This window comes from Candidatus Arsenophonus phytopathogenicus, from assembly GCF_056113345.1.
Genome location: NZ_JBUIOB010000017.1, coordinates 979,804 through 1,210,489 on the forward strand (window position 1 = coordinate 979,804; position 230,686 = coordinate 1,210,489).

The following is a 230,686-nucleotide window of genomic DNA, read 5'->3' on the forward strand; positions in this document are numbered from 1 at the left end:
TTAAAGTGGTAACCACCTGACCGTGTAGCTAGCCATATTTGATGGAGTGCTTCTTGGCGGTTGATAATAATTTTACTATCATTTTCGAAGGTTAGTGTCATAATACCGCCATGGGTTTCGCAATCGATATCATTATTACCATCATACTGATCAAGTTGTTCTTCTATTTTATTCATCACTTTATCAACCAGTTGATGAAATTCTGTGTCTGTCATCGTCAATTTCCTATTTGCTTTTCTACGCCTAACTGCGATTATAGATTATAAAGGATAATGATTTAAACATGCAGGCGTTAACATAATGAAAAAATTACTTTGGCTATTTATGACATCGATATTTTTAACCTTACTTTCTGCTTGTGGTTTGAAAGGGCCACTCTATTTTCCAGCAAAAGCAACAGCGGAGCAAAAGACTGAAAGTACGATATCGTCTAAAGAGACAGAACATCAATTGATACAGACCGAAACATTGCAAAAATCGAGTAATGACAAAATAGCCAATTGATTAAGATGGAGTAGAAAATGCAATTCTCCAAAATGCATGGTTTGGGTAACGATTTTATGGTGGTAGATGCCGTTACTCAGAATGTTTATTTTTCTCCTGAGCTTATTTGTCGTTTATCAGATCGACATAAGGGCATTGGATTTGATCAGCTTTTAGTTGTTGAAGCACCTTATGATCCCGCTCTTGATTTTCATTATCGTATTTTTAATGCCGATGGTAGTGAAGTGGCTCAATGTGGTAATGGTGCCCGTTGTTTTGCTCGTTTTGTTCGCCTTAAAAAACTGACCAATAAACGCGATATCAAGGTAAGTACTCAATCTGGCAGGTTGACATTATCGGTAGCAGAAAATGAAGATGTTTGTGTCAATATGGGAGTTCCTGAGTTTGAGCCAAATACAGTACCATTTAAAGCGAAAAAAGCTGAGAAAACTTATATAATTAGAACTCAGCAACAAACAATATTATGTGGCGTGGTTTCTATCGGCAACCCTCATTGTGTATTACAGGTTGAAAATATTGACACGGCTGAAGTTGCTTTAATAGGGTCGATGCTTGAAAAGCATGAACGTTTTCCTGAGCGAGCTAATATAGGATTTATGCAGGTGATTGATCATGAGCACATTCGATTACGTGTACATGAACGTGGTGTAGGAGAAACACAGGCTTGTGGAAGTGGTGCCTGTGCTGCTGCTGCTATCGGTATTCAGCAAGGTTTATTAAAAAAAAATGTCCGTGTTGATTTACTTGGTGGCATGTTAAAAATTCGTTGGAATGGACTAGGTCATCCACTGTTTATGACAGGCCCTGCGACACATGTTTATGATGGTGTTATTCATTTCTAAGTTTTGTTTGGTTAAGAGGTCTTTTATTATGGATAAAAAAGAAGCAGCATTTGATCCTCAACCTCTGTTAGATGATCAGGCAGTCGTAAAATATCTAAAAAGCAATCCTCATTTTTTTATTCGCAATGCAGCTGCTGTTGAACAGATACGGGTTCCTCATCCGGTTCATCATGCGGTTTCATTAGTTGAATGGTCGATGAAACGTCAACGAGTTTATATCCAAAATCTGGAACAGGATATGCAACTATTGGTTGAGCAGGCGCGCAATAATGAAATACTATTTAATCGACTGTTAAAATTGGTTATTCAGCTATCAACGGCAGATGATTTTGCCGATTTGCAGCGACGTTTATATGCCTGGTCAAGAAGTTTTGGTTTGAGCGGTGCTTATATTCGCTTGTTTAGTGATTGTTGGCAGCTAGGCATACCAATGGATGCGCAAAAAGTTATGATTTCTCGTCAGGCATTTGAGCCTGTTCGTATTCAGCGATTTGGTGAAAAAAATCATTATCTTGGTACGTTAAATAATCCAGAAATATTATTATTAATGCCAGACGCAAATCATGTCGGTTCGGTGGCTATTTCTTTATTAGGTCTTTATGGTAATTTAGGGATGGTGATCTTTAGTAGCCGCGATACTCAGCATTATCAAAAAGGGATGGGAACGACAATGCTTGACCACTTAGCCAAATTATTGCCCGATTTGCTGTTACGTTGGGTAACTCGTGCATGAATTCAACACGGCAAAGCTTGCAGCAGCGAATTGACGACTTTTTGCGTTACTTACGTGTAGAACGGCAGCTAAGCCCCGTGACGATTATTAATTATCAACGCCAATTAGTCATGTTAATGGACATGGCTATAAATATGAACATCAATGATTGGACGCAATTAGAAACATCACATGTTCGTATGATGGTTGCAAAATGTCGCCGACAAGGATCACAGGCAGCGACTCTCGCTTTGCGTCTTTCGTCATTAAGAAGTTTTTTAAATTGGTTAGTTGAGCAGGGCATATTAACCGCTAATTCAGCTAAAACTGTTAGAACGCCGAAAAATAAACGCCATTTACCAAAAAATATCGATGTAGATGAAGTCAATCAGTTGTTAAATATTGATTTAGCAGATCCGCTATCTGTACGTGATAGAACCATGTTGGAAGTGATGTATGGCGCAGGATTCCGTTTATCGGAACTGGTTAATTTGAATTGCCAACATCTGGATTTACCTAATGGTGAAGTTTGGCTTATGGGAAAAGGTAGTAAAGAACGGAAGATACCATTAGGACGTATTGCGGTAGAATGGTTAATCCGTTGGCTTGAGATGCGCCAGCAATATGTTAAGCAAGACGAAGCTGTTTTTATCTCAATCCAAAGAGGAAAACGTATTTCCGCTCGGAATGTACAAAAGCGTTTTGCATTATGGGGAATTCGTCAGAATGTTAGAAATCACATTCATCCTCATAAACTTCGTCACTCTTTTGCTACTCATATCCTGGAATCAAGTGGCGATTTAAGGGCAGTTCAAGAGTTACTAGGACATGCTAATCTTTCTACCACTCAAGTTTATACTCACCTAGATTTTCAGCATTTAGCCAAGGTTTATGATGTGGCTCATCCAAGGGCAAAAAGGGAGAAACCTTGAATGCATGTTTATCGGCAATTAACTTCTATTGCAGCGATTACCTTTGATTTGGATGATACACTGTATGATAATCGCCCTGTTATTGCTAAAACTGAACAGGAATTATTAAATTTTATTCGTTGTTATGACGATCGCTTTAATAAACTTCAATTTGCCGATTTGAAAAACTATCAAACGTTAATTGTTAATCAATATCCTGAAATTTATCATGATGTTACACAGTGGCGTTGGTTAGCAGTCAAGGCGTTACTTTGTCAGTATGGTTACGATCGAGAAGGATCTGCTAGTGGTGCTGACGATATAATGGTACACTTTTCTTATTGGCCTAGTCAAATCGTAGTCCCAGACGTGACCCATAAAATCTTATCTACCTTAGCCGAAAAATTCCCACTAGCGGTTATTACTAATGGCAATGCAGATCCGTATGCTTGTGGATTAGGCGATTATTTTCAATTTGTTTTAAAAGCGGGGCCAGATGGACGCGCTAAACCGTTTAGTGATATGTATTATCTTGCTGCGCAGAAATTTAATATTGTAGTGGATAAAATTTTACATATTGGTGATGATTTAACAACCGATATCCAAGGTGCTTTACATAGTGGCATGCAAGCTTGTTAGATCAATACTAACAGTAGCAACTTACTAGCCACCAATGAGAATGACATATTACCTCATATTGAGATCATCGGTTTAGCTTCACTCATTGCGCTGATATAATCTTCTCATCTGGTTAAAAACACAGTAGTGATTTATTGACTGCTCTCTTAATTTAATGGTAACCATGAACGCCTCATATTTACTTGAAAACTTAAATATTAAGCAACGCGAAGCTGTTGCTGCTCCTCGAACGAATATGTTAATACTTGCTGGCGCAGGTAGTGGTAAAACACGGGTACTGGTTCATCGAATTGCCTGGTTACTGACGGTTGATAAGGTTTCGCCTTTCTTGATTATGGCGGTGACATTTACCAATAAAGCAGCGGCTGAAATGCGTCATCGTATTAATGTGTTATTAGGTAGCGATCAAGGCGGTATGTGGGTAGGAACTTTTCATGGCCTGGCGCATCGTCTATTGCGGGCTCACTATTTGGATGCCGATTTACCGCAAGATTTCCAAATCTTAGATAGTGATGATCAATATCGTTTATTGCGTAGAATTATCAAGGCCATCAATCTGGATGAGTGTAAGTGGCCACCACGTCAGGCTATGTGGTACATCAATGCCAAAAAAGATGAAGGCTTGCGGCCACAGCATATTGAAAGTTATGGCAATCCAACAGAGGTAACGTGGCTGCGAGTTTATCAGGCTTATCAGGAAGCGTGTGATCGGGCCGGATTAGTTGATTTTGCTGAACTTTTATTGCGTGCCCATGAAATGTGGCTGAAGAAACCGCATATACTACAACATTATCGTGAACGTTTTACCAATATTCTGGTTGATGAATTTCAAGATACCAACAGTATCCAGTATGCCTGGATACGTATTTTGGCCGGTGATACTGGCAAGGTGATGATTGTTGGTGATGACGATCAGTCAATTTATGGTTGGCGTGGCGCACAGGTAGAAAATATTCAACGTTTCTTGCAAGATTTTCCGGCGGCGGAAACTATTCGGCTAGAACAAAATTATCGTTCGACTAACAATATCTTGAAGTCGGCTAATGCACTGATTGCTAATAATAATAACCGGTTAGGAAAAAATCTCTGGACAGAAGGGGCTGATGGTGAACCTATTTCGCTTTATTGTGGCTTCAACGAGTTAGATGAAGCGCGTTATGTTGTTAGTCGCATTAAACAATGGCATGAGAAAGGTGGTGCTTTAAAGCAGTGCGCAATTCTTTATCGCAGCAATGCACAATCACGAGTGCTTGAAGAAGCCTTATTACAGTCTTCAATGTCTTATCGTATTTATGGTGGCCAACGCTTTTTTGAGCGGCAGGAAATTAAAGATGCGCTCTCTTATTTACGTTTGGTTGCTAACCGTAATGATGATGCATCATTTGAGCGAGTTGTTAATACACCAACTCGAGGTATCGGCGAACGAAGTTTAGACACTATTCGTCAGGCCGCGCATGAAAAACAACTCACGCTTTGGGAAAGTTGTGAATATTTATTAGCTGAAAAAGTCCTTGGAGGTCGGGCGGCCGGGGCGATTGAACGGTTTCTTGAGCTAATTGATGCATTAGCTAAAGAAACGACGGATATGCCGTTACATGTTCAAACTGATCGCGTGATCCGCGACTCAGGTCTGCGGTCGATGTACCAGCAAGAAAAAGGCGAAAAAGCGCAAGCGCGGATTGAAAACCTTAAGGAGTTAGTCACTGCTACTTGTCAATTTAGTTATCAAGAAGAAGATCAAGATTTAATGCCACTGCAAGCATTTTTGTCTCATGCTGCGTTGGAATCCGGTGAAGGGCAGGCGGAGTTACATCAAGATGCCGTTCAGTTAATGACGCTACATTCGGCAAAAGGTTTAGAATTTCCATTGGTTTTTATTGTTGGTATGGAAGAAGGTATGTTTCCAAGCCAAAGGAGTGCGGAAGAGAGCGGAGGGCTGGCAGAAGAAAGGCGATTGGCTTATGTTGGATTGACACGAGCCATGGAGAAATTGACGCTTACTTATGCGGAAAGCCGTCGCTTATATGGTAAAGAAGTCTACCATCGTCCTTCGCGTTTTATTGCCGAATTACCGACTGAATGTATTGAAGAAGTTCGTTTACGTGCAACGGTTTCTCGCCCTATTAGGCATCAACGACTTGGTACCCCAATTAATCGAAATGATAGTGGCTATGCATTAGGCCAACGGGTTCGTCATCCTAAGTTTGGTGAAGGAACTATTATTAATTTGGAAGGGGATGGTGAGCGTTGCCGCTTGCAGATAGCTTTTCAGGGCGAAGGGATCAAATGGTTGGTTGCAGCTTATGCTAAATTAGAGTTGCAATAAAGAACGCTTGAAGTATGGGAATTTTTGTTACTAATTAACTGGCTATTATTTTGCTATTTGGGGTTCTGAAGGAGGCGCCATAATATGCTGCTGGCATTTAAATTAGACAACCATCGTTTGTCTCGCCTTGAGCTTGATGAAGGTGAAAAACTAACCGATGCGGTATGGGTTGATTTAATGGAGCCTGATGAAAAAGAACGGCAAACAGTACAAACTGAATTGAAACAATTATTAGTAATCCCATCTGAATTAACTGATATTGAAGCATCGGCTCGTTTTTTTGAGGATGAGGATGGTTTACATATTCATTCATTTTTTTATTATCAAGATAGTGATGAATATGTTAGTAATTCGACGGTTGCTTTCACTTTTCGTGATGGCCGTTTATATACCTTACGGGAGCGTGATCTGCCGGCTTGTAGTTTGTATCGTATGCGTTCAAGAAGTCAAAAGTTGATCGATGCTAATGCTTATGAATTATTTTTAGATTTATTTGAAACCAAAATTGAACAACTTGCTGATGTAATAGAAAATATTTATAGCGTATTGGAATCGTTAAGCCGGATTATTTTGGAAGGCAAACAAGGTGATGAATTCGATAGCGCACTTTCTAATTTAGCGGAACAAGAAGATATTGGCTGGAAAGTGCGGTTGTGTTTGATGGACAGTCAACGAGCATTAAATTTTTTGATCCGCCGAGCAAGATTGCCGGCAGGTCAATTAGAGCAAGCGAGAGATATTTTACGTGATATGAATCACTGCTACCTCATAATGAATCATTATTTCAAAAAGTAAATTTTCTTATGCAAGCGGCAATGGGTTTTATTAATATTGAGCAGAGTCGAATTATTAAAATTTTCTCCGTTGTTTCTGTGGTCTTTTTACCGCCGACGCTAGTGGCGTCCAGTTACGGTATGAATTTTGAATTTATGCCTGAATTAGGCTGGCGTTTTGGCTATCCGGCAGCAATTATATTGATGATTATTGCCGGGCTGGCACCTTATCTTTATTTTAAACGTAAGAATTGGCTCTGAATTTATCAGATAAATAAAGATAACTTGAGTAAAGTAGAAAGGCCAGCTTAATAACATAAGCTTCATATGACGTTTATTTAAAATAGATTTTTATTATGGTCTTAGCTTGGTTATTTATATTTAACCCACGAAACAAGTGGCTATACCTGTTGCGATATGTTTATTTTCGTTACTATGTAATTCGGCCCGGGCAACAGAAATCTTATTACTAGTGAGAATGATTTTTCCACTCGCAATAAATTTTTTACCACGACCTGGACGCAAGTAATTAATATTCAAATCGATGGTCGCAAAGGCAGATAAAGGGTCTCTGAGCGCTTCTTTTGACAATGAAGTTATTCGACTTAATGCATTACAAAAGCAAATTACACTGCTAGCAAAATCTAACACTGCAGCAATTACACCACCATGTAGGATTTGTTGTTCAAAGTTTCCTATCAATTGTGATTTGTTGTTAAAAATTAACTTGATCTGGGTGTTATCAAAGGATAACAACTCAAGACCTAATAATTGGTTGAATTGCATTTGAAGATATTTTCCAATTATAAGTTTCTGTGCATCGTCCAATGTAGGGGCAGGCGTATTCATAAATATTCTCTTAATTATTAGATATTATGTTAATCAACGATTGTTATTATGCAAAGGTTGGCAATTTTTCTATGATTATGCTTTATGAATAGGTAAAAAATAAATGGTTATTTGGCATAATAAAGAGTGACTTTTTTTCTTCTAACCTCTTTATTTTATAGCGGAAATTAATAGGATGCTGTAATTCTTATCAGAGTCAGGTAGCATATATTTATTTACCGTTTTTTATCAAAATTGATTAGTCACGTTTATTAAGGATACCAGTGTCTACTGCGGAAATTATCAATATTACATCCCCGGCTCGGCAAGTGTTACAGCAGATTTTTGGTTATCAGCAATTTCGGCCAGGCCAAGAACAAATTATTAATACTATACTTACAAATCAAGATTGTTTGGTCGTCATGCCAACCGGCGGAGGAAAATCTCTCTGTTATCAAATGCTCGCTTTAATTTTACCTGGCTTAACCATAGTAGTTTCTCCACTGATTTCATTAATGAAAGATCAAGTTGATCAGCTTTCTCAGTATGGTATTGAAGCCAGTTATCTTAATTCAAGCCAAACCGGGCAACAGCAAAAGCAGGTAATTGAGCATTGTCGGCAAGGCAACATAAAATTACTTTATATTGCCCCAGAGCGGTTGGTTATGGATAATTTTCTTGATCAATTGCCGAAATTAAATTCGGCTTTATTGGCTGTCGATGAAGCTCATTGTATTTCACAGTGGGGACATGATTTTCGCCCTGAGTATCGAGCATTAGGGCAATTGCGGCGTCGTTTTCCACAGTTACCAGTTATTGCCTTAACGGCTACTGCTGATCAAACAACGCGTAATGATATTATTGACGGGCTTGAACTGTGTGAACCACTTGTCCATATCAGTAGCTTCGATCGACCTAATATTCGTTATACTTTAGTAGAAAAATACAAGCCTCTTGATCAGCTTTGGTTTTTTTATTAAAGGACAAAAGAGTAACAGCGGTATTGTTTATTGTAATAGCCGTAGTAAAGCTGAAGAGGCAGCTGAACGATTGTATAAACGGGGTTTGAGTGCGGCGGCCTATCATGCGGGTCTTGATAATACACAACGTGCAAAAGTACAGGATGCTTTTCAAAAAGATGATTTGCAAGTGGTGGTTGTAACGGTGGCATTTGGTATGGGAATTAATAAATCTAATGTCCGTTTTGTCGTCCATTTTGATATTGCCCGTAATATAGAATCTTATTATCAAGAAACCGGTAGAGCTGGACGCGACGGCTTAGCTGCAGAAGCCATTTTATTTTATGATCCCGCTGATTTATCTTGGTTGCGTCGTTGTTTGGCGGAAAAGCGAGCCGGCAATTACAAGAGATTGAGCGCCATAAACTAAATGCCATGAGTGCTTTTGCCGAGACACAAACCTGTCGCCGTCTAGTATTGTTAAATTATTTTGGTGAAAATCGACAGCAACCTTGTGGTAACTGCGATATCTGTTTAGATCCACCGAAACGGTATGATGGCCTAATTGATGCTCAGAAAGTACTTTCTTGTATTTATCGGACAGGGCAGCGTTTTGGTATCGGCTATATTGTTGGCATTTTGCGCGGCGCAAATCATCAACGTATACGTGAATTTGATCATGATAAGTTGCCAGTTTATGGCTTGGGTAAAGAACAGAGTCATGAGCATTGGGTGAGTGTGTGTCGGTAACTTATTCATATGGGTTTAGTGAACCAAAATATTGCTCATTTTTCAGCATTACAATTGACAGAAGCAGCTAGGCCGATATTGCGCGGCGAGGTACCATTACAATTGGCTGTTGCTAGAGTTTTATCGAAAAAAAAGCCGTAATCAGCAAAATAAAAACTACCAAGGCCATTATGATAAAAAATTATTTGCTAAATTACGTCAATTAAGAAAAGTGATTGCTAATGAAGAAAATATTCCACCTTTTGTGGTTTTTAACGATGCAACTTTAATAGAGATGGCGGAGCGATGCCCTGTCGGGCCGAATGAACTACTGTTGATTAATGGTGTAGGCCAAAGAAAATTAGCACGATTTGGTGAGGCATTTATGACATTGATTCGCGATCATCTGGCAGATTTTGAATGAGTTTAGGAGTAATTATGACGCCTGACATGCTAAAAGCGAGTTGGCTGACACGTGAATCTCAGTTTTTAGCGTTTGCTAATGGTCCGCTTTTAGATTTTTGGAAGATGCATGATGAAGCAGAATTTATTGGCGTTGATAATATTCCTATTCGTTATGTAAAAATTTGTTCTGCTCAGCATGATAAAGCGATTGTTATTTTGCCCGGGCGTAGTGAAAGCTATGTAAAATATCCTGAAGTCGCTTATGATCTTTATCATCTTGGTTATGATATTTTTATCATAGATCATCGTGGACAAGGCCTTTCGGGAAGAATGTTGGCCGATCCGCAAAAGGGGCACGTCGAAAAATTTACTGATTATATTGATGATTTTGAATCTTTTATTTCTCTTGAGATCAAGTCACGACACTATTCACGTTGTTATGCACTCTCCCATTCAATGGGAGGGGCTATTCTTGCGGGTTATTTGCTGAGAGATAGTCTGACTTTTAATGCTGCGGTTTTATGTGCTCCAATGATAGACATTAATTTACCGGTTTCACGTTGGTTGGCAAATTTTATCATTCAATGTGCTGAGGCGAGATCCAATACCCGTGATGATTATGCAGTATCAACCGGTAGATGGCAGCCATTACCCTTTATTATTAATGTGTTGACCCATAGTTATGAACGTTATCGGCGTTATTTACGTTATTATGCCGATTATCCTGAATTACGTCTTGGTGGTCCAACTTATCATTGGATTGGGGAGAGTCTGCAGTTTGGTGCTAGCTTAATTGAAAAAGCGGCAGAGATTGAGGTTCCGCTGATGGTATTAGAAGCGAGTGAAGATAAGGTCGTTAGTAATCGGGATATCCAGAGATTTTGTGTCGCTCGGCAAAAAATGCAGATGGGAAGAGAGGAAAAGCTACCTTTAATTATTGAAGGGGCAGACCATGAAATATTATTTGAAAACGATGCATTACGTGCCATGGCACTTAATGCAATTTGTGATTTTTTTGATCAACATTGATTAACCAAGGAAAAACAATGACGTATTCTGTTGTTGCTTCAGATTTAGATGGTACTTTACTGTCTCCTGACCACACTTTACCCCTTTATACAAAAGAAACGTTGAAATTATTAGCAGAAAAAAATATTCATTTCATTTTTGCTACGGGTCGCCACTATATTGATGTTGATCAGATCCGTAATGGGTTAGGGATTAATGCTTATATGATCACATCTAATGGCGCTAGGGTACATAACACCAATGGAGAGCTGATTTTAACGCATAATCTTGATCCTGATATTGTTCATGAGCTCTGTTTAATGGAGTTTGATAATCCAAATATTCTGACCAACTACTATTCTAGCGATAATTGGTTAATTAATCGTGAGAGTCCGGAGCAAAAAGCATATTTTCAAGAGTCTGTTTTTCACTATCAATTTTTTGAGCGTGATAATTTTTCGACGACGGATGTGAGCAAAGTTTATTTTACTTGCGAAGATCATCAGCAGTTACTACTATTGCAGGAACAAATAAGAAATCGTTGGAGTGATCGTGTCAACGTTAGTTTTTCATTACCATGTTGTCTAGAGGTTATGAATGGTTGTGTTTCCAAAGGAAATTCACTAAAGCAGGTAGCGGATTTATTAGGCTATACTTTGCAGGATTGTATCGCTTTTGGTGACGGAATGAATGATTATGAAATGTTAACCATGGCGGGAAAAGGCTGCATTATGAAAAACTCACATCAATTATTACGAGATAATTTACCCGATATGGAAATTATTGGTTCTAATGAAGAAGAAGCCGTTTCCTATTATTTACGTCGACTTTATAGTGGTATTTAAATATTTGGCGTAGATAAAAACCATGTAAATTGAGGTTACGGAAGTTCACTTTAGAAAATAACAGGATAATTTATTATTAATTTGTTGCAGTGCTTCCGTTTTTAATTATATCAACAGGTTAATTAATAATGAATTTTCAAGATTTATTATGATTTATATTATGGAAAATAAATTGCTTAAATCTATTTTTGAGTTGTGATTTGTATAGTGTGAAATAAAGGGATACTAAGATTAATATCTTAGTATAATTTTTGAAGCGTTAGTTATAAAAAGGAGCTGGCGATATGAGAAAATTAATTCTGGTATTTACGCTAGGAATAATAAGTTATGGTTCTTTAGTATCTGCTAATATAACAACTACAAAATCTAATGGAATAACGCAATTACAGTAATTAGCTGAACAAGGTAATGACAAAGCTAAGTATGAACTGGGGGAAAAATATTTCCGTGGACAAGGAATTTCTCAGGACTTCAAACAGGCTGTCGTTTGGTATTTGAAATCAGCTGAATTAGGTAATGCAGATGCGCAATTTAGACTCGCGACTATGTATGTTAATGGTTTTGGTGTTAGGCGTGATTATGATCGGGCAATAGAATGGTACCAAAGGGCAGCAATCCAGCAGCATGTTCGTGTGCAAAGCAATATGGCTACCATGTATGCTCATGGATTAGGTGTGAAACGAAATTTACCGGAAGCAGCATATTGGTATGAGCAAGCATCAAAAGGGGGGTTATGCATTGGCACAGTTTAATTTGGGATTAATGTATAGTATTGGCAACGGTGTGATAAAAGATTATAAAAAAGCCGTCTATTGGTTTAAACACGCTGCAAAACAGGGATATGCCAAAGCTCAGGATCGTTTAGGTGTCATGTATGCAGAGGGACATGGTGTTAATAAAGATAATAAAATGGCCTATGCATGGTTAGCTACCGCAGCTTGTAATTGTAATAAAGAAAGTCAAAAATTTCATGATAGGATCGGTAAATTGTTTTCTGATAAAGAAATGAAGGCAGCGCAGGCGTTAGCTGAACGTTATATTAAAAAGTACCCCACCCAAATTGATTAAAAATAAATTAACTGATAACTAGATTAAATCCGTTATATATTAAAATAATATTATATTTATGTTAAAAATAAATATGATATATTTTGTTTGATTTTTACATAATTTTATCTGTTATTTAAACGGCCAAAGTTGATTGTAATTTATAATTCTCCGGCTTTTCTTGCCGGCTTTCGCCCAGATGTATTTTTTGTTGCACTTCGTAATAGATTATTACTGGCAATATCAACTCGGGCTTGAAAGGGCGGAAATGGTAGCGTGATCCCATGTTGTGCAAAACCGATTAATATATTTTGATGAACTTTATGGCGGGCAGGCATTCTGTGCCCCATTTCTGCCGCATAAATACGTAATTCAAAGATTTGAATACCTTGTTGTAAATCAACTAGATATACTTCAGGTGCCGGGTTAGTTAAAATCATCGGCGTTTTCTCGGCGGCATTTAATAATATCTGACTGATCTCGGTACTATCTACATCAGCGGGCGCTGGAATGGTTAAAACAATACGAGTGATAGTATCGGATAACGACCAGTTAATAAATTGCTCGGTAATAAAGGCTTTATTAGGAACAATAATTTCTTTGCGATCCCAATCTGTTAAGGTTGTTGCTCTAGTATTGATTTTGGTAATACTGCCTGTTAAATCACTAATAGTGACGGTATCGCCTATACGAATTGGTTTCTCAAATAAGATCATTAAACCAGAAATGATATTGGCAAAGATTTCTTGTAGCCCAAAGCCAAGTCCAACACCCATCGCGGCAATTAACCATTGTAGTTTTGACCACTCAATACCAAGCATGGAAAACCCGACTAAGCTACCTATAAGCGCAATAGTATATTTAGTCAAGGTGGTGATTGCATAGCCAGTTCCTGGAGTTAAATCAAGGTGTTGTAACAGGGCGAGTTCCAACAATGCCGGCAAATTTCTAATTAGTTGTGCTGTAATTATAATAATAAGAATAGTAATAAATAGTGAGCTGAGGGTGATCGGTTGAATGGTATCTACACCATTTACCGTAGTAGTTACATTCCAAAGCCGGATATTTTCCAGAAAAGAGAATGCTGAGTGTAGCTCAGACCAAATTAAAATCAGTGAGACTAACGCTACCATAGTGAGAATAGAGCGCACAAGTCCCAGAGATTGTGCACTGATTGTATCTAAGTCAATCGCACTTTCTTCGATATCGGCTAAGCCTTCGCCACTACTATTATTGTCACCTTCATCTTTTGCTCGTTGAGCGAGAATGTCAGCGCGACGCTGTTTTGCTCTTTCAAAAGCAATTTTACGCCGTTGGATAGACATCCAGCGGCGGATAATGTGATAAATGATCAGTAAGAAAAACCAGATTGCAACAGAGGTTTCCAGCCTGGCTAAAAGTTCTTGAGATGTTGAAAGGTAACCCAATAATGCCGCAACCGCAGAAAAAATTGGCGCTATAATCAATAATAACCACAACATATTGCTAATTGCATTCTCACCCGAGCCGTGGCGATCTAGATAAAGCGGTACGCCTACTCGTTTGAGGTTATGGGTAATCAAGCTTAGCGCAATACACAGTAATAAGAAGCATAGTCTGCCTAAGCTTGGGGCAAATTCACGGTCGTTATAATATTCAAACGTAATCAAGGCCATCATCAATGGTACTATGACAAAAATTGATAATTGGTAGTAACGCATTGCCCTTTTTATGTTTTCTTCTGACCAGCCAAAATGAGAAATAAACAATCCGTTTGGTAGTGCAAAAGTAGCACTAATCATAAAAACCCATAAAACCGGTGTTGTTGCCCTCACCCCAGAGCTAATAGCAGTAGCCATAGGGAATTGCCAGGCGCTTTGAAGGCCGTAACCAATCGCTGACCATAAAATAGGTAAAGGAAGTGCTATCAGAATAGACCAAAATACGGTTCGTAAGGTTAGAGCAAAGCGATCCTGGGTTACTTTACCAATACGGGTACTAGCGCGAAGAAGAAAATTATTATAATGCTGATGGGTACTAATGCTAAAAATGACGATAGTAACAGCAGCGAGCAGGTATAACAAAGTATCCTTACTTGCGAAGATAACTCTAATTGCGCCACTGAGTTGAGATAACGTATCTAATGATAGTAAGCGAGTCAGATCTTTTACTATGGTAATTGGATAGTTGAGACTTATAGGATCGGTATCCGCAATCCAGAACATATAGCGATGGGTCGCATCTTTGATATCTGTTAATGAATCGGTTAACTGGTTTGCCGCAACGTAAAGCTTAGTTAATTCCAATATTTCACTGTCATAACCAGAAATTATTGAGCTTAATAATTCTTTCCGGGTTTGGATGAGTGAATCATAAATTTGCGTTTGTTCTGGCGTCAAATTTTTTATTTCGGCTTGCTTTTCCTCGTTCTCTTTATTGTTGGAATCGAGATTTTCCAACATATCTTGATACTGAAGGCGATCAACTCGTTTGTTGATGATTTCTCTGTCAATTTGCTGATTTTTGGGAATTTCTGGCAAATGGTATAACTGTGCGCGTAATGCTTCACCCAAAGTAGTTGAACTGCTTAACCATTGGGCCTGTTCACGAATTGTCCCAAGCGCTTGACGAACGGTTCGTATATCACTGGAAGTTTGGCGTTGCCTTTGTTCAATATCATTTATTCTGTATGCTTGTTCATTAAGTCGTTGTGATAATTTACGATTTAGTTGCAATTGGGCTGTTAAAAATTTGGGAAGCTCTCCCCCTTGAGCAGCTAACATTTCAGTGTGTTTAAGTGCCAGTTGTGCTTTCTGTTGGCGCTGAAAGTTTAGATGATTTCGCAGTTGTTGAAGCTCTTGGTCGATTTGCTGATAACGTTTTTTAAAAAGCTCAATGCGTAAGCGAGCAATTTCTTGGCGATTATTGGCTGAAAGTTGTGCTATTTCTAGTTCATTGGTTTTTGACTTTCTTGCTGTGACTTCTGTTTGTGCTAAGTTATATTGTGCTTCAGCTAAAGGGGAAACCGGAAAATGCAGCGACTGTAGTCTTACGGTAGAGTCAGAAAGCAGCCTGCGAGCTTCTAATAATTGTTGAGGCAATGTTACAAGAGAGTCGCTAATTTCACGATTTCTATCTTGTTCTTGCTGAATTTGTCTGCCTTGCTCAAGTAATTGACTACTAGCCTGAACAATACGTTGCTCAAGTTCGAGGATAGTTATATTGGTTGGTATAGTAACTGTTTTATTGCTTTCAATAAGAAATTGTTGCTGTAATTCTTTTATGATTTTAGGGAAATCATCAATTGCTTCTTGATAAGCGCGGGTTTTTTTCTTTGACTCTTGTGCCTCTGATAACCAATTTAGGGCAACTTGTAATGCCTGAATAATCTCTGCATTTTTTGAATTTTTATTTGCTTCAAGTTGCTTAATCTCTTTTTTAGTTTGTATTTCATCAAGATTAATTGCTGCAAATGCAGGTATCGTGATGAACAAGAGACTAAATAGAATGCCGACTATCAGGCGCACAATATGATTTCCTCAGATAAAATTATTCAGATCCATCAATTAAATTTTGTTGATGGGTCTGTTCCTCAGTATTTGGATAAATTGATTCTGCTAATAATTCACCTACTCGAGTGACGGATCCTTGCTCTAGAGCAGAATTAAGTTTGATATGGTTAGATTCAAACAAATTGATAACAGTTGAACCCAGTTTGAATTTTCCCATTTCTTCACCTTTTTTCAGATAAACTGCACCTGTTTTATCTTTTTCCGGGTAAGTCCAACGTTTGATAATTCCTTCCCGTTGATTATTGACGCAGCCACGCCAGCTAGTATTTATGCTGCCAACAATTGTTGCTCCTATTAGAATTTGAGCCATTTTTCCAAATGTTGTTTCAAAAATACAGATGAGACGTTCATTACGGGCGAAAAGATTAGGGACGTTTGTTGCAGTCAGTTGATTAACAGAAAAGAGATCACCAGGGACATAAATCATTTCAGTTAGTAAGCCATCACAAGGCATATGGACACGATGATAGTCACGTGGAGATAAGTAAGTAGTTACAAAAAAACCATTTCGAAACTGCTCGGCCAGTATATAATTACCTGCTAATAATGCCGTTAAACTGTAAGAATGACCCTTAGCTTGTAGGATTTGATCATCCATAATTAATCCTAATTGGCTTATTACACCATCGGCTGGTAGAGCGAGTTGATTACTACCTGCAACAATAGGACGAATATTTTGTTTTAATGGGCGAGTAAAAAATTCATTAAAGGTGGAATAAGCGGAAAACTCACTTTCTTTGGCTTCTGCCATATCAACTTTATAAAACTTGGCAAAAAGCTTGATCATGAATTGGGTAAACCCAGCCACTTTTTGATCCGCAAGCCAACCTGCTAATTGCGTTAGCCCTTGTTTTGGTAATAGATATTGTAATTTGATCTTTATTTTTTCCAGCACATTAACCTCTAATCTGATCCTAATGTTATTGGGTTGTAATCAAAAAAAGATAGTTATTGTACCTATGCTTTTTATGAATTCCAGAATTATGTTTATAACTATTTATTATCTGTAAAAGATCCACGTGGTTTTATTTGTTCCATGCTTGCTAAAATACGATGGTAATTTTCGAAACGTGATTTTGCTATTTTTCCAGCGATTACCGCTTGTTGTAATGCACATCCAGGATCGTCTAAATGCTTGCAATCACGAAATTTGCAGTATCCCAAATATTGCCTGAATTCGACAAATCCTTTAGTTATTTGTTCCCTTGTTAGATGCCATAAGCCAAACTCTCGGATTCCTGGTGAATCGATAAGATCACCTCCTTTGGCGAAGTGGTAAAGACGTGCCGTTGTTGTTGTATGTTGACCTAATCCTGAATTATCAGATACTTGGTTGATTAAGATTTTTTCTTCATTATCAGGTAATAAGTTATTAATCAAACTGGACTTACCGACACCAGATTGCCCGACAAAAATAGATATTTTTCTTATAAGGTTTTCAATAAGCGTATCTATTCCTTCATTAGTATGACTAGATACCTCTAAAACTACATAGCCAATGTTATGATAAAGTTTTATTGCTTTACTTATTTCTTTTCTGTTCTCTTTATTGAGTAGGTCAATTTTATTTAAAATAATCATTGGTGCAATATTAAGTGTTTCGCAGGCAACTAAATAACGATCAATAATATCTAATGATAATTGAGGTAAAATTGCTGAGACAATAATCGCTTGGTTGATATTAGCCGCGATAGGCTTGAGGCCGTCATAGTAATCGGGGCGAGTCAAGACCGATGTTCGTTCATAGACTGCTTCTATGACACCATTAACTTTTATATTAGATTGCTGATGTAGCGCAGGGCGCCAAATAACACGATCACCGGTGACTAATGAGTGAATTGTTCGGCGAATATTACAGCGTTGAATGTCACCTTCATTTGTCTCGATATCTGCATGCTGACCAAAACGGCTAGTAACTAACCCATCTTGGGGAATGCCAAGCTGATTATCATCAATATCTTGCTGAGATTGTTTTTTTAGCTTACTTTGATGGTTTGCATGTATTCGGCGTTGTTGGCCTTTGGTAAATTTCTTTTTAGCCACCTGACCTCACTAATTTTATTGGTTTGTTGATTGCATTCATTATCAAGAGTTATCGCAGTTGTGCTTTTAAGAAGCTATCATACACTAAGTATTGCATGCTATCAGTTTAGAATGGAACCCGGGATATAACATGGTAAATAGTGAGAACAATTTGATATGGATAGATTTGGAAATGACGGGATTGGATCCGGAACAGGATCGTATCATTGAGATCGCAACAATTGTCACTGATTCCAATCTAACTATTTTATCCGAAGGGCCAGTGATTGCCATTCATCAACCAGAGCAACAGTTGTCACTTATGGATGAGTGGAATGTTAAAACTCATACAGAAAGTGGATTGATTGATAGAGTTAAATCTAGTCAATATGATGAAAAAAAAGCAGAATTAGCTACAATTGCATTTTTAGAAAAGTGGTTACCTGCGGGGGTTTCACCTATTTGTGGTAATAGTGTTGCTCAAGACCGTCGTTTTTTATTCAAATATATGCCTGAGTTGGAAAAATACTTTCATTACCGTTACTTAGATGTGAGTAGCTTAAAAGAGCTGGCGCGCCGTTGGAAGCCTGATATATTGGCCGGTTTTACGAAAAAAAATACCCATCAGGCTTTAGAAGATATAAAGGAATCTATTGCAGAATTAGCTTATTATCGTCAACACTTTATCAACCTTTAAATCGTGTTGTGATCATGCTGATTATGAGCGATTTGCTGTTTTAATCAGCATTTAGATTGAAAATAGATTTTTTTATGGTTAAAAGTACTTGTCTGTTTGATAATTTTTCGTATAATTCGCAACCCATACTGATTGGTAATATTGTTGTTATAAATATGCGGGAATAGCTCAGTTGGTAGAGCACGACTTTGCCAAGGTCGGGGTCGCGAGTTCGAGTCTCGTTTCCCGCTCCAAATTCTTCTTTTATCATCATTAGCATAAAATTCTGTTATATAATTTATTGTTTTTTTTATTATATTTTTTGTTCTTTCTGCTTATTAATTACTTAAAGTTTAGTGGCCAATTTATACCTATTTTGTTGATGGATTTTATTTTTCTGTTTTGGGTTTTATTTAATAATAAGAATAAAATTTTTTGTTGCACTATGATAAAAACCGTCTATTTTTAAATAGGAGAGTTAGTTACTAAAAGAAGTCACAGTCTTGATTAATAGTCAACAATTATATAGCTAATTGAGATAGAATTTATTTGAAAAATCGGGCACATAGGACTTGCAAATCGTATCTGCTAGGCATAGAATTCCACTTCCCCAATTTTGAAGTCGATGTGATGTTACGGCATATACTTTATCAGTGAAGTGAACAATGTGGTGCCATTCTTGGCAGGGAAATTATTTTAGTATTTAAAATGTATTGCAGGTGAATTGATGTTGTTATTTACATTAATTTTAGAAATTTTATGGTTAAAACAGCTACATTTTCTTAGTTAAAATGTTTTAATAACTTATTCATTTACAATTGAATTTTGGTTATGGCACACAGTGCCTATTTAGTTTTGTTGCACAGAGTTATCCACAGGCAAATGCGTTTTTCTATCGCTATTGATGCTTTTCTTTAAGAATGCCATTTAACTTATTGAAAATATTTATATTTTTTGATGATTGATCATATGGTTATTTTTTTATGATCAATGCATTTTTATTTTATGCACAAGTAAACTTGAAGTATCTATTCTAGAAAATACTGATGTTAATAACCAGGTATTGCGCGCAAGGCGCTATTATTATTTTGATAAGGTTTTTATTTATAATAAAAGTATCATTTTAATGATATATTTCAAGGTGTAACTACCTAAGGCAATATAATATTTTTTAATAGCGGATATTTACCCATTTCTCGATATATTGTAGCGCCTTCTTAGTGATGTAAAAAAGCTTCTCGCAACCAAATAATTTTAATCGTTTAAGACAATAATATTGCATAATAAACATTAATTTTTTTATATAAATATGTACAAATCAAATGATAGAATATTGATAAAAGCAAGTAACTGCTAAAGATTAACTAGCTGAATAATAAGCATATGATGTAAGTTTTATTGATAAATATAACATTAAATATCGCTATAATATTCGGTAAGTAATAGTATTTTGTGATATATTTTATGAATTAAATTATTAGATAAAAAATTATAAAAAGTGGCAATATTTTCATGAAAGAACTTATATTATTGCTTGCTAATGAAAAGGCAACAATAACCTTAGGGCAGCGTTTAGCTCAGCTTTCTAAGCAGGGTTTTATTCTTTATTTATATGGAGACTTAGGTGCGGGGAAAACGACTTTTTGTCGTGGTTTTTTGCAAGGTTTAGGTTATCAAGGACATGTAAAAAGTCCAACTTACACGTTAGTTGAACCCTATTTGCTGACTCCTAATCCTGTTTACCATTTTGATTTATATCGTTTAACTGATCCTGAAGAGCTTGAATTTATGGGTATCCGTGACTATTTTGATTGGCAGGCTATATGTTTGGTGGAGTGGCCAAAAAAAGGTGAAGGGATGCTACCATGCGCTGACCTTGAACTCTACCTATCATATGACAATAATGGAAGACAAGCACGATTTGTCGCGTTATCAACATATGGGGAAATGTTATTAGAAAAATTGTCATAATAGGAATACTAATCATGATGAAGACTTCGATGATTAATATAATAAAAAGATGGCAAACTCATGTATTTCTTTTATTAATGACAATGATAATACTTAGCAACTTATTATTGTCTAATGCACAGGCTGCAACTTTATCCAATATTCGCGTCAATGATAATTTATCCGAGGCAAAAGTCACTTTACACTTTGCTGGCGGTAATCCAGAGTACCGCTTCTTTCCCCTTCATGAGCCTGAGCGTTTGGTTGTCGATTTTCGTCAATCTGATCAGGTATCTGGATTACCAATGAAGTTTATAAATAATAATTTGGTTAAAGGGATCCGTACTAGTCAGCCATCGAATAGTCAGTACCAACGTATTGTTATCGAATTGGCAAATGCAGTGAAAGCAAGTGCGGTGGCTGAACAGATAAATCATCGCTATCAAATAATTTTTACCTTAAAGAATAATCGTGCTGGGGCATCGAAGCCTCAGACATCTCAGCCCGCAACTGAAGCAACCAATAAATTGCTATCAATCGATTCACGAGCTGAGAAAAAGTTAGCCAATAACTCGCCAACTCTCTCAATATATAAAAATTTACCTAAAGGTACTCGGCAAGTTGTCGTGGCAATTGATGCTGGACATGGGGGTAAAGATCCAGGCGCAATTGGGCAAAATGGTCATCGTGAAAAAAATATAACAATGATAATCGCGCGTAAATTAGAGAACCATTTAAAGACAGATCCGATGTTTAAGCCAGTGATGACCCGTAATGGCGATTATTTTATTTCTGTAGCGGGTCGTTCAGAAGTGGCACGACAGAAAGCGGCTGATATGCTCGTTTCAATTCATGCTGATGCAGTACCTAATAATCGTGCCCGAGGTGCTTCTGTTTGGGTGCTTTCCAATCGAAGAGCGAATAGTGAATTGGGTAATTGGCTTGAACAACATGAAAAGCAATCTGAATTATTAGGTGGTGCCGGTGATGCGTTAGCAAATGGTGCAGTTCCTTATCTTAGCCAAGCTGTTTTAGATTTACAATTTGGCAATTCCCAACGTGTAGGTTATGCTGTCGCGGTAAAAGTACTGAGAGAATTAAGTAAAATTGGTAATATCCATAAATATGATCCAGAACATGCCAGTCTTGGTGTACTTCGTTCTCCCGACATTCCATCTATTCTGGTGGAAACAGGTTTTATTAGTAATATTTCTGAAGAGAGCCTTTTAGTTTCTGACGATTATCAGGAAAGTTTGGCAGTAGCTATTCATCAAGGATTACGCAATTATTTTACCCAACACCCCTTACAAGCAGCGCCAAAATGATGCAATATGGCAGAGGTCAGTATGTCAGCGATACAAATTCTTTCTCCTCAGTTAGCTAATCAAATAGCTGCGGGTGAAGTTGTTGAACGCCCATCATCGGTTGTGAAAGAGTTAGTCGAAAATAGTCTTGATGCTGGCGCCAGCCGTATTGATATTGAAATTGAGCGTGGTGGGGCAAAACTTATCCGTATCCATGACAATGGTAGTGGTATCGCCAAAGAAGATTTAACACTAGCGTTGGAGCGACACGCTACCAGCAAAATAGCGACGCTAGAAGATCTGGCCGCTATTATGAGTATGGGATTTAGAGGAGAAGCGCTGGCCAGTATTAGTTCGGTTTCTCGTTTAATACTAACTTCACGTGTCGAGACTCAGACGGAAGCCTGGCAAGCTTATGCTGAAGGGCGTGAGATGAATGTTACGCTAAAACCTGCGGCTCACCCAATAGGAACAACAGTTGAAGTTCTTGATCTGTTTTATAATACGCCGGCTCGACGTAAATTTTTACGTACAGAAAAAACCGAATTTAGCCATATTGATGAGATTATACGTAGAATAGCTTTAGCGCGTTTCGATGTTGCAATCAATTTGCATCATAATGGTAAATTAGTTCGCCAGTATCGTGCGATAAATAGTGAAGAGCAATATGAACGACGTTTGGCGGCTATTTGTGGTACTTCTTTTATACAAAATGCGCTGAAATTATGTTGGCAACATGGTGATTTAGCCATTAAAGGCTGGATAACTAATCCCTATTTAGGTAAGGCCGCTGAAATTCAATATTGTTATGTGAATGGGCGCATAATGCGCGATCGATTAATTAATCATGCAATTCGTCAGGCCTATGCCGATCGTCTGCAAGAAGAACAGCAAGCGGCTTATGTGCTTTATTTAACCATTGATCCTCATCAGGTTGATGTTAATGTTCACCCAGCCAAACAGGAAGTCCGTTTTCACCAAGCGAGATTGGTTCATGATTTTATCTATCAGGGTGTGAACACGGTACTAAGCCAACAACACCAAAAACAATTTAATCAAGTCTCTGTTAGTTCAAACCAGGAAACTCATCTTGCTTCAGGATTACAAAATCGGTTAGCTGCGGGTGAAAATTTTTTTGCCTCAGATGATTCAAAGCAGAATTTAGTTATTAAAGAGCAAAAAGTACAAGTAATAACAGAATTAAGTGCCAGTAGCCAAATTTCGCCGTCTAAAACAGCATCATTTTCTTGTTACGATAATGGAAAAATAGCTAAAAAAATCTATAACAAAAAACAGGGTGAGCTTTATCAGCAATTGATGCAAAATGAACCAGCTAAACAAGAAAAAATCCCACTTTTTCCAGAGCGAGAATCGATAAAAACTGAAAAAATAGCAGTGAAATCGGTTGATATAGAAAAAAATGATAAAAATTATACATTTGGTAAAATACTAACAATTTATTCTAAAAATTTCGCATTTATTGAATCATCATTTGGAATAGGTTTGTTATCATTAGCGCAAGCTGAGCTATATTTAAAACGAAGTCAATTAATTCCTACTGATAAAGAATTAAAATCTCAGCCCTTACTGATACCAATAAAGCTCGTATTAACAGAAAAGGAAATTGAAACTTTTTATCAAGTAAAGGTATTATTAAGTACCTTAGGTTTTGACATCAATATTTCTCATAACACAGCAACAATTAGTGGTGTATCTTGTCCCTTGAGATCACAAAATTTAGCTGAACTATTTCCAAAATTATTGAAATATCTTGCTCAAAATACTTCTTGTCAGTTGATGGAATTAGTTGTTTGGTTAGCAGATCATTTAGTAAATGAAAAACAAGTGTGGACGATTGCACAAGGGGTACAGTTATTAGCGGATCTGGAGCGGGCTTACCCTGAATTAGTTAAAGAACCACCGAAAACATTACTACAACTAATTGATTTTGAATCGGTGATAACGGCTTTAACTCATGAGTAAACAAATTTTTCAACATAAACCGCAAGCGATTTTTATCATGGGGCCAACGGCGTCAGGAAAGACAGCATTGGCAATGGCATTGCGTCAACAGTTACCCGTTGAAATAATTAGTGTAGATTCTACTTTAATATATCGCGGTATGGATATAGGAACAGCGAAACCAACACGGGAAGAGCAACAAATTGCTCCACACCGATTAATTGACATATTGGATCCTGCACAGTCTTATTCAGCAGCAGATTTTCGCGGTGATGCTTTATTAGAAATGGAAAAAATTGTCGCATCGGGCCGTATTCCCTTACTCGTTGGGGGGACTATGCTATATTTTAAAGCATTACTGGATGGGTTGTCACCCTTACCTTCTGCCGATGTTACAATTCGGGCAGAAATTGAAATGCACGCGAAACAATTTGGTTGGGGTGCAATTCATAAACGTTTGCAAGCGGTTGATCCCATATCGGCAGCTAGAATCCATCCTAATGATCCTCAACGATTGTCTCGTGCCTTGGAGGTTTTCTTAGTTTCCGGGAAGAGTCTGACAGAATTAACTGAAATTGTAGAGGCAGAATTACCTTATAATGTGTTACAGTTTGCGATTTCACCGCAAGATCGTAAAATTTTCCACCAACGTATTGAGATGCGCTTCCTACAAATGTTGAAGACGGGTTTTGAGGATGAAGTTAGCTCTCTTTATGCTAGAGGGGATCTCCATGGGGAACTACCCGCTATACGTTCTGTTGGTTATCGTCAGATGTGGTTATATTTGTCTGGCGAAATCAGCTATGATGAAATGGTTTATCGTGGTATATGTGCAACACGTCAATTGGCTAAACGTCAAATTACATGGTTAAGAGGATGGAAAAACGTGCATAGACTCGATAGCGATGATATTAAGGGAATTCTTAACACAATATTGCATGTTATTAGTGCATAGGTTTGCTATTTATCTACAATTGGTGGTAAAGGCACAATTTTTTTGAGTAGTTAATTTTTTCGAACCATAAAGGTTCTTAGTTAAAAACAACAAAATAAGGAAAATAGAGAATGGCTAAGGGGCAATCTTTGCAAGATCCGTTCCTAAACGCGTTACGTCGTGAAAGGGTTCCGGTTTCCATTTATTTGGTCAATGGCATCAAATTACAAGGTCAAATCGAATCATTTGATCAATTTGTTATTTTACTGAAAAACACAGTAAGCCAAATGGTATATAAGCATGCTATTTCTACTGTAGTACCTTCTCGTCCTGTATCTCACCATAGTAATCAAGGAGGTAATACAGGCTTAGGTAATTACAATACAGGTAATGTGGCAGTTCCACAGGATAGTGATGCGACTGAATAATTCAGTTAATTATCTGAACAAAAAAATATAGGTAAAGTTCCTTTTACCTGTATTTTGCCTGTTTGATATTTTTTAAGTCTAAGGAGTTGTGCTTTTGTTTGATAGACATGAAGGTGGGGAATTAGCTGTTCTTATGCATGTTTTTTTCTCTAATGAAAAAGATACTGAAAACCTGATTGAATTTGAATCATTAGTCATCTCTGCGGGCATTAAGCCAGTACAGATAATCACAGGAAATCGCAAATCACCGCAGGCTAAATATTTTGTTGGTGAGGGTAAAGCGGAAGAAATCGCAGCAGCTGTTAAAGACAGTAATGCCGATGTGGTTCTTTTTGATCATACATTAAGCCCTGCACAGGAAAGAAATCTTGAACGATTATGTCAGTGCCGAGTTATTGATCGTACGGGTTTAATTTTAGATATATTTGCACAGCGCGCACGTACACATGAAGGTAAACTACAAGTTGAATTAGCTCAGTTAAGGCATATTTCTACCCGTTTGGTAGGTGGCTGGACTCACCTTGAACGACAGAAAGGAGGGATCGGCTTACGTGGACCTGGTGAAACGCAACTTGAAACGGATCGTCGATTGATCCGCGGTAAAATTCGGCAAATTCTTTCTCGGTTGGCTAAGGTAGAAAAGCAGAGAGAGCAGGGTAGACAAGCTAGAAGTAAAGCGGGTATTCCCACCATATCATTGGTAGGCTACACTAATGCAGGTAAGTCTAGTCTGTTTAATCAAATGACAAAGTCTGAAGTATATGCAGCAGATCAATTATTTGCGACGTTAGATCCTACATTACGGCATATTGATATTGATGATGTTGGAGTGACAGTGTTGGCTGATACTGTAGGTTTTATTCGCCATCTACCTCACGATCTGGTCGCTGCATTTAAAGCAACATTGCAGGAAACACGCGAAGCCAGTTTATTATTACATGTTGTCGATGCTGCGGATAACCGTATGGAAGAAAATATCCGCGCAGTTGAAAGTGTACTAGAAGAAATTGAGGCTAATGAAATTCCAGCGCTGTTAGTCATGAATAAAATTGACATATTGAATGGATTTACTCCCCGTATTGATCGCGATGAGAATAATGCCCCTATTCGGGTCTGGCTCTCTGCTCAAACTGGTGAAGGGATTTCATTATTATTACAGGCGCTGACAGAACGCCTTTCTGGTGAAATTGCACACTATGAATTGCGTTTACCGCCAGAAGCGGGTCGTTTGCGCAGTCGGTTCTATCAACTTCAGGCAATCGAATATGAAGAAATGGATAAAGATAGCAGTATCATGCTTCAAGTCAAGCTGCCCATTGTTGACTGGCAAAGACTTTGCAAGCAAGAACAACCTTTACTTGAGTACATTGTTAAGTCAATACATTAAGTGTGGTCAATAAATTGAACAAATTAAGAGTAAAATATTTTGCTCTTAGCCCTGAAAAACCAATCATAACGAATGGAGCTATAACATGGCGTGGAATCAGCCCGGTAATAACGGACAGGACCGCGACCCGTGGGGAAGCAGCAATAGCGGCAACTCCAGTGGTAATAAAGGTAATCGGAAAAAGGGAACAACTGATCTTGACGATCTGTTTCGCAAGTTGAGTCGCAAACTTGGTGGTTTAGGTGGGAATAATAAAGGTAAAAATGGTTCGAGTAATCAAAATGGCGTCAATATAAACGACCGTTTTATCGTATTTATTATCGCAGCAGTTGTTATTATTTGGGCTGCAAGTGGTTTTTATACGATAAAAGAGAGTGATCGTGGCGTCGTTTTCCGTTTTGGTAAATATAGCCATACTGTTGAACCGGGTTTGAATTGGAAACCAAATTTTATTGAAAAAGTGATTCCGATTAATGTTGAAACCATTCGTGAACAAGCGACTAATGGTATGATGTTAACTTCGGATGAAAATGTTATTCAAGTAGAAATGAACGTCCAGTATCGCGTAACAGATCCGGCTCAATATTTATTTAATGTTACTAACCCGGATAACAGTTTACGTCAGGCAATAGATAGCGCAGTACGTGGAATTATTGGCCAATCAGCAATGGAACAGGTGTTAACGACGAAGCGTGCCTTTATCCGTGATGAAACACAAAAAGAGTTAGAAAATACGATAAGACCTTATAATATGGGTATAACGATATTAGATGTTAACTTCGAGGCTGCTCTTCCACCGGAAGCGGTTAAAGCCGCATTTGATGATGTTATTGCAGCACGAGAAGAAGAACAGAAAACCATTCGTGAAGCGCAAGCTTATCGTAATGAAGTTTTGCCATTAGCGAAAGGTAATGCGCAGAAATTGATTGAAGAAGCAACAGCTTATAAATCAAGTGTGGTTTTCAAGGCGGAAGGTGAAGTAGCCAGCTTTGCCAAAATGTTGCCAGAATATCGAGCTGCTCCTCAAATCACTCGTGAACGTTTATATATTGAGACAATGGAACGAGTACTAAGTAATACGCGTAAGGTTATTGTTAACGACAAGAGCAATAGTATGTTAGTGTTGCCGTTAGAGCAGATTTTACGCAGTGGAACCAAAGATAAAGCAGTAGATATACAAAAAATAACGCCACCAAAAGTTATTCAGCAATCAGATATTTCTACTGAATCGCCTTATTCATATAGCTATGGTACGCGGGATAATGCTCGGGGCAGTAATTCAACTCGTGTAGGGAGACAATAATCATGCGTAAATCAGTGATTGTTATTATTGTTGCTGCATTAGTTGTGTTGTATATGTCAATTTTCACCGTTCAACAAACAGAAAGAGGTATTATTCTACGCTTTGGTAAGGTTGTGCGTGATAATGACAATAAACCTATTATTTATGAGCCAGGTTTGTACCTCAAAATACCATTTATTGAAACGGTAAAAATGCTGGATGCTCGTATTCAGACATTGGATGTTCAGGCAGATCGCTATCTGACTCGAGAAAATAAAGATTTAATGGTTGATTCCTATTTAAAATGGCGAATTACTGATTTTAGTCGTTACTATGTGGCGACCGGTGGCGGTAATCCTTATCAAGCTGAAACTTTACTGAAACGTAAATTTAGTGATCGTCTGCGTTCAGAATTTGGCCGTTTAAATGTGAAAGATATTATTACCGATTCTCGCGGGCGCTTGACCGTCGATGTGCGTGATGCACTTAATAAAGGTTCTGGTTCAGATACAGAAGCGACAAAAGATGCAGATCAGGCTATTGCCTCGGCAGCAGCCCGTTTTGATCAAGAGATCAAAGGTAATTCGCCAGTTGTTAATCCAAACAGCATGGCGGCGTTAGGGATCCGAGTTGTCGATGTTCGTATCAAACGTATTGAATTGCCAAGTGAAGTTTCGGAAGCGATATATCAACGTATGCGCGCTGAACGAGAGGCTGTAGCACGCCAACATCGTTCACAAGGTCAAGAAGAGGCCGTGAAGATCTGTGCAGCAGCAGATAAAACAGTGACCGAGACATTGGCAGAAGCGGAGCGCACGGCACTGAAATTACATGGTGAAGGAGATGCGATGGCAACTAAGCTATTTGCTGATGCATTTAACCAAGATCCTGATTTCTATGCTTTTATTCGTAGTTTACGGGCATACGAAAAGAGCTTTAGTAAAAATGGTGATGATGTGATGGTATTAAGCCCAGATACCGATTTTTTCCGCTATATGCGAGCACCAACTAAACAAAGAGCGGTACAGTGATTATTTAAAGATAAATGAAATGATTGCCAATTGACTCTAGGTAAGCCCGCATTAGGCGGGCTTTAATCTGTTAATATTGTCATGAAAAGAGGTATTGGTGTTATAAAAATTGCTGGCAGCTAATGGTTGAAATGGTAGAATTCTTTTTTAAGCAATCGAGTGAATTTTGAAATGGGTAAAAACGTTGTCGTATTAGGTACTCAGTGGGGTGACGAAGGTAAAGGCAAAATAGTTGATTTACTAACTGAATGCGCTAAGTATGTTGTTCGTTACCAAGGTGGGCATAATGCTGGTCATACGCTAGTGGTAAATGGTGAGAAAACTGTTCTCCATCTTATTCCATCAGGTATTCTGCGTGAAAATGTCATAAGCGTCATTGGCAATGGTGTGGTATTAGCGCCTGATGCATTAATGGATGAAATGAAAAAATTGGAAGCGCGTGGCGTGCCAGTGCGCGAACGCCTCAAAATTTCGGCAGCTTGTCCATTAATCTTGCCCTATCATGTTGCTTTAGATAATGAGCGTGAAAAAGCGCGAGGTGCAAAAGCGATAGGAACGACCGGCCGGGGCATTGGACCCGCTTATGAAGATAAAGTTGCCCGCCGTGGATTACGCGTTGGCGATCTGTTTAATAAAAAAATCTTTCCAGTCAAACTTAAAGAAATTGTTGATTACCATAATTTTCAATTAGTGAATTATTATCAAGCGCCCGCAATCGATTACCAAAAAACATTAGATGATATTATGGTTATTGCCGATATTTTGACGGCGATGACCGTTGATGTCGCAGATTTATTATACAAAGCGCATCAAAAAGGCGAATTAGTGATATATGAAGGTGCTCAGGGAACATTGCTGGACATTGATCATGGTACTTATCCCTATGTGACTTCATCAAATACAACGGCGGGTGGTGTTGCCACTGGTTCAGGATTAGGTCCGCGTTATATTGATTATGTTTTAGGAATATTGAAAGCTTATTCTACCCGTGTAGGTGGCGGTCCTTTTCCAACGGAGTTATCTGATGAAACCGGCGAATACCTGCGTGAAAAAGGGCAAGAATTTGGTGCAACAACAGGCCGTTGCCGTCGTACAGGTTGGTTAGATATTGTTGCTATTAACCGGGCAGTTCAAATCAATTCTCTTTCCGGTTTCTGTTTAACCAAATTAGATGTATTAGACGGTTTGGATGAAGTGAAACTTTGTGTTGCTTATCGCAAACCAGATGGGACTGAATTGACTATAACGCCGTTAGCGGCAGAGGAATGGGAAGATTTAGTGCCGATATATGAAACGTTACTAGGCTGGAGTGAAAGTACTTTTGGGGTAAAAGAATATAATCAATTACCTAAAGCAGCCATTGATTATATTAAACGGATTGAGGAATTAACCAGGATCCCGATAGATATTATTTCGACCGGACCTGATCGTGCTGAAACAATGATATTACGAGATCCTTTTGATGCATAATTTTACCACTCAATAATATTGCTCAAAGAGTGACGCCTGAACATTCAGGCGTTATTTTTATATCTAGTAATTCATATTACCTGATTACTGATCAATTTTGCTTAATATGATAAAGATTTACATAATAGATATAACTAGATGAATTAATGTCAAGAAGATGTCTTTCCATTTTTGTTTTATAACCAGAGGTTAATGTGCAGTTAACAAGTTTTACTGATTATGGCTTAAGAGCATTAATTTATATGGCTTCATTACCTAAGGATAAAAGAACTAATATTACTGAAGTTGCTAATGTATACGGTGTCTCGCGTAACCATATGGTAAAAATTATTAATCAATTAAGCCGATGTGGACTTGTTGCTGCGGTGAGAGGGAAAAATGGAGGGATTTACTTAGGCAAGCCAGCTGAGCAGATCCGGATAGGTGATGTTGTTCGTCTATTAGAGCCTCTAGCATTAGTTAATTGCTGCAGCGATTTTTGCCATATTACTTCTGCTTGTCGATTAAAAAAAATATTAAATCAAGCAATTGAACTTTTTTTAAATGAATTAGATAAATATACACTGGCAGATCTAATAGAAAATAATAAGCTACTTTATAAGTTACTATTAAAATAAATAACAGGCCTAGTGTATTAGTGGGTTATATTAATCAAAGTGGTAGCGGAGGTGAGTGATGGCAAAAGATCCTTATAAAGACCGGGAAGCTGAGAAATATCATTCACCAATTGCAAGTCGTGAATATATTTTAGAGGTATTAGCAAAATTTACTAAGCCTGTAAGTCGGCAGGAAATCGCCCGAATATTAAAGTTAACTAAAGAAGAAGAGTTAGAGGCTTTGCGGCGCCGCTTACGTGCTATGGAACGTGATGGGCAATTGGTATTTGCTCGTCGTCAATGTTATGCCTTACCTGAACGCCTTGATTTACTCAAAGGCACAGTTATTGGCCATCGTGATGGTTTTGGTTTTTTACGGGTAGAAGGCCAGAAAGACGATTTTTACCTTTCTTTAGAAGAAATGAAAAAAGCGCTGCATGGTGATGTTGTACTTATCCAGCCATTGGGCAAAGATCGGCGAGGACGTACAGAAGTTCGCATTGTTCGAGTGCTTGTCCCACGAAATAATCATATTGTAGGACGTTATTTTATAGAATCGGGGATGGGGTATGTAGTCCCTGATGATAGTCGACTGTCCTTTGACATATTGATCCCTAAAGAGCAGGTTAACGGTGCCAGGATCGGAAATGTGGTTGTCGTTGAGATGACAACCCGACCAGCGCGCCATACCCAGGCAGTAGGAAATATTGTTGAAGTATTAGGCGAAAGCATGGGGACCAACATTGCGGTAGAGATTGCATTAAGAACCTATGAAATTCCATATAGTTGGCCACCACAAGTTGAGAAGCAAGTTGCTGATTTGTCCGAACAGATCCCTGCATCAGCAAAAAAAGGCAGAGTAGACTTATGTCATCTACCTTTAGTCACCATTGATGGCGAAGATGCCCGAGATTTTGATGATGCAGTTTATTGTATGCCGAAAGAAGACGGTGGCTGGTGCTTATGGGTGGCGATTGCTGATGTTAGTTATTATGTGCGGCCACAAACGGCTTTGGATAGTGAAGCGGTTAGTCGGGGAAATTCAGTCTATTTTCCATCACGAGTGATCCCTATGTTGCCTGAAATTCTTTCTAATGGGTTATGTTCATTAAACCCTGAAGTTGAGAGGCTTTGCATGGTATGTGAAATGCAGCTATCGGCGGAAGGGAAAATTACTTCATCTAAATTCTATGAAGCCGTAATGAGTTCTCATGCCAGATTGACTTATACCAAAGTCTGGAAAATTTTACAGGGTGACGAAGAATTACGTCAACATTATCAAGACCTGGTGCCGCATTTAGAACAACTTCATCGATTATATAAAGCGTTAGATAATACGCGCATAAAACGCGGGGCTATCTCCTTTGAATCTGAAAAAGCTAAATTTATTTTTAATGCAGAAAAACGGATTGAGCGGATAGAGCCGGTTGAACGTAATGATGCGCATAAATTAATTGAAGAGTGTATGATTTTAGCGAATATCGCTGCCGCACGTTTTGTTGAGCGGAATAAAGAACCTAGCTTGTACCGTGTCCATGATAGGCCCAAACAAGAGAGTATTGTAAATTTGCGGACGGTATTTGGCGAGCTGGGTTTGACATTGCCAGGTGGCATGAAACCACAATCAGCTGATTATGCTAAAGTTATGGATGAAGTGGCTGAACGTCCGGATCATGAATTGCTGCAAACAATGATTCTGCGTTCAATGAAACAAGCTATTTATGATCCTGAAAATAGAGGGCATTTTGGCTTAGCACTGAAATCTTATGCCCATTTCACTTCACCGATCCGTCGATATCCTGATTTAGCGTTACATCGTTCGATTAAATATCTTTTATCTGGCCAACATGGAAACAATCAACATCGTTCGACGCCGACCGGTGGTTGGCATTCTGATACTCATGAAATGCTGCAATTGGGTGAACATTGTTCAATGACAGAACGGCGAGCTGATGAAGCAACGAGAGATGTTGCTGATTGGTTGAAATGTGATTTTATGCAGGATCAAGTTGGCAATGTATTTACTGGCATTATCACCAGTGTCACGGGTTTTGGCTTTTTTGTCCGCTTAAAAGATCTTTTTATTGATGGTCTGGTGCATGTCTCATCACTTAATAATGATTACTATCGCTACGATAATGTAGGACAGAGACTTATTGGTGAGTCTTCGGGGATGGTATATCGTCTTGGTGATGAAGTTGAAATTAGCGTTGAAGCTGTACATATGGATGAACGCAAGATCGATTTCGCATTGATATCAACCTTACGTAAGGCGAAAAATCCAGGTAAGACAGCAAAAGAAAAAGCAAAAAAGCAATTTAAAAAAACAATTTCAACTCATAGCAAACAAGATTACAGCCAGGACAAAAATTTTGAGCCCAGTAGTGCATTTATTAAAGTGAATAAAAAAGGCAGCGGCAACGATAAAAAAGTAGATAAGAAAGGGAAAAAGGTTTCTGATAAAAGTAAAAAATTGCCGCAAAATTGAGAGCAAAAAAGGCTATCAAAAAAGCACAAAAATAATCTTAGTTATTTTTATTACTGATCTTCATCGGCAATGATTGACTATCTTTGAGAGTTATAAAGTAATCGATAAATTTATGAGTGAAATTATTTATGGTATTCATGCAGTGCAAGCACTGCTGGAGCGCGATCCATCGCGTTTAAAACAAGTTTATGTACTCAAAGGGCGTGAAGATAAACGTTTATTGCCGATTATTCACCAGCTTGAAAAATTGGGTATTATTATCCAGTTAGCTAATCGTCAATGGATGGATAAGCAGACAGAGAACGCTGTTCATCAGGGTATTATTGCTCAGGTAAAACCCGGGCGGCAATATCAAGAGAGTGATTTAGATATTATTATTTCTCAGACAAAATCACCCTTTTTGCTTATATTAGATGGTATTACCGATCCACATAACTTAGGTGCTTGTTTACGTAGTGCAGAGGCTTCGGGTATTGATGCGGTTATTGTACCAAAGGATAAATCTGCTCAACTTAATGCCATCGTTAAGAAAGTTGCCTGTGGTGCAGCTGAGAGTATGCCATTAATTCGGGTTACCAATCTTGCGCGGACACTACGTCAATTGCAGCAGCATCATATCTGGATTGTTGGCACTGCAGGTGACGCCAATCATACATTATATGAGAGTAAGTTAACCGGGGCGGTTGCATTGGTGATGGGTGCTGAAGGTGAAGGTATGCGTCGTTTAACAAGGGAATATTGTGATGAACTGATTAGTATTCCGATGGCCGGTATGGTTTCGTCTTTAAATGTCTCTGTTGCGACCGGCGTTTGTTTATTCGAAGCAGTACGTCAACGGCACAGTTATTGAGAAAAAAGTAAGAGCATTGATAATCTTGGCAAGATTACTTAACCCAATTCAATGGCGATAAGTGATGATTTAACCTATTGCTTGAGTTTTAACTAAAGGATAGGTATAGTTACGTGTCGATTTTTCAGCCGCACTTAAATAAGTTCCTTGCCTCCATGGGATGCGGCTGACCCTGACAGGAGGCTGATTAATCCGTAAGGAGCAAAACTCATGCGTCATTACGAAATCGTTTTTATGGTTCATCCGGACCAAAGCGAGCAAGTTGCAGGTATGATTGAGCGTTATAGTAGTTCTATCACCGAAGCGCAAGGTCAAATCCATCGCTTGGAAGACTGGGGTCGCCGTCAATTGGCTTATCCAATCAATAAATTGCACAAAGCACACTATGTTCTGATGAACGTTGAAACGCCGCAAGAAGTGATTGATGAGTTAGAAACAAACTTCCGCTTCAATGATGCCGTTGTCCGCAACATGATTATGCGTGTTAAGCATGCGGTTACTGAAGCTTCTCCAATGGTTAAAGCCAAAGACGATCGTCGCAGTCGTGATTTGGTTGATGAAGACCTGGAAGGAATTGAGGTTGCTGAAGAGTAAATTTGGTTGTGAATACTAATCGATTGGTGCTGTCAGGCAAAATCTGTAATGCGCCGATAAGAAAAGTCAGTCCAGCTGGGGTTCCTCACTGCCAGTTTGTGCTCGAACATCTTTCACAGCAGCAGGAAGCCGGTTTTGATCGGAAAGTATGGTGTAGAATAACTATCATCGCCAGCGGACAAAAATTACAACAGTTTACTCACAGTATTATGGTCGGTAGTTGGATCACAGTTATCGGTTTTATTAGTAGCCATCAGGGCGCTAATGGCTTGAATAACTTGGTGCTTCACGCCGAGCAGATTGAATGGATAGATTCTGGAGACTAGCCAAATGGCACGTTATTTCCGTCGTCGTAAGTTCTGCCGTTTCACAGCGGAAGGCGTTCAAGAGATTGATTATAAAGATATCGCAACGCTAAAAAACTATATCACTGAAAGTGGTAAAATTGTACCAAGTCGTATCACTGGTACTCGTGCAAAATACCAGCGTGAGCTCGCTCGTGCTATCAAGCGCGCGCGTTACCTGTCTCTGTTGCCATATACTGATCGTCATCAGTAATTGGTACGGTCCATTAACGACTTAAAGAGGATAAGGTAATGCAAATTATTCTACTGGATAAAGTAGCAAACCTGGGTAGCCAGGGTGACAAAGTTGATGTTAAAGCGGGTTATGCTCGTAACTATTTAGTTCCGCTGGGAAAAGCTGTTCCTGCAACTAAAAAGAATGTTGAATTTTTTGAAGCACGCCGTGTCGAATTAGAAGCTAAATTAGCCGATGTTCTGGCTGTTGCGGAAGGGCGCGCTGAAAAAATTAATTCATTAGCAACAGTAACCATCGCCTCTAAAGCCGGTGATGAAGGTAAACTGTTTGGTTCGATCGGGACTCGTGATATTGCTCAGGCAGTCACTGCTGCGGGTGTTGAAGTTATGAAAAGCGAAGTTTGCTTACCAAATGGTGTATTGCGTACTGTTGGTGAACATGAAGTTCATTTCCAAGTGCATAGTGATGTATTTGCAAAACTGAATGTGAATATTATTGCTGAATAATTGCTTTCTGATTATTATGCACAAACAAAAACACCAGCATCAGCTGGTGTTTTTGTTCCGATTTCTATCAGCTAAATCATTGTTGCTATTAATCAATCGTACAAAATCAATTGTTTTACTTTTTTATCTCTGCCGAGTGTTAGAGGAATTTTTGGCTGGTAGTCGATAATTTTAATTCATGAAATTGTCACTGTTCATATATTATCATTAATAGATATTATATTTAGGAATAAAATTTATTTTTCAAACTGAAATCCCACCTTTAGGTTTTTAGTATTATAAAATTAATGAATTGATATAAAATTAGAATATTATTTTTAATTAGATTTATTTTATATGGTTATTTACCCATTTATTTGAGACTGTTATTCTTTATTATTATTTATAATTTAATAAATAGGAGCTGTTATGACAGATCAGGCATTTGATTCAATTGAAACTCAGGCAAGTTATGGCATTGGTCTTCAAGTTGGTCAACAGCTTTTAGAATCAGGCTTGGAAGGCATTCAGCCAGAAGCTTTACTTGCGGGTTTATGTGATGCATTACATAGTAAAACGCCGGTGGTTCCTGTTGAAGCTTTGCATAGAGCATTACGAGAGATCCATGAACGCGTGGATGCTCAGCGGCGTGAATTTCAGCAAGCTGCGGCGGTGAAAGGACAAAATTTTTTGGACAACAATCAGCAACGTGAGGAAGTCAATACTACGGAATCAGGATTACAATTTAGTATATTAAAACAAGGTGAAGGCCCGGTCCCGGCTAAAGCAGATCGGGTTCGTGTTCATTATACTGGTCGATTAATCGATGGTACGATTTTTGATAGTTCAAAAGATCGAGGGCAACCAGCAGAATTTCCTGTTAATGGTGTTATTGCTGGCTGGATTGAGGCGTTAACATTGATGCCTACAGGATCAAAGTGGGAACTTTATATTCCGCATAATTTAGCCTATGGTGAACGTGGTGCTGGCGCCGCTATTCCACCTTTTAGCACGTTAATATTCGAAGTTGAATTACTAGAAATTATATAATTAAGTTTTATTTTTCATAGAGTTAGTTGGTGTATTAATAAGATAATTCGATAAATAATCTATGCCGTTTTCGAGATATATTATGTTTGAGCAAATATGTGATTTGGCGAAAGAAGCAGGTAGCGCAATTATGACTATCTATGAAAGTGCACAACAACTTGCTGTTAAGCACAAAAAAGATAGTTCACCGGTGACTGAAGCCGATCTTATTGCTCACCAAATTATTAAAACTGGATTGACAAGTATAACGCCACATATTCCGCTACTCTCTGAAGAAGATGCACTGCCTTGGCAAGAGCACTGTCATTGGGAAAGCTATTGGTTAGTGGATCCGCTCGATGGAACTAAAGAGTTTATTCATAGAAATGGTGAATTTACCGTTAATATTGCTTTGATTCAGTCGGGTTCTCCTGTTATGGGGATTATTTATGCGCCAGCAAAAAATGTGCTTTATGCTAGTGAGCAAGGGGCGGCATGGAAAATAGTAGATGGAGTAAAACAATCACTTCATGTTGCTAATGGGCATCCCCCGCTAATTGTTATTAGACGTTCTTATCAGGATAAAGAATTGACTGATTATTTAGCACAAATGGGGCAGTATGAAGTTATGGTGATGGGTTCTTCACTAAAATTTTGCCTTATTGCTGAAGGCAAAGCACAGCTTTATCCGCGATTTGGTCCCACTCATATTTGGGATACTGCTGCAGGACATGCGATCGTCCAAGCGGCAGGTGCTAAAGTGACGGATTGGTATGGTAGAACATTAGACTATTCCCCCAGAGAATCATTTATTAACCCGGGATTTAGAGTGTCAATATTCTGATGGTTTAATTAATTATTTTTTTAATTGTGTTTCAATCAATTTAATAACGTTATTTGCCTCTTCAGATGTTAGAGCACCATCTTTAGCAAATAATACGTCATCCTTTTTATTTAATACGATGATGGTAGAACTCTTGGGTTTTAGCTGCCAGGTTTTTTTAACTACACCATCATTATCCACAATAATTTGAGAAAACGGGAATTCTCGCTTACTGTCTTCAATACTACTGCGGACAAAAAACCGGTTCCAAGAATTGTATCATCAGTATTTATTATTGTTGTTGTCTGATATTTTTTCTGATCAAATTTCTTTTGTTTAATTGCCTCTATTAATGGCTCATTCAGCTCTTTAGCGGAAAGGCGCCCGGCAATATGCAGGATCGTTCTTGTTTTGCCAACAAGTTCCTTGCTGCGCCAATCTTGATAAATAAGTTTACACTTTTCGTTTAACAAAAGTTCACCTCGATCGATGACAGTTACGGCAGGCACCGGCTTATTAATTTGTAAGGTGGCAGTTAATGCAGAAAAAGGGTGAGTTAAATAAAATTACTATTGGTATGATCTTTTTTAACATAGTACTCCTCGTTAATCTTTTCTAAACTGGTTATTGATGATTATCCTCGTTTATTAGCATAGTCAATCTTAAATATAATGTCTTTGTTATAGAGAGCTGCTTTAGCACATACAGCAAAAGTTGTTAAGGCTTCAAATGAAAAATATTGTAATGATTATTCAAAACTATTTAACCCGTTATCATGTTATGTAAAATCGTTAAATCTTATTGGAAAAGGAGAACTAAAGCTTGTAACCAGAGTCTATGATTATAAAATGTGTCATGAATTACATTTTTGTGACTTCAAGATCAACAAAGTGGAGGAAAAAGTTGAATGAAGATTTTTCACCGTTATAACCCACTGAAGATTGCGCGTTACGTTAAGATATTATTTCGTGGTCGATTGTATATCAAAGATATGGGAGTATTTGAATTTGACAAAGGAAAGATATTACCCCCTAGAATTAAAGATAAGCGGCATTTCAACATAATGAATGAAATCAATAAAGAAGTCCTTATCCTCCAGACAGAAATAGGTTAATTCATCTGATAAGTTCTGCGCCACATCCTCAGTGGCGCAAATAAAATATAAACTAATCATGACCTAACAATTTTAATCCATAAGTTTTACGACAGATCGGATTAGCAAAAAGTGTTTTACTATACTTCGCTTTACTCGCTTCATGTTAAATTTAATGCTTACCAACCACATTTCATTTTGTGGCTGATGTTTAATAATTTTGTCTTGGATCTGTCAACAGCGATGTTTTGATTAATATAAAGATTATAACTTTAAACAAAATTAAATTTATGTGTGCATTTTTGTTAAAAAATTGAAGTAGTATATATACTTTATCAGCTTATCAACACTTGTTGATGGAACATATCAATCTCAAAGAAGAGAAAGGTTTTCTCCTATGCAAAAAACTGTTTTAGCACTACTTATTAGTCTGTCTGCTCTGACAGTCTCCTCCTTTGCTGTTGCCAAAGACGTTACTTACGGTGAACAAAAAATCATACTGTCTGATTCCATTTCTCCGGGTAATGATTTTTATCAATATGTTAATCAAGATTGGATAGCTCATACAAAAATCCCAGCTGGAATGTCACATATTAATTCCTTTGTTGAGTTATATCTCAAAACAGAAAAACCGCTGCAAGCACTGATAAATAAACTTGCAGTTCAACCGGAAAATAAGCTTAATCATAATCAACGCAATATTCGTAATCTTTATCGCAGTTATTTAAATGAAACGGCAGTTGAAAAAACAGGTTTAACGCCGGTACAAAATGCCCTGAATGCTATCAAGCAGGCAAAAACTCACGCTGATATTACTAATTTGATGGCAAAACTAGGTTATATGCCATTTATTTCCTATTGGGTTGGATTGGATGCAAAAGTACCTGATACCTATGTTCTTTATCTGGGACAAGGTGGTTTAGGCCTACCAAATAGAAATTACTATCTGGATAACACTAAACAGATGGAGACTATCCGTCACGATTACGTCGTTTATATTGCCACTATTTTACATTTAGTGGGAGAAGCCGAAAAAAAAAGCACAGTTAAAGGCTAAGCAGATTTTTGCGTTAGAAAAATCGTTAGCAAAAGTTCATTGGACACCAGAAGCTGAAGGTGACACGTTGAAAAATTATCATCCGATGACGCTTAGCCAATTGAAAAAGTTTGCGCCAGATTATCAATGGCAGGGGTTTATTCAACAATGGAAACTTTCAGATGAACAGTTGGCGAAAGTTATTGCAGAAAATGACAGTGCAGTTGAACAGCTGGCAAAAATATTGGCTAATACCCCGCTATCTACCCTACAAGACTACTTAGTTTTTCATTATCTGAGTAGTAAAGCTAATTACTTGAATCAAGCGTTTTCTGATGCTCGATTTAATTTTTATTCAACTCGATTAAATGGTATTAAACAGCAGCGTTCACGTAAAGAACGGGCATTAGCAGTCGTGAATAAACTACAAGGGGAGCCGTTGGGGCAGTTTTATGTTGCAACATATTTTGATCCTGATGATAAAAATAAGATCCAAAATCTGGTGAGTTATGTTAAAGGAACGCTTAAAACGCGTTTGCAAAATAATGACTGGATGGATAAACGGACTTGCCAAGAAGCACTCAAAAAGCTTAACCAATTTACGGTTAAAATTGGTTACCCTGAAAAATGGCATGATTTTAGTACGCTGCATTTGCAACCAGATACATTATTTGACAATTATCTGTAAGTACAAAACTGGCTCTATCAAGATAATATGAGCCGAGTCGGTGAAAAAGTCAGAAAGTGGGAATAGGGGATGACGCCACAAACAATTAACGCTTACTATAATCCAGTTCAGAATGAAATTGTTTTCCCGGCGGCTATTTTGCAAGCGCCATTTTTTGTTCAAAATGCTGATCCTGCTTATAACTATGGTGCCATTGGTGCGGTGATCGGGCATGAGATGGGACATGGTTTTGACTATCAAGGCCGTCTTTATGACGGAACAGGGCAATTAAGAAACTGGTGGTCAACGGTTTCACAGCAGCATTTTAAAGAAAAAACCGCCAAACTTATTAAGCAGTATAACGGGTTTAAAATTGATGGTTTAGCTGTTAACGGTAAACTTACCCTAGGTGAAAATATTGGTGATCTCGGTGGATTAAATATTGCTCTCAATGCTTATAAGCAATTTTCTAAAGAACATTATCCGAATGGTGAACCGCCGATTATCGATGGAATGACGGGATTACAACGCTTCTTTATAGCCTGGGCGAGAACTTGGCGCGAGTTAGCTAATAAAGAGTCAGAGCGTAATAAGATTATGGCTGATCCCCATAGCCCGAACCCCTATCGCGCCAACGGTGTGGTACACAATATGGATGATTGGTATGCAGCATTTAATGTAGAAAAAGAGCATAAGCTTTATCTGGCACCTAAAGATCGAATCCATATCTGGTAGACTTCAATATCAGGCTCTATAGCGTAGAGCCTGATAAACTTGCTTTTTTCGGGTAATAACGTTAGAAACACTTCATTTGTATAATCGCAAACATAAACGATATGTGATATTCAACAATGAGGTGAATTAATAATGGATAAATCAATCACCGTTGCTTGTGTACAGGTAGCTCCTGTATTTATGGATTTATTGATAAAACTATCGATTTAATAAAAGAAGCGGCCAGTAGAGGGGCGGAATTGATCGTTTTTCCGGAAAATTGGCTACCTGGTTATCCTTGGTTTCTTTGGTTGGAATCACCTGCCGCATTAACTCCATTGGTTTATCAATATTATCAAAATTCTTTAGTATTAGGCAGTGAACAGGCAAAGCGTATCGCTTCGGTTGCTAAAGAGAATAATATTTGGTTGCTATTGGGCTTGAGTGAAAGAGATCATGGTACGCTTTATATGGCTCATCAGTAATGCGGGGGAAACGGTCGGTGTACGGTGAAAACTTAAACCGACTCATGTTGAGCGCACTCTATTTGGTGAAAGTGATGGTTCATCGCTAAAAACGTTTACCACTGAATTAGGTGTGATTGGTGCATTGTGTTGCTGGGAACACATGCAACCATTAACGGGTTATGTTATGTATGCTCAGCATGAGCAAATTCATATTGCGTCTTGGCCTAGTTTTAGCCTTTATCGCGATATAATAGCTGCTTTGAGCCCCGAAGTCAATATCGCGCTTTCACGATCCTATGCAGTAGAAGGACAATGTTTTGTTATTGCACTGTGTGCCATTGTGTCAAAGCAGATAATTGAACAGTTATGTAATGAAACTAAACGGAACTTGTTAAAAGCAGGTGGTGGCTATGCACGTATATTTGGTCCAGATGGCAGTGAGCTAACAACCCCCTTGGCAGAAAATGAGGAAGGATTACTGTTAGCTATGCTTGACCCTGCTTCAATTACCTTCGCCAAAGCGATCGCCGATCCGGTCGGGCATTATTCACGTCCAGACGTAACTTGCTTATTATTTAATCCTGCGGCTAATCGTCCGTTATCGATTAAAACCGCTTCTTTTATTGAACTAATAGATACAAAACAGATTGTATTGTCAGGGAGTGAAGAAGTTCAGGCGAATTGGAATATTCTGACTATTAATTGAACAAATATAGTGATAAATTCTAATATATCCATTTGACTGTATTTATCTGTTTTAACAGTGAGATAGTGACTAAAATTTATGGTTAGGCGGTAATTATTTTTTCAGTCTATCTTTCTATTTATATGCCTTTCTAAACTTTTTTATGGTTAAGAAAATTTTTGCATTTCGTTTTTTTGCAAGAAAGTTGCTATTTTTTAATAAGGTATTTCGTGCATAAATTTTGGCTTGACGGTATAAAAATAAACAGACCGATAGTCTTATCAGTTAAAAATATTTTAGCGTGCTATTCAATAGCCAGTATTGGGGCTTAAATGGACAGAGAAAGATTGCATTATTTATTATTAATGTCTTGTATATCTTGTTTAATTTAACCAAAATGAGTGAGTTTTTTATCGTTATAAGGTCTATTTTCCATTAGGAGTTGGCGTGCCAAGATATTCTTTGCTTTGTTTTCTTTGTATGTCGATGGTAGTGTCAGTTGCCAATGGTGCCAATCTTCGTTTAAAAGTTGAAGGATTGACAGGAGAACTTGAAAAAAACGTTCGTATTCAGGTCTCAAATATCACTCAGGATGAAATTGCCCCAGATGGCCGTTTCCAGGTGAGAGTTGATAAAGCAATTCGTTTAGGGTTAAGGCCATTAGGTTATTATGAACCCACCATTGAATTTTCTTATCAGGAATTTAAGCCTCCTTCTCGACCCGTTTTGACAGCTAAAGTTGATCCTGGAAAACCTATTCGTGTTGAAAATGTTAGTATAACGTTAAATGGGGAGGTTAAATATGATAAAGATTATGCGGAAATGATATCTCGCAATACGCCACCAAAAGGAATTATTCTTAATCATGGCGATTATGAAGATTTGAAACAGGGATTTAGTCGGCTAGCGGTGCGTAAAGGTTATTTTGATGCAGAAATGGATAAAAGTCAGTTAGGGGTCTCATTGGCCCACAAGGCTTCTTACTGGATATTTGATTTCAATAGTGGCGAGCGTTATCGCTTCGGTGCTATCAAATATGAAGGCTCCCAAATTCGCGAAGATTATCTAAATAATATTGTTCCCTTTAAACAGGGAGACTATTATGCCTCTGAGCAATTGGCTGAATTTAATCAACGGTTAGTCAATACCGGTTGGTTCAATTCCGCAATTGTTACCCCTGATATTACTAAAGCTCGTGAAAAAGGCACGCATATTCTGCCAATGGACGCAGTATTAACGCCACGTGCGTGTAATCATGTTGAATTAGGTGGTGGTTATTCGACCGATGTAGGTCCCCGAGTCAAAGCTACTTGGAATAAACCCTGGATTAATTCTAGAGGACAGAGTTTTACTTCCAGCCTTAGTCTTTCGCAACCTGAACAAATTATTGATGCCAGCTATAAAACTCCGCTAAAAAGAGTCCATTAGAACAATATTATGCCGTTCAGGCGGGCTTTAAACGTACTGATTTAAATGATACTCAGTCTGATACCACAACGCTGAATTTATTAAGGAATTGGGATTATTATAAAGGTTGGCAATATGGCGTTAATTTGCGCTGGAGTCTTAGCCATTTTACTCAGGCAAATATAACCAATACTACTATGCTTCTGTATCCTGGAGCCAGCCTTAGCCGGATGCGACAGCGAGGTGGTGCTATGCCCTATTGGGGGGATAGCCAGCGATATACTATTGATATTTCTAATACTACTTCGGGTTCAGATATCGATTTTGTGGTATTACAAGCACAAAATGTTTGGATAAGAACACCCTGGAAAGGGCATCGTTTTGTGGTAAGAGGCCATCTTGGTTGGATAGAAACTAATCGATTTGACAAAGTCCCACCTGATCTGCGTTTTTTTGCTGGTGGTGATCGCAGTATTAGAGGTTATGGTTATCAAAAAATTTCACCCACCAATAGCCAAGGAAAATTAACCGGTGCTTCAAAATTAGCCGTTGGCTCACTGGAATATCAATATAATGTGACAGGTAACTGGTGGGGCGGAATATTTGTTGATGGTGGTGAGGCGGTAAATGATTTTAGTAAAGATGATTTTAAAGTTGGCGCTGGCGTTGGTATTCGCTGGGTTTCACCGGTTGGGCCTATTAAACTGGATATTGCTGCGCCGGTCGGTGATCCTGATTATAGCAAAGTACAATTTTATATTGGGTTAGGTGCTGAGCTATGAAATGGGTAAAACGCATTAGCCTGGTCTTATTGTTTTTGTTACTAATATTATTAACGATGATTGGTTGGATAGTTACCCCCCAATCAGGCTTACATTTTGCCCTTAATACAGCAGTGCGTTGGTTGCCAGGATTAGAAATTGCGACCATTTCCGGTGGTTGGAGTGATTTAAATTTGCAGGGAGTTCGTTATCGAACCAAGGGTATTAATATTGATGTTGATAAGTTTAATCTTTCACTCGAAGTTAACTGTTTAAAACGTTTTCAATTGTGTGTTAATAATATTTCAACTGACGGCGTCGATGTTAAGATTGATAGCAAAGCCTTTGCATCTACCGAAGAGCCAGCCAACTCAACTCCATTGACTAAATTGTCAACGCCCTATCCTATTTTGTTAAATCAGTTAACACTAAAAAATATCAATATTCAGCTCGATAACAGCCAGATTTCGCTGGCTGAATTAACCATGGCGGCTGATTGGCAAGCTAATCTGTTAACAATTAAACCAACGACAATTAATGGATTAGTGGTTAATTTGCCAAAAACTTTAGTGGAAGAAAATAAAGCGACAGCAAAAGCAGTAATAAAAACCAGCGATGAGGTAGCCGATAAATCACCCGCGGAAACATTAAAAGCATTATTTGCTGAGCCTTTATTAGCTAACTTACCTGAAGTCGTTTTACCTATCGATATTAATATCGAGCAGATCCGAGGTGTAAGCTGGCATTTAAGTGGTGATACTAAGGTGGCAATTGATCATTTGACATTAATGGCGAGCGTACAAAATCAGCAGATAGCTATCAAACAATTTGTTGTTGTGATTCCTGAAGGCAAGATCACTATTACCGGTGATGCTAATTTGGCTCAGCAGTGGCCGGTTAATATTGCTGTTCAAGCGGAATACTATCTTAACGATCTTAAAGGGCAACAAGTTGATTTAAAACTGGAGGGGGCTTTATTACAACAACTTAAATTAATGTTAAGTTTAACGGGCCCCATCAAGGCTAATTTGGTCGCTGAAGCGGCCTTGTCACAGGCAGGATTGCCAATTCAATTAACCTTAGAGAGTCAGCAGCTTAATTGGCCACTACAAGGTGAACCAGAATATCGTTTAAAAGATCTACGTTTACGTTTAAATGGTATGGTGACAGGTTATGATCTCTCATTCCGAACTGATATTAATGGACGAGATTTGCCACCGACGTTGTTAACGCTTGATGCTAAAGGGAATGAACAACAGTTTCGGTTAACGCGTTTGCGATTGAATGCGTTGCAGGGAAAAACAGAATTAACCGGTATTATCGATTGGAGTACAGCGATAAGTTGGAATGGGTTATTAACTTTATCCGATATTAATACTGTAAAACAGTGGCCACAATGGCCAGCTAAATTGCAGGGTAAAATCGTCACGACTGGCAGTTTACATGGTGGTAGCTGGCAATTAAAAATTCCTGAAATTACCCTTGATGGTAATGTAAAAGGTCATTTATTACGCACACGCGGACAGATAAGTGGCAATGCCGCAGGTCAATGGAACATTCCCGTTTTCAATATCTTACTCGGACGCAACAAATTAGGTATTAATGGACATCTGAGTGACAGCTGGCAACTAGATGGGATAATTGATGCGCCAGCTCTCGATGGTGTATTACCTGGTTTAGCCGGAGTAATAAAAGGACAATTAAAATTACGAGGTGATTTAAAGTCACCTCAATTACTGGTTGATATCGCAGCTCATAGCGTTAAATGGCAAGATAGCTTAGCTATCGATAAAGCAACTATTCAAGGTGATATCCGTTCTGATAAACAGATCCATGGCCAACTAACCGCTGCTGTTCAGCAGTTGAAACAGGCAGATTTAGTTGTTCATAATTTCACCTTGGATGCTAAAGGTAATGAACAGCAGCATAGTGTTAACATCAATATCGATGGAAAACCCATTTCAGGTCACTTAACCCTGAAAGGCAGTTTTGATCGACAGAAAGCGTTCTGGCAAGGTGTGTTAGATAATACGTTATTTAACACCCGGATCGGTGAATGGCAGTTAAGTCGGGCGGTGTCGATTGAGTATGCCAATCAGCAACAGGAAGTCACAGTTTCGCCTCATTGTTGGTTAAATACTAAAGGGCGCTTTTGTTTGTTTAAAATGGCTAAAATTGGTAAATCCGGTAATGCAGATATTCTGCTACAGCAGTTTGATTTGGCACAACTCAAACCCTTTTTGCCAGCGGAAACTCAGCTAACTGGCAGTTTTGATGGTGATGCGAAAGTGAGTTGGTATGCCGATGGGCATTCACCGCAGGTGAAAGTAAATTTGTTTGGTAATGGTGTCAAAATCAAACAACTGATTGAAGGATCATTGTTACCCGTTGAATTTCAAACGCTAAGCTTGAATGCAGATATGAGTAATGGTAAGGCAGTATTACAGTGGCTAATACAAATTACCAATAATGGCAAATTTTCAGGCAATATACGGATTGACGATCTGGAACAAAGTCGTAGATTATCGGGTAGTATTAATATTAACGATATTTCATTAGCCTTAATTCGTACGATTTTAAGTAATGGTGAAAGGTTAGATGGCAATTTGAATGCCGATTTAAGGTTATCTGGCAATATGAAGCAGCCGTTATTAAATGGTAATTTGGCGCTTTCTAATGTAGCAGCAAAAGGACACTGGTTTCCATTTGATATCAATCAGGGGTTCTTCAAACTGGATTTTATGGGAACTCGCTCTCAATTGACAGGACGTATTAATACACCTGAAGGTTATTTGAAATTAGTTGGAGAAGCGGATTGGCGTAATATTAAAGCCTGGCAAGCGAGAATTTCTGCCACAGGTAACAAATTGCGGATAACATTACCGCCAATGGTTCGTATTGACGTGGAGCCGGATATTGTTTTTGAAGCTACGCCTAATTTATTAAGTCTCAATGGCAATGTAAATATTCCTTGGGCGCGTATTACGGTACAAGAATTACCAGAATCAGCAGTTGGCGTTTCATCAGATGAGGTGATGTTAGATGCAAATTTACATCCAATTGAGAAAAAAGGTATATCAATTCCGATATTAACTAATCTACAGATTAAAATTGGAAATGATGTTCGTTTGGATGCATTTGGCTTAAAAGCGCGATTAGCAGGAATATTGAAAGTTATCCAAGATAAGCAAGGGCTGGGTTTAAATGGCCAGATTGATATTCCTGAAGGTCGATTTCATGCATATGGGCAAGATCTAATTGTGCGAAAAGGACAAATTTTATTTTCCGGCCCCGTTGATCAGCCATTCTTAAATGTAGAAGCGATCCGCAATCCAGATAGTACCAATGATAATGTGATTGCGGGGGTAAGAGTTACAGGCTTGGCTGATAAGCCAAAAGCAACGATTTTCTCCGAGCCAGTTAAATCGCAGGAGGAAGCTCTGTCTTACTTACTGAGAGGTGAAGGGTTAAATAGTAGTGGCGCAGATAGTACTCATATGGCTGCTTTGCTGATTAGTCTGGGAGTTTCCAAGAGCGGAAAATTATTGGGAAGTATTGGTGAAACATTTGGTGTTTCCGACTTAGCATTAGATACTCAGGGCGTTGGTGACCAATCTCAAGTTGTCGTGAGTGGTAAGATAACTAATGATTTGCAAGTTAAATATGGCGTAGGGATATTTAATTCTCTTGCTACATTAACACTAGGCTATCGTTTGATGCCAAAATTGTATCTAGAAGCTGTGTCTGGCGTGGACCAGGCACTAGATCTGCTTTATCAGTTTGAGTTTTAATTATGCGTATAATTGTTTATGGTAGTTTAAGGCGTAATCAGGGAAATCATCATTGGATGACTTATGCTCAGCTGTTAGGAGAGTATAGGTTGGAAGGTTATGAGATTTATGACTTAGGTTATTACCCTGCAGTAATACGTGGTGAAGGGACGATAGAGTGTGAAGTTTATCGTATTACACCATCCATTTTGACTGAACTTGATGAATTAAAAAGGAACTCTCAGGATTATGTAAGAGAATTGATACCTACACCTTATGGTAATGCATGGATTTATCTTTATAAACTTTCGGTAGATGGTTTACGCCGAATTGAAAGTGGTGATTGGCTAAAGCGTGATGGAAAAAGCAAATAAATTTTTCTAAACCAGATCCCATTTATCGCTGATAAAGGGGATCTAATTAAAACTCTATAATGGTTATTTTTTAGCTGCGCGTTCAAAAGAAGAAAGAATTTCAGCTTTTGCCGCATCAACATTTTCCCAGCCATCCACTTTTACCCATTTGCCTTGTTCTAAATCTTTATAGTGTTCAAAGAAATGTTTAATTTGAGCTCGTAATAATTCAGGTAAATCGTTAATATCTTTAATATGATCATATTCTTTAGTTAATTTAGAATGAGGCACCGCAACCAATTTTGCATCTTCACCCGATTCATCGGTCATTTTTAATACCCCGATTGGGCGACAACGAATTACTGCTCCTGGTTGTAGCGGATAAGGTGTTGGAACTAAAACATCAACGGGATCGCCATCCAGGGAGAGAGTATGATTGATATAACCATAATTACAGGGATAAAACATAGCGGTAGACATAAAACGATCGACAAAGATGGCGCCAGATTTTTTATCTACTTCATATTTTATCGGATCCGCATTCGCGGGAATTTCTATAATAACATAGATATTTTCAGGCAGCTCTTTCCCTGCCGGTACATTATTTAGGCTCATAAAAAATGTCCTTTATTTAAAGCTAAAAATTGAGTAGCGGTTATTATAGCCGTAAACGAAACAAAAACTCACTATCACTATAAAAATAAGCTTAACAATAAAGGCCGGATCGTTTGCCTTTATTGCGTATGATAGGATGTTATTCATTAACTGAAAATTCAAGCATAAAGCTTTCGGCTTTTTCTACCATAGATTTTGTTCCAACAAAGAAAGGTACACGTTGATGTAGTTGTTCTGGGACGATATCTAAAATTCGATTAGTACCATCACTTGCTTTACCTCCTGCCTGTTCGGCTAAAAAGGCGATCGGATTGCATTCATATAGCAAGCGTAATTTACCTTTAGGGTGACTTGCTGTACTTGGGTAAATATAAATCCCACCTTTTAGTAAATTTCGGTGAAAATCTGCCACCAAAGAGCCAATATAGCGGGTGGTATAAGGGCGTAGCGTTGCGGGATCTTGTTCCTGGCAATATTTTATATATTTTTTTACCCCTAATGGAAATTTACTATAATTTCCTTCATTGATTGAATACATATTGCCTTGTGGTGGAAACATCACTTTTTCGTGAGATAGACAGAAGACGCCCAGAGAAGGATCATAGGTAAAGGCATGCACACCATAACCGGTTGTGTAAACCAGCATGGTTGAAGAACCATAGACAACGTAACCGGCAGCGACTTGTTGATGGCCCGGTTGTAAAAAATCTGCTTTAATAACCGATTGGCCAATTGGTGTAATACGGCGGTAAATAGAGAAAATAGTTCCAACGGAAACATTTACATCGATATTTGATGAACCATCTAATGGATCCATTAGCACAACATATTTGGCATTTTCTGCCCGATCACCAGCAAAAATTACGATTTCGTCTTCTTCTTCGGAGGCAATGCCAGCAACCTCTCCTCGTGCTTTCAAAGCGGCTTTTAATTTTTCATTAGCGTATAGGTCAAGTTTCATTTGAACTTCGCCTTGAACATTAGAGGCACCACTTGCGCCTAAAATATCCACCAAACCGGCTTTATTAATATCGCGGTGAATGATTTTTGCACCTAATTTAATTGCTGATAATAATGCGGTAAGTTCACCCGTAGCATGAGGAAAATCATGTTGTTTTTCAACGATAAATTCGTCTAATGTTTTCATGACCAAGGTCCAGAGTCTAATTTTATAGAGATTTTGTAAGGAATCGGGTTCTTTGTGTGCGTGCAGTTTAGCCAAATTAGGCCAAGATTAATAGTTGGATTATTTTTACTGATCAAGAGAACGATTCATTTCATATTATCGCGCTGATCAGCGTGATAACTTTGGCTTTTATAACTCTTGTTCAAACAAATTCAAGATGGCTTCATAAAGTTGTTCGGTGGAAAATCCCAAAGTTGGGGTAGAAAAAATGGTATCATCGCCGGCGATACTACCTAAAATTCCTTCTGAAGTTCCTAACGAATCTAATAAACGAGCAATGAGCTGTGCAGCGCCAGGACTAGTACGAATAACCACAATTGATTGATTGTAGCTAACATCTAATACCAAATTTTTTAGCGGGCTAGTTGTTGTGGGAACAACCAGTTCAGCAGGTAGGCAATAAACCATTTCCATTTTAGCATTACGGTTACGCACCGCACCAAACTTTGTCAGCATTCTAGAAATTTTTGACTGGTTTATATTTTCAAAGCCTTGCTCTTGAAGTGCTATAACGATCTCACTTTGGGAGCTAAATTTTTCTTCCTTGAGCAAAGCTTTAAAAGCTTTCACGAGATCTTCTTGTTTAGAAGAAACATACATAAATCACCTTTTTCAAGACGCTAAGTAGAGCGGTATTATGTATAAAGGTGAATTTTTATGCAACAAGCAGTTCTAGCCTGGTGCTATGAAAATAATAAAAATAGCAATAATAAAAATTATTAGTCAGTTATTTGCCTACTTTGTGGAAATTAGCGATAAATTATTGTTAAAAAAATAATGTTGTTTGTAAAAAATGGCAGTCGTGCCTCTAAATTATACTGCTACCTAAGCAATATTAAAAAAGTGCCCCTTATCGCATTAGTCGATAAGAATTTTATTTAAAATGAAAAAAAAATTTACAAGATTTATTAACAAGAATTAATCGTAATTAATAGACTGTGTTATGAATAACGTATGTAATAGGTTGAAAGTTTTTAAGCCATTTTGAAGTGTCATCATATAAAGGAGTATCAGCATGAAATTAGCTATTCTTGGAGCAGCAGGTGGCATCGGCCAAGCACTTGCACTTCTTCTTAAAAACCAGTTTCCATCAGGCTCAGAGCTTTCTCTTTATGATATTGCTCCTGTGACCCCTGGTGTTGCTAAAGATTTAAGCCATATTCCAACAGATGTAAAGGTAATTGGTTTTGCTGGTGAAGATCCGACACCCGCACTTGACAGTGCTGATGTAGTATTAATTTCGGCAGGTGTTTCCAGGAAACCAGGTATGGATCGTTCAGATTTGTTTAATATCAATGCCGGTATCGTTCGTAATCTGATTGAAAAAGTTGCTCAGAGCTGTCCTAAGGCGTTAATTGGTATTATTACTAATCCGGTTAATACTAATGTGCCGATAGCAGCAGAAGTATTAAAAAAGGCCGGCGTATATGATAGAAATCGATTATTTGGGGTAACAACCTTAGATATTATTCGTTCTAATACTTTTGTTGCTGAATTAAAAGGTAAAAAACCTCAAGAAATCGAAGTGAAGGTTATTGGTGGTCATTCTGGCGTAACGATCCTACCGTTACTCTCTCAAATTGACAATGTTAGCTTTACCGAGCAGGAAGCTGAGGAGCTAACTAAGCGTATTCAAAATGCCGGCACTGAAGTTGTTGAAGCAAAAGCTGGTGGTGGATCAGCGACACTTTCTATGGGCCAAGCCGCTGCACGTTTTGGTTTATCATTAATTGACGTTTTAAATGGTAAAGAAAATATAATCGAGTGTGCATATGTGGAAAGTGATGGTGAATATGCTCGTTTTTTTGCTCAGCCAATACGTTTAGGTAAAAATGGGATTGAAGAAAGATTACCTATTAATATTATGAATAAATTTGAAAAAAATAAATTGGAAAATATGTTAGAGACACTCAATAAAGATATTAAATTAGGCGAAGATTTTATTAATAAATAATATTATTAACTTCATTAAATAATAAACCGCAGATATGAGTCTGCGGTTTTTTTATAATTTATTCGTTATTTTTATTAGTAGGCCGACGAATATTTCGTTATAATAATTCTCCTGTATTGAAATTGTAATAACGGCTTGGCCATATTTCAGAAGGATAAAAGTTTGCAATTATCCATTCTCTTTTTGGCCAGGGCCGAGATAATGCATTGGCTAGTGTTAAAGGCTTAAACCTGCTTGTCTTGATATAGCTGCTAATGTTGTCCCGCGTTTTATTAGCGCTGCAATAATATCCGCAGGATGCCAATCAGATTTCTGTGAAATCATTTTTAATCCTTTTTCTATTAAATATATTGCTGTATTAGTGGTATAAATAACAGATAGTTCTGACATGTATTTCGAACTAGAATTTGTTATTAGAGATAAAATAACATTTTTTTCTTTAATAGTTTCTTATTTTTTTCTTAAAAATCTCTTTTTTGAACTTGATTACAAAAAATAGAGAAATTTTACAGATATTTTAAGAAATATAGTGAGACTCTCTTCAATTTATTAGGAGTATAAATAATTAATTCTAGTTATCTTAATTCAGTATAATAGAATGACAAAAGTAAAAATCTTTAATTTATATTAATTCCTTAGAATTAATAGTTATAAAATAATTTGTCCGATATTAATAGAAAAAAATTAGTTAATAATGATAGTGGAAAGGAGAACAATATTTGCAAGAGATAAAAAAAAATAACCCTACAATTTTATTCAATGCTTTTTCTATGGTTAGAAAATTGGGAGGATTTTAAAAGAAAAAAATAATCTAAAAGGCCACCATTTTTAACAATTAGATTTGCAGAATTAGGTTATGTATTAATACCAAAAGTGATGTGAGAAAATTATGAAAAAAGAATGGTATACCGCGAAAGAGCTCGCTGGATTGGTTGGTTCGCCTTCATCACCATAAGGTATCAACCTAATGGCTCGCAGGGAAGGATGGGAGAAACGTCGAAAACGTGGGGTTCAAGGCAAAGCTGTTGAATATCATGTTAGTAGTCTACCTGAAGATGTATTTAATGTATTATCGCTAAATGATAACTCTATTGATTATCGCGGCAAAGGGAAACGGCAAGATGCTTTTTTAATTTGGGTCGAAGCTTATAAACAATTAACAAAAAAAGAGCGTGAAAAGATTATTAAATTTATTTTACGTGAAGGATTGGAAAAGTTAATTGGTTATATCAATTGTTGTGAAGCGATATTGGTGGAAGAAGAGAACTCAGGAACAGGATGAGTGTTCCAGAGAAGTTTTTATTACGAGGGGCGTTGAACGGAAATGCAAGCCAAGCTGATTAGAGCATCTTTATAAGATGTATCAGGTAAGATATCGAGAGCTTTAATTGCTTTATCAGCTTCCTCTCTAGCTCGGTTGCGGGTATATTCAAGAGAGCCACAGTGTTTCATGGTAATTAATATGATACTGAGTAAATGGCGCCCATTACCTTTTTCTATTGAGTTACGAATAAGTGCAGATTCTTCTGCGGTGCCTTTTTTCATTGCATGAAGTAGAGGTAGTGTTAGTTTTCCTTCATCCAAATCATCGCCAATATTTTTGCCAATAGTGGTACTATCCGCGTCATAATCCAGAAGATCATCAATCAGTTGGAAGGCAGTACCAAGATAACGGCCATAATCTCGTAAGGCTTGCTGTAGGATTTCATTGGCACCTGATACGATCGCTGATGCGTGTGTCGCTGCTTCAAATAGGCGTGCAGTTTTACTATATATTATTTGCATATAGGTACTTTCGGTGATGTCTGGATTATTACAATTGATTAATTGTGAAACCTCACCTTCTGCGATGATATTTGTTGCATCAGACATCAGCTTTAAAACAGGCATAGAATCAAGCTCTGTCATCATTTGAAATGATCGGGTATAAATGAAATCTCCTACTAATACACTGGCAGCATTACCAAAAACAGCATTTGCTGTTTTTTTACCGCGCCGCAAGGTGGACTCATCAACAACATCATCATGTAGTAGTGTTGCGGTATGAATAAATTCTACCAATGCCGCTACATTAATGTGTTTTTCTCCTTGGTATCCTAGAGCCCTTCCAACCAGGATAGCAATCATGGGCCTAATTTTTTTTCCACCACCGCTAATAATATAGTGACCCAGCTGATTAATGAGATGGACATCTGAATTTAATTGATTCAAGATTGCTTTATTAACCGCTTCCATGTCTTTTGCGGTTAGATTTATAATTGATTCTAAATTCATTTTATAAATTCTTTTATCAATTTGGTTTTACCTAAACATAATATTTAGTCAAGTGATTTCGTGCTGTTATTCTGCCGCTAATTGTACTGTAAAATTAATTACAAATGAACGGCTACGGAATAAATACACTTCAGAAAAGTAGATTTTTTATTATTAGATTGAATTCTAGGCTTGTCTTCTGATGCTTTTTTGCGTAGAATTCGCGCCCTATTGTGAATATTTATAAAATGCACTCTGAAATCAAATATGCTAAGGGAGTGTGTTAAGCGGAGTTTATATGTACGCGGTTTTCCAAAGTGGTGGTAAACAACACCGAGTCAGCGAAGGCCAAACAGTTCGCCTGGAAAAGCTACACATTGCGACAGGTGAAAGTGTTGAGTTCGATCAAGTATTGATGATCGCTGACGGTGATGATATTAAAATCGGTGCTCCTGTCGTTGAAGGCATCAAAGTTAAAGCTGAGGTTATTGCGCATGGCCGCGGTGAGAAAATTAAAATTGTTAAATTTCGTCGCCGTAAACATAGCCGTAAACAACAGGGCCACCGTCAGTGGTTTACTGATGTTAAGATCACTGGTATTGCTTAAGAATTAGGAGAGCAGATTAATGGCACATAAAAAGGCTGGCGGCTCAACGCGTAACGGTCGCGATTCCGAAGCAAAACGCCTAGGTGTAAAACGTTTTGGTGGTGAATCTGTGTTGGCAGGTAGCATTATTGTTCGTCAGCGTGGTACTAAATTCCATGCCGGTAGTAATGTTGGTTGTGGTCGCGATCATACCCTATTTGCATTGGCTGACGGAAAAGTTAAATTTGAAATTAAAGGACCAAAAAATCGTAAATATGTCAGTATCGAAGCTGAATAAGTTTTTTTGATCTTTAAATAGCGTTTAAAAAAAGCCCTGCAATTTTGCTGGGCTTTTTATATTACCTTATGTGATACCATCTCTGGGTAAAAACTACCATCTAGCGTATAATGTCTAGTATGCGGAGAAAAGATAATGAAATTTGTTGATGAAGCCAAAATATTAGTTACAGCTGGCGATGGCGGCAATGGCTGCGTTAGCTTCCGCCGTGAAAAATATATCCCTAAGGGCGGGCCTGATGGTGGAGATGGTGGAGATGGTGGAGATGTTTATCTGTTGGCTGATGAAAATCTTAATACGTTGATCTATTATCGATTTGAAACAATCTTCCAGGCTGAGCGGGGACAGAATGGTCAAAGTCGTGATTGTACTGGCAAACGTGGTCAAGATAAGACCATTAAAGTCCCGGTTGGCACGCGAATACGTGATTTTTTAACCAGAGAAATCGTTGGTGATATAACGCGTCACGGGCAACGTTTAATGGTTGCGAAAGGTGGATTTCATGGTTTAGGTAATACCCGATTTAAATCATCAGTCAACCGCGCTCCCCGTCAAAAAACGATGGGAACGAAAGGTGAAACAAGAAAATTGCTACTTGAATTGATGTTATTGGCTGATGTAGGCATGCTAGGTATGCCGAATGCCGGTAAATCGACTTTCATTCGCTCAGTCTCGGCGGCAAAACCCAAAGTTGCCGATTATCCATTTACTACTTTGGTGCCGAGTTTGGGCGTAGTACGCATGGATAGTGAGCAAAGCTTTGTTATTGCTGATATCCCTGGTTTAATTGAGGGAGCGGCAGAAGGAACAGGTCTTGGCATTCGTTTCTTAAAGCATTTGGAACGTTGCACGATACTTCTGCATCTTATTGATGTTTGCCCTATTGATGGTTCTGATCCGGCTCAAAATGCCAAAATAATTGATGCGGAACTGGAAAAATATAGTGAGAAATTAGCACAAAAACCGCGGTGGTTAGTTTTTAACAAAGTTGATCTTTTGACCCCCGAAGAGGCTAATGACCGTATAAAAGCCATTATTGAAGCATTAGGATGGCAAGACAAGTATTATCAGATTTCTGCGGTAAATCAGCTAGGTGTTAAAACACTTTGTTGGGATATTATGACGTTTATCCAAGCTCATCCCCAAAATATATCGGTTGATAGCGCAGGAGCCGATAAAGCTGAATTTATGTGGGATGATTATCACAAAGAACAACTACTTGATAATGAAACGGATCTGGATGACGACGATTGGAATGAAGACGATGAACAGGGAATCGACTTCATTTATAAGTATAAGCGTTAATTAATGCGAATTATTTTTTTAGCGGGTATCGAGTAGATACCCTTTTTTTCTATTAGTAATTACGATAAAGATCTTTATAGAGATGGCTTTCAAAACGGACGAGCGGAATACGGCGACTATTATATTGCGCTGGTGGCAAGCTATAAGCTGAAATAAACTGTACGAAAGCGATACGCTGACCACTTCGCGCGGTAATGAAGCCGACAAGGTTATATACTCCCTGCAAAGCACCGGTTTTAGCTGAGACCTTACCATTAACGCCTGCATTGTCTAAGCCACCACGATAACGTAAAGTGCCATCATCCAGCTAATAGTAACATAGCAATAAAGTTCAGTTGACTATCATGTTTAGCAATATATTGCAAAATAGACATCATAGTCGTTGGTGTAATTAAATTGTGACGAGATAGTCCTGAACCATCTACCATAATCGTATTGGCTAAGTTAATATTGGCTTTCTGTTTTAAAATCTGGCGGATAGCATCGGAGCCAGAAGACCAAGTACCCGGTATTCACGGCCTATGGTTCTAAAGATCGCATCAGCTATCATATTATCAGATTTTTTTAACATTATTGTCAGCAAATAATGTAGCGATTTAGATTTTGTTGTGGCCAGGATATTTCCTGCTATGGTAGGAAAGTGGCGTTGTTTAATGTGCCCGGTAAGAGTGATTTTGGCATCTATCAGGTTAGTTTTTATAATAGCTCCTGCATAGCTTGCGCCGTTTTGAACGGCAAATGCTAATGGTAGCGGTTCAGCGCGTTGAGTTAAGCAACCCGTTAATATATAACGGTTTAGTTCTCCTGGTATAACGTCTAATGCGCAATAACGTGCATCAGTTGAACCTTTTGCTAGCGTAATAACTTGACTGAACATATTAATAGGATAAAAAGAGGCGGTATGGACATGTGCGATATCGCCAGGTTTCTGACCACTATGTAAAGTGGCTGAAAAACAGTTTTTATCGATAATAGCGGCGCTTGGTGGAGCACTAAAATATTGTTTCATATCCACCCTGGAGCCTTATCTTGGCCAGCGAAGGCTGATATATCGATGATTAAATCGCCTTCAGTTTGTTCAATACCAAGTTGCTTTAATTTAGCTACCATGTTGCGAATTTGTTGGCGCGTTAAGGTTGGATCGCCAGTGAAGCGTACAACCAAATCACCTTTTAAACGATGATCGATAATTTTTCCTTCAGTTTCGAAATGGGTTACAAATTGATAATCGCGACCTAATTGAAGTAATGCAGCTAGTGCGGTAATAATTTTTTGAGTACTTGCAGGTAGTGCCATTTGTTGGCTATGGTAATCGAACAATGGGGTATCACTCCCCACTTTTTGCGCGATAAAAGAGAGATTTGTACCTGCAGGCAGATAATTAATATAGTTTTCAATTGGCGCTGATAGCGCCTGATTGAATATGAAAAGTAGCTTAAATAACCAATATGATCTTCCAATTTTTTTTTAAAAAAAGCCATAAGTGCTGTATATAAAAGTAGACATAATAGGCATACTAAAGTGTAATGCAGAAAAAAGTAAACGGTGACCTAGCATTAAGTGTGCGTTAGAATGGTTAATTAAATGATAGAATAATAAAGTTATAAATTAATAGTTAACAAGGTTTGCCCCCTTTTTTGTTTGCCCAGAATGTTGTTTTGTCAGAAGTGCTAATTTGCTTTAATGACAGAAAAATCAGGAAGATATTTAATTTTTATTTAGGAAAGAATCAGAGGCATTTATTAATGAAACAGATTCCAATGACAGTACGTGGCGCAGACAAGCTGCGTAAAGAGTTAGAATTTTTAAAGAATATTCGCCGTCCTGAAATTATTGCTGCTATTGCAGAAGCACGTGAACATGGTGATTTGAAAGAAAATGCAGAATATCATGCAGCGCTTGAGCAGCAAGGGTTTTGCGAAGGGCGTATCCAAGAAATTGAGGCTAAATTGTCTCATGCGCAAGTTATTGATGTAACAAAAATGAAAAATGAGGGTCGTGTAATATTCGGCGCGACAGTTACCGTATTTAATGTAACGACAAATGAAGATCAGATTTATCGTATTGTGGGTGATGATGAAGCCGACATCAAAGAAAATCTCATTTCTGTTAATTCACCAATCGCTCGAGGCCTGATCGGTAAGACTATGGATGATGTGGCAGTTATCAACACCCCTGGCGGTGAAGTTGAATATGAAATTTTACGAGTGGAATATATTTGATTTTCATTTTATCTTAAAGTGTTATGTTCTTGAGTTAATTCAAAAGTAAAAGAGGCCAAAGCGGCCTTTTTTACCCTGAAGTGGGATGGCATTTTTGTATAAATGTAGAAAACTTATTTAGGTAAAATGATCTTGCGTGCTTCAGAAGGGCGATAGAGTATCAAAATTTTACCAATAATTTGCACATTGATAGCATCGGTTTCTCGAACAATAGCGTTAGCTATCAAATTTTTGCTTTCGCGATCTTCGCTCGCTATCTTGATTTTAATAAGTTCATGATATGACAAAGATTGTTCGATTTCAGCTAAAACACCTTCAGTTAAACCATTGTTACCTATCATTAGAATAGGGTTTAGATGATGAGCAAGGCTTTTTAGATATTGTATTTGCTTTTTATTAAGAGTCATTGTTTTTTGCTTTAGTGGGATTGAAAACGGTACATTCTACCGCCATCTTTTAGTTATCACCATAAATTCTATAATTTTGGTATATCGAAAATGGCAGAGATCAGTGTTATTTTATAAGTATAGTTGGAAAAACAATGGCTAATAAAAAGCGTTCAGCAAGCTCTAGTCGTTGGTTGCAGGAATATTTTAGTGATAAATACGTTCTTCAAGCACAAAAAAAAGGGTTTCGCTCGCGTGCATGGTTTAAATTGGATGCGATCCAGCAGAGTGATAAAATATTTAAACCTGGTATGACCGTTGTTGATTTAGGGGCAGCGCCTGGTGGTTGGTCTCAATATGCAGTAAGCAAAGTTGGCCAGACGGGGCGGGTTATTGCATGTGATTTATTACTAATGGATCCCATCGTAGGTGTTGATTTCTTACAAGGAGATTTTCGGGATGAGCAGATATTGAAGGCATTACTTGAACGAGTTGGTGATAAAAAAGTCCAGGTTGTTATGTCTGATATGGCTCCCAATATGAGTGGGACACCTGCGGTCGATATTCCTCGATCCATGTATCTGGTTGAGCTAGCGTTGGATATGTGTCGCGATGTACTGGCTACTGGGGGAAGTTTTATTGTTAAAGTATTTCAGGGAGAAGGCTTTGATGAATATCTGAGGGAAATTCGCTCTCTATTTTTGAAAGTTAAAATTCGTAAACCAGATGCTTCACGGTCACGTTCACGTGAAGTGTACATTGTAGCGACAGGACGCAAAATATAGTACCCTGTACGTTATTTATTTAACATAGTTGTAATGAAGAGGTTCATCCCTTGAGTGACATGGCGAAAAACCTGATTCTCTGGGTAGTCATTGCGGTAGTCCTGATGTCTCTATTCCAGAGTTTTGGTCCTAGCGATTCGAATAGTCGCAGGGTGGATTATTCTACCTTTATGAATGAGTTAACTCAGGATCAGATACGTGAAGTGCGGATTTCTGATCGTGAAATTAGTGTTAAGAAAACGGATAACAGTCGTTATACGACTTATATTCCAGTGAGAGAGGATCCAAGATTGTTGGATACCTTGCTTGAAAGGCATGTCACCGTCATTGGTGAACCACCTCAAGAGCAAAGTTTCTTAGCGACTATTTTCATTTCCTGGTTCCCAATGCTATTACTAATTGGGTGTTGGATCTTTTTTATGCGTCAGATGCAAGGAGGAGGTGGCAAAGGTGCTATGTCCTTTGGTAAGAGTAAGGCGCGCATGCTGACAGAAGATCAAATTAAAACCACTTTTGCTGATGTTGCCGGTTGTGATGAAGCGAAAGAAGAAGTTGGTGAACTAGTTGAATATTTGCGTGAACCGGGTCGTTTTCAAAAATTAGGTGGTAAGATTCCTAAGGGAATTCTGATGGTAGGGCCACCGGGAACAGGTAAAACTTTATTGGCAAAAGCCATTGCAGGTGAAGCAAAAGTTCCCTTTTTTACTATCTCCGGTTCAGATTTCGTAGAAATGTTCGTTGGTGTTGGTGCTTCTCGAGTTCGTGATATGTTTGAACAAGCAAAGAAAGCCGCACCTTGTATCATATTTATTGACGAAATCGATGCGGTTGGCCGCCAACGTGGCGCAGGTTTGGGAGGAGGGCACGATGAACGTGAACAAACTCTTAACCAAATGTTGGTAGAGATGGATGGATTTGAAGGTAATGAAGGTATTATTGTTATTGCCGCTACCAACCGTCCCGATGTGTTAGATCCGGCATTATTGCGTCCTGGACGTTTTGATCGGCAGGTTGTTGTGGGTTTACCTGATGTACGTGGTCGTGAGCAGATTTTGAAGGTTCATATGCGCCGTGTACCTTTAGATCCTAGTGTTGATGCTTCAGTATTGGCACGAGGCACACCTGGTTTTTCTGGTGCTGATTTAGCTAATTTAGTTAATGAAGCCGCCCTTTTTGCAGCACGCGGAAATAAGCGTGTTGTCACGATGGTGGAATTCGAAAAGGCAAAAGACAAGATCATGATGGGTGCTGAACGTCGCTCTATGGTGATGACAGAGGAACAAAAAGAATCTACGGCTTATCATGAGGCTGGTCATGCGATTATAGGACGTATTGTTCCAGAACATGATCCTGTTCATAAAGTGACAATTATCCCACGAGGTCGTGCCTTAGGTGTCACATTCTTCTTGCCAGAAGCTGATCAAATTAGTGCGAGTCGGCAAAAGCTAGAAAGTCAAATTTCTACGCTTTATGGCGGCAGATTAGCTGAAGAAATTATTTACGGTTCAGAAAAGGTATCTACTGGCGCGTCAAACGACATTAAAGTAGCAACTAATCTTGCTCGTAATATGGTGACGCAATGGGGTTTTTCTGAGAAATTAGGGCCATTGCTCTATGCCGAAGAAGAAGGTGAGGTTTTCCTGGGCCGCTCGGTTGCTAAAGCTAATCATATGTCAGACGAAACTGCGCGAGCAATTGATGAAGAGATCAAGGCAATTATTGATCGTAATTATAAACGAGCTCGTCAGATTTTGAATGAACACATGGATATTTTGCATGCGATGAAGGATGCATTGATGAAATATGAAACCATTGATGCACCTCAAATTGATGATTTGATGAATCGCCGTCCAGTTAGAGCTCCAGCTGGCTGGGATGATAATGATAGTAATCCTACTACAACATCCTCATCACAAGGAGAGCCAGAAAAGAATATTTCTGCTGCTCAGGGTGAAGATAATATGCAAGAAAATGATAATGGAAGTAACACAGAGAATCGTTAATGTTCATTGGTTCTCTATGTGAAATGAATAAATGATTGAAACCCCAGGAAAACCTGGGGTTTTGTTTGGTTGAGTAAGGTGATTATGAAAATTACTGCCCGAAAAATAGAGTTTGATCTTAATTGTCCTATTGTTATGGGAATATTAAATGTTACTCCAGACTCTTTTTCTGATGGTGGTATATACAATCGTTATGACTATGCTCTCAAGCATGTAGCTAGTATGGTTAACCATGGCGCGGCAATTATCGATATTGGTGGTGAATCAACCCGTCCGGGTGCTAGCGAAGTCAGTCTACAGCAAGAACTTGATCGAGTTATCCCAATAATTGAAGCAGTAACTGACCGTTTTGATGTTTGGGTTTCTGTTGATACGTCTAAAGCTGTTGTCATGACAGAGGCAGCTAGAGCAGGTGCGCATATTATTAATGATGTTCGGTCGTTACATGAGCCGGGTGCATTAGAAGCTGCGGCTGAAACAGGGTTACCAATCTGTATTATGCATATGTTAGGTCAACCTAAGACAATGCAACAAACACCCGATTATAAAAATGTGGTTGCAGAAGTAAAACAGTATTTATCAGATGAAATTGAACGCTGTGAAGCGGCTGGCATTGCCAAAAATCGTTTGATTATTGATCCAGGTTTCGGTTTTGGTAAAAACTTGGTGCATAATTATCAATTATTAGCGAAATTGGATGAATTTCATGCTTTCGGAGTGCCACTACTAGTTGGTATGTCACGTAAATCTATGATTGGTGAACTATTAGATCTACCACTAGAGGAACGGCTTATTGGCGGTAGCGCATGCGCAGTTATCGCAGCCATGCAGGGAGCACAGATTATTCGTGCTCATGATGTGAAAGAAACTGTACAGGCTATGAAGATTGTTCAAGCAACCCTTTCAGTAAAGGAAACAGATGATTATGAGTAAGCGCAAATATTTTGGCACCGATGGTATTCGTGGCAAAGTAGGAGAAAACCCAATTACCCCTGATTTTGTTTTGAAATTGGGTTGGGCAGCGGGTAAGGTTTTAGCGCGGCATGGTTCTCGTAAAATAATCATAGGTAAAGATACACGCATTTCAGGTTATATGTTGGAGTCATCTTTAGAAGCGGGTCTTGCAGCAGCGGGAGTATCAGCTGCATTTACAGGTCCTATGCCTACACCAGCGATTGCTTATTTAACACGCACATTCCGTGCTGAAGCGGGCATTGTTATTTCTGCTTCCCATAATCCTTATTATGATAATGGTATTAAATTCTTTTCGATTGATGGCACTAAATTACCTGATGATGTAGAAGAAGCAATAGAAGCTGAGATGGAGAAACCACTTACTTGTGTTGAGTCTGCCGAATTAGGACGAGCGAGTCGTATTGTTGATGCTGCTGGGCGTTATATAGAGTATTGCAAAGGGACGTTTCCCAGTAACCAAAGTTTAAGTGGATTAAAAATAGTTTTAGATTGTGCTAATGGCGCAACATATCATATTGCCCCGAATGTTTTAACTGAGCTTGGTGCGGAAGTCATCGCAATCGGCTGTGAACCAAATGGACTGAATATTAATGAGGGCTGTGGCGCGGCTGATGTTACGCTATTGAAAAAACGTGTGGTAACAGAAAAAGCGGATATTGGTCTTGCTTTTGATGGTGATGGTGATCGGGTAATAATGGTTGATCATCGTGGTAATAGAATAGATGGTGATCAAATTCTTTATATTATTGCGCGTGATGCACTTCGACAAGGTCAATTACACGGTGGAGTTGTTGGCACTTTAATGAGTAATATGGGATTAGAATTAGCCCTGCAACAGTTGGATATACCTTTTATCAGGGCAAAAGTTGGTGATCGTTATGTTCTCGAAAAATTACAAGAGCAAGGATGGCGGCTTGGTGCTGAAAATTCAGGCCATATTATTTTGTTAGATAAAACGACAACAGGTGATGGAATTATTGCTGGTTTACAAGTTCTAAGTGCGATGCTCCGTAATAATATGAGCCTTTATGATCTCTGTTGTGAGATTAAATTGATGCCTCAAGTATTAATAAATGTGCGTTTTTCCGGTAACCATAATCCATTGGCCACAGAAGAAGTTTTAAATATGGTAAACCAAGTGGAAAAAGAACTAGCAGGTAGAGGACGGGTTTTATTGCGTAAATCAGGTACCGAGCCTTTAATTCGTATCATGGTGGAAGGTGAGAATGAAAAACAGGTTACCGCAATGGCTAATTGCATTGCTGAAGTGGTCAAGCAAGTGAAATAGTTCATAATATTTTTACAAAAAATCATATGGTTGTATAAGCATTGTGTCATTTTTCGTCAATTGGCTTTGGAGAACAACTTTTGTTGTTTTTTCTACAAATAGTACGATGAGATAAAAATAATCTTGCTTGTCAGCTAAGGTTTGGTTAGTATTCAAAACCGCTCCTTAAAGTAACGACTTAAGGAGCAAGTTGCAGTAGATAGGTTTTCCGAACTTTATTGTCAAATAGGTAGTTAGCTATGTACATAACCCTTTTGGTTATCTTTTTATTAGTCTCAATTGCGCTGATTGGTATGGTCATGCTGCAACAAGGGAAAGGTGCTGATATGGGAGCTTCATTCGGTGCAGGTGCTTCTGCAACATTATTTGGTTCATTAGGATCAGGTAATTTTATGACGCGGATGACGGCTATCTTTGCAACATTATTCTTTGTTATCAGTTTAATTTTAGGGAATTTAACTGCTAATAAAAGTGTGACTGGAAGCAAATGGGAAAACATTGGTGAACCTGTTAAAATTGAGAAACCAGTGGGAGTTCCTACAGCGCCTGTAGCACCAACAAGTGATATCCCTCATTAATTAAGCAACAGTTTGTGTAGTGAGGCGGTTTTATTGAAAAATTGTCTTACTGGTGTGCCGAGGTGGTGGAATTGGTATACACGCTACCTTGAGGTGGTAGTGCTTATAAAACGGGCGTACGGGTTCAAGTCCCGTTCTCGGCACCATTTTAAAAGATAGCTTGCGTTTCGCATATTATCAGCGTAAAATTTGCGGAATTTCCGGACGCGGGATGGAGCAGTTTGGTAGCTCGTCGGGCTCATAACCCGAAAGTCGTCGGTTCAAATCCGGCTCTCGCAACCACTTCTTAGCATATAATTTATTTCAGGCGTCTTATTGGATTATTTTCGTTTGGAAGAGTGCTGAGTCAGGGGTTAAACCTACTGGCAGTGTATAGGGTCCAGTTGCATAAAGCCCCGGTTTTCGGGGTTTTTTGTTATTTAAAACAGAATTACTGGGCTTTTAGCCCTTTTTTTATGTCTGGGGGTGGGGTTTGTCCACGTTAGAGCAAAAATTAATATTGATGATTTCAGTGCCGGTAGAAGCTCTAGGTTTTGAATTTGTTGGTCTGGAGTTTATTCGAGCACGGGTTTCGACATTACGCGTTTATATTGATAACGAAAATGGTATTACCGTTGATGATTGTGCCGAAGTTAGCCACCAGGTCAGTGCAGTACTGGATGTTGAAGATCCGATCTCAGAGCTCTATAACCTGGAGATATCTTCACTAGGACTTGAGCGTCCACTCTTTACTGTTGCACACTATCAGCATTCTATTGGTAAAGAAGTGAATTTAATATTAAGAATAGCAATGCAGAACCGTCGTAAATGGCGAGGTATAATTAAAGCTGTTGATGACGAAATGATTACGGTTACTGTGGATGGCAAGGACGAAGTGTTTGCACTAAAAAACATCCAGAAAGCTAACCTGGTACCCCACTTTTAATAAAGTTCAATGAGGCAACTAGGATGAATAAAGAAATTCTGGCTGTTGTGGAAGCGGTTTCTAATGAAAAATCGCTTCCTCGCGAAAAAATCTTTGAAGCGCTTGAAACCGCATTAGCAACAGCTACTAAGAAAAAATATGAACAGGAGATTGATGTTCGCGTTAATATTGATTGTAAAACGGGAGATTTTGATACATTTCGTCGTTGGTTGGTGGTTGAAGAAGTCACACAGCCGACACGGGAAATTACTTTAGATGCGGCAAAATTTGAAGACTCAGAGATTAATTTAGGCGATTATGTAGAGGATCAAATAGAGTCTGTTACCTTTGACCGCATTACCACTCAAACTGCAAAACAGGTTATTGTTCAGAAGGTACGTGAAGCTGAGAGAGCGATGGTTGTCGAGCAATTTCGTGAGCAGCAAGGTGAAATCATTACCGGGGTGGTAAAAAAAGTCAATCGTGAAAATATTACCTTGGATTTAGGTAATAATGCCGAAGCGGTAATTTTACGGGAAGATATGTTACCACGTGAAAACTTTCGACCAGGTGACCGTGTGCGTGGTGTATTGTATGATGTACGCCCAGAAGCGCGTGGAGCGCAGCTGTTTGTTAGCCGTTCTCGTCCTGAAATGTTAGTAGAATTATTTCGCATAGAAGTACCGGAAATCGGTGAAGAAATTATTGAAATTAAAGCCGCTGCTCGTGACCCGGGATCGCGGGCAAAAATTGCTGTAAAAACGAATGATAAACGCATCGATCCAGTAGGCGCTTGTGTTGGGATGCGTGGTGCAAGGGTGCAAGCAGTATCAAGCGAGCTTGGAGGAGAGCGTATTGATATTGTTTTGTGGGATGATAATCCTGCACAATTTGTGATTAATGCGATGGCGCCAGCTGACGTTGCCTCTATTGTCGTTGATGAAGATAAATGTACGATGGATGTTGCCGTTGAAAGTAGTAATTTGGCTCAGGCAATTGGCCGCAATGGACAAAATGTTCGCTTAGCTTCCCAGTTACTGAAAAAGCATCGTGGAGATGACAGATGGGAATTGAATGTAATGACCGCGGAAGAACTTGAAGCTAAACATCAAGCAGAGGCACATGCATCTATTGATTCTTTTGTTAAGCACCTTGATATTGATGAAGAATTCGCTACTGCTCTCGTTGAAGAAGGTTTTTCTACATTAGAAGAATTAGCTTATGTACCAATCAACGAACTATTAGAAATTGAAGGTCTTGATGAGACAACGATTGAAGTTTTGCGTGAAAGAGCGAAAGCAGCGCTGACGACATTAGAGTTGGCTCAAAAAAAGAGTATGGGTGATAATCAGCCAGCTGAGGATTTGTTAAATCTACCAGGTATGAATCATGTTTTAGCAATGAGCCTAGCTGCTCATGGTATTTGTACATTGGAAGATCTTGCCGAGCAGGGGATCGACGATCTGAGAGATATTGAAGAAGGGCTGAATGATGAACAGGCTGGTGAAATTATTATGGCTGCGCGCAATATTTGCTGGTTTGGCAACGATCCAAAATAATTTGTAGCAGGAAGGAACAGAATGGTAGATGAAACTGTAAAATCATTGGCAACAGAGATTCAAACTTCAGTTGAACGCCTGGTACAGCAGTTTGCTGATGCCGGGATAAAGAAAACTGAAAATGACGCTGTTACTCAAAATGAAAAAGAAACTTTACTTGCATACTTAAATCGTGAAGATGGGACGACAGCTAACCAGACTGGCAAATTAACATTACAGCGAAAAACTCGCAGCACACTAAGTGTGCCGAGTACAGGCGGGAAAAGTAAATCAGTCAACATTGAGGTCCGTAAAAAGCGCACATATGTTGACCGCGATGCCTTGGAAAAAGCGAAAGCTGAAGAACAAGTGAAGCATGAAGCGGAAGAGCAAGCAAAGCGCGAAGCAGAAAAAAAAGCAAAACGTGAAGCAGCTGAAAAAGCAAAGCGCGAAGCAGCGGAAAAAGAGAAAGTGAAACAAAGTAAAAATAATCCAAAAACAGCTAAATCCAATCAAGATTCGGCTGCTTATACTGAAAAACAGCGTCGCGAAGCTGAGGCAGCAGAGCTTAAACGTAAAGCTGAAGAAGAGATGCGACGTAAGGTTGAAGCGGAAGCTAAACGCGTTGCTGAAGAAGCTCGTCGTATGGCAAAGGAAAACTCCAATCATTGGAGTAGTGATGATGAAACGGAAGATAATGTAGATTATCATACTACGACTTCTCGTCATGCTCGTGAAGCAGAAGATGAAAATGATGCCCAAGAAGAAGGCCGCCGCGCCCGAAATCGAGCTGGAAAGGCTACTCGGCAGAAAAAAAATAATAAACATTCTGAAAAAGCTGATCGCGAAGAAGAGCGAGCGGTTGGTAGTACGAATAAAATCAAAGGTAAACAGAAAAAAACCAGTTCATTACAGCAAAGTTTCACAAAACCGGTTGCGGTTATTAACCGTGATGTTGTGATTGGCGAAACCATCTCGGTTGCTGAATTAGCGAATAAGATGGCAGTCAAAGGTTCGCAAGTTGTCAAGACCATGATGAAAATGGGCGCTATGGTGACCATCAATCAGGTTGTTGATCAAGAAACAGCGCAACTTGTGGCAGAGGAAATGGGGCATAAAGTTATTTTACGGCGTGAAAATGAGCTGGAAGAAGCGATTTTAAATGATCGTGATACCGGTGAAGCAGTTGCAGAACCTCGGGCGCCAGTCGTAACCATCATGGGACATGTTGACCATGGTAAAACTTCATTACTTGACTATATTCGTTCAACTAAAGTTGCATCGGGTGAAGCTGGCGGCATTACGCAGCACATAGGTGCCTATCATGTTGAAACAGATAAAGGCATGATTACCTTCTTAGATACACCAGGACATGCTGCATTTACTTCAATGCGTGCTCGAGGTGCTAAAGCAACGGATATTGTTGTTTTGGTCGTTGCGGCGGATGATGGTGTGATGCCTCAGACGATAGAAGCTATTCAGCATGCCAAGGCCGCTAATGTGCCGGTTGTCGTTGCAGTTAATAAAATTGATAAACACGAAGCTGATCCTGATCGCGTCAAAAATGAGCTGTCGCAATATGGTGTTGTGGCTGAGGAGTGGGGTGGCGAAAATCAATTTATCAATGTATCTGCCAAAAAAGGGACAGGGATTGATGAATTATTAGAAGCTATCTTATTACAAGCTGAAGTATTAGAACTCAAAGCGGTTCGTACTGGAATGGCAAGTGGTGTTGTTATAGAGTCTTATTTGGACAAAGGTCGTGGTTCGGTTGCGACGATTTTAGTTCAGGAAGGCACCCTTAATAAAGGTGACATTGTACTATGTGGTTTTGAGTATGGCCGTATTCGTGCAATGCGTAATGAATTAGGTGAAGATATTCAGTCTGCAGCGCCATCGATTCCGGTTGAAATTCTGGGGTTATCAAGTGTACCTTCAGCAGGTGATGACGCAACGGTTGTCCGTGATGAAAAGAAAGCGCGTGAGGTTGCACTTTATCGTCAAGGTAAATTCCGAGAAGTAAAATTGGCACGCCAGCAGAAGTCAAAACTAGAAAACATGTTTGCTAATATGGAAGATGGTAAGATTTCTGACTTAAATATTGTATTAAAAACCGATGTACAAGGTAGCTGTGAAGCCATTACTGATTTGTTGCAAAAATTATCAACTGATGAAGTGAAAGTAAAAATTATTGGTTCGGGTGTAGGTGGTATTACAGAAACCGATGTTACATTGGCTGCTGCTTCTAATGCAATTATCATTGGTTTCAATGTCCGCGCCGATGCTGCAGCAAGACGCATTGTTGAAAGTGAAAATTTGGATCTACGCTATTACTCGGTTATTTATAGTCTTGTCGATGAGATCAAACAGGCGATGAGTGGTATGTTGGCGCCTGAATATAAACAGCAAATTATCGGATTAGCCGAAGTCCGTGATGTGTTTAAATCACCTAAGTTTGGGGCCATTGCTGGTTGTATGGTTGTTGAAGGCATAATCAAGCGTAATAACCCTATCCGTGTATTGCGGGATAATGTGGTTATTTATGAAGGTGAATTGGAATCATTACGTCGCTTTAAAGATGATGTCAACGAAGTGCGCAATGGCATGGAGTGTGGTATTGGCGTGAAGAATTATAATGATGTACGTGTTGGTGATATGATAGAAGTATTTGAAATCATTGAAGTGAAACGTTCTATTGATAATTAATGCCTGCTTTATTGATGCTTTTTAAAAGGCCATAACTGATGTTATGGCCTTTTGGTTAAAGAGTTATAGATAACCATTTAGATCGGGTATATTGGTTATCGATTGATGCGATGAGATTAATTCTATTATGATAAATAATAGTTAATATTTATTTTATATAAAAAAATCAAATAGATATAAGTATTGAATTTTATTTTTCTAATATATATCATAATAATTAATGGTCATTATATTTTAGTTTTACCCTTGTGAGGAGATATCATAATGGCAAGAGAGTTTGGTCGTGCTCAGCGTGTTGCCCAGGAAATACAAAAAGAGATCTCCATTATTCTTCATCGAGAAATTAAAGATCCACGTGTTAAAATGGCTACTGTCTCAGGAGTGGAAGTTTCTCGCGATTTGGCTTATGCCAAAGTGTTCGTGACTTTTTTAAACATATCAGCAAAAGAACATGAAACAGATATGGTTAAAAATGGTATTAAAGTATTGAATGGTGATATGGCGAAACATATTCGTTCTTTGCTGGGTAAAGCGATGCGTTTACGTATCGTCCCTGAATTAACTTTTTTTTATGATAGCTCTTTGGTGGAAGGTATGCGTATGTCTAATTTAGTTAGCAATGTGATCCGTGATGATGAAAAGCGCCGTCATACTACAAAAGATGATAAAGATAGGAAGTAATGAATCGTCGTCGTGGTCGTGAGGTTCACGGAGTATTGTTATTAGATAAACCGGCAGAACTTTCATCTAATGATGCTTTGCAGAAAGTACGTCGTTTATTTAATGCAAAAAAAGCCGGTCATACAGGAGCACTCAATCCTTTAGCAACCGGAATGTTACCGATTTGTTTGGGTGAAGCAACTAAATTTTCACAATTTTTGCTTGATTCTGATAAACGCTATCGGGTTATTGCTCGTTTAGGACAGCGTACTGATACTTCAGATGCGCATGGTAAAATAATTTGTCAACGCCCTATCGAAATAACACAGCTGCAACTTGATAAGGCATTAGATAAATTTCGTGGTAATTTAATCCAAATACCGTCTATGTATTCTGCGCTTAAATATCAGGGTAAGCCACTTTATGAATATGCCCGTCAGGGGATTACTATTGAACGTGAAGGCCGACCGATTACTGTTTATGATTTACAATTTGAGCGCTGGCAAGAGAATGAACTGGAATTAACAATTCATTGTTCTAAAGGAACTTATATACGAACTATTATTGATGATTTAGGTGAATTGTTGGGTTGTGGTGCTCATGTGATTTATCTAAGGCGCTTACAGGTAGCTAGTTATCCCAGTGAACGTATGGTAACAATAGAACAATTATATACGCTTAAGCAGCAAGTGGAGTTAGGGACAACTTCTCTGGAGGCACAATTAGATCCTTTATTATTACCAATGGATACAGCAGTTAATCATTTTCCTGAAATCAATATTTCATCGATTGTTGCAAGCTATTTTAAACAAGGGCAATCGGTTGTTGTTGCTAACCATCGGCTTTCCGAAGGTAATAAAGTTCGCGTAAAAGAAGGTGATATGCATAAATTTATTGGTATTGCTGAGATTGATGGACAAAATAGAATAGCACCTCGTCGTTTAGTGGTGGAAAGTGTTTGATAGGATTTAGATGTAATCTTGCGTTATGATCAATTGAAGCGTAAAATAGGTGAGAATTTGTTCGGGAAGGCTGAATTAGAGATTGGCTTTCCTTATGTTTAATGGAAAGTTTGGAGTTATTTATGTCTCTAAGTACTGAAGCGAAAGCGCAAATTATCTCAGACTATGGTCGTGATAAAAATGACACGGGTTCTAGCGAAGTTCAAGTTGCTCTATTGACTGCGGAGATCAATCATTTGCAAAGTCACTTTGCAGAGCACAAGAAAGATCAACACAGCCGTCGAGGGCTGTTGCGTATGGTTGCTCAGCGTCGTAAGCTATTGAACTATTTTAAGGGTAAAGATGTTGCTCGTTATACCACACTTATTGAGCGCTTAGGATTACGTCGCTGATTAGTTGGTTTCAAAAGAAAAGGGGCCAGTAGGCCCCTTTTCTGCTAGAAAGCGGAAAAAATTTTTAGAATTGGTTTACACTTACAAAATGATTTTAGGAAATAGATTTTTGTCAATTTATTTCTAAATAATGTGAGCTTCTTTAGCTACAACCGGTTCGCGCGGCTAATGAGAATACTGATATTCACAAAATAAGTAAAAATATTCAGTATTGTCATTAGTCGCGAGGATGTAGCAAGAAAGGAAATATTGGTGTTATTATATAAATAAACAGCTATTAAAAGGGTATTATTTTGCTTAATCCTATTGTTCGTAAATTTCAATATGGCCAGCATACCGTCACTATCGAAATGGGTATGATGGCGCGTCAGGCGACTGCTGCAGTTATGGTTAATATGGATGATACAGCCGTATTTGTCACTGTTGTTGGGCAGAAAAAAGTGAAAGAAGGGCAGGATTTCTTTCCACTGACAGTTAACTATCAGGAGCGATCTTATGCTGCCGGCCGAATCCCCGGTAGTTTTTTTCGTCGTGAGGGTCGTCCTGGTGAAGGTGAAACACTGATAGCCCGGCTGATTGATCGTCCACTTCGTCCCTTGTTTCCAGAGGGATTTGTCAATGAAATACAAATTATTGCTACGGTTGTATCCATTAATCCGCAAGTGAATCCAGATATTGTTGCTATGATCGGCGCCTCTGCTGCATTATCTATATCGGGTATTCCATTTAATGGTCCAATTGGTGCAGCTCGTGTTGGTTATATTGATGACCAGTATGTTTTAAATCCCACCGTTGATGAATTGAATAGCAGTCGCTTAGATTTAGTTGTCGCAGGTACGTCGAGTGCGGTACTAATGGTAGAGTCTGAAGCTGATTTATTGACGGAAGAGCAAATGCTTGGTGCGGTTGTTTTTGGTCACGAGCAACAGCAAATCGTGATTGATAATATTAATGCCTTGGCAGCCGAAACAGGTAAAGAAAAATGGGATTGGCAGCCTGAAGCGATTAATGAAGAATTACATAATCGTATTGCTCAATTAGCTGAAGAGCGGTTAGGTGATGCTTATCGTATTACTGAAAAACAAGAACGTTACACTAACGTTGATGCAATTAAAGAAGATGTCGCTAATGCGCTTTTGGCAGAAAATGAATCTTTAGATGTTGCAGAGATAAACGACATTCTTTCCGGTTTAGAGAAAAAAGTTGTCCGTACTCGGGTATTAAAAGGTGAACCGCGGATTGATGGGCGAGAAAAAGACATGGTACGTGCACTTGATGTCCGTACGGGTGTATTACCTCGTACCCATGGTTCAGCATTATTTACGCGCGGAGAAACGCAGGCGTTGGTCACGGCAACTCTTGGTACTGAACGTGATGCGCAAGTTATTGACGAGCTGATGGGTGAATATACCGATCGTTTTCTATTCCATTATAATTTTCCTCCTTATTCAGTAGGTGAGACAGGCATGGTCGGTTCGCCAAAAAGGCGTGAAATTGGCCATGGGCGTTTGGCTAAGCGTGGAGTATTGGCGGTGATGCCGAACCAGTCAGAGTTTCTCTATACTGTACGTGTAGTGTCTGAAATCACTGAATCTAATGGCTCTTCTTCTATGGCTTCCGTCTGTGGGGCATCACTAGCATTAATGGATGCCGGTGTTCCAATTAAGGCAGCGGTAGCAGGTATTGCAATGGGATTAGTGAAAGAAAACGATGATTTTGTTGTGCTTTCCGATATCTTGGGTGATGAAGATCATTTAGGCGATATGGATTTTAAAGTCGCGGGTAGTCGTGAAGGTATTAGTGCTCTGCAAATGGATATCAAGATTGAGGGCATTACGCGTGAAATTATGCAAGTTGCGTTAAACCAGGCAAAAGGGGCTCGTTTACACATTTTAAGTGTTATGGAAGAGGCTATTAATGGCCCTCGTGAAGAGATTTCTGAGTTTGCGCCACGTATTCATACTATCCACATCAACCCTGATAAGATCAAAGATGTAATAGGTAAAGGTGGTTCTGTCATTAGAGCATTGACTGAAGAAACCGTTACTACGATTGAAATTGATGATGATGGTACCGTAAAAATTGCTGCAACCGATAGTTCTAAAGCAGAAGCGGCTATTCGTCGTATTGAAGATATTACCGCAGAAGTTGAAGTTGGCCGTATCTATCAGGGCAAAGTCACACGTATCGTTGACTTTGGTGCTTTTGTTGCCATTGGTGGTGGTAAAGAAGGGCTGGTGCATATCTCTCAGATAGCAGAAAAACGCGTTGAAAAAGTTACTGATTACTTACAGTTAGGTCAGGAAGTGCCAGTCAAAGTATTGGAAATTGATCGGCAGGGTCGTATTCGCCTTAGTATTAAAGAGGCGGTTTCTGCTGAAAAGCCGGCTGAAACAGAAACACAGATTTCTGCAGAATAATTTGACGTAAGGCTCGGTGTCCTGTAAAAAGAGCACCTACTCAGTTTTTTTAATAGCTGAGTCTCCGGTAATTGTGGGGATTGACGGGATATATTGACTAGTTTCTGTCTTTGGGAGAAGGCAATGAATTCTTTTCTGCGCTGGCTTTATACTGCTGCTATTGTTTTTATTGTCGGTTGCAGCAGTGAAAACTGGCGTAAAAATGAAGTCTTTGCTGTCCCATTGCAACCCACATTGCAACAAGAAGTAATATTGGCTCGTATGGAACAGATCCTAGCGAGCCGGTCGTTGTCCGATGATGAATATGCACAGCTTTTATATGAACGCGGTGTGTTGTATGATAGTCTCGGATTGAGGGCGTTAGCGCGCAATGATTTTACCATGGCGCTAGCTATACGTCCTGATATTCCGGAAGTTTTTAATTTTCTGGGAATATATTTTACACAGGCAGGCAATTTTGATGCTGCCTATGAAGCGTTTGATTCTGTTTTAGAGCTTGATCTAACTTACAATTTCGCGCGCATGAATCGGGGTATTGCACTGTATTATGGTGGGAGATATCGATTGGCGCAGGGTGATCTGCTGGCGTATTATCGACAAGATCCAAATGATCCTTTCCGCAGCTTATGGCTGTATTTAGTGGAGAAAGAGATAAAACCAAAAATGGCGCAAGCCAATTTGTTATCTCGTTATAACCAAGCGGAAAAAGGGCAATGGGGCTGGAATATAGTTGAATTCTATTTAGGTAAAATCAGTGAAAAAACATTGATGGTTCGTTTGAAAGAGAATTCAACAGATAACACTTCGCTCGCTGAGCATCTTAGTGAAACTAACTTCTATTTAGGTAAATATTACCTAAGTCTGGGGGATAATGATAACGCTATAGCGTTATTCAAGCTTACGGTAGCTAGCAATGCACATAGCTTTGTTGAGCACCGCTATGCTCTGTTGGAACTGGCTTTGTTAGGTCAGGCACAAGACGACCTTTCAGAATCAGGCTAACAGTAGCGACGAACATATCATCACTGCTTTTTTAAGTCTTCATCGATTGTGATGAGGGCTTGTTGTTCGTTTAATAACATAATTTGAGCCAGTTCACATTTTAAATGAAAATGACCGAAATTTTTTTCGCAGAGTTATGTAAACTGGCCGCCATAATAAATGAGGCACTTTTGCATGACTAATGAGACTGAAATCTCTTTTGCTGATTTAGGTTTATCAACACCGATTCTTTCTGCACTAAATGACCTTGGTTATGAAAAACCATCGCCAATCCAGCAGCAATGTATCCCCTATTTATTAGATGGGTGTGACGTATTAGGTATGGCACAAACCGGTAGTGGTAAAACCGCCGCTTTTAGTTTGCCGCTATTACATAATATAGATATCACATTGAAAGCCCCTCAAATCTTAGTGTTGGCACCAACGCGTGAGTTAGCCGTACAAGTTGCGGAAGCCATGAGTGAATTCTCCAAACACATTCGTTCAGTAAATGTAGTCGCACTTTATGGTGGGCAGCGTTACGATTCGCAACTACGCGCACTAAGGCAAGGCCCGCAAATTGTAGTAGGAACTCCGGGTCGCTTATTAGATCATTTGAAACGAGGGACGCTAAATTTATCCCATTTACGTGGTTTGGTTCTTGATGAAGCGGACGAAATGTTACGTATGGGGTTCATTGAAGACGTTGAAAATATCATGAGTCAGATCCCAACCGAGCATCAAACGGCACTATTTTCTGCCACAATGCCGGAAGCGATCCGTCGTATTACCCGTCGTTTTATGAAATCACCAAAAGAGATCAGCATTCAATCCAGTGTGACGACGCGTCCAGACATTACTCAAAGTTATTGGTCTGTCTATGGCATGCGTAAAAATGAAGCATTAGTTCGTTTTTTGGAGGCTGAAGATTTTGATGCGGCAATTATTTTTGTACGCACTAAAAATGCCACATTAGAGGTTGCTGAAGCGCTTGAACGTAGTGGCTATAATAGCTCGGCTCTAAATGGCGATATGAATCAAGCTCTACGTGAGCAAACCTTAGAACGTTTGAAAGATGGCCGTCTTGATATATTAATTGCCACCGATGTCGCAGCACGAGGTCTAGATGTTGAACGCATTAGTTTAGTTGTTAATTATGACATACCGATGGATGCAGAATCTTATGTGCATCGAATTGGTCGTACCGGTCGGGCAGGTCGAGCTGGTCGTGCTATTTTGTTTGTCGATAATCGTGAACGTCGACTACTACGCAATATTGAACGTACCATGAAGCAGCCAATTGCCGAAGTTGAGTTACCAAGTTCTGCACTTTTAAGTGAACGTCGCCAAGCTAAATTTGCTGAAAATATTCAAAAGCAATTAGAAAGCGGTGATTTAGAAAAATATCGTGCATTACTGGCTAAATTAGTTGTTGATGATGATCTGGATATGGAAACCTTAGCTTCAGCACTATTAAAAATGGCGCAAGGTGATCGGCCGCTAATATTGCCACCTGATCCTGTTCGTCGTGCAAAACGTGAATTTAATTCACCTGATGAGCGTCGTCGCAGTAACGGTACTTCTGAACGTAGTCCGCGTCGTGATGTCGGTGATATGGAATTGTACCGTATTGAAGTTGGTCGTGATGATGGCGTTGAAGTTCGCCACATTGTTGGTGCAATTGCTAACGAAGCGGATATTAGTAGTCGTTATATTGGTAATATTAAGTTGTTTGCTTCACACTCAACAATAGAGTTACCAAAAGGTATGCCAAATGAATTACTTAATCATTTGACACGTACACGTATTTTGAATAAGCCAATGCAAATGCAATTGTTAGGTGAAGCAAAACCGTTTGAACGTCGTGGTAACGGTGGGCAGCGTAATGGCGGTGGATTACGTGAGCGAGGACATCGCTTTGGTAATGAACGTCGTAGTGAGCGTGAACAGTTCCGTGGTCGTAACGAAGGGAATAATAACTCTGGATTACGCCGTCGTAGCAATCACAATATCTAATGTAATAGGATTATTGTCCTATTTAGCGCCAAAAGCTGAATTCAATTGAATTCAGCTTTTTGTTTATTAAAAGGTTATCAACCGAATTAGCATAATCCTAACGCCTCTTTGAAGACTTTCAGGTAGCGACGGCTGATCGGAATATGTTGACTATTACTTAATACCAGTTTTGCCTGATTATTTTCAGTAAAAGTAATTTCTTTTAGTTGGGCCATATTAATCAAATATTGGCGTTGGTAACGAACCAATGTGGTACGCATTTCAATAGTGCGTAGTGTCAGCTCGGTAAATCCTTCTTGATTTTTATTATTCATAACATATACACCATTCATACGAGATGTAATGTAGAGCACTTCGCCAAGGGGTATCAACCAAATACGATTGTGGCCTACACAGGGAATGTATTTAAGGGAGATATTACTCGACAATTGTTCAATATTCTGTTTTTGTCGATAGTGATGTAACCGCTGAAGGGTTTTTGATAAACGGTTTTTTTCTAACGGTTTTAGCAAATAGTCAAAACCGTGCTCCTCAAGAGCTTGAATAGCGTATTCGTCGAAGGCGGTAACAAATATAATATAAGGCCGATGTTGCGGACCGAGCATTTGTACCATTTCAAGTCCTGTAATGCGAGGCATTTGAATATCAAGGAAAACAACATCCGGTTTTTTTATGATGAATAACCCTGAGTGCTTCAATGGCATTAAAGCATTCGCTAATAATATCGATATTGGCTTCCTGCTCTAATAGGTAACGTAAATTCTCGCGTGCAAGAGGTTTGTCATCAACAATTACAATCTTCATTGTTAAGCCGCCTGGTTTGTTACGTTAATATCGGGGATATACAGCCTGACACAAGTAAATTGTTCTGGTTGGCAGAAGATATTGATACCATATTGTTCACCGTAGTGGAGTTTCAGACGCTTATCTACCAGGTTTATGCCTAATCCATCATTTATTTCAGCAGGTTGATATAATCCTGCATTATCTTTAATTTCAATATAGATATGCCCATGTTGTTGAAAGGCACGAAGGCTAATTCGGCCAGTATTTAATAAATGTGCGGTTCCATGTTTGATCGCATTTTCAACTAGGGGTTGTAGTGAAAACGCCGGTAATTTAGTGGTTTTCAATTTTGGCGGGATTTGGATTTGAATTTGCAGATGCTCACCAAAACGCGCTTTTTCAATTTGTAAGTAAGTGTTTACATGTTCAATTTCGTCATACAATGTTGTTATCGTTTCAGGGCGTTTTAAATTTTTACGCAAGAAGGTAGAGAGGGTGTTTATAAGTTCAGTAGTTTGTTTGCGGTCTTTACGTATCACGGCTTGTAGGGTATTGAGTGCATTAAATAAAAAGTGAGGATTAACTTGTGCATGAAGCAATTTTATTTCTGATTTTAACAAAGATTGTTTATTTCGTTCATATTGGCCGGATATGAGGCTAGCAATAACCTCTCCTAAAGTAAGATTAATTGAACTAAATAATCGATTTTTTTCCTCATAAAGCTTGATGGTACCAATAACTTATTGATTTTCTGCTCGTAACGGGATCACTAAAACTGAACCAATTTTACAGTTGATACTCATTGAGCATTGATAGGGTTCTTCATTTCCGTCTGCGTATACCACCTGATTATTTGTAATCGCACGCATTGTTGGTTTAGAAGTAAGTTTAGCGCCGGCAATATGATGATCAGAGCCAATGCCAACAAAAGCGAGAATTTTTTCTGTATCAGTGATTGCAACCGCACCAATTTGTAATTGTTGATAAAGAATATTAGCAACATGCATACTATTATGAGTATTAAATCCTTGGCGCAATATTCCTTCGGTATGAGCCGCAATTTTTAACGCTTGGGTAGAAAAGGCCGTGGTATATTTTTCAATAATAGCTGCCTATCCAATAAAATACGAATAAATATCGCTGCACCAATGCTATTGCTAATAATCATCGGCAGGGCAATATTTTTTAACCAGAGCGATAGCGTTAGCAAAGGGTTTTGTTAGTAATAAAATGATTAACATTTGCAGAATTACAGCTAAAAAAGTCACACTGGCAGCAGTATAGGGATTAAACAGCTTGTTGATTTGCATCTGTTTTATGTAATAGCGATGTACCAGTCCGCCAATTAAACCTTCCATAATCGTTGACAGCATGCAACTAGATGCTGTTGCAACACCGAGTGAATAACAGTGTATTCCGCCGGTAATACCAACCAATATTCCCACACTGGGACCGCCGAGCAAACCACTTAATACGGTACTGATGGTGCGAGTGTTAGCAATTGCATCACTAATATATAACCCCAAATAGCTACCGATAATTGAAAAAACAGCAAAGATAACATAACACATCAGCTTATGAGGGATAAAAATCGTGACTTTCAATAATGAAATAATGAGCGGGGTTTTACTAAGTATCCAGGCGATAATTAAATAAACACACATTTGTTGGAGTAATAATAGTAATAAATCAAAGGTATACATAGTTAATCCAGTAAAAAATACATTTTATGGTATCGCATAACTGAATGAGCAAGACTAAAATTGAATGGTTACTAGTCAAAATATGCGTAGGATAAAGATTAGATTGTACAATAGTAAAGGCATAGCGTCTGTTTTATGCGATTTAGAGCACGAATTTATTAACAACTTACATTTTAAAATCGCATACTGAATTGTTTGTTAATTGCAAACAATATAGTTGCATGTGAAATAGTTAAGGTATGTTATAGTTCATATGAAAAGAAGAATCTCATTTTTAGTGCTACTGATGCTGATTGTTGTTGTGATTGCCGTGTTACTTTATACACAGAATAAGCACCTTTTGTTACAAGGGGAAGTAGATGCACCTGAAGTCATCGTTACCTCTAAAGCTAGAGGGCGTGTAATAGAGCGTCATATTGAACGCGGTGACATGGTATAAAAAGGGCAATTATTGATCACCTTGGAAAACCCGGAATTGCAAGCGCAACTAGCGGCATTGAAGGCAGTACGTGATCAAGCTAAAGCGCAACTTGATTTATCTTTAAATGGTACTCGCGAAGAGACGATCCGTAATGTTTAAGCTGCATTAAAACAGGCCCAATCCCAATATACCAATGCAAATAACGAATATATCCGACTGAATAATTTATCGGGTAAAGGTTATGTTTCGGCTAATGAGTTAGATAAAGCACGGTGGGCGAAAGATGTCGCTTTCCATCAGGTAAATAGCGCTCAGGCGCAATTAGATGAAGCTAAAAATGGTGATCGCATTGAATTGCGGAATAAATATGCTGCTGCATTACGGCAAACCGAGCAACAAATGATTGAGTTACAGGTGCAAGTTGATGATTTACTTGTTAAAGCACCGGTTGATGGTGAAGTTGGCCCCATATCGGCTGAAGTTGGCGAATTGTTTAATGCCAATAGCCCACTGCTGACGCTGATTCGTTTGCCGCAGGCCTATTTTATTTATAACTTACGCGAAGATATTATGGCCTACGTTCGTAAAGGCGATAAGGTGTCGATACGTGTTCCTGCTTTGCAGGACAAAATTATTGTTGCGGAAATACGCTATATTGCACCAATGGGCGACTATGCAACTAAACACGCAACACGTGCAACTGGAGACTTTGATTTAAGAACATTTGAATACGCCTTTATCCACTAGAGCCTATTGATGGATTGCGTCCTGGATGAGCGCACTGTGGGCTTGGGATAAATAGATGTTTTTTATGACAATAAAAGCAATATGGGCTAACTTTAGTTTTGCTTTTAATCAAGAAATGCAGATTGCTGTTCGTAGCCCGATCCTACATTGGTTAAGTTGGATATTTCCATTACTTCTATTTATATTATTAAGCGCTAACTTTTCTGAAGGAACCTTGTTAAATCTTTTTGTTTCAGTGGTTGATCATGACCATAGCCTATTATCAAATAAGTTAATTCGTAATTTAAATGCAGCGCCACATGCTGATATTAAAGCGATTGATGGCACAATCAATACTTCGTTATTACGTTTAGGCAGTGCTAAAGATTATGCTTTGCTCTACATTCCCTCTCATTTTGAAAAGGGTGTTCTTACGGGTCGGCAACCGACAGTCAGAATGTATTATAATGCCTTATTTTATGCCTCTGGCAGTTATGCCATTCAAGATTTTAGCGGGGTAATCGCTCAACTGAATGCACAATTCCGTCCAATATTAGCTTCATCAATGGGGAGTAGTATACCTCCTTTGGCCAGAGTTATTCTCTCTTATGACAGCCTGTTTAACCCTAGTGGAAACTATATCTATTATCAGCAATTTGCTGCTACTATCCATATGTTACAGTTGTTTGTTATCACTTGTACTATCTATATTATGTTGCGTGGCACGGCATTATTAACCAACAAAACATTTACCAGTGCATTATTAGGCAAATTGGCGCCTTACACCCTGTTTTTTTACCACATTATTATTAATTGAAATTGCTGCCCTCTCTTTTTTCTTTGACGCCAAAATTACCGGTAACCCATTTTACCTTTTGATGGTGGGCTTTTTTTATGTCATTGCCGCCCAGGGTGTCGGTATGTTGTTATTCGTTTTTACCAAAAGTATTTTTACTGCCTATAGTTTGATTGGCATGCTGGTTAGCCTGGCATTAGCTTTTTCCGGTTTTGCCATGCCGATAATGGCAATGGCTTGGCCCGCGCAGATTGTGGGAAATATTCAACCACTTACTCATGCATTAAATGTGATGTTTGATATTTTTTTGCGAGAGGTTTCTTTGCTACGCGTCATGCAAGTCTGTTTAATATTACTAATTTACCCTGCTATTTGTGCCTTTTTGATCCGTAATCGCCTGTTAACAAGGCTAAGAATGCAGGAGGCCTTTTGATAAAGCTATATTTGCGGACTTTTTATCGGGTATTACTTGGCATGTTGGCAAAGCCTATGTGGTTATTGTTGTTGATTTCGTTATCGATTATGAGTCTGGTTTATATTCGGCCAGTACTGTGGGATTTGCCGGTAGCAATTATTAATCAAGATCATGGTTCTGCTAGCCGCTTACTGATGAACCGATTGGATACGATACCAAAAATAAAATTACATAGTTATGATGATTTGGCCAGAGCAAGGGCTGATATGCGTGAACGGAAATTGTTTGCCATTATTCTTATTCCTATCGATTTTGAAAAGAGTTTACTCAATGGTAAAAATATTACGGTACCCGTTTATGGTGATGGTACTAATCGACTTGCCAGCGGCCAAATACAGCAAGAAATTTCCTCTGCTTATATTCAGTTGTTAAACGAATATAATACTCAACGACTAAGAAATGCAGGGTTTACTGATCAACAGGCCAGTACATTATTAACACCCATTAAAGGAATAACAGAATCTTTATTCAATCCGGGCCCGAGTTTTGCTGCGATTGTTTTTCCAGGTTTATTGGTCATGTTATTACAACACTCATTGTTAGTCGCTTGTGTGAAAGCCTATATTGACGTTCACAAAGCGGCAAACGGCAAAATTTCATCCGCTGTTTATCTGGGGGCATGGTCAGCGTTGCTACCCATTTGGTTATTCCTGTCGGCCATCTTTTTTGCACTTTGGTCTTGGGTATTGGGTTACCGACAAGAAGCACCAGTTTATCAGCTTGTGATCGCCACCTTACCATTCTTATTGGCGGTTTTAGGATTAGGTAAGTTTGTTACCGAATTTTTACGTAGTGTCGAAATGATTTATCTAACACTGGCTTTTCTAACCACGCCGGTATTTTATATTTCAGGCGCTATTTGGCCATTACAAGCAATGCCGGATTGGGTAAGAATGGTTGCTTATTCCTTACCTTCAACATGCGCAATAAAATCGATAGCGGGTATTAACCAACTTGATTTAAGTTTATCTGACGTAGGTATTGATATTTTGATGATGCTAATGTTAGGCACAATTTATGCGTTACTAGGCATATTGATCAATATGTTACGTAGTGGTGAACTGCGCCAGTTCAGCCACCATTTGCGTTGTTTATTGAAAAGAAAAAAACGTTATTAATTTTTATGGTATAAACGATAAACCGGCTGCGCGCCGCCAAAAGCCGTTACAGTTTGTATCATTAGTTAATGTTAGTGGATACTGACATTGCTGATTAGCTCTAAATTGTTCCAAAATACTGAGTGAATCTAGATTTTTAGCGGAGATCCGCACGATATCGACTAATCCGGCCATTGACGTTTGTTCATTGCCTAGATTATAGCAGTAGCCATTTTGCGTCTGGGTACCATTTAGGGTAAAGAGTAATTGGTTTTCCTGCGAAAAGACTTTTCTACCCTGGGAATATTTTTCACAACAAGTATCACAGTTATCTTTATGGCGATTTTCTGAGCGGGCAGTAAAACAGCGAGCTGACAGTGCTAGTGGTAGATGTCCATAACCAAATACTTCGACTTCAAAATTGTGGCGAAATCCTAGCTGTTCACATTGATAAAGCAGATCTTGTAACCAATCACGAGAAAGTTCAATCGGTAAGCACCAACGTATCATTCCTTGGCGATAAAGCAGGCGTAAGGTATAGGCATTGTAGCAATTGAGTCCATATCCTGCCATAAAGGGTATTTTTTGCTCAATAAGTTTATTAACGACACCGAAATCGTGCGCTTCAACTAAAAATTCACCATTGTCGACTAATTTAGCTATTTGTCGAAGCTCGGCCGCGTTTTGAAGTAAAGATAAACTAGAGATTACTACTTGTTTACCGTGTAAAGTTATTTCTTTTGCCAGTTCAAGCCAGTCTGCTGCTTGCATTTCTCGACGCTTACTACAAACCGTTTCACCAAGATAAATAATATCTGCGCTACTGTTCATCGCTTGTTGATAAAACTGAATTAATGTTTCTTTCGACTAATAATAAAGTACTGAACCTAAGGAATATTTCATTTTTCGCCTTATCTTATTGCCATTTACGATGATAAGCACCTAATGTGGTCTGTTTACCTTCAGAGAGATTTTCCAATACATTGCTCCAGTTTTGATTGGTAATGAATTTTTTAGGATTATTTTTGCAATAATCAATAGCTTGGCGCCAGATATGGGTAACGTCGCCAACATAAGTTGGGCTTCGCTGGCGGCCTTCGATTTTGACAGCGGCAATATCTGCCAGCATCAATTTTGGTAACAATTCCAGCGTATTTAGGCTAGTAGGCTCTTCTAATACATGATATTTTTTTCCATTGAGACAGTATCTTCCTTTACAAAGAGTTGGTAACTAGCATTTTCATTATTTGAATAGCAATCGATTAAAATGTTATTTAAGCGCGACTCCATACCTTGGTCGGTTTGTTGCCAGCGTACAAATCGGGCTGGAGAACAAGCCCCCACGGTATTGGGTGATTCTCCTGTCAGATAAGAAGAAAGATAACAGCGTCCCTCCGCCATGATGCAAAGGCTGCCGAAAGCAAAAACTTCCAATGCTACCGGGCTGGTTTTGGCTAACTGTTTAACTTGATGTAATGATAGAAAAGGAGGAAGCACTAGTTGTTGGACAGTGAAATTACGGTGATAAAATTCAATCGCTGCAATATTTGTCACTGAAGCTTGAACGGAAACATGACGTTCAATATGGGGATATTGATTGGACGCATATTCTAAGATAGCCAGATCAGCCAGGATCAGCGCATCAACACCGATTTGCGCAGCCATATCAACGGCGGATAGCCAGCGATTAAAACCATTGGGCTGCGCAAAGGTATTGATAGCAACATGTAATTTGCAATTATGATCATGAACGTATTTGACGGTTTGAACCAATTTTTTTTCGCTAAAATTTAAACTAGCAAAATGACGTGCATGAGTGTCATCTTTAAAACCAATATAGACTGCATCAGCGTCATTATCGACAGCTACTTTTAAGGCAGGTAGGTTGCTTGCCGGACATAATAATTCCATTGATGATCCTAGTGTATAATTAGATGTCTATCGATTGTAGTCAAGGTGTAATATGGTTGTTTTGACTTAAACCAGATTACTTTCTTTTGTGAATTGATTTTGCTAGATGAAGCATAAAATTGAACAGACTTAATCGATTGTTGGTTAAATTTTGATGTGGATTCAAGGATATTAATTAATAATTTGGCAGCATGGATGATTATCATTAATGCTTAAAAATATATCATAAAAGTGTAAGAGGAATTTGCAACGTGTTAAAAAAAATTCGCCAGCAGATTATCCAACAAGGGCCTAAATTGATGCGTTTACTATTAAAAGCTACGCCTTTTATATTAGAGCGTCAAATTCTGGAGCAATTACTAAGTTGACAATTTCAGCAGGCATTAAACGATGGCGAACTGGATTTTTTGCAGAATAAATGGCTAAGAGTTGAGGTGCAAGATGTACAACTTGTTTGGTATATTAGCCTGCAGGCAGGTAAAATCATAGTTAGTAAGGATCAACAAGCAGATGTCAGTTTTTGTAGTGATGCGAATGATTTAATTTTAATTGCCGCGCGTAAAGAAGATCCTGACACCTTATTTTTCCAACGTCGATAGCATATCGAAGGTGATACAGAGCTTGGTTTGTATGTAAAAAACCTGTTAGATGCATTTGAGTTAGAGACCATGCCGGCAATTTTACGTTTTGGTTTATTGCAATTAGCCGATTTGATTAAACTAGTACAAAATGAAAATATTGATTATAAAGAGCGTGCATTATCATGCTAATTCGAGTTGAAATTCCTATTGATGCGCCAGGTATTGATCAATTATTACGTCAAACTTTTCCCACCGATGCTGAGGCTGATTTGGTGCAGAAATTGCGTCAGGACGGTTTATTGGTATTGGGAATGGTGGCGACTGATGATAAAGGAAAAATTATTGGCTATATCGGTTTTACGTTGTAGATGTCAACGGTGATAAGGAGTGTCAATGGGTGGGGTTAGCGCCATTAGCTGTTGATAGTGCTTATCAGCGACAAGGTATTGGCGCAAAATTGGTTTGTGAGGGATCAGATAGTCTAAACGAATTTGCTTATAAAGCGGTAGTAGTGTTGGGTGATCCGGACTATTACCGTCGTTTTGGTTTTACGCAGGCTTTACCGCATCAATTAACATGTAAATGGCCTGGAATGGAGGCCTATTTTCAAGTTTATGCGTTAGATAATGGTAATTTAGCCGATTATTCAGGATTGGTTAATTTTTCATCTTATTTTGATGATTGCTAATTTGGCAAGATAACCAACCAGATCTAAAGGTTGGTCTGCGACAAGTTGTTCTTTTTGTGCTTTGGTTAATTGTTTTATTTGATATTCTAAGGACAATGCCTCTGAATGATTTGTTAGTTGGCATTGGTAGACTAATAAAAGAGGGGGTTTACCTCTTAAAGTTTTAGCACCGATGCCTAAGAGATGTTGTTGTAGGCGGCGCTCGATATCTGTGGTGATACCAGTATAAAGCACATTTTGTCCATTTCTTATTAAGTAAATTGACCAATGCTTTTTCATCATATTGGTTTGATAAAATTAGGTTTTAGTTAATTTTATATAAAAAATAAGTCAATTTTTTATACTGATTTTGTGGTGATTATGTGCCCTGTAAGGTGTGTAAACGCTATTTTAACAAAATTAAAAGAATTATTTTTTATATGCTATTCATTTTTTTGAAAGACAGCAACAAAAAAACTAATCCAAAATTTTAACGAGTGCCTATACTATGATCTATATCACAGGAATAACCAATAATATTTCTGAATGATAATAATCAATTAAGGAGTTTATGATGAAAAAATTACCAGCTGCTTTAATTTTGGTTTTAGGTGCGTCGTCATTCGGTGCAATCGCTGATGAGGCAAAACAAGTCATGCAATTTCCTGTCCAGCAGCCAATGGATGTTGTCTCTGGTTGTGGGAGAAACGCCTACTAGTGTCGTTGAGCAGTTAAAGAAGCTACCAAAAAAGGGGCAACTAGCTATTATGTAACCTTTTTAGCCTATACACAAAGTAAAGTACAAGCTAATGCCCGCATCTATGGTAACAGGTCAAGCTACTTCTCCAGCCTATAAATAATTGGTAGTATAAATTATCATCGGATGATGATAGCGCTTTAATTTTTGATAAAAACACGCTGAAGAGTTATTCTCAGCTTGTTTTTACTTAAGGATATATATTACGACTATGCTAGCTGATCAATCATCATTGGCTATTATGCAACAATATCTTTCGCGTAAGCATGTTTTTTCGCTATTTACCTCTTTTCAGTCAGATGTCTGGCCTGCCATTTGTTTTTATACCTTTAACTCCCAAACGATGTCGTTATATTTTTTGACTGAAACCAGTACTTGCCATGGGCAACTGATGCTTAAAAACCCGCTTGTGGCTGGCACTATTTGTTGTCAAAACAAAACAGTGGCCAACATACAAGGAATACAATTTACTGGTAAAGTCGATTCTCCAACCGGCAAAGAAGAAAAGCAAGCCAGGCAAGATTATAATCGACGATTTCCAGTCGCTATGGCAGCCAGTATCCCTATTTGGCAATTATCTTTACAACAGATCAAAATGGTCAATAATAAGTTAGGTTTTGGCACTAAATTGGTCTGGCATCGTGATAGTTAATTCAGTCTATGGATCACTTGATTATGACTACCTCGCCATAATAGATTGGGGTCATAGCGCGCTTGAATAAATTTACCATCAACTAATACATCAAGATAGTTAACCACGGCTCGTTGATTATTAGTTAATTGATTAAGGGTATAACCGGTCCACAACCAAATATCTTTATCTGGGCATTCGTGTTTAATGCGTTTAACTAGTTGTAAAATCGTCTCTACATTTTGTGGATGTAATGGGTCGCCGCCAGAGAGGGAAAGTCCCTGACGAACGATCCTTTGGTCTTGCAAATCAGTGATGATTTGATTTTCTATTGCTTGGGTAAACGGTTTACCCTAATCAATTTTCCAGGTGCTTTTGTTGTAACAACCTTTACATTGATGGAGACAGCCAGCGACAAAATCGGTCACATAAATTCTCACTGGGGGTACTATATAAGCTAAATCCATAGCCGGTTTCAGCTTTCCAGTGATCTGTCGCTGCACGTAGCTGCTGAATGATCTGATAGGATTTTTGTCGCAGAGTTTGATCATCAAAAACATGTTGTTGCGTACCATAAAGTGCATTGATTGTTTCATCAGGCCGATATAACCTAAAGAGATCGATGCACGACCACGTTTAAATATTTCAGCAATATTGTCTTCTGCTTGTAAACGAACGCCACAAGCACCTTCCATATAAAGAATTGGGGCGACACGCGCTTTGACATTTTCCAGTCTGGCGATACGCGTCATCAGTGCTTTTTTGGTAATTGCCAATCTGTTATCCAATATTTGGTAAAATCGTTGTTCGTCACCTTTGGCCTCAATTGCTATCCTGGGCAAGTTAATACTGATCACACCGAGATTATTACGTCCTTCATGAATAGCTTGACCTTGCTCTTCATAAATGCCCAAGAAACTGCGGCAACCCATCGGTGTTTTGAAAGAGCCGGTGACGTTTACCACCTGCTCGTAGTTAAGAATATCTGGATACATCCGTTTACTGGCACATTCAAGTGCAAGCTGTTTAATGTCGTAGTTGGGATCGTCATATTGGTGATTGATCCCCTTACGGATAGCAAAAACTAATTTTGGAAATACAGCGGTTTTACGATTTTTACCTAATCCAGCTAAACGATTTTGTAAGATAGATTTTTGGATTAATCGTGACTGTTTTGAGGTTCCTAAGCCAAACCCAAAGGTAACAAAAGGTGTTTGGCCATTTGTAGTGTGCAGTGTATTGACTTCATATTCTAGTGATTGAAAAGCGTCATAACACTCTTTTTCTGTTCTGCTCTCAGCATAGGCAAATTGGTCGGCAATTTGCCATTCTTTGGCAATTTTTAAGTGTTTTTTATAGCTCGCCTGAACAAATGGAGCCAGCATTTCATCGATACGATTAATGGTAGTACCACCATAAATATGGCTGGCCACTTGGGCTATAATTTGTGCTATGACGGCGATGGCGGTTGAAATTGATTTTGGTGGCTCAATTTCAGGATTGCCCATTTTAAAACCTTTGGTTAACATGCCTTGCAAATCGATCAGCATACAGTGAAACATTGGAAAAAATGGTGAGTAATCCAGATCATGATAGTGAATTTCACCACGTTCATGCGCCATAACGACATCACGCGGTAAAATATGTTGTTTAGCATAATGTTTAGCAACAATACCTGCTAATAAATCGCGTTGAGTTGGAATAACCTTATTGTCCTTATTCGCATTCTCATTAAGTAACGAAACATTACTTTGCTCAATTAAGCCGCGAATTTCGTGAGTAAGACGGCTACGTTGTTCTCTGGCAATGCCCCGTTCATGGCGATATTCAATGTAATTTCTGGCCAGATCTTTATAAAGACCCGCCATCAGTTGATTTTCAACTGCATCTTGAATTTCATGAATATCAACGGTTTGGCGGCTGCCTAATTGTTGTTAACTGCACAATATTGATCATCGCAAATCCCAGTGGCAGTGGCTGCACGCATGACGGCTTCTTTGATCCGATTTTTATCAAAAACGACCTGACAACCATCGCGTTTAATAACTACTGTTTTGACAATAGGCTCCTCCAATTATTATCCACAACTTAATCACAATTAATCAGGTAGCATTAAATTGTGGATAACTTGTCTATAAATTCTATATCTAGTTCTTTTAAGTATATTAAAGCACAATATATAGTATATGGAGGTTATTTCGCAGGGCTTTTATTGATCTAAAACAAAGAAGTTTGATGTTGTTTGCTTTTTAGCTAAACGTTAATAACAACAGAGAGGTTTAAGTTGCTAATTATTTAAAAATCTTTATAGAAAAAGTTTCTATAAAGATTTGGTTAAGTAAATGGTTAAATTACAAGCGTTAGCTAAGTTTGATTAGGCATAATATCAAAGTTAGGGGTTTTTATTAACGAATAGCTATCGCTTCAATTTCAATGCCAACATCTTTTGGTAAGCGAGCAACTTCGACGCAAGAACGAGCAGGATAAGGCGCATTATGTTGGTTAAAAAACGCTTCATAAGTGGCATTTACGCTCGCAAAATCATTCATATCTTTAACAAAAACGGTAGTTTTAACAATATTAGCCACACTGAGCCCCGCTTTTTCTACGATAGCCTGAATATTTTTCAGTGACTGTGTTGTTTGGGCAATTATGTCTTCAGCTATTTCACCGGTTTTCGGATCAATCGGAATTTGGCCGGATGTAATAAGCATGTTGCCAAGATCAACACCTTGCACATAAGGGCCGATAGCTGCTGGTGCATTTTCAGTTTTAATTTCGTATGACATAAGTTGTTATTTACCTTGTAGTCTAAAAGTTAATTATAAATTTACCACCACCACTATTCTAGTGGTCGACATGAATGAGAGGGTTATATAATACTGCATTACATATTATTAATTACCGCATGTCGATCAAAGGTTTTTTCACAATATTTGCATGTCAGAATGACTTCATTATGTCGCTGCTTAATGGTAAAATTGCTACTGACCGGTTCATTATTGCTAATGCAGTTACTGTTAGGACAGATCAAAACTGCATCAATTTGCTCAGGTAAGGTAATTGATAGCTTTTTTTCCACTTTATAGTCTTTAATACAGTTAACGGTGGCATGGGGAGCATACATTGCCAGTTCGTTTTCTTGTTCAGGGGTGAGAAAGGTATTTTCAATTTTAATCAGATCTTTTTTACCTAAGTGATTAGAAGGTAGATTTAAACCTATGGTAATACACTGATCAGTTTGCGTTAATTTAAACAACGAAAGTAATTTAAAACCAATTTGGGCGGGAATATGGTCGATAACGGTGCCACAGCTAATTGCTTCTACTTGTAATTTGTGGTTATTTGCCATAATTGAATGCCTCAGAAATTAATGGTTTTATTTAAGATCAGTGCTAGAAGTGCTTGTCGTGCATAAATACCATTACCGGCTTGCTGAAAATAGTAAGCATGGGATGTTTTATCAACTTCTGTAGTAATTTCGTCCATGCGTGGTAGAGGATGTAAAACTTTCATGCCAGGTTTAGCGACGGCTAATTCATGGCTGTTTAAAATGAATTGGGCTTTAACATTAGCATATTCAGAAGGATCTAAACGCTCTTTTTGCACTCGAGTTATATAGAGAATGTCCAGTTTTGGCAAGACCGCCTCTATGTTGTCATGTAAGCTATAAGTTACCCCTTTTTCTTCTAGCAGATGAAGGATATGAGCTGGCATCGATAAAGCTTCAGGTGCAATAAAATAGAGATGATTATTATCAAACTTCGATAATGCTTGGGTTAATGAATGAACGGTTCGGCCATATTTTAGGTCACCAACCATCGCAATATGCAAATTATTTAAGCTGCCTTGGCTCTCTTGAATGGTGAATAGATCGAGTAATGTCTGGGTAGGATGTTGGTTGGCGCCATCACCGGCATTGATCACCGGAATTTTTCCTGAAAATTGAGCCGCTAAACGTGATGCACCCTCTTGTGGATGACGGATAACAATGGCATCAACATATTGGCTAATAACCGATATCGTATCTGCCAAGGTTTCGCCTTTTTTACCTAACGAAGTATTATTACTGTCGGAAAAACCCACCACCGAAGCACCTAAGCGGTGAATGGCTGTTTCGAATGAAAGGCGTGTACGGGTGGAAGCTTCAAAGAAACAACTGGCAATCACTTTATGTTTTTGCAGATTCGGTTGGGGATGTTGTTTTAGTGATGTAGCAACTTCAAGTACAGTGAGTAGATCTTCACGCTTTAAATCATTAATCGAGATTATGTCTCGAAGATACAACGGATTAACCATCGTGTTGTTCCTCCTTTCTTTGTGCCATATCTAATATTGTTATGCCAAAAAAAAGCCCCTCATTGAGGGGCTTGAATAAATAGGGTTAATTGAGGAGGAAATGCAATAACTAAATAGCCCAATGGCAGCAATGCATATATTGATTTTTTTAAGCATTGGTTATGCATTTCTTCTCCCACAAAATTTTTGGCACATTATACGCCGCTCTGTCAGTATAGCAAGTGATTACAGAAAGAAAATTGAAAAAATGTTTAAAAATATAATGCATTGAATTCAGAAAAAATTTTTTGCGCGGTAACAAAACAATTGTTACTGAACCTACTGAGGAATATTTTGGCAACATTAAACCTACAATTCTTAGCTGCCAATAATCAAATGGGTGGTCTATTTTTCGTTATCTGCTAATCGAAAATCAATTTTTTTGTTGATATTCACTTAAATAATCATACCCGAGTTGATTTTTATTAAACAGAACTCGGTAATTTTACTTATTTTTTTATATTGAACTTATATTCAAATCATGATCATAAAAAATCCACATCAATCTGAATATAAATTTCTTTGTTGTAATAGTAGCTCTCCTTCGTTGGCTATGGGAGAATGCAAAAGTTACTGTCATATTAATACAGAGGGAGCGCGACATGGTTAATAAAAAAGTACTAGGAGAGCAGCACGCAGATACCCGTTTGGATGTTGAAAATGTAGCGACGGATAGCAGTGATCCTAATGTGTTTTATGAAATAGAGCAGCACCTTTCAGCTGAAGAGTTGACGTCGTTTAAAAAAGCATTATCAGAACAGCAAATTTCCACAGAAAATTTGTTACTGGAGCAAAAAGCAGTTGCAGAGCAGCGAGCAGAAACGCATTCAATCATCGAAGAATTATTGGAAGATGGTAGTGATCCGAATGCTTTGTATGAAATAGAACATCACTTTTCGGCCAAAGATTTTAAGTTATTGGAAAAAGCGGCAATAGTGGCATTTAAATTGGGTTATGAAGTGCATGATGCTGAAGAATTAGAAATTGAAGATACAGTACTGATGTGTTGTGATGTCTATCGAGATAGCGCGCTTGATGCAGAATTAATTGATAAGCAAGTCGTACAATTGATGATGTTAACTGAGAGAATTGGCATTAACTACGATGGTTGGGGTACTTTCTTTGAAGATCCTAATTATGATGATACGGAAGAAAAGGACGTTGAACCGAAGGCATTACACTAGAATCAAATTGTTAGAATAGAAAGGACAGGGATTATAAATCAGCTGATGATGCATATTGAGTTGAGTAAGTAGGGTGGTTAGAGTAAATTTGTCAGTTAACAACACTGCTACCTTATGTAGCAGTGTTGTTTCTTATTTAAAGTGAGCTAATAGTTACTTTTTGATTAGTCAGTTTTTGTTTTGCTGCTAAATGTCCCGCCAGGCGCTCACGCTCTTTTTCAACAGCAGCAGCAGGCGCTCGGCCGACAAAACTATCGTTAGCTAACTTGTTTTCAATCGCTGCTATCTCTTTGGTTAATTTATCCAGCTCTTTATCTAGCCGCGCTAGTTCGGTATCTTTATCGACTAAATCTGCCATTGGGATCAACACTTCTGCTCCATCTATCAGTTTAGTTACAGCAAGTGGTGTTGGTTGCTGTTCATCCAAAATAGTAATAGAACTAAGGCGGGCCATTGCTTGAATAAAATTCAGGTTTTCTGTAATACGCCGTTTGGTTGCATGATTAGCACCACGTAGTAGCAGATCTAATGGCTTACCGGGTGAGATATTCATTTCTGCCCGAATGTTACGTATGGCAATAATCAGTTCTTTGATCCATTCCAGATCATAACGCGCCTCTTCATCAACTTTGGCTGGTTCAAAGATTGGGAAAGGCTGTAACATGATAGTGTCTTGTCGGATGCCTTTAATCACTTTCACCCGTTGCCAAATCGTCTCGGTAATAAATGGAATAGTAGGATGTGCCAGCCGTAATAAGCTTTCCAGTATTTCAATCAAGGTATAACGTGTGGCACGAATTTCTGCCTCATTTCCTTTATGGATAGCCGGCTTAGACAGTTCTAAGTACCAATCGCAGAACTGGTTCCAGGTAAATTCATACAAAATATTGGCAGCGATATTAAAGCGATAAGTATCCAGTGCTTCACGATACAATTTTACCGTTTGGTTAAATTCTGCCATGATCCAGCGATCAGCCAGCGAAAAAGTCATTTCCCCACCATGCTGACCACAATCTAGACCTTCTGTATTCATCAGGACATAACGACTGGCATTCCAAAGTTTATTACAAAAATTGCGATAACCAGTAAGACGTTTCATATCCCAATTGATGTCTCGCCCGGTCGATGCTAATGCTGCAAGCGTAAAGCGTAAAGCGTCAGTACCATGCGCTTCGATGCCTTGCGGATATTCTTTACGGGTACGTTTAGCAATTTTTTCGGCTAATTGGGGTTGCATCATATTGCCAGTACGTTTTGTCAATAAATCTTCCAGCGAGATACCATCGATCATATCCAATGGATCGATGACATTGCCTTTGGATTTTGACATTTTTTGCCCTTCTTCATCGCGGATCAGACCTGTCATATAGACGGTTTTAAAAGGAATTTGCCCTTGGCCATTTTCATCTTTGATGAAATACATCGTCAGCATGATCATGCGGGCTATCCAGAAAAAGATAATATCAAAGCCACTAACCAACACATCCGTTGGATGGAAAGTTTTTAACGCCTCGCTATTTTCTGGCCAGCCTAATGTTGAAAAGGTCCACAGACCAGAAGAGAACCAGGTATCTAATACATCTTCATCTTGATGTAGGCTAATATGAGCGCTGAGGTTGTTCTCTCGACGAACTTCCTCTTGGTCATGTCCGACATAGACGTTATCGTCTTTATCATACCAGGCGGGTATTCTATGTCCCCACCATAATTGGCGTGAAATACACCAATCTTGAATATCCTGCATCCAGGAAAAATACATATTCTCATACTGTTTAGGAACAAACTGAATACGGCCATCTTTTACCGCCGCAATGGCTTGCTCTGCTAATGGTAGGGTACGAACATACCATTGATCTGTCAGCATGGGTTCAATAACAACACCGCCACGATCGCCATAAGGGATGGTAAGTTTATGCGGCTTTACGGCAACTAATAATCCTAATTTTTCTAATTCGCTGACCATCGCTTTACGGGCAGCAAAACGTTCTATTCCCTGATAGTTTGCAGGGATTGTTGTGGTATAAATAGTGCTAGGGTTGCCTGCGTTGTCGAATACTTCAGCTTGTTGGCGGATATGGCCATTGAAATCGAAAATATTGATCATTGGCAACTGATGACGTTTTCCCACTTCATAGTCGTTAAAATCGTGTGCTGGTGTGATCTTCACACAGCCGGTGCCTTTTTCCATATCGGCGTGTTCATCACCGACGATAGGAATACGGCGATTAACCAATGGCAGTATAATTTGTTTGCCGATTAAATCCTTATAGCGCGGATCAGCGGGATTAACTGCAACACCCGTATCACCAAGCATGGTTTCTGGTCGAGTCGTGGCAACAACCAGATAATCTTGGTCTTCGGCAGTTTTTACCCCATCAACAAGGGGATAACGTAAATGCCATATAAAACCGTTAACTTCTCGATTTTCAACTTCTAAATTGGAAATAGCGGTATGTAGCTTAGGATCCCAGTTAACTAATCGTTTGCCGCGATAAATAAGATCATCTTGATAGAGCCGAATAAATGCTTCTTTTACTGCTTTCGAGAGGCCTTCATCCATGGTAAAGCGTTCACGTTGCCAATCAACAGAGTCACCCAGTCGTCGCATTTGGTGAGAAATATTATCGCCAGACTCGGTTTTCCATTGCCAAATTTTTTCAATAAACGCTTCTCTGCCATAGTCATGACGAGTTTTATTCTCTTCTGCAGCAATTTTGCGCTCAACAACCATTTGAGTGGCGATCCCCGCGTGATCTGTGCCACTTTGCCATAGGGTATTTTTCCCTTGCATGCGCTGGTAGCGAATTAAGGTATCCATGATCGTTTGCTGAAAAGCATGCCCCATATGCAGGTTACCCGTGACATTAGGCGGCGGGATCACGATACAAAAACTCTCTTTGCTGTTATCACCGTGTGGTGCAAAATAGCCGTTTTTTTCCCAGTGTGCATATAAAGGTTGTTCAATTGCAGCTGGCTGATAAGTTTTGTCGAGTGATGGCTCAGACTGAGTTTGATTTGCGGGTTTCTTTTCCATCTTGCTTCGTTATTTATTTAAGTGATTGGAGGTGGTGCCATGATCAAATTAAAACCCATACTGCGATAAGTTTTGTATCTTTCACGTGCCAACTGTTTCAAATTTTCATCAATGGGTACAAAGTCTATCACTTCATGGAAGGCTGTGGCAAAGTTTGCAAATGTTGATTGTAGATTTATCAATATATCTCTTGCTGAGCTACCACGTTTTGTTGGCCAACAAAGCTCAACCGGCGCGCCATAGCGAGGGCCCTCTCCGGCTAAATTGTGTGGGACAAATTGATAAGGTTCTCTTTGCCAAAGTATTTCATCCAATTTTTCGGCTTGTATTTGATCCTCACAAGCAATTAAAACACGTTTACCCATCCGCCAGTTTTCTGCTGCTAGCTGACAGGCTAACCATTCATGACTTTCAAGTTCTGCTTGTGAAGATAGCTGCGCTATTAAATAGAAAGTTGCTTTTTTCATCGCATTACTATTATAGAAAAAGGGCATTGCTTACAACACCCTATTATTAAATTCACTGGTGCGATTATTCGTCACAGTTTATATAAGCACGATTTAACAGAAATTGAGCAAGTAAAGCCACCGGGCGGCCTGTTGCTCCTTTTGCTTTTCCTGATCGCCAAGCTGTTCCAGCAATATCTAAATGTGCCCAGTGATATTTAGTAGCAAAATGTTCCAGGAAACAGCCAGCGGTAATTGCACCACCAGAACGGCCACCTATATTGGCAAGATCTGCAAAATTTGATTCTAACTGCTCAGAGAACTCTTCAGCCAGAGGCAGTCGCCATGCTTTATCGCCTGCTTGTTTAGCGGCATTCAGTAATTCATGTGCTAAGGGATTATGGTTTGACATTAATCCACTATGGTGATTACCAAGTGCAATAATACAGGCTCCGGTTAAAGTTGCAACATCAATTACCACATCAGGATCAAAACGTTCTACATAAGTTAGTGTGTCACAAAGAACCAATCTTCCTTCCGCATCAGTATTAAGGACTTCTACTGTCTGCCCTGACATGGTGGTTAAAATATCACCAGGGCGATAAGCTTTACCGCTCGGCATGTTTTCACAGCCGGCCAACACTGCGGTGACGTTAATCGGCACTTTTAGTTCAGCAACAAAGCGCATAACGCCATAAACAGTTGCGGCTCCACACATATCGTATTTCATTTCATCCATGCCATCGGATGGTTTAATAGAAATCCCACCAGAGTCAAAAGTTAATCCTTTACCGACCAACACAATCGGTTTAGCCGTTGGATCGTCACTTCCTTTATATTGCATGATCGACATTAGCGATTCGTTTTGTGAGCCTTGGCCTACGGCTAAATAGGCATTCATCGCCAGTTCTTTCATCTGTTCTTCGCCGATCACTTTGGTGGTAAGATTTTCATAATCATCGGCTAATTGACGTGCTTGTGAGGCTAAATAGGCTGAATTGCAAATATTGGGCGGCATGTTAGCCAGATCTTTGGTTGACTTTATACCCAGCGCGACAGCCAGGCCGTGTTGAATAGCGCGCTCGCCATTAGGTAAATCACGGCGTGTTGGAACATTAAAGACAATTTTACGTAATGGCCGTCGTGGCTCGCTCTTATTGCTTTTAAGTTGGTTAAATACATATAATGTTTCTTTTGCAGTTTCTACTGCCTGGCGAACTTTCCAATAATTATTACGGCTTTTTACATGCAATTCAGTTAGAAAGCAGACGGCTTCCATTGAGCCGGTTTCATTCAAGGTATGAATTGTTTTTTGGATAATCTGTTTATATTGACGCTCATCGAGTTCACGTTCTTTACCGCATCCAACTAACAGAATGCGTTCAGATAATATATTAGGAATATGGTGAAGTAATAGCATTTGGCCAACTTTACCTTCCAGTTCTCCGCGGCGTAGTAAGGCACTGATATAGCCGTCACTGCTCGTATCCAGTTGTTCGGCTATAGGGGATAAGCGGCGAGGTTCAAATACCCCAACAATGATACAGGCGCTACGCTGTTTCTCTGGGCTACCGCTTTTTACACTAAACTCCATGCATTCTCCTGAATTTTAAAGACAAAGATTAATACTATCGCTAAAATTAACGAACAGTATAAATTTACCTTATGAAATAGCTGCTTTATGTTAAACTAACCGAATGGTTTACGGATAGTAATAGGTAACGATTAAGCATATTCTGTTTGGTGATCGAATAGTTAATTCTGTATTTATCATCATGATACATTGTAACCATTAAGAAAACCAAAATATTGTACGTAACTGTAACTATACGACGAAGTTAGCTATTTTGCTGCAAAAAACAAATTTTCACAGGTGTAATTAGTGTGATTATAATTCGATACTTAGTTAAGGAAACGCTGAAAAGTCAAGTTGCAATACTTTTTATCCTGATTTTAATTTTTTTTAGTCAAAAAACAATCAATACATTAAGTTCAGCGGTTCAGGGAAATATTCCTTCCGATTTAGTTTTTCCTCTTCTGGGGCTTGGAATTCCTGAAATGGCACAATTGATTTTGCCATTAAGTCTGTTTCTCGGCTTGTTAATGACCTACCGCAAACTCTATATCGATAGTGAAATTACTGTCATGCATGCCTGTGGCTTAGGTAAACGGGTATTAGTGACAGCGGCTTTAATTTTGGCATTGTTTACCGCTCTGGTTGCGGCAATAAATGTAGCCTGGATGTTACCTTGGTCGGCAAAATATCAAGAGCAAGCATTAGCCGATGCGAAAGCTAATCCTGGTTTGGCCAGTATGGTTGAGGGACAATTTAAAACCGCTAAGGATCAAAATATTGTTCTTTATATTAGTGATGTAAAAGGCAAAAATTTTACTGATGTTTTTATGGCGCAATTACGCCCGGTTAATAACCAACGTCCTTCCGTGGTGATTGCTGAAAGTGGACGTATCCGAGAGGATCAAAACGGTAATCAAATTGTGGTATTAGATAAGGGAACCCGCTATGAAGGTACAGCACTATTACGTGATTTTCGTATAACGGATTTTAAAGATTATCAGGCGATAATCGATCATAAAGAAACCGCAGTTACAGGCGATAACATCGAGCAAAAGGATATGTTGCAATTGTGGCGTGCTACAGATGCTGAATCAAAATCAGAATTTCACTGGCGCTTAACATTAGTCGTTTCGGTACTTATTATGGCCTTGATGGTTGTGCCACTAAGTGAAGTTAATCCCAGACAAGGACGAGTCTTAAGTATGTTACCTGCGATGTTGCTTTATTTAATTTTCTTTTTATTACAAAGTACCTTGCACTCTAATGCTGAGAAAGGTGAAATTGATCCCAGAATAACAATGTGGCTAGTTAATGGGGCTTTTTTGCTATTAGCTATCATATTGAATATTTGGGATACCGTTTCGATGCGTCGAATACGTGCTAAGTTCTTTAAAGGAGTCGCCTGATGTTTGGTGTATTAGATAAATATATTGGGCGTACTATTCTCTCCTCGATCCTAATGACCCTTTTTATGTTGCTTTCATTATCGGGCATTATTAAATTTGTTGAGCAATTAAGAAAAGTCGGTGATGGTGACTATACCACCTGGAGTGCCGGAATTTTTACTTTATTAACCGTTCCTAGAGATATTGAAGTATTTTTTCCGATGGCAGCACTGTTAGGCGCATTACTTGGATTAGGAACCCTGGCAACCCGTAGTGAATTGGTAGTGATGCATGCGGCTGGTTTTTCTCGCTTACAGGTTGCGATGTCAGTGATGAAGACCGCGATCCCTTTAGTGATTTTGACGATGGTTATTGGTGAATGGGTTGCGCCTGCAGCAGAGCAGTGGGCACGTAACTATCGGGCTGAAAAAATTGTCGGTCGATCGTTAATGGTGACAGATCGTGGATTATGGGCTAAAGATGGTAATAATTTTATTCATATTCAGCGCGTTATCGATCAAAATGACATAAAAGAAATTTCCATCTACCAACTTGATGCGCAGAAAAAACTGCAAGCGGTCATTTTTGCCGCTTCAGGTCGCTATAATTCTGATACTCACCAGTGGCAATTGTCACAAGTAGATAAGTCATTGATTAACAATGAAAAGGAAATTACTGGCTCTCAGAGTTTATTGATGGATTGGAAAACCAACCTAAGCCCAGAAAAATTAGGGGTAGTTTCTCTGGAACGTGATTCGTTAGCAATCAGGGGCCTGTATAAATATGTTAAATATCTTAAGGAGAGTGGGCAAGAAGCATCAGTCTATGAACTAAGCATGTGGAAGAAAATCCTGTCACCACTTTCTGTCGCTGTTATGATGTTAATGGCACTATCATTTATTTTTGGCCCGTTGCGCAGTGTCGCAATGGGGGTAAGGGTATTGATCGGTATTTCAGGGGGATTTATTTTTTATCTACTAAATGAGGGCTTTGGTAACCTAAGTTTAGTCTATGGTGTTCCTCCTCTGATAGCAGCAATGTTACCTAGTGTATTATTTCTGGGATTTAGCATTTTATTATTAATGCGACGCCAATAATTAGTTTTGACAGCATGGTTAGGTATATTTTCAATGCGCTACCATGCTGATAAAAAATTTATTTCTTATTATTTGGCTTAACCATGATCAGGGGTTTCTAGCAGTTTTTTGGCCAGATTTGCCGCAAAATCTTGTTTGGTTGGCTGGAAAGGATTGTTATTGTAATTTATGGTTAACGCGGCAGTTAAATCATTAACTCCTTCGGTTAACCGACTAAATTTACTGCCTTTTTTGCGTGAAATCACGGCAAATATACCAATACGTTGTTGTGGGATCATGGTCATATAGGTATTAAAACCCCCACCGCTACCCGTTTTTTGATAGATGCCGGGAATGCCATCGCGGGGATTCATATAAACCCATCCAAGGCCAATACCATCGGCATGTCCAGCGACGTCCATACCTTTAATATCGGTAAGCATATCGCGAGCAAAATAGATCGCTTGTTCACGTTGAGCGATTTTTTTACTTATTTGTGTATGGGTTGACAGAAATTGTTGCATCCATCTTTGCATATCAGCTGGCGTTGAATAAACCCCTCCACTACCGGCGGCAGCTAAGGTACTAATACATGGACTGGATTTATAACCGACCATTAGGCGAGAACATTGATTGGTAGTTGGTGTAAAGGTGGTATCATACATTTCGGCTGGTAAGGTGATTTTTTCGGCAAATAGTTGCTTATAAGATTTTCCTGCCGCTTTTGCCAAGGCATCGGCTAATAGATCATAAGCCAGATTAGAATAAGCAGCTTTGGTTCCTGGTAAGCATTTAATTTTTGCCTTTTTGAGCCATGTCTAACGGTTTGATTGGGTTGGCCAAACAAATACCGGCCGGCCGATTTTACCGCCAGGTTGCTCTCTTGGTAAACCACTGGTATGACTCGCTAGGTGATATAATCGAATAGGCTGTTTGCCATGATAAATAGGAATATGAGTACCGAAATAGCTGTAATTTTGTAGGGGATCAGTAATACGTAATTTTTTATCCGCTTCTAATTTGATCATGACTTCACTGGTCATTAGTTTGCTTAATGAAGCAATGCGGATCAGTGAATTAGAGCCCGGTTTTTGTCGCGCTCCGGGTGCAGTTTCACCGTAATAGCGGGCCACTATCTGATCATTATCGATGACAACGATTGCCATCCCTTGTGGATTTGTTTCAGCAAAAATTTGGCTAGCAAAACGATCAATCAAATCAGTGGTTTTTTCTGTAGCGGGTTGATGACGATTAAGAATTTCTAGTGCTGTTGGTGAAATTGATGAAGTTTTGGTTGAAGGACGCTTTGTTTCTGTTGTCGATGACGAGCAACCAGTGAGCGATAAAAATAGTGTCAAGGCTGAAAAGAATTTTAGGCAAAATAGTTGCATTCTTAATAAACCAGTATCAATAAATTTTTATAAACAATCGCCTGATAAATATTTAATTTTTCATTAATGTCTTCATCAGGCAGCAGGAAAAAATAGATTATGTTATCGATGCTAAACGTATTATATAATATAACTCTCTAATTATAGAAAAATTGTGAATATAAGCTACAAAACTATTTTCTAATGTTTTATTGACAGCACAAAAATCTAATTCTTATAGTGGTTAATATTGAATCGATAAAAGAGTAGCCATACACACTACTCTTTATTATTTAATTGGAAGCTGGTAAGGGATTAACGTAAAAAACTTTTGGCACTATCTAACATAGCATTGATGGTACTGCTTAAAATTTTAACGAAGTTATTCATAGTTATCATTGGCGGCATTATAGCGTTGTGACATTTCATCTAGCATGGCTTGATAATCTTTTTTAGTGGTATCAATGGCGGTATTAATCAGATTGAAACGAGCCTGGGAGATCTCGAGATTATCTTTGGTTGGTTGTTGCAGATTTTTCACTACTTCTATGGTACGTTCTAGTGGCTTGATATCAATTTTAATTTTAATACCTTGGGTTAAACTATTGGCATTGATTTGATCCAAATTGGGTGCTTCAATCAAAGTGCCAGTAACTTTTTGTTCAAATGATTGGCGATAGCTTTGCATCAGTGCCAATGCTTGTGCTTCGGTGTAACGAACATCGCTGTCATCGCCAACTTTTTGATAATCTCCATCCGCATGTTGAATAAATTTAATTTCTTGTTGATAGATGATCCCGTCGGGATCTTGCGATAATTTAGTTTTCAATTGTTGGAAATCATCCAATATTTTTTGCTGTTTAAGAGTGATAAAGTTATCTTTTGAGTTTTCGTTAACATAGTTACTGACTTAGGAAAGTAAGCCACTAATTTCCTGGAATTTTTCCATACTATTTTTAAACACATAGCGATAACTATGCAGATAACTTTTATTAGCATCTCTAATAGTTTGCTGAATATTATTAAACATCACAATTAATGAGTGATAGCTATTTTCGTCTAATGTGTGTTGCGCTTGCGTGAGTTTTTGTTGGCTAGCGTTGGCTAGCGGCTAATAACGCCTGATGTGACTGTTGATAACTTTTTGCAACAGGCGCAGGATTTTCATCAGATAATAGTTGATTAAGGTTAATTAGGCCGTTGTATCTTAGTGCTTGACCTTGCTCTACTAATGTTTGGCCGTTTTTTATTAATGCCTGATCTTTATTTATTTTTCCACTTATTATATTTTGAGTCTCATTCTCTATATCTCTATTACCATTTTTTATATCGTTTAGTGATCCCTCTATGACATCAAAATAGAAATTTTGTTTGTTTTGCAATTTATCATCTGGCTTAAGGTAAATGAGATGATCTTTTATTATTTCAGGCGGTAAAATAGTCAAACTTGCCGGTAGAATAGGTTGAGTATCGGTTTTGATAAATGCAGACACAGTGTTTTTGTGCTCTATACTAGACGAAAACCCGGCAGAATGTGACGTGGAATAATTTATTGCATTGACCATAAAAATTCTCGTTTCAATCATCGATTATTAAGTAAGCGCTAATATTAAGCTCTAATATTGCCTGAAATAGTGGATACAGTTTGTTGACTATATTCGATCATTTTATTAAGAATTTGTATCAGCTTGTTTTTTACCTCGTCATTGATATTTTCTTCCCGCTGATGGGTCTCTCCGGTGGCATTATTAATTTGTTGCTCAGTTTCTAAAATACGTTGGTTACCCTGTTCTTTGACTTGTCCAGAAGCTAGGGGTTGTTGCGCAATTTGGCTGATTGGGTTTGATAAGCTGCTAATGGCATTTCCAGCTATAAGGGAGCTATTTTGTAGGTTGCCAACATTGTTGGTGTTGGTTTGCGACAACCCTTTATAACTGATCCCTGCGCCGGCGATTGTCATTCCCAGACTTAAAGGGCTACCCGCGATAGCACTTGTCAATAGTGAACCGGCTTCGGTATACTTACTATCTTTGACTTTTTCGCTGGATTGTAGGGTGGTGATTTTTAGTTGGTCTCCGTCGTTACGGCCTTTGGCGTTAAGTTCTCTTAATGTAGCTGATATTTTGTTCAATAACGATAGTAATTGCACATAAGTAATTCCTAATAAATTCATTACGGTAGGCAATAATTTTGCTAAACGATCAATTAACGTTTGCGCATCTTTTTCCACTGTTGGTGGTGTGAGCAGCGGTAAATTGGTTTGATTGATTTGCTCTTTGGTTGTCTGTTCAATCTGTAGCTGCGCTGTTTTATTAGCTAAGTGCTGAGAGACTAATTTGTCTGAAACTTGATTAGATTCCGTCGTGTTATTAGCATCCTTTACCGCTATTGACGGAATAAAATTTTTAGTTACTGAAGGAGTAATAGTTGTCATGGTTAAGTCCTTTTTATGCCATAGTGTTTAAATTATGAGTAATATATTTACCGGTATGCAGGCTTTGGCTGCCCATTTCGCCTATTTTACGCATTAACTCAGCGATCGTTTCCATCTCTTTGCCAAAGTTGCCCATCACTCGGCTAAGCAGCTTATCCAGTTGAGCCATTATTTGATTAATGACGGTCAAATCACTAATCGTTTAATAACATCGACTTCCAGATCAGTGGCATGGAGATTTAAGGCAGAACTTGTGCTGGCATTGGTAACGGAAAGGCCAAGCAGACTTTTTTGCATCGTTGAGGCACTGATATGTTGGGCTAATTTATTTTTTTGGTTGTGTAATAATTTGATCACTGTGGCCAGTTTTCTATCTGCATTATCTTCCAATATACGGCTATTTATTTCGCTACTATCTTGTTGCTTCTTTTGTAGATCTTGTCGGCGATTAAATTGACTCATAGCCATTGACATATCGTCCATAATATCTAACAGCTGGTGGTGGCTTACTACCATTGGCGTAGGTTTAGCTGTTTCAATGTCAGACGAATGCGGGGTTTTCGGTTGCTGGTGCAACAAAACTGATGAATTAATTTTATTGATATCTACCATTTTTATTACCTATTCTCTCCATTGATATAAGTATAAAGCAGGTCAATAGCAGGCTGTGTTTGCGGATCAACCGGCTTAAATGGATTTTTTCCCAGCGAATCATTCAATAGATTTTTTTCTTTTACCAACCTGGGTTGCAGCATAAAAATACGTACCATTTTTTTATTGGTTGTACTGCTATAGCGAAATAATCCACCTATCCATGGAATATTGCCAAGTAATGGAATTTTACTCTCTCTGGCATCGATATCTTCTCTGGTATAACCGCCAATCAGCAAACTATCGCCTTGGGTAATACGAGCCACTGTACTGATATTGGTGCGATTAATTACTGGCAGCGCATCGATTTTTTCTGTTTCACCGTTGTTGGTTTTTTTTCAGCGCCATCTTCTAAATTGATAACCATCTCAATTTCATTGCCGGCGGGAGAAAGGCGAGGGAGGACACTGATCATAGTACCAAATGTGGCTGACTCTAAGGTGGCAATACGCTCTTCACGTACTTGAGTATAGAATGTGGTGCTGTTATCAAAGATGGTAGGCGTATTTTCTTGCGTTAGGATAATCGATCGGGCGGGAAACCATTTGAGCACTTCCTTCCAGACTCATTGCTCGTATTTTGGCTAAAAAATGTACCCCGGCCGCAGCACTAATATCGCTGGTATTAAGTAAAAAGTTACCGTGTTTAGTGTGGTAACTGCTTTGCCAATCAATACCCAAGCGATCAGCTTCATGTTTGGCGATATCGATGATCCACAATGACAGCTCAATTTGTCGTTTTGGTTGATCAAGCCGTTGGATCATTTCATTGATCAATTGAATACCTTGAATACTGCCTTTGGCTAACAGACTGTTAGAACCGGGTAAAGGCATTAACTCGATTGATTCTTTGCCAACACGGGTAATAAAGGAGGGTTCAGGTTGATATTGTTCGTCAATGTTAGCAATTTTTGTATCCGTTTGACTTGCCGTTTGTTTGTTGGATTGAAAAAGTTGTTGTAAAACGGTACTGATGCCAGGTAAGACTAATTTTTCTCCCCGGATAGAGTAGCTTCTATCGGTGACAACGGTATTTTTTAAAGCAAAGATGTGAAGATAATCATTACCAAAGCGTTTTTCTTCAATAATATTCTGTTTTAACTGCCGTGCTTCTTGATCCAGATATTCTGCCGCAGCTTGAACTTACTTCACATAAATTGGTGGCCCAGAGACATAAAAGGTTTTGTTATTGCTGCCAGCACGTAAGGGATAACGTGGATCGTAAAGACCGATAGCATGCAAATACTCTTTTACGCGCTTGAAATCGATCTTTTTTAGATTCAGCATCTATTGTTTCATTTCACTGCCATCGTAAACATAAATGATGTTACCATCATTAAAATAGATAAATGCCATTCTACGTATGAAAGTATCAAAAGCGGTTTTGGGGGACGAAACATCAAATCGACCTGAAATTCGCTTCTTTTTCACTGCGGAACTGAGAATAAAAGGTTTATTTAATTTATCGGATAATACGTCAAAAAATTGTTCAACCCGACTATCAACGGCAATAAAAAGAATCATTGTCCTGTTCAATATAATCTTTAACTAAAACGTCTTCTTTTAAATTTTAAAATGTCGTTGCTTGATTAGGAAAAACAATCAATAGAAAACAACATGAAAGGATGGCCTTAAATAACGGGCTAATCTTCATAAAACGACTTCCTTATCAATCCAAATGACTTAGGTGTGGCGCCAAAAATAACTTTTATCTCTTTTGATAGGTGTGAAGCGGAACTAAAACCGTAATCCAGCGCTATATTGGTTAGCGGTTTATTTTTTAGAATAATTGATAAGTAAAGTTTGAATATCCTTTCCGATGCTAGAATCGAGAATAAACATATGATTTTTAGTTATTATTGATTGCTTAGAATAATGAGGAAGATTGTGGTTAGTTAACGCATAATCGATATAAGCAATCAATTTTATACAAGAAAAAATATCTGATTTTTCTATTGTCCAATGATTATGAATTGGTTTTATTGTTGAGACTTGTTCCAAGGATAAAAATATTTGTTTATCAGTTAAATGATAATATTGATTCTGTTTGTCTTTTATAATTCCACATGAATTATTATGGATATAAAAATAAAAAAAATTTGATATTTATATTATTAATATTTATTTTTAGGTGTAAAATAATTCATATACTCCTTCCCTGATAAATCTAATTTATAATATAAGTGATTTTTATAATATGATGTTTAACTTGTTAGCTTTAAATTTTTTGGTAAAATGATACACTACTCCTCATAAGAAAAAAATATAAATAAGTATATAAATAAAAAATAAAATTTAGTCTTTAAAGTATTTTCTTTATTTATAACATATTAAATTAAATAATCATAAAAGTATATTTAATTACTTTAAAATAGATAAATTCCATGAATATAAATAATAACTATATGATTCGTTTTTTTACTGGAAAACTCAGTGGTATGGTCTTTTCGCTAATACCCGGTCACTATCAAATTATTGTTGGTAGTGACCAATGTATTCAACAATGGTCTGAGTAACATGATAAAAATGATGATGATTTTATACAACTCTATGTACCCATTAATCAGCAAAATAAGCTGATTATTATTGACACTATTTTGCCTGAAGTGGATAAGCAACGAGATAGTTTTGGCTATACTTTAAATGAACAAAATGAATCTATTAAGTCATTTGAAGCTAAATTTAATTACCCGACTTTCTGGCAAAAAATACCACTATTTGCGATAAAGAGAGTCGATGAAGAATGGTGTGATGAGTGTGAGAAGTTGTCTTATTTAATTGAGAAATCCGATAAGTCAAATAAAAATCACTTGATAAAAATAGGAGCCATTTTTTTTATTGCTTGTTTTATTTTTATTCTATTATTATGTGTTCTCTTATGAAGTCAATCTTAATAAGAAATCTTTATTTCCTAATGAAGCCATTAATAACTCACTGCCATTTGATTGTGAACAATTTTTGAGTAAAAAATAATATAAAAAATTATTGATGAAATTAATAGATCGGTTCCTAATATTGAATATTTTTATTTCTATATAATAAATTATAATAGTTTTTCTTTTATTTATAAAAATAAACAGACAAAGAAAATAATTGAAGAATTATTTAGCCAATATCAATTATGTCAATTTAATATGAATGCTATTTTATTATCTGATTTAATTGATTATGTGAATAATAAAATTTCAAATAAAGTAAAAAATTATAAATTATGGTTATCAGAAAAAGGATTAATAATTCAGTTGAGTGAAATGTTGACCGAAGATGAGATTTATCAATTTAAATTACAATTAAAACCTTATCAAGCTCAACTGGGAAAAAGTTTTTTTCAATTTCTATTACCTGAAGAGCGGGAAATATAATCAGAAAAAACGCAACTTAAAAGTACCAAGGGATATATTTTTGTTCAACCGGAGCATCGATACTTTCCCGCTGGTTAATTATTAATATTATTGGAAAGGAGATCCTTTATGGTAGTCAATAATAGTACTATCGGGGAGATATTTAAAGAGACTCAAGCAACATCTGATGAATATCAAAAAAGTATTAAAGATACTATTGAAAAATTGAAAAATTGAAAAATTGAAAAATTGAAAAAAGATCCATCTAACTCAGCAGATTTGGCTGAATTTCAGGCAGCGATGGCGGCACATAGTGTTTTACTGAATTTCATGTCAACAACGATTAAAGCACACAAAGAGAATGCACAGACTATATTAGGTAATATGCGTTAAGGATAAATGATGAATATTAGTAGCATAAATAATAATTTCTGTTCTGACTGAATCAGCAGAGGGTGGAGCGATGACGTTACAGAAAGCCATCAGTCAGCTATATCGACAACATAATCAAGTTGAACAGTAAGTTACTGATACATTATAAACAGGCGAGCTCTCTTCACTGCTTGCTATCCAGCAAACTACAAGTGATTATCAGGTTGAAATGTCATTGCTAAGTACATTAGCACGTAAAGCACTAACAACTGTTGAAACAGTTATAAAGGCGCAATAACAGTGACAATACTCTTTCGCCACCTATACTTTTTTATTACCATATCTCTTTTCACTTTTCTTTTATCAGGTTGTCATGATGAAGCGTTACTTAATTATTCGCTGAATCAACGACAGGCAAATGAAGTACTGGCAGTTTTACAAAAGCATCAAATTACGGTCAGTAAAAGTGCACAAGGAAAAGGGCTCTATAAAATTAATGGGGCGAAAGAGGACTTGTCGGCTGTGGTACAGTTATTACAAGAATATCAATTACTTTCACCAGAACGGCTTGAGATCTCTCAATTATTTCCTGCTGATGCCTTAGTTAACTCGCCGCAAATTGAAAAAGTCAGATTAATTTCAGGTATTGAGCAGCGGCTTGAACAATCCTTAATGGCACTGGACACCATCGCTGATGCGCGGGTACACCTCAGTTACCCTATTGTAGTTAATAGCCGCAGTCAGACACCGATGAAAGCCTCTGTCATCGTATTTTATCATGGTAAAAAGCAAGATATTGATGAATTTAAAATGGGTATAAAAGCATTTATTAAAAATGCGATTAGTGAATTGGAACCTCAATATATTACGGTATTTTTAATTCATAAAATATCACCACCAATTTCTTTTCAGCCGAAAAAAAATACATTAGGTGAGGGATATTATTTTTATATATTATTGCTTTTTATCTTAATTATCGGTGCTGGGCTAATATATTGGACAATTAAACGTAAAAAGCTCGCGCAATTAATAATAAAATCTCAACAGTAATGAAACAGCAAACTTTTAATTTGATAAAAACAATAATGTATCAACCTGCCAGTTATATTCATCACTCATTTGGCTACCCACCATATGATAAGCTAACAATGGCTGAAAAACGGATATATGACCAACAGGTAATGATGCACTTTCAATTACCAACCATGGTCGATCTTGAATTTGCTGATAACTTACACGTACAGTTATATATTAATTATTGGTCTAGGCTACCAATAGCAGCTTTATACTTAGGTGGATTATATCAATCACCACAGCTGATGATCGCCAATTAACTCAAACAGTTACCAGAGCCATTCAGTCAATTTTTATCCTGGGCTAAGTTACTGTTACCGCCACAAAAACAACAAATTATCCCGATAACTGCCACGTCCTATTCACAAGATGAACTAACAAAGTTCGGGATGTGGGCAATGAAACCATTAATTGAAAAATGCTCTTTGGCATTAGCTGCTCGTTTTAGTCTACTGTTTAATAAAAATTATCCACAGTGGCAACTTGCTACCGTTTTACTGATTAATTACTCATTATTAAAAGCAACGCTTAATTATGTTACCTACACGACCTGAAAAATTATTGACTCAAGCGATAGATAATGTCTTAATCCGCGCTCAGTCCAAACAGAGCCATGATTATCATCAACTACTGATAAGCCAGGCCAAAAAACAGGCGAAGAAAATAATTATTGCCGCGCAAGCAGAAAAAGAACAAATATTTAGCCAGGCTAAAATCCACGGTTATTGCCAAGGGATCAGCCAGACATCTATTGCGCTTACCTTATTTATTCAGGCATACCAAACCATCAACTACAACCTTTATAACTATATAATTAAACAAATAGAGTAAACATGAATTCAATTTCTATTAACAGAACCGGTGATTGAGCAGCTACTGTGTAATTTAGTGGCCAAAGTTGACCTCCAGCAGCAAAGCAAAATTTACCTACCGGAAAAGCTGGTAATCACATTATCTGAGCATTGGTCAGACAAATTTAGCAATATCAAACTCATTAGCCACCAACAAAATTGCATAATGCTAGAAATGGGTAATTAAATTCTTTACTTTTCGCCGGAAAAAAGTGTTACCGAGATGATGAAAAGTATCATTGCAGATAAACAGATCGCCGCCGGCAACCAGCAACAAATAGCCTGGATCACTGAACTGAAAGAAAACTTCGTTAAAACGCTACAACAACAGTTTGAGCACTATCTGACAGCCAGCGACCAAAGCATGCCTGAAGCAGATAGATGATTGCTTTTTAAGCACTTAACGTTATTGGTGAACAATAACAGTTGCGCCTGACGAGATGACAAGTATAATGGCGCCGTTTTCCGCGATTCTCCCTCAATGCCGAAGTGGCGAAATCGGTAGACGCAGTTGATTCAAAATCAACCGCCTTCGGGTGTGCCGGTTCGAGTCCGGCCTTCGGCACCATAAAACATTTCTGGACATCAGGTGATGTCTTTTTTTGTGTTTGGAATCTTAGTTTTACAAGGCTTTTCCCCACTTTTCAGTCTTCCCTAGTATACTAAGGTCAACCCACATCAAGTGCCTGCTGTTGGTACAAGTGTTGGTATCTCTCGATTCGATAATAGTTTGTACCAACAGAAGGAGATAAATCATGCCTCTTACGATGCTAAAGTCAGAGCTGCCAAGCCTTTGGATAAATCGTATAAATTGACCGATGGTGATGGTATGCATTTGATGGTACATACCAACGGCTCAAAATATTGGCGTTTACAGTATCGCTTTAGCGGTAAGCAAAAGATGCTCGCACTTGGAGTTTATTCTTATGGATTTTATTCGTGATAACCCTCGTGCGCAGATGTCTGAGGACGATCTCTTCACTATTTGTTATTTCCAGAAGGGGAGTGGGCACATCGCGTTTAAGCGTTTGGAGCTGGTCGAAAAGATGAATGATATCGTGGAGAAGCACTAATCCGGGGTGTTGCCAGCAAAATGAAATATGATGTTTTTATAAGTAGAAGGGGAAATTCGAAAAGTGTTATTCAATGACTACTAGGTTCACTACGAGCTCCGCAACACTGCCATCTATATTGTAGATTTCTGGCATACAAAAGAAGAACGATGAGGAAGTGCTTTTACGTTAACGAGTATTGCTTACCGATATTTAACTCATTTTTGTGTTTTTTACTCATTAATGTGTTTTGATGGCATCTATTATTTCTAAGTAGGAGGTATGTCATCTTGCAAAACAAAATCAAAGAACTCCGTATCCAACTATCAATCACTCAACGTGAATTAGCAGATATGGTTGGTACCAGTCAACAGCAGATTCAGCGTATTGAAACAGGGAAAGTTGCGGCCAAGTTGGTGCTGGCGTAAGCGATCAGCGCTGTCTTAAAGAAGTCGTTGAGCGTTGTTTTTCCCGATAGCGATAACTTGCTGAAGAAATTGCGCAATCAAAGTAGCCGTAGTGGCGATGAGCTGGAAAATATTGCCGCTATTGGTATTGAAATGGATGGTTGCTTTTGGGGGTGAAACTCAGGCTACAAGGGCAGCAAGATTATTTACTGTTACCTATTTCCTCGGCTGATAAGCGTCGTTTTTACTCTTATTTTCAGGAAAGCGCAGTGCCAGGCCGTGAGCATTTTTTTGTTTTCGACTCTGAGCAGCATCGTTATGCCTTAAATACTTGAGAAGTGATCTTCCACCAATTTTTGTTTGATGGTTTTCCACCTATCCCTGGTGAAGAGGGTGACGATGCAAATGAAGGATGTTATGGAAATGTCCATGTTACCATGGCGAACGGCGGCCCAGTTATTGAGCTATGCTGTGAGTCCGAGGTATCGGAGGACGACGGAATTGAAGATGTTGGTCAATTGAATGCATTTTTTGACATTCTGGAGTTAGAACCAGAATCAACAGAGCGCTATCAGTTAACCGACGAAGATGGGGAAGATGCTTTTATCCGTATTGGTTCTATTGCGATGGTCCGAATTGCGCTTGATGCTTTGGAGTCTATCGAGGAAGATGATACGTAATAGGATCGGCATCTTAACCAAGTCATGCTCGTCCGGGTTCGATGCCGAAAATCAATGAAATTATGTGTTGGTATCTGTGTTGGTATAACATCATGGCTTTTATTATTAATTATTTTAAATCATGAGGTTGAGTGATGTGTATGAGTCCGGCCTTCGGCACCATAAAACATTTATAGACATAAGATAATGTCTTTTTTGTGTTTGAAATTCCAGTGTCTGCAAGGCTTTTTTTGTTTTGTAATCAACTTAAGTCAACTTGATTCAATCTATTTCAACTTATTAATATGGGTACAACTGCAGGTATATCTGGGTTCGATAATGTTTGATCCACACAGAACCCTTGAAAGGATACTCATCATGGCTCTGAGTGATGTGAAGATGCGTACAGCCAAGCCTGAAGCAAAAGCTTATAAGCTTACTGACGGCGAAAGTATAGTGTTGCTCGTTCATCCTGATGGCTCCAATGAGAATAAGAAAGCCGTCAAGGTAGAACAAGAGCAAGAAGCGATAACTTTTAAAGTGGTAGCAAGAGACTGGCCCGTCAGCAATCAGAAGTGGTCTGAGTAGCATAATGCTCGTGTATTAGAGCCTTGAGGATAGTCTCTTTGCTGCCATGAGTAAGCGGAACATTGCGGAACTGGAAGACGCGAGATTGACTTTTACCCATCAAAGCAGTCGAACTGTCTGGGCGTCTAAAAGTTCCTGCTCGTTTGCAGCACGTACTACAGCGATTATGCGTTTTGCCGTGCAGAGCGATTTAATCGACTACAATCCCTTGCAAGAGGTTGCAGGGGCGTTCGTTACCGCAAAAAGAGAGCACCGTGCTGCTCTGGAGCTTAACCGCATACCTGAATTACTTCATCGTATCAATTATTACTCCTGCGAATCGTTAACTAGGATGGCAATGGAATTAAACTTATCGCTATTAAACAAACCGAATCAAAGGCTTAATCATGATTATTCACTTTACTGATAAATTTCAAAATCTAATTTCAATTATTTCATCTAAATCATTTTTACTGCATTACTGTGGTGAGTATTTTGGTGACACAAGGGGGAAAGTGGTTTCTCGAGCCGCTCACCCTGTGGTTTCATTTAGTGATTACATGCATCATGAACTGTGCAGTAAAAAAATAACATACGGTGATTATGGAATTGCTCTTTGCAAAGAATGGGCAGTGTCTAATGGATTAAGTCCTGTGAATTATATTGAAAAAACTCTCCAATGGCATTAGGACTTATAGCTTTACTCAGATCTCGACAAGTTGGTACATTACCAAATCACCTTAGACTTCCTGTTATTCAGTTGAAGTGTTTTACAAAGCATGTTTATGGTTACAATAGTTACTTCGATGATGAACACTTTGATTTTAAGTATGATAACGAGTGGAGGTTTGTTCCAACAATCAAACAAATTAAGGGAAACAGAATATCAGTGGATTTCTCTAAGTATAATAAGAATAAAAAAATATAATAGAATAGAGCCTTACCCACTTAAATTTTTATTGGGTAATATTAAATATATCTATGTTAAACATAAATCTGAACGCGAGCAATTAATCTCATATTTTGGCTTTTCCAAAGGCCAAGTGGTAATTGCTACTTGGCAGAAGCCGATTAATAGCAAAGCCGTCTAGTGCTTTCCGTATTTGACTTTAAGTTATGACTAAATTCATTTTTCGCTCTTAGATGCTCGAAGTAAGGCAATTGAAGAGCTAAGATTGTTTCGTCAACTAACAGCTTAAAATTACGTTATTATGGTGAATTGAAATTAGAGCAATTCACCATTTTTAATTAACGAGATTATAAAGTGATTATTTAATTGTAACTTGCCCATTCATTAGCATTGGGAGAAGCCAGTCGCCAGTCGCGAAGTTGATTCAAGTATCGGTTTTCCGCTTCCAATGAATGACTTTTTTTGAAAATTGGCCTAGTTATATTGGTAAAGTTTCTAATTAATCTATCATTGGAATATGTTAATAGGTAGCGTTTTAGCACCCCATGACGAATTCCTTTATGGACACTTCCAGTTGATGAATTTTTTGTAAAAATTTTCATTTCATCTGATGAAAGTAAAAGATAAAGATATTAAGAAGTGATTTTTTTCAAATCAGGCCTCAATGTGAATACTGATTCATTGATATTCCAGTTAGTTGGTTTTTTTGAATTAAATAAGTAACACCTACTGGTTCAATACTTGTAAAAAGAATATCACCAGCCTTAAGCTGTGAACGACGAGATATAATTTCTAATGCATCATCATCAATCTTATCGCACTTATCATCTAGAATGATTTTACCATTACTGATATTTTTATAGTTACATAAAAATTATTACCACAACCAAGTTTAAAATTGTTTCTTGGATTTAAGCCTGTTCCAGAACGTTCGATAATATCTTTAAGCTCACAATCATGCCAACCGGCTGGAATCTCCTGTTTCAAAATCGAGTTATACACTATCTTTCCCCCAGAAGTTTTATACGGTTTTCCATTAGCATCCGGGAAATCAAACTGCACAAACCAGTAGTGGTACAGTGTTTTTGCTATTGCTTCTAGTTCGGTGTTGATGCGATTATTAATTTTTATTTTTTTATCAATAACCTCAAGAAGTTCACGTGTTTTTATTTGTGTGGTCATGTTATCTATAGCTGGCACAGACATTTCATGAAGCTCATTCCTGTTGACTCCCGGAACTGCGCTTTTGCATGATGTGCGAATTCGTCCTAAGCAGCTAAGTAGAGAATAAATATATTTAGGGTCATTGCCTTAGAAGTTCTGTACATACAATGCTGTATTGTGTGGCCAATATTTATCTTCAGCATAATACATTTCACCTAGTGTGCCATATCGTCCGGTTATAACACCTGGATCCTCGACCTTATATTCATTATGCCAGCCAGATATACCTGCAGAACTAATTACAGGATATGGGACTAACTCACTGTTTTTTTCAGGTAAATCGTATCCCCTTTTGAGCGTAATTAAATCGCCCAGCCGCTTTAGTATAATCCTACTCATACTTCAACCCCGCCAACTGTTTCTTAATCTCTACTTCCAGCTCATGGGATGAACAAACTCTCCAGATTGTCAGTAAACCCTTTCATTTTCTCAGCAAACTGTTCTGGCGTAATATCGACATATTCAATTTTAACATCAAAATATTGCCCCGCGCTGAATGAGTAATTCTTGGCCGCAATATCATCATAAGAGACCACTACGGAGAAATTGTCTTCGTTCCACTTGTTATTAAATACTTGACAGATGCGCTTTTCTTCTTCATCCGTTAGCACCGTTTTTTGGTTTTTGCCGTCTTTAATCTTCTGGCCTAAATTCGAAGCGTCGATCAGCACTACTTTCTCTTTATTGTTGGCATCAATAAACAGAATGGAGACGTTGGTGCCGGTGGTGGCAAAAATATTCGATGGCATGGAAACGACGCCCGCAAGCATTTTGTTTTTAACCAGATGTTCACGAATGCCTTTGTCAATGTCAGACTGGGCAGTAATAAGGCCTGTTGGTACCACGATGGCCGCTTTACCGCCTGGTTTTAGCGACCAGATGATATGTTGCAGGAACAGTTGATAGATGGCCATCTTGTCTTTGGCTGCTTTAGGCACTTTTGGGATACTAGCAAAGAAACGCTGCTGGTTTTCTTTCGTATCCAGGTCGTTGCGAAAATCGCTGAAATCCATCTTAAACGGTGGGTTGGAAACAATATAGTCAAAGCGTTTCAGTTGCCGACCCTCTTTATGGTAGGGGTGCAGTATGGTATTGCCTTGAATGACGTTTGGAATGGAGTGAACCAACTTGTTGAGAATTAGGTTTAGGCGCAGCAGGCTAGAGGATTTTTGCCAGATATCTTGGGTATAGATACTGCAACGATCTTCGCCGATGGCATGTGCTACGTTCATTAATAGGGTACCGGAACCGGCTGATGGGTCGTAGCAGCTGACGTCACGCACTTTACCCTGTTGATCTTTCGGGACTAGAATTTCAGCCATAATGTGCGCTACAGCATGGGGCGTGTAGTACTCGGCAAATTGCTGTTATAGTCTTTGATCAGGTATTCAAAGATAGTAGCGTAAAAATCGAATTTCTGACTAAATATACGTTCGAAACTGAATTCTATTAACTTGTTGATGATTGCCCGGCAGAAGTCATCACGTTTTGATTCATCAGCGATAAACTGGCTAAGACGATCAAATAGCACCACTTTAGCGCCGCCGTCAGTTTTGACTGCGAAGATTTCGTTGTTGGTGATGGCAATATCCATCAGGGTATCGTCAAAGTTTTTGGCAAAATCTGCGGCGTTTTGTTGGCTAAACAGCGAGCGAATAAAATGGTGAGGCTTCAAGTGAGCCGTATCCGGACTCATCTTTTGTTGTAGTTTGTCTAGTTGCTCCTCGCTCATTTGGCTAAGTGCCGCTTCCTAGCTTTCTGCGCTGGCAACAGATTTATCGACCTTTTTGGCTTCAAAGGCGAATTTATCGTTCAGAAATTTGTACAGAAATGTCTGAGTAATAATTTTGAATTCATTACCATCATTTACAAGGCCGTAGTTAGCGCAAATACTTTTTAGGCTGTCTATCAGATCTTTGGTTTTGTTTCTAAATTCCAATTCTACCACGTACGTGCTCCGGTATTAAATTCATTCAGGTACTCTGTGACAATCAGGCAATTGATCTCGTTTGCCGTCTTGGTCGACAGCTTTATATGATGCTCATTTTCAAAGTGGGCGATCACGCATGACACCATTTGTCGCCCAAAGTAACCTTCGTTGTTTAAAATATTACTGTTATTCAGTACTTTATTATCCGCATCCAGTTTAACACTAAGCAGCGCCTCGTAGATTTTACGCTCGGATTCGCTGAAACGCCCATGTTCCCGCAACCGTTTATGAGTGCGTGCATATTTGACGTCGCCTAGGTACTTGTCGCGCAGCAGATTATTCTGTCGGTTCAGCTCTTTGATGCGGTCATGAATTTTATTAAGTATACCAATATTAGCAATCATTTCGTTTTGAGTGACTTCGCTGAGTTTCTTTTTCTTGAATAAACGCTCTAGTTCTTCTTTTAAAGTGATGAACTGTGGATCTTGTTGAACAAAATTGTTGGCTAATGCTTCATGAGTCCGGCGCAGAGTATCTTTTAGTTGGTCGGCCAGCGCCAGTTCTTCTTCGCCAATTTTATGAAATTCAAAAATAACTTCTTCTAGTGCTCGATTCAGAAGCCCCGAAATATCAATACCCTGTTCTAAATCCGCTTTCAGATTGAGCAAATCTAGGCGATGGCTGGCTTCGCGATACAGGATATTTAATTGGTTGAAATTTAGTTCCTGCAGGAACTTAACTTCGCCCTGGAGTCGGATTAAGTTGTATAGGCTCCTGGCATCAGCTAACACATTTTTTAACGTCAGCATCGTTTGCCGATCTTCGATCTGACTTATTTGATTGGCAAAAATTTCAGCGTTCAGGATATCAAATTGGAACAGAACGTCTTTAATCTGTTCAATTTCCTGGCTGATCTCTTCTTGAGACTTGAACAGTCGGGAGTAATGCTCGATCTCATCGCCCAACTCGGACTGAAGCTCTTCAAAGTAGGCTTTATTGGTTGCGTCAAATTCCTGACAGATGTCTGCGAAATCTACTACATAACCGTAGCGGAAATCTTTATACGTACGGTTAATGCGGGTCAACGCCTGCAATAGGTTATGTCTACGGATCACGCGTCCTAGATAGAGTTTTTTCAGGCGCTTGGCATCGAACCCAGTTAATAGCATGTTATAAACAAACAGTAGATCGATATTACCGACCTTAAAATTTTCCATCCACTCTTTACGTTCCTGTTTTGTTCCCACATCATGTAGGATTAGAGCGGCACTTTTGATGTCTTGCTTTTTCCTACTTTTTTTGTTTGTGGAAAGGTAAACCGCCTCGGATTCAGCGGCGTGAGCAATAGGGAATTCCTCGTTTGTTTTTATTGGTGTTTCAGCATACTGCGCATTGAAGAGAGCAAATATCTTTTTTGCCTGTTCTGAACTGTCACAGATTACCATGCCTCCAATAGTGTCATCATTTAGTGCACCACGACTTTTGGCAAAGTCAGTGATGATATAGTCCAACATGGGTTCGACGAAGCTGGAGTGAGCATAAATAAGTTTACGATCCACGTCACCCATCTGGATTTCAACGTCTTTTAATGCTTGTTGCAGGGCTATCCGGTAATTGGAGGCGATCTCTTCACGGATCAAACGTAGTGTATAACCATCCGCGATAGAGGCGTTGTAGTAATATTTGTGGATGTAACTACCGAAGAGATAGCGCGAGTTGTAGTCAGTTCCTAGCAATGGAGTGCCTGTTAGGCCGATTTTGATGGCATCGGTATCTGACTGACTTAAGTTAGCCAGAAAACTACCTTCGGGGTTATAACTGCGATGAACCTCATCTAGAAAGTAGACTCGTTGAATATTGATATCATAATCTTTGGTCGAAACAACGTCCGATTCATTGTGAAATTTTTGGATATTAACAACGGTTATTTCTGGTTTACCTTGGTGATTGTGGATCACTTGAATGGCTTTAATATCGCGGGAGAAGGCGCTACGTGAGTTGATCAGGTGAACTGTTAAGCCACGGGCAGTAAATTCCCGATATGCCTGCTGTAGTAAATCCAGTCGATCGACAATGAAATAAAATTTGGGGATCACCTGCTTTTTTTGAAAATAGTCGGTTAGGAAACGCACGCTATAGTATGCAAGGCCGTTTTCCCGCTGCCTTGAGTGTGCCAGATAATCCCTTTTTTAACTTTCTCATTCAGTTTGCGTTCTATGGCTTTAGTCGCAAACAATTGTGGGTAACGCATTATGTGCTTCTGTATTCCATCCGGCTCTACGACATAAGCCAGTGCATAACGTAAGATAAATACCAACCGATCCTTGTTCAGCAATGAGGTACAGATACGATTTGTTGGCCGGTTATGATCTTTGTTTGTTTGAAATTCCGGGCTAGTACGGATCACCTCAAGGTTATTATCTTTCAATACCGCTAATTCATCACTGTCCGTTAGTGATTTTAACAATGTTGTGAGGTTAAAGAGTTCCTCTTCCCGAAAGTAATTGAACTCTAGTTTGTGGTATGCCTACTAGCATAAAATGTGCCTTGAATTAGCTCAGGATCGCTATCATCATACTCCATGTTATTGGAGAAAATCATAAACTGAATAATGTTAGCAAAACGCTTAAATTTCGGATTTTGAAAACGTTCATTAATACGATTACGCTCTGCAAGAATACCTTCTCGATTATTAGGCTTTTTAACTTCAATAAACACCAACGGCATGCTATTAATCAGCAGGGTGATATCAGGACGAAACTCTTCATCTCCATTTTCATAAGTTAGTTCTGTTACAACATGGAAGCTATTGTTATTAAAGTTTTCGAAGTCAATGAATTTTACATTAGAACGATCAGTAAGTTTTTCGAAAAATGCACGTCCTAAATCTTCATTATCAAGCAGAAGGGTAATGTCTTTAAGAAGACGCGTGATATCATCAGGATTTGTATTGGCGTTAATTTTTGCAATGGAAGTTTTAAAGATTTCAGGAAAAATGTTAGTTTCTTTATCCCAGTTCTGTCCTTTGAGCGAAAGATAGGTATAACCTAGTCTTATTAAGTGAAGAATTGTAGGAATTTTTACTCGGGTATCTTCGGTAAATTTGGTGATGTTTTTATTGGTTATCATTGTTCTGATACCCTCTCCAGTAACTCGTTTAATTGGCAACTAAACTTATTAAGCGCATCAACATCAAGTTTCTTATACATTAGAGTGGTAGTATTACAGCTAAACTCTGTTTCGCGGATAACATCTGAAATATATATTTTATGCTCAACCTTTAAGCGAGCTAATTGGCAGCGGCTCATTGGGTTTTCCTTAACATCAATTTTATCGAAATATGTTATCTTTTTTCGTTATAAGAATCGAATATTCAAGTTAATATGATATTTTTTCATATCAATTTGAATTTTTATCTTGTATATACTTGAACGGCAAATTCTTTCTTTAACTTTTCTATCAACCAAAAAACACATACTCATCCATAATCCAAGTCAATCTAAAGTAGCCGGCTTAGCTTCCAATCAGTCTTGTCACCAACTGCTATTCAATTTTCATTTTCAATCTATTAGGCCAATTGGCTAATGGGAAGTTTAGCGGCAAACTATGTCAACGTAGCTACATCAGCTTGGTGCGTTAGTTAAAAGCGATAACGACAATCAAGCCTAGTAATAAACGGATAAATTAGCGGCAGCTGGAGGATTATATTTAATCTAAGGGGAATTTTGAAAACTAACATAATTAACCCAAAAGCTTGATCAAAAAGAGATCAAATAATTAAAGTAGATTGAGTATTACTATTTTTTAGCAATCAATAAGCTAACGTTTATTTAATTAAACTAGATAAAAACATAAGTGCATAAACGGAGGTATTTTATTTTAAATTATATAGTACTGTTAATTAACGAATCAATTTGATAGATAAACAGTGATATATGTTGTGAAGGATCATATCCAGCGATTTCTTTGTGAAATACTTATTAAAAATATCGTGTTATTAATAAAATTTATTAAATTAAAATAAATAAGTTATATTTAATTTGATTAAATAAAATAAATAATACATATAAGTTATAATAAAGATTAATTATTAATCTTTACTATTTTTTTTATTTTTGTGATAATGAATTTAATAGACAGGCTATTTCATAATATAAATAGAAAGTTTAAATAGCTAAAAGCAATAATATGCATTTTAGTTATTAATTTATAATTAATTTTATTATTTTTTTATGCTCTACATATACTACAGTGTAAAAATATGAAAGAGATAAAAGAGAACATCTTTTAGACTATTATAAATAGGTTGTATAGTTTATTTTTTTATCCTTTAAGTAGTTTAATGACTTTCTGATCTCTGTTTGCGTTGTTAAATCTATTTCATAACTGATCATGTCTTCTGCTTTTTCCGAGGCGTTGGCAACAATCGTTCCTTTGGGATCGATAATTCGGCTGCCGCCAAATAGGTTTATATCACCTTCTTTGCCCCATCGATTGACTGCTACCAAATGCGTTGTATTCTCTAAAGCACGACAAGGCGTGTTTATATACCAAAGATTTTTATCTTGTTTTGACCAAGCCGATGGCATAAATAAAATATCTGCCTTTTTAGTTGCCAAAATTCTGGCAACTTCAGGAAATCCTGCATCGTAACAAATTATTATTCCAATACGACAAATACCAATATCAAAAACTGGCAAGCTATCACTGGGTGCAAACCATAGTTTTTCATGATGAAATAGATGCATTTTCCGATATACAGCTAACCAGTTTTTTCTATTTGGAATCCAAATACCGGCAGAATTATAAATTTTACCGGTTGTATCATCTCGTTCTATAAAACCACAAATAATAACTAAATTAAGTTTGCTGGATAATTGGCTAAATAGCTTATCTGTCTGTTCATTTTGGGTTTCACTAAGTGAATAATATTGTTTTCCTAGTATTGATGGTGAATATCCAGTAGTCGCTAATTCAGGAAAACAGATAATTTGCGCATTGTTTTCCTTAGCCTTATAGCAATAATTTTCTAAACATCATAAATTTTCATCTTTGTCACCTAAAATTGCGTCCGTCTGAGCTATTGTAACTTTGATCATTTTTTATCTCTTTGGGTATTTTATTGAAAAAATTCTTTAAAATAGACAAGCAGAAATATATCACAGCAGAGATAAATATCGAGTTAACTGATGGAATACCCATAGTTATGGTCATCCCAGCGATAGAGCCTAAAGCCCAAGCAATGAGAGATGGGTAATTTATCCATGGTGTAGCAGCATTATTTGGCAACTTGCCATCTTTACGCGTTGAATCAAGTAAATCTCTATTAGTACGAAGGATATAGTAGTCAGTGAGCGTAATCCCAGCTATTGGTGGGAAAATAACACCCGCTATTATCAAAAAATTAATAAAATTATCTAAAATACCGATAACGGTAAAGAAAGTTCCTATACTGCCCGCGATTAGCGTTAATGTAACATAATTGATTTTCTTGCCTATCATACACTCAATAACATTGCTCATGCTAAGCGAGACACTATAAAGATTAATATCATTTATTTTAACCACCGCTAAGATGGTACAAATGACGCCGATCCAGCCTGCATTTTGAATAAGGATATTAACCACATCATCGGTACCCATCGCTTTAGCGATCAATATAGAAACGCCATTAACAATAAATTCACCAAAAATGATTGAAATTGTTAACATCCAAAAAACATCCTTTGAATTCTGACAATATCGACTGATGTCAGGTGTTATTAGCATTGCAACAATACACCCACCGGCGACCATTGTTGCTCCAGCGCTTAATGTCATTGAGTCCTGCTCTGCTGGAATGATATTGATTAATTCTTTAATGTCGATGGTGGTTAATTAATTAAATGTTACCCAAATCATAACAGCAAAAAATAAAGGTACCGCTATTTTGGCGGTTAGACTTAATCCTTTGAATCCGTATGTAACTAATACGGTAATAAATATGCCTGAAATTGTGGCACACCAGCCGAAGTCAAGCTTGCCGTTTAATGCATATTCTAAAGCTTTGGCACAAACTCCATTTTGTACGCCGAACCAACCGAGCGAGCTTATCGCAATAGCAAATCCGATCATGGCAGAGCCTATTTGCCCAAAGCCACACCATCTGGACAGAATACTGGTAGGTAGCCCCTCCCGACATCCTATAAGACCCAATCCTAGACTTACAAATTCAAGAATTAAGCTACCCAAAAGTGTTGCTAACATTGCCTGCCAAAATGTCATTGCATGGCCTAATGTAGCACCCAGTATAAACTGCGATAGTGCAGTATTGGCGCCGATACGAATTAAAACAATAGAAAATAAATCAGAGCGTGCTGAAGGTGGAATCCTTTCAAGGGAGTGTTCTTTATCCATGTTTATATTTCTCTATATTATTTAGTTAAATAAATAGCTGCGCGGTCTGAGAAATCGCATCGGTATTTTATTATGAATATTTTTATGAATACAATATTCTATAAGTTGTTCCCGAAAGCTAATCCCCAATTTTTGGTAGATAGATTGTAATTTATTGTTAACGGTATGATGACTAACACAAAGCATTTTAGAAATTTCTTTTGGATTAAATGAATGTGCTACCAGAAACATTATTTCTAATTCTTTTTTGGTAAATTTTGTTTCAATCAGGCAATCTGTTGTTCCATGAATTTTACCAAAATTTTTAAATTTCCTAAAAGGCAGTAGTTCCATCTTTCTTGAATGAAACATAACGCCAACACATTCTCCGTCGACAATAAACGGAAATTTTTCACAAATGTAAGGTTGTAATAGTGAATCTTCACCATAAGGATAAATATCAATCGAAATGATATTTCTTTTTTGTTTCAATGTTTCAAAATCATGTGCTTGAAAGTTTTCTGAGAATTCAGCTGTGGGATGAGGTATTTCGCTATTATTTTTGCCGTATAAGTTAAAATTTGTAGATAAATTAAATAACCTGTAGTTTTGTGGATTACTATAAAAATGAATAGATTGGTCGCCGTTAAATATTTTTATTCCCCACGGGTCGCTATTGTTTTCAAACATAGCAATAAGTTGAGGTGATATTTTCACATCCATTATTTCCTCCTGCCGATAGGACTCAATAATACTCATGAATTACCTATAAACAATCTGTTTATTCCTTGTAGAATAGCGTCTTAATATAAATAAATTCTGGACATAATGGAAATTTTTCTAGCAAACTATTTGTCTGTTATTTCAATTATTTTATATAATTAATTATTTTTATTGAATTATTTTTTTATTAAGTCGGATAATTTGATATCAGACAAATTAATGAATTTATCTGAACTATTAAAACAATATATTGGCCAATTTTTAGCCGAATAAATACCTACATAATCAGCAAAATGAATAAAAAAATAATGCTTCAGTTCACTAAGAGAAGACCAATAAAAAGTCACTATCCATTGCTTATGACAAGAATAAATTGCTGCAAAATTTAGTTGTTTATTATCTGTAATGACAATGAAAATAAAATATTAACTAGAAACATATAAAACCAATATTGAAAAAATACTCACTACAGGTGTGCAGCGAAATAATATTTTTCGAATGGCTAATTAATCAAATAATGACTAATAGAGTAAATTAAAAATGTCATTATTGGTGAAGAAGCAGAGGGCTGGTTATTTTCACTTATTACATAAAATTGAATAAAAACCAGTCAATATAATATGACGAAATTAATTTGGCGGCAAATACGAATATCGAGCAGAAAAAATCGCATGATAAAAAATTATTATATGGTATGTAACTAAGGGGTGTTTGGGGTTGGTTTTTTGTCGTAATTTTGAGTGGGGTCTGTTTCATGGGACATTAGACTGTAAGAGGCTTACAGGAATATTTGTTATTTTTCTAATCTTAATATTTTAATTAAGTAAGAATTATATTAAATAAGACTGTGCCATTTATTTTGCTTTGCTAGAGGTAAGGTAACTAGTAAAATAGATCAATTTTTCTCATCGTATTCCAGCAAAAATAATTAGTAATGACTGTTATTTATATGATCAGCAATGAAAGTATTATTTTTGCCAAGCGGGTAATTATCAACACCCACCATCCCAAAAAAGCGGTGATCTAAGCTCACCATTTTACTATTATGCCAGAATAAGATCGCTTTGTTTGACAACGCCAAGGATATGCAGTTTAAAGTCGGGGATGGCATCACCGTCACCATCTATAAATAATCGACTTAAGTTACTTTCTTCATTATAAGTCAGCATCATATCTCCCACTTGTTTAGTAAAATAGTCAACAAAATAGAGTTTAGGGTTGCTATTGATATAACTATCCAGCCTAATGGCAGAGAGATCAATTAAGTCAATGCCAGTGTCAAAATCCATAATTTTATATGGATTGTTGAAAGGTGAATCTTTGATCCTGGAAAAAACAAAGGTATCTTTGCCGCTACCATTGTCTAGCTTCTGTGCTTTTTGTTGTCGCTATACCGATTATTAACATCATTGCTGATATAGTTATTGCTCATCATGCGACTATTTTGTGTTGGCCAAAGTGAGTATTGCTGTTGGTTGCAGTATCCATAATTGTTACAATCGGTGGGTTGATTGGGCAATGCAGCATTGTAAGTAATAGAATATTGCCAGGGAGAGCTATAATCATAACTATAACCATTAAAATTGTTCATCATCGGGTAAAAACATGGGAGTACTGCTATAGCATGATGTCGGTGTTGTCCAATAACAAGTGTTAGTGTTATTACACCACCATGGTGAGGTTATGCAGTTGTTAGGGATGCTGGTAACTTCATTATCATAATCATCTTTTGGTAGTTTATTATTAATATCTTGTGTTGGTTGATGAGCATGAATACTGTTGGGAGGTTGGTCATCTGTTTTTTTATCGGGCATGATAGTGTCACGATTGCCGCCCCATAATATATCTCTACCTTTACCCCCTCGATGATATTGTCAGCGCCGTTGCCGATAATAACGTCATTGCCTGAGCCACCGATTGCATTTTCAATAATGGCGCCCCGAGCAATTGAAACATTGGCTTTAAAGCTGCCGACATCAGAGAAGGAAACTTCCTTTAAGTGAATGCGTTGGTTTTGATAATAACCAGAAAAATCTAGTGTATCGTTACCGCCGGCATCGCGATGTTTAAAAAAGGCAAATTTCAATTCTTCCAGCATATCTGAACCGGTGCCATCAGTGCCTAAAGCGACATTGTGGTAATTCGTTAATTGCGCGTTATAACCGGCATGATTATTCATATTAGAGCGGGCGTTATGTACCAGGAAACCATCATTTTGATTAAGGATCTGTATATCGTTGATAGACAAATAGAGCCCATGAGCAATTAATGTTTTGTGATTGATCAGATCGTATTCAGCTAAACGTTGTAAGGGATCTTTACCGTATTTATCATGGCTATGGGAGACATCATAGTGATCTTCTGCTACATGAATGTGCAAACCGCGTTGGGTTTCTTTGATGGCGTTTTGTAATAGACCAAGTACGTCATTGGATACTGTAAAGGGGGCATGAGCACCAATGTGGGCTTCTACCAAATAACGTTCTTTGTCTTTGGTGCTATCAATATATTTGGCGAAGTTAATATTTTCTTCAATACCAGCCTCGAGCTCTTGCAGACCACCATTGCGATAAGTGGTTTCAAAGCAGGTCATGCCTCGTAATCCGGCTTTCAAAAAAGCGTTACGTAAAGTGTGCAGGGAGCCATGAATAAAATTGGGTGAGGCGTGATGGTCGATAACGGCAGTACAGCCACTTTTAATCGCTTCTAATGCGCAAATCAGGCCACTATAGTAAAGCGCTTCTTCATCCAAAGCTCTGTCCAGTTGCCACCATAAATTTTTTAGAGTAGAAATAAAATCTGGGCAGGGAGGAATTTGCGCCATGATGCCCCGGGATAAGCCAGAGTAGAAATGGTTGTGGGCGCAGACAATACCAGGCATGACAATGCGGCCATTCATCTGTTTAATTTCTGCGGTTGGAAAACGGGCGGTCAAATTTGGGCCAATAGCCAAGATCTCTTTATCCTGGATAGCAATATCGATATTTTCTCTCACCCGGGCAGGCTCAAATTCTACTGTCGTGGCATTTTTTAAAGTTAGCATAATCAGGCATCCATATGGGTTAATAGATATTGATGGTGTTTGTGTACATGGCTAATGATTTGACACAGGTTATGCAGCTCTGGCGGTATTTTTTGAAATTGACTGTCGTTATTGATGCGTAATAGCTAGGTTCGGCTATTGAGTCGGACAGAGATCCGATCGCCTTCGGCCCAAAAACCAGGGTTAGTACTGTTAATGAAGTCCTCTTCCAGGCTAAAGATAGTCACCTTATTTCGATAGGGTTTTCCTTGCCATGGACAGAATTGCGAACAATTGCCACACTCATTGCACATGGCATCTAAATGCAGTGTTTAATGGCGATTTTGAAAGCCAGGTATGGCGATCGAGACATTGGCGCGATTTGGGCAGACATCAACACATTTACTACAAATGTAATTACATTCCAGGCAGCGATCGGCTTCCTGTTAAACGAAAGCCTCACTGTGCTGTTTGTCAACCAACTTGACGGTAATTTGACCTTGACGTTGATAAAAATGCTGAGGATCAACGTTACTCCAGTATTTATTACCATGATGGCTATAAATATTTTCCCGCCGCAAAATGGTATCGACAGCGCGACGTGCGGTACTGATTGCCGCAATAATGGAAGAAAGGCCTTGTTGAACATCGCCGATTAAAAATATGCCAGATTGCGTAGTTTCTCCGCTGGCCAGTTCAATAGCTGGTTTACCATTTTGATCGAGTGAAACTCCCATTGCGGCAAGTATTTGGCTATCTTGTTGCTCACCTATTGCTGTGATTATACTATCGATTTTTAAGCTAGTGGTTTGTTCGGTTGCCACCGCCTGAGGACGTCCGGAGCTATCAATTTTACCTAATTTCATCAGCCTGACTGTCAGTTTACCGTTAATGGCAAAATGTTCAGGATTGGCGAGGAACATAAATTTTACGTCATCAGCTAAAGCTTCTTCGTATTCTTCTGGCCAGGCGGGCATTTTAGCTTTTGAGCGGCGATAGATGATAGTGACTTGTTCTACATCAGGTATACGTAGCGCTGCCCGAGCACAGTCCATGGCGGTATTACCGGCACCAATTACCGCTACATGTTTACCCATATTCGGTGTAAAACCACGATTATAGTCACGCAGGAAGGGCAGAGATTGGTAGATATTATGATTTTCACCGGCCAGTTTGATGCCACTATTTTTGTCGGTGCCAACGCCAATCAAAACATAATGAAAGCCGGTCGCTTTCAATTTTTCCACGGTTAAATCAGGCTGACATCCAAATTCAAATTTGACGCCATGTTCAGCAATAAAATTGATATCATGCTCGATAAGCTCTGCTGGAATACGAAATTGGGGAATAATATTTTTTACTACCCCACCGGCGCTGGATTCACGCTCAAAAATTGTTACTGGATAGCCTGCTCGGGCTAAAAAGTAGCCGGCACCGATTATGGCAACCGGGTGGCGAGTACCTGTACCGGCAGGTTTATGCCAACGCTGTTTGTACTCTTGCTAGCCTTTTTCTAACGCAATTTTCTTCAGTTGACGAATATTTAGCGGGCTATCATAGTCCAAACGAGTACAGTTATATTGGCATTGATGATCGCAAATATGACCGGTAATGGCCGGTAGCGCGTTGCGTTGGTAGATAAGTTCTAACGCATCGGTATAACGCTTTTCACCCAATAAACCGATATATTCGGGGATATCCTGTTTAATGGCACAGGCATTAACACAGTGAGCCGCATAGCAATCTGTTAATGGTAGTGAATTATCAATATTTATCTGATGATCAGCCTTCCACTCTTTTTGGCTATAATCCATACTGATTGCTTGTTTTGCCAATTTTTCTAACCGTTCTACATCAATTTTTTCTGCCTGCCAGGCCGCGCTATCCGTTAATTGTCGTAGGCATTCAGTCATACGTAGATAACCACCGGGTTTTAATAGATCGGTTGCCATGGTGATGGGACGAATGCCGGTTGCGAAAATATCACGGATAGTGATCTGGCTAGCACCACCTGAATAAGAGATCGGTAGCATGCCGTCAAAGGCACGGGAAAGAACAGCAGCGACATTGATTGATAGTGGAAATAGTGCGCGGCCAGACATGTACATCTCTTCGCCGGCTAGTTTACCTTTATGATTGATAACGCCTAATGTGTTAGTCAGTTTCACGTCAAACGTTAGCTGTTTCTCACTGGCCAGTGTCATTAAGCGGCGCAGCATCGCCAGGGCTTGCTCAAGCTGTAGATCATGCTGGAATGAAGCCTCTTTTAAGCCAATATAATCGAAACCGCAGCTATCGAGGATCGCTCTTACCAGTTGATAACCGAGTAGGGTAGGATTGAGTTTGACAAATGTATTGAGTTTTTTGTTTTGCAACATATAACGACAGATAGCTTCTATTTCATCAGGTGGGCAGCCGTGCATGGTAGATAGGGTTACACCGCTTACCATTTGAGCGGGAATGCTTTCGGCTAATGTTGTCAGCGCAGTTTGTTGACATTCAATACCTAACTGACTAATAAAGTCAGGGTTTTCGGTCCATGACTGTAAAAGCTGACGGTAGCGGTTAAAAGCGGGATGATGAGAAGCATCCATCATGTTATCAATAAATTGCTGCATAGCTGGTTGCTGAATACCAGCTAAATCGTAAACCGACACTCATGTTAAATATAAAGGATTTCGCTTCGCCTGCTTGGGGTTGCTCAAAAATAGCTTCGAGAAGATGCAAAATAAACCAGGCTTTCAGATATTCATCCCAGGCTTTTACTAGTGTATCTTCAGTTGACCACTCAGTGTTAAAGCATTCATCTTCAGCGTCAATGCAGGGTTTATCTATTTCTAATTGATCGAGGATCTGCACTGTTTTTAGTTCGATAAAGCGGCCACCAGTTAACCAGGAGACGATAATATTTTGGGCTAACTGGGTATGCGGTCCGGCAGAAGGGCCAATTGGTGTGGCACACGTTTCACCAAATACATTAATTAATGGATGTTGATTTTGCTGACGATAAGATTGTTGTTTGGGAATACCAAATATTGATTGATTTTGTTGGTATTCATCAAAGATGCGCTTCAAAAGTTTATCGAATGGAATTGGGCGCATGATATCTTCCATGAGACTCTCCTTGCTGCGATTTAATTGGGCAAATTGGCAAACAGTTGTCATAAACTTTGCAACAATCACGCCAGAAACAAATAACCGAGGAATGGTGAATAAGAAATGTAATTAATATCTAATCTTGTTTTTTTATTTGTGAAATAACTCACGATCAGGCAAATAAGAATGATAATCAATAGAAAATAGCTAACTTCGGCAGATAGTTATCGATTTTTTAATTCTCAAAAAAATAATTTCACTATCACTTTGATAAACCAAACAGGCAGAGGATGTTTTTTGTTGTCTTTAAGTGGAGGCAAGCAGATTTTCTGTTGCTAGTAACGTCAATAAATCTCAGGAGTGTCAATATCTGCGGTGATTGCCGATTGATCTAAATCTAAATATTGCCATTGACCTTTTCGTAAAGTTTGCTGCATTGAGCGGCAATGGGTTTGTTTTACCGCCATATTAAGGCAGTGATAAGGCAATAAAACTGGATGACCGGGTGTTTTTTGATAGCGAGGGATCAACGCATAAGCGCCGCGTTGGGGCCAAATTTGCTGAAATATATTGCTATTCAGGCAAGGCATATCACCGTGCGTAATAAAGCAATAGTCGCTATTGGCAGCCATAGCGCCAGCTTTGATGGAGCCAAATAGTCCCTGCTGATAATGAGTATTATAAATAATGCTGATTGCTGGATGTTGCTGGTAGCGCGCACTTAATTCTGTCGCCCGATAACCAATCACCAAAATAATGCGAGAACAGAAGGTTAATGCATTTTTGATACTTGCATCAAGTATTGTTCCATTCTGCCAGGGTAACATCATTTTCCATTGTCCCATACGGGAAGAAAGACCGGCAGCTGGAATAATGCAATCGATATTTTTGATTATTTGTGCCGATTTTTTTGGCCATTATGGGGGCCGGGATAGCAGATTTATTCATTCTATGGACTCTTAAGTTATGCCACAGGCAAATATACCCGAACCGCTCACTCAGTTTTGTGATGGATCATTAAACTCATCATCTGTTGTTATTAGTTTGATTGGCGCAGGCGGTCAAGCAGGACAAAATGATGCGGCAAATTTATTAAAGCCGGCCTTAGCGAGAGGGGGAGCTCCGTACAATCGCAGCGACAACACAAGCAGAGTACAAAAAATATTTTGAAAAAGATGCGGCACTGGCTCGTCGTTTCCAGTTGATTAAAGTGGATGAGCCTAGTCAGGAAGTTGCCATCGCCATGCTGCGTGCTATGGTGCCTATGATGGAACAACATCATGGCGTACGGATTTTAGATGGCGCAGTTACTGAAGCGGTCCAGTTAGCTGCGCGGTATATTACTGGCCGCTAATTACCGGATAAGTCGGTTACCTTGCTGGATAGCGCTTGCGATCGGGTCGCTATTTCTCAATGTGGTGAGCCTGGACCGATAGAAGATTTGCTGGTAATGTTGACGCAGCGAAATGTTGATCGTCAATCATTGTTGCGCGAAGGTAATTCTGAGGATGAAAACGTCAGTCGCCAAATTGAACAATTACAAACTTCGCTAAATTTACTATTGCCCGAATATCACGAGCAATAACGTCTGGTGCAAGCAATCAATGCAGCGGGTGATAATGAGACAGCAATTACCCCATCACGGAGTGAATTACAGGCACGGCATCAACAACATGCTTATGTATTTGATTGTGTCGATGCAGCCTGTGTGGCGGACATTGTTTCTGGTTGGACAGGTATTCCATTGGGCCGGATGGTGGAAAATGAGCGTGATATACTGATTTATCTTGAGCAACGTTTAGCTTGCAGAATTATGGGGCAAGATCATGCTTTAGCGCAAATTGCCCGTCAAATACGAATTGCTAAAACGCAACTGGCTGATTCACAGAAACCTTGCGGTGTTTTTATGTTAGTGGGACCTTCAGGTGTTGGTAAGACGGAAACCGCTATCGCATTAGCGCATGAAATGTATGGTGGTGAACGAAGTATGATTACCGTTAATATGTCGGAATATCAAGAAGCGCATTCGGTTGCAGGTTTAAAAGGGGCACCACCAGGTTATGTCGGTTATGGTCAGGGTGGAGTATTTACTGAATCTGTGCGAAGACGCCCTTATAGTGTGATTTTATTGGATGAAGTTGAGAAAGCGCACCCAGATGTATTGAAGCTATTTTTTCAAGTTTTTGACAAAGGTATAATGGAAGATGCGGAAGGGCAACGAATAGATTTCCGCAATAGCTTGATTATTTTAACTTCAAATGTGGGTTCTGAATTAATCATGCGAGCGATTCGGCAAGGAGTGAAAGAAGGGGATACCGTAATAGCTGTAGAACTGGATGACATCCAACAATTTTTACCCCCTGAGTTGCAACGTTTTTTCCCTACCGCGTTCTTGGGACGTTTACAAGTGATCCCTTATTTACCGGTAGAAGGTGAAATTTTGCAAACAATTATTCGTCACAAATTGGCCAAAATTGTTATAAGATTTGATAAAGCAACTCAGTTGCGATTGACTTAATCTGATAGATTGGTGGAATATCTTGCCGGTCATTGTTTGATAGCAGAAAGTGGTGCCCGGGAAGTTGATAATTTATTATTGCAGCAGGTATTACCATTATTATCAGATAATCTTCTATCTGGAGATATGGTCAATAGATCCAATATTTATCTGGATGTGCAAGATAATAAGGTATGTTTCAACTCTATATCATCAGACTAAAAAGCTAATAATAAATATAACTAACCGAGGATAAATAATTTATTGGTATTATTTGTTGGTTTGTGTATTTTCTATGAAAAATAGGCAGTATAATTAGAATAATATAATGAAGACGTTGGAAATATCGCTGTATTGGTTAATTTTTATTTTTGTTGACCTGGGATTAGCCTTATTAAGTTTACAGACTCGTAATATAGGTAGCCTTTATCCATTATTTGGGTTGCCTGCCGGTATTTTAGTCGGCGTTTTATGTATCTAACCACCTCGTTATTGGCCATTATGGTTGGTAACGGGATTTTTGGTGGTGCTTTGTGCGAGTCAATTATCTGATCGTTCGGTATCAGTTTCTTTAATTTTTGCCACGACAGATAGCCTGTATTTGGCGGTAGCGGCATTTATTTGGCAATATTTCTATGGTGTCGCTTATATGCCACGTAATGCTTGTCAGATACTTCATTTTGCCCTGATAAATGTTGTTATTGGCAGTATAGGGTGTTTTATTACGAATATAATATTTTATTTATCTGATTTGTCTTTTGATTTATATGATCCATTTGCAAGAGTCGTCATATATATTAAATTATTTGCCGTTAAGCTTGTTGGTAATATATAGCTTTTGTCGTAGTCCTCAATTGCCCTATATGCCAAAATTTTGGCTAATGGCTCTATTTTGGGTCGTAATAATAACAGGTTTTATGTATTATCCGGTGACTGCTATTATCTCATCGCCTCTGATTGCTGGATTATTGTTAGTCAGTGTCAGTATTACTATTTTGCTTTCTCTTAGTTGTAATTTATTACTACTCAGTGCTTTTTTATCACTGTGTTCGATAGGTTTTGTCTTATTACCGTTACTGAATATGCCAATTTTTTATGAAGGCGATGAAATAAGGCGTCAAACAATAATAGATTTAGCGCAATGGTGTAGTGTTTTGTTAGCGTTTCCTACCCTATTTTTGGCTGGTTTTTTGCGCAGTTTATATCATGTGTTATTTCGTTATAAAGCGCGCTTTTTATTAGCTCATAGCGTATTAGAGCAGGATGTTATACATCGTTTTTTATTAAGTAAAGAAGATGAACTTATTACCTGGTATAACTTAAAAACATGGCGGAAATGTTATCCTATCCCAGCCTCATGGGTGCTATTCGCCGCTTGGATCCATTTTGATGATAGAAAAGCGGTTGAGCACCTAAAAATATCAGCTTGTGGTAAGCCTAAAGTATTAAAAATTCGGCTATCAGATGGTAAAGGCGGATTTAATGAAGCTCATCTTGCTTTGATTTTGCGACAAGGAGATAGAGGCAAAGAAATGGAAGGTTTGTTGTATGAAATTTCACGTTAAAAATAATCTGAGGGATCTATGTGTAAAAAAATTATTATTGCTGATGATCATCTCGTATTTTTACTGGGATTACGTATGGTTCTTTCCAGTATGCCAGAAAACTATCAGATTGTTGGTGAGGGACATCATGTCAGTGGGTTGTTATCTTTGTTGCAAACTAAACCGGTAGATATGTTGATAACTGATTTTATTATGCCGGGCGACAAGGATATGGATGGTTTACGTATGATAAGATCTGCAAAAATTGGCCAACTTTACCTATCGTGGTGATCACGATGGTTAATGAACCCAATATAATCAATATGCTGTCGCGTTACAATGTCAAAGCCATCCTGAATAAAAGCAGTTTAGCGAGCGAACTAGAAAAAGGACTTTATAATACTGCAGGTCAAGAACAGCCTTATATTAGCTCTGACTTTCTCAGTTCCCCTATCGATCAAATCGCTCGTATATTAACGCCTAAAGAGTTAGAAGTGATTCGTTTACTGGCAAAAGGATTAACCGTTAATGATATTGCTACCAAGGTTTTTCGCACTAAGCAAACTATTAGTTCACAAAAACAGAGTGTCATGGAGAAGCTTAATATTCCAAATGATGCGGCTTTATATAATTATTTGCAACAGGTGGGGCTCAGTGGGTGAGCATACGAAAAAGGATAGCCCTCTTATTTGGGGGATGGTATTGGTTTTTTGCTTTACCTGTATTTGGTCAGTCACTATGTAATGATTCATCGCAAGTGACAATTCCGGCTGAAGGGATAGAGATTGGTTATTGCTCTAATATAGTGCAACGATTATTTTTGCCTAAGGTGAATTTTGTCGATAATTTTGCAGATAAATCAACGGCTATTTTAGTAGTATTGTTCGTTGTACTAGTGAACCTTTAATCATTTATCGGTGGGATGGCAAGATAGAAGGAATTTATGCAGATTATCTCAGTGTATTATCAAGATTATTAAAAATACCGATAAAGATACGTATATTCGATAATTACCAGCAGGCGAGAAATGCACTAAATGAAGGATATATTCAGTTATTAGCCCAAACCTCGGCGGGATTAACAGCAATAGTACAAAGAAAAAATGAAAGTAGACCAATATTAATTCAACCGCTGGTGATGTTGGTAAAAAAAGAGAAAGCTTATTATAAAGCTGAAGAATTACGTGTATTGGTTGCTCATAGTGAACCGCCGGAACTATTGGCGAAAATTCGTCAATCATACCGTGAAGTTGTGGTTGTTGGTTCAGCACAAGAGGCGTTACGGTTAATATTGGATGATAAAGCCGATGGTTTTATTAGTGGACAAGCGCAAATAGCTTATCAGTTTATTTTTCGTTCGTTGCCGAGTTCTTTAGTTTGGCATCATGTCGATTATTCCAGTACGTTGGAAAATAATTTTGTTTTTCGAGTAAATGATCCACGAATGGAGAATATTGATCGTACACTAAACGAACTATATAAAACCATTAAAAATGTTGTTTATGAACGTTGGATTGCCGGTGTTGTTCCCATAATGAGCAGTGAAAATATTAATTTTTCACTAGAGGAAAAGAATTGGCTGTTACAGCACCCGGTTGTTAATGTTGTGGTAAAATACAATGCGCCGCCATATTCCTTTGAGAATGCTAATGGTCAAATCATTGGCATGAATATCGATATTTTACGCTTAGTCGGGGAAAAAAACCGGTATCCATTTTAATCTTGTGACCGTCGATAATTCGGCCGGTATTATTGATTATTTGCAGCAAGGTGAGGCTCAGATGGCGCTGTCATTAGTGAGTAATGAGCAACGTCAAAAATGGTTACTGTTTTCTCACCCTTATAGTTCTTTCGAATGGGTAATGATCACAGGGAATTATCGCAATGCACCAGAAAACTTCCAACAATTACGCCATCGTAAAGTTGTGGTAGTAAGTGGTCACATCTTATTGTCAGAATTTGAACATGAGCCAGATATTGAATTGATTGAAGTTGACAATATGGATAAGGCCATTGAAATGGTATTAGCGGGCGCGGCAGATACGGTGTTAGATAATTTTGTCAGCGCCAATTATCTACAATCAAGCCGTTATGGTGATAGCATTTTAATACATCCCCTTAATATGGATTTCTTTCCTGCCAGGTATGCAGTAATTAAGGATTATGCACCATTAGTTAATATTCTGAATAAAGCGATTGATGCGTTGTCGCCGAAAGATCTGCGTTATTTTCATCAAAAATGGTTATCGCCGGTCACTTTTTTTTACTTCATATAGTGTATTACATCTTTCTGCTTGGATAATTCTTTGGGGCAGTGTGTTATCAGTGATCTCGATTACTTTAATATTTTGGGGGTAGTTGGTTAACACGTCAGATCAGGCAGCGTAAAGAGGAAAAAACAGCGTTACAGAACTCGTTAGCTTATTGGGAGACTTTGTTCAATACGATCCCTGCACCGATGTTTGTCTGTGATCCAATCATGAATATCACGGCTGCTAATCCATGGTTTTTACATGAGATGGGCGACTTGCCGCGCAAGAGGATCATTGGCCATTCTCTATTTTCACAAGGTTTTTTTCAACCAGATGATGAAGAGAGATATTTACCCAGTTTCTCAGTTGCTTATCAGGTGCTCCCGCCTATTTTTCTGATTGCTCTATTTCTGTTCAAGGCCAAACGCGAGAAGTTTACCTATGGCTAGAGCATTACCGTGATGCAGAAGGAATTGTTCAGGATATCATTGGCGGGTGGTTTGATATTACCGAGCGAAAATTATTGTCGCGAGAATTACGAACAGAACGTGATAAGGCGAAACGAGCGAGTAATGAAAAATCGGCTTTTTTAGCGCATATTAGCCATGAGATCCGCACGGCATTATATGTCATTATTGGGATATTGGAATTAGAAGTCAGACAACTACCAGAAAATGTTTCTTTGCATACCGTCAGTCGAGCAGCAAACTCTTTACTGGGTGTGATCGGTGATGTTTTGGATTTCACGCGTATTGAATCTGGTAAGGTAACATTGAATTTACAGTCGGTTGGATTGTATGCCTTGTTGGAACAATGTGCAGAACCTTTTTGTGCAATTGCACAGGATAAAGGATTAGGTTTCACCCTTGAATTAACTATCCCAAAACAAAATCATTATCTACTTGATGCGACGCGTATTACTCAAGTGATCAATAATTTGCTCAGTAATGCGGTTAAATTTACTGATGAAGGTTTCATTACATTAAGGGCAGCTATCCAACGCTCGATCAATAGTGAAACGGAAATGCTCTCTTTGTATGTACAGGATACGGGCTGTGGTATTCCAGAACATATGTATAGTGAAATTTTACAGCCTTATGTACAAGTGGAAGCGGATTCAAGGGGAACATTAACAATATCAATACAATTAATGGCGCTGATGGATGGAGCCCTCACGTTAGAAGCGGCTCCTGGTAGTGGCACACTGGCACATATGTATTTATCGTTAAAGCGAAGTGAGCTGCAAGAAGAAGTATCTCCTACTCATATTATCCAACCGGAACCACTCAATATCTTATTAGTGGATGACCTACCAGCCAATTTGCAAGTGTTATCTCTACAACTGGCTTCTTCCAAACATCGGGTAACCATTGCTGAAGGTGCAGAGCAAGCATTAAGGCTGGTGGAAGAAAATTATTTTGATATGGATTAACGGATTGTTAAATGCCAGTTATGAATGGCTATGAATTGACTCGAGTATTGAGAACCTCGTCAGCGCAACGTAATTTGCCGCCCCAAGTTATTTTAGGTTGTACCGCAAATGCATTTAGTTCAGAGCTATCATTGTGTCTTGCTGCCGGTATGGATGGTGTATTAGTTAAACCTTTAACACAGGATCATTTGCTGTCGGAAATTGCTCGCTATTATCAGCTGATTAATTCACAAAATGAACTCTGTTTTGATGGTATTAGTGCCTTGGCAAGTGGTGATAAACAGAAAGAATATCAATTATTACAAGCAATTTTGGAAGGAATAGAACAGGATCTGGCCACGCTGCATAATTTAAGATCAACGTCGATTGATAAGGAAGCGCTTTCGCTACAGGTGCACCGAATGAAAGGTGTATTTGCTTTATTATGCTATCAGCCTGCTTTACGCGTTTTTTGGCGGATTGAAAAAGGTGGATTTTGTGGTGATAGCCAAACCTTAGAAACACTATTTTACTATACCGATATTTTTCGGGCGGCAGTTAATGGACGTTTAAATGATAATAATGATCTGGCCAAAGAGTAATCTGATCATAAAATGATATTAACGGAATAATAGCTGTAATTGTTTGAAGCCCGGCGGTATTAAATTATTTATTCATGCTGCTTAATTATTCAATTAGCATTTTTAACTATTAAGACTGTGAAATGCTAAGTTATTTTGCTCATCATCAGTTTTATTAACACAATATTGGATTGTGTTATTGAATAACTAGGCTAGCGTTATTTTTGCCTGATTTATTATTTTCGATGAGATATCTCATTCTGGGTTGAGTTGGGATATCCGCCAATTTTAAAAATCTTCAATAAATTTTGCATTAACAGAGAAAGTTTGTAGCTCTATTTATTTAGATGTTCACGAGCAACAACCATAATTAAGAGGTAATTCCCCATATTTTCAATTTTTGGCACCACAAGCGATGTTCAGGTGAAAGCAATTTTAACGGATCATATGGATAAGGCTTTGGGGTTGCTTGCAGAAATAGTTGGCGCACTATTGCGTGTAACCAAGCAGCGCCCGCAACATCTTCGGAGCCTTTTATTTTTTGCAGAAGTAAAACTAAATTATGCAATTTCCCAATTTTCATTTCATAGCTCAATATCTCTTTTTGCTGTTGCTCATACCACTTGGGAAAAATGAATTTAGTTAATCGAGTAAATATATTCTTAGGTGGGCGACTTGCTTCTATAATAGCATCTTTAATAATGGCAGTTGCATTTTTATTAGTTAATAATGGTAATGTTTTCCCTAATGGGATTGGCAATAGTTCCAAATTATGAATAATTATTCCTTGTAATTTTCTATTATAACTATGTAGTTTTTGTAAATAGTTTTTTAGTTCATTAATATTTTGCTTTTCTATTATTGCTTCTAATTTAATGTCTTCTACTTCTTTTATCTCTCTGGCCTTTTGTAAATATATCTGATGATACATATTAGCCAGCTCTTCTGATAACGAAGCTAAGTTGGTTAAACTTTGAAAGTTAGCATACTGTAGCGTAATTTCAGCATCCAGTTTTGCTATTTCTTCGATTGAATTGTTGTCTGAAATATTTATTTAATCAGTCAGTATGTTATTGATAATAAATGTTTCAGTTTGTCCAGATAATTTTAATTTATTTTTTTTAAAACAGATGGTTCTAATTTTAAAAATCCCTTAAATGCATTATCTGTATCAATCGTGATTAGATTAATATTATTGATAGATTTATTGCTTTTTTTATAAACATTAATTTTCCCTTTGTATTTTAATGACTTTTCTTTAGTTTCTTTAACTGTATTAAGTCTGGAATCATTGATTCCTAAGGGATTATTTGGTGTTGAAAGAATAAATGACATTATAATTTCCCTAGTTATAATTTATTTTTCTTAATAAACAACTTTATTCCATGGTATAGTAAAGTGAAGTTAGCAGCTGAATTTATACAGTTATATCCAGTAAACTACTGAGATTTTATAAAATTTCATTATCAAAGATAAAAACAGAGAAAAATTTTGCCAAAATAGATTAAGTATGCGTTTGCATCAAATATCAATGTACTTAATATCATTTTTATAATGATAAAGGCGTTTTCAGTAAAATAACTTTATTGTTATATAACAAATTAACAATATAAAATAGCGTTCTGATCAAAAAAATTAAATGGTTATGTTTAAAAATGCGAAAATAATAAAAATTGACTACTAAGCTTATAAGGGACTTTATTTTAAAATAAGTTGCAATTTCATTTTCTTACAGAAAATAAATTTTATATTTATGTTAAAAATAAACTTAAAATATGTTTTTTTGTTATTCAATAAAATATATTTGGACTTTATTGTTCATAACCAGTATGTTATTTAACAAATTAATGAAAAATATATATCATTTTAAATAAACTATGGTAAATAATTATCATTCATTGAGGGAAATAGTTTTCAAAATTTTTATAAAACAGTTATTTTTTCTTTAACTGTTCTCAGGTATTTACAGGATATTTTCGTTTCATCGTACCATGGATACTCTATTTATATAGAGTTAGTGGAGTTATTATGTCGTTATTTAATAATCCGATGCAATTAATTGTAGTGCTTTTTTGTTTATCCATAATGCCTTTGTTTGCGGTAATGGGAACTTCGTTTTTAAAAATTTCGATTGTTTTATCAATGTTACGCAATGCGTTAGGCATACAGCAAATTCCGCCTAATATGGCTATTTATGGTTTGGCATTAATATTGACTTTATTTACGATGGCTCCCGTTGGTTTTGCAATTCATGATAATATTAAAGCCCAGCCGATTGATTGGAACTCTGTTGATTCTTTGGAACAAATAAATTCGTCAGTTATTGCGCCATATAAAGATTTTTTGAAAAAAAATACCAGCGAAGAGCAAATTAAATTTTTTACTCAAATAGGCTATAAAATTTGGCCTAAACAATATCAAACTTCATTATCTCCTGACTCTTTATTAGTCATGGTTCCTGCATTTACCATGAGTCAACTTATTGCAGCCTTTAAAATTGGTTTTTTGATTTATCTCCCGTTTGTTGCGATCGATCTTATTGTTTCTAATGTTTTATTAGCAATGGGAATGATGATGGTTTCGCCAATGACAATAGCGCTTCCTTTTAAATTATTAATTTTTATTTTGATGGGTGGCTGGGACAAACTTATTGGTCAATTGATGGTGTCTTTTTCATGAATGAGTCCACCATAATTCATTTTACTTTGGAGTTGTTATGGATTGTGTTGTTGCTTTCATTACCGATTGTAATAGTAGCATCAGTCACTGGGCTATTAGTGAGTATATTACAAGCGCTCACACAAATCCAAGACCAGACATTGCAATTTCTGATTAAATTAGTGGCTGTGTGTATTACCTTGGCGGTAAGTTATCACTGGATGGGGAGTGCGCTACTTAACTACGCTATTTTATCTTTTGATCAAATAGGTAAATAAGAGGATTAGATGAATAGTCTAATGCAAATGGTGCCTTGGTTGGCATTGAGCATGATGCGACCTCTAGGAATGTTACTATTATTGCCGCTGTTTAAAGGGGGAGCAATGGGTAGTAGCTTGATTCGTAACAGCCTGGTATTAGTGTTTGCTTTGCCCATTGCTCTGATAATCAAGACCATGCCGATCGATTTCACCCATCAGACTGTGACAGAGATAGTGTTTCTATACAGTGAAGAATTGCTTATTGGATTAGTGCTTGGTTTTTGTGCGGCTATTCCTTTTTGGGCTATTGATATGGCAGGATTTATTATTGACACGTTGCGCGGTGCCTCGATGTCAACCATCTTAAATCCTTTAATGGGATTACAATCTTCAATTTTTGGCATGTTATTTACCCAAATATTGAGTGTTTTGTTTTTGGTTTCCGGTGGTTTCAATGTGTTACTTACCGCGCTTTACCATTCCTATAATGTATTACCGCCAAATGCACCGTTATCATTTAATGCTTCAATGTTGCTATTCATTCAGCAACAGTGGCATATGATGTTAGAAGTCTGTATGAGTTTTGCAATGCCAGCCATAGTGGTAATGATTTTAGTTGATGTTGCATTAGGATTGATTAATCGTTCGGTAGAGCAGCTTAATGTGTTTTTTCTATCTATGCCAATTAAAAGTGTATTAGTTGTGTTTCTTCTTTTGGTGAGTATGTATTTTGCTTTTGATCACTATTTTATGAAGATCCAACTATTTGAAAAACAAATTTCAACTTTATTCCAACTTTGGCGAGGATGATATTAATGGCTGAAAAAACGGAAAAGCCTACACAAAAGCGGATGAATGAGGCACGTAAAAAAGGACAAGTCATTAAAAGTAATGAAATAGTGACAGTATTAAAAATGGTAGTCATTCTCGGCTATTTAATTGTTGAAGGACATGCTTTATTTAATGCGATTGGCGAATTGGTTATTTTAACTGTACGCTCACTTTCTTTACCGATTGATGTTGCTGCTAAAACAATTATTGGTTCCTTTATAATGTTGTTGTTGCGTTTTATGTTTGGCCTGGTGGTGGTATTAATTATCACAATCTGCTTAAGCTGTATAGTTCAAACTGGGCCAATTTGGGCGCATAAAAGTTTGGCATTTAGTTTTAATAAGATGAATATAATCAAAAATGCTAAACAGATTTTTTCGATGAAAAATCTATTTGAGTTTGGAAAGAATATTTTAAAGGTTATTGTGCTGACATTAGTTTTTTATTATTTATTAGATTATTATGTAAACCTATTTCAATACTTGCCAACTTGTGGTATTGACTGTGGTGTAATGGTAACGTTTACGTTAATTCAATGGTTATGGGGAGGATTCTTAGTTTGTTATATTGTATTTGCCATAGCAGATTACGGATTTCAATATTATCATGTTATGAAAGAGTTAAAAATGTCGAAGGAGGATACACAGCGAGAGTTTAAAGACACGGAAGGTAATCCTCAAATTAAGCAAAAGCGTCGTGAAATACAACGAGAAATAACGAGTAATTCAGTGGTTGCGAATGTAAGAAGATCGACAGTGATTGTTCGTAATCCAACCCATATTGTCGTTTGTCTTTATTACCAATCTGGCATTACTCCATTACCTCAAGTTGTTGAAAAATTTCAAGATAATATGGCTTTGCATATTGTGAAACTCGCTGAAAAAGCAGGTATTCCAATGGTTGAGAATATACCACTGGCTCGTGCGCTATTTCAACAAGTAGAAAGGGGGCAAATAATCCCTGAGAGCTTGTTTGAACCGGTTGCAGAGCTATTGCGTTTAGTCATGGATCTTCGTTACGATAGCGATGATTGATTAATTGTTTATAAAAAATTGAAACTTATCACTCTTTTAGTTGTAGAAATGATAAGCACTATAATGAATAATAAGTTGCATTGTTTTTACTTGTTAAAGTAGTTTCCTCCATCGCTTGAGGTTATGAATTTAGAGTATCAAGTGTGACAAAAACCAAGATGGGGAAGTTAAATGATTACTGGGGATTTGAAACGAATCAAGATCGTTGTGGTGGATGATCATGACTTGATCTTTGATGGCTTAAAAAGCTGTCTTGCCCCCTACTCCGATCTGGAACTAGTTGGATTTGTTACTGATGGTCTTGGTGTGTATGATGCATGTTTAAAATTACAGCCAGACTTAGTGATAATGGACCTTAGTTTACCTGGCATGAGTGGCGTTGAAGCTATTCGCCAATTAAGAAAACGTTGGCCAAAATTAATGGTAATTGTATTGACTGCTTCCGAAGAAGAACGCAAAGCACGTGATGCCCTTGATGCTGGCGCTAATGGTTATGTATTAAAACATGGCTCTAAAAGTACACTGATAGCGGCAATTAAAAGTGTCGGTAGAGGTAAGTTTTTCATCGATCCTAATTTGGATGCAGCAAAAATTGTTGCGTTAAAAGGGGTTGAAAATGGGGATATTCCGGTATTAACCCATAGGGAAAAACAGGTGCTTAAACTTATTTTTGAGGGCAGGCGTAATCGTGATATTGCTGAAGCATTAGTAATCGGCTTGAAAACAGTCGAAACTCATCGAATGAATATTATGAGGAAACTCGATGCGCATAATGTAGCAGATTTGATGAAATGGGCGCACAGAATGGGATTCTAACAGCTTGGCCCTGTTACGGACCGTGATGAATTAGTGATTGATTATATTCTAGTGCGATTAATAACACCTCAAGTTCATCGCTAGAAAAATGTCCTTGTGATTCGAGACGTTTTTCTAATTCTGCTGCAGTTTTTGCTATGTTTTCAAAACCGGTAAGGGCTGCGCTACCTTTTATGTTATGTAAAATGTTTCGTAGATCTTCCCAATTATGCGTTTGTAACCAATGTTGAGTACGTTTGATCATATCAGAAAAGTGCTGAGTTAGCCGTTGATTAAACTCGTCTTCAGAAAATTTCATAATCGGTTCAGCATTATCGCAGTTAACTTCAGGTTGCATATCGCGATCGATCTGAATTTCGACGGCCATCTCAATGCATTGAGCTAATTGCTCGAGTAACACGGGTTTAGTCAAATAGCCGTTCATTAATGATATGGTTTTTTCATGTTCGCTTGGATTAGCGTTGGCGGTAAGCGCAACAATTGGGCATTCAGTATCCAGAATGACCTTACTTTTACGCCATAATCGAGTCGTCTGGTAACCATCAATATCGGGTATCCGTATATCCATTAATACCAAATCAAAAATATGCTTTTTACCTAGATTAAGCGCTGCTCTACCACTGTCCGCAGTATAAACCATTTGGCCAAGTTCAATTAACATTTGGCTAATAATGTCACGGTTAGTGGCAACATCATCGACTAAAAGAATTTTCAGCTTCCAGGGTATTATTGTTTTGAATAGAATTGATGAAGAGGGCAGAGAAATACCGTGCTGGATTTCATATAGCTGTTTCCATAATCGCCATGGCAAGTAGGTTAACTCTTCATTTTCAAGTAATGAATTTTTTCCTTCCTTAGCTCTACCCCTCCACAAAGCAATTTGTGCATGTAGTTTATGTGGTGCCGCGATAGGTTCTGGTTGTAAACACATGGGTGAACTTGGTTCGAGTAAAGGCATACGAAATATGAATGTAGAGCCATAGCCATAATCACTCTTCAGGATAATATTGCCGCCCATAATAACGGCGATTTTTTCAGAAATGGAAAGACCAAGCCCTGTGCCAACTTTAGAATGTGATGACTGCACAAAAGGTTGAAATATACAGGCCTGATCCTCTTCTTTTATCCCCGGGCCGGTATCTTTTATATAAAAACAGAGCTGATTTTCTTCTACTTTAATCGTCAGTATGATATCCCCTTGTTCAGTAAATTTTGCTGCATTTCCCAGAAGATTAACTAAAACTTGCTGCACTCTTAATGAATCTAAATTCGAAGATTCTGGCACATCATTATTGATTATGCAGTGTAATTTAACTGGTTTATCTATTAAATGGGGCTGAATGGTGACCATAGCATCGTCGACAATTTTTAGGATTGGGTAGCGGCGAAGATTTAATTCAACCTGATCGGCTTCAATACGAGAAAAATCTAAGATATTGTTAATAATACTGAGCAATGATTTAGCACAAGTATAGGCGGTATTACGTAAATTAGCTTGTTTTTCGGAAAGCGGCGTAGTTTGCAGTAATTCTAACGATCCTGTGATGCCGTTAAGTGGTGTACGTAGTTCATGGCTGATAGTGGTAAGATGCTCACTTTTGCGCGCTGTAGCTCGCTCGGCCAATTGTTTGGCTTCAGTCAGTTCAATGGTTCGAATTGCAACTTTATTTTCTAATTCATCATAATTATGTTTGATAGTATCAAGTAACGTATTATAAGCTCGAGCAATATCACCAAGTTCATCTTTACGTGACTCAGGTAAACGGCGACTAAAGGTCGGCTGAACATCTTGTTTAATAATATTAACAAAATTGCGAATTGGTTTTGCCAGGTACTGCAACAAAATCCACAACACTACAATGGTCATAATAGCAAATGATAACAATGACCATTTCAATTCATGGAGAAAAGGAGTATATGCAATTTGCTTAATACGATCCTTCGGTATTAATGTGATTTGCTGCCAATTTGGGCCATCGATTTGTTCTGATATGGCATAATAATTGCCAATATCGATCCCATAAAGCGATCCCAACAGATGAGTATAAGTTGGTATCAACATTTTAATATCGGCCATCTCATTCTTAGAAATATTTAACTCATCGTTGAATGATAAAACGCCTTTGGGAGTAAGGAAAAAGTTGATATCGCTGGCATGATAAATATTAGAAACATCTAACATACCATTGATATCAATCACAAAGCCGACTTGTTGATGATTAGGTTTTTGCGATGGCGGTGTGTAACTCATCAGTACATAAGCATGTTTGCTAACGGTATCATAAAATGGCTCACTCCAACGAAAACCATCTGTTGTTGGTTGCTTGGCTAATGCGGTAATTTCAGCTATTCGTTTGGTTAAATTATTACGTTCTATAGTGGATAGCGCATAAATAGCGATACTCTTACCGGGTTCAATAATAAACGTATCAATATATATTTGTTGACCTGAGGTGCCAAAAGTTTGTAGCGCCCATAGATTAGCCATATTTGTTTTCATCGGATGACTGTCAATATTAATTTGGCGGGCAACTAGTTCATGTTTGTCTGGAAAATGTAGGCATTCAAACTGGGATTCACTAATACGGCGTTCCAATTGCTGAATGTCAGTAATTGACTGTTGAAATAGTTTGCGATTCAAATGAGCTCGAATTTCACTCGTTTGCTGATAGGTCATAAGAATATGTTGTATGGCACCACTATAAATATTGTTATAAAAATTTATTTCAATAAGTATCCATAAACTAATGAGTACCGAAATAAAGGCAAAGGTGAGTTTAGTCACTAAGGATGAACGCCAATGTGTATTCATAATTACTCTCTTATCCTAGAACGTATGCACATAGACACACATACAATTTATTAACAATAACGCAAATTGTGGTTAAGAATCTACTCTAATTTCTCTATTTATTTTTAATCTGTTTAGGTAACTATGAGATTAAGGTATTTACCTGATACGCCAAAGATATTGTATTACTCATACTTGTTAACAGATAAAAAAGGTGACAAGACGATGATAAAAAGATTTACAGCAACTGGATTGTTTGAAGTTGTTGAAAAAACAGAAAACGATTGGAACGCAATTTGTGCGGGCAGAAATGCAAATTGTTTATCATCTTCTTTTGGTGCCACAGTTGGTGTTCAGCTAATACCGCCCGATAGCAAAATTTGGTATCAACAAGCAAGTTTAGTGCTTGTTTGCTGTCCAGAAGGAAGGAATATTGGGCTAGATTATCGACACTCTTATTGGGTGCTCTGGCAAGCCTATGATAAAGATATTGATGATAATCTACTTATTCAATCTATTTGTAGTCATCTGGCATTCGCTAAATTTTTGGAAGAAGGTTTGTGTCAACCTGTGGCATCACCACCACTGCGCTATCGAAGTATAAAAAGATGAAAAATAAACTCTGTTGCTTATTTTTATTAATCACAACGGTTGCACAGGCGGCATCAATTTCTTCCATCCATTGGCAGGACAGTGACCCCTTCGTTTATGTGAGTCGTGGGACACCGCTTGCATCGGTAATAAGAGATATTGGTAATTCTTATGGTATTCCTATGGATATTAGTGCACAGATACAAGATACCTTCAGTGGCCGAATTGAAAACAAAACACCGCAGGAAATTCTGGCATTTTTAGCGCACCAGCATGGCTTAGTTTGGTATTACGATGGTGATGTATTACATGCTTATAAAGCACAGGAAATGAACAATCAAATCGTTTCTCTTAGTGCTTTATCAAATGAACGTGCGCTGAACTATATGGGAAAAGCCGGTTTTTTAGATAAAAATAGTTGTGAAGTTAAATCGATTAATGGATTAAATGCGCTACAGGTTTATGGTGTCCCAGATTGTATTAATAAAGTAACCCGATTTATTAATCAGGTTGATCAAGAAGCAAAACAAAACATTCAAACGCAGCGCTTAATTCGCATTTTTCCGCTTAAATATGCTTCTGCAACGGATACCATTTATCAATATCGTAAACAAAATGTGACCGTGCCAGGTATCGTTAGTGTTCTAAAACAGATGAATCAAACTAATGCCAGTGGCGTAAATGCACAACAAGATATAACGTCATTTGCCGCCGATCCAAGGCAGAATGCGGTAGTAGTTAGCAGTAATAAGCACGATATGGGGCTTTATAGCACGTTAATTAAACAGCTTGATATCGTACCAACCATGATTGAAGTCTCTGTATCGATTATTGATGTAGATGCCTCAGATTTTAATCAGTTAGGTATTGACTGGTCGGCAAATGCCACAATTGGTGGTGGATCGATTTCTTTTAACCAAGGTACATCAGGCAGTGATAATTTTTCAACGGTCATTGGCAATACCGGCAATTTTATGGTGCGCCTGAATGCATTAGAGAAAACTTCTAAGGCGAAAATACTTTCTCGCCCATCGGTTGTAACGCTTAATAATGTTCAAGCCGTGTTAGATAAAAATATCACTTTTTATACTAAATTACAGGGTGATAAGGCCGCAAAACTGGAATCGGTAACTGCTGGTTCATTACTTCGTGTCACTCCCAGACTGATTTACAGCAATGGTCGCAAAAAAGTGATGTTATCGCTCAATATTGAAGATGGTCAGCAAGCGAAGGCGATTAATGATAGTGAACCATTACCGCAAGTACAGAATTCAGAGATAGCAACGCAAGCAACACTGAATACCGGTGAAAGTTTATTACTCGGTGGCTTTGTTCAAGATAAAGACCAAACGGTGCAAAATAAAATTCCATTATTAGGGGATTTGCCATTGATTGGCGGTTTATTCAGGAGTGAAGATCGTAGCAAACAGAGTGTGATACGTCTGTTTTTAATTAAAGCAGAGCCTATCAATCAAGGAGGTTAATCATGGCAAGCGATTATAAATTGCTATGGTTAAATGGTCCGATGCAAGGGCGAGAATTGTTTCTGCCTGAAGGCGATCTGACCATGGGCATCGATGGTGACATTATTGCACCATTATCTGATCATTCCTCTTTGTCACTGACGGTACAGCCACAAGGTATTACGCTGAATCAGCCGATGATGGTATTAGTTGAAGGTTGGATGCATACTGGCCCCATGACATTTCCGCTAAACCAAGCCATTGTGCTAGCAGGTATTGGTTTTATGGTTGGACGGGCAGATGAATCATTACAATGGCGCCCGTTACCTGAAGCCAAACTGGCCGGTAACACTAAATGGAGTTTATTACTGTGGGCCGGATTTTCACTCTTTATCTTGCTGGTTAGTTTATTTGTACTATTATTACCACCATCATCAGCCACCCTGTTTGATCCTCAGATTTGGTTAAAACAGCAGCTGTTGGCACCTGAATTGGTAGATATACAGTCAGAATGGGATAGTAATGGTGGGTTAACGTTGAGTGGTTATTGTAAAAATTTTATCGCTTTGTCAAGACTAGAAAGCGAATTGAAATTTCATGGTATTTGTTTTCGTGACAAAACCGTATGTATTGATCAACTTGTAGCAAATGTGCAGTCAGTTCTGGTCGCTAATGGTTATTTGCATGCAAAAGTGACAACTGGTAAAGAAGCAGGCGATATTCTTATTTCAGGCGCCATTCAATCGGGCAAGCAATGGGATAATGTTACCCAACAGCTGGGACAATTAAATGGCTTACGTCATTGGCAGGTAAACAATACGATTGGTGGTTTTAGTCAGCAATTAATCGATACATTACGGAGTAAAGGGTTATTAAGTGGATTGATGGTTGAATTTCGCCAAGACAGCATCATCATCACTGGTTTGAACGACCCAAATAAAGAACAAAAAATATATCAGCTAGCTGCTTCACTTTCCGCTGCAACGGGGCAGCATATGGATGTAAGAATTGAAAATATACCTGTTCGCGAAAATTTAAGTGATTATCTACCTGGCCAGGTTGTCAGTTATGGAGGTAATAGCAAAGCACCTTTTGTTGAGTTAAGTAACGGTATACGACTTAAATATAATAGCCAGTTAGATAATGGTTACGTTGTTAGTTACATCGATTTTACTGGATTAGATTTAAATCGTGATGGTAATTCTGTGCATATCCCATTTTCTTTTTAGGGGGGTCATATGACATGTATCACAAAATTGGAAGAGAATTTAAAGCAACAATCAGAATATCAGGTAATTTATTTACAGGAATTAAATGACTGCCAAAAAAGTCTAACCCAAAATGATGCGAAATCTTCGTTGGCATTATTGGAGGCGGTAGAAGCAGGAAAACAGGTTATTAATATTTTAGCGCAACGATATAAAAAGCAAAATTAAATAAATATTTATTTTTCTATTTTTTATAAATTTATTTTTATTATAAAAATTTTTTAACCAGAGGAAATAATTATGTTTAATGACATTCAAGCATTAATATCGGATTTAGATTTTCGCCGTTCATTGTTATTTGAGCAAATGAAAGAGTTTGAATCTTTGCAACAAGAAATTAAACAATTAACTGAAGAATCTAGCCATAATACAACCGCACAAAATAAATTAAAGAAATTAGCACAAGCATTTCCAGAAGGTATTGATAAATGCCAAAAGGATATTCTTGCTAAGATTAATTCCCTTGAAAAAAATTTTAAAGTTATAGAGAAAACTTTTAAATCAATTAATCATGAGCCTGATGAAGGAAATAATACATCGTTAGACTCAAACACCGCAGTAAATACAAAAAAGAAAACTTTTAAATCTTATATTTAGTTATGAGGGCTAAATTATGTCTACTCAAGTCTTAAACACATCAGGTAATTATTCTGTAAATTCTGGATCTTTAAATGGCATTAAAGATACCTCCGTAATATATGGTGATTCAGTCTTATCCGGTGGTATTGCGGTTCTGCATATATTTATGAGTTTGTTATCTGATGTTGCCAATCAAAAATATGCGCAAATGCAGCATAAATCAGATGTATCACGTAGCGCTCAGGATATGGCTAATCAGGTTAATGAAAGCATTGCTGAGGTATCTAAAAAAGGTGATAAAGCGACCGGTGAGCTTCCTCAAGCTGTTATCGACTATATGCGTAAAAACGGTATTACCGTTGATGGTATGTCAATCGATGATTATATAAGTAAACATGGTGACAAATTAGATCAAGGCCAACTACAGGCGGTTAAGGCGGCGTTGGAAACGGTATCAAACCGTGCTTCTGATTTTGTTTCTCAATCTCAGCTGCAACTGCAAAAAGTGATGCAAAGTTATAATGTGACGGTCAGTTTAATTAATAGTATGCAAACGATGTTGGCAGAAATGAATAAATCGATTGCCCAAAATATCCGTTAATAGATAGTGCTAACAGTTAACAAATAACGTTAACAAATTAAAAAGTGGGAGGTCGCTATGATTCATTTAACCAGGGGCATTAGAGAGGCTTTGTCTGTTAATAAGGGAGAAGCGAATAACAGTAATCCCAACAGTGGAGATTATGTTATATCCGGCGGGATCGCGGTTCTCTATTTATTTATGAATTTACTTTCTGACATGGTGCAATTGAAATATAACCAGATGCAAATTAAGTCACAAATGGCACGTGATGCGCAAGATATGGCTAATCGAGTCGATGAAATCATCGCCAAAATTGCCAAAGAGGGCGATAAAGCACTGGAAAAATTGCCGCCTGACGTTATCGACTATATGAGAAATCATGGTGTCACTGTCGATGGCATGTCGATTGATGATTTCCTGCAACAAAACGATCCTACCGCGGCTCTATTGGTTAAATTACGTGAAAAAATCGCTGAATCAGGTGCAGATGGCATGCAGCCAGCCAGTTGGCAGGGTGTTGTTCGCTATATGGATGAACATGGTATTAAAGTTGATGGACAACGTTGTAGTGATTATATCTGGGGATTGCCTGAAGTAGGTTCTCGTTCCTATCAAAAGATCAGTCGTGAACATATGCAGCATATTGCTGATGTATTGGCGGGCGGCCGGTGGTTTAGATCAAGGGAAGCTAGGCTCGGTTAAAGCAGCGCTGGAAACAGTATGAAACCGTGCTTCCGATTTTGTTTCTCAATCTCAACTGCAATTGTAAAAAGTGATGCAAGGCTACAATGTGACAGTCAGTTTAACCAATAGTATGCAAACTATGTTGGAAGAAATGAATAAATCGATTGCCCAAAACATTTGTTAGGGAGGCAGCAATGGATAATAAAGATTTTGCCACTTTACTTGAATTTGTTCAGCAAGGTGGAGCGTTGAGTTGTTTGGCAAATGTTGATCAAAAGGATCTTGATTTACTTTACCGCTACGCGATGCAACTGATGACTTATGGCGATTATCAGGGTGCCAAGCGAATTTTTTTCTTACTAATGCGACTCAATCAAGGCAATTTTGAATACGTTTATGCTTTAGCAACTTGTTGCCAACAATTGCATGAACATGAAGAGGCTATTTTTTGTTTTGGTCGTGCGGGTATGAATCGTTTGCAAGATCCCCGTAGTCCTTACTTTGCTGGCATCAGTTACCTGGCACTTGGCAATCGTCAATATGCAGAGAAGTCTTTTCGTGCTGCGCTAAGGGTATGCCGTTATTTGCCGGCTGAGCAATGGCCAGAAGTCAGAAAAAATGCCAACCAACAGTTAGCTTATTTAATGGGAGAAATGTGCCGTGAATAATATGAGTGTTGCTTCATCCATTAATACAGCGGATATACAAAATCCTCATGTTCATAATAGCCATCCGGTTGAAAAAGCCAGTTTACCCGAATGGTCTATGCCAACCTGAGTTTAAAAATATTTGGTGATACGGCGAATTCGGCAGCGAAAGTTAGCCAATTGATGACCGATACCCAAGCATTTTTACGTGATAAAAGGGTAAAAGAGTTTCAAGAGCAACTGGCCAAACAAATTGAGCAATCGGAAAAAGCGCAAAGAGGCGGTATTTTTGCTGATATTTTTGATTGGATTGTTGGCGCGGTAGAGGCTGTTTATGGTGCACTCAAACTGGTTGAAGGTGCGGCTCGGCTCGCGGTTGGTGATGTAGTTGGTGGTTCATTAGAAATTGCCAGTAGCGCATCTTATTTAACTGCTGGCATTGCAGGAATGGTCAAAGCTGCAGCAGAAACGGCAATATTGCTAAGTGCAGATAAAGACAAATGCCAGGAAGTTGCCGATATAGCTGGTAAAGTTCAGTTGGGTGCTGAAGTTGTTGCGATGGCGTTAGATATTTTCCAGGCTGGGCGTGCGATATCGGCGGCCAGAGCGATAGCCAAAACAACGGGCGAAGCCATGAAAGAAGCGGCGCCAAAATTAGCTGAAGCCGTGGTTAAAAATTCATCACAAGCAATATGAACTATTGCTAAGCAAGTTGGTCAGCAGGTCTCTGAACAGATTGGCAAACAATTAGTTGGAGGTGTAGAGAAAGGCTTAGAAAAAGTGGCTGAACGTGGCGGACAGATTGCTAAATCATTAAGTAAGGCTTTCAGTCAAGAAGCGATCCAAACACTGGTAACTCAATCTGTTGAGAAGATAGCTACCCAAGCAGTAGAAAAAGGGTTGCAAATCACAGCAGAAGAACTTACTAAGCAAGTCACTAAGTTAATCCTTAATGAGGTGATCAAACAAGCCATTAAAGCCTGTACTTTTGTTTCTCTCGATTTGGTCTATGTTACGGCCAGTGCCGGTAAAACGGTAACTAGCGGTATTATCGGCCTAGAAAAAGCTAAGCTACAAAAACAGATCGAAGCATTGATCTTGCAACAAAATTTTATAGAATTTTGTTTTGATTGGTACGACAAAGCGAAAGAGCAGCAAGGTAAAACGATCAAAGATCTATTAGATAAACAGAGTGATACCTTAGCTGGGGTAAGTAGGACGATTAGTTAAACGGGTATGTTGCAATCGCGCATTGCTAGTGCCACGGTTTAGGTGCAATAAATATTTTTACTGTAGTTGTTTCAATTAGTTATTACTACCGTAAGTTGGTAATTAAACAGCTGGATTTTGATAATTGTAAGGCATTGATAGTGTTATTTTTGTTCAGATTTATACATTATTAGCCTGAAATTAATGATGAAAAGTAAAATTCAGCGGCTAATTGATAGTTGATCATAAAATGATAATCGATATTGAGGTTGCTCTATTATTGCTAATAACGAAATTTAATGATCAACAAAACAACGAGATAAAAGCGTCCTAAAACAGCACAGTGTAAAACGCGCCAAGAAATGGGTAGTTACTGATTATTCAGATAATTTTAGTAGGAGGCAGTTATGAATGATATTCAATCAATGTCCGCTAATTCAGTTTCAGTCGATAAGTATGATGATGTTGGTAACAGTGGGCTCTATGGTGGTAGTAATATGGATGCCATTGCTCAGATCAATGAATTGATTATTAAGTTAGCTGAAGTATTAAAAAAACTGCGCAATATTTTGCAGGAATTTAACCAAAAGCAACAAGAGTTAGGCTGGAATATATCAAACTTCATCACTCGATAAAAAACGCCAAGGGATAGAAGATGCCTATGATGCGGCCAAATTAGCCGGTGCGTTTCAAATGGTCTCTGGTGGGGTTGGCGTACTAAGTGGTGCTTTTGCCAGACGATTTGGTGAAATCGCCATTCATTTGGGACAAGCGACCAGTAAAGGTCTGGAAGGAAGTGGCCAGCTGGGTTCTGCTGAAATGACTAAAAATGCAGAATTGGAAAAAGTTGAAGGTGATTTCCAAACAATGAATGCGCAGAATTACGCAAAAAACATTAAGGACTCATGGGATAAAGCTTGTCAACTATCCGAACAAATGCGCTCTATCGTCAAAGATTTAGTTGACTTGTACACGCGTATTAGCTCAGCAGTAGTAAATAAATAAATCTAAATAATAAATAGCATATTAATAAATTTAGGGAAATGCACCGCTCAAGATACGTTATTGAGCGGTTTTAATTAAGTGAGGCTTTGACCCAAGATGACAATGACAAATATTAATCAGGAGGTTACATTAGAGCAATTAATAGCCATTATTGAACAGGCATTGACGCAACCGCAAACAAAACAAAATATCTCCAGTGAGATATTAAATGCGACTTACCAACAAGCTGTAGATGCATATCAACAGCTGTTATTGTCGCCAGCATTAACTGCTTTTACTTATTTGGTTGTACCAGCCTTGCGAACGAAAATATCTTATCGGCTTGGCTTAACATTACACGCTTTAGAACAATATCGGTATGCATTAGTGTTTTATGGCTATGCCAGTTTACTCGATGCTAGAGATGCAGGAGTAACCTTTCGTATCGCTCAATGCTATCTGGGAATAGAAGCAAACTAGCGAAGCTATTGATGCGTTACAGACATCAATTGAGCAGAGTTTTATTGCACCAATACAACCTGATATACGTAGGCTTGCACAGACATTATTAGATGAAGTTATACAGTGAACTTCATGACTAATAAGAGGGTATTTTATGGCATATGAAAAACTATCGATTCTAGCAGAGCAACATTAGCTTACCTAGATCTTGCTCAATCACCAATAAAACCATCGACTACGGCACGACAATTTAATATTGACCAGGTACCACTAACAGTCGCCAATAATGTGACACAGTGGTTAGATCTGGCGACGCCAAATGGAGATACAAAGGTAAGCAAGCCACTGGATCTTAAACCAGAAATTGAACAGCAAATTAATCAGTCTAAACAATATTATGATGAAGCTAAGCAACAAGGTGTTGAAATCGCTAAACGTTCTTTTTTTAAAGAGCTATTAAATGTAGGGATCGCAAGTGTTGGTTTAGGGCTTTTCGATAGCAGCTACCCTATTTACTGCCGGATCAACAATGCCATTACTTATTGGTTCAAGTATTACATTTGGTTTGGCGGTTGCTGATGCTGGGTGTGCTTATGCTAATTGGCATAGTCAAGCTAAGGGTGGTGAAGGATTAAAGTTAGGATCTGATACCATAGCCAATGCTGTTTATCGGCTACTCAATAAAGCAGGCATGTCAAGCGATAGCGCTGAAAATTGGTCTAAGTATACCTCTGCTTTTTTACGTTCTGGCCTGGTTGTTGGTACATTATGTTCGGGCGGTGCGGTTACGACAGCAACATTAGGTGCGTTGAGTAGCACTTTCTCAGCGACTAAATTGGTGAGTAACGTGTCGATGCATTTACCTCAAGGTCGGCGTCTGTGGCTTTGGACAATGCGGTTGAGAAAAAAATCGGATACAGGAACAACAAATGCAGCAGCAAAGGATTAGCAAATTAAGGGAAATGCAAAATGGGCTTACCCAACAGCACAGCGAGCAACAATATCAATTAGATTTGGCCAATTTAGAACAAAAAAATCGTCAATTGCAGTTTGAACTTGAATTGGAAAAAATGAAGGTTCAATCTTGTAAAATTAAATATGCATAAATGTTATCATTATTTCAAGAGTAATAGCTAAAAATTACTATATTATTTGGTAATATTTAGATTTCATATTGCTCATTAAATCGATAATATGTTGATAATAAAAATTAACGGGTTCTGTTGTAGTCGGTTAATTTTTTTTTAAAAAATATCCTTGTTTTTTAGTTTAACAAATATATTAATCTTTTCCATCTATCTTTAAATACCAATTTATTTCTTCTCATCTAACGATAAATCTAATTAGTTATATCGAATTTAACTATTATATTCCATTTGGTTATATTTATTTATTCGTATTTATCCTAATTAAATTTAATGCTAATCATAACTTGCTTATTTTTTATTGATATTTCAGGTGAATACCGGATATAGAAATTGAATATTAACCACCAGACTATGTTATATGCAGTAAAGCAATAATATAGAAATAAGTCATTAAATAACAATAAAACACTAACAGAAATATTAATAATGGATAGAGTTGCATAGGTTTTTTTAGTTTTAAAAAAGATTTGAATACTGATGTATCGTTAAGTGTTTTGATCAAGTGAAATAGCATTGTTTATCTCGTTTGGTAATAAATATTTACATCCATTTTTATTGATAGTTGAAAAATAAGATGAATAAGGTCTGGCAAACAATGCTTAATTTGACGTTAGGGTAAAATTATGGATTTAAATGTTATCATCAACCAATTATCGCAACTATCTGCTAATGCTGCTGGTGATATTAAAAGTAAAATTGCCAACGCTGATCCTAGTAATCCGGATCAGATGTTACAGATGCAGTTTGCGGTACAGCAATATTCCAATTTTATCGGTTACGAAAGCGCTTTGATCAAAGTGGTTAAAGACATGATACAAGGGATTATTGCTAAAATATGAAAAAAGAAGATAAACAATTATTGGTAGAAATTGCGCTTGCTGCTGCCAATCATGGATTAATAAAACAGGCTTATGCCATTTTAGCTGTGTTTCCAGAATTGATTGCTGACGAAGAGGCGCGTGCGCTATGTAGTGGTTTAGTCTACTTTGCGTTAGGTGAAAATAGTGCCGCCCTGCGTTCATTAATGGGCATGAAGAGTAATCAAGGTGAAGGATTACGATATTTATTTTCCTTGCCTGCTGACATGATCGATCATGCGCAAATTTATGCTTTATTAGCGGGAGATGAAAATGGACATTAAAGCGGTAGCCCCCATCAATATGATGAAGACCCAGGCGGCAGAAACAGTTAATCCCGATAGCCAAATAGTTGAAAAATTCAATCAATTAATGCAACACGGTCAAGGACAAACGGCTGCATTAGGGTCAGTTCTTCCATCAACTGTCGAGCCAATGGCTCAAGCGTTGTCACCTACCCAAGCCGTGCAAGGACAAGCAATCATAGTGAAAGCCGTTCTTGAAGTGGACATGGCAGCTAAAACAGCAGGAAGTCTTGCTCAATCGATCAATAAATTAGTGACCATGCAATGAAATACTTAAAGTATTTATGTTTATTATTGGTGTTATTCCTGACCGGCTGTAAGGTCGAGTTATACCGCAATTTGCCGCAAGATGAAGCTAATCAGATGGTGGCATTATTGATGTTAAATCACATTGATGTTAATTCTGAAATCGATAGCAAAACTGGCAAAGTGACATTGCAAATTGAAAAAGATAAGTTCATCGATGCGGTGGAAATACTTAGGCAAAATGGTTATCCCAAAACACAATATGTTGGTATTGAGGATCTTTTTCCTGCAGGTCAATTAGTTTCTTCTCCTGCTCAAGAAGAAGCAAAAATGCGTTATCTTAAAGAACAACAATTAGAACGTACGCTATCAAGCATGGACGGTGTTATTAGTGCACACGTGTCTATTGCTCAGTCGAACAATAGTGAGGGTAATATTGATAATAGCACGCCAGAAAAGTCGGTAGCGGTTTACATTAAATATTCGCCAAAAGTCAATATGAGTGGTGTTGAAGCGCAAATTCGCAATTTAATTAAGAATGCGATATCAGGTTTGCAATCCGACAAAATTAGTTTGTTTTTGCAACCAGCTGAATTCCGCTATCAACCACAGAAAATTCAAACTGAGCCGCAATGGCAATATTTACAGAATTATATTGTCGCTAATAAAACGTTAATCTTATTGACTATTACCGGAATATTTATTGTCGTATTTGCCGCATTAATATTTGGACGCCGTAAGGATAAATCTTAATGACTGAATTGGCAATGAGATTTAATTATTTATTATCCCATCCAGGCGAGATCATGCACGCTAAATGGTGGCAATCGCTTGGACTTAATGAATGGCAGTCTCGCTACCCAATTAGTAATGAATTAAAACGACGCTTAGATAAATTGATACTTAATCGATTAGGATTTCAACCTACTTTATATCGTCAAGTACCCGAAAATATGCAGACCTGGCTTTTGTTATTAACGAAAAAGCCATTTTTATTCACCGTCGTTGGATTAGTTTGTAATCCCTATCCTGACTATTTGTGGGATAGTGCTTATAGATCACGTTTAGCGACCTTATTAAGCCAGGAACAAATTAAGCAATTAATCGCTTTATGGCCGCCAGAGTGCCACACTGTTGCGGTGCATTGGCTAGTTGAGGAATTTCTTGAGCAGGCACATCTTTATGCCTTAAATGTTTTCTCAAATTATTGGCAGGAACAAGATTTTGCGCGGCTTTTGGCCTGGTATTTTGCACCATTAGAGCAGCAAATGGTCTGTTCGCAGCAACAGATTGAACAGGCTGTTCGCTGGTTATTTCGTTTGGAGCGTTTCTTATGAATGGATTTTTAGTGTTAGTTAAAGAGTTTGAGCTCTTAAAGCAAACATTGGAAATCACACCTGATGAAATTCAGCAAGGTTTAGCTGAATGTAGGCGGGAACAGAAAGCCAAGCAACGTATTAAGCAATATGTAGATAAAGTACGGCATGAGTGTGACGCGCTTCTGCAGGAAGCTCAACAGATTGTTGCTAAAGCAGAGATGAGCGCTAAGGAGCAGGAAAAAGCGTGGCGAGCACAATTGAGGCAAGAAATAGTTGCAGAAAGCCTTAATTGGCTGATTGAACAGGCGGAGTTAGAAAAACAATTAGTTGTCGTTTTACAGGAACGGATCTACCAACAAGTAAAATTAGTCATCAAAGCCTGGAGTAAAAAACAAAATATTAGTGAAAATCTGATTAGCCAGATTACTGAGCAGATTGGTGAAGCAACCACTAAACAAAGTTTGGTATTGAGTGTTTCACCGGAACAGGCAGATGGGTTGGGTAAAATATTTGCAGAACAGATGCAAATTAGGCTCCGTTCTGATTTTGCACCATGGCAAGCAGAACTGAGTTCAAGTTGTATGACATTACGCTTTGATTTATATGAACACCTTGAAAGGCTACTAGAAACCTGTTTTCCTACAATGGAAAAAACGCACTTGAGAGGAACTTGTGATGCGGATTGATCAATCTGATTATCTCGATTTTCAATCTCTACAAGATAGCAAGCAGTCAGCTAGTTTTTTACCAGCAGAGAGTACCGCAATGCAAGCCAGCATTGCATTAGCAGAAGTACGTGCTGAGGCGCTGGAAGAGACGTTAGAGGGTTTAAGCTTAGGGCTAAGCCAGGTAATGAAAAAAATTGCCGATTCAAATAAAAAGCAAAGTGCATTATTTAATGGTGTAGAAAAACTTTTACAGCAATTAGATGAAAAGCAGCGAGGTTTTATTGAGCAGATTGCTAAACAACTGCTTTCCTTTAAAGATGGCGAAAAAATTTTACAGCAAATTCCTCAGCTTGGTTTAGATAAGGGACAGCTTATTTTTTTGTTAGCGACATTACAGGGTATGACCAGTTTAGCCTTATCTGAACGTTCGAAAATCAAAAAGTTTTTAATGTCATTGTTAGCCGAAGAAGATATTGAGTTAGCGTTAATTGCCGCTAGCCAAGGTATGACTATAGATACTTCACGTTTGCAAGCTTATCGTCAACTCTATCAGCATGCTGCGCGTGGAGAAAAAGGGCTAAGTCATTGGTTTAAATTATTACAAGAACATAAAGATCGACGGCGGACTATTCAATTATTAATACGTGCATTATCAGAGCCCCTGGTAAGCCATGAACAGTTAGATATGACTAAATTGATAACTACGATTGACGATTTACGTCGCTTATGGCTGTTCTTAGCTTTTACTGAGCATTGTGCTTACTTATCGCGCACACTCAATTTAGCAAACGATACCGTTGCAGAAATCAGTATTGAATTATTGGAGCAGGGTTGGATCTATCCTGAAGCATTAGCGCAGTTGATAATAAAATTGCCATTAACAACGTTGCAACGTTTAATTTTTTTACGTAAATGGCGCGAAATTATTGTGGTCATGAGTGAAGCTTGTTATCGCGATCCAGAGCAAAAAGAGCATATCCTGGAAGTCATGTTACAACTGCTTGAACAGTGGAATGATGAGTATGCTGTTTAAAGGAGAGGAGAAATGCGTAAAGAAGATAGTGTACTGGCCCGTTTTGGTCAACTATTAGGCCTACCCTTGGTATGAGATGGGAGTGATCAGTACACTTTATTACTCGATAATCAATTGATGATATCCATCCATGCCAAAGTAGCTTATTAGCAGTTGTATGGTTTTTTTGGACAGATTGATGCGCAAAAAGCACATTTACTATTCATTAATTGTATGCACCACAATATGCAACTGGTTGAAAATAATGATGGTGCAGTGGGCTATGATTCAGTGCAGCAAACTTTATTATATGCAGTGAATTGGCCGGTTCCCGCCAGTGGTGAAGAACTCTTAGTCTGGTTTGAACGTGCCAATTTGCTATGAAGCGCTTTACCGTGAGTTTAGTCAATGCCCGGAGCTAACAATATAGGTTGTTATATGACGATTGAATTGGATAGATTTTCAAAAAATTCGTGGACAGGCCCTTGCTTCATCTCGGGTCAACAAGATCAAGGTTGTTCAAGTTTGGTGCATTCTCAAATGAGTTTTAATGACCATGTGTTAAGTACATTAGCTAAACTACCTTTTTTGAAAAATGAAAATGCGATTCGGGCCTATGTTGCACGCCTTAATATCACCGCTCAACAGAAATTAACTGTGTTCTTACGCTCGTTAGCGGAAAGGTATGGTTTGGCTACCGCTGAACAAACATTACCTAGACTTGATTTATGACCAAAGACACCACTGACTGCCCATAAAATAGAATTTATTCCTCAATCTATATTGTTCGATGAGCCAAGCGCATCCAATGTCTGATAGTCAAGCTGAAGGCATAAACAATAAAGTCTTTTTACTGAACCAGTGTAGCAATGCGATAAAACGACTAGTCAATCAAGGTGGGCTAAGCCATTTACCTATTCCGACTGCAATACCTAGATTTGGTAATTGGTTTTATTTGGAAGATAAAAATATTTAAAAAGTGCAGCAAGCCATTGCTGGTTATCATAAGCTAGTTGAAAAAAATGAATATCAAAGTGCCTCTTCATGTTTGTTAGCTTTAACTGATCTACGTCACCAGTCTGATGAATTTTCTGATCTTTATAGCAAATAAAAAGTTATCTTGATTCTTATCGGCAAGCGCTAGATGACATTGAACAATGTTGTCTGACGGTTCCTTCTTCTCAACAAGCTCATTTGACCTCATTATTGCAGCAGGTTTTAGTGCAGAAAAAGCACATTGCCACAGTTGCTGTACAGTTGGCAAAGTTACCTGAATTTTGGCAGCAGACGGTCATAGAGCGGCAGATCATTAATACCCGCTTTGAGAATTTGCCTGAGGAACTTAGAAATTTAGCCTCAGAATCGGTATTATTACTCAGCCATCAGTTAATTGAGATGTTTGATCAGGCGCCTTCAATAGACAAATGGCAAGAACAATTAACTGAATTTTGGGCGAAGGCAGAATTACCATTACCTTCATCATCTGAACTAACAACGTTAGTGGCCATTTTGGCGATTGAACGGCCTCAGTTAGCGGGTCAAATTGCGATTTCTTTTAAACAAGAACAGGATAAAATTCAGTTTGGTGTTTATCAACATTTAATTCAGGTGCTAAAACTAAGTCGGGATCAGGTAAAAAATAGCAAAATGGATCTTGAGCAACGCATGGGAATTGATGACAAACAGAAAAATGTTCGTAGCCAAGCAGCGCTTTTGACCAACTGGTTAAGTAGAGCCGGAGAAGAGATCTATTTACATGAACAGTGTCTGGTAGCGATGTTGATTAGCATTAGTGGTGAGCGTTGGATCCTACAAGATAAAACACTTATTGCTGATGGAGCGGTGGACCTCGATGATTTAGAGATAGAACCGGGATGTGAAACTGATATTCAGCAACTAGCAAATGAAGAAAAATGGGTTGCTTTGGCCAGAAAAGTGCTCATTGCATAAGATAAAGTCTATAGATTTGAAGAATTGTATGATAGCGAAAGTGGCCAACCTGCCATAAATTTCCATTGTGATGTGAAACAACGTGTATTGCCATCTTGATTAATGGTATCTCCTGAGCGATATTTGCCTTTTTTAACTGAGAAAATAGCGACATTAACTGATTATCATGCTGCATTAAAATCTTTGACTGAAAAATTAAATGTAGACAAAGTACGCAGCCGCTTTGAAGAAGAATTAAAACAAATTAGCGAGCAAATGCAGCATTTACGCTTATTACAGGAAGCGGCAACGGTTTGGCAAAGAGTTAAACAGCAATATCAGCGACAAGACCAATACGTTGCTCAGTTGCAAAAATTGCATGATATAACCATTCAGCAAGTAAGGGAGCTTAATAAACAAGGTTATCTGGCTTTTTTACCTCAGTTACGGCAACTTGATTTAGCTATCTATGATCTTAGTCTACAAGAACAAGGGCTGACTGAAGAACTGTCGATGCGGGCATCATATTTAGACGATCGCTTTGACGATAAGAGCTGGCAGAAGAATAAGGAATTACAAGCTGACTCGGAGGTTAGAGAGTATCTATCGAAAGCGAGTGAATTACAAGAAATTGAACAAGGAATTGTCGCGCTAGATGAAGAGTATCAGGCTGCTTTGCTGTTGCTGGTTCGTTTTGATAGACAGGCAAATAAAATGGGCGGATATCCAGAGCAGGGTGATTACTATAATGTTCAAGCATGGCAGCATCGGGTGGTGCAAAATATTACCGGAGATTGGGGAGGATGGTTAGGCGAATTTAGACCTGATTTGCGAACCTTGATTTTACAGCACCAACTAGCAAAAAATGGCATGCATATATTGACAGAGGTTTATCAAGCGCTATTGCAAGTATTTAATCCCTCTCGACTCGCCGACGCACTTGATACAGATAACTATCAGGGAATTTCAGCGGCATTTAGTGGTTTTCATCGTTGGGTAATGGCACATCCGATGGAATCACAAACACTAGCCAAGGATATTACCCATGCTTATCAAATTATTAGCGCTAATAGTGGTTGGTTCGGTGCCGATCAGGCGGCTGCTGTTAGTTCTGTTTGGCAAAGTGCGACGGTAGAAAATCAAGTTAAAGATATTCTTCTGGGTACCCGAGAGCTACTCCCTTACAGCCATTATATTCAATGACGCCTGAAGTGATTGCGCTATTACATTTTACCCATTTATTACCTTATCTTGCTGGTAGCATCAAAGGTGGTGTCCAAAGTGGTTTAGTCAGTTCACTGGCACCGTTTTTTGCTACCGGTTGGGTAACCAGTATGATAGGCGGCTTTGTTCAAACTTGGGCGGCGCAGAAAATAGCCTCAACAATATCAGCGCATCGTAATACTGAAGTGATGGTTAAAGCATTGATGCTCGGCATTCGTGAATAGAGTAGTTTTCAAGATCGAGCTACTTCGGCAGTCAGTTATATGATGAAACGCCAGTTACTGCAAGATATTGGTAACTTGGCTCGTGATTGTTTTGAAACTAATAAAGTCGGAACTTTTCGCCGTTGGTGGCAGGATACCACTAATTTTTGGCGGCAAATGAATGTTAAAGCAAAATTGTTTAGTATCGCTGCAATTGCCGGTACAGCAGCTATTTCTGCTACCGTTGCAGCTGCTATGGTGTTATTCACGCTAGGATCAGGCGGAGTAGGGTTAGCGGTTTTAGGCTTAGGTGCATTGTTAGCCGCTACAGTAGGTGGCTACTTTGGCTATAGTGGGTTAAGTTTACTAAAAAATAGCAACTTCCTAGGTTTTCGTCAGGCATATGAATTTGCGCAAGATAATATGACTGAACAGCGTATCCAAGAAGCGTTACAGCGATTTGTCGACAAGCAATATCAGGATAATACTGTTGCTAAACATTTAGATATCCAGTTAGTCGATATTGAAAAATATATTTCACTTAAGCAGGTAGCAGAGCAGGATCAGGCGCAATTTTTTGTGCGCCAACTGGAAAACTGGGGGAATGAAACACAGCAGCAATTAGCCCGCAATCAGCAAAAAGCGCGAGCTGAATTACTGGCGACGGTTACACAACAATTAGGCGGTTGGCAAGAGCTAGACGGTCAGGAATTGACAAACTGTTTGGCTGAAATTGATGAGGCACTGGTCCGATCTAAACTTGTTGTCGACTGATTTTATCAGCCGCATATAAAGGTCATTTAACTGATTGAAGTCATTACAGATTAACGTAATTTAGAATAACTGATTGATTTAATTAAACCAGTTGCGCTGTATTGATCATTGTATTGTGGCTGTAAATATTTTTTTGTTAATTTTAACCTTGTTGGCGAAAAATTCATTTTACTTGCCGTGAGGTTATTTCAGGTATTTACCGGATACGAAGCCAGAGCTTCCTCTAGCATGCTTAATAAATAGTAAAGAGGGAAGATAATGAAATTGCAACTTGCTCGTAATCTTGAACATTTTTTCTCTTTGTTCAATCACAGAATAGTCGAAATTTCAACGGCAATTGAGTGCCATTGGCCACCTTTTGGTCTACGTATTGAAATTATTGAAGAGCGTTTTCTTATAACCAGTTGGTTGTTAAAAGAGGGTGATTTTGATCTCTTGTCAGCATTAAAACTTAATCAACCAGAGCGGTTTTGGGGGATCCCGCAGCGAGTATTTATTATTCGCCACCGACCCTATGTGAGCGCATGGTGCCCAAAAGAGAGTGATGGTCTTTTTTTATTTCGTTTGTGTCAAAGGCAGCGTCAATTTCTTTCACAGTTACCTAAAGGATCCGCCTGATAATGTCAATCACTCGTTGGCTATCTAAAATTGCAGGACGTCAAGATATTATCCTTAGCGCCATGCTAATGTTATCAGTATTCATGATGATTTTGCCGCTGCCAACTCCCTTAATTGACGTATTAATCGCGATCAATTTAGGGTTGTCGATCATTTTATTTATGATGGCAATCTATATTCGTGATCCGCTTGACTTCTCTGCCTTTCCATCCATGTTGCTGATAACCACATTATATCGTTTAGCATTGACTATCAGTACTAGCCGTCTGATCTTATTACAACATGATGCCGGTGAGATAGTGTATACCTTTGGTAATTTTGTGGTTGGCGGTAATCTTGGGGTTGGTATCATTATTTTTTCCATTATCACTATCGTACAGTTCATTGTTATTACTAAAGGCTCTGAACGTGTGGCCGAAGTGAGTGCCCGATTTTCTCTTGATGGTATGCCTGGCAGGCAGATGAGTATTGATGGTGACATGCGGGCAGGTATTATTGATGCCACTGAAGCCAAACGCCAAAGAGTATTGGTACAAAAGGAAAGCCAGCTTTATGGTGCTATGGATGGCGCGATGAAATTTGTCAAAGGCGATGCCATTGCCAGCGTAATTGTCATTTTGGCCAATATCTGTGGTGGCATTGGCATTGGTGTGTTGCAACATAATATGTCGGCAACGGAAGCATTGAATACTTATGCTATTTTATCGGTAGGAGATGGATTAATTGCGCAGATACCGTCATTACTTATTTCGATCACTGGAGGATTGATTGTTACTCGAGTACCCGGAGAGAAAAAGAATAATCTGGCTGGTGATTTAGTACAACAGATAATCAGTCAACCTATGTCATTGCAGCTGACTGCTGGTATTTTATTGGTTTTTGCTATCATCCCTGGTTTTCCTTGGTTTGTATTTGGTTCCTTAGCATTGATGCTATTTGGCTGTTCTTATTGGATGAAACGTAACGCCAAAGTAAAAAAAGGATCAGGTCAGGTTTATTCCTCTGCTGACAATGGAACGGAACAGGGATCACGAGAGATGACACCAGGCACAATACCACTGTTAGTCATTATTGGCCAACAGCTAATGACGGAGACGATGGCTGACAAAATACAAAATTTACGTCGGCAATTATTTGAAAAATTAGGCTTGCCTTTACCTGAAATACAGTTGCAGGTCGATACAAAAGAGACAAACACATTACAAATACTGTTATATCAAGAGCCCGTGTTAAAAACAGAGATAGATCCAGCGGCAACTTTATTAACTCAACCAATAGATTTACCTCAAATACGCCAGGAGCAATTGATTTTTAATCATCAAATAATCTATTGGTTAGCAGATGATAATCAATCATTGCCACCAGCGGCCGGTTATCAGGGAGTAGAAATTGTCACCTATTTACTAGAAAAAGTCATTTATCACTTTGGCAAAGCGTTTTTAGGTATACAGGAAACGCGCTATTTGATGGATGCGATGGAGATGCGCTATGCCGAATTAGTGAAAGAATTACAGCGCTTACTGCCCATTAGTAAAGTGACTGACATTTTACAACGTTTAGTTGAAGAACAGATTTCTATTCGTGATTTAAGAACCATTTTCGAAACGCTGGTTGAATGGGGTTCGAAAGAAAAAGATACAGTAATGTTGACCGAGTATGTTCGGGTTTCACTTCGCCGTCATATTCGCCGGCGCTTTACTAGCGAAGAGGGCTGGATCCCAATGTTGTTAGTCGGTGATGGGATTGAAAATAGTATTCGAGAATCTATTCGCCAATCAGCGATAGGATCTTATTGTGCCCTTGAACCTGCGCAAGAGCAGCAGATCATTGCTGCCATAAAACAAAAATTACCCACTCAGGTCGCTTGTGTTATACTAACTTCACTGGATGTACGTCGTTATCTACGCAAAATTATCGAGCCAGCATTGACAACCACCGCCGTACTTTCATTCCAAGAAATTGGTGAAGATGCCAATATTAAAGTCCTGGCCCAAGTTGATATTACCGGGGAAAAATTGGATGCGCTCACTGGATAAAGCAAAGATCACTCAAGCGATGGCCACCCCGCTATTTCAGCCATTGACGGATATTCTCCCATATCGATGTTTTGGCAAGGTACAGGAAGTATTCACGAATTTGGTTAAAGTGACACTGCCAGGCGCTAAGCAAGGTGAATTATGCCTGATTGATAATCGGCTAGCAGCAGAGGTCATTACCATCAAAGCGCAAGAAGCTTGGTTATCACCATTTGACGCTACCATCGGGTTAGTGGCCGGCGCTTGTGTTGAACGTTTGGGTCATGGTCATCGAGTGCGGGTAGGAGAGCATTTATTAGGTGGCATTGTGGATGGCTTAGGGCGGCCGTTAGAAAAAATGCCGAACGCGGGTGAATGGCGTAGTAATCATAACTCGGCTCCTGATCCCTTAACACGTCAGTTAATTAGTGAAGTTTTGCCAACCGGCATCAAAGCGATAGATGGTATTTTGACGCTGGGTGTTGGGCAAAGGATCGGTATTTTTGCCGCCGCAGGTGGTGGCAAAAGCACGCTACTTGGTATGTTAGCGCGAGGTTGTGAAGCCGATGTGGTCGTATTGGCTTTGGTTGGCGAACGTGGACGTGAAGTGCGGGAATTTCTCGATAACCATTTACCGGCTTCAGCTAGAAAAAAAACCATATTAGTTGTCGCCACCTCTGATCGCCCGCCATTAGAGCGAATGAAAGCTTCTTTGACAGCAACCACCATTGCTGAATATTTTCGTGATCAAGGTAAACGGGTTTTGTTGATGGTTGATTCATTGACCCGTTTTGCGCGTGCGGCACGGGAAATTGGTTTAGCCGCCGGAGAACCACCGGTTGCCAATGGCTTTCCACCTAGTGTGTTTGTTCATATGGCCGCTTTACTAGAGCGATCGGGTTCGGCTAAGGTTGGTAGTATTAGTGCTATTTATACCGTGTTGGTGGAAGGTGACAATATGAATGAACCTGTCGCTGATGAGGTTCGTTCTATTTTAGACGGACATATTGTTTTATCTCGCCAATTAGCTGCCGCAGGACATTTTCCCGCTATTGATGTGAACGCCAGTGTTAGCCGAGTTATGGATAATATTGTTAGTAAAGCACATAGCCTGCATGCGCGTCGTTTAAGGCAATTGCGAGCACTTTTTCAAGATGTTCAACTATTAATTCGTGTTGGTGAATATCAATCAGGACAAGATAAAGATACCGATGAAGCCATTAAAAAAAATCAACCAATTAATCAATTTCTTCGGCAAGGTTACGATGAGTTAGTTTCATTCGATCAGACAATAGAAGATCTTAGCCAACTGGTTTAGCGTATATGAAAAATCAATTTTCTGACTCTGAGCAGGTTATTATTAAAAAATTATTGCAATTACGACAGCAGCGAGAAATAAGCTTGCAATCTCAAAGGCAACGAGTTCAGCGTGAGCAGCAAGCGCTACAGGCAACCATTACTGAGTTGGAACAACAACGGATGAAATTTTGGCATGATTTAGCGACGCCTTCATTACCAAATGAGACCATTTCCCGTGACCAACTAGCGTTATTTAAACAATCTATGCGCGAAGTTTATCTTGCAGAGCGAGCACTAAAAGAGCGTATCGATCAATTACGTGAGACGATTGTTGGACTAGAGAGCCAAAAGGAGCAACTAGCGAAACAGCGTCTGGTAATGATTAAAAATCAAGAAAAACTGAAAGAGGTGATGAATGGCTAATGCGATCCAGCGTAATATTGTCACCACTAGTCTGGTGCCTAATATTCAACGCCGGCAGGAGGTTGATCCAGAACTAAAACGGCGTTTTGACCGTTTTTTGATGACTGACCAGTCTGATAACGCTTCGTCAACGTCTGGTTGGTCTTCGGTGTTAGATACACTCGCCTATAGCAATAGCTCAGCAACATTAAATAATGTTTACTTATTGCGTCATGGTAATAGTTTAACTTATCGATTACTGAATGGGCCGATGATGGGCATGGTGATCATTGCTCATTGGCAAAAACCGGGGACGGTACATTTACAGTTAAAACCGGCTAATTCTGTTCAACATCTTACATTAATGCGGGTAGCGAAAAAACTAACAACATTAGCAAAAAGGGGTTTTTTACTCTCTTTGGAGATAGAAGATGGAGCACAATGAACAGCGAATGCTTTACCAGTGGTTAACGACCGGTTTGGCAAAAGGTAATTGTCGCATTCAGCTTGCTTATGTTGAAGGGGATGGTCAGTGGTGGTCGTGGTTGTCCAATGATTCGGCAGGTATTTGGTGTGACCACTCTAATTGGCAGCAGGCGCTGCAAACCTATAGTGGTAGTGCTGATCCAACGCTTGTTACTGAAGATTTGTTTCCTTGCATTAGCGCAGCCTGGTTTGCTTTGCTTGGTGAAACGGTTAATGCAAAATTGAGCCAACAGCCGATTAATTACCGGTTGCCCAAGGGTATTTATCCCGTTATTACGGTAGACGAATGTCAGTTTGTGGTGGTCAATATTGGAGCAGAAAAGTGGCAGGCAGCTTTTGCCGATTGGACGCCATTTCAAGCCCCACCTGTGCAAGTGACGGTTAAATTGTTAGCCGGTTTTATTGCTGATTGTGAAAATATTCGTCATAAGCATGGTTATTGGTTAGCTGGTGATGTGGATATCCGGCAAGGCGAAGCATTATTATGGTGGCATGAACCATTGGCTATCGTGACATTAACCGATGTTAATCAATTATGGGTAAAAGAAATCCGACCGACGGTTACATTTAACCAAATACCCTATTTAGCTCAGATTGGCACCATCGATTTGCCATTAGCACAACTGTATACCCTCATAGCAGCCGAAAATTTGACTGGTAAGGTGATGTTAGAGACACGAGTCTGTTTATTGCGTAATGAACAACGCGTTGCTTGGGGTGAGTTATTAACTGCTCGAACTGGGATGGCATTTCATTGTCTTGAACTTGAAAAATAGTTTTACTGTTTTTTCTTGCCTCTTTTTCTAATGCAATAATATTAAAAATATTTAGCCTAGACAGACAAAAGAGGTAGAAAAAACAGTGTGTGTCATCAAACTAGATATGATCATGTTTATGATGACATGCAATGCATTTGATTTTATCAGATAAATACAGCAGGATTAACGATACGATTACCGCGCCAATAAGGTATAAATAGCCGGTGGCTTTGTCATGCCAGTCGAATAAAAATATGCAGTAGAATGAAATCGATGATATTAACAGAAAAGCGATTATCATCAATAAGTATGACACAATCAGCGATAGGCATTTTTTCATATAACCTCCTATTAGATTAGATGACAATATTATTTGAACATCTATCTTTCATGAATATGATCCTAACTATAGATGATTATTAATGGATCGTATAAAAAATTTAAATTTTTCATTATATTTTATGTCTTTCGCGGCCGTTAATAATCATTTTTTAGGCTATTATAAAGTTTTTTGCGGCATTTATCGCCAGGCGGATCGTTGAATTTTTTTCAAAACATCATGACAGTGCTCTATTGCATAATTAATCATCAGATCATATAAAACGGCAGTGCAAGAAAAGGCATTTTCGCAGCCAAGTAATCGATTCTTCCAAATTATTAAAGGTATTTGCGCAATCAGCGTGGGATCAAGTTTATGGACTTTTTCCATTAAGGCGTAAGCATAATATCTTAGCATCAGGGGAGAATCCAATTCGGTACCAAACACAGCACTGGATGAATAACGGGTAAAAACAGCGGATAAAGTCAGCAGATGTTCAGCTTTATTTCAATCGCTACTGTTAGCCAAATTATATAGTTCTATAATTTTTATCTTTTAAGCTATAGCCATGCTCAAAATCAAGCACATGAGTAAAAATCTCTTTTAATGTCTGTTGCGACGCCTCATCAACTAATTTAGTGCTAGAAATATTGGATTTTTGGGCATTAAGGAATAGCGTGTCCAGCTGTTCGCTTAAATTTAGTATTTCAATCAGCTTATTGAATGTTGCTTGGTGTTGGCTATAAGAAAAATGACTAGAAAAACAGCGGGAAATCTTGGTTGAAGCATTCATCTAGACTGAATTGTTGCGGGCCTAAATTTTCGCCATCGTGAAAAATAAAAATGTTATTCCACTTGGTTTCCAGATCAGGATGTAGCATTTTTGTCAGAATATTTTCCGCAATCACTAATGTTCTACCTGCCTTTTTCGGTGAAAGTAACAGATAGTGTTGCGCATTGCTCTCTGTCCAATTTGCCTTTCCATCATAATTGCCAAATATTTCTTTAATTTGTTGATATGCTAGTTGTTGTTTTATTTCAGTAAGTTGTAGATATTGTTCATACAATTGGTTAGCTATTGTGGCGATTTTGCTATCAATATTTTATCCTGTTCTAGCCGCTAATATAGTTTGAATAAAGCTACTATTAAATTGGGGGAAACCATCAGTTCCGGTTGATGATTAAAATAATCGAGAAAAATATTAATAATATCAGGACGCGCTTCCAGCATATTAATTAATTGTGTTGAGGGGTTTGCCAGGTAATTATCCATCAGTTTATTGATAAAATTGCTAATTTCTTCATTGCTAATAAACGGTGGTTTTCCAAAAATATCTAATAGTGGTAAAGTGACATGGCTGAGATTAATGTCAGGCTGGTCAAGGGAATGAACGAGCTGTAAAGCCAATTTGTTTTTTAGTTCACTATACCGGTTATCAATCGTATTAAGGCTAGTTATTAGCAGACTGCTTTGGTTGTTGAAATGATTAAGTAGTGCATCTAGGCTATCCTCATCCCACTCTCCAGGCAGGTGAAGGGTAAAACTATCGTGCAAAGAAGCACCGGCAAAATTAGTGTTACTAATTGTTAACTCTTTTAGGATAGTATTACTCAGATTAGCGTTGCTAACATCGCTGTTCGCAAGGTTAGCCCGGGTTAGGTCAGCTTGATCAAAAATCGCCTCACGTAGTGTAAGGCCATTCAATTTGGCTTGTGTTAAATTGGCACTAGTGAAATTTACACCATTGAGGTTAGTATCAACTAATATCACACCAGTTAGATTAGCCTTGGTCAGATTGGCGTTAGTCAAGTTAGCGTTCGCTATCTTAGCTTGCGCCAAATTGGCGCCAGTCAAATCACTATTAGTCAAGTTACTATTATTTAAGTAGGCTTCTTGCAGTATAGTTCCGTTCATTGCAGAGTTGACTAAATTAGTGTTACATCAATTAGCCTTAGTTAAGTTAGCCCCTGCTAATTGTGCTTCATTTAGATTAGCCATGAGTAGATTAGCATTAGCCAGCTGAGTTTGGTTCATTATCGCTTTTGTTAGGTTAGCTTCCACGATGATAATGTTTTTCAGATTAGATCTGCTTAGATTATTAGCTTGTAAATTAGCGTGAGCAAGGTTATGGTAGCCACCAAAAACTTGGGTAAGATCCATGTAACTTAAGTCTTCACTTGATAAGTTAAGTTTGCTCCCAATCCGGCGTTTTGCCAATTGTGTGCTTAATGCTTGCAGTTTTTGTTGTTGTGATTGGTAGAAAGAGGAAACTTCAGATTGAAGTGGCCAATTTTTAGCGGCTTCATTCGTCCGTTTGCCGCCCATTCCTTGAGTTTTTAGTTGATAAAGCCGCTCGCGGATTGACACTGGTGCTAATTTCAGCTCACCTGTCGAATTGCGAAGATATTTACAGCCAAAAAGGGTATTCGTTTCCAGATTGATCTGCACCCAAATGTCTTTACCTTGCTGTTTACCGATCTTAACTACCTGAACCTCTTTTTCCAAATCAGGACGATAAGCCACCTCTACTTTAAACTGATTAACCGGCTCATGCGGCAAATCTTGCACTTTTTTTTCCCCAGTGCTTTGATTAATGGGGTTAATCCGCGAACTTTCTGATGGGCTTGCTGCGCGGCGTTTTTTAAGGCATTAATACCTTTTCTTCTCCATGATATTAATAATTCGAAACCGGGATCCGCACCACGTAAAAAATTCACCCCTAGGTCTAAGTAAGTTTTAGCCGGTAAACGGTTTGCTATATGAGGAATACCAAATTTAACAAACTGTTTGCCCCCTTCACGTAATGTTTGCTTGAATGCCGCCTGCTTTAATGCGGTTCGTGTGCCATTAATTGCAGCCTCTCCGATCGCTATACTGAACCGCCCCCAGCTTGCGCGCCTTTACCAATAAAGGGTAAAAAAACCTAACAGATCAAATGCGCCTGCCATAATAGCCTGGTCAGTATTGCCCTTTTTCGCCTAGGTGATCATGGTATAAAATGGAATCAGACTTAAAATAAAAACTTCCACTTTTTGCCGGGTTGTTTCCTCATAACCTACCTGTTGCAGTTTTTCGCATAATTTTTCACCCCGCCGCTTAATAAGCTTGTCGATCAGCATGTCTGGCTTATCATTGGCGGTTTTTAAGCACAAAATGACAGAGGTTTTTAATTTATAATCATCATCGCGTGCTTTACAATTATGATAAAACAGCTCAAGAATGGCGTTTTTATTATTGTCGACACGATGTAATTTATAATTGCCGATACCTTGTTTAGTGGTTAATGCATACATCCGTTATTTGCCGTTAAATGTACACTTTAGCATATCGATCGATTCAGGTACGTGGGTGACAAATTCATCTGAATTCCTTATTCCTTGTCTTGCAGATGGCGGTAGCGGAACACTATTGAAACTATCAGTAGCATCAAATTTGACCTCCATCAGTTGAATATCAGACTGTTGAATAAAAATTTGTTCTTCGTTGCTAAGTGAGTTAAAGGACTGAGGTAGCAGGATCTTTTCTATCTGTTCGGTCAGCTGAGCAATTTGTTGATTCTGATCTTTAAATACATTATCGATATTGGGTAATAATGGTGTCTCACCTCGCCGATTGGTATATTTAACCTCTAGATTTTTATACAAATAGTCATTTAACCAACCTTCATCAATATCATGCTGTTTTAATTGTTGGCGGGCAAGCTCTGGCCGGGATTGCCATTTCTGTAGCAAAGTAATCAGTTTGATAAAAGGATTATTTTGGCCAGATTGTTTTAAATAATCAAAATAACTGTCATAAACAGACATCATTGCCAATGGTGTTGCTAGTGAGCTATTTTCGCTGTTTAGCTGGTGATGGATCCGATCATGGCCGGTAATTTGAAATATCGATTATATTCAGCCGGGACAAGTTGTTCCTGCAAAAGCGCGGCTAGCAGCATACCGTTATTGCTGATATCTTCCAGACTCATGTTGTTAATTTCAGCACCACTTTCATTTAGTAATGTCATGCCAGCATGCAGATAACCCCATTCCGGTTGATTTATCATCATAATGGCCAGTGTTTTCTGTTGCTGCTGGTCGTCAGTTTGCAGCATAAATGTTGGCATGATGCGATTGATAACCTGTTGTTGATAATAAATACGGGCTTCCGGTTATCACTGACCTGTTTTAACATCCATGTTTCAGATGACATACCGAATACGGCGTATTGTAACCAATTAGTAATGATGGCTTGTTGGCGCTGGGTAGGATCTGATGTAGTTAATAGCCATTGAGGTGATGAAGGGAATGAGTTTATGGATGGCATTATGACGATTCTTTATTTAATTAAAATATGAAAATATAGTAAATAAAGGCTAAATACTTTCATAAAAAACTTTTATTATAATCGAATCTATATAGCAGCAAACTAGCAAATAAAATAATGTTAATCGTTGATCAATGATGGTGGTTTTTATCTGTTGATACAATCAGCTGGCATCAATGTGTTATTTGCAAAAGTTTTTTATCTTGTTATTGATCGAGCTAACACATGGTGAATTTTAAAATCAAATTGCTCAGTTAAGATAAACTCAACTGAGCCATAAATTTATAATTTCTTATGTTTAGTTAGCATTAACGCCATGCTAGCCACTAAAATTAAAATATAAACCATCCATAGGTATAAATTCATTTCAATTAAGAAACTACCTATCCCACCGATTATAGAAGGAATAACTAAAGAAGCTGAACCCATTAACGCTGAGGTTGCTCCCAGACTATTTTTTGGCTACTCATTGTTAAATAGGTATATAGAGATTCAAATAACCCACCAGTAAACATAATGATGGCAAAGAATGCAAAAAAAGTGATGGTATTATTTTGGTAGATAAATATTGGAATAAATAGAATTATCAATATTTGCAGTGATCTTAGCCAAATGGATAAAATTTTTGTGGCGCTAAATTTCCGTAGTAATTTACTTGATAAAAATGCGCCGGCCAGTAAGAAGAGGCCAATAATAGCAGAGTAGACACCGAATATTGAGGCACTTGCACCAAATTTGAGCATAAAAATAAAAGGTGCGGCAGTAACATAACAATAAATTAATGAAAAAGATAAACCGAGCGATAAACAGGGTAAATAGAATTTAGGTTGGCAGGCAATATGTTGATATATATTGCAGGTTTTGTGCCAGGAAAAAGTTGTCCGTTTTTTTACTTTTAATGTTTCAGGAAAAGCAAAGAAAACATAGACAATCGTGATCAGGGCGTAGATAAAAATTAAGCCAAATATACTACGCCACCCCCATAAATCATTGATGAAACCACCAATTAATGGTGATGCAATAGGCACAAAACCTTCAATGGTAATGATAATACTATATAGCAGAGAGCGGCAACTGTACCTCGCGAAACATCACGCACCGCACTGACTGAGGTGACTAATGTGATTGAAATACTTAATCCTTGAATAACACGAATAACAAGAAAAGCAGGTAGATTATCTGTTTGTGTTAACATAAAGGTGGTGGTTGCATAGATAGCCGCACCAGTTAACATAATTTTGCGGCGACCGATGGCATCGGAAAGCGGGCCAAAGGTTAATTGTCCTAAGCCGATTGCCAATGTGTAGACCATAATTGAAAGTTGGGTTGATGACAGACTTTTATTAAATTCTGCTGCGATGTCTGGAATAGACGGTAAATAAGTATCAACGCCTAAAATACCCATCATGGTGAGTAGCGCTAAGCCAAAAGTAAAGAACTTTAGATTTTGTCTGTTAATTTTATTCATAAATATTTTCCTTAATTGAAAATTTTATTTCATGCATGCAGGAAAATTCAGATAGATATTCAAACGGAGTTGATGAGAAGTAGCAAACTTTTTTATTTGCTGTTGAGCATTAATTTAGGTTTTATCTGGTTTGCTCATTTTTAAATGGTATTTCATTAGAGTGATACCAATTTAGCAAATTAAAATGTAAAAACATTGCAGTATAAACGTTTTTAATTAGCAGCATGTTGATGAAAAAATAGATAGGAATTTACTTCGATGTCATTAAACTATTATGGAAGAGTGATATCTTAAAAAACTATCACAATTTTAGAATAAGCCACGGAATAACAGGAGGTTATTTTTACGCTAATTTTTATCGGTAAATATTTAGATTTTAATAATAAAGGCTCGGTAACTAACCGAGCCTGTTGTTTATTATATATTGAGGACAACTTTGGCAATTTCGAAGTAAATAATCAGACCAGTACCATCAACAAGTGTTGTGATAAATGGTGCAGAAACTACCGCCGGATCAATACCACATCTTTTCAGTAATAATGGAATAACAGAGGAGACAATTGCTGACCAGAGAGTAATACAGACTAGTGACAGACTGACAACAATACAAATATCCCAACCGATATTCATAAAGCTAGCACGCAGGATCCCAGCTGCTCCTAATGTGATGGCGATTAGTACCGCAGTTGACATTTCTTTACGCAAGATCTGCCATATGTGATTAATTGAAAGCTCTCCAATTGCCATTGAACGTACAATTGTTGATGTGACCTGAGTACCGCTGTTCCCACCAATAGTGGAATAAAGAAGGCTAAAGCAATTACAGCCTCTAATTGATCTTCAAATGATTTAATGACAGTACTGGTATAAGCTCCCGCAATAAACAGTAAAAGTAACCAAACACTACGTTTTTTCCATAGAGCAAAAGGCGTCATTTGAAGGTAGGGTTTATCTAACGGTAAACTACCACCTTGTAGTTGAGCATCTTCGGTTGCATCATCTTCCAATCTGCGATCAATTTCTCGTTCGCTAAGTGCACCAACTAATAATCCTTTATCTAACACTGGTACTAGATCAAAATCACAGCCATGCAAGTACGGCAGTAACTTTTGTTTGTTAGGTAGCCTCGCCATAACGAAATCGTTTATTGTATTTCAAATCAACAATGTTGAACGCCAGCGATTATAAATTTACTTATCTTGATTACAATTTTTTCTTAAAGTTGTTTAGTTAAGATTTAACAAAATTAAATTTTAACCGTGAAAAATAAGAAAATATTGTTTTTATCTGATTATAAAGTAAAAGATATGATTGTTTGAAATATGAATGGAGAAAAATTAGCTGGTTTTTAATCGAAATATTATAAAGATTCTTAACTTTTTGTTTTACTACCTTAAATCATTTCATTTATTTTACATAAGTGTTTCTGGTGCGATAATAGTAAATGCGCCTTTAACAATTAAAATAAATACAGCTGCCCATATTGCTGCTGATAATAAACAGATACTGTATACTTTAGTCCTATTCATTAATAACATGCCGGCGACTAATGGGATCATGTACCTTAATACTGCAATAAAACGTGAGGTAAATAACACCGTCATTCCTTGGTTTTGCAACTTGTTATGGGCATTATCAATAGTTGACTGATAGCGATTAAATAATCGACTAAATAATTTTCTAGTAGTTATCTGATTACCCAAATAGTAGGAAATTATTGAACCTGAGGTTGCTCCTAAAGTAATGGCCAACCAAACTAAACTAATATTCATTTTTGGCAGACTGGCAGTAATACCCGTTAATAACATAACGGATGCCGGTGGAAGAAAAGAAGATAAAACAACGGTAGATTTGCTCATGGCGATGCTAAATAATATTGTAAATAACCATATTGGATGTAAATTAAACTCTGACCAAAATGCATTTAGATATGTCATGAATTCTTCTGTTTTCATTGCATTTTTTCTCTTTAATTAGCTATTTTTGGCAGCAATAAGAAAATATTATAATAATATAATCTATCTATATTAGCGTAAATCAACATGATTTAATTGCTGATAGAATAGGATTATTTTTACTGAATTTAAATTTAGTGATTTATGAGTAAATAAAGATTTAACTCATGTATATATGTTAGTGAGTGGCTGGTTGAATGGTAAATTGGCTGCTAATGACAATCAATATCAAATACATGAGATCTCTATTTAGTTAGCAGTCAGACATCAATTTATTTTAAGACATTTGGCATTAAAATTAGTACAGAGCTTGAACCAGTAAGTAAAATTGATACTACAATATTCTCCGTTCAGTTTGAATATCGATTAATGATTATTTTTGTCATTAACAATATATTTTTTGTTAATGACAAAATAATTAGTTGAGTATTTTTTTATTCAATGAAGCGTCGACTTCGGATCTTTTTAAGTACGCATATAATATTGCGCCGATTAAAGTCCCACTGATAATTGCTAACAGATAAGCAATAATTGGTTGTACCGCCCCAGGGATCAATATAACAAACAGCCCACCATGCGGCGCCATTAGTGTTACATGAAAATACATCGATAATGTACCGGTAATTGCCCCGCCGAGCATACAGATAGGTAATACCCGCATCGGATCACGAGCAGCAAAGGGAATAGAGCCTTCAGAAATAAAGCATAGACCTAATATGAACGCTGCTTTGCCGCCTTCACGTTCATTAGATTAAAATTTATGACGAACAAATAATGTTGCAAGGCCCATGGCTAAAGGGGGCACCATACCCGCGGCCATAATGGCTGCCATAGGCCCATAAGTTTGGGCACTTAATAACGCGACACCAAATGCATAAGAAGCTTTATTAACTGGCCTCCCATATCTGTACACATCATCGCACCTAAAATAATACCTAAGATCACGGCATTAGTTGTACCTATGTTGGTTAGCCATTCGGTAAGAGCTGTCATTACCTAGGAAACGGGATTACCGATAATATAGATCATGACTAAGCCAGTTATTAATGTGGCGAACAATGGCACGATTAAGATTGGTTTTAGATACGCCATACTTTTAGGTAATGGAAAGTGTTGATTGAGCAATTTGGCGACATAGCCAGCCAAAAAACCGGGCAATACCACCAACTAATCCAGGCGTTAAGCCAGTTCTATCGGCAATCGAGTAAGCTATATAACCAGATAAAATCGGTACCATGAGGGATAAAGCAGCGTGTTTACCAATTTGCATTAATGCAGCAGCTAATGTGCCTGGTTATTCGGCTGCATCTAAACCAAACATAAAAGAGAGAGCGATACAAAGCCCACCGGCTACTACCATGGGTAACATGTAAGAAACACCAGTAAGTAGATGACGATAGACGCCTTGAGTTGCGGTTTTCTCAGTTAATTTATCTGAGCTATTTTTTACTTTGTGAGGTTGATAATATTCAGCTTTAGTTAATGCATTATCCATTTCTTGTGCTGTTCTTTTTAAGGTGGCACTTGTTGAGGTGTGATAAATACGTTTACCGGCAAATTTCGTTAAATCAACTTCAATATCTGTAGCAGCAATAATAAAATCGGCGTCATTGATCTCTGCTGAGCTAATTTCATTGCCTGTTCCTACCGAACCACGTGTTTCTACTTTGATTTGCCAGCCGCGCTTTTTAGCTTCAATTTCTAAGGTTTCTGCTGCCATAAAAGTATTAGCTACTCCAGTAGGACAAGCAGTCACGGTTAAAACACGCTAATTTTTTGCAGCCGCTGGGTTGCTAAAATTGACCTTGTTCACAATAATCGCTTCTTTTTTGGCTATAGAGAGAATTTTTTCTGACTTACATATTGTCTGTGCTTCATCAGTAAAAAAAACTTTTTTACCAGTTAATTGGCGTTCATCAGATATATTTTCACCAATAACAATAATTAGTTCAGCTTCTGCAATATTATCCGTTAATTTTAAGGATTGTTGTTGTATCTGCTGACATAATATTTGCTTAGCAAGATAGGTTCTTGGTGGCATTTCGGGTGAATGGATAATAGCAATTGTTTTCATCAGGATATTCCTTATATTTGAAATGGGATCAGCTCAACACGGTTCATCATTTTTGTCAGTTGTTGCCGATCCATGCCCCTAACATTGCCTTGGTTGACTGATATGGCACTGATAGCGGTTGCTAAACGCAATGTATGCTCACTGGTTTGTTGCATCATTAAGCCATAGATTAAACCGCCTACCATGGCATCACCTGCGCCAACTGTACTAACAACCTGGCATTTCGGTGGCGTGGCTAACCAGGCACCGGACGAGTTGACCCACATTGCCCTTCTTCACCTAAGTAAATGACAAGGTGAGCAATGCATTGAGTGCGTAATTGCTGTGCTGCTTTGGCAATTTCTTGATAGCTAGGTAAGGGGTGGCCAATCCAGCTTTCTAATTCATGTCGATTTGGTTTCACCAATCAAGGATTGGCTTTTAAACCAGCAATCAATGCTTCTCGGCTACTATAAAATATGACACACATACATTAATCACGTAGCTGTTTCATCCAGTCAGTAAAATTATCTAAATCGATACCTTTGGGTAAACTACCACTTACTCATACCATATCGAATTGGCTTAACCAGCTCAGTGAATCTTGAGCAAAATGCTGCCAATCCTGTTTGTTGACTTCAAAACCGGAAAAATTAAAATCACTGACTACACTATTTTTTTCTGTCAATTTGACATTAATTCGAGTTCTACCTTCGATGACATGAAAACGATTTATGATCCCGCGTTCCTTGAAATCCTGTTGGAAACCGGTTAAATTTTCTTTCCCTAAAAAACCACCAACAGTGACATTAATATTTAGATTTTTTAATGTATTAGCAACATTAATGCCTTTATCTGCTGGATATAATCCATGGGTTTTAACTAAGTTGACGGCACCTTTTTCAATATTGTCTAGCATACCGACTAAATCATAGGTGGGATTTAATGTAATGGTAGCAACCTTACTTTTCATGCAATTTCCTCATCCATATTAGCGCTAATGACCTGTTCAATAGCATGTAAGGTTGCTTGGGCGTCAGGGCCACTGATCTTAAATTGGATACGATGATTTTGACGTGCAACTAATCTAATGACACTCATTATATTATGGCCATTGGCGGGAATTCCGCTCCCATCCAAATTAGTAATAATGACTTTGCTGTTAAATTTTTTTATTGTATTAACTAATTGCGAACTTGGGTGTGCATGTAATCCATGTTTATTGTTTAACGTAAATTCCACGGATAGTGCCTCTTTTTCTTCGCTTGTTTCAGTCGTCAGCAAGCTAAATACTTGTACGGCATCTGGTGCTTGTAACAATTTCGCTATTTTTTTATCAATCAATAAATTGGCCAGGTGATTTAAAGTATTATTAGCTAGATTATCTTTGCATGATAGCGTGATAAGTAGGCAAAGTTGATGATCTTGATAAGATAAAGGTTCTTTAGGGCGCGCAATGGCCATTGCTGTTTTTAGATTACCTTTTTTACTATCACTCAGCCAGATACCTTGGCTTAAATAAAGCGGTGGATTAGTGATCACATCAACGATAAAATCATTATTGATGGCATTTGCATCCTGTAAGTGATTAATATTTAACGCTTGTAGTGTCATGATATGGTCGGTATCAACATCTAAAGAGATCATGGAAGCGTTGAAAATGAAGTCATCAATTGACTCTTGGGCAAGCAATATATTATATATTGTGTCTATTGATGTCGTGGTTGCCAATCGCTTGGCAATATTTTCATCACTTAGAATATGTGTCAGTTGTCGTAATAAGGTTAAATGTTCCTCTGATTTAGCGGCGATGCCGATGACAATATAAGCTTTGTGGCCATTATCCCAATCTATGCCCTGTGGAAACTGAAATACTTGTACACCTGTCTGTAATACATTATGGCGCGTTTCTACGGTACCATGAGGAATCGCAATACCATTGCCTAAATAAGTTGACGCTTGATTTTCCCTTTTTTGCATACCGATTAGATAATCTGGCGTAACGTAACCCGCATTGATCAATGCTTGGGCAACTTGTGCGATGGCATGTTGTTTATGATCGGCAATTTGTGCTAAATGGATATCTTTTTTAGGCACATCAAACATGTTTTCTCCTATTCACATAAATGAGTGAAACGCTGCAGTTTTTATACAGTCAAACCACAAAAGCTATTTTAGGTTTTATTTTATGCAAGCCGAATCCGAATCGTTTCAATTTGCATGTAACTTTAGATAAAAACAGATATATTTATCTAATGGTAAATTTTGTTTTATGAGTTTGTTCACGAATAAAATGTTTTTTGATTTACTAAGCGAAAAAATATAAGCCTAGGTTGGCAAAATAAAAAAATGAAAGTAAGTTAATTGATATAAAAATGTGATCTTAATAGTAGATTAAAATAAAATAATTAAATTTTAGTGATATATATTTTAATTTTGGGAAATATCATGCAACTTTGTTAATTAAAATTAAAATTAAAATTAAAATTAAAATTAAAATTAAAATTAAAATTAAAATTAAAATTAAAATTAAAATTAAAATAATGTTGATAATTATTTGTATTTATTTTTGCTTTAATCGGCATATAGCAATATTTTTCTGTGTAATATCAAATAGTAGTCTGGACATTTAGTTATTTTTTTGTTGAAGACTAAATAGTAAGATAATTTGGCTAATTTTAATAATTAATTAAATATATGTAAAATATAATGTTTAATTAGGTGATAAATTGGTAAATATTTTTTCTTAATGTTATTAACTAATTATTTTTACATTTTAATTAAAAGTGATAAAAATGTTTATTTTTAGTTAAATAAAAAAACAATGATGCGACAGCATTATTAATTGTTATTGGTGCAGGGATACATAGTTATTGTTTTTTATTAATTAACCCGATAGTATAATGTTATATTATAACATTAATATTTTGCTATTTATCACTAATGAAGCATTTTTTATTTTAACTAGGCCACACAGGGAGTTTTCATTACTATGAATTGCGCTATAACTCGCCCGTCCAACGTTAGTAATCGATTATTATCGATCGATGCATGTAAGAGGCATTGTCATGCTTTTAATGTTATTAGATCATGTGCGAGAAATATTTTTCCTTCATATGCAGGTCCCTGATCCAATGATAGCGGGTGAAACACCGGCTGATCTTTTTTTTAGTCGATTTACTGCTCATCTTTGTGCGCCGGTTTTTATTTTTTTGACCGGTTTATCGGCTTATTGATATGGAAGTAAAAAAACATATTCCCAGTTAGCCACTAGTCAATTTTTATTTAAACGCGGGTTATTTCTTATCATCCTTGAGCTCACGTTGATCAATTTTGCTTGGACTTTTCAATTACCGCCGGCAAAAATTTTTCTGCAGGTTATATGGGCGATTGGGTTTTCGATGATTGCCTTAGCAATTTTATTTTGGTTACCAAGATGGCTGCTGGTAGTACTGACGGTTTTATTGATTGCGGGTCATAATCTATTAGATACATTGCATTTCCCAACCGATCATTTTATGCATATTCCTTGGGCAATACTGCATGATAGAGGATGGATTGAGATTACTGACAGTATCAAAGCGCGTACATCTTATCCAATACTACCATGGATTGATTTAATTATATTTGGTTATTTGGCTGGTTCATGGTTTACAGAAAGTTGTAATTAGCAACAGCGATTAAAGAAACTAAATTGCTGAGGTGTTGGCCTGTTAGTTGGTTTTATTTGTTTAAGAATAATTAATATCTATGGTGATAAACCATCGATATTAGCGGGCTCTTGGCTGGATACCGTGATGAGTTTTTTGAATATTACCAAATATCCGACCTCTTTATTATTCATTATGTTGACGCTGGGTATTGGCTTACTACTGCTTCGGTTACTTGAGATAAAACAAAATTTACCATGGTTAAAACCCTTAGCAACCTATGGTTCAGTACCGATGTTTTTTTATATTTTGCATCTTTATGTATTGAAATTTCTCTATTTGATCGCGGTGGCTATTTGGGGAACAAATCAAGGTGAGTATTTTGGTTTTGATCATGTTGCTATGATCTGGTTAGTGACCATCATATTAGCGATACTTTTTTATCCGTTTGTGAAGCTGTTTAGCCAGTTTAAGACGCGCCGCAAGGATTTAATTTGGCTAAAGTATCTATAAATTATTTGGCAAAATTACCTAGTGTGATGGGACGGAACTGGATGGCGAGAATTGATTCTAGTTAAAATAATTACCTACAGAATTCTCCATCTGTGATGAGTTAAATCTTCTGTTTATCATTTAGCCCACTTGATGTGGGCTTTTTTGTTTATTGATAGGTATCACTAAGCGTAATAATAGGGCGTAGCCGTTTGCCTGCCAATTTTGAGTTACCATAAAAAAGTTAGCAGTAATTTTATTTAATGATTGCGAATATATTGTGTTTTATAACCATAAGATTTACCTGTTTTCAATGGAGTAGTTTATTGAACTTGTTTTTTATTTTTTTGCTTTCTCTTCAATCTTTTTGGTAGCTATATTAATGTCTGCCAGAAATTCTCTTTTTGTATCATTTTTAGAAAACTTTGTATCCTATAGGGTTGCTTCAGCAAAATTTGTTCCTGCTAAATTTGCTTTACTGAATTTAGCTTTTTGACAGTTAGCTTGGGTTAAATCTGCATCAGTGAAATCTGCTTTTCTAAGTTAGCGTTGATTAAAATTGCAGCAGAAAGATTTGTTTTTTGTAATAAGATCGCATTTTCTAGGCTGCTTTTAGTGATATTTGTTTGTAATAAAGCAGTGTCTGCTGATTTTGCTTTAATGAGACTTGCATTAGTGAGCGTTATGTTATTTAAATCAATGTTATTTCTTTTATTAATAAGATAGCCGCTGCTAAATATCCTGCCACGGCATCTGTTTTTTGTGACAAGGTAGCTGTTATATTTTCTTCGGTGATCTTTAGTTCGTTAATATTTATTTTTTGTAAAAAAATAGCTGCCGCTAACTTTGCTTCTGTTAATTTTTCTTTAGGAACAACAATTCCTTGTAATGAAATGCCCGGAGTAAAATCTGCTTGCATTAAATTAGCGTCAGCGATATTTGTTTCTTTTAATATAGATCATCCAGTTAAACATGTATTTTTTAAACTAACACTTTTTAAGGTAGCTTGATATAAATCAGCAAAACTTAAATCGGCATTGTCAAGTACTGCTTCTGATAGGTTTGCTTTTTCCAGAACAGCGGCTACAAGATCTGCATTATTAAGCTTTGCTTCAATTAGAATAGCCTCTTTTAGACTGGTTTTTTAGAGTCGTATTGTTTAAATCTGCTTGATATAGATTTGCGTTATTTAGCGCCGCTCCAGTCATATTTACAAAAAACATTTTTGCCTTTGTTAGATCAGTTCTGCTCATATTGGCTAAGGTAAAAGCTGAACCGAGAAAATCGGTGTCATTTAATTTTGCATCCTGCATATTTGTGTCAGATAAATTAGACAGTCTTATGTTTGATTGGCTTAAATTGGCTTCAGTAAATATTGCTTTTTGAAAAGTACTGCGTTTTATGTTTACTTCGTTCAATGACGTATAATCGAAATTTGCATTGTTAAATTTAGAATGAAAGATATACGATTGATTTAAATAGGCTTTACAAAATGATGCTCCTTGTGAATCAATTGAATCTAAAGTCGCGTTATTTAACGATGCTGAATCTAGACATGCATTTTTTAATGTAGTGGCTTTAATTTCTCCGTTAGGTAGTCTTAATCTGGCCAGTTTTGCATTACTCAAGTCAGCCTTAATTAATCGTTATCCAGATTAGTGCCCGCTATGGTAGCTCTTACTAACAATGCTGAGTCTAATACTGCATGATTGAATGTCGTGTTTTGAATGGTTGTATCGACCATGTTTACGCGAGTAAGTGTTGCGTGATCAAAATTAGCGCCAGCTATAGAGGCTCTTTCTAACAATGTTGAATCTAATTTTGCATTATCAAATGTTGTATTTATAATATTTGTGTTTTGCAGATTTGCGCCGGATAAGTCTGTTCCGTTTAGATTTACATTTGGAAAATATGCCCCGCTTAAATCAATTCCTTCTAAAATTCTGGCAGATAGATCGGTATTTAATAAATGAATCTTTCCTTCCTTTATAAATATGTTTGGATCAATCCTGTTATTTAATAACATTAACGTGGCGGTATTTTTAAATCCTTTTACATCAATATCTGAAGTAAAACTCTCTCCTGTCTGTCCTTCAACGGTAACAGATAGTTTGTCTGAATAATATTCAGAGGGTTTAATAGCTACCGTGCAAACCATCAAAATTAAATTTGAGTTCTTTAGGAATATGATAACAATTTGAATTGGCAATTTTTTCTTCTAGTGCGGTGGTCATTGTTTGCATGAAATTATCGTATTGTTTAGATAATTTTCTTTCCACCCCGCCTAGGGTAAAAAAGTTTATAATATGTTCAAGTAAGCCTTTCGGTGACGTCGCTAATTTTTTTCCTTCTATCGGGTTAATATTTATTGCGTAATTAGTAAACATTGAACAACGATTGGTATCCATATTTATATATGCTATACTTCCTATTTCCCTAATAGTATTAAATTTAAAATAAACGCAATTGGCTTATTTTTGATTAATGGTATTACAACAATAGATATATATTAATATTACTGAATATGTTATTAGTATTGATATATAATCAGATATATCGAATTTATACTATATAATTTTTCTAATGTTTTCTTTAAATTCAACATAATAATACCATACAATAATTTATATTAATTAGATTATTTATTTTATCCAGATTGTTATTTCTTATAAGATAAGGCGTATAAGCTTTTTAATATTCATATTTATTTTCTTGATGTTATTCAACATCAATTATGCTCATAACCTATTATCAATACTTAAACCCTATCAATAGACTTTTGCAGATTTCCTAATGAGTAGTTTATATTTCATCCATAACTTGGCTGTTAACTTTTGAATGCAAATTTATCAATAAGTTATTTTTGTTCAGTTATTGGCCATGAATTTAAACTGAAATAGTTAATAAATAAATTACACACAGCAGAATCATTAATTTTACTGATTTTGTTTATAAAACAAGCGTATGATTTATGAAGACTAGACCCGCACTAAAACAGCACGTATAATGCATCCCACTTAGGCCCCTTGGCTCAGTGGTTAGAGCAGGCGACTCATAATCGCTTGGTCGCTGGTTCAAATCCAGCAGGGGCCACCAAATTTTAGCTTGTCTTTGTAGGCAACGGATTTACCACTAAAGGTCAGCAGCTAGTGGTGGCGACAATTATTGACGACATCAGTGCAATTAAAACAACCATTTCTGCTCTATAACTGGCAATAATTAATATTGATGATAACTAAATATCAGATTGGAAATTGAATCGAGGGTGTTTAGGCAACATTTTGTTAGCGTTTTTACAATGTTATCTAATTACAGAGGCTAAAACTTTTACTAATGATCTGCTGAGTTAACATAACTATCAATAAAAAGCACCTATCTAGAGGTGCTTTTTATTACGCTAAAGATCAATAAGCGTTATTCATCCAGGAAACTACGTAATACTTCTGAACGACTTGGATGGCGCAGTTTACGTAACGCTTTTGCTTCTATTTGTCGGATCCGCTCGCGAGTAACATCAAACTGTTTACCCACTTCCTCTAGCGTGTGATCCGTATTCATATCAACACCAAAGCGCATGCGCAGAACTTTTGCTTCACGGGTCGTTAAGCCAGCTAGAACTTCGTGGGTAGCTGATCTTAGACTTTCCGAGGTAGCAGAGTCTAACGGTAACTCTAGGGTAGTATCTTCAATGAAATCACCAAGATGTGAATCTTCATCATCGCCAATAGGTGTTTCCATCGAAATAGGCTCTTTGGCAATTTTTAGTACTTTACGGATTTTATCCTCAGGCATTAACATGCGTTCTGCCAATTCTTCAGGTGAGGGTTCACGTCCCATTTCCTGTAACATTTGGCGAGAAATGCGGTTCAGCTTGTTGATCGTTTCGATCATGTGCACTGGAATACGGATTGTGCGCGCCTGATCAGCAATTGAACGGGTGATCGCCTGTCGGATCCACCAGGTTGCATAAGTTGAAAACTTATAGCCACGACGATATTCAAATTTATCAACCGCTTTCATTAGACCAATGTTACCTTCCTGGATCAGATCAAGGAATTGAAGGCCACGATTGGTATATTTTTTAGCAATAGAGATAACTAACCGTAAGTTAGCTTCAACCATCTCTTTTTTCGCTCGACGCGCTTTTGCTTCACCAATAGACATACGGCGGTTAATATCTTTAACCTGTTCAATGGTTAAACCAGTCTCTTCTTCAATTTGTTGTAGTTTTTGCAACGAGCGTTGTATCTCTTCTTCGACTTCAACTAATTTTTCAGACCAGGGTTTATTCATTGCTTTTGCAGCAGCTAACCAATTACCATTGGTTTCATTACCTGAGAATAGGGTAATGAAGTTTTTCTTTGGCATTTTGCATTGTTCAATACAGAGTTTCATGATGAGACGCTCTTGAGAACGAACACGTTCCATCATATCACGCATATTGTTCACTAAATAATCAAACTGTTTTGGTACTAAACGGAACTGTTTGAAAATCTCGGACAACTGCTCGATTTCTGCTACTGAGTTAGCATGGTTACGGCCACTTTTTTGGATTTCAATGGACGTACGTTCATATTGCTCACGAAGTTCTGAAAATTTCTGTCGAGCGAGTTCTGGATCGACATTGTTTTCATCACTGTCGTCACTATCGTCGTCTTCGTCTTTATCTTTATCTTCGTCATCATTTAAGGCTTCTTCCGGTAATACTGAACCGATATGTGTTGCTGTCGGTGCTAAATCCTCTTCAGCGTTTGGATCAACGAAGCCGGTAATAATATCAGATAGGCGGGTTTCACTTTTTTCAACACGTTCGTATTGGTCTAATAGATAAGCGATAGCCTCAGGATATTCAGCAACAGAACACTGAACCTGATTAATGCCATCTTCGATGCGTTTAGCGATATTAATTTCACCTTCACGGGTCAGTAGTTCTACGGTGCCCATTTCACGCATATACATCCGCACAGGATCTGTTGTGCGGCCTATTTCACTTTCAACACTGGACAATACCTGGGCAGCAGCCTCAACAGCATCATCGTCAGTATCAGTGGCGGTTTCTGCCAGAATAAGATCGTCGGCATCAGGCGCTTCTTCCATCACTTGAATGCCCATATCATTAATCATTTGGATGATATCTTCGATCTGATCTGAATCGACGATATCTTCCGGCAGATGGTCGTTGACCTCAGCATAGGTCAGGTAGCCTTGCTCTTTACCTTTGGTAACTAGTAGCTTCAGCTGTGACTGCGGGTTTTGCTCCATAAGACGGTATCCACACTTCATAATTTGGGTTGGTGTTGGTCGGCGAAAACAAGTCAGCCAACAATAAAATGAAAGGGAATTTAATTATTTTATGTGCCATGCCCTTTACATCATGGCAACTTATAGGCGCTTGCCCTACGTTATACGGCACTTAAGCCAGATGTTTTTTACTTTTTCAAGATTACTATTTTATTCTTGCAACAGTAATCAAACGAACTTCTTCACGTTCTTCACTGGTTAAGCCTTCTGTTCGCTCTTTTGCCATCAGAAATGCGAACCTTTCATCAAGCGCGGTAATAAATAAATGCTCCAACGCATCCTTGAACATTTTTTCCGCTATCTCTTCTATCTCTATATCGTTCCAAGTTGCCAGTTTTTCAAGTTGTTTAACAAATTTATTATTACGATAGCATTCCAATAATTGACCAGTATTTATGTCAGGATGAGATTGACAAAGTTCAACTAACTCTAAAAACAGCGCTAATCCTGGTAATTGTGAGTGCTTAATTCCATCAAGAGTAGGAATTAGGCTGACAAAATTTGGATTTTGTACCAATAATGCGATCAATATTCGCATTGTTGTCGGTTTAATTTTTGGTCTCTGATAATTTGTTTTTTCCGTCGATCCTTTTTCGATCATGGCAAAAATACGCGAAGTATCAGGAATACCAATAAAATTACCTAATTCTTGTGCCAAATATAACTGTAAAGTATCACCAGGCACTTTTTTAATTAAAGGGAAAGCAAGACGATTGAATTTTGCTTTACCTTCATGACTGCTTAAATCAACTTGTGCAACCAATGTATCAAACAAAAATGTAGACAAAGAGTGGGATTTATCCATCCGTTGTTCAAAATTTGTTTTACCTTCTTTACGTATTAGTGAATCAGGATCCTCGCCATCAGGTAAAAACATAAATTGTAGTTGGCGGCCATCACTCAAATAGGGAAGTGCCGTTTCAAGCGTTCGCCATGCGGCTTCGCGACCTGCTTTATCCCCATCATAACAACAAATAACCGTATCTGTTGTCCGAAAAAGTAACTGGATATGCTCTGCCGTGGTTGATGTACCTAATGACGCTACGGCATAATTAATACCAAATTGCGCCAGAGCGACAACATCCATATAACCTTCGACAACTAATAGTTTAGAAAGTGCCAGATTATTTTGTGTTGCTTCATATAAGCCGTATAATTTACGGCCTTTATGAAAAATCTCAGTTTCTGGTGAATTGAGATATTTTGGTAATGTGTCATCTAAAACGCGGCCACCAAATGCCACAACACGCCCTCTACGATCTCGGATTGGAAACATTATACGTTCACGAAAGCGATCGTAAGTGCGGCCATTATTATTGGTAACTAACATACCAGCAGCATCTAGCTGTTTATGGCTATCAGCGTGTTTAGCGAAATGCTTGAGTAGGTTGTCCCAGCCGCTTGGGGCAAAACCGATAGAAAAGCGATAAATAACTTCATCACTTAAGCCGCGCTGTATTAAATATTGTTTTGCACTCTGTGAGTCTAATTTATTCAATAAATGTTGATAAAATTGATTAATTTCATCCATTAATTGATAAAGATTTTGTCGCTGATGCCGCTCTATTTGGTTTGAACTATTGCCGGTTTCATAAGGAATTTCCAGTCCGTGCATGGTAGCCAGTTCTTCAATCGTTTCGACAAAATCAAGCTTGTCATAGTTCATCAAAAAATCAATGGCATTACCATGAGCGCCACAGCCAAAACAGTGATAAAATTGTTTATCGCCATTAACTGTAAATGAGGGCGTTTTTTCATTATGAAATGGACAACACGCGTGATGGTTTTTGCCTTGCTTTTTTAGCGGCACTTTTGTATCAATAAGATCGACGATATCGGTTCTGGCCAATAAATCATTGATAAATGTACGCGGGATTCGTCCAGCCATAAACTCTTCATTGATGAAAGATAACAAGCCGTGCTTCCTGTTAGAAAGCACGGCCTTCTTGTAATCACTTAATCACTGCTGTCGAATTGTTACGATTGTTGAACCGTATCAATTAGTACAAACGAGTACGACGTGCGTTCTCGCGAGCCAATTTTTTAGCGTGGCGCTTTACTGCTGATGCTTTTTCACGTTTACGTACAGTCGTTGGTTTCTCATAGAACTCACGACGGCGCACTTCAGCTAATATTCCTGCTTTTTCGCAAGAACGCTTAAAACGACGTAGTGCTACGTCAAATGGCTCGTTTTCACGTACTTTAATTACCGGCATGTGCCTTTCACCTCAAAAAAATCGCTTTTTGCTAGCAATATCATAGCCAGCTGTCTTTAAAATGGTGCGGAATTTTACTTCAATGTGTAGGGCTTTGTAAAGTGCTGTATAAAAAGGAAACGCACAAAATCACCCAATTATTTATTTTTAATAACAAAATAGTTGGCATAGTCTAGATGATGATGAATAAGCCCTACAAATTATTTATATTAATTATAACCGATTTAATTCAGATAGACAGTTATTTATTTGCTGAGAAGTTGCACCTTTTTTACATAAATAGTGATAAACTTGAGCTATTAGCGAAGGTGGTGAGTAATATATGCGTGTTTTAGGTATAGAAACATCTTGCGATGAAACGGGTATCGCGATTTATGATGATCAATTAGGTTTATTAGCCAATCAATTATATAGCCAGGTAAAATTGCATGCCGATTATGGCGGAGTGGTGCCTGAATTAGCTTCTCGCGATCATATTCGTAAAACAATTCCTTTAATTAAAGCGGCACTACAACAAGCGGATTCAACTGCTGGTGATATTGATGCGGTTGCTTATACCACGGGTCCTGGTTTGATCGGTGCTTTATTGGTGGGAGCAACAATCGGGCGTTCATTAGCATTTGCTTGGCGAGTGCCGGCTATTCCTATTCATCACATGGAAGGGCATCTACTGGCGCTAATGTTGGAAGAAAATAGTCCTGAATTCCCTTTTGTAGCATTATTGGTCTCTGGTGGGCATACTCAGTTAATTAATGTAATAGCGATTGGTCAATATCAGTTATTAGGCGAATCAATTGATGATGCTGCGGGTGAAGCTTTTGATAAGACAGCAAAATTATTAGGTTTGGATTATCCGGGCGGACCAGCACTCTCATTGATGGCAGGGCAGGGACAGGCTGGCCGTTTTGTATTTCCTCGTCCGATGACAGACCGCCCGGGACTGGATTTTAGTTTCTCAGGGTTAAAAACTTTTGCTGCCAATACCATTCGTAATAATAGTATGGATCAACAAACCGCTGCTGATATTGCTCGGGCATTTGAAGATGCTGTTGTGGATACATTAGTGATCAAATGTAAACGTGCTTTAGGACAAACGGGTTCTAAGCGTTTGGTTATAGCAGGTGGTGTAAGCGCAAATCGTACCTTACGGCTAAAAATGGCAGAATCGATAACAAAAATTGGCGGCCAGGTTTTTTATGCTCGACCAGAATTTTGTACTGATAATGGCGCAATGATAGCGCTGGTCGGCATGATCCGTTTAAAAAATGGCGTAAGTAATAGCCTGGATATCACCGTGAAAGCACGTTGGCCACTAGCAGATTTATCACCGTTAGCAACAACAACTGTGCATAAATCGACTTAAAGTCTAAAAATTAACACAGTAATCAGTAGTTAATCATTTTTTTCTTGCTTTTTAGTGGCTTGAATCAGTTCTTTATTTGTTTTTTCGCTTTTTTTCTTCATTTTTTGCCATATACGGCTTTCTTGGCCTCTCCACAGATGCTGAATGTTATCATGATGGCGAAAGAGTATGAGACATGAAAGCATCGCAACCGGGAAGGTGAATTCCGGTTTAAACCACCAAACATAGAAGGGAGCTAATAGAGCAGTGACAATAGCTCCTAATGATGAATATCCACTGAGTAGTACAGTCAGTAGCCAGGTACCTGCGACAACGCCAGATAACCCCCAGCCAATGGCAACAATTGATCCAAAAGCAGTAGCAACGCCTTTTCCACCTTTAAAACGAAAGAAAATGGGGTAAATATGGCCCAAACAGGCGGCAATGGCAATAATTCCAAGGTAAAAAGGAGGAATATTTAAATAATAGGCTAGCCATACTGGGATCATCCCTTTTAGGATGTCGCAAATGAGCACGGCTAAAGCAGCCGCTTTTCCACCAATGCGTAACACGTTGGTTGCACCAGGATTCTCGGAACCATGGCGTCTGGGATCAGGAAGACCTATCAATCGGCAGATCAAGTCGGCGCTGGAGATTGAACCACAGAGATAAGCGAAGATAATCATGCCAAGTGCGATTGCACTCATATTATTACTCCAAATAATCAAGACCTTTTTAACTTAACGTATTAATAATACATGTATTTTATCGAAGTATTATTTGCATGCCGTGTTTTAAAGATCATAGGGATATCAGATCATTAATAAAATATACAGTATAGTTTTTAGTAAAACTAAGGAATATCTTTGCTAAATTTATTTTTTAGTTATAGTGAATTATTTTTCAACTTTTTGGTTTTTTGGGCAAAATCTGCCAGCATGATAGTCGTTAATCTCCTATTATTGCCGCAAATTTTACTAAAATGTGTGATCATTTGGCCATTTTTGTCAATGATAATAGAGAAGTATCTGGAAAGCGATTATTTATCGCAATTAAAAAATTAGAGAAGGTTAAATGGACATTATATTTATTGAACAGTTATCAGTATTCACAACCATTGGTTCTTATGATTGGGAACAAACGATCCAACAGAAATTGTTGCTCGATATTGAGATGGGATGGGATAATCAGCAGGCAGCCAAAAGTGATCAAGTGGAAAATTGTTTAGATTATGCGCAGGTTAGCCAAGTGGTAATTAATCATATAGAAACACAAAAATTTGCATTGATAGAACGGGTTGCGCAGGAGATTGCTGATATCATTTTAAATCAGTTCAATAGTTGTTGGGTCCGCGTTAAAGTTTGTAAGCCAGGTGCGGTGGCGCAGGCTAAACAGGTTGCTGTGATTATAGAGCGGACAAAATCTGTTTAGGTTAGCTTAAATCGGTAAAATGGTTTGTTGCTGCCACCAGTCAGTTAATGTCTGGATACGTTTTTGGTTAAGTTCATCCCTGATCGCGATACCTTTTATACCCTGCTCAATAAGATCTTTGCTTGATACTTGTTGTACAGTCTTAAATGCTTCAATAACAAATTTAGCTTGTGGATAAGTGATATGCTCTCGCCCTATCCGGCCGCGGGCATCTGCTTCACAGGCGATGACCAATTGATTGATACGCTCCGGCTTGCGCCAACTATCTAATTTATTAAATAGATTAATAACAGTTTCTGGTGTTAACTGATGAATTTGGTGGATTTGTTGATGAAAACGAGCCACTAATTTAGCTAACTCTTTCATTCTATTAGGAATACGTAGTCGATTGCACATAGCCTCAATTAGCGAAATACCTTTGCTAACATAATCGTCATGAGCGGGACATTGTTCAGATGGGGTCAGCGCTTTACCAAAGTCATGGCAGAGAGCGGCGAAGCGAGTTTCGACATTGTCAGTTAATGAGGCCGCTACCTTTAATGTTAAAAGCGTATGTATTCCGGTATCTATTTCGGGATGTGATTTTGCCGCTGCGGGTGTGCCAAATAATTGATTAATTTCAGGAAAAAGAATAGCTAGCGCGCCACAATCATATAAGACACGAAAATAGATTTCAGGCGATAATGATTGTAGTGCTTTTTCCGTTTCTCCCCACACTCTTTCTGCGCTAATTTTACTAACCTCATGATTAAAAACCATTTTTTTCATCAACGATTGTGTTTCATTGGCAATAGTAAATTTTTGGTTAGCTAGCCGAGCAGCAAAACGTGCCACTCTGAGTATTCGCAAAGGATCTTCGGCAAAAGCAGCGGAAACGTGGCGTAATAGGCGATTTTTTATATCCCGTTCACCATGGTAGGGATCAATCAGTTGGCCATCTTCAGTTTGCGCAATCGCATTGATGGTCAAATCTCGACGTAACAGATCCTCTTCTATCGTGACATCAGGTGCGGCATAGCAAGAAAAACCGGTATAGCCTACACCCGTTTTGCGTTCTGTACGAGCCAGGGCATACTCTTCACGTGTTTTTGGATGGAGAAAAACGGGAAAATCCTTACCTATTTGCTGGAAACCTAATTTGATTAAATCATTTGGGCTAGTTCCGACCACTACCCAGTCACGATCAGAAACAGGCAACCCTAATAGCTGATCTCTTACTGCGCCACCAACAAGATAAATCTGCATGGTATTTTTTTAATTCATCCAGCGTTCATTATATTTTTTACGTCGAGGGATGAGATGAGGTAATAATAAACCAAAAATTAAACCTGCACCGGCAACGCCACCGCCATACATAAACCACTGTAAAATGAGCTCACGGCGATTATTATCAAGATTGATTTGTGCAATCTCTAATTTTTTTCCTGAGCGAATTAACTCATTTTTCAGTTTTTCATTTTCTGCGGTTAGATTAGCAATAGTTTGATCACTGGCTGCCACTTTGCTTTGCATGTCACTGGTTTGATTATTCCAGTTACTATCAATGCTGGTCAATTTTTCACGTAATTCTTGATTTTCCTTTTCAAGTAAGGGAATATGTGCTTTTACACTGGGTGTTTTGCTGAGTTGATTTTTGGGTAACCAAGCAACTCGTCCTTTATAATCACGAATTTGGGCGTAGCCGGTTTCAGCATCTGTGTTTAATAATTGAACTTGATCACCGCTTTTTAGGCTACCAATAATGCGATAATCGGTTCCAGGTCCTCGATGGATAAAGGTAGGGAGTTCATCAGAAACATAAAGCGTTTCTTCTGCTTGAGTCGTCATTGGCAGGTTAAATCCTATCAATGCTAAGATAAATAAAGGAAATTTTCTCATTGTATTCAACTATCTTCAAACTGTGAAAAAAAGTGCTATTAGCTGATACTAATGCGTTAAATGTATTGATGCAAATCTAAAAAGGTAAAATAATAATTCTTTTAATTGATTTGCCATTATTAATAATATTTCATTTTTTATTATTTTCAGGTAAAAACCATAGAATAAAATTCTTTGTTGGTTATTTTTCTGGTGTTTAGTTATTAATATAGACTTAATTAATATTAGAATTGTTTGTTTTTAGAAAAAATTTTTTACTGTTAGCAAGGAAAAATGAATCACGCTTTGGCTGCTGTTTTCTGGCTTATTTATGTTAAACTTAAAGCTCCTTTCTATCGTTAGTCATGAAACTGTCCGTTTTTAATCAGCGACAGAGTAAATAGAAAAAATAACAATCTACATTAAGTATGCGTCTAGACAGTATAAATAAAAATAGAAATGTTTATCCTTCGGGGGATAAATATCAGAAAATCTGGATTAAATATGCGTCAGCTAGAAATTGAATTAAAATTATCTGTTCGCCCGGAAGCTATTAAGCGGATCCGTGAAAAAATAATATGTTTTCGCTATACACATTTCTCCTTACATAAACTGTCAAATATCTATTTTGAAACAGTGGATCATCAATTACGTCGCTGGGATATGGGGTTAAGGATCCGCGGTTGTGATGGTCGTTATGAAATGACGATAAAAACCGCCGGTAAGGTTATTGGTGGTTTACATCAACGGCCTGAATACAATGTGGAAATTAATAAACCTGAGCTGAATCTTTTGGCATTTCCACGCGAAATATGGCCAAAAAATATCAATGTTGCTCGTTTACAGTCACAGTTAACAACCTTGTTCTATACTGATTTTTCTCGTGAAAATGGATTGTTACTTATCAGGGGAGTGAAATTGAAATTGTATTGGATCAAGGTAGCATTTATGCCGGTGCCAGAAAAAAACCAATTATGGAAATTGAACTGGAACTAAAAAAGGGCACATTGATCGGGCTGTTAGCGTTTGCAAAAGAGTTTGTTAACATTGAAGGGTTGCGTTTAGCAAATAAAAGCAAGGCTGAACGAGGCTATTCGTTAGTTGAACATAGCGACTATGACTATATGATACTTAAATACTTTTTGCCACACTGTAACTGGAATACTATGCCGATTGAACAGGGCCTAAACCAGTTATTAGCGTATAGGCAGCATTATGAAGAGTGTTGGTTAGCTAATCAGCCACAAGCAAAGAAAAATTTGAGTCATTTGCTGGTATTGATACAGACATTTTTAGTCCATTATTCTTATTCTATTCCCCATTTTATTCAAGCATTGCCATTAAAAAAATAACTGCATTATTGGCTACTGCGGATATTCAACCTCAGCAACTCTGTTACAGTGCGGATTGGTTGCGTTGCAAACTTGCTTTTACCCAATGGCTTACGACTTTAACACTATCCTAATGAAAGGTATTTTATGAAATTGCTGCCATCAATCTTGGTTCAGCAGGCGCAAAGGGTGGTAGATGATTTTCAGTGTTATGCGCCTGAACGTTTACCTCTATCGTCACAGGAAAAAATATTTTTTGCCTTAAGTGATTTTGCCTACTTGCAGATCAAAAACCATCCTGCTTGGTGGGCGGTTATACGTCAACAACCACCGCAAATAGGCGAATGGCAACATTATCATCAATGGTTAATCGAACAGCTGGCCAATATAACTGCCGAGGAAGGGTTGAAGCGGATCCTAAGGCCATTTCGCCATCAAATGCTGATTAGAATAGCGTGGCTACAGATATTACATAAGGATAGTACACCGCAAATATTGCAGCATCTGAGTGTGCTTGCCGAAACGTTAATCATCGCTGCGAGAGATTGGTTGTATGTCCAGTATTGTCATAGTTGGGGAACACCTTGTGATAAACTAGGGCAACCACAACCATTGTTGATCCTTGCTATGGGTAAGTTAGGCAGCGGAGAGTTAAATTTTTCATCTGATGTTGATTTGATTTTTGCCTTTCCTGAAAATGGAGTTACCCAAAGGGGGTCGTCGTCAGATGGACAATGGCCAGTTTTTTTTACCCGATTAGGCCAAAAATTAATTAGCCTATTAACGCAAAAAACGATAGATGGTTTTGTCTATCGCGTTGATATGCGTCTACGTCCGTTTGGTGATAGTGGACCATTAGTTTTTAGTTTTGCTGCTTTAGAAGATTATTATAAGAAGCAGGGGCGCGACTGGGAACGTTATGCCATGATCAAAATGCGCATGATAGGTAATGATCGCTCAATTTATACTGAAATGCGAGATACCTTGCATCATTTGTCATTACAGGCGTTACCCAGTAAAGTGTTAGTCTCTCAGTTTGAACAGCAACGTAAAAAAGTTCTGCCTAGTTGGCAAAAATGGTTTTATGCTAGTTAAGTTAAAATAGCATTGACTCGCCATACTTTTAGTATGATTGATAGAGTTGGGCTATGTTACTATTGGTAGCAATCTTGATTGCGGTAATTTATTTGTAATTGGAGTATGGATGAAAATCACTCTCCCTGATTTTAAACGGGCTAGTATTTTGGTGATCGGCGATGTTATGTTAGATCGTTATTGGTATGGATTAACTAACCGAATTTCACCAGAAGCGCCCGTTCCGGTCGTTAAAGTGGAAATGAAAGAAGATCGTCCTGGTGGTGCTGCTAACGTTGCCATGAATATTGCTGCTTTGGGCGCTAATGTTCGTTTGCTAGGGCTGACTGGTATTGATGATGCTGCTGAAGTATTAACCGAGAAACTTAATCAAGCTAATGTATGTTGTGATTTTGTTACATTATCAACGCATCCTACGATTACTAAGCTGAGAATTTTATCGCATAATCAACAACTTATTCGACTGGATTTTGAAGAAGGATTCGGTGATGTCGATACAAATTCGCTGTTAGATCGGATTCGGCAAGCTTTGCCACGCGTCGGGGCACTGGTATTGTCTGATTATGGCAAGGGTGCGTTAGCACAAATTTCGCAGATCATTGCATTAGCAAATGCTGCTCAAGTGCCAGTTCTTATTGATCCGAAAGGTAGTGATTTTGAACGTTATCGTGGAGCGACGTTATTAACTCCCAATATGTCTGAATTTGAAGCTATTGTTGGTAAATGTGCAAACAATAGCGAAATTGAGCAGAAAGGAATGAAGTTAATTGATTCCCTTGATCTTAAGGGATTACTTATCACTCGTTCAGAACGTGGGATGACACTGTTGCAGCGTGAAAAACCGCCTTTACATTTACCGACCCAAGCGCAGGAAGTTTATGATGTTACCGGAGCTGGTGATACGGTTATTGGTGTTTTGGCAACGGCGTTGGCGGCTCGACTCGATTTTCATCAAGCTTGTGTATTAGCTAATGCGGCTGCTGGAGTCGTGGTTGGAAAATTGGGTACTTCAACGGTATCACCCATTGAGCTGGAGAATGCCATTCATGGTCGAACTAATGATGGTTTTGGTGTGATGAATGAGCAGCAGCTAAAGCATGCGGTTGCAGCTGCCCGTAGCCGTGGCGAAAAGATTGTAATGACCAATGGTTGCTTTGATATCTTACATGCTGGGCATGTTATCTATTTAGCCAATGCACGTAAGTTAGGCGATCGATTAATTGTTGCGGTGAATAGTGATGCTTCAACTAAACGGCTAAAAGGTGATGATCGTCCTATTAATCCATTAGCTCAGCGTATGACCGTGCTAGGGGCGCTAGGTTCAGTAGATTGGGAGGTCTCTTTTGAAGAGGATACTCCTCAACGCCTGATCAGTGAAATCTTACCCGATGTATTAGTCAAAGGTGGCGATTATAAGCCGGAAGATATTGCTGGTAGCCAAGAGGTCTGGGCGGCAGGTGGTGAAGTTAAAGTGCTTAATTTTGAAGCGGGGCTATCGACGACAAATATTATTAATACCATTATGAAAAGTGATTAATATTTTGAGATAAAAAATAGCGATGCCACGATAGTAGTATCGTGGCATTTTGTTATTCATTCTTGTTTTCGTTGGCTAGCCGTTTTTTTTCTAATTGTTCAATGCGTTTTTCCATTTGTGCCATTTTTTCACGGGTTCGCAGTAAAACTTGTGTTTGAATATCAAACTCTTCGCGTGAGACTAAATCGAGTTTTCCTAACTGGGACTGTAATATTGCCCGTAGCTTTTTATCAAGATCTTCGCCTAAGTCGCGTATTCCTTGCGGTAAGGTATCTTTGATCTGGCGAACAACTTGTTCAATTTTTTTCGCGTCAAGCATTACGCTATCCTTTTAGGTCACAAATTATAATCTATAGGTTATTTAGTAGCAGATCTTAAAATAATCAGCTTGCTTTGACAAAATTATTTTTAATAAATTTGCTGATAATAATGGGTCTAAATTAGCGCAATAACCACTTAATACTAAGTTGGCTGACTATAAATGAAAATACTATTCCATGATATATCTTGTTATTGTTGATTGCTACAGAATTATATTCACGATATAGTTTAGTTGTTTATCTCAGGGCGGAGTGAAATTCTCCACCGGTGGTGATATTTATTCTGTTAATTGAATAATTAAGTCCGCGAGCGTTCCATTATAGCATTTTGTGATGGAAGCCAGCAGATCCAGTGAGATTCTGGAACCGACGGTTATAGTCCGGATGGGAGAGAATAACGATATCTGTAGTTTTGAGGTCAGCCAATTGTGTGCAGATTTTTAAGATACTGATTTGATTTTTTATACTCCCACGTTTGCCTTGGTTCTGGTAATTTAGTATTTATTGATGAGGTTTTACCATGAATCAGACGTCACTTTCCGCGTATGGCAATCCGATCGAACGTATAGAACGTGCTCTTCAGGCATTACGTCAAAGTAAAGGTGTTATGGTACTTGACGACGAAGGCCGTGAAAACGAGGGTGATATTATTTTTGCTGCTGAAACTATGACTGTTGAACAGATGGCATTAACTATCCGCCATAGCAGTGGAATTGTTTGTCTTTGTATAACGGAAGAACGCTGTAAGCAGCTAGCATTACCGATGATGGTTGAAGAAAATTCTAGTCAATTCCAAACCGCATTTACTATTACCATCGAGGCTTCCGAAGGTGTAACAACCGGCGTTTCAGCCAGTGATCGTTTAATGACTATCCGTAAAGCAATTGCCGATGATGCAAAACCGACCGATCTTAATCGGCCTGGACATGTTTTTCCGTTGAGAGCCCAAGAAGGAGGGGTATTGCAGCGTCGTGGTCATACCGAAGCTACCATTGATTTGGTGACTTTAGCCGGTTTTAAGCCAGCAGGTGTTTTATGTGAGTTGACAAATGACGATGGTACCATGGCCCGTATGCCAGAAGTACTTATCTTTGCCAAGCAACATGATATGCCGGTAATAACTATTGAGGATTTGGTAACTTATCGTCAGCAATTTACCAAAAAAGCAGGTTAGCAGTTTGAATAAGCTATTTCTGGTGATTGAATTTTATCCTATCTGAGTTTTATGCTTAAACCAGTATGTTCAATATTGGAAAGTTTTCTCTCAAATTCCTGCCATATTGAAATATATCGCTATAATGGAAAACTATGGCGATTGAAGAATGATGTGTAAATTTGTTTTGCCGGTAAAGCCGGATTGTTTCAATTGGCAGCTCTATATTATTTCAATTATTCCATCATGATCATCATATTTTAAAAGGAATTTTAAACATGAGTCAGATAGATAATTTGTTGGAAAAACTTAAAAAATATTTTCATCGTCTTAGTGGTCCAAATTATGTTCGCCTAATGGATACACCACACGCTTGGGGAAGCTCATTCGATGAACAAGTTATGCCCCATTCTTTTAAGCGCCAGCAAGAGTATGCGACAGCTATCATTTAGATAATCAAAAAAGCACGTTACCGCTGTGATACTTCTTCACTTAACAGCCCTGATGCTGATTGGCGTAAAATTATATTGCAGGCGATTGATAATGGGTTGTCAAAAAAATGAGGCGAACCAGACCAACTCAATTTCGTTTTCTTTTTGGTCAGTCGCCAACGGTATTTTTAGATAGATTATCGGCGGTAGAAACAGCTTCCGTTGATTACGTTGCTTTTAAAGATGAGCTATTAAAACTTATTCAATCACGAGCGCAAGATTGGGAATTAATGCCTGAAATTTGGATAAGTCGCTTTTTCCGCTTTGATGAAGGAATGGTCAATTCTTTTATAAAAAACCTTTTTCCAGATTTTCTGCCAATTAATGATACCTGAATGACCTGGAATCATACGAAGATCATTGCTGTTGATGGGGTTGAATCTCTGGTAGGGGGCATAATTTGAATATGGATTTATTCAGGAATTATCCTCCGGTGCATGATGTATCCGTTATTGTTCATGGAGCGGCAGCGCTTGATGCTCAGTGTTACCTAAATGAAATGTGGTTATGCAATAGCGATCTGCTCAAGAAACAATATTTTGATGTAAAAAGTATGTCTTGGCAAATTGGCAGTGAATTACAAGGAAAACCGGAAGATCCACTATAAGATCCAGCTGTGATGATGTCGGTAACCGAGCAGCAAAAATATCTGCTTCAGCTGCATGAAGATATTGACAATCAATATGGAACAAAGGGAGACGACTATAGTAAAATCGAAGAATATAAGCGAGCTGATAGGATATTATCTGTTGGCAAATACTGGACTGGGCCTAATATAAATACCGATTATCATCACGGCTCAGAAATCATGAAAGAACATTTGATTAAAAATGCCCGCTATATGATTAGGAGCTCGCAGCAAGATTTAATTAGTGCATGGGAAAAAAGATGGGTTGATCATACTGTTTGCCGTTGGCTTATTGAAGCATTACTTCCTAATAAATCATGCCAAGTTAATGATTATTGACGATGAACTATATGTTGTCGGCTCTGACAATCTTGATCCAGGTCATCTTTCTGAGTTTAATTATGTGATAGAAGGTAAAAATGCGGTGGAAGAATTAATTGCAGAATATTGGCAGCAGGTATGGAAATATTCAAGTCCCCATGTTTTTCCCAAGTTAAATCAAGATTTGTATTGTTCATCTGGCAATGCCAATTAGAGAAAAAATAGCTTGTAATTAATTAGCTGGCAATGGAATTTTACTTGTTATTTTTTCAACTCATTAGTCATAATAGTAAAAACAGCAAGATAATGATTGCTTTATCATTATCTTGTACTTATGTTGCATGGATTAATTTAGAATAATATGCGGGTAAAAACGGGATAGATCTTGGGTAATTAATTGTTTGTCTTCTCGAATGCCAATTCCTGCCGGTTAATCATTTACCAGCCAACTACCGATTAATGTATAGTTATTTTTAAATTTTGGTAGCGGATAAAATTGTTGAATAATCATACCCTCTTTGCCATATGGACCGTCTACTGAGGCAATTTCACGTTCATTATCGATGATACGAATATTTGCTCCTTCTCGTGAAAAAAGAGGTTTGATTACATAGCTGTCCAGTTTTGGCGGATTAGCTTCTGCAAAATAGGCTGGTAACAAATTGGGGTGATTAGGACACATTTTCCATAGCATAGGTAGTAATGCCTTGTTAGAAATAATGCTTTTCCAAGCAGGTTCTAACCACCTTACGCCAGCATCTGCTAACTTAGTAGAAAAAATCTCTCTAAACATAAATTCCCAAGGATATAATTTAAACAGATTGCTAATAACCTGGTTATTAGGATCGGTAAATTGTCCTTTTTCACCTAAACCGATTTGATCAATATAGAGAAATTTGGTGGGAATATTGGCTTCGTGAGCACAGTCTTGTAGGTATTGTATGGTGGCGCGATCTTCTTCACTATCTTGGCAGCAGCTGAAATGTAACCAGTTAAAACCAAATGATTCACGCAAAAGCGCAAAGCGTTCAATAAGTTGTTCTTGTATGCTATTAAATTGATCAGCATTTGCTGGCAAATTGCCAGCATTGATTTGATCTTCTAACCAAATCCACTGAAAAAATGCGGTTTCATATAAAGATGTTGGTGTATCTGCATTATTTTCTAATAATTTTGCAGGTCTTTTACCGTCATAAGCTAAATCCAATCGAGAATAAAGTGAAGGTTGGTTAGTTTTCCATGAGTGATTAACAAATTCCCAACAATGTTTAGGGATCTGAAATTTTATCAATAATTCCTCGTTACTAACTACTTTTTCGACCACTTGCAGGCACATTTGATGTAATTCAGCGGTGTTTGCTTCAAGATCTTCGATTTGTTGCATCGTAAATTGGTAATAGGCATTTTCACACCAGTAAGGTTCACCGTATAAGGTGTGAAAATGAAAACCAAATTCAGCTGCCTTTTCTTTCCAATCAGGGCGTTCAGTGATGGGCATCCTTATCATCGCTATCAACCTCCCATAGAACGCTGAGAAGGCGTTGTGGCACTTTGACGCTGCATGCGAGTCTGTTGTTTAGCGACTGATTCACCGAAACCGCCACGAGTGATAGTGGTGGTCGTTGCCGGTTTAGGAGCAAGAGCTGATGGAGGTACGGCCATAGTTCTACCTCCCGCTACAGCCGGCCCATAGTTTTTGCCACTAGCATCAACAAATTTTCCATTGGCGGAACTTGCAGGATTGCTTGAGCTAAAGAGAGGTTGCGTTGCAGGGGCTGGTGCAGCTGTACCACCATCCATTAGACGTCCCATCATGTAACCTGCCATTAATGGCATCCAGAAACTACCACTTTGTCCACTAGCTTGATTTTTTGTCGCTAAACCCGCTTGAGCTTGAGATGCAGTTTGGGTTTGAGTTGCGGTTTGAGTGGAAGCCTGAGTACATTTTTCTTCCCCAAATTCGGCCACACAATCTTCACGTGTCGCATATTTAGGTGCAGTTATAGCCGCTTCCTGCAATGCATTTTTATAAGCCAGCGAACATTGTTCACTTTGAGCCGGGTTTTTTTGGGCGCAATCCTCTGCGTTAGTATATAAAGAGACGGTTTCGTCGCTTTGCTCACAAGCGGACAACATAAATACCGTACTAATAGTTAAGGCAACAGATGCTAAGCGGTAGACGCGCCAGCTTTTGCGAAAAGCACCTTGATTAATATTTTTCGTGCGCTTTATTTTCATCATCATCATCATTTACCTATCCTAAAGGTCGAAATAAAAATCGTAAAACTAGGATAGAATAGGATAATTACGCTGGAAATTAAAGCATAAAACGGGTAGAAAGATGGCTATCAACCTGATTATTTATTTTAAGTGGTAAAAATACAACTTTTCTAATTAAATTTCGTTACAATAAAAAATACCCGCAATATATGGGTATTAATAGTGGGTTATTTATTTAGTGTATTTGCGGAACACTCATCGGATTGATAATAGCATCCGGTGAGGTGGATAATGTTTTTCCTAAGCTACTATTTAAACGGAGCAGATCGCCTTCATTTAAAGTCCCACGGGCATACTGAATTTTCAGATCATTAATCAGATAATCATAACGTGCATTGGCTAAATTCTGTTTCGCCTGAAAAAGGGCTGTTGTTGCGTTCAATACATCCACGATAGTCCGAGTGCCGACTTGATAGCCTGCTTCCATCGCATCTAACGAACTTTGTGCTGAAAAAACCAATTGTTGGTAGGCTTTAATGCTACTAATAGAAGAAATCACATTATTATAGGAAGAGCGTACTATCTGAATAACATTGCGATAAGTACTTTCAAGCTGCTCACTGGCACTAATATAACCATACTGTGCTTGCTCAACGCGTGAGTTAGTTCGGCCAACTTTATATAAAGGCACACTCAACGTTAGTCCGACACTATTTTGGCCAGTATAGCTAGGACCATTTCTATTCCATATTTGCTGATTAGCACTACCATGATACTGGGTGTTACTAACACCGGTTGATGCTTCTAATCCAAGGGTAGGTAAATGTCCTGATTGTTCATAGCGAATATTTTCTCGCGCCAGATCTTGTGATAAACGGGCGCTGAGTAAACTTAAGTTGCGCGTTTCAGCATCTTTTAATAGCTTCTCTACTCGTGCGGGTGTCTGGGTACTGAAATGAGCAATATTTAAAGCCGCTAATTGACTGTAATAGATGCCGCTAACTTGACGTAACTTTTCCAGCGAATTTTCTAATTGATTACGGCTCGATACTTCTTGAGTTAATACGCTGTCATAATTAGCGCGGGCGTTTTGTACATCGGTAATCGCGACTAATCCTACGTTGAAACGTTGGGTTGTTTGATCTAACTGGCGATAAACGGCTTTTTTCTGTGCTTCAATATAGTCTAATAAGTCAATAGCACGTAATAGGTCAAAATAAGCTGTGGCGGTATCAAGAATTAATTTTTGTTGGTTAGTTTGATAAGTGACATCTGCAATACCGGCGGTTTTTTCCTGCATGTCTAATTGTTGCCATTTTGACATATCAAAGATGGTTTGGGTGAGTTTAAGATTGGCGCCAAGTTGGTTGTTTGCCGTGTCACGATTATCACGATAACCGCTGTTATAGGTGAAATTTGCGCCTAAATCTAATTGTGGTAGCAAAGGACTACGAGATTCATTAATTTTTTCAAATGCTTGATTACGTTCTGCTAGCGATTTACGTAAATCCGGATTACTTTCTTTTGCTTTCTGATAGACTTGCAATAAATTTTCAGCTTGCCCAGTGGCACTTAGTCCAACTAGGCTAATGGTGATAAAAAGAGAGATAAATTTTTTCATTCTTATTCCTTGATTATACAATTTTTTGCTTTAGTTATCTCAGAAAAACATGAAGACCGCTAATTTTAGCAGAATATGTCATTATTGCATGGTAGCTGTTTGTGCCATCTATCATGTTAAATCTGGCCAATGCTACATTATTTATAAGCTAATTTCCTTAAAAAACGTTATACAAGTCTCACTTTTTGTCAGTTAGTGCATATAAATTCAGAGAGTTTCTATGAGCGATAAAAAAAATTTACCTTTCAAGTTTAGCCAAAATGATGTGGAAATTACCGCTAAATTCGATCTTTATAATGGTTTTTTTCGTTTTGTTGAATACCGTTTTCGACATAAGTTGTTTAATGGTGGTTGGAGCAAGGAAATTCGGCGAGAAGTTTTGGAGCGGGGTAATGCTGGCGTTACTTTACCCTATGATCCCTGTCTTGATAAGGTAGTGTTAGTTGAACAAGTACGGATCCCGGCGATGGATACGAGCGAAACACCGTGGTTGTTAGAAGTTATTGCTGGCATGGTAGAACAAAATGAAAACTTAGAACAGCTAGTTCGTCGTGAAGCAAAAGAAGAAGCGGGTATTACCATTCAGCGTTGTTACTATGCTCTAAGTTATCTTACCAGCCCGGGGGGTACAACTGAGCGTATTTATGTTCATATCGGTGAAATTGATGCATCTGTTATCAAACCCGGCAGTGTACATGGATTAAGCAGTGAAAATGAAGATATTCGTGTCCATGTTGTTAGTCGTGAACAAGCTTATCAATGGATGGAGTTAGGGGTAATTGATAATGCGGCTACCGTAATCGCAATACAATGGTTACAATTAAATCATCTTAGGTTGAAAAATAACTGGTTGAAGAACTTAAAATAACGGTTTGTCATAACATGAAAAAGAAGTGTGTATCAGCCTAAAGATATTAATAAAGTATTAATGTTAAAATAACGTATAAAGTAGGTAGAAACTAAGGAAATTGCTTGGATAGTCTGTTTAAATTAACAACAAAGCAAAAAAACCTGGTGAGGATCTTGCAAATTACCGATACCCACCTTTTTGCTAATGTTGATGATACTCTACTTGGCGTCAATACTTTTGGTAGTTTTCATGCAGTAATTGATGCAATTTTAGCGCGCAATGAAAATGTTGACTTGGTTGTTGCTACCGGTGATTTGGTTCAAGATCAATCGGCATCAGCTTATCAGCATTTTGCGGAAGGGATCAAACGGTTATCTGCTCCTTGTGTTTGGTTGCCGGGCAATCACGATTATCAACCGGCAATGGTTGCTACTTTAGCAAAAGCAGGAATTTTACCCTCTAAGCAGGTGCTAATTAATGATAATTGGCAAATCCTGATGTTGGACAGCCAAATTCAAGGTGCTGTGCATGGAAAATTATCTAAGCAACAGCTGTTATGGATGAAACGCTGTTTTGATGCATACACGGAGCGTAGTCATTTACTAATGTTACATCATCATCCTTTGCCTTCGGGTTGTACCTGGCTTGATCAACATAGCTTGCGTAACTCTCATATTTTGGCTGACTATTTAAATCAATATCAACAAGTTAAAGCGATTTTATGTGGGCATATTCACCAAGAAATAGATGAATATTGGCAAGGGGTTCGCATGATGGCAACAGCATCAACCTGTATACAATTTAAACCTCATTGTACTAATTTTACATTAGATACAATGGCACCGGGGTGGCGTTATCTTGATCTTTCTATCAATGATAACGGTGAAAATGTGTTGGATACACAAGTTTTCAGATTGGATAGTGATAAATTTCGCCCAGATTTCGACTCAGGTGGTTATTAATGTCAACATTAATTTATATACATGGTTTTAATAGTTCCCTCTTATCGCAGAAGGCAAATAGCTTAAAAACTTGGCTACAGCGACAACATCCAGCAGTTAATATGTTGATACCCCAACTTCCTTGTTATCCAGCAGAAGCAATCGAGTTATTACAGAATTTCGTAGCAGCCCACGCGGGAGAGCAGATTGGGTTGTTAGGTTCTTCATTGGGCGGTTATTTTGCTATTTGGTTATCGCAGAAATTTAATTTACCCGCTGTGGTTGTCAATCCAGCGGTACGTCCTTTTGATTTGTTTGAGTAGTATTTAGGTGAGCAAGTCAATCCTTATACAAAGGAACGCTACATTTTACAATTCCACCATTTAAATGAACTACAAGCAATACAAATTGATGAATTAACGGCGCCTGATTTGATTTGGCTATTACAACAAATAGGTGATGAAATATTGGACTATCGTCAAGCTGTTACCTATCTTATGGAGTGTAAGCAAACAATAGCGCCAGGAGGTAACCATGCTTTTGTTGGATTTGACTACTATTTTCCACAAATTATGCGTTTTTTAGCTTTGCCAAAGACAAAATAAGTAAAAAATTATCCAAAATAGCTAAATGACTGTTATTATCATCAGTATCTCAGCATTTATTTGCCTAATTAATCGTCAATTACCGCAGAAAATAATATGACTCAATCTAGTTATAATGCAGAGGCAATCGAGGTCCTCAGTGGTTTAGAACCTGTACGTCGTCGCCCAGGCATGTACACCGATACTTCTCGACCAAATCACCTGGCACAGGAAGTAATTGATAATAGCGTGGATGAGGCGCTTGCCGATTATGCTAAACGTATTGATGTAATCTTGTATGAAGATCAGTCACTGGAAGTGATTGATGATGGCCGAGGTATGCCGGTTGATATTCATCCAGAAAAGAAGGTACCGGCTGTAGAGCTGATTTTGGGGCAGTTACATGCCGGGGGAAAATTTTCTAATAAAAATTATCAATTTTCTGGCGGGCTACATGGTGTTGGTATTTCAGTGGTTAATGCATTATCAAAACGTATTGAAGTAACTGTTAGTCGTGATAGCCAAATATACCGAATTGCTTTTGAAAATGGTGAAAAAGTTCAGGAACTTGAGGTTATTGGTAGTTGTGCTAAACGCACGACCGGTACCGGTGTCCGTTTTTGGCCTGATAGCCACTTTTTTGACAACCCACGCTTTTCCATTTCGCGTTTAGTGCACGTATTAAAAGCCAAGGCTGTGCTATGCCCTGGTGTTGAAATCGTTTTTAAGGATAAAATAAATAATACTGAGCAGACATGGCGTTATAACGATGGCTTGACCGACTATCTAATGGAAGCAGTTAATGGTTTAGTTACTTTACCTGAGAAAGCGTTTGTTGGTAATTTTGCCAGCCAAATAGAAATGGTCGATTGGGCCCTGCTTTGGTTACCAGAAGGTGGAGAACTATTAACCGAAAGTTATGTCAACCTTATTCCAACCGCACAGGGAGGTACCCATGTTAATGGGTTACGCCAGGGCTTACTGGATGCGATGAGGGAGTTTTGTGAATACCGTAATTTACTTCCGCGCGGTGTTAAATTGACAGGTGATGATATTTGGGAACGCTGTGCTTATGTCTTATCAGTCAAAATGCAAGATCCACAATTTGCAGGCCAAACCAAAGAACGTCTTTCTTCTCGCCAGAGTGCTGCGTTTGTTTCCGGGGTAGTAAAAGATGCTTTTAGTTTGTGGTTAAACCAAAATGTTCAAGAAGCTGAGCAATTAGCGGAACTCACCATTTCAAGTGCGCAAAGGCGTTTGCGAGCAGCGAAAAAAGTTGTGCGCAAGAAACTGACCAGCGGGCCTGCGTTACCCGGCAAGTTAGTTGATTGTACTTCTCAAGATCTTAATTTTACTGAGCTATTTTTAGTTGAAGGAGATTCAGCCGGCGGCTCGGCTAAGCAGGCTCGTGATCGTGAATATCAGGCGATTATGCCGCTAAGAGGGAAAATATTGAATACTTGGGAAGTCTCTTCCGATGAGGTTTTAGCATCACAGGAAGTCCATGATATTTCAGTAGCTATTGGTATTGATCCAGACAGCAATGATCTTAGCCAACTCCGTTACGGTAAGATTTGTGTTCTTGCCGATGCAGATTCAGATGGATTGCATATTGCAACCTTACTCTGCGCGCTTTTTGTTCGCCACTTTCCCGCTTTAGTAAAAGCAGGCCATATTTATATTGCTATGCCACCCTTATACCGTATTGATCTAGGTAAAGAAGTCTATTATGCCCTCGATGAAGGTGAAAAAGCCGCGGTCCTCGACAGACTAAGTTATAAGCGCGGCAAACCGAATGTCCAGCGTTTTAAGGGGTTAGGCGAAATGAATCCGACTCAATTACGCGAAACCACACTTGATCCCAATACACGACGTTTAGTGCAGCTCATTATTAATGATGAGAATTATCAAGAAACACTAGCGATGATGGATATGTTATTGGCGAAAAAACGGGCAGAAGATCGTCGAAATTGGTTACAAGATAAAGGCGATGCGATAGAAATTGAAGTGTAATCGACACTGTTAACAAGAGATTAAGGAATCAAATGAATGAGTGAGATAACTCACGATGGTGTAGAGCAGCAACCACTTTATACCTTTACCGAAAATGCCTATCTCAATTATTCCATGTACGTCATCATGGACAGAGCATTGCCATTTATTGGTGATGGGTTAAAACCTGTTCAGCGACGAATTGTTTATGCCATGTCTGAACTTGGTTTGAGTAATGCCGCTAAGTATAAAAAATCAGCTCGTACAGTCGGTGATGTATTGGGAAAATATCATCCGCATGGTGATAGCGCTTGTTATGAAGCCATGGTATTGATGGCACAGCCATTTTCCTATCGTTATCCATTAGTTGATGGTCAGGGAAACTGGGGAGCCCCTGATGATCCTAAATCGTTTGCTGCTATGCGTTACACTGAGTCAAGATTGTCAAAATATGCTGAAACGCTACTCAGTGAATTAGGATTGGGAACGGTATCCTGGACACCTAACTTTGATGGAACATTAACCGAACCCAAAACACTACCGGCAAGATTACCCAATATTCTGCTAAATGGCACGACAGGAATTGCCGTTGGTATGGCGACCGATATTCCGCCGCATAATGCTCGTGAGGTAGCAAGAGCGTTAGTTGCTTTACTGAAAAATCCAAAAGCTGATCTTAAAATGTTGATGGGTTTTATTCCCGCTCCTGATTATCCAACAGAAGCAGAAATTATTTCATCAAAAGAAGATATTCAAAAAATTTACCAAACAGGCCGTGGTTCTATTCGGTTACGTGCTGTATGGGAAATGGATGATGGCAATGCCGTTATTACTGCACTACCTCATCAAGTTTCAGGTGCTAAGGTGTTGGAGCAGATTGCTTCACAAATGTGTGCCAAAAAATTACCGATGGTGGAAGATCTACGTGATGAATCAGATCATGAAAATCCAACACGTTTAGTGATTGTACCTAGAAGTAATCGGATTGATTTAGAACAAGTGATGACACATTTATTTGCTACGACCGATCTAGAAAGAAGTTATCGGGTCAATTTGAATATGATTGGCCTGGATAATCGTCCGGCAGTTAAAGGACTGGTAGAAATTTTAAATGAATGGTTATTATTTAGACGAGAAACCGTACGCAATCGCTTAAATCATCGTTTAGAAAAAGTATTAAAACGCTTACATATCCTTGACGGTTTATTAATAGCTTATCTTAATATAGATGAGGTTATCCATATTATCCGTAATGAAGATGAGCCTAAAGCAGTATTAGTGTCCCGTTTTGCGCTTTCAGAAACTCAGGCTGAATCTATTCTGGAATTGAAATTGCGTCATTTGGCTAAACTAGAGGAATTTAAATTACGTGGTGAGCAAGATGAATTAGCTAAAGAGCGTGATCAACTGCAAGCTATTTTAGGCTCTGATCGTCGTTTAAACACCTTGATCAAGAAAGAAATTGAAACCGATGCCCAGACTTATGGTGATGATCGTCGCTCACCACTTAAGGAGCGTATTGAAGCAAAAGCCATGAATGAACATGATATTTTGCCTTCTGAGCCGGTTACTATTGTTCTTTCTGTTATGGGATGGGTGAGAAGCGCAAAAGGTCATGATATTGATCCGACTAATCTTAACTATAAAGCCGGAGATGGTTTCCGTAGCGCAGCAAGGGGCAAAACGAATCAACCGGTTGTTTTCCTTGATAGTACTGGACGTAGTTATTCCCTTGATCCGCTTGATCTTCCTTCTGCCCGCGGACAAGGAGAACCACTTACTGGTAAATTGGCATTACCACCTGGCGCAACGATTGAACATGTATTGACTGCTCCCGAAGAGCAAAAATATTTGTTAGCATCGGATGCAGGTTATGGTTTTATTTGTACTTTTAGCGATTTAGTGGCAAAAAATAAAGCAGGTAAGGCATTAATTACCTTACCTAATAATGCAAAGGTACTGGCGCCATTAGAAGTCAATAATGAACAACAAGATTTATTATTGGCAATTACTAACGCAGGGAGAGTGTTAATATTTCCTGTTAGTGATCTCCCTAAGCTCTCTAAAGGTAAAGGTAATAAAATTATTAATATTGCAGCGGCTCAATCAGCCAGCAGAGAGGATTTGCTAGTTTGGTTAATGTTTTTGCAGCCTCAGTCTTCAATTACCCTCTATTTTGGCAAACGAAAACTGAAATTAAATCCAGAAGATTTGCAAAAATATCGTGCTGAACGAGGTCGTAAAGGTTCTTCATTACCTCGTGGATTACAGAGTATTGAGCGTATAGAAGTAATTCCTCCCAGTAATGGATCATTTTTGATTTTTTTATAGGTGTGTGAAGTTACTTATTACTTGAGGTAAATATGTTAGCTATTGTTCGTATTATTATTGTGATCCTATTTACGATATTGGTTTGCTTGTTAGGTTGTTTTTATTGCTTATTCAGTCCAAGAAATCCACACCATGTTATGCGCTTTGGCCGACTGTTTGGCAAATTATCTTATGTTTTTGGTATTACCATTATTAATCGGGAGCCTTCTGAAGTGAAAGATTACGTTCCCAGTATTTATATCGGTAATCATCAAAATAACTATGATATGGTAACTATGTCAAATGCAGTACAGCCAAATACCGTTACTGTTGGAAAAAAGAGTTTAGTATTTATCCCTTTTTTCGGTCAACTATATTGGTTGGCCGGTAATATTCTCATTGATAGGGCTAATCGAACTAAAGCGCACAATACCATTTCACAGGTTGTTAAGCAGATAAAAAAAGAAAAATTTCTGTTTGGATGTTTCCTGAGGGAACACGTAGTCGTGGTCGAGGTTTACTGCGATTTAAAGCCGGTGCATTTTATGCAGCAATTGCAGCTGGGGTTCCGATAGTACCAGTCTGTTTATCTGAAACAGAAGGGCGCATTAAACTGAATCGTTGGAATAATGGAGTAGTGATTGTCGAAATGCTACCGCCTATTGATACAACAAAGTATAATCGGGAAAACGTGCATGAATTAGCAGAATATTGCCATGATTTATTCAAAGTTAAAATTGCAGAATTAAATAAAGAAGTGGCAGAAATAGAACAAAAAATGAAATAAAGTTTAAGTTAATTTTTCAAGCAAACTAGTTTCTAAATTGTCATATTTAACAATATATTAATATTTGGCGTTGTATCAATCTATCGTCTTAATGGAATATAGTTATCAAACAATTGTGATAATACAATTACTAGCGGATAGTAAGATAAGGATCTTTCCTGGATGAAGAATAAATGGCGCTAGCTTATTAATGATTTTGTGGAGAAGATATGTCACTAAGTCGGCGTCGATTTCTTAAGCTATCAAGTATAGCTATGAGTGTTTCTATGCTTACTGCTGCGGTTAGAGCAGAAAAAAATGAAGGGTATCCATTATTGCCAATCCCACCTTTATTGGAATCTCATGTCGGTCAACCGCTGTTTCTTACGTTGAAAAAATCTTATTGGTCTTTTGATGATAGCCATCGTACTAATACTATTGGTTGCAATGGTTATTATTTGGGGCCAACCATTCGAGTAGAAAATGGTAGTGATTTGAAATTGGTATATAGCAATCGACTTTCTGAAGAAGTAGCTATGACAGTCAGTGGGTTGCAAGTTCCAGGAACTCAAATTGGTGGGGCGGCAAGATTAATGTCACCCAATGTTGATTGGTCGCCGGTACTGCCGATCTGCCAACCGGCTGCGACCTGTTGGTATCATGCTAATACACCTGGTAAGATGGCAAAACAAATTCATGATGGCTTGGCTGGTATGTGGATTGTGTCAGATAAAACCAGTAAGAATTTAAATATTCCTAATCATTATGGTGTTGATGATTTTCCTATTATTATGCAAGATAAACGGCTAGATAGTTTTGGCGTACCTCACTATAAAGCAACAGCTGAAGGTTTTTTAGGTGATACTTTATTAGTTAATGGTGTGCAGGAGCCGTATATTAAAGTTGCTCGCGGCTGGCTCCGCTTACGGCTGCTTAATACATCAAATTCAAGGCGTTATATATTGGAAATCAGTGATAAGCGGCCATTTTATTTGATAGGTAGTGATCAAGGGCTGCTACCTGCTCCAGTAAGTACCGAAAGATTACCTATGGCGCCTGGCGAGCGTCGAGAAGTGTTGATTGATATGTCCAAAACAGAGTTATTGACGATAACGGCTGGAAGAGCAGCAGGGGTTATGGATCGTATGAAAGGACTTTTCGAACCGTCAACTTTATTAAATTCAACGAAAGTTTTAACCATTTGTTCTTCAGGATTATTATCCTTAGTAACAGATAATTTACCAGAGACGCTGGTTAATGACACGAGCCAAATCACATCGACGATCCGTAATCGTGAAGTGATCCTTAGCAAACCTTTTGGCATTAATGGTATGATGCGGGATGTAAATCGTATTGACTTAATCACCCAGCAGGGAGCATGGGAACGCTGGACGGTAAAAGCGCATGAGCCGCAAGCATTTCATATTGAAGGTGTTCGTTTCAAAGTTATTAATCATAATGGCGTTGTACCAGGGCCGGAAGATTATGGCTGGAAAGATACAGTATGGATAAATGGATACAGTGAATTATTAGTTAATATGCTACAACCGTCTTATGATCATTTTCCTTTTTTGTATTTTAGTCAAAATTTAGAGAAAGCGGATAAAGGCTCAGTTGCGCAGATGGTGATCAATCCATCAGCTTAATTTATTTCTATAATATAGAATATTTTTGTAGCTGATTATAAAAAAAGTGATTGTATTATTTTATGTTTTGTTATTTCGATTGTTATTTATTATTTAAAATTATCTATATAATAGTAATTAATAATTTGATCGTTTTTATAAAAATGTAGATTTATCGAAGAGTGATTGGATTTATTAAATGTAAAATCCAATTTTCTATTATGCCAATATGGTGACCTAATGAATATTAGTTTAATCGCAGCAATGGCGGCGGATCAGGTGATTGGTTTGGAAAATAAAATACCATGGGTGTTATCCGGTGATTTAGCCTGGTTTAAGCGTAATACGTTAAATAAGCCAGTTATAATGGGACGTATAACTTATGAATCTATAGGTAAACCTTTACCTCAACGTTTGAATATTATTCTTAGTCATACTCATACTCATACTCATACTCATACTCATACTCATACTCATACTCATACTCATACTCATTCGAGTGATGATAATGGCGTTGTTTGGGTTAACTCAGTTGATGAGGCACTAGCTGCAGCAGGAGAAGTAGAAGAAATAATGATTATAGGCGGGGGGAAAATTTATGAATTATTCTTACCTCTGGCGAATCGTCTTTATTTAACGCATGTAGATGCGGAAGTGATTGGTGATATCTATTTTCCTGCTTATGAGCCTAATGAATGGGACTCTGTATTTACTGAATACCATGAAGCAGATGATAAAAATTCTCATAATTATTGTTTTGAAATATTAGAATGCCGTTCACAAAGCTAAGAGAGATTCTTGGTGGTAATAAAAAATCGAAGGCTAATACTTCGGTTTTTTATTATTAATTTGAATTAGGGGATGTTAAATATATAAATAAAAATTAAATTTGTATTATTAATTAAATAATTTAAGTCAAATATTTATAAATAAGGGTCTATTTAAATAGCTTTTATAGCTATTATTTTAGTCATATTAAAACAAAATTAATTAATTAATTAATTAATTTATTACTTATATTCCATTATTTGTTGCATAGCAAAATAAGCATAGTATTAGTTATCTTTTGGTAAATGCAGGCTGGTGAAAATATTTTTTATCTTCCCAGCGTAATAAAGTCAGTTTTCCTCCCCAGCAACAACCGGTATCGAGCCCATAAATGCCTTCAGGTGTTCCTTTCCCTTCAAGGGAAGCCCAATGACCAAAAATAATGGCATATTCTGGTGGTATTTTTCGCGGCAGATCAAACCAAGGCTTTAAAGGAGGAGGTGTATTTTCAGGTTTATTTTTCCAGGTCATGTTTAACTGACCGTCAGGAAAGCAATAACGCATACGAGTCAGGACGTTAGTACTAAAGCGTAAACGGGATAACCCTGTTAAATTGGGTGACCAGTTGTTTGGTATATCGCCATACATGGAGTCGATAAATAAAGGATAGCTATCACTACTAAGAATAGCCTCTACCTCTTTGGCACACATCTGTGCTGTTGCTAAATCCCATTGTGGTGTGATCCCAGCATGTGCCATGATGATTTTTTTCTTATTGTCAATTTGTAATAATGGTTGACGTCGTAACCAATTAACTAATTCATCAGCATCAGGCGCTGTCAGTAATTTTTTCAGTTTGTCTTTGGGTTTATTATGGCTAATATTGGCATATACACCGATAAGGTGGAGATCATGATTACCTAGTACCATTCTGACGGATGAGCCTAATGTTTTAATGTAACGTAAAACTTTGAGTGAATCCGGGCCACGGGATACGAGATCACCGGTGAGCCATAAAACATCCTTTTGTGGTTCAAATTTCACTTGTTTGAGAAGTGCTTTAAGTTCACGATAGCAACCGTGAATATCTCCTATAAGATAAGTAGCCATAATTAGTTTATAACTGTTGGGATAGCAAGACGAAAGACTGGGATATCAACATAAAAATTTTTACCATCATTATCTAACATCACATAATGGCCCTCCATGGTTCCCATTGGCGTTTCTATAATAGCACCACTGGTATAACGAAATTCGGCGCTTGGTTGAATGATAGGTTGCTCTCCTACCACGCCCTGTCCTTGTACTTCGGTACGTTTACCATCACTATTGGTAATTAACCAATAGCGACTGATTAGCTGTACCGGCGTGCGGCCTAGATTGCGAATAGAAACCGTATAGGCAAAAACAAATCTGGCTTCTTCCGGTAAAGATTGATTTTCAATATAAACACTTTGAACTTGTATACAGATGTTAGGTTCATTTAGCATAGTGCCCCCAAAGTTTATCACTATTAGCGAGAGGTTTTAGCCAATTTGCTGGCTAACTTGCAATAATTTTCTATTGAAATATTTTCAGCGCGACAATTTGGATCAATACCTAATTGCTCAAAATTTTGCACGCTAAATAAATCACTTAAACTATTACGAATAGTTTTACGTCGTTGATTAAATGCCTGTGTAGTAATACGACTTAATAATTTGACATCACAAATAGGGTAAGGGTTTCGTTGATGAGGAATTAAACGCACGACAGCTGAATCCACTTTTGGCGCAGGTGAAAAAGCCGACGGCGATACTTCTAAGATAGGGATTATCTGACAATAATATTGCGCCATAACGCTAAGGCGACCATATGCTTTAGTATTCGGTCCTGCGACTAAGCGATTTACAACCTCTTTTTGTAGCATAAAATTCATGTCAGCAATAGCATTAGTATATGTAAAAAGATGGAACATTAGCGGAGTTGAAATATTGTAAGGAAGATTACCGAACACTCTAAGGGGTTGACCTTTTTCTTTCGCTATTGCGCCAAAATCAATCGTCATTGCATCGTTTGCTATAATTGTTAGTTTAGCACTCAGCGCAGGGTGTGCAGCTAAACGGGCGGCAAGATCACGATCTAACTCGATTACCGTCATATTCTCTATAAGTGCACTAATAGGTAATGTTAGGGCGCCTAGACCCGGGCCAATTTCAACAATAGCTTGATCAGGCTTTGGGTTAAAAGCAGTAACCATATTGTCAATAATAAATGGGTTAGTTAAAAAATTTTGCCCAAAGCGCTTACGGGCAAAGTGCCCTTGATGGATTCGTTTATGCATTGTTATTTTGTATCATGCTAATAGCTAATTTTAAGGCGGTTATAAAACTGTTAACATCTGCTTGCCCACTTCCTGCTAGCTCGATCGCTGTACCATGGTCAACCGATGTACGAATAAAGGGTAAGCCTAAAGTAATGTTTACCGCGTGGCCAAAACCTTGATATTTTAGCACAGGCAGACCTTGATCGTGATACATAGTTAAAATCACATCAGCTTGGTTCAGATATTTGGGTTGGAATAGAGTATCCGCCGGGAAAGGGCCATAAAGCTGCAATCCTTCATGACGCAATTTCTCAATAACTGGGATGATAGTATCGATTTCCTCATGTCCCATATGTCCGCCTTCGCCGGCATGAGGATTTAATCCACAGATATAGATGGCGGGTGTTTTAATGCCAAATTTAGATTTTAATTCTTCATTTAAAATATAAATAACTTCTTGTAGGCTTTGAAAAGTAATTGCAGCGGGAACCTGTTTGAGAGGTAAATGGGTTGTTGCTAGCGCAACACGCAATGTTTCTGTCGCTAACATCATGACGACTTTTTTTGTTTTACTTCTGTCAGCAAAAAATTCAGTATGCCCGGTAAAGGGAATACCTGCATCATTGATAATTCCTTTATGAACAGGGCCAGTAACTAATGCTGAAAATTCACCAGTCATACAGCCATCGCAGGCGCGGCTAAGTGTTTCTATTACATAAGTGCTATTTCGTTTATTAAGTTGGCCTGCTTTGACCGGCGCAGGTAATTTTATCGGTAACACGGTAAATGTTTTGGCAGCTTGGTTGTTATTCGAAGTTCCTGGCGAATAAATAGTTAATTCTAAGCCGAGTTGATCCGCTCGGCTTATTAGTAGGTCTGGATCAGCACAAGCAACTAATCTAACCGGCCAATTTTGTTGAGCGAGTTGGATCAAAAGATCAGGGCCTACCCCGGCCGGTTCACCGGGGGTGAGAACGATAGTATTAGTTTTTTTTTCCATAAAGATTACTGTGCATCGCTATCATTAAGAATTTTTACATAGGCAGATGCGCGTAGTTCTTGCATCCAAATTTGCGCTTCTTCGTTAAATTTACGATTGAATAATAGACGATAGGCATGATCTTTCTGAGCTACATCGGTTTTATCAACTTGGCGAGAATCTTCCAGCTGAATAAGATGCCAGCCAAAAGAGGACTGGATTGGTTGACTTGTTTCACCTTTATTTAAACGCATTAAACCATCACGAAAGGCTGGATCATAAACATTGCGCATATTCCAGCCAAGTTCACCGCCACGTAATGCAGAGCCAGGATCTTGTGAATATTTTTTAGCTGCTTCGGCAAAGGTTATTTGACCCGTTTTAATTTGCTGTGCAATTTGTTGTATTTTTGCATATGCCAGTTCGCTATTCATAATAGGTGAAAGTTTAATAAGTATATGGCGAGCTTTCACTTCGGTAACCGAAATCGGTATATTGCCACTTTGTATATCATTAAGTTTTAGGATATGAAAACCGACACTAGAACGTATAGGTCCAATGTTATCGCCTTTTTTAGCATGCTGAATTCGTTGAGCAAAAACGGTTGGCAATTCTTCAACTTTACTCCAGCCCATTTGCCCGCCTTTTAAAGCATTAGGATCGGCAGAGTAAGTAATGGCCAGCTTACCAAAATCAGTCCCTTGCTTTAATTGGGCGATAATTTTATTTACTGTGGTCATCGCTGATTGACTTTGTTCATTAGTTGGATTTTCTGGTAATGGGATCAAAATATGGCTTAAATTAACATTAGCATTTTGACCAGCTTGTGAATTAAGTTGGGCAGCTAGTGAGTCTACTTCCTGCGGCAGGACGGTTATCCGTCGACGAACCTCATTACTACGTACTTCTGCGATCATCATTTCTTTACGAACATCGCTGCGGTAATTTTGTATATTGATGCCATCCATTGACAATCGTTGTTGTAGTTGGCCAACCGTTAATCTATTTTGGGCCGCAATATTGGCGATAGTAGCATCTATTGCTTGATCAGGGATCTGGATCTGCATTTTTTCGGCTATTTGCATGATAATTTTGTCAATGATCAAGCGTTCTAATATTTGGTGACGTAATGCATTTTCATCGGGAATTTGTTGTCCTGCATTTCTGGCGTTTATTCTTACTATATCTAGCATATTATCTACGTCACTTTGTAGCACAACGCCATCATTAACAATAGCAGTCACTTTATCTAATGGTTGTGGCGCGGCCAGTGTGGTAGTGCTAACTGTGAACAACAAGCCAATAATCAGTTTTCTCCAATAATTCATAAGGTTCTCATTTTGTTTGATTATATTAAGGTTTGATCCTATTTCAGGTTTCTTCTATTTGATAGTTGAAAATATCAATTTTATTAGAAGGCTCGTTGATAAGGTAAAATACCACTAGCAAGCATATCCTGACTTCCCAAATTATGATTATTATTTAGGCCTCTTAGTTCCACATTGATTGACCAGCGATTATCATAGTCACTATTGAAGTTTTGTTGTTGCCAGCCGACGATTTTACGCTCATAGCCTATATTAATTGACCAGCAGCACGTATTATATTGTAAATCGATTAATCGACTGGCGGGTTGGTTTTCTTTTAGATCATGATAGTATGAGCCAACAAAGCCCCAGCGATCACCTAAAGGCCAACTCACTACCAGCCCCATTTGAGAAATTCCTTTTTGAAAGGCTGGTGCGCTTCTAACTGTTGCTTGAATATAATCGCGATCGACAAAGCGATAATTTAGCTGAATTAAACGATCTGAGTCCAGGCGATATTCGGTCACAACATTCCCCATCGTAATATCACCCAGCGGTCTATCATACTGGAGCCCACCACGCAGTCCCCAGTTGTCCGTTAAGCGTAAATAAGTATCACCGGCCCATAATAATGAACCGGTATTACTTTTATCTTCAATCGGTAAATCGGAATCTTCAGTGCTGGACCGCTCAAAATAGTATATTTGTCCGACAGAAAAGTTAAAACGTTCAGTTAATTCTTCATCATAAATACGCGTGGTGATACCGGTCGTTAATTGGTTAGCTGAAGCGATACGATCTAAGCCGCTATAAATGCGGTTACGAAATAAACCGTTATAGTCAGCCTGTAGCAAGGAGGAATCATAACTATTAATATCACTTTGGTCGCGATAAGGTATATAAAGATATTGCACCCGAGGTTCTAACGTTTGTACATGATTGCTATTTGTCAGCAGGTCACGTTCGAAAACCAGTTTCGTATCAGAAATTACTGACGGTAAGACGCGAGTAACATGTTTTTTTAGCGTGCCATTAGCCAGTTTGTCAGGGATATCCTGATTATAATAAGTTGCCATTACCCTTACAGTATTGTTAATACTGGCCCAATCATTTGCTAGTGGTAGGTTCAATTCTGGCTCGATATGTAACCGAGTGGCATCAGGATTATTGGCCCCAACACTGGTAATACGCGCTGCTTGGGCATAAGTTTTCAGATCAAATGGCCCCAGATCATATTTATAAAAATTTAGGTCTACTTGCGGTTCAGTTTTGTAAGCTTTACTATTCGGTAAATCTACAAAAACCTGAAACTGTTTATGTGTTAAGGTTGCATTCCAGTTAGGTTGCGCATAACCGACACTGAATTTCTGAGTAGCATAGCCGTCAGTACTATTACCATATTTAGAGGTAAAATCAGTGAAATATTTTGGATCACTGACTTTGGTATAATCGATATTAAAACGCCATACTTGATTGAGTACGCCCGAATGACCCCAATATAGAAGCCAGCGATCATCGCTATCACGAGCGGGATACTTGCCACTATTTTTATCTTTAATATAACTGCGGTCGTGTTTTAGCCAATCAACGGCAACGGTACCGGTTCCAGCTATCGTCAGATAACGAAACTCGTTATCCAGTTTTACGCCACGAAAGGTCATAAATTGTGGTGTAATGGTTGCATCGTAGTTAGGTGCAATATTCCAGTAAAAGGGCAGCGCAAAGTCTAAGCCTGAACCTTTAGAATAACTACCATTAGGTAGTAGAAAACCAGATCGACGTTTATTGCCAATCGGTAATTGTAAATAAGCGCTATAAAAAACAGGTACATTAGCAATGCGAAAACGTGCATTCCATATTTCGGCAACCTGTTCTTGGCGATCTAAAATAACTTCTGAGCCAACAACGTTCCAGCTATCATTACCTGGAGGGCAGGCAGTAAACATGCCTTTTTCTAAAATGGTGTAGCGATTTTCTCCGCGCAATTTCATTTTATTTGCGTAGCCGCGACCCTGACGCCCGACCATCAAATAGTCACCTTTTTCGACATCGGTATCTTTATTACTAAGATTTGACCATGCCTTTTGCCCTTTTAGGATGATTTGTGGATCATCATAATGTAAATTTCCTGTTGCTACTATCGTACGTAATGGATTTTTACTTGTCGTCTCTGTTTGGGTTAATTTAACTTCATCGGCGGTGAGAGTCTGGTTACCTTGTTGAATATCTACATTACCTTTATACTCGATGAAATGAGGATATTCACCAGCCACATCTTTTGCGGTGATATGGATGGGTAGATCATTGGGATTACCTTTCACGATGGGTTTAGTATATACCGGTACCTCTAGCATGCATTGTTCTGTTAGATCAGCATGGGCTTGTTGGCTATGAACAGCTATCCAAATCATGGTAGCAAGTAGTGTCGGGTGACTTTTTTTCATCATTCTGTATGTAGTTCCTTCATCGATATTATCGTATAGGGAAAAGTTCAACAATTAACGTACTTTAACGGCTCTTGTCTGTATAACACCATCAGCTATATATTCAGGTTATTAGGTACAGAGTAGAATGAGAGTAGTATGATAATGCAAAATTGTACTCAGGGCATTGGGGAATTGAGAAGTTTATGCGGTATTGGGGAAAAATTATTGGTGTTATGTTGGGGATCATGTCTGGCACTCATATTTGGGGTGTTATCATCGGTTTCATTATCGGTCATGCATATGATAAAGCATCAGAACAACAAAATTTAGAGAAAACAGGCGCTAAGCAGAGCCGTCAGGCACTTTTTTTCGTCAGCACATTTCAGATTTTAGGCCATTTAACGAAAGCAAAAGGGCGAGTCACTGAAGTTGATATTCAACTAGCAACAAACCTGATGGACAGAATGCAGTTGTATGGTGATGCCAGAATTTCAGCACAAAATGCATTTAGAGAAGGTAAGGAACAAAATTTTCCTCTAAGACAAACGCTGAAAAAATTAGGCCGAGCTTGTTTCGGTCGATTTGATCTTATCCAGATGTTTCTGGAAATTCAAATACAAGCTGCTTTTGCCGATGGCGCTTTACATCCAAATGAGCGAAAAGTACTGTTTATTATTGCTGAAGAGTTAGGCATTTCACATAATCAGTTTGAACAATTCTTACATATGATGGAAGGCGGTCGACGGTTTGAGCATACTAGTAACTATTCTTATGGTTCCAATCGCTATCGACATACTGCTCAAGTACCAACATTAGCGGATGCTTGTAAGGTATTAGGTGTGCAACCTGATGATGAACAAACCAAAATTAAACGTGCTTATCGTAAATTAATGGCTGAACATCATCCAGATAAATTGGTTGCTAAAGGATTACCACCAAAAATGATGGAAATTGCCAAACAAAAAGCACAATCCATTCAATTAGCTTATGATTTAATTAAAAAAGAGCGTCACTTTAAATAGTATATAATATTAAACGTTAGTTGAATAAGTTTTCCAGCCGTTAAAAATCGGCTTTACACGTGAAGTGGATAGGTGACCCATAAACTGGGTGCGTAATGTAAAGTGCTTCTGCATGTAATTGTAGACGTGAAGAGAGTATTAGCGCTGCTTGATGAGCATAGAATCGATCACCAATAATAGGATGACCTAGTGACAGCAAATGAACACGTAGTTGGTGTGAGCGACCTGTAATCGGAACAAGTTTAACTCGCGTTGTTTGTTCTTCATAAGCTAACACTTCGTATTTAGTTTGTGCTTGTTTACCGGTTGTAAAGCACACTTTTTGTTTAGGCCGATTAGGCCAATCGCAGATCAGAGGCAGATCAATAAGTCCTTTTTTATTGGTAATATGACCCCAAACCCTTGCTTGATAAATTTTTTGTGGCTCTCTTTCACGGAATTGACGTTTTAACTCTTTTTCTGCGCTTTTATTCAATGCCACGACCATAACTCCGCTGGTTGCCATATCAAGGCGATGAACGGATTCAGCTGTTGGAAAATCCGCCTGAACCCGTGTCATAATACTGTCTTTATGTTCGGCGGCTTTACCAGGTACTGATAACAAACCACTAGGTTTGTTCACCACAATAATATGCTGATCTTGATAAAGAACGTGTAGCCAGGGATCGATAGGCGGATTGTAAAACATATCAGTTGCTCCAACGTGGCCAAAAACTTTATTGTTTCTGGCGATAAATAATTACTGATGGGTAACAATCACCAGGAGTATAGAATCTAATCGCCAATTAGCTTGATCAATATTGAACAATAATTGTTGGCGTTCATATTCAATAGCGCTTAATTCATCAGGACGAATATTCGGATTGACAGATTTTAATGCCTCTAATCGCGAATACTCTAACGATAATATTTTATCCGCTTGTGTTTTTGCTTCGGCAATCAACATACTTGTTTCTTTTTCTATCATAGCTTTAGAAAGTTGCAGTATGTTATGTACCTCTTTTTGTACGGCATTTACCAGTTTACTACCAGTATGGCGATTCACAGTATTTAGCTGACGATTAAAACTTTCAAATTCTACTTGCTTAGCCAGATTATTACCTTTTAAATCCATTAGAATACGAATTGGCGTTGGCGGTAAAAAGCGAGTGACTTGTAGATTTTTGGGTGCTTGTGCCTCAACAACATAAATTAATTCAGTAAGTAGTGTACCGACTGGTAAGGTTTTATTTTTTAATAAAGACACAGCACAACTGCCAATTTCGCCAGAAAGGATCAAATCCATACCATTACGAATAATCGGGTGTTCCCAGCTAATAAATTCGGTATCTTCTCTAGACAATGCTTGAGTACGATCGAAGGTAATAGTACAACCATCTTGCGGCAAGCCAGGAAAATCAGGTATCAACATATGTTCAGCAGGCGTAAGAACGATCAGATTATCACTGCGATCTTCTTGGTTAATACCAATGATATCGAACAAATTTAATGAAAAATTAATCAAATCAATACTATTATCTTGTTCTGCAATTTGGTTGGCTAAATATTGACCAACTTCGCTACCATTAGAATTCATTTCTAATAAGCGATCGCGCCTTTGCTCTAATTGGGTTTTGAGTTGGTTATGTTTAGCTCGGCAAGCCTTAATAAAATCGTCACAGCTATCAAGGACGGTGGGTTTAGCCAAATACTCAACCAGTTGCTGATAATATTGATCATAAATAGCGCGACCAGTTGGACAAGTATACTCAAAGGTATCAAGCCCCTCATGATGCCAACGTAGCAAAATAGCTTGGGCAGTATTTTCAAGGTAAGGTACGCTAATTTGGATATCCCGATTTTGACCGATACGATCCAGACGCCCAATTCTTTGCTCAAGCAAATCAGGATTAAAAGGCAAATCAAACATAACTAACTGGTTGACGAATTAGAAATTACGTCCTTCTGAGCCAATTTCAGAGCATAGTAATACCTGAGCCCCTTGTTCTTGGTAGGCGAAATAGGCAGCCGCCCGATCCCGTTCGAGTAATGATCGATTTTCATGAAAAACGGCCGCTCTGATCGCTTCTTTTTCTCTTAGTACCTGTTCCAATTGTAAGGCAGTAGTTGCTTGAGAGCAGATAACTAAAACTTTTTCTTGCCGATGAGTTGTTAAGAAATGCTTTAGCCATTCAACGCGGGGATCAAAATTCCACCAAGTTGCATTTTCACCTTCAAACGTCTGATAGATTTGTTCAGGATAGAGCATCTACCGCGCACTGATATCAACGGATTTCTTAGCATTCATGATGCCAGCAACTTTAATCGCCGTTTGGTACTGTGGGGGTAAAGGTAATTTAATAGCGTGTAATTCACGTCGAGGAAAGCCTTTAAGTCCATTACGGGTATTGCGAAATAGTAAACGGCTCGTTCCATGACGATCCATCAACATGGTAATCAATTCGCGACGTGCTTTTTTACTTTCTTCATTATCACTGTTACTGGCTTTAAGAAGAGGCTCAATATCCTGCTCCTTAATTAATTCTGTTAGTAAATTTTGTTGCTTATTATTTAATTTTTCACCAGAAAGAAGCAAACTAACGGCTTCGGCAACCGGGCTATAATTTTGTTGTTCTTCAATGAAGTGTTGATAGCTATGAAAGCGATTAGGATCCAGTAAACGTAGGCGAGCAAAATGGCTCTTTTGACCCAGCTGTTCAGGAGTAGCGGTTAATAACAGCACTGAAGGAATTTGCTGAGCGAGCGTGTCGATAGCTCGGTATTCACGGCTAGGCGAATCTTCACTCCATACCAGGTGATGGGCTTCATCAACAACCATCATACCCCAACTGGCTTCTAGCAGATGATCAAAACGTTTTTTATTGCGCCGAACGAAATCAAGAGAACAGATGACCAGCTGCTCTGTTTCAAAAGGATTCTCACTATCGTGTAATGATTCGGTATAACGGCTGTCATCAAACAGCGAAAAACGCAAATTAAAACGACGTAGCATTTCGACTAACCATTGGTGTTGCAAACTTTCAGGTACGATAATCAGTACTCGTTCAATACGTCCAGCAAGTAACTGTTGATGAATGATCATTCCTGCTTCAATAGTTTTGCCTAATCCAACTTCGTCCGCTAATAAAACACGTGGATGGTGGCGTTTACCTACTTCTTGAGCAATATAAAGTTGGTGAGGGATCAAATTGGCACGCATACCTCTTAGTCCACCGGTTTGGTGACCAAATTGTTGGTATTGGAAACGCAAGGTGCGATAGCGTAATGTAAAACGATCCATTCGATCAAGTTGACCGGCAAACAGACGATCTTGTGGTTTATTAAAAGTTAACTTGCTATCAAGAAACACTTCGCGCAGGCTGACGTTTTTTTCATCGGAATCGATACGAGTTCCTGTATAAACAAGTACTCCCTCGTCTTGTTGTACATTGTCAACTCTCAACTGCCAGCCTTCATGGGTGGTGATCAGATCGCCTTCATTAAACATAACGCGTGTAATTGGTGCTTTATTTATTGAATAAAGACGATTTTCTTCACTTGCAGGGAAAAGTACTGTAACCATGCGGCTATCAATAGCTACCTATAAAAATGCTTTTTTATAAGATATTATTATTTATTTGTGTTTTAACAGAGAATGTTAAGGTATTAAGCAGATGAAAAAAAGAACAAATCACCATTTTTTATTATTCTGCATCCTATTGTTTTTGCTCGTTAATTTATAATTAACTAATATATAAAGAAAATTATATAG

Annotated in this window: 219 protein-coding genes, 5 tRNA genes, 41 pseudogenes and 1 riboswitch (1 of these 266 cut by a window edge); of the genes and pseudogenes, 170 read left to right on the forward strand and 95 right to left on the reverse strand. The window is 38.2% G+C overall.

Translation table 11 applies throughout. The features are described 5' to 3' along the window. A protein-coding gene (gene cyaY, locus AC01GB_RS08490; RefSeq protein ID WP_474451459.1) for an iron donor protein CyaY crosses the window boundary here: on the reverse strand, positions 1–215 show its 5' portion. The gene continues 109 nt to the left of window position 1, outside the view; only the first 215 of its 324 coding nucleotides appear in the window; it begins with the start codon at positions 213–215; the stop codon falls past the left edge of the window. A gap of 85 nt (positions 216–300) precedes the next feature. Here cyaY and lptM point away from each other — a divergent pair, with 85 nt between their 5' ends. The 7 genes and pseudogenes from lptM to corA all read left to right on the forward strand — a co-directional run bounded on the left by lptM (position 301) and on the right by corA (position 6,968). Continuing rightward, on the forward strand, positions 301–504 hold the full coding sequence (gene lptM, locus AC01GB_RS08495) for an LPS translocon maturation chaperone LptM (RefSeq protein WP_474451460.1): 204 nt from the start codon (positions 301–303) through the stop codon (positions 502–504). Between the two features lie 17 nt (positions 505–521). After that, the gene (gene dapF / locus AC01GB_RS08500; protein WP_474451461.1) at positions 522–1,346 is read left to right on the forward strand and encodes a diaminopimelate epimerase; all 825 of its coding nucleotides are present in this window, start codon (positions 522–524) and stop codon (positions 1,344–1,346) included. A gap of 28 nt (positions 1,347–1,374) precedes the next feature. Continuing rightward, the gene (locus AC01GB_RS08505; protein ID WP_474451462.1) at positions 1,375–2,079 is read left to right on the forward strand and encodes a DUF484 domain-containing protein; all 705 of its coding nucleotides are present in this window, start codon (positions 1,375–1,377) and stop codon (positions 2,077–2,079) included. Further along, positions 2,076–2,990: a tyrosine recombinase XerC gene (gene xerC, locus AC01GB_RS08510; protein ID WP_474451463.1), complete on the forward strand. Its 915-nt coding sequence runs from the start codon at positions 2,076–2,078 to the stop codon at positions 2,988–2,990. Before AC01GB_RS08505 ends, xerC begins: the two co-directional genes overlap by 4 nt. Beyond that, positions 2,991–3,707 (forward strand): annotated as a pseudogene (gene yigB, locus AC01GB_RS08515) (5-amino-6-(5-phospho-D-ribitylamino)uracil phosphatase YigB). Between the two features lie 64 nt (positions 3,708–3,771). Next, entirely contained in the window at positions 3,772–5,934 is a 2,163-nt protein-coding gene (uvrD, locus tag AC01GB_RS08520) for a DNA helicase II (protein ID WP_474451464.1), read from the forward strand. A gap of 84 nt (positions 5,935–6,018) precedes the next feature. Continuing rightward, positions 6,019–6,968 (forward strand): annotated as a pseudogene (corA, locus tag AC01GB_RS08525) (magnesium/cobalt transporter CorA). Positions 6,969–7,088: 120 nt separating this feature from the next. On the opposite strand, the gene AC01GB_RS08530 reads toward corA, so the two are convergent. After that, positions 7,089–7,556 (reverse strand): thioesterase family protein, encoded by a 468-nt coding sequence (locus AC01GB_RS08530; RefSeq protein ID WP_474451466.1) that lies wholly within the window; start codon positions 7,554–7,556, stop codon positions 7,089–7,091. Positions 7,557–7,819: 263 nt separating this feature from the next. Between AC01GB_RS08530 and recQ the strand changes: the two are divergent. The 5 genes and pseudogenes from recQ (at position 7,820) to AC01GB_RS08555 (ending at position 12,549) form a co-directional block, all read left to right on the forward strand. Continuing rightward, a pseudogene (gene recQ, locus AC01GB_RS08535) lies at positions 7,820–9,647 on the forward strand (ATP-dependent DNA helicase RecQ). A 14-nt stretch (positions 9,648–9,661) separates the two neighbouring features. Next, complete coding sequence (gene pldB / locus AC01GB_RS08540; protein WP_474451467.1) at positions 9,662–10,657, forward strand: lysophospholipase L2; 996 nt, start codon at positions 9,662–9,664, stop codon at positions 10,655–10,657. 17 nt (positions 10,658–10,674) lie between these two features. Next, entirely contained in the window at positions 10,675–11,481 is an 807-nt protein-coding gene (gene yigL, locus AC01GB_RS08545; RefSeq protein ID WP_474451468.1) for a sugar/pyridoxal phosphate phosphatase YigL, read from the forward strand. A gap of 494 nt (positions 11,482–11,975) precedes the next feature. Further along, entirely contained in the window at positions 11,976–12,233 is a 258-nt protein-coding gene (locus AC01GB_RS08550; RefSeq protein ID WP_474451469.1) for a tetratricopeptide repeat protein, read from the forward strand. Continuing rightward, positions 12,220–12,549 carry a tetratricopeptide repeat protein gene (locus AC01GB_RS08555; RefSeq protein ID WP_474451471.1) on the forward strand — a complete coding sequence of 110 codons (330 nt, stop codon included), beginning with the start codon at positions 12,220–12,222 and terminating at the stop codon, positions 12,547–12,549. Before AC01GB_RS08550 ends, AC01GB_RS08555 begins: the two co-directional genes overlap by 14 nt. A 140-nt stretch (positions 12,550–12,689) precedes the next feature. Here AC01GB_RS08555 and mscM read toward each other — a convergent pair whose 3' ends face one another. The 3 genes from mscM to rsgA all read right to left on the reverse strand — a co-directional run bounded on the left by mscM (position 12,690) and on the right by rsgA (position 18,122). Next, positions 12,690–16,034, reverse strand: a complete 3,345-nt coding sequence (gene mscM / locus AC01GB_RS08560; protein WP_474451473.1) for a miniconductance mechanosensitive channel MscM — start codon at positions 16,032–16,034, stop codon at positions 12,690–12,692. A 22-nt stretch (positions 16,035–16,056) separates the two neighbouring features. Beyond that, positions 16,057–16,974 carry an archaetidylserine decarboxylase gene (asd, locus tag AC01GB_RS08565; protein ID WP_474451475.1) on the reverse strand — a complete coding sequence of 306 codons (918 nt, stop codon included), beginning with the start codon at positions 16,972–16,974 and terminating at the stop codon, positions 16,057–16,059. 98 nt (positions 16,975–17,072) lie between these two features. Next, positions 17,073–18,122 (reverse strand): small ribosomal subunit biogenesis GTPase RsgA, encoded by a 1,050-nt coding sequence (gene rsgA, locus AC01GB_RS08570; protein WP_474451477.1) that lies wholly within the window; start codon positions 18,120–18,122, stop codon positions 17,073–17,075. Positions 18,123–18,252: 130 nt separating this feature from the next. Here rsgA and orn point away from each other — a divergent pair, with 130 nt between their 5' ends. The 14 genes and pseudogenes from orn to rlmB all read left to right on the forward strand — a co-directional run bounded on the left by orn (position 18,253) and on the right by rlmB (position 34,459). Continuing rightward, positions 18,253–18,798: an oligoribonuclease gene (gene orn, locus AC01GB_RS08575; RefSeq protein ID WP_474451479.1), complete on the forward strand. Its 546-nt coding sequence runs from the start codon at positions 18,253–18,255 to the stop codon at positions 18,796–18,798. Between the two features lie 157 nt (positions 18,799–18,955). Further along, positions 18,956–19,031 (forward strand) — tRNA-Gly (locus AC01GB_RS08580). 1,258 nt (positions 19,032–20,289) lie between these two features. After that, positions 20,290–20,748, forward strand: a complete 459-nt coding sequence (tsaE, locus tag AC01GB_RS08585) for a tRNA (adenosine(37)-N6)-threonylcarbamoyltransferase complex ATPase subunit type 1 TsaE (RefSeq protein WP_474451481.1) — start codon at positions 20,290–20,292, stop codon at positions 20,746–20,748. Positions 20,749–20,762: 14 nt separating this feature from the next. After that, positions 20,763–22,052, forward strand: a complete 1,290-nt coding sequence (amiB, locus tag AC01GB_RS08590) for an N-acetylmuramoyl-L-alanine amidase AmiB (protein ID WP_474451482.1) — start codon at positions 20,763–20,765, stop codon at positions 22,050–22,052. Between the two features lie 6 nt (positions 22,053–22,058). Then, the gene (gene mutL, locus AC01GB_RS08595) at positions 22,059–24,014 is read left to right on the forward strand and encodes a DNA mismatch repair endonuclease MutL (protein ID WP_474451483.1); all 1,956 of its coding nucleotides are present in this window, start codon (positions 22,059–22,061) and stop codon (positions 24,012–24,014) included. Continuing rightward, positions 24,007–24,948, forward strand: coding sequence for a tRNA (adenosine(37)-N6)-dimethylallyltransferase MiaA (gene miaA, locus AC01GB_RS08600; protein ID WP_474451484.1), 942 nt, complete (start codon positions 24,007–24,009; stop codon positions 24,946–24,948). The genes mutL and miaA overlap by 8 nt, the downstream gene beginning before the upstream one ends. 110 nt (positions 24,949–25,058) lie before the next feature. Next, on the forward strand, positions 25,059–25,355 hold the full coding sequence (gene hfq / locus AC01GB_RS08605) for an RNA chaperone Hfq (RefSeq protein WP_026821863.1): 297 nt from the start codon (positions 25,059–25,061) through the stop codon (positions 25,353–25,355). Between the two features lie 94 nt (positions 25,356–25,449). Next, on the forward strand, positions 25,450–26,742 hold the full coding sequence (gene hflX, locus AC01GB_RS08610; RefSeq protein ID WP_474451486.1) for a ribosome rescue GTPase HflX: 1,293 nt from the start codon (positions 25,450–25,452) through the stop codon (positions 26,740–26,742). Between the two features lie 85 nt (positions 26,743–26,827). Further along, positions 26,828–28,045, forward strand: coding sequence for an FtsH protease activity modulator HflK (gene hflK, locus AC01GB_RS08615; protein WP_474451487.1), 1,218 nt, complete (start codon positions 26,828–26,830; stop codon positions 28,043–28,045). A gap of 2 nt (positions 28,046–28,047) precedes the next feature. After that, positions 28,048–29,055 carry a protease modulator HflC gene (gene hflC / locus AC01GB_RS08620; RefSeq protein WP_474451488.1) on the forward strand — a complete coding sequence of 336 codons (1,008 nt, stop codon included), beginning with the start codon at positions 28,048–28,050 and terminating at the stop codon, positions 29,053–29,055. Positions 29,056–29,226: 171 nt separating this feature from the next. Then, the gene (locus tag AC01GB_RS08625; protein WP_474451489.1) at positions 29,227–30,525 is read left to right on the forward strand and encodes an adenylosuccinate synthase; all 1,299 of its coding nucleotides are present in this window, start codon (positions 29,227–29,229) and stop codon (positions 30,523–30,525) included. A gap of 194 nt (positions 30,526–30,719) precedes the next feature. Further along, entirely contained in the window at positions 30,720–31,142 is a 423-nt protein-coding gene (gene nsrR, locus AC01GB_RS08630) for a nitric oxide-sensing transcriptional repressor NsrR (RefSeq protein ID WP_032114362.1), read from the forward strand. A gap of 58 nt (positions 31,143–31,200) precedes the next feature. Further along, positions 31,201–33,644: pseudogene (rnr, locus tag AC01GB_RS08635) on the forward strand (ribonuclease R). 77 nt (positions 33,645–33,721) lie between these two features. Next, positions 33,722–34,459, forward strand: a complete 738-nt coding sequence (gene rlmB / locus AC01GB_RS08640) for a 23S rRNA (guanosine(2251)-2'-O)-methyltransferase RlmB (RefSeq protein WP_474451490.1) — start codon at positions 33,722–33,724, stop codon at positions 34,457–34,459. Positions 34,460–34,528: 69 nt separating this feature from the next. Here the strand turns inward: rlmB and AC01GB_RS08645 are convergent, their stop codons facing one another. Continuing rightward, the gene (locus AC01GB_RS08645; protein WP_474451492.1) at positions 34,529–34,678 is read right to left on the reverse strand and encodes a hypothetical protein; all 150 of its coding nucleotides are present in this window, start codon (positions 34,676–34,678) and stop codon (positions 34,529–34,531) included. Between AC01GB_RS08645 and rpsF the strand changes: the two genes are divergently transcribed. The 6 genes from rpsF to cysQ all read left to right on the forward strand — a co-directional run bounded on the left by rpsF (position 34,670) and on the right by cysQ (position 37,951). After that, the gene (gene rpsF, locus AC01GB_RS08650) at positions 34,670–35,053 is read left to right on the forward strand and encodes a 30S ribosomal protein S6 (RefSeq protein WP_474451493.1); all 384 of its coding nucleotides are present in this window, start codon (positions 34,670–34,672) and stop codon (positions 35,051–35,053) included. The two genes, AC01GB_RS08645 and rpsF, sit on opposite strands and share 9 nt — an antisense overlap. An 8-nt stretch (positions 35,054–35,061) precedes the next feature. Further along, positions 35,062–35,379 (forward strand): primosomal replication protein N, encoded by a 318-nt coding sequence (priB, locus tag AC01GB_RS08655; protein ID WP_474452359.1) that lies wholly within the window; start codon positions 35,062–35,064, stop codon positions 35,377–35,379. A 4-nt stretch (positions 35,380–35,383) separates the two neighbouring features. Further along, positions 35,384–35,611: a 30S ribosomal protein S18 gene (rpsR, locus tag AC01GB_RS08660; RefSeq protein ID WP_474451494.1), complete on the forward strand. Its 228-nt coding sequence runs from the start codon at positions 35,384–35,386 to the stop codon at positions 35,609–35,611. Positions 35,612–35,649: 38 nt separating this feature from the next. Further along, positions 35,650–36,099 (forward strand): 50S ribosomal protein L9, encoded by a 450-nt coding sequence (gene rplI / locus AC01GB_RS08665; protein ID WP_474451497.1) that lies wholly within the window; start codon positions 35,650–35,652, stop codon positions 36,097–36,099. A gap of 408 nt (positions 36,100–36,507) precedes the next feature. Then, a complete protein-coding gene (gene bamJ / locus AC01GB_RS08670; RefSeq protein WP_474451498.1) occupies positions 36,508–37,128 on the forward strand; it encodes a BamJ family beta-barrel-assembly machinery protein in 621 nt (206 codons plus the stop codon). An 82-nt stretch (positions 37,129–37,210) separates the two neighbouring features. Further along, positions 37,211–37,951 carry a 3'(2'),5'-bisphosphate nucleotidase CysQ gene (gene cysQ, locus AC01GB_RS08675; protein ID WP_474451500.1) on the forward strand — a complete coding sequence of 247 codons (741 nt, stop codon included), beginning with the start codon at positions 37,211–37,213 and terminating at the stop codon, positions 37,949–37,951. A 12-nt stretch (positions 37,952–37,963) separates the two neighbouring features. On the opposite strand, the pseudogene AC01GB_RS08680 reads toward cysQ, so the two are convergent. Then, positions 37,964–38,439, reverse strand: a pseudogene (locus AC01GB_RS08680) (YtfJ family protein). A gap of 398 nt (positions 38,440–38,837) precedes the next feature. Between AC01GB_RS08680 and AC01GB_RS08685 the strand changes: the two are divergent. The 9 genes and pseudogenes from AC01GB_RS08685 to AC01GB_RS08725 all read left to right on the forward strand — a co-directional run bounded on the left by AC01GB_RS08685 (position 38,838) and on the right by AC01GB_RS08725 (position 48,904). Further along, entirely contained in the window at positions 38,838–39,044 is a 207-nt protein-coding gene (locus tag AC01GB_RS08685) for a DUF1107 domain-containing protein (protein ID WP_026821849.1), read from the forward strand. A gap of 376 nt (positions 39,045–39,420) precedes the next feature. Beyond that, positions 39,421–40,080, forward strand: a complete 660-nt coding sequence (locus AC01GB_RS08690) for a M13 family metallopeptidase (protein ID WP_474451502.1) — start codon at positions 39,421–39,423, stop codon at positions 40,078–40,080. Between the two features lie 4 nt (positions 40,081–40,084). After that, complete coding sequence (locus AC01GB_RS08695; protein ID WP_474452360.1) at positions 40,085–40,747, forward strand: M13 family metallopeptidase; 663 nt, start codon at positions 40,085–40,087, stop codon at positions 40,745–40,747. Between the two features lie 69 nt (positions 40,748–40,816). Then, the gene (locus tag AC01GB_RS08700; protein WP_474451503.1) at positions 40,817–41,461 is read left to right on the forward strand and encodes a M13-type metalloendopeptidase; all 645 of its coding nucleotides are present in this window, start codon (positions 40,817–40,819) and stop codon (positions 41,459–41,461) included. Positions 41,462–41,616: 155 nt separating this feature from the next. Beyond that, on the forward strand, positions 41,617–41,925 hold the full coding sequence (locus AC01GB_RS08705; protein WP_474451504.1) for a nitrilase-related carbon-nitrogen hydrolase: 309 nt from the start codon (positions 41,617–41,619) through the stop codon (positions 41,923–41,925). Positions 41,926–41,971: 46 nt separating this feature from the next. Next, a pseudogene (locus AC01GB_RS08710) lies at positions 41,972–42,613 on the forward strand (nitrilase-related carbon-nitrogen hydrolase); the annotation flags it as partial. A 426-nt stretch (positions 42,614–43,039) separates the two neighbouring features. Next, positions 43,040–44,781, forward strand: a pseudogene (gene tamA, locus AC01GB_RS08715) (autotransporter assembly complex protein TamA). Continuing rightward, on the forward strand, positions 44,778–48,551 hold the full coding sequence (gene tamB, locus AC01GB_RS08720; RefSeq protein WP_474451506.1) for an autotransporter assembly complex protein TamB: 3,774 nt from the start codon (positions 44,778–44,780) through the stop codon (positions 48,549–48,551). Before tamA ends, tamB begins: the two are co-directional and overlap by 4 nt. Positions 48,552–48,553: 2 nt before the next feature. Continuing rightward, complete coding sequence (locus AC01GB_RS08725) at positions 48,554–48,904, forward strand: gamma-glutamylcyclotransferase family protein (protein WP_474451507.1); 351 nt, start codon at positions 48,554–48,556, stop codon at positions 48,902–48,904. A gap of 63 nt (positions 48,905–48,967) precedes the next feature. On the opposite strand, the gene ppa is transcribed toward AC01GB_RS08725, so the two are convergent. The 3 genes from ppa to argR all read right to left on the reverse strand — a co-directional run bounded on the left by ppa (position 48,968) and on the right by argR (position 51,284). After that, on the reverse strand, positions 48,968–49,498 hold the full coding sequence (gene ppa, locus AC01GB_RS08730) for an inorganic diphosphatase (RefSeq protein ID WP_310509999.1): 531 nt from the start codon (positions 49,496–49,498) through the stop codon (positions 48,968–48,970). A 139-nt stretch (positions 49,499–49,637) separates the two neighbouring features. Next, positions 49,638–50,645 (reverse strand): class 1 fructose-bisphosphatase, encoded by a 1,008-nt coding sequence (gene fbp, locus AC01GB_RS08735; RefSeq protein WP_474451508.1) that lies wholly within the window; start codon positions 50,643–50,645, stop codon positions 49,638–49,640. Between the two features lie 168 nt (positions 50,646–50,813). After that, complete coding sequence (gene argR, locus AC01GB_RS08740) at positions 50,814–51,284, reverse strand: transcriptional regulator ArgR (RefSeq protein WP_310509998.1); 471 nt, start codon at positions 51,282–51,284, stop codon at positions 50,814–50,816. A gap of 415 nt (positions 51,285–51,699) precedes the next feature. On the opposite strand from argR, the gene mdh reads away from it, so the two are divergent. Continuing rightward, a complete protein-coding gene (gene mdh, locus AC01GB_RS08745; RefSeq protein ID WP_474451509.1) occupies positions 51,700–52,638 on the forward strand; it encodes a malate dehydrogenase in 939 nt (312 codons plus the stop codon). A 97-nt stretch (positions 52,639–52,735) separates the two neighbouring features. Here mdh and AC01GB_RS08750 read toward each other — a convergent pair. Then, positions 52,736–52,962: pseudogene (locus tag AC01GB_RS08750) on the reverse strand (helix-turn-helix domain-containing protein). Positions 52,963–53,527: 565 nt separating this feature from the next. On the opposite strand from AC01GB_RS08750, the pseudogene AC01GB_RS08755 reads away from it, so the two are divergent. Further along, positions 53,528–53,920, forward strand: a pseudogene (locus AC01GB_RS08755) (DNA-binding protein). Between the two features lie 20 nt (positions 53,921–53,940). On the opposite strand, the gene ispB reads toward AC01GB_RS08755, so the two are convergent. Continuing rightward, positions 53,941–54,912 (reverse strand): octaprenyl diphosphate synthase, encoded by a 972-nt coding sequence (gene ispB, locus AC01GB_RS08760; protein ID WP_474451510.1) that lies wholly within the window; start codon positions 54,910–54,912, stop codon positions 53,941–53,943. A gap of 277 nt (positions 54,913–55,189) precedes the next feature. Here ispB and rplU point away from each other — a divergent pair, with 277 nt between their 5' ends. From rplU to cgtA, 3 genes are all read left to right on the forward strand, one after another. Then, positions 55,190–55,498 carry a 50S ribosomal protein L21 gene (rplU, locus tag AC01GB_RS08765; RefSeq protein ID WP_474451511.1) on the forward strand — a complete coding sequence of 103 codons (309 nt, stop codon included), beginning with the start codon at positions 55,190–55,192 and terminating at the stop codon, positions 55,496–55,498. 19 nt (positions 55,499–55,517) lie between these two features. Next, positions 55,518–55,775: a 50S ribosomal protein L27 gene (rpmA, locus tag AC01GB_RS08770; protein ID WP_026821837.1), complete on the forward strand. Its 258-nt coding sequence runs from the start codon at positions 55,518–55,520 to the stop codon at positions 55,773–55,775. 135 nt (positions 55,776–55,910) lie between these two features. Continuing rightward, positions 55,911–57,080 carry an Obg family GTPase CgtA gene (cgtA, locus tag AC01GB_RS08775; RefSeq protein ID WP_474451513.1) on the forward strand — a complete coding sequence of 390 codons (1,170 nt, stop codon included), beginning with the start codon at positions 55,911–55,913 and terminating at the stop codon, positions 57,078–57,080. Positions 57,081–57,132: 52 nt separating this feature from the next. Here the strand turns inward: cgtA and dacB are convergent. Next, positions 57,133–58,541 (reverse strand): annotated as a pseudogene (dacB, locus tag AC01GB_RS08780) (serine-type D-Ala-D-Ala carboxypeptidase). Positions 58,542–58,825: 284 nt separating this feature from the next. On the opposite strand from dacB, the gene greA reads away from it, so the two are divergent. After that, a complete protein-coding gene (gene greA / locus AC01GB_RS08785; RefSeq protein ID WP_474451515.1) occupies positions 58,826–59,302 on the forward strand; it encodes a transcription elongation factor GreA in 477 nt (158 codons plus the stop codon). A gap of 113 nt (positions 59,303–59,415) precedes the next feature. Here the strand turns inward: greA and yhbY are convergent, their stop codons facing one another. Continuing rightward, the gene (yhbY, locus tag AC01GB_RS08790) at positions 59,416–59,709 is read right to left on the reverse strand and encodes a ribosome assembly RNA-binding protein YhbY (protein WP_474451516.1); all 294 of its coding nucleotides are present in this window, start codon (positions 59,707–59,709) and stop codon (positions 59,416–59,418) included. 134 nt (positions 59,710–59,843) lie between these two features. On the opposite strand from yhbY, the gene rlmE reads away from it, so the two are divergent. The 17 genes from rlmE (at position 59,844) to AC01GB_RS08875 (ending at position 77,896) form a co-directional block, all read left to right on the forward strand. After that, positions 59,844–60,473, forward strand: coding sequence for a 23S rRNA (uridine(2552)-2'-O)-methyltransferase RlmE (rlmE, locus tag AC01GB_RS08795; RefSeq protein WP_474451518.1), 630 nt, complete (start codon positions 59,844–59,846; stop codon positions 60,471–60,473). A gap of 59 nt (positions 60,474–60,532) precedes the next feature. Further along, positions 60,533–62,476 (forward strand): ATP-dependent zinc metalloprotease FtsH, encoded by a 1,944-nt coding sequence (gene ftsH, locus AC01GB_RS08800; protein WP_474452361.1) that lies wholly within the window; start codon positions 60,533–60,535, stop codon positions 62,474–62,476. A gap of 84 nt (positions 62,477–62,560) precedes the next feature. Then, positions 62,561–63,409 (forward strand): dihydropteroate synthase, encoded by an 849-nt coding sequence (folP, locus tag AC01GB_RS08805; RefSeq protein WP_474452362.1) that lies wholly within the window; start codon positions 62,561–62,563, stop codon positions 63,407–63,409. After that, complete coding sequence (glmM, locus tag AC01GB_RS08810; RefSeq protein ID WP_474451519.1) at positions 63,402–64,739, forward strand: phosphoglucosamine mutase; 1,338 nt, start codon at positions 63,402–63,404, stop codon at positions 64,737–64,739. Before folP ends, glmM begins: the two co-directional genes overlap by 8 nt. Positions 64,740–64,978: 239 nt before the next feature. Then, positions 64,979–65,317, forward strand: a complete 339-nt coding sequence (gene secG / locus AC01GB_RS08815) for a preprotein translocase subunit SecG (RefSeq protein ID WP_474451520.1) — start codon at positions 64,979–64,981, stop codon at positions 65,315–65,317. Between the two features lie 56 nt (positions 65,318–65,373). After that, positions 65,374–65,463, forward strand: a tRNA-Leu gene (locus tag AC01GB_RS08820). A 59-nt stretch (positions 65,464–65,522) separates the two neighbouring features. Continuing rightward, positions 65,523–65,599 (forward strand) — tRNA-Met (locus AC01GB_RS08825). Between the two features lie 190 nt (positions 65,600–65,789). Then, complete coding sequence (gene rimP, locus AC01GB_RS08830) at positions 65,790–66,242, forward strand: ribosome maturation factor RimP (RefSeq protein ID WP_474451521.1); 453 nt, start codon at positions 65,790–65,792, stop codon at positions 66,240–66,242. Between the two features lie 23 nt (positions 66,243–66,265). Next, complete coding sequence (nusA, locus tag AC01GB_RS08835) at positions 66,266–67,780, forward strand: transcription termination factor NusA (RefSeq protein ID WP_474451522.1); 1,515 nt, start codon at positions 66,266–66,268, stop codon at positions 67,778–67,780. A gap of 21 nt (positions 67,781–67,801) precedes the next feature. Continuing rightward, on the forward strand, positions 67,802–70,465 hold the full coding sequence (infB, locus tag AC01GB_RS08840) for a translation initiation factor IF-2 (RefSeq protein ID WP_474451523.1): 2,664 nt from the start codon (positions 67,802–67,804) through the stop codon (positions 70,463–70,465). Between the two features lie 264 nt (positions 70,466–70,729). Beyond that, positions 70,730–71,146, forward strand: coding sequence for a 30S ribosome-binding factor RbfA (rbfA, locus tag AC01GB_RS08845; RefSeq protein WP_474451524.1), 417 nt, complete (start codon positions 70,730–70,732; stop codon positions 71,144–71,146). Next, positions 71,146–72,087, forward strand: coding sequence for a tRNA pseudouridine(55) synthase TruB (gene truB / locus AC01GB_RS08850; protein WP_474451525.1), 942 nt, complete (start codon positions 71,146–71,148; stop codon positions 72,085–72,087). Before rbfA ends, truB begins: the two co-directional genes overlap by 1 nt. Before the next feature lie 122 nt (positions 72,088–72,209). Further along, positions 72,210–72,479: a 30S ribosomal protein S15 gene (gene rpsO / locus AC01GB_RS08855; RefSeq protein ID WP_474451526.1), complete on the forward strand. Its 270-nt coding sequence runs from the start codon at positions 72,210–72,212 to the stop codon at positions 72,477–72,479. A gap of 293 nt (positions 72,480–72,772) precedes the next feature. Continuing rightward, on the forward strand, positions 72,773–74,899 hold the full coding sequence (gene pnp, locus AC01GB_RS08860) for a polyribonucleotide nucleotidyltransferase (RefSeq protein ID WP_474451527.1): 2,127 nt from the start codon (positions 72,773–72,775) through the stop codon (positions 74,897–74,899). Positions 74,900–75,022: 123 nt separating this feature from the next. Next, complete coding sequence (nlpI, locus tag AC01GB_RS08865; protein ID WP_474451528.1) at positions 75,023–75,901, forward strand: lipoprotein NlpI; 879 nt, start codon at positions 75,023–75,025, stop codon at positions 75,899–75,901. Between the two features lie 110 nt (positions 75,902–76,011). Beyond that, positions 76,012–76,083 carry a protein YrbN gene (yrbN, locus tag AC01GB_RS08870; RefSeq protein WP_366212778.1) on the forward strand — a complete coding sequence of 24 codons (72 nt, stop codon included), beginning with the start codon at positions 76,012–76,014 and terminating at the stop codon, positions 76,081–76,083. Continuing rightward, positions 76,076–77,896: a DEAD/DEAH family ATP-dependent RNA helicase gene (locus tag AC01GB_RS08875; RefSeq protein ID WP_474451529.1), complete on the forward strand. Its 1,821-nt coding sequence runs from the start codon at positions 76,076–76,078 to the stop codon at positions 77,894–77,896. Before yrbN ends, AC01GB_RS08875 begins: the two co-directional genes overlap by 8 nt. An 86-nt stretch (positions 77,897–77,982) precedes the next feature. On the opposite strand, the pseudogene btsR reads toward AC01GB_RS08875, so the two are convergent. Then, a pseudogene (gene btsR, locus AC01GB_RS08880) lies at positions 77,983–78,700 on the reverse strand (two-component system response regulator BtsR). Between the two features lie 2 nt (positions 78,701–78,702). After that, a pseudogene (locus AC01GB_RS08885) lies at positions 78,703–80,385 on the reverse strand (LytS/YhcK type 5TM receptor domain-containing protein). 253 nt (positions 80,386–80,638) lie between these two features. Here AC01GB_RS08885 and AC01GB_RS08890 point away from each other — a divergent pair. From AC01GB_RS08890 to AC01GB_RS08900, 3 genes and pseudogenes are all read left to right on the forward strand, one after another. Then, positions 80,639–81,608 (forward strand): annotated as a pseudogene (locus tag AC01GB_RS08890) (HlyD family secretion protein). A 9-nt stretch (positions 81,609–81,617) separates the two neighbouring features. Next, a pseudogene (locus tag AC01GB_RS08895) lies at positions 81,618–82,761 on the forward strand (ABC transporter permease). After that, a complete protein-coding gene (locus tag AC01GB_RS08900) occupies positions 82,761–83,921 on the forward strand; it encodes an ABC transporter permease (protein WP_474452363.1) in 1,161 nt (386 codons plus the stop codon). The pseudogene AC01GB_RS08895 and the gene AC01GB_RS08900 overlap by 1 nt, the downstream one beginning before the upstream one ends. Before the next feature lie 3 nt (positions 83,922–83,924). On the opposite strand, the gene AC01GB_RS08905 is transcribed toward AC01GB_RS08900, so the two are convergent. After that, positions 83,925–84,752: a U32 family peptidase gene (locus AC01GB_RS08905; RefSeq protein ID WP_474452364.1), complete on the reverse strand. Its 828-nt coding sequence runs from the start codon at positions 84,750–84,752 to the stop codon at positions 83,925–83,927. 64 nt (positions 84,753–84,816) lie between these two features. After that, positions 84,817–85,811, reverse strand: a pseudogene (gene ubiU, locus AC01GB_RS08910) (ubiquinone anaerobic biosynthesis protein UbiU). A 251-nt stretch (positions 85,812–86,062) separates the two neighbouring features. On the opposite strand from ubiU, the pseudogene ubiT reads away from it, so the two are divergent. After that, positions 86,063–86,581, forward strand: a pseudogene (ubiT, locus tag AC01GB_RS08915) (ubiquinone anaerobic biosynthesis accessory factor UbiT). Next, positions 86,575–87,080, forward strand: a pseudogene (locus AC01GB_RS08920) (GNAT family N-acetyltransferase). Before ubiT ends, AC01GB_RS08920 begins: the two co-directional pseudogenes overlap by 7 nt. Here the strand turns inward: AC01GB_RS08920 and AC01GB_RS08925 are convergent. Continuing rightward, entirely contained in the window at positions 87,057–87,362 is a 306-nt protein-coding gene (locus tag AC01GB_RS08925; RefSeq protein ID WP_474451530.1) for a GIY-YIG nuclease family protein, read from the reverse strand. The pseudogene AC01GB_RS08920 and the gene AC01GB_RS08925 sit on opposite strands and share 24 nt — an antisense overlap. Before the next feature lie 271 nt (positions 87,363–87,633). Here AC01GB_RS08925 and AC01GB_RS08930 point away from each other — a divergent pair, with 271 nt between their 5' ends. Together AC01GB_RS08930 and AC01GB_RS08935 are read left to right on the forward strand one after the other, a co-directional pair. Then, positions 87,634–87,777, forward strand: coding sequence for a hypothetical protein (locus tag AC01GB_RS08930; protein ID WP_474451531.1), 144 nt, complete (start codon positions 87,634–87,636; stop codon positions 87,775–87,777). A gap of 250 nt (positions 87,778–88,027) precedes the next feature. Continuing rightward, complete coding sequence (locus tag AC01GB_RS08935; protein ID WP_474451532.1) at positions 88,028–88,468, forward strand: YhbP family protein; 441 nt, start codon at positions 88,028–88,030, stop codon at positions 88,466–88,468. Here the strand turns inward: AC01GB_RS08935 and nrdG are convergent. From nrdG to pyrB, 5 genes and pseudogenes are all read right to left on the reverse strand, one after another. Then, a pseudogene (gene nrdG / locus AC01GB_RS08940) lies at positions 88,465–88,914 on the reverse strand (anaerobic ribonucleoside-triphosphate reductase-activating protein). The gene AC01GB_RS08935 and the pseudogene nrdG overlap by 4 nt on opposite strands. After that, a pseudogene (nrdD, locus tag AC01GB_RS08945) lies at positions 88,859–90,509 on the reverse strand (anaerobic ribonucleoside-triphosphate reductase); the annotation flags it as partial. The pseudogenes nrdD and nrdG, both read right to left, overlap by 56 nt. Before the next feature lie 343 nt (positions 90,510–90,852). Then, positions 90,853–91,236, reverse strand: coding sequence for a RidA family protein (locus tag AC01GB_RS08950; protein ID WP_310511099.1), 384 nt, complete (start codon positions 91,234–91,236; stop codon positions 90,853–90,855). Positions 91,237–91,334: 98 nt separating this feature from the next. Further along, a complete protein-coding gene (gene pyrI / locus AC01GB_RS08955) occupies positions 91,335–91,799 on the reverse strand; it encodes an aspartate carbamoyltransferase regulatory subunit (RefSeq protein ID WP_474451533.1) in 465 nt (154 codons plus the stop codon). An 11-nt stretch (positions 91,800–91,810) separates the two neighbouring features. Then, positions 91,811–92,746: an aspartate carbamoyltransferase gene (pyrB, locus tag AC01GB_RS08960; protein ID WP_474451535.1), complete on the reverse strand. Its 936-nt coding sequence runs from the start codon at positions 92,744–92,746 to the stop codon at positions 91,811–91,813. Positions 92,747–93,570: 824 nt separating this feature from the next. Between pyrB and rraB the strand changes: the two genes are divergently transcribed. Beyond that, complete coding sequence (gene rraB / locus AC01GB_RS08965; protein WP_474452365.1) at positions 93,571–93,969, forward strand: ribonuclease E inhibitor RraB; 399 nt, start codon at positions 93,571–93,573, stop codon at positions 93,967–93,969. Between the two features lie 136 nt (positions 93,970–94,105). Here the strand turns inward: rraB and AC01GB_RS08970 are convergent, their stop codons facing one another. The 3 genes from AC01GB_RS08970 to pepA form a co-directional block, all read right to left on the reverse strand. Next, positions 94,106–97,003 (reverse strand): valine--tRNA ligase, encoded by a 2,898-nt coding sequence (locus AC01GB_RS08970; RefSeq protein WP_474451536.1) that lies wholly within the window; start codon positions 97,001–97,003, stop codon positions 94,106–94,108. 17 nt (positions 97,004–97,020) lie between these two features. Beyond that, on the reverse strand, positions 97,021–97,470 hold the full coding sequence (locus tag AC01GB_RS08975; RefSeq protein WP_474452366.1) for a DNA polymerase III subunit chi: 450 nt from the start codon (positions 97,468–97,470) through the stop codon (positions 97,021–97,023). A 64-nt stretch (positions 97,471–97,534) separates the two neighbouring features. Next, entirely contained in the window at positions 97,535–99,043 is a 1,509-nt protein-coding gene (pepA, locus tag AC01GB_RS08980; RefSeq protein ID WP_474451537.1) for a leucyl aminopeptidase, read from the reverse strand. A gap of 290 nt (positions 99,044–99,333) precedes the next feature. On the opposite strand from pepA, the gene lptF reads away from it, so the two are divergent. Next, a complete protein-coding gene (gene lptF, locus AC01GB_RS08985; RefSeq protein ID WP_474451538.1) occupies positions 99,334–100,431 on the forward strand; it encodes an LPS export ABC transporter permease LptF in 1,098 nt (365 codons plus the stop codon). Then, the gene (lptG, locus tag AC01GB_RS08990) at positions 100,431–101,507 is read left to right on the forward strand and encodes an LPS export ABC transporter permease LptG (protein WP_474451540.1); all 1,077 of its coding nucleotides are present in this window, start codon (positions 100,431–100,433) and stop codon (positions 101,505–101,507) included. Before lptF ends, lptG begins: the two co-directional genes overlap by 1 nt. A 77-nt stretch (positions 101,508–101,584) precedes the next feature. On the opposite strand, the pseudogene ampH reads toward lptG, so the two are convergent. The 11 genes and pseudogenes from ampH to AC01GB_RS09045 all read right to left on the reverse strand — a co-directional run bounded on the left by ampH (position 101,585) and on the right by AC01GB_RS09045 (position 107,464). After that, positions 101,585–102,877 (reverse strand): annotated as a pseudogene (ampH, locus tag AC01GB_RS08995) (D-alanyl-D-alanine-carboxypeptidase/endopeptidase AmpH). Between the two features lie 361 nt (positions 102,878–103,238). Further along, entirely contained in the window at positions 103,239–103,703 is a 465-nt protein-coding gene (locus AC01GB_RS09000) for a hypothetical protein (RefSeq protein WP_474451541.1), read from the reverse strand. 247 nt (positions 103,704–103,950) lie between these two features. Then, entirely contained in the window at positions 103,951–104,349 is a 399-nt protein-coding gene (locus tag AC01GB_RS09005; protein ID WP_474451542.1) for a hypothetical protein, read from the reverse strand. A 116-nt stretch (positions 104,350–104,465) separates the two neighbouring features. Next, complete coding sequence (locus AC01GB_RS09010) at positions 104,466–105,290, reverse strand: hypothetical protein (RefSeq protein WP_474451543.1); 825 nt, start codon at positions 105,288–105,290, stop codon at positions 104,466–104,468. 13 nt (positions 105,291–105,303) lie between these two features. Then, positions 105,304–105,480: a hypothetical protein gene (locus AC01GB_RS09015; protein ID WP_474451544.1), complete on the reverse strand. Its 177-nt coding sequence runs from the start codon at positions 105,478–105,480 to the stop codon at positions 105,304–105,306. After that, the gene (locus tag AC01GB_RS09020; protein WP_474451545.1) at positions 105,477–105,902 is read right to left on the reverse strand and encodes a hypothetical protein; all 426 of its coding nucleotides are present in this window, start codon (positions 105,900–105,902) and stop codon (positions 105,477–105,479) included. The genes AC01GB_RS09015 and AC01GB_RS09020 overlap by 4 nt, the downstream gene beginning before the upstream one ends. Positions 105,903–105,907: 5 nt before the next feature. Further along, on the reverse strand, positions 105,908–106,207 hold the full coding sequence (locus AC01GB_RS09025; protein ID WP_474451546.1) for a hypothetical protein: 300 nt from the start codon (positions 106,205–106,207) through the stop codon (positions 105,908–105,910). Between the two features lie 23 nt (positions 106,208–106,230). Beyond that, complete coding sequence (locus AC01GB_RS09030; protein ID WP_474451547.1) at positions 106,231–106,494, reverse strand: hypothetical protein; 264 nt, start codon at positions 106,492–106,494, stop codon at positions 106,231–106,233. Further along, positions 106,430–106,774 carry a hypothetical protein gene (locus AC01GB_RS09035; protein ID WP_474451548.1) on the reverse strand — a complete coding sequence of 115 codons (345 nt, stop codon included), beginning with the start codon at positions 106,772–106,774 and terminating at the stop codon, positions 106,430–106,432. Before AC01GB_RS09035 ends, AC01GB_RS09030 begins: the two co-directional genes overlap by 65 nt. Before the next feature lie 309 nt (positions 106,775–107,083). Next, a complete protein-coding gene (locus AC01GB_RS09040) occupies positions 107,084–107,227 on the reverse strand; it encodes a hypothetical protein (RefSeq protein ID WP_474451550.1) in 144 nt (47 codons plus the stop codon). Continuing rightward, the gene (locus AC01GB_RS09045) at positions 107,228–107,464 is read right to left on the reverse strand and encodes a hypothetical protein (RefSeq protein WP_474451552.1); all 237 of its coding nucleotides are present in this window, start codon (positions 107,462–107,464) and stop codon (positions 107,228–107,230) included. It lies immediately after the preceding gene. A gap of 860 nt (positions 107,465–108,324) precedes the next feature. Between AC01GB_RS09045 and AC01GB_RS09050 the strand changes: the two genes are divergently transcribed. From AC01GB_RS09050 to AC01GB_RS09135, 18 genes and pseudogenes are all read left to right on the forward strand, one after another. Continuing rightward, positions 108,325–108,456 (forward strand): hypothetical protein, encoded by a 132-nt coding sequence (locus tag AC01GB_RS09050; RefSeq protein WP_474451553.1) that lies wholly within the window; start codon positions 108,325–108,327, stop codon positions 108,454–108,456. An 81-nt stretch (positions 108,457–108,537) separates the two neighbouring features. Continuing rightward, complete coding sequence (locus tag AC01GB_RS09055; protein WP_474451555.1) at positions 108,538–108,822, forward strand: hypothetical protein; 285 nt, start codon at positions 108,538–108,540, stop codon at positions 108,820–108,822. 252 nt (positions 108,823–109,074) lie between these two features. Beyond that, positions 109,075–109,302, forward strand: coding sequence for a hypothetical protein (locus tag AC01GB_RS09060; protein WP_474451556.1), 228 nt, complete (start codon positions 109,075–109,077; stop codon positions 109,300–109,302). 228 nt (positions 109,303–109,530) lie between these two features. After that, positions 109,531–109,674, forward strand: coding sequence for an EscF/YscF/HrpA family type III secretion system needle major subunit (locus AC01GB_RS09065; protein ID WP_474451557.1), 144 nt, complete (start codon positions 109,531–109,533; stop codon positions 109,672–109,674). Between the two features lie 166 nt (positions 109,675–109,840). After that, positions 109,841–109,951, forward strand: coding sequence for a type III secretion system inner rod subunit SctI (sctI, locus tag AC01GB_RS09070; RefSeq protein WP_474452367.1), 111 nt, complete (start codon positions 109,841–109,843; stop codon positions 109,949–109,951). A 2-nt stretch (positions 109,952–109,953) separates the two neighbouring features. Continuing rightward, positions 109,954–110,703 carry a type III secretion system inner membrane ring lipoprotein SctJ gene (sctJ, locus tag AC01GB_RS09075; protein ID WP_474451558.1) on the forward strand — a complete coding sequence of 250 codons (750 nt, stop codon included), beginning with the start codon at positions 109,954–109,956 and terminating at the stop codon, positions 110,701–110,703. A 20-nt stretch (positions 110,704–110,723) separates the two neighbouring features. Beyond that, entirely contained in the window at positions 110,724–110,987 is a 264-nt protein-coding gene (locus AC01GB_RS09080; protein ID WP_474451559.1) for a hypothetical protein, read from the forward strand. A 138-nt stretch (positions 110,988–111,125) separates the two neighbouring features. Continuing rightward, positions 111,126–111,281: a hypothetical protein gene (locus AC01GB_RS09085; RefSeq protein WP_474451560.1), complete on the forward strand. Its 156-nt coding sequence runs from the start codon at positions 111,126–111,128 to the stop codon at positions 111,279–111,281. Next, positions 111,262–111,558, forward strand: a complete 297-nt coding sequence (locus AC01GB_RS09090) for a hypothetical protein (RefSeq protein ID WP_474451561.1) — start codon at positions 111,262–111,264, stop codon at positions 111,556–111,558. The genes AC01GB_RS09085 and AC01GB_RS09090 overlap by 20 nt, the downstream gene beginning before the upstream one ends. 30 nt (positions 111,559–111,588) lie before the next feature. Then, entirely contained in the window at positions 111,589–111,765 is a 177-nt protein-coding gene (locus AC01GB_RS09095) for a hypothetical protein (protein WP_474451562.1), read from the forward strand. A gap of 36 nt (positions 111,766–111,801) precedes the next feature. Further along, the gene (locus tag AC01GB_RS09100; protein ID WP_474451563.1) at positions 111,802–111,963 is read left to right on the forward strand and encodes a hypothetical protein; all 162 of its coding nucleotides are present in this window, start codon (positions 111,802–111,804) and stop codon (positions 111,961–111,963) included. A gap of 98 nt (positions 111,964–112,061) precedes the next feature. Further along, positions 112,062–112,146: transfer RNA gene (locus AC01GB_RS09105), tRNA-Leu, on the forward strand. 180 nt (positions 112,147–112,326) lie between these two features. Continuing rightward, a pseudogene (locus tag AC01GB_RS09110) lies at positions 112,327–112,500 on the forward strand (Arm DNA-binding domain-containing protein); the annotation flags it as partial. A 4-nt stretch (positions 112,501–112,504) separates the two neighbouring features. Then, positions 112,505–112,651: pseudogene (locus AC01GB_RS09115) on the forward strand (DUF4942 domain-containing protein); the annotation flags it as partial. A 269-nt stretch (positions 112,652–112,920) separates the two neighbouring features. After that, a pseudogene (locus AC01GB_RS09120) lies at positions 112,921–113,717 on the forward strand (helix-turn-helix transcriptional regulator). Positions 113,718–114,074: 357 nt separating this feature from the next. Beyond that, positions 114,075–114,636 (forward strand): annotated as a pseudogene (locus AC01GB_RS09125) (tyrosine-type recombinase/integrase); the annotation flags it as partial. Positions 114,637–114,670: 34 nt separating this feature from the next. Next, positions 114,671–114,952, forward strand: a complete 282-nt coding sequence (locus AC01GB_RS09130) for an abortive infection system antitoxin AbiGi family protein (RefSeq protein WP_474451564.1) — start codon at positions 114,671–114,673, stop codon at positions 114,950–114,952. Beyond that, positions 114,943–115,191: an abortive infection system antitoxin AbiGi family protein gene (locus AC01GB_RS09135; protein WP_474451565.1), complete on the forward strand. Its 249-nt coding sequence runs from the start codon at positions 114,943–114,945 to the stop codon at positions 115,189–115,191. The genes AC01GB_RS09130 and AC01GB_RS09135 overlap by 10 nt, the downstream gene beginning before the upstream one ends. An 810-nt stretch (positions 115,192–116,001) precedes the next feature. On the opposite strand, the gene AC01GB_RS09140 is transcribed toward AC01GB_RS09135, so the two are convergent. The 14 genes and pseudogenes from AC01GB_RS09140 to AC01GB_RS09205 all read right to left on the reverse strand — a co-directional run bounded on the left by AC01GB_RS09140 (position 116,002) and on the right by AC01GB_RS09205 (position 132,439). Then, entirely contained in the window at positions 116,002–116,379 is a 378-nt protein-coding gene (locus tag AC01GB_RS09140; RefSeq protein ID WP_474451566.1) for a restriction endonuclease subunit S domain-containing protein, read from the reverse strand. A 105-nt stretch (positions 116,380–116,484) separates the two neighbouring features. Then, entirely contained in the window at positions 116,485–116,736 is a 252-nt protein-coding gene (locus AC01GB_RS09145) for a restriction endonuclease subunit S domain-containing protein (protein ID WP_474451567.1), read from the reverse strand. Further along, positions 116,729–118,345, reverse strand: a pseudogene (locus AC01GB_RS09150) (HsdM family class I SAM-dependent methyltransferase). Before AC01GB_RS09150 ends, AC01GB_RS09145 begins: the two are co-directional and overlap by 8 nt. After that, positions 118,339–120,459 carry a type I restriction enzyme subunit R domain-containing protein gene (locus tag AC01GB_RS09155; RefSeq protein ID WP_474451569.1) on the reverse strand — a complete coding sequence of 707 codons (2,121 nt, stop codon included), beginning with the start codon at positions 120,457–120,459 and terminating at the stop codon, positions 118,339–118,341. Before AC01GB_RS09155 ends, AC01GB_RS09150 begins: the two are co-directional and overlap by 7 nt. Further along, positions 120,447–120,794 carry a DEAD/DEAH box helicase family protein gene (locus AC01GB_RS09160; protein ID WP_474451571.1) on the reverse strand — a complete coding sequence of 116 codons (348 nt, stop codon included), beginning with the start codon at positions 120,792–120,794 and terminating at the stop codon, positions 120,447–120,449. Before AC01GB_RS09160 ends, AC01GB_RS09155 begins: the two co-directional genes overlap by 13 nt. 44 nt (positions 120,795–120,838) lie before the next feature. Further along, positions 120,839–121,456, reverse strand: a complete 618-nt coding sequence (locus AC01GB_RS09165; RefSeq protein WP_474451572.1) for a type I restriction endonuclease — start codon at positions 121,454–121,456, stop codon at positions 120,839–120,841. Next, a complete protein-coding gene (locus AC01GB_RS09170; RefSeq protein ID WP_474451573.1) occupies positions 121,453–121,635 on the reverse strand; it encodes a helix-turn-helix domain-containing protein in 183 nt (60 codons plus the stop codon). The genes AC01GB_RS09165 and AC01GB_RS09170 overlap by 4 nt, the downstream gene beginning before the upstream one ends. Before the next feature lie 987 nt (positions 121,636–122,622). Next, positions 122,623–123,345 (reverse strand): annotated as a pseudogene (locus AC01GB_RS09175) (nitrilase-related carbon-nitrogen hydrolase); the annotation flags it as partial. A 37-nt stretch (positions 123,346–123,382) separates the two neighbouring features. Then, positions 123,383–124,723: pseudogene (locus AC01GB_RS09180) on the reverse strand (purine-cytosine permease family protein). A gap of 21 nt (positions 124,724–124,744) precedes the next feature. Further along, positions 124,745–125,425, reverse strand: coding sequence for a helix-turn-helix transcriptional regulator (locus tag AC01GB_RS09185; protein ID WP_474451574.1), 681 nt, complete (start codon positions 125,423–125,425; stop codon positions 124,745–124,747). A 1,043-nt stretch (positions 125,426–126,468) separates the two neighbouring features. Further along, positions 126,469–126,771, reverse strand: a pseudogene (locus AC01GB_RS09190) (M10 family metallopeptidase C-terminal domain-containing protein); the annotation flags it as partial. Positions 126,772–127,106: 335 nt separating this feature from the next. Then, positions 127,107–128,468 (reverse strand): putative aminohydrolase SsnA, encoded by a 1,362-nt coding sequence (gene ssnA, locus AC01GB_RS09195; RefSeq protein WP_474451575.1) that lies wholly within the window; start codon positions 128,466–128,468, stop codon positions 127,107–127,109. 2 nt (positions 128,469–128,470) lie between these two features. Then, positions 128,471–131,561, reverse strand: a pseudogene (ygfK, locus tag AC01GB_RS09200) (putative selenate reductase subunit YgfK). Positions 131,562–131,887: 326 nt separating this feature from the next. Continuing rightward, positions 131,888–132,439, reverse strand: a complete 552-nt coding sequence (locus AC01GB_RS09205; RefSeq protein ID WP_474452368.1) for an NTP transferase domain-containing protein — start codon at positions 132,437–132,439, stop codon at positions 131,888–131,890. A 70-nt stretch (positions 132,440–132,509) separates the two neighbouring features. On the opposite strand from AC01GB_RS09205, the gene AC01GB_RS09210 reads away from it, so the two are divergent. From AC01GB_RS09210 to AC01GB_RS09270, 13 genes and pseudogenes are all read left to right on the forward strand, one after another. Then, positions 132,510–132,713, forward strand: coding sequence for a hypothetical protein (locus AC01GB_RS09210; protein ID WP_474451576.1), 204 nt, complete (start codon positions 132,510–132,512; stop codon positions 132,711–132,713). 97 nt (positions 132,714–132,810) lie between these two features. Further along, positions 132,811–133,128, forward strand: a pseudogene (locus tag AC01GB_RS09215) (hypothetical protein). Between the two features lie 6 nt (positions 133,129–133,134). Next, positions 133,135–134,061, forward strand: a complete 927-nt coding sequence (locus AC01GB_RS09220) for an AAA family ATPase (RefSeq protein WP_474451577.1) — start codon at positions 133,135–133,137, stop codon at positions 134,059–134,061. A 12-nt stretch (positions 134,062–134,073) separates the two neighbouring features. Further along, the gene (locus tag AC01GB_RS09225; RefSeq protein WP_474451578.1) at positions 134,074–134,262 is read left to right on the forward strand and encodes a hypothetical protein; all 189 of its coding nucleotides are present in this window, start codon (positions 134,074–134,076) and stop codon (positions 134,260–134,262) included. A 283-nt stretch (positions 134,263–134,545) separates the two neighbouring features. Then, complete coding sequence (locus tag AC01GB_RS09230) at positions 134,546–134,875, forward strand: hypothetical protein (RefSeq protein WP_474451579.1); 330 nt, start codon at positions 134,546–134,548, stop codon at positions 134,873–134,875. An 82-nt stretch (positions 134,876–134,957) separates the two neighbouring features. Next, a complete protein-coding gene (locus AC01GB_RS09235; protein ID WP_474451580.1) occupies positions 134,958–135,605 on the forward strand; it encodes a hypothetical protein in 648 nt (215 codons plus the stop codon). Between the two features lie 18 nt (positions 135,606–135,623). After that, positions 135,624–135,875 carry a response regulator gene (locus AC01GB_RS09240; protein WP_474451581.1) on the forward strand — a complete coding sequence of 84 codons (252 nt, stop codon included), beginning with the start codon at positions 135,624–135,626 and terminating at the stop codon, positions 135,873–135,875. Between the two features lie 5 nt (positions 135,876–135,880). Next, positions 135,881–136,246, forward strand: a complete 366-nt coding sequence (locus AC01GB_RS09245; protein WP_474451582.1) for a LuxR C-terminal-related transcriptional regulator — start codon at positions 135,881–135,883, stop codon at positions 136,244–136,246. A gap of 475 nt (positions 136,247–136,721) precedes the next feature. Continuing rightward, positions 136,722–137,303 (forward strand): hypothetical protein, encoded by a 582-nt coding sequence (locus tag AC01GB_RS09250; RefSeq protein WP_474451583.1) that lies wholly within the window; start codon positions 136,722–136,724, stop codon positions 137,301–137,303. A gap of 4 nt (positions 137,304–137,307) precedes the next feature. Next, positions 137,308–137,859 carry a transporter substrate-binding domain-containing protein gene (locus AC01GB_RS09255; RefSeq protein ID WP_474451584.1) on the forward strand — a complete coding sequence of 184 codons (552 nt, stop codon included), beginning with the start codon at positions 137,308–137,310 and terminating at the stop codon, positions 137,857–137,859. 158 nt (positions 137,860–138,017) lie between these two features. Beyond that, positions 138,018–138,284 carry a PAS domain-containing protein gene (locus AC01GB_RS09260; protein WP_474451585.1) on the forward strand — a complete coding sequence of 89 codons (267 nt, stop codon included), beginning with the start codon at positions 138,018–138,020 and terminating at the stop codon, positions 138,282–138,284. Positions 138,285–138,358: 74 nt separating this feature from the next. Next, entirely contained in the window at positions 138,359–139,267 is a 909-nt protein-coding gene (locus AC01GB_RS09265) for an ATP-binding response regulator (RefSeq protein ID WP_474451586.1), read from the forward strand. Positions 139,268–139,278: 11 nt separating this feature from the next. Continuing rightward, a complete protein-coding gene (locus tag AC01GB_RS09270; RefSeq protein WP_474451588.1) occupies positions 139,279–139,848 on the forward strand; it encodes a response regulator in 570 nt (189 codons plus the stop codon). A gap of 349 nt (positions 139,849–140,197) precedes the next feature. Here AC01GB_RS09270 and AC01GB_RS09275 read toward each other — a convergent pair whose 3' ends face one another. Then, entirely contained in the window at positions 140,198–140,758 is a 561-nt protein-coding gene (locus AC01GB_RS09275) for a hypothetical protein (RefSeq protein WP_474451589.1), read from the reverse strand. Between the two features lie 176 nt (positions 140,759–140,934). Then, entirely contained in the window at positions 140,935–141,162 is a 228-nt protein-coding gene (locus AC01GB_RS09280; RefSeq protein WP_474451590.1) for a hypothetical protein, read from the reverse strand. 693 nt (positions 141,163–141,855) lie between these two features. On the opposite strand from AC01GB_RS09280, the gene sctR reads away from it, so the two are divergent. The 5 genes from sctR to AC01GB_RS09305 all read left to right on the forward strand — a co-directional run bounded on the left by sctR (position 141,856) and on the right by AC01GB_RS09305 (position 145,426). Beyond that, on the forward strand, positions 141,856–142,506 hold the full coding sequence (sctR, locus tag AC01GB_RS09285) for a type III secretion system export apparatus subunit SctR (RefSeq protein WP_032114475.1): 651 nt from the start codon (positions 141,856–141,858) through the stop codon (positions 142,504–142,506). After that, a complete protein-coding gene (locus tag AC01GB_RS09290) occupies positions 142,503–142,763 on the forward strand; it encodes an EscS/YscS/HrcS family type III secretion system export apparatus protein (RefSeq protein WP_474451591.1) in 261 nt (86 codons plus the stop codon). Before sctR ends, AC01GB_RS09290 begins: the two co-directional genes overlap by 4 nt. Before the next feature lie 9 nt (positions 142,764–142,772). After that, positions 142,773–143,555 carry a type III secretion system export apparatus subunit SctT gene (sctT, locus tag AC01GB_RS09295; RefSeq protein WP_474451592.1) on the forward strand — a complete coding sequence of 261 codons (783 nt, stop codon included), beginning with the start codon at positions 142,773–142,775 and terminating at the stop codon, positions 143,553–143,555. 5 nt (positions 143,556–143,560) lie between these two features. Next, positions 143,561–144,610 (forward strand): EscU/YscU/HrcU family type III secretion system export apparatus switch protein, encoded by a 1,050-nt coding sequence (locus tag AC01GB_RS09300; RefSeq protein ID WP_474451593.1) that lies wholly within the window; start codon positions 143,561–143,563, stop codon positions 144,608–144,610. A gap of 171 nt (positions 144,611–144,781) precedes the next feature. Then, entirely contained in the window at positions 144,782–145,426 is a 645-nt protein-coding gene (locus AC01GB_RS09305) for a two component system response regulator (RefSeq protein ID WP_032114479.1), read from the forward strand. Positions 145,427–145,439: 13 nt separating this feature from the next. Here the strand turns inward: AC01GB_RS09305 and AC01GB_RS09310 are convergent, their stop codons facing one another. Beyond that, positions 145,440–148,238 (reverse strand): two component system sensor kinase, encoded by a 2,799-nt coding sequence (locus tag AC01GB_RS09310; RefSeq protein WP_474451594.1) that lies wholly within the window; start codon positions 148,236–148,238, stop codon positions 145,440–145,442. 204 nt (positions 148,239–148,442) lie between these two features. Here AC01GB_RS09310 and AC01GB_RS09315 point away from each other — a divergent pair, with 204 nt between their 5' ends. The 35 genes and pseudogenes from AC01GB_RS09315 to AC01GB_RS09485 all read left to right on the forward strand — a co-directional run bounded on the left by AC01GB_RS09315 (position 148,443) and on the right by AC01GB_RS09485 (position 171,968). Further along, complete coding sequence (locus tag AC01GB_RS09315) at positions 148,443–148,829, forward strand: hypothetical protein (RefSeq protein ID WP_474451595.1); 387 nt, start codon at positions 148,443–148,445, stop codon at positions 148,827–148,829. Further along, positions 148,826–150,292 carry an EscC/YscC/HrcC family type III secretion system outer membrane ring protein gene (locus tag AC01GB_RS09320; protein WP_474452369.1) on the forward strand — a complete coding sequence of 489 codons (1,467 nt, stop codon included), beginning with the start codon at positions 148,826–148,828 and terminating at the stop codon, positions 150,290–150,292. The genes AC01GB_RS09315 and AC01GB_RS09320 overlap by 4 nt, the downstream gene beginning before the upstream one ends. A gap of 2 nt (positions 150,293–150,294) precedes the next feature. Further along, entirely contained in the window at positions 150,295–151,500 is a 1,206-nt protein-coding gene (sctD, locus tag AC01GB_RS09325; RefSeq protein WP_474451596.1) for a type III secretion system inner membrane ring subunit SctD, read from the forward strand. 9 nt (positions 151,501–151,509) lie between these two features. Then, complete coding sequence (locus tag AC01GB_RS09330; RefSeq protein ID WP_474451597.1) at positions 151,510–151,707, forward strand: hypothetical protein; 198 nt, start codon at positions 151,510–151,512, stop codon at positions 151,705–151,707. A gap of 72 nt (positions 151,708–151,779) precedes the next feature. Further along, entirely contained in the window at positions 151,780–152,136 is a 357-nt protein-coding gene (locus AC01GB_RS09335) for a hypothetical protein (protein WP_052044788.1), read from the forward strand. Positions 152,137–152,152: 16 nt separating this feature from the next. Further along, a complete protein-coding gene (gene sseB, locus AC01GB_RS09340; protein ID WP_474451598.1) occupies positions 152,153–152,719 on the forward strand; it encodes a type III secretion system translocon protein SseB in 567 nt (188 codons plus the stop codon). A 57-nt stretch (positions 152,720–152,776) separates the two neighbouring features. Beyond that, entirely contained in the window at positions 152,777–153,403 is a 627-nt protein-coding gene (locus AC01GB_RS09345; RefSeq protein ID WP_474451599.1) for a hypothetical protein, read from the forward strand. A 176-nt stretch (positions 153,404–153,579) separates the two neighbouring features. Beyond that, positions 153,580–154,053: a SycD/LcrH family type III secretion system chaperone gene (locus AC01GB_RS09350; RefSeq protein WP_474451600.1), complete on the forward strand. Its 474-nt coding sequence runs from the start codon at positions 153,580–153,582 to the stop codon at positions 154,051–154,053. A gap of 90 nt (positions 154,054–154,143) precedes the next feature. Then, a pseudogene (gene sctE / locus AC01GB_RS09355) lies at positions 154,144–155,262 on the forward strand (type III secretion system translocon subunit SseC family protein). Between the two features lie 386 nt (positions 155,263–155,648). Continuing rightward, positions 155,649–155,876 carry a hypothetical protein gene (locus AC01GB_RS09360; protein WP_474451601.1) on the forward strand — a complete coding sequence of 76 codons (228 nt, stop codon included), beginning with the start codon at positions 155,649–155,651 and terminating at the stop codon, positions 155,874–155,876. A gap of 13 nt (positions 155,877–155,889) precedes the next feature. Next, the gene (locus AC01GB_RS09365) at positions 155,890–156,246 is read left to right on the forward strand and encodes a hypothetical protein (protein WP_474452370.1); all 357 of its coding nucleotides are present in this window, start codon (positions 155,890–155,892) and stop codon (positions 156,244–156,246) included. A gap of 96 nt (positions 156,247–156,342) precedes the next feature. Further along, positions 156,343–156,705, forward strand: a complete 363-nt coding sequence (locus tag AC01GB_RS09370; RefSeq protein WP_474451602.1) for a hypothetical protein — start codon at positions 156,343–156,345, stop codon at positions 156,703–156,705. A 270-nt stretch (positions 156,706–156,975) separates the two neighbouring features. Next, on the forward strand, positions 156,976–157,266 hold the full coding sequence (locus AC01GB_RS09375; RefSeq protein WP_474451603.1) for a hypothetical protein: 291 nt from the start codon (positions 156,976–156,978) through the stop codon (positions 157,264–157,266). Beyond that, complete coding sequence (locus AC01GB_RS09380) at positions 157,217–157,636, forward strand: hypothetical protein (RefSeq protein ID WP_474451604.1); 420 nt, start codon at positions 157,217–157,219, stop codon at positions 157,634–157,636. The genes AC01GB_RS09375 and AC01GB_RS09380 overlap by 50 nt, the downstream gene beginning before the upstream one ends. Beyond that, positions 157,617–157,793: a hypothetical protein gene (locus AC01GB_RS09385; protein WP_474451606.1), complete on the forward strand. Its 177-nt coding sequence runs from the start codon at positions 157,617–157,619 to the stop codon at positions 157,791–157,793. Before AC01GB_RS09380 ends, AC01GB_RS09385 begins: the two co-directional genes overlap by 20 nt. Positions 157,794–158,458: 665 nt before the next feature. Further along, positions 158,459–158,674, forward strand: coding sequence for a type III secretion system needle filament subunit SctF (gene sctF, locus AC01GB_RS09390; RefSeq protein WP_474451607.1), 216 nt, complete (start codon positions 158,459–158,461; stop codon positions 158,672–158,674). Then, on the forward strand, positions 158,671–158,976 hold the full coding sequence (locus tag AC01GB_RS09395) for an EscG/YscG/SsaH family type III secretion system needle protein co-chaperone (RefSeq protein WP_474451608.1): 306 nt from the start codon (positions 158,671–158,673) through the stop codon (positions 158,974–158,976). Before sctF ends, AC01GB_RS09395 begins: the two co-directional genes overlap by 4 nt. Further along, positions 158,966–159,265 (forward strand): type III secretion system inner rod subunit SctI, encoded by a 300-nt coding sequence (gene sctI, locus AC01GB_RS09400; RefSeq protein WP_474451609.1) that lies wholly within the window; start codon positions 158,966–158,968, stop codon positions 159,263–159,265. Before AC01GB_RS09395 ends, sctI (AC01GB_RS09400) begins: the two co-directional genes overlap by 11 nt. Further along, on the forward strand, positions 159,262–159,996 hold the full coding sequence (gene sctJ / locus AC01GB_RS09405) for a type III secretion system inner membrane ring lipoprotein SctJ (RefSeq protein ID WP_474451610.1): 735 nt from the start codon (positions 159,262–159,264) through the stop codon (positions 159,994–159,996). Before sctI (AC01GB_RS09400) ends, sctJ (AC01GB_RS09405) begins: the two co-directional genes overlap by 4 nt. Continuing rightward, complete coding sequence (locus tag AC01GB_RS09410) at positions 159,996–160,580, forward strand: type III secretion system domain-containing protein (protein WP_474451613.1); 585 nt, start codon at positions 159,996–159,998, stop codon at positions 160,578–160,580. The genes sctJ (AC01GB_RS09405) and AC01GB_RS09410 overlap by 1 nt, the downstream gene beginning before the upstream one ends. Then, a complete protein-coding gene (locus tag AC01GB_RS09415) occupies positions 160,577–161,248 on the forward strand; it encodes a hypothetical protein (RefSeq protein ID WP_474451615.1) in 672 nt (223 codons plus the stop codon). Before AC01GB_RS09410 ends, AC01GB_RS09415 begins: the two co-directional genes overlap by 4 nt. After that, complete coding sequence (locus AC01GB_RS09420; RefSeq protein ID WP_474451616.1) at positions 161,238–162,263, forward strand: HrpJ domain-containing protein; 1,026 nt, start codon at positions 161,238–161,240, stop codon at positions 162,261–162,263. Before AC01GB_RS09415 ends, AC01GB_RS09420 begins: the two co-directional genes overlap by 11 nt. Positions 162,264–162,416: 153 nt before the next feature. Beyond that, positions 162,417–162,626, forward strand: coding sequence for a type III secretion system chaperone family protein (locus AC01GB_RS09425; protein WP_474451617.1), 210 nt, complete (start codon positions 162,417–162,419; stop codon positions 162,624–162,626). A 54-nt stretch (positions 162,627–162,680) separates the two neighbouring features. Next, positions 162,681–162,974: a type III secretion system effector BopA family protein gene (locus tag AC01GB_RS09430; RefSeq protein ID WP_474451618.1), complete on the forward strand. Its 294-nt coding sequence runs from the start codon at positions 162,681–162,683 to the stop codon at positions 162,972–162,974. A gap of 76 nt (positions 162,975–163,050) precedes the next feature. Then, entirely contained in the window at positions 163,051–163,218 is a 168-nt protein-coding gene (locus AC01GB_RS09435) for a hypothetical protein (RefSeq protein WP_474451619.1), read from the forward strand. A gap of 245 nt (positions 163,219–163,463) precedes the next feature. Next, on the forward strand, positions 163,464–164,192 hold the full coding sequence (locus AC01GB_RS09440; protein ID WP_474451620.1) for a hypothetical protein: 729 nt from the start codon (positions 163,464–163,466) through the stop codon (positions 164,190–164,192). A 123-nt stretch (positions 164,193–164,315) separates the two neighbouring features. After that, positions 164,316–165,374, forward strand: a complete 1,059-nt coding sequence (locus AC01GB_RS09445) for a hypothetical protein (protein WP_474451622.1) — start codon at positions 164,316–164,318, stop codon at positions 165,372–165,374. Beyond that, positions 165,371–165,619 carry a hypothetical protein gene (locus AC01GB_RS09450; RefSeq protein ID WP_474451623.1) on the forward strand — a complete coding sequence of 83 codons (249 nt, stop codon included), beginning with the start codon at positions 165,371–165,373 and terminating at the stop codon, positions 165,617–165,619. Before AC01GB_RS09445 ends, AC01GB_RS09450 begins: the two co-directional genes overlap by 4 nt. A gap of 39 nt (positions 165,620–165,658) precedes the next feature. Continuing rightward, positions 165,659–166,372, forward strand: coding sequence for a hypothetical protein (locus AC01GB_RS09455; protein ID WP_474451624.1), 714 nt, complete (start codon positions 165,659–165,661; stop codon positions 166,370–166,372). Positions 166,373–166,630: 258 nt separating this feature from the next. Next, positions 166,631–166,990 carry a hypothetical protein gene (locus AC01GB_RS09460; protein WP_474451626.1) on the forward strand — a complete coding sequence of 120 codons (360 nt, stop codon included), beginning with the start codon at positions 166,631–166,633 and terminating at the stop codon, positions 166,988–166,990. A gap of 2 nt (positions 166,991–166,992) precedes the next feature. Further along, complete coding sequence (locus AC01GB_RS09465) at positions 166,993–169,026, forward strand: EscV/YscV/HrcV family type III secretion system export apparatus protein (RefSeq protein WP_474451627.1); 2,034 nt, start codon at positions 166,993–166,995, stop codon at positions 169,024–169,026. Further along, entirely contained in the window at positions 169,010–170,323 is a 1,314-nt protein-coding gene (locus AC01GB_RS09470; RefSeq protein ID WP_474451628.1) for a FliI/YscN family ATPase, read from the forward strand. The genes AC01GB_RS09465 and AC01GB_RS09470 overlap by 17 nt, the downstream gene beginning before the upstream one ends. A 5-nt stretch (positions 170,324–170,328) precedes the next feature. Then, entirely contained in the window at positions 170,329–170,727 is a 399-nt protein-coding gene (locus AC01GB_RS09475) for a hypothetical protein (RefSeq protein WP_474451629.1), read from the forward strand. Beyond that, a complete protein-coding gene (locus tag AC01GB_RS09480) occupies positions 170,720–171,151 on the forward strand; it encodes a hypothetical protein (protein ID WP_474451631.1) in 432 nt (143 codons plus the stop codon). The genes AC01GB_RS09475 and AC01GB_RS09480 overlap by 8 nt, the downstream gene beginning before the upstream one ends. Then, entirely contained in the window at positions 171,138–171,968 is an 831-nt protein-coding gene (locus AC01GB_RS09485; RefSeq protein WP_474451633.1) for a hypothetical protein, read from the forward strand. Before AC01GB_RS09480 ends, AC01GB_RS09485 begins: the two co-directional genes overlap by 14 nt. A gap of 502 nt (positions 171,969–172,470) precedes the next feature. On the opposite strand, the pseudogene AC01GB_RS09490 reads toward AC01GB_RS09485, so the two are convergent. The 16 genes and pseudogenes from AC01GB_RS09490 to fruB form a co-directional block, all read right to left on the reverse strand. Further along, a pseudogene (locus AC01GB_RS09490) lies at positions 172,471–172,764 on the reverse strand (E3 ubiquitin--protein ligase); the annotation flags it as partial. A 34-nt stretch (positions 172,765–172,798) separates the two neighbouring features. After that, positions 172,799–173,062 (reverse strand): hypothetical protein, encoded by a 264-nt coding sequence (locus AC01GB_RS09495; RefSeq protein ID WP_474451634.1) that lies wholly within the window; start codon positions 173,060–173,062, stop codon positions 172,799–172,801. Continuing rightward, complete coding sequence (locus tag AC01GB_RS09500; RefSeq protein ID WP_474451635.1) at positions 173,025–173,336, reverse strand: hypothetical protein; 312 nt, start codon at positions 173,334–173,336, stop codon at positions 173,025–173,027. Before AC01GB_RS09500 ends, AC01GB_RS09495 begins: the two co-directional genes overlap by 38 nt. 53 nt (positions 173,337–173,389) lie before the next feature. Beyond that, positions 173,390–174,139, reverse strand: coding sequence for a pentapeptide repeat-containing protein (locus AC01GB_RS09505; protein ID WP_474452372.1), 750 nt, complete (start codon positions 174,137–174,139; stop codon positions 173,390–173,392). After that, positions 174,119–174,193: pseudogene (locus tag AC01GB_RS09510) on the reverse strand (pentapeptide repeat-containing protein); the annotation flags it as partial. The pseudogene AC01GB_RS09510 and the gene AC01GB_RS09505, both read right to left, overlap by 21 nt. Positions 174,194–174,211: 18 nt before the next feature. Further along, complete coding sequence (locus tag AC01GB_RS09515; RefSeq protein ID WP_474451636.1) at positions 174,212–174,838, reverse strand: pentapeptide repeat-containing protein; 627 nt, start codon at positions 174,836–174,838, stop codon at positions 174,212–174,214. Between the two features lie 410 nt (positions 174,839–175,248). Further along, positions 175,249–175,563: a hypothetical protein gene (locus tag AC01GB_RS09520; RefSeq protein ID WP_474451638.1), complete on the reverse strand. Its 315-nt coding sequence runs from the start codon at positions 175,561–175,563 to the stop codon at positions 175,249–175,251. A 3-nt stretch (positions 175,564–175,566) separates the two neighbouring features. Next, entirely contained in the window at positions 175,567–176,085 is a 519-nt protein-coding gene (locus tag AC01GB_RS09525) for a hypothetical protein (protein WP_474451639.1), read from the reverse strand. 29 nt (positions 176,086–176,114) lie between these two features. Then, on the reverse strand, positions 176,115–176,378 hold the full coding sequence (locus AC01GB_RS09530; protein ID WP_474451641.1) for a hypothetical protein: 264 nt from the start codon (positions 176,376–176,378) through the stop codon (positions 176,115–176,117). A gap of 628 nt (positions 176,379–177,006) precedes the next feature. Further along, positions 177,007–177,606, reverse strand: coding sequence for an MFS transporter (locus AC01GB_RS09535; RefSeq protein WP_474451643.1), 600 nt, complete (start codon positions 177,604–177,606; stop codon positions 177,007–177,009). After that, complete coding sequence (locus AC01GB_RS09540) at positions 177,585–178,046, reverse strand: MFS transporter (protein WP_474451644.1); 462 nt, start codon at positions 178,044–178,046, stop codon at positions 177,585–177,587. The genes AC01GB_RS09535 and AC01GB_RS09540 overlap by 22 nt, the downstream gene beginning before the upstream one ends. A gap of 417 nt (positions 178,047–178,463) precedes the next feature. Continuing rightward, positions 178,464–179,125, reverse strand: a pseudogene (locus tag AC01GB_RS09545) (magnesium transporter); the annotation flags it as partial. Between the two features lie 333 nt (positions 179,126–179,458). Continuing rightward, a complete protein-coding gene (locus AC01GB_RS09550; protein ID WP_474451645.1) occupies positions 179,459–180,001 on the reverse strand; it encodes a DedA family protein in 543 nt (180 codons plus the stop codon). A gap of 418 nt (positions 180,002–180,419) precedes the next feature. Further along, positions 180,420–182,075, reverse strand: a pseudogene (gene fruA, locus AC01GB_RS09555) (PTS fructose transporter subunit IIBC). An 11-nt stretch (positions 182,076–182,086) separates the two neighbouring features. Further along, positions 182,087–183,027 (reverse strand): annotated as a pseudogene (gene fruK, locus AC01GB_RS09560) (1-phosphofructokinase). Beyond that, positions 183,024–184,160 (reverse strand): fused PTS fructose transporter subunit IIA/HPr protein, encoded by a 1,137-nt coding sequence (gene fruB / locus AC01GB_RS09565; RefSeq protein ID WP_474451647.1) that lies wholly within the window; start codon positions 184,158–184,160, stop codon positions 183,024–183,026. The pseudogene fruK and the gene fruB overlap by 4 nt, the downstream one beginning before the upstream one ends. Positions 184,161–185,122: 962 nt before the next feature. On the opposite strand from fruB, the gene AC01GB_RS09570 reads away from it, so the two are divergent. From AC01GB_RS09570 to AC01GB_RS09580, 3 genes are all read left to right on the forward strand, one after another. Continuing rightward, positions 185,123–185,290: a hypothetical protein gene (locus AC01GB_RS09570; protein WP_474451648.1), complete on the forward strand. Its 168-nt coding sequence runs from the start codon at positions 185,123–185,125 to the stop codon at positions 185,288–185,290. Between the two features lie 87 nt (positions 185,291–185,377). After that, complete coding sequence (locus AC01GB_RS09575; RefSeq protein ID WP_474451649.1) at positions 185,378–185,725, forward strand: heparan-alpha-glucosaminide N-acetyltransferase domain-containing protein; 348 nt, start codon at positions 185,378–185,380, stop codon at positions 185,723–185,725. Positions 185,726–185,851: 126 nt separating this feature from the next. Next, positions 185,852–186,217, forward strand: coding sequence for an acetyltransferase domain-containing protein (locus AC01GB_RS09580; protein ID WP_474451651.1), 366 nt, complete (start codon positions 185,852–185,854; stop codon positions 186,215–186,217). Between the two features lie 411 nt (positions 186,218–186,628). On the opposite strand, the pseudogene AC01GB_RS09585 reads toward AC01GB_RS09580, so the two are convergent. From AC01GB_RS09585 to AC01GB_RS09610, 6 genes and pseudogenes are all read right to left on the reverse strand, one after another. Further along, a pseudogene (locus AC01GB_RS09585) lies at positions 186,629–186,727 on the reverse strand (pentapeptide repeat-containing protein); the annotation flags it as partial. Positions 186,728–186,887: 160 nt separating this feature from the next. Further along, positions 186,888–187,115: a hypothetical protein gene (locus tag AC01GB_RS09590; protein ID WP_474451652.1), complete on the reverse strand. Its 228-nt coding sequence runs from the start codon at positions 187,113–187,115 to the stop codon at positions 186,888–186,890. 39 nt (positions 187,116–187,154) lie between these two features. Continuing rightward, positions 187,155–187,319 (reverse strand): pentapeptide repeat-containing protein, encoded by a 165-nt coding sequence (locus tag AC01GB_RS09595; RefSeq protein ID WP_474452373.1) that lies wholly within the window; start codon positions 187,317–187,319, stop codon positions 187,155–187,157. Continuing rightward, complete coding sequence (locus AC01GB_RS09600) at positions 187,309–187,824, reverse strand: pentapeptide repeat-containing protein (RefSeq protein ID WP_474451653.1); 516 nt, start codon at positions 187,822–187,824, stop codon at positions 187,309–187,311. Before AC01GB_RS09600 ends, AC01GB_RS09595 begins: the two co-directional genes overlap by 11 nt. Before the next feature lie 11 nt (positions 187,825–187,835). After that, a complete protein-coding gene (locus AC01GB_RS09605) occupies positions 187,836–188,354 on the reverse strand; it encodes a pentapeptide repeat-containing protein (RefSeq protein WP_474451654.1) in 519 nt (172 codons plus the stop codon). Then, on the reverse strand, positions 188,332–188,604 hold the full coding sequence (locus AC01GB_RS09610) for a hypothetical protein (RefSeq protein WP_474451656.1): 273 nt from the start codon (positions 188,602–188,604) through the stop codon (positions 188,332–188,334). The genes AC01GB_RS09605 and AC01GB_RS09610 overlap by 23 nt, the downstream gene beginning before the upstream one ends. 612 nt (positions 188,605–189,216) lie before the next feature. Between AC01GB_RS09610 and AC01GB_RS09615 the strand changes: the two genes are divergently transcribed. Beyond that, positions 189,217–189,292 (forward strand) — tRNA-Ile (locus AC01GB_RS09615). A 318-nt stretch (positions 189,293–189,610) separates the two neighbouring features. Here the strand turns inward: AC01GB_RS09615 and rpoD are convergent. The 3 genes from rpoD to rpsU form a co-directional block, all read right to left on the reverse strand. Then, the gene (rpoD, locus tag AC01GB_RS09620) at positions 189,611–191,458 is read right to left on the reverse strand and encodes an RNA polymerase sigma factor RpoD (RefSeq protein ID WP_474451657.1); all 1,848 of its coding nucleotides are present in this window, start codon (positions 191,456–191,458) and stop codon (positions 189,611–189,613) included. A 184-nt stretch (positions 191,459–191,642) separates the two neighbouring features. Next, positions 191,643–193,385, reverse strand: coding sequence for a DNA primase (gene dnaG, locus AC01GB_RS09625; protein ID WP_474452374.1), 1,743 nt, complete (start codon positions 193,383–193,385; stop codon positions 191,643–191,645). 112 nt (positions 193,386–193,497) lie between these two features. Further along, complete coding sequence (rpsU, locus tag AC01GB_RS09630; protein ID WP_026821546.1) at positions 193,498–193,713, reverse strand: 30S ribosomal protein S21; 216 nt, start codon at positions 193,711–193,713, stop codon at positions 193,498–193,500. Positions 193,714–194,035: 322 nt separating this feature from the next. Between rpsU and tsaD the strand changes: the two genes are divergently transcribed. After that, positions 194,036–195,076: a tRNA (adenosine(37)-N6)-threonylcarbamoyltransferase complex transferase subunit TsaD gene (tsaD, locus tag AC01GB_RS09635; RefSeq protein ID WP_474451658.1), complete on the forward strand. Its 1,041-nt coding sequence runs from the start codon at positions 194,036–194,038 to the stop codon at positions 195,074–195,076. A 29-nt stretch (positions 195,077–195,105) separates the two neighbouring features. Here the strand turns inward: tsaD and plsY are convergent, their stop codons facing one another. Next, positions 195,106–195,762, reverse strand: coding sequence for a glycerol-3-phosphate 1-O-acyltransferase PlsY (gene plsY, locus AC01GB_RS09640; protein WP_474451659.1), 657 nt, complete (start codon positions 195,760–195,762; stop codon positions 195,106–195,108). Between the two features lie 367 nt (positions 195,763–196,129). On the opposite strand from plsY, the gene folB reads away from it, so the two are divergent. Continuing rightward, positions 196,130–196,486, forward strand: coding sequence for a bifunctional dihydroneopterin aldolase/7,8-dihydroneopterin epimerase (folB, locus tag AC01GB_RS09645; RefSeq protein ID WP_474451660.1), 357 nt, complete (start codon positions 196,130–196,132; stop codon positions 196,484–196,486). 6 nt (positions 196,487–196,492) lie between these two features. Here folB and AC01GB_RS09650 read toward each other — a convergent pair whose 3' ends face one another. Together AC01GB_RS09650 and AC01GB_RS09655 are read right to left on the reverse strand one after the other, a co-directional pair. Further along, positions 196,493–197,731: a multifunctional CCA addition/repair protein gene (locus AC01GB_RS09650; RefSeq protein WP_474451661.1), complete on the reverse strand. Its 1,239-nt coding sequence runs from the start codon at positions 197,729–197,731 to the stop codon at positions 196,493–196,495. Between the two features lie 9 nt (positions 197,732–197,740). After that, positions 197,741–198,364: a TIGR04211 family SH3 domain-containing protein gene (locus AC01GB_RS09655; RefSeq protein WP_474451662.1), complete on the reverse strand. Its 624-nt coding sequence runs from the start codon at positions 198,362–198,364 to the stop codon at positions 197,741–197,743. A gap of 483 nt (positions 198,365–198,847) precedes the next feature. Between AC01GB_RS09655 and AC01GB_RS09660 the strand changes: the two genes are divergently transcribed. From AC01GB_RS09660 to hldE, 4 genes are all read left to right on the forward strand, one after another. After that, positions 198,848–199,339: a CYTH domain-containing protein gene (locus AC01GB_RS09660; RefSeq protein WP_474451663.1), complete on the forward strand. Its 492-nt coding sequence runs from the start codon at positions 198,848–198,850 to the stop codon at positions 199,337–199,339. Next, the gene (locus tag AC01GB_RS09665) at positions 199,318–199,695 is read left to right on the forward strand and encodes a hypothetical protein (protein WP_474451664.1); all 378 of its coding nucleotides are present in this window, start codon (positions 199,318–199,320) and stop codon (positions 199,693–199,695) included. The genes AC01GB_RS09660 and AC01GB_RS09665 overlap by 22 nt, the downstream gene beginning before the upstream one ends. 126 nt (positions 199,696–199,821) lie before the next feature. Continuing rightward, the gene (locus tag AC01GB_RS09670) at positions 199,822–200,769 is read left to right on the forward strand and encodes a bifunctional [glutamate--ammonia ligase]-adenylyl-L-tyrosine phosphorylase/[glutamate--ammonia-ligase] adenylyltransferase (RefSeq protein ID WP_474451665.1); all 948 of its coding nucleotides are present in this window, start codon (positions 199,822–199,824) and stop codon (positions 200,767–200,769) included. Positions 200,770–200,878: 109 nt separating this feature from the next. Continuing rightward, positions 200,879–202,306 carry a bifunctional D-glycero-beta-D-manno-heptose-7-phosphate kinase/D-glycero-beta-D-manno-heptose 1-phosphate adenylyltransferase HldE gene (gene hldE / locus AC01GB_RS09675; protein WP_474451666.1) on the forward strand — a complete coding sequence of 476 codons (1,428 nt, stop codon included), beginning with the start codon at positions 200,879–200,881 and terminating at the stop codon, positions 202,304–202,306. Between the two features lie 52 nt (positions 202,307–202,358). On the opposite strand, the gene ubiK is transcribed toward hldE, so the two are convergent. Beyond that, entirely contained in the window at positions 202,359–202,625 is a 267-nt protein-coding gene (gene ubiK, locus AC01GB_RS09680) for a ubiquinone biosynthesis accessory factor UbiK (protein WP_180816737.1), read from the reverse strand. 235 nt (positions 202,626–202,860) lie between these two features. Beyond that, positions 202,861–203,026, forward strand: a riboswitch (FMN riboswitch). Between the two features lie 120 nt (positions 203,027–203,146). Between ubiK and ribB the strand changes: the two genes are divergently transcribed. From ribB to AC01GB_RS09710, 6 genes are all read left to right on the forward strand, one after another. Then, a complete protein-coding gene (gene ribB / locus AC01GB_RS09685) occupies positions 203,147–203,800 on the forward strand; it encodes a 3,4-dihydroxy-2-butanone-4-phosphate synthase (RefSeq protein WP_474451667.1) in 654 nt (217 codons plus the stop codon). Between the two features lie 257 nt (positions 203,801–204,057). Continuing rightward, positions 204,058–204,231 carry a hypothetical protein gene (locus AC01GB_RS09690; protein WP_474451668.1) on the forward strand — a complete coding sequence of 58 codons (174 nt, stop codon included), beginning with the start codon at positions 204,058–204,060 and terminating at the stop codon, positions 204,229–204,231. Positions 204,232–204,338: 107 nt separating this feature from the next. Beyond that, positions 204,339–204,605 (forward strand): phospholipase D-like domain-containing protein, encoded by a 267-nt coding sequence (locus AC01GB_RS09695; RefSeq protein WP_474451669.1) that lies wholly within the window; start codon positions 204,339–204,341, stop codon positions 204,603–204,605. A gap of 71 nt (positions 204,606–204,676) precedes the next feature. Then, on the forward strand, positions 204,677–204,877 hold the full coding sequence (locus tag AC01GB_RS09700) for a hypothetical protein (RefSeq protein ID WP_474451670.1): 201 nt from the start codon (positions 204,677–204,679) through the stop codon (positions 204,875–204,877). 9 nt (positions 204,878–204,886) lie between these two features. After that, positions 204,887–205,237 (forward strand): phospholipase D-like domain-containing protein, encoded by a 351-nt coding sequence (locus tag AC01GB_RS09705; protein WP_474451671.1) that lies wholly within the window; start codon positions 204,887–204,889, stop codon positions 205,235–205,237. Continuing rightward, a complete protein-coding gene (locus AC01GB_RS09710) occupies positions 205,227–205,433 on the forward strand; it encodes a hypothetical protein (protein ID WP_474451672.1) in 207 nt (68 codons plus the stop codon). The genes AC01GB_RS09705 and AC01GB_RS09710 overlap by 11 nt, the downstream gene beginning before the upstream one ends. Before the next feature lie 132 nt (positions 205,434–205,565). Here AC01GB_RS09710 and AC01GB_RS09715 read toward each other — a convergent pair. The 3 genes and pseudogenes from AC01GB_RS09715 to tolC form a co-directional block, all read right to left on the reverse strand. After that, positions 205,566–206,726 (reverse strand): annotated as a pseudogene (locus AC01GB_RS09715) (glutathionylspermidine synthase family protein). A 5-nt stretch (positions 206,727–206,731) separates the two neighbouring features. Beyond that, positions 206,732–207,457, reverse strand: coding sequence for a DUF1190 family protein (locus AC01GB_RS09720; RefSeq protein WP_474452375.1), 726 nt, complete (start codon positions 207,455–207,457; stop codon positions 206,732–206,734). A gap of 217 nt (positions 207,458–207,674) precedes the next feature. Next, positions 207,675–209,060, reverse strand: coding sequence for an outer membrane channel protein TolC (gene tolC / locus AC01GB_RS09725; protein WP_474451673.1), 1,386 nt, complete (start codon positions 209,058–209,060; stop codon positions 207,675–207,677). A 220-nt stretch (positions 209,061–209,280) separates the two neighbouring features. Between tolC and nudF the strand changes: the two genes are divergently transcribed. The 8 genes and pseudogenes from nudF (at position 209,281) to AC01GB_RS09765 (ending at position 218,917) form a co-directional block, all read left to right on the forward strand. Then, positions 209,281–209,928 carry an ADP-ribose diphosphatase gene (nudF, locus tag AC01GB_RS09730; RefSeq protein WP_474451674.1) on the forward strand — a complete coding sequence of 216 codons (648 nt, stop codon included), beginning with the start codon at positions 209,281–209,283 and terminating at the stop codon, positions 209,926–209,928. Positions 209,929–210,032: 104 nt separating this feature from the next. Continuing rightward, positions 210,033–210,872: a 3',5'-cyclic-AMP phosphodiesterase gene (gene cpdA / locus AC01GB_RS09735; protein WP_474451675.1), complete on the forward strand. Its 840-nt coding sequence runs from the start codon at positions 210,033–210,035 to the stop codon at positions 210,870–210,872. Continuing rightward, positions 210,872–211,456 (forward strand): annotated as a pseudogene (yqiA, locus tag AC01GB_RS09740) (esterase YqiA). The gene cpdA and the pseudogene yqiA overlap by 1 nt, the downstream one beginning before the upstream one ends. A 96-nt stretch (positions 211,457–211,552) precedes the next feature. Continuing rightward, positions 211,553–213,448 carry a DNA topoisomerase IV subunit B gene (gene parE / locus AC01GB_RS09745; RefSeq protein WP_474451676.1) on the forward strand — a complete coding sequence of 632 codons (1,896 nt, stop codon included), beginning with the start codon at positions 211,553–211,555 and terminating at the stop codon, positions 213,446–213,448. Positions 213,449–213,484: 36 nt separating this feature from the next. After that, positions 213,485–215,758, forward strand: coding sequence for a DNA topoisomerase IV subunit A (gene parC, locus AC01GB_RS09750; protein WP_474451677.1), 2,274 nt, complete (start codon positions 213,485–213,487; stop codon positions 215,756–215,758). A 32-nt stretch (positions 215,759–215,790) separates the two neighbouring features. Further along, a pseudogene (locus AC01GB_RS09755) lies at positions 215,791–216,524 on the forward strand (1-acylglycerol-3-phosphate O-acyltransferase). Positions 216,525–216,733: 209 nt separating this feature from the next. Continuing rightward, complete coding sequence (gene ftsP, locus AC01GB_RS09760) at positions 216,734–218,149, forward strand: cell division protein FtsP (RefSeq protein ID WP_474451678.1); 1,416 nt, start codon at positions 216,734–216,736, stop codon at positions 218,147–218,149. 219 nt (positions 218,150–218,368) lie between these two features. Then, on the forward strand, positions 218,369–218,917 hold the full coding sequence (locus AC01GB_RS09765; RefSeq protein ID WP_474451679.1) for a dihydrofolate reductase: 549 nt from the start codon (positions 218,369–218,371) through the stop codon (positions 218,915–218,917). Between the two features lie 270 nt (positions 218,918–219,187). Here AC01GB_RS09765 and apaH read toward each other — a convergent pair whose 3' ends face one another. The 6 genes from apaH to lptD all read right to left on the reverse strand — a co-directional run bounded on the left by apaH (position 219,188) and on the right by lptD (position 225,931). After that, a complete protein-coding gene (apaH, locus tag AC01GB_RS09770) occupies positions 219,188–220,006 on the reverse strand; it encodes a bis(5'-nucleosyl)-tetraphosphatase (symmetrical) ApaH (RefSeq protein ID WP_474451680.1) in 819 nt (272 codons plus the stop codon). 2 nt (positions 220,007–220,008) lie between these two features. After that, positions 220,009–220,386 (reverse strand): Co2+/Mg2+ efflux protein ApaG, encoded by a 378-nt coding sequence (apaG, locus tag AC01GB_RS09775; protein WP_032114535.1) that lies wholly within the window; start codon positions 220,384–220,386, stop codon positions 220,009–220,011. A 23-nt stretch (positions 220,387–220,409) separates the two neighbouring features. Continuing rightward, on the reverse strand, positions 220,410–221,219 hold the full coding sequence (rsmA, locus tag AC01GB_RS09780; protein WP_474451681.1) for a 16S rRNA (adenine(1518)-N(6)/adenine(1519)-N(6))-dimethyltransferase RsmA: 810 nt from the start codon (positions 221,217–221,219) through the stop codon (positions 220,410–220,412). Then, the gene (gene pdxA / locus AC01GB_RS09785; protein ID WP_474451682.1) at positions 221,212–222,201 is read right to left on the reverse strand and encodes a 4-hydroxythreonine-4-phosphate dehydrogenase PdxA; all 990 of its coding nucleotides are present in this window, start codon (positions 222,199–222,201) and stop codon (positions 221,212–221,214) included. The genes rsmA and pdxA overlap by 8 nt, the downstream gene beginning before the upstream one ends. 5 nt (positions 222,202–222,206) lie before the next feature. Further along, positions 222,207–223,508 (reverse strand): peptidylprolyl isomerase SurA, encoded by a 1,302-nt coding sequence (surA, locus tag AC01GB_RS09790; protein ID WP_474451683.1) that lies wholly within the window; start codon positions 223,506–223,508, stop codon positions 222,207–222,209. Positions 223,509–223,591: 83 nt separating this feature from the next. Then, positions 223,592–225,931 carry an LPS assembly protein LptD gene (gene lptD, locus AC01GB_RS09795; protein WP_474452376.1) on the reverse strand — a complete coding sequence of 780 codons (2,340 nt, stop codon included), beginning with the start codon at positions 225,929–225,931 and terminating at the stop codon, positions 223,592–223,594. Positions 225,932–226,116: 185 nt separating this feature from the next. Between lptD and djlA the strand changes: the two genes are divergently transcribed. Beyond that, entirely contained in the window at positions 226,117–226,935 is an 819-nt protein-coding gene (djlA, locus tag AC01GB_RS09800) for a co-chaperone DjlA (protein WP_474451684.1), read from the forward strand. A gap of 40 nt (positions 226,936–226,975) precedes the next feature. On the opposite strand, the gene rluA is transcribed toward djlA, so the two are convergent. Then, a complete protein-coding gene (rluA, locus tag AC01GB_RS09805; RefSeq protein WP_310509568.1) occupies positions 226,976–227,623 on the reverse strand; it encodes a bifunctional tRNA pseudouridine(32) synthase/23S rRNA pseudouridine(746) synthase RluA in 648 nt (215 codons plus the stop codon). 51 nt (positions 227,624–227,674) lie between these two features. After that, positions 227,675–230,515: pseudogene (gene rapA, locus AC01GB_RS09810) on the reverse strand (RNA polymerase-associated protein RapA); the annotation flags it as partial. Positions 230,516–230,686 lie beyond the last annotated feature (171 nt).

Excerpts from the sequence above, each read along its gene's own strand:
- lptM (WP_474451460.1), top strand. The coding sequence starts at position 301 with ATGAAAAAATTACTTTGGCTATTTATGACATCGATATTTTTAACCTTA.
- dapF (WP_474451461.1), top strand. The coding sequence starts at position 522 with ATGCAATTCTCCAAAATGCATGGTTTGGGTAACGATTTTATGGTGGTA.
- AC01GB_RS08505 (WP_474451462.1), top strand. The coding sequence starts at position 1,375 with ATGGATAAAAAAGAAGCAGCATTTGATCCTCAACCTCTGTTAGATGAT.
- xerC (WP_474451463.1), top strand. The coding sequence starts at position 2,076 with ATGAATTCAACACGGCAAAGCTTGCAGCAGCGAATTGACGACTTTTTG.
- uvrD (WP_474451464.1), top strand. The coding sequence starts at position 3,772 with ATGAACGCCTCATATTTACTTGAAAACTTAAATATTAAGCAACGCGAA.
- AC01GB_RS08530 (WP_474451466.1), bottom strand. The coding sequence starts at position 7,556 with ATGAATACGCCTGCCCCTACATTGGACGATGCACAGAAACTTATAATT.
- pldB (WP_474451467.1), top strand. The coding sequence starts at position 9,662 with ATGACGCCTGACATGCTAAAAGCGAGTTGGCTGACACGTGAATCTCAG.
- yigL (WP_474451468.1), top strand. The coding sequence starts at position 10,675 with ATGACGTATTCTGTTGTTGCTTCAGATTTAGATGGTACTTTACTGTCT.
- orn (WP_474451479.1), top strand. The coding sequence starts at position 18,253 with ATGGTAAATAGTGAGAACAATTTGATATGGATAGATTTGGAAATGACG.
- tsaE (WP_474451481.1), top strand. The coding sequence starts at position 20,290 with ATGAAAGAACTTATATTATTGCTTGCTAATGAAAAGGCAACAATAACC.
- amiB (WP_474451482.1), top strand. The coding sequence starts at position 20,763 with ATGATGAAGACTTCGATGATTAATATAATAAAAAGATGGCAAACTCAT.
- mutL (WP_474451483.1), top strand. The coding sequence starts at position 22,059 with ATGGCAGAGGTCAGTATGTCAGCGATACAAATTCTTTCTCCTCAGTTA.
- miaA (WP_474451484.1), top strand. The coding sequence starts at position 24,007 with ATGAGTAAACAAATTTTTCAACATAAACCGCAAGCGATTTTTATCATG.
- hfq (WP_026821863.1), top strand. The coding sequence starts at position 25,059 with ATGGCTAAGGGGCAATCTTTGCAAGATCCGTTCCTAAACGCGTTACGT.
- hflK (WP_474451487.1), top strand. The coding sequence starts at position 26,828 with ATGGCGTGGAATCAGCCCGGTAATAACGGACAGGACCGCGACCCGTGG.
- hflC (WP_474451488.1), top strand. The coding sequence starts at position 28,048 with ATGCGTAAATCAGTGATTGTTATTATTGTTGCTGCATTAGTTGTGTTG.
- AC01GB_RS08625 (WP_474451489.1), top strand. The coding sequence starts at position 29,227 with ATGGGTAAAAACGTTGTCGTATTAGGTACTCAGTGGGGTGACGAAGGT.
- rlmB (WP_474451490.1), top strand. The coding sequence starts at position 33,722 with ATGAGTGAAATTATTTATGGTATTCATGCAGTGCAAGCACTGCTGGAG.
- rpsF (WP_474451493.1), top strand. The coding sequence starts at position 34,670 with ATGCGTCATTACGAAATCGTTTTTATGGTTCATCCGGACCAAAGCGAG.
- AC01GB_RS08645 (WP_474451492.1), bottom strand. The coding sequence starts at position 34,678 with ATGACGCATGAGTTTTGCTCCTTACGGATTAATCAGCCTCCTGTCAGG.
- rpsR (WP_474451494.1), top strand. The coding sequence starts at position 35,384 with ATGGCACGTTATTTCCGTCGTCGTAAGTTCTGCCGTTTCACAGCGGAA.
- rplI (WP_474451497.1), top strand. The coding sequence starts at position 35,650 with ATGCAAATTATTCTACTGGATAAAGTAGCAAACCTGGGTAGCCAGGGT.
- bamJ (WP_474451498.1), top strand. The coding sequence starts at position 36,508 with ATGACAGATCAGGCATTTGATTCAATTGAAACTCAGGCAAGTTATGGC.
- cysQ (WP_474451500.1), top strand. The coding sequence starts at position 37,211 with ATGTTTGAGCAAATATGTGATTTGGCGAAAGAAGCAGGTAGCGCAATT.
- AC01GB_RS08685 (WP_026821849.1), top strand. The coding sequence starts at position 38,838 with ATGAAGATTTTTCACCGTTATAACCCACTGAAGATTGCGCGTTACGTT.
- AC01GB_RS08690 (WP_474451502.1), top strand. The coding sequence starts at position 39,421 with ATGCAAAAAACTGTTTTAGCACTACTTATTAGTCTGTCTGCTCTGACA.
- AC01GB_RS08700 (WP_474451503.1), top strand. The coding sequence starts at position 40,817 with ATGACGCCACAAACAATTAACGCTTACTATAATCCAGTTCAGAATGAA.
- tamB (WP_474451506.1), top strand. The coding sequence starts at position 44,778 with ATGAAATGGGTAAAACGCATTAGCCTGGTCTTATTGTTTTTGTTACTA.
- AC01GB_RS08725 (WP_474451507.1), top strand. The coding sequence starts at position 48,554 with ATGCGTATAATTGTTTATGGTAGTTTAAGGCGTAATCAGGGAAATCAT.
- ppa (WP_310509999.1), bottom strand. The coding sequence starts at position 49,498 with ATGAGCCTAAATAATGTACCGGCAGGGAAAGAGCTGCCTGAAAATATC.
- fbp (WP_474451508.1), bottom strand. The coding sequence starts at position 50,645 with ATGAAAACATTAGACGAATTTATCGTTGAAAAACAACATGATTTTCCT.
- argR (WP_310509998.1), bottom strand. The coding sequence starts at position 51,284 with ATGTATGTTTCTTCTAAACAAGAAGATCTCGTGAAAGCTTTTAAAGCT.
- mdh (WP_474451509.1), top strand. The coding sequence starts at position 51,700 with ATGAAATTAGCTATTCTTGGAGCAGCAGGTGGCATCGGCCAAGCACTT.
- ispB (WP_474451510.1), bottom strand. The coding sequence starts at position 54,912 with ATGAATTTAGAATCAATTATAAATCTAACCGCAAAAGACATGGAAGCG.
- rplU (WP_474451511.1), top strand. The coding sequence starts at position 55,190 with ATGTACGCGGTTTTCCAAAGTGGTGGTAAACAACACCGAGTCAGCGAA.
- rpmA (WP_026821837.1), top strand. The coding sequence starts at position 55,518 with ATGGCACATAAAAAGGCTGGCGGCTCAACGCGTAACGGTCGCGATTCC.
- cgtA (WP_474451513.1), top strand. The coding sequence starts at position 55,911 with ATGAAATTTGTTGATGAAGCCAAAATATTAGTTACAGCTGGCGATGGC.
- greA (WP_474451515.1), top strand. The coding sequence starts at position 58,826 with ATGAAACAGATTCCAATGACAGTACGTGGCGCAGACAAGCTGCGTAAA.
- yhbY (WP_474451516.1), bottom strand. The coding sequence starts at position 59,709 with ATGACTCTTAATAAAAAGCAAATACAATATCTAAAAAGCCTTGCTCAT.
- rlmE (WP_474451518.1), top strand. The coding sequence starts at position 59,844 with ATGGCTAATAAAAAGCGTTCAGCAAGCTCTAGTCGTTGGTTGCAGGAA.
- ftsH (WP_474452361.1), top strand. The coding sequence starts at position 60,533 with ATGGCGAAAAACCTGATTCTCTGGGTAGTCATTGCGGTAGTCCTGATG.
- folP (WP_474452362.1), top strand. The coding sequence starts at position 62,561 with ATGAAAATTACTGCCCGAAAAATAGAGTTTGATCTTAATTGTCCTATT.
- glmM (WP_474451519.1), top strand. The coding sequence starts at position 63,402 with ATGAGTAAGCGCAAATATTTTGGCACCGATGGTATTCGTGGCAAAGTA.
- secG (WP_474451520.1), top strand. The coding sequence starts at position 64,979 with ATGTACATAACCCTTTTGGTTATCTTTTTATTAGTCTCAATTGCGCTG.
- nusA (WP_474451522.1), top strand. The coding sequence starts at position 66,266 with ATGAATAAAGAAATTCTGGCTGTTGTGGAAGCGGTTTCTAATGAAAAA.
- infB (WP_474451523.1), top strand. The coding sequence starts at position 67,802 with ATGGTAGATGAAACTGTAAAATCATTGGCAACAGAGATTCAAACTTCA.
- rbfA (WP_474451524.1), top strand. The coding sequence starts at position 70,730 with ATGGCAAGAGAGTTTGGTCGTGCTCAGCGTGTTGCCCAGGAAATACAA.
- truB (WP_474451525.1), top strand. The coding sequence starts at position 71,146 with ATGAATCGTCGTCGTGGTCGTGAGGTTCACGGAGTATTGTTATTAGAT.
- rpsO (WP_474451526.1), top strand. The coding sequence starts at position 72,210 with ATGTCTCTAAGTACTGAAGCGAAAGCGCAAATTATCTCAGACTATGGT.
- nlpI (WP_474451528.1), top strand. The coding sequence starts at position 75,023 with ATGAATTCTTTTCTGCGCTGGCTTTATACTGCTGCTATTGTTTTTATT.
- AC01GB_RS08875 (WP_474451529.1), top strand. The coding sequence starts at position 76,076 with ATGACTAATGAGACTGAAATCTCTTTTGCTGATTTAGGTTTATCAACA.
- AC01GB_RS08925 (WP_474451530.1), bottom strand. The coding sequence starts at position 87,362 with ATGATGAAAAAGCATTGGTCAATTTACTTAATAAGAAATGGACAAAAT.
- AC01GB_RS08930 (WP_474451531.1), top strand. The coding sequence starts at position 87,634 with ATGAAAAAATTACCAGCTGCTTTAATTTTGGTTTTAGGTGCGTCGTCA.
- AC01GB_RS08935 (WP_474451532.1), top strand. The coding sequence starts at position 88,028 with ATGCTAGCTGATCAATCATCATTGGCTATTATGCAACAATATCTTTCG.
- AC01GB_RS08950 (WP_310511099.1), bottom strand. The coding sequence starts at position 91,236 with ATGTCATACGAAATTAAAACTGAAAATGCACCAGCAGCTATCGGCCCT.
- pyrI (WP_474451533.1), bottom strand. The coding sequence starts at position 91,799 with ATGGCAAATAACCACAAATTACAAGTAGAAGCAATTAGCTGTGGCACC.
- pyrB (WP_474451535.1), bottom strand. The coding sequence starts at position 92,746 with ATGGTTAATCCGTTGTATCTTCGAGACATAATCTCGATTAATGATTTA.
- AC01GB_RS08970 (WP_474451536.1), bottom strand. The coding sequence starts at position 97,003 with ATGGAAAAGAAACCCGCAAATCAAACTCAGTCTGAGCCATCACTCGAC.
- AC01GB_RS08975 (WP_474452366.1), bottom strand. The coding sequence starts at position 97,470 with ATGAAAAAAGCAACTTTCTATTTAATAGCGCAGCTATCTTCACAAGCA.
- pepA (WP_474451537.1), bottom strand. The coding sequence starts at position 99,043 with ATGGAGTTTAGTGTAAAAAGCGGTAGCCCAGAGAAACAGCGTAGCGCC.
- lptG (WP_474451540.1), top strand. The coding sequence starts at position 100,431 with ATGTTTGGTGTATTAGATAAATATATTGGGCGTACTATTCTCTCCTCG.
- AC01GB_RS09010 (WP_474451543.1), bottom strand. The coding sequence starts at position 105,290 with ATGACAACTATTACTCCTTCAGTAACTAAAAATTTTATTCCGTCAATA.
- AC01GB_RS09020 (WP_474451545.1), bottom strand. The coding sequence starts at position 105,902 with ATGGTAGATATCAATAAAATTAATTCATCAGTTTTGTTGCACCAGCAA.
- AC01GB_RS09035 (WP_474451548.1), bottom strand. The coding sequence starts at position 106,774 with ATGCCTTTACCCGGTTCTAACAGTCTGTTAGCCAAAGGCAGTATTCAA.
- AC01GB_RS09040 (WP_474451550.1), bottom strand. The coding sequence starts at position 107,227 with ATGCTGAATCTAAAAAAGATCGATTTCAAGCGCGTAAAAGAGTATTTG.
- AC01GB_RS09045 (WP_474451552.1), bottom strand. The coding sequence starts at position 107,464 with ATGATTCTTTTTATTGCCGTTGATAGTCGGGTTGAACAATTTTTTGAC.
- AC01GB_RS09050 (WP_474451553.1), top strand. The coding sequence starts at position 108,325 with ATGAATATAAATAATAACTATATGATTCGTTTTTTTACTGGAAAACTC.
- AC01GB_RS09060 (WP_474451556.1), top strand. The coding sequence starts at position 109,075 with ATGAATGCTATTTTATTATCTGATTTAATTGATTATGTGAATAATAAA.
- AC01GB_RS09085 (WP_474451560.1), top strand. The coding sequence starts at position 111,126 with ATGAAACCATTAATTGAAAAATGCTCTTTGGCATTAGCTGCTCGTTTT.
- AC01GB_RS09090 (WP_474451561.1), top strand. The coding sequence starts at position 111,262 with ATGTTACCTACACGACCTGAAAAATTATTGACTCAAGCGATAGATAAT.
- AC01GB_RS09100 (WP_474451563.1), top strand. The coding sequence starts at position 111,802 with ATGATGAAAAGTATCATTGCAGATAAACAGATCGCCGCCGGCAACCAG.
- AC01GB_RS09130 (WP_474451564.1), top strand. The coding sequence starts at position 114,671 with ATGATTATTCACTTTACTGATAAATTTCAAAATCTAATTTCAATTATT.
- AC01GB_RS09135 (WP_474451565.1), top strand. The coding sequence starts at position 114,943 with ATGGCATTAGGACTTATAGCTTTACTCAGATCTCGACAAGTTGGTACA.
- AC01GB_RS09140 (WP_474451566.1), bottom strand. The coding sequence starts at position 116,379 with ATGTCTGTGCCAGCTATAGATAACATGACCACACAAATAAAAACACGT.
- AC01GB_RS09145 (WP_474451567.1), bottom strand. The coding sequence starts at position 116,736 with ATGAGTAGGATTATACTAAAGCGGCTGGGCGATTTAATTACGCTCAAA.
- AC01GB_RS09165 (WP_474451572.1), bottom strand. The coding sequence starts at position 121,456 with ATGATAACCAATAAAAACATCACCAAATTTACCGAAGATACCCGAGTA.
- AC01GB_RS09170 (WP_474451573.1), bottom strand. The coding sequence starts at position 121,635 with ATGAGCCGCTGCCAATTAGCTCGCTTAAAGGTTGAGCATAAAATATAT.
- AC01GB_RS09185 (WP_474451574.1), bottom strand. The coding sequence starts at position 125,425 with ATGGATGTGAAAATATCACCTCAACTTATTGCTATGTTTGAAAACAAT.
- ssnA (WP_474451575.1), bottom strand. The coding sequence starts at position 128,468 with ATGCTAACTTTAAAAAATGCCACGACAGTAGAATTTGAGCCTGCCCGG.
- AC01GB_RS09210 (WP_474451576.1), top strand. The coding sequence starts at position 132,510 with ATGCCACAGGCAAATATACCCGAACCGCTCACTCAGTTTTGTGATGGA.
- AC01GB_RS09235 (WP_474451580.1), top strand. The coding sequence starts at position 134,958 with ATGTATTATCCGGTGACTGCTATTATCTCATCGCCTCTGATTGCTGGA.
- AC01GB_RS09240 (WP_474451581.1), top strand. The coding sequence starts at position 135,624 with ATGTGTAAAAAAATTATTATTGCTGATGATCATCTCGTATTTTTACTG.
- AC01GB_RS09245 (WP_474451582.1), top strand. The coding sequence starts at position 135,881 with ATGGTTAATGAACCCAATATAATCAATATGCTGTCGCGTTACAATGTC.
- AC01GB_RS09250 (WP_474451583.1), top strand. The coding sequence starts at position 136,722 with ATGTTGGTAAAAAAAGAGAAAGCTTATTATAAAGCTGAAGAATTACGT.
- AC01GB_RS09270 (WP_474451588.1), top strand. The coding sequence starts at position 139,279 with ATGCCAGTTATGAATGGCTATGAATTGACTCGAGTATTGAGAACCTCG.
- AC01GB_RS09275 (WP_474451589.1), bottom strand. The coding sequence starts at position 140,758 with ATGTATCATCAGATATATTTACAAAAGGCCAGAGAGATAAAAGAAGTA.
- AC01GB_RS09280 (WP_474451590.1), bottom strand. The coding sequence starts at position 141,162 with ATGTCATTTATTCTTTCAACACCAAATAATCCCTTAGGAATCAATGAT.
- sctR (WP_032114475.1), top strand. The coding sequence starts at position 141,856 with ATGTCGTTATTTAATAATCCGATGCAATTAATTGTAGTGCTTTTTTGT.
- AC01GB_RS09290 (WP_474451591.1), top strand. The coding sequence starts at position 142,503 with ATGAATGAGTCCACCATAATTCATTTTACTTTGGAGTTGTTATGGATT.
- sctT (WP_474451592.1), top strand. The coding sequence starts at position 142,773 with ATGAATAGTCTAATGCAAATGGTGCCTTGGTTGGCATTGAGCATGATG.
- AC01GB_RS09300 (WP_474451593.1), top strand. The coding sequence starts at position 143,561 with ATGGCTGAAAAAACGGAAAAGCCTACACAAAAGCGGATGAATGAGGCA.
- AC01GB_RS09305 (WP_032114479.1), top strand. The coding sequence starts at position 144,782 with ATGATTACTGGGGATTTGAAACGAATCAAGATCGTTGTGGTGGATGAT.
- AC01GB_RS09310 (WP_474451594.1), bottom strand. The coding sequence starts at position 148,238 with ATGAATACACATTGGCGTTCATCCTTAGTGACTAAACTCACCTTTGCC.
- AC01GB_RS09315 (WP_474451595.1), top strand. The coding sequence starts at position 148,443 with ATGATAAAAAGATTTACAGCAACTGGATTGTTTGAAGTTGTTGAAAAA.
- AC01GB_RS09320 (WP_474452369.1), top strand. The coding sequence starts at position 148,826 with ATGAAAAATAAACTCTGTTGCTTATTTTTATTAATCACAACGGTTGCA.
- sctD (WP_474451596.1), top strand. The coding sequence starts at position 150,295 with ATGGCAAGCGATTATAAATTGCTATGGTTAAATGGTCCGATGCAAGGG.
- AC01GB_RS09330 (WP_474451597.1), top strand. The coding sequence starts at position 151,510 with ATGACATGTATCACAAAATTGGAAGAGAATTTAAAGCAACAATCAGAA.
- AC01GB_RS09335 (WP_052044788.1), top strand. The coding sequence starts at position 151,780 with ATGTTTAATGACATTCAAGCATTAATATCGGATTTAGATTTTCGCCGT.
- sseB (WP_474451598.1), top strand. The coding sequence starts at position 152,153 with ATGTCTACTCAAGTCTTAAACACATCAGGTAATTATTCTGTAAATTCT.
- AC01GB_RS09345 (WP_474451599.1), top strand. The coding sequence starts at position 152,777 with ATGATTCATTTAACCAGGGGCATTAGAGAGGCTTTGTCTGTTAATAAG.
- AC01GB_RS09350 (WP_474451600.1), top strand. The coding sequence starts at position 153,580 with ATGGATAATAAAGATTTTGCCACTTTACTTGAATTTGTTCAGCAAGGT.
- AC01GB_RS09360 (WP_474451601.1), top strand. The coding sequence starts at position 155,649 with ATGAATGATATTCAATCAATGTCCGCTAATTCAGTTTCAGTCGATAAG.
- AC01GB_RS09370 (WP_474451602.1), top strand. The coding sequence starts at position 156,343 with ATGACAATGACAAATATTAATCAGGAGGTTACATTAGAGCAATTAATA.
- AC01GB_RS09380 (WP_474451604.1), top strand. The coding sequence starts at position 157,217 with ATGCCATTACTTATTGGTTCAAGTATTACATTTGGTTTGGCGGTTGCT.
- AC01GB_RS09385 (WP_474451606.1), top strand. The coding sequence starts at position 157,617 with ATGCAGCAGCAAAGGATTAGCAAATTAAGGGAAATGCAAAATGGGCTT.
- sctF (WP_474451607.1), top strand. The coding sequence starts at position 158,459 with ATGGATTTAAATGTTATCATCAACCAATTATCGCAACTATCTGCTAAT.
- AC01GB_RS09395 (WP_474451608.1), top strand. The coding sequence starts at position 158,671 with ATGAAAAAAGAAGATAAACAATTATTGGTAGAAATTGCGCTTGCTGCT.
- sctI (WP_474451609.1), top strand. The coding sequence starts at position 158,966 with ATGGACATTAAAGCGGTAGCCCCCATCAATATGATGAAGACCCAGGCG.
- sctJ (WP_474451610.1), top strand. The coding sequence starts at position 159,262 with ATGAAATACTTAAAGTATTTATGTTTATTATTGGTGTTATTCCTGACC.
- AC01GB_RS09410 (WP_474451613.1), top strand. The coding sequence starts at position 159,996 with ATGACTGAATTGGCAATGAGATTTAATTATTTATTATCCCATCCAGGC.
- AC01GB_RS09415 (WP_474451615.1), top strand. The coding sequence starts at position 160,577 with ATGAATGGATTTTTAGTGTTAGTTAAAGAGTTTGAGCTCTTAAAGCAA.
- AC01GB_RS09420 (WP_474451616.1), top strand. The coding sequence starts at position 161,238 with ATGCGGATTGATCAATCTGATTATCTCGATTTTCAATCTCTACAAGAT.
- AC01GB_RS09430 (WP_474451618.1), top strand. The coding sequence starts at position 162,681 with ATGACGATTGAATTGGATAGATTTTCAAAAAATTCGTGGACAGGCCCT.
- AC01GB_RS09435 (WP_474451619.1), top strand. The coding sequence starts at position 163,051 with ATGTCTGATAGTCAAGCTGAAGGCATAAACAATAAAGTCTTTTTACTG.
- AC01GB_RS09450 (WP_474451623.1), top strand. The coding sequence starts at position 165,371 with ATGACGCCTGAAGTGATTGCGCTATTACATTTTACCCATTTATTACCT.
- AC01GB_RS09455 (WP_474451624.1), top strand. The coding sequence starts at position 165,659 with ATGATGAAACGCCAGTTACTGCAAGATATTGGTAACTTGGCTCGTGAT.
- AC01GB_RS09460 (WP_474451626.1), top strand. The coding sequence starts at position 166,631 with ATGAAATTGCAACTTGCTCGTAATCTTGAACATTTTTTCTCTTTGTTC.
- AC01GB_RS09465 (WP_474451627.1), top strand. The coding sequence starts at position 166,993 with ATGTCAATCACTCGTTGGCTATCTAAAATTGCAGGACGTCAAGATATT.
- AC01GB_RS09470 (WP_474451628.1), top strand. The coding sequence starts at position 169,010 with ATGCGCTCACTGGATAAAGCAAAGATCACTCAAGCGATGGCCACCCCG.
- AC01GB_RS09475 (WP_474451629.1), top strand. The coding sequence starts at position 170,329 with ATGAAAAATCAATTTTCTGACTCTGAGCAGGTTATTATTAAAAAATTA.
- AC01GB_RS09480 (WP_474451631.1), top strand. The coding sequence starts at position 170,720 with ATGGCTAATGCGATCCAGCGTAATATTGTCACCACTAGTCTGGTGCCT.
- AC01GB_RS09485 (WP_474451633.1), top strand. The coding sequence starts at position 171,138 with ATGGAGCACAATGAACAGCGAATGCTTTACCAGTGGTTAACGACCGGT.
- AC01GB_RS09495 (WP_474451634.1), bottom strand. The coding sequence starts at position 173,062 with ATGAATGCTTCAACCAAGATTTCCCGCTGTTTTTCTAGTCATTTTTCT.
- AC01GB_RS09520 (WP_474451638.1), bottom strand. The coding sequence starts at position 175,563 with ATGTATGCATTAACCACTAAACAAGGTATCGGCAATTATAAATTACAT.
- AC01GB_RS09530 (WP_474451641.1), bottom strand. The coding sequence starts at position 176,378 with ATGCCAACATTTATGCTGCAAACTGACGACCAGCAGCAACAGAAAACA.
- AC01GB_RS09540 (WP_474451644.1), bottom strand. The coding sequence starts at position 178,046 with ATGAATAAAATTAACAGACAAAATCTAAAGTTCTTTACTTTTGGCTTA.
- AC01GB_RS09550 (WP_474451645.1), bottom strand. The coding sequence starts at position 180,001 with ATGAAAACAGAAGAATTCATGACATATCTAAATGCATTTTGGTCAGAG.
- fruB (WP_474451647.1), bottom strand. The coding sequence starts at position 184,160 with ATGTTTGATGTGCCTAAAAAAGATATCCATTTAGCACAAATTGCCGAT.
- AC01GB_RS09570 (WP_474451648.1), top strand. The coding sequence starts at position 185,123 with ATGCTTTTAATGTTATTAGATCATGTGCGAGAAATATTTTTCCTTCAT.
- AC01GB_RS09580 (WP_474451651.1), top strand. The coding sequence starts at position 185,852 with ATGAGTTTTTTGAATATTACCAAATATCCGACCTCTTTATTATTCATT.
- AC01GB_RS09590 (WP_474451652.1), bottom strand. The coding sequence starts at position 187,115 with ATGCAAGCAGATTTTACTCCGGGCATTTCATTACAAGGAATTGTTGTT.
- AC01GB_RS09605 (WP_474451654.1), bottom strand. The coding sequence starts at position 188,354 with ATGGTTTGCACGGTAGCTATTAAACCCTCTGAATATTATTCAGACAAA.
- AC01GB_RS09610 (WP_474451656.1), bottom strand. The coding sequence starts at position 188,604 with ATGGATACCAATCGTTGTTCAATGTTTACTAATTACGCAATAAATATT.
- rpoD (WP_474451657.1), bottom strand. The coding sequence starts at position 191,458 with ATGGAGCAAAACCCGCAGTCACAGCTGAAGCTACTAGTTACCAAAGGT.
- dnaG (WP_474452374.1), bottom strand. The coding sequence starts at position 193,385 with ATGGCTGGACGAATCCCGCGTACATTTATCAATGATTTATTGGCCAGA.
- rpsU (WP_026821546.1), bottom strand. The coding sequence starts at position 193,713 with ATGCCGGTAATTAAAGTACGTGAAAACGAGCCATTTGACGTAGCACTA.
- tsaD (WP_474451658.1), top strand. The coding sequence starts at position 194,036 with ATGCGTGTTTTAGGTATAGAAACATCTTGCGATGAAACGGGTATCGCG.
- plsY (WP_474451659.1), bottom strand. The coding sequence starts at position 195,762 with ATGAGTGCAATCGCACTTGGCATGATTATCTTCGCTTATCTCTGTGGT.
- folB (WP_474451660.1), top strand. The coding sequence starts at position 196,130 with ATGGACATTATATTTATTGAACAGTTATCAGTATTCACAACCATTGGT.
- AC01GB_RS09650 (WP_474451661.1), bottom strand. The coding sequence starts at position 197,731 with ATGCAGATTTATCTTGTTGGTGGCGCAGTAAGAGATCAGCTATTAGGG.
- AC01GB_RS09655 (WP_474451662.1), bottom strand. The coding sequence starts at position 198,364 with ATGAGAAAATTTCCTTTATTTATCTTAGCATTGATAGGATTTAACCTG.
- AC01GB_RS09660 (WP_474451663.1), top strand. The coding sequence starts at position 198,848 with ATGCGTCAGCTAGAAATTGAATTAAAATTATCTGTTCGCCCGGAAGCT.
- AC01GB_RS09665 (WP_474451664.1), top strand. The coding sequence starts at position 199,318 with ATGGAAATTGAACTGGAACTAAAAAAGGGCACATTGATCGGGCTGTTA.
- AC01GB_RS09670 (WP_474451665.1), top strand. The coding sequence starts at position 199,822 with ATGAAATTGCTGCCATCAATCTTGGTTCAGCAGGCGCAAAGGGTGGTA.
- hldE (WP_474451666.1), top strand. The coding sequence starts at position 200,879 with ATGAAAATCACTCTCCCTGATTTTAAACGGGCTAGTATTTTGGTGATC.
- ubiK (WP_180816737.1), bottom strand. The coding sequence starts at position 202,625 with ATGCTTGACGCGAAAAAAATTGAACAAGTTGTTCGCCAGATCAAAGAT.
- ribB (WP_474451667.1), top strand. The coding sequence starts at position 203,147 with ATGAATCAGACGTCACTTTCCGCGTATGGCAATCCGATCGAACGTATA.
- AC01GB_RS09690 (WP_474451668.1), top strand. The coding sequence starts at position 204,058 with ATGAGTCAGATAGATAATTTGTTGGAAAAACTTAAAAAATATTTTCAT.
- AC01GB_RS09695 (WP_474451669.1), top strand. The coding sequence starts at position 204,339 with ATGAGGCGAACCAGACCAACTCAATTTCGTTTTCTTTTTGGTCAGTCG.
- AC01GB_RS09700 (WP_474451670.1), top strand. The coding sequence starts at position 204,677 with ATGGATTTATTCAGGAATTATCCTCCGGTGCATGATGTATCCGTTATT.
- AC01GB_RS09710 (WP_474451672.1), top strand. The coding sequence starts at position 205,227 with ATGATTATTGACGATGAACTATATGTTGTCGGCTCTGACAATCTTGAT.
- AC01GB_RS09720 (WP_474452375.1), bottom strand. The coding sequence starts at position 207,457 with ATGAAAATAAAGCGCACGAAAAATATTAATCAAGGTGCTTTTCGCAAA.
- tolC (WP_474451673.1), bottom strand. The coding sequence starts at position 209,060 with ATGAAAAAATTTATCTCTCTTTTTATCACCATTAGCCTAGTTGGACTA.
- nudF (WP_474451674.1), top strand. The coding sequence starts at position 209,281 with ATGAGCGATAAAAAAAATTTACCTTTCAAGTTTAGCCAAAATGATGTG.
- parE (WP_474451676.1), top strand. The coding sequence starts at position 211,553 with ATGACTCAATCTAGTTATAATGCAGAGGCAATCGAGGTCCTCAGTGGT.
- parC (WP_474451677.1), top strand. The coding sequence starts at position 213,485 with ATGAGTGAGATAACTCACGATGGTGTAGAGCAGCAACCACTTTATACC.
- ftsP (WP_474451678.1), top strand. The coding sequence starts at position 216,734 with ATGTCACTAAGTCGGCGTCGATTTCTTAAGCTATCAAGTATAGCTATG.
- AC01GB_RS09765 (WP_474451679.1), top strand. The coding sequence starts at position 218,369 with ATGAATATTAGTTTAATCGCAGCAATGGCGGCGGATCAGGTGATTGGT.
- apaH (WP_474451680.1), bottom strand. The coding sequence starts at position 220,006 with ATGGCTACTTATCTTATAGGAGATATTCACGGTTGCTATCGTGAACTT.
- apaG (WP_032114535.1), bottom strand. The coding sequence starts at position 220,386 with ATGCTAAATGAACCTAACATCTGTATACAAGTTCAAAGTGTTTATATT.
- rsmA (WP_474451681.1), bottom strand. The coding sequence starts at position 221,219 with ATGCATAAACGAATCCATCAAGGGCACTTTGCCCGTAAGCGCTTTGGG.
- pdxA (WP_474451682.1), bottom strand. The coding sequence starts at position 222,201 with ATGGAAAAAAAAACTAATACTATCGTTCTCACCCCCGGTGAACCGGCC.
- surA (WP_474451683.1), bottom strand. The coding sequence starts at position 223,508 with ATGAATTATTGGAGAAAACTGATTATTGGCTTGTTGTTCACAGTTAGC.
- lptD (WP_474452376.1), bottom strand. The coding sequence starts at position 225,931 with ATGAAAAAAAGTCACCCGACACTACTTGCTACCATGATTTGGATAGCT.
- djlA (WP_474451684.1), top strand. The coding sequence starts at position 226,117 with ATGCGGTATTGGGGAAAAATTATTGGTGTTATGTTGGGGATCATGTCT.
- rluA (WP_310509568.1), bottom strand. The coding sequence starts at position 227,623 with ATGTTTTACAATCCGCCTATCGATCCCTGGCTACACGTTCTTTATCAA.